Source organism: Paenibacillus gyeongsangnamensis (genome assembly GCF_027533625.1).
GTDB classification, from domain to species: Bacteria; Bacillota; Bacilli; order Paenibacillales; family NBRC-103111; genus Paenibacillus_G; species Paenibacillus_G gyeongsangnamensis.
Genome location: NZ_JAQAGZ010000009.1, coordinates 1 through 230,686 on the forward strand (window position 1 = coordinate 1; position 230,686 = coordinate 230,686).

Genomic DNA, 230,686 nt, shown 5'->3' on the forward strand with positions numbered 1-230,686 from the left:
TTGGATTATGAACGCCAGGTAATCTATTTTTTATGAGACGTTTGGCTGTCCGCGTATGTGAAAGAAGCAAGCCGATGAGTGCTAGACCAGAATGTGCTGTCAGTGTTTCCATCGACTGGTCCAAATTGAATCGAACAGGTTTCATCATTGCACCTCCGGGTGAAGTTGAGAAAAACGAAGAGTTCCTCTCTTTTCTCCATTTTAAGCCACCGGACATTCATATTCTATTGTTTTCATATATTCACTTTCACGGATTCAGGAATACATTTAGTTATGCAATGTGCGAACATATGATCTAATATGCAAGGGGCTGAGGATGGTATGATTACGGCTTCGCCGATCGAAAACCGGATTGGAAGCGTTATCGTTCATGTAAGCGATGTGAGAAGGGCGGCGGAATGGTACTGCAAGCTGCTGGGACTTCCCTTGAACGAACGGCAGCTGGACGGGGGATCGGTCTATTTCTTCGATTTGCCCGGAACCGGCCTGCTGCTGGACAACAATCAGAACAACCGGAAAAACCCGGACTGGCGGGAAGATATGAAGCCTCTGTTCATGTATCCCTGCTCCGATATTGACGAAGCCTACGCATACGTCGGCAGCCGGACGGAGGTGCTGTCGGAGCCGAACCGGCATCCGGGGATGGCTTACTTCAATTTCCGCGACCCGGAGGGCCGGGTATTCATGGCTTGCTGGAGCCGCGGAGGCACAGTCGACGGGCCGACGCCCGAAACGGAAAGCCCGGTACTGGCGCGGATCGGGGGCGTGTTCGTGAACGTCCGCGAAATGCGTTCAATGGCGGTTTGGCATAGTGGGCTGCTCGGACTTCCCCTGCAAGCCGGGGAGACGGAGAAGTCGGTCTTAAGCCTTCGCGTTGCGTACGGGGCCTCCCTTCTGCTGTACGACAACCGGTACCGGCAGGGGGATGACTATGAAGTGCTGTTTATGTTCGATACACGGGATATCGGTGCGGCAGAGCGTTACGTTACGGGGCTCGGCATTCCGCTGTTCGGGAAGCGGGAGGAGCATGGCGATGTCTCCTTCTTCACGATCCGGGATCCCGACGGCAACGTGATCATGGTATGTCAGAGCCATAATCCATCGGAAAAGGCGGAGGTGTAACGGAGGGGGAGACAGATCGGAGGCCCCATGACGGACAATGGCCGGATCGGGAAAGGAATAGACCCGAACGTCAGGACTTGGAAGGAGTTCATCGCCCAGGACCCGGACGAATGAACAGCGCGTTCGGAGGACGTGGATGCCGACAGGATTTTCCGTGACAGAGCGAATGTGTCGATCCATGAAAGCAGTTGTACCGCCATAAAGAAGGAAGCGTCTTCTCATTAGCCGTAAGGCGGGAGAGGGTGCTTCCTTCTTTATTTTTCAAGGTTGCGATTACTGATAAGCGGTATGAAGCTGCCCTGATGCAGGGCCGGCCGTTAAAGCATGTGTACGCACGTACATATACGCCGGAACTGGATCGGAATGAGGCATAGCTTGTTACTCCATGCAATATATTTAATGTTGAAGCGGTCCTATATCGGGATCGAACATTGAGGAGGGTGTTTTAGATGAAGCTACGAAAAGCCTTCAACCTGACCTTCACCTTCGCCTTGGCGGCGTCCATATTTGCGGCTTGCGAATCTCCGCCTCCGACGACCGGTCAGACCAAGACGGAGCCGCCTCCGTCCGATAAAGCGCAGCCTGCGGCAACGAAGCCTGCGGAAACTGCCCAAACGGGTGACGCTAAGGCGACGCCCAGGAACGAAACGCTATATATCAACGGATTGCAATGGGGAGCCCCGACCAACTTCAACCTGATTAGTGGCAACCCGGCTTTTCCGATTAACTACGGAAATTCCAGGGAGTTGATTTACGAAACGCTCTTCATGATCAACCAGTTGGACGGCAAGCTGGAGCCGCTCCTCGGGACCAAGTACAGCTGGACGGATGACAGTACGCTGCGCGTCGAGCTCAATAAGGATGCGAAATGGAGCGACGGGAAGCCGTTTACATCGGATGATGTGGTGTACACGTACCAGCTCGGTAAAAAGTATGCCATTAACTGGAGCAGCACCTGGACTTATCTGGAGGACGTTACGGCCGATGGACCGAATGCGGTGAACATCAAGCTAAGCAAAGCCAATCCGAACAAGCTGACCGTTCTGGACAGCATTGAGCTCATTCCGATGCTGCCGAAGCATATTTGGGAAGCGATCGAAAAGAAAAACAACAACGACCTGGCCTCCATCCGGAAGGAAATGAATGATAACCCGGTGGGCACCGGCCCATACAAGATGTATTTCTATAACGATCAGAAGATTACGGTCGTCCGGGACGACAATTATTGGGGCAAAGCCTTGTTCGGTAAGCTGCCCGCGCCGAAATACATCACCCACGTGATCTATAAAGACAACGCCGCAGGAGACCTCGCTTTCAAGAGCGGTCAGGTGGACGTCTCCCAACAGTTCACGCCGCAGGTTTGGAACATGTGGAAGGACGGAGCACCCGTCAAGACGTACCTGAAGGACGCGCCTTATTATGTACCGGGCTCGATGCCGTCCATTTTCTTCAACATGTCCAAGAAGGGTCTGGATAACCCCGACGTCAGAAGAGCTATCGCCATGAGCATCGATTACAAGAAGATTTCGGATCTCGCGATGAGCGGCTATTCGGCGGCGATGCAGCCTTCGATTACGCTGAACACGGATGCGGAAGCCAAATATGTGGATCAAAATTCGATCAAATCGCTGCAGTGGACGACGGATGTGGCTGCGGCGAACGCGCTGCTCGACAAGATCGGGGCCAAGAAGGGGGCCGACGGCATCCGCGTACTGGACGGAACCCGACTCGGACCTTGGGAGGTCGAGTGCCCTTACGGCTGGTCGGACTGGAACGCTTCACTGGAAATTGTCGCCCAGAACGCCAAAGCGATCGGCATTGAGATTCGGACAAAATTCCCGGAAGCCCCTGTATGGACCAACGACCTGCAAACCGGCAAATTCGACATCATCATGAATACGCCGGCCGGCGGGGTCAGCCCGAGCCAGCCGTGGAACCGGGCGAGAACCATTATGTACTCCAAAGGCGTCCCTGCGGCCGGTGAAATGGCGTTCTGGAACTGGGGCCGTTATAAGAATGAGCAGGCGGATGCCCTGATCGACAAAATTCCGAATGTATCGGATGAAGGCCAACTGAAGTCCATGTACACTGATCTGACCAAAATTTGGCTGAAGGATATTCCTTCCATACCTCTTATGTACCGTCCTTGGGTATTCTACACCGTCAACGAATCCGTTTGGAAGGGCTTCCCTGTTCAGGGCGACGGCAAAAATATTCCTCCGCAAATCGCCATCGACGGAGCCGGCGTGAAGGCGTTGTATCAGATCCACAATTAACGAGGCAGGCCTATATTGGAGCGGAGCGGGCGGTCCGATATAGGCCTCTTTTCACCAAGCCATGGGAGGCGACGACGGTTGACTGCCTACAAGAAGTACTTTCTACAAAAATTTCTGTGGTATTTCCTCACGCTGCTTATCGCCATCGGTTTGAATTTTCTGCTGCCCCGGCTCATTACGGGCAACCCGGTCAGCGTCATCGTATCCCAAATGTCCCAGGGGATGACGGACAGCGATACGATCAAGAAAGTATACGAAACCTTCATGAAGGAGTTCGGGATCGACAAGCCGCTCGGGACGCAGTTCCTGATCTATATCAAGAACTTGCTGACGGGCAATCTGGGCACCTCCTTCGGTCTGTACCCTAAGAAGGTCACCGATATATTGGCTTCGGCGGTCCCTTGGACCATCGCGCTGCAGCTGCCGGCGATTATCGTCGGCTGGATCCTCGGCAATGTACTGGGCGCGCTTGCGGCTTATAAGAAGGGCGTGCTGGACAAGGTTATTTTTCCGGTGGCCTTATTCATCAACTCCATCCCTTTCTTCACGCTGGCGATCATCATGATGTTTTACTTTGCCCTTACGCTGAAATGGTTTCCGCTGCACGGGGGCTACGATTACCAGATGATTCCGAATCTCAGCTTCGAGTTTATCGGTTCGGTTCTCCGGCATCATACGCTGCCTTTCCTTTCGATCGTTCTCGTCACGATCGGCGGTCAGGCGATCGGCATGAGAGAAATGGCGATTTACGAGCTGAATTCGGATTATGTGCTTTACAGCAAGCTGCTCGGGATTCGGGACTCCAAGGTAGCCAGATATGTGTTCAAAAATGCGATGCTGCCGCAAATTACCGGACTCGCGCTGTCCATCGGCACGATGGTCGGCGGCTCGTTAATTTGTGAAATCGTGTTCAGCTACCCCGGAATCGGCACCTGGCTGTTTACCGCGATCCGCCAGCTGGATTACCCGCTGATCTCCGGCTGCACGCTGCTTATTGCGGGAGCCGTGCTGCTCGCCAACTTCGCCATCGAGGTCGTCTACGGCTTCGTCGATCCCCGGATCAAGGCTGCGCAGATGGAGGAAAATTAAGATGAAGCATTCCACCCAGATCTTAATGAAATCTCCGAAGTTTGTGTTCGGAGCGGCCGCCTTTCTGCTGATGCTCGCGCTGGTGACGATCTACCCGATGATTCACAAGCAGGATCCGCTTGATATGGTGGCGCTCGCCTTCCAGCCCCCGGATGGCAAGCTGCTGCTCGGCTCGGACAATTTTGGCAGAGACCTGTTCCTGGAGCTGATGTATGGAATACGAACCTCGGTGAGGGTAGGTCTGATCGCGGGCGTTTTCGCGACGGTCATCGGGCTCATCGTCGGTCTCGCTTCCGGCTATATCGGAGGAATCGTGGATAACATTTTATCGACGATTACGAATATTTTTATTGTCATCCCTTCCTTTGTCATCCTGATTCTGATCTCCGTGAGCATCAATTCCCGGAGCTCGCTCGTTACCGCCATCATCATCGGATTGACCAGCTGGCCGTGGACGGCACGGGCCGTCCGGGCCCAGACCACGTCACTGCGTAACCGGGACCACGTCAATCTTGCCAAAATATCGGGACACAGCACGCCAAGCATCATCGGGTTTGAAATTCTTCCTTACATCGCTTCGTATGTGGTGATGGCCTTCGTGCTTCAAACGGCTTCGGGTATCTTGTCGGAAGCGTCCATCTCGATGCTCGGCCTCGGGCCTTATAATACGATTTCGCTCGGGATTATCATGAACTGGGCTCTTGTATTTGAAGCTCCGGTCGCAGGCGCCTGGTGGGCGTTCCTTCCGGCGGCCTTCTCGATCGCGATCATTACGTTCTCGCTGTATATGATGAATACGGGAATGGACGAAATTTTCAATCCGAAAATAAGGAGCTAGCCACTCATGAGCCAAAACATTCTCGAGGTCAACGGGTTAAAAACGTACTACCGGACGCGGTTAAAGGAAAACGTATTCGCCGTCGACGGGGTGGATTTTGCGCTGGAGGACGGCAAAACCTTGGGCATCGCGGGAGAGTCCGGCTGCGGCAAGTCCACCTTGGCCCTCAGCCTGATGGGCTTCTACTTCCCGCCGCTGCACTATGGCAGCGGCTCCATCCTCATCGACGGAACCGATATCATGAAGCTTACCAAGGAGCAGCTGCGTACGCAGGTCTCGGGCCGGGAAACCGCTTATATCCCGCAGGCCGCCATGAACGCGCTCAACCCTACGCTGAAGATCATTCATTTTATCGAGGATATTATGAAGGAGCACCGGCCGGAGCTAAGCAAGAAGCAGGTCTGGGACATGGCTGCGGAGCGCTTCGAGACGCTCAACCTGTCCGCCAAGGTGCTTCAGTCCTATCCGAACGAATTGTCCGGCGGCATGAAGCAGCGAACGGTGATTGCGATCTCGACGATCCTGAATCCGAAGGTGCTGATCGCCGATGAGCCCACCTCCGCGCTTGACGTAACCTCCCAGAAGGCGGTCATTAAGCTGCTTAAGGAGCTGCTGGATAAGAAATTCATCCGATCGCTCGTCTTTATCACCCATGAGCTGCCGCTGCTCTACCACGTAACGGACGATATCGTGGTCATGTATGCCGGTGAAATCGTCGAGCGAGGCACGGCACATCAGATGATTTTCGATCCGATCCATCCGTATACGAAGAAGCTGATGGGTTCCATCATCGTGCCGGAGGAGGGGATGAAGGGCCACAAGCTGGCGGCCATACCCGGCGCGCCGCCGAATTTGAAGAACGTGCCCGCAGGCTGCCGGTTCGCGGACCGCTGTTCCTATGCGGCAGACGAGTGCCGTAAGGGTAAGGTGGAGAGCCGCATGGAGGAAGGCCGGATGTACCGGTGCCTGTTCGATCCGCAAACCTTAAAGGAGTGGTACGCCAGTGAGCCGACATGATCTCTTGATCAGCGGAAGACAAGTCACGAAGGAATTCGGCTACGGCCTCAAAAAAACGACCGCCGTGGACCGTGTCGATTTTGACTTTCACGAGGGGGAGATTATCTCCATCGTCGGAGAGAGCGGAAGCGGCAAAACGACGCTGGCCAAAATTTTGATGGGACTGCTGAAGGAAACCGGCGGGGCTGTCGAATATAAAGGAAAGCCGCGTCAGCTCAAATCGCACAAGGAACGCAAGGCGTATTGGAAGGATATCCAGGCGATTTTTCAGGATCCGTTCTCCTCTTTCAATTTGTTCCATAAAGTGGAAAAGCTGCTGCTCGATTGTATCAAGCTGCAGGGGCTGAAGCTATCGAGAGAAGAGCAATTCCTGAAAATGAAGGATGCCTGCTCGTTCGTCAATTTAAAATTCGAGGAGCTATACAACAAATATCCTTTCGAGTTGTCGGGAGGCCAGATGCAGCGGCTCATGATCGCACGAATATTCATGCTGCACCCGAAGGTGCTGATTGCAGACGAACCGACCTCCATGGTGGACGCCTGCTCCCGGTCTACGATACTGGATATGCTCCTCAAGCTGAGGGATGAGAACAACATGACCATTATTTTCATCACCCATGACGTAGGGCTGGCTTATTATGTCAGCGATACGCTGTACATTATGCAAAAAGGGCAATTTGTGGAGCGGGGCCCCGCGGAAAGCCTTATTCTGGCTCCGCAGCATCCGTATACCCGCCAGTTAATCAACGATGTGCCGAAAATCCACTCGGAATGGAATTTGGCTTGAACCATTTGTAGGTGGGATATCCCCTGTAGGAGCGATAACAACAGCGGCCGGAAGGGGATACCCCACCGGGTCAGATCATGGTCTTTTATGCTGAACAAAATAGAGGCAGACGATCAGAAGAAGCAATCCGAATGTAATCGCAGTTCCAATCCAGGGAGTCGTCAGAATAACGCCGGCCAAAATCGCAAGAAGGGATACCAATGTAAGTCCCGTTGGCCATCGTACGCCTTCTTGTTTCATATGAGATAAAACAAGGGTAATCCATACGATCATTACCGTATAGCCAGGAAAAACCATTAAATAATCAAACGTATGCCCTTGGGCAAAGAAAGCCACGATGACGCCGATATATAAAAATACCGTACTGAATAACAAGGCCCGGACGGGCACATTGTTTTTCGACAGCTTCGCAAAGAAAAGGGGAGCGTTCCCTTTTACGGCTTGTTCATAAAGAGAGCGGCTGGATGAATACATTCCGGTATTGGTTGCGGACAAAACCGCGGTTAGAAGCACGAAATTCATGATTTGATCCACATAAGGAATGCCCGCATGGACAAATACGGAAACAAACGGACTTTCTCCGCTCTTGGAGAGCTCATCCCACGGCACCAGACTAAGAATGACAAAGATCGGTAAAATATAAAAGATCAAAACGCGTACGATAATGCTCCGAGTCGCTTTGGGAATGGTTTTCTCCGGATTTTCCGCCTCCCTTAAGGTCATTCCGATCATTTCGATTCCGCCGAAGCTAAACATCACCACAAGCATTGCGGATACGGTGCCCATAAGACCATGCGGGAAAAGCCCGCCATGAGAGGTCAGGTTGTATGCGATGCCCTGAAATGAAGATTGCGTACCCAAAACGACGAATCCTAACAATACAAATAAGACCAAAGTGATGATTTTAACACCGGCAAGCCAATACTCGGTCTCTCCATAGATTTTCACTTGAAAAAGGTTAATAGCCGTCATAGCGAGCGATCCGATGAGGGCCAAGACCCATAACGAAGCACTCGGAAGCCAGAAGGACAGGAAGGATGAAGCGGCGGCCATTTCGGCAGCCATCACAAGCACCCAATCGAGCCAATAAATCCAGCCGACGGTAAAGCCGGCCACCGGTCCCAGAAGAGGTTCGATCAAGTCACGCAAGCTGGCCGCCCCTTTATTATTTAGAACAAGCCCCGCCAAAGAGCGCATGACCACAAGCAGCAGCAGACCGCCTATTGCGTAAGTCAGAAGTACGGAAGGTCCCGCGGTATCGATGGACGAGCTGGATCCTTTAAAAATTCCGGCCCCGATGGTTCCCCCCAGCGTCATCATAAGAATGTGACGCTGTTTTAGATTGCGTTTCATTTCACTCATGCCTGTACGTTCTCCTCATCTAGTTAGTGACCCCTGAAAAAATAGGGGAAGCTTAAAGAAAATAAAAAAGAATTCGCAACCTCCCGATGAAAGTTGTTGCCGAGGCAACAAAACCATCAAGTGAGGGGTAGAATTCCCATGTTCATGAATTCGGCGCGGCCCCTCAAAAATCCTTTTTTGATTTTATCAAAAAAGGAACTACGGCCTCCATCGAGCCATCGAATACGTACAGCGGGTCCCCGGTGCTGAATACCAGCAGCCGGGGATTTTCTTGTAAGCAGGCCGATCTCCCTGCACGTAAAAGATAGACCTGCTGCCGCTGCGTTCTGCTGGGGGCTCGATCGGATGCGGACAACGAGGCCGTCCTTCGCTTCAATTCGGAATTTTCCGGGCAGTCCGCGGGTTCCGCTCAGTAAACGGACGGCGTCAAGACGAAGCGCTTCCGTATTCGGCAGCGTTTGGATGAAGCCTTTAACCATGGCGGCAGCCCTTTTTTACTTGCGTTTTCAGGTTAGTATAAGCCGGGCGCAGGTCCGGCATACACAAGGGGCCGGCCTGCTTCCTGCCTCAGGTCGGACAGGCGACTGGACTTAGGTCCAGTTCCAAAAACCGCCGCAGGTCCGTTTTGAAAAAAGCTTGCAAACCCTAGAATAAAGACATAAGCAAACGACAACCAAACGAAAGGCGGTGAGTACATCCATGAGAATGAATCGGAAAACGGGCCTCGCGGCGCTGCTGATTTTCTTCGGGATCATGATCCTGTGCAGCAAGATCGGCGGATTCCATCATATCGGGCACTCCTTGATCGGTTTCCTGTTCCCGCTGGCCATGGTAGGACTCGGATACTTAGGGATTAAGAACGGAAGAAGCACGATCGGCTGGATTCTGGTCGTGATCGGCGGTCTGATTCTGTTCGGCAAGCTGTCCGGGCTGATCGCGATCGCGGTGGCCGTAGGATTGATCGTTTACGGCTTCAGCTTGTTCCGGAACCGGTCGGTACACTAATCTAAAACCCATTAACCAGAAAAGGTGGTAACGAAGGATGAGCAGTTTAGGCAAAAGATTCCGCGACCTTACGGTAGCGTCATTCAACGAATTGCTGGAGCAATCGGAAGATCCCGTCCGCATGATCGATAAATATCTGACCTCGCAATCCGAGCAAATCCGCGAATCCGAACGGCTGCTGCAGCAATGCCTGTCGCACGCTTCCTCGCTTCGTCAGCAGTACGTCTCGGCGGAGCAGCTGAAGGAGCGGCGCGAGCAGCAAGCGCTTCTGGCGCTGAAGGCCGGCGAGGAGGAAGTCGCCCGGATCGCGCTGCACGAGAAGATGCAGCAGGAAGAAAAGGCGAGTCAATACAAAGCGCTCTACGAGCAAAGCAAGCTCGGCATCGTCGAGCTGGAGGAGCAGCTTCAGCAGCTGAAGGCGGATTTTCAAGAAGTCGCCTCAAAGCGTACTTATTACATCGCCCGTCTGGAGTCGGTGAGACTGCAGCAGCGGATGAACGAACGGCTTCGCGCCACGGGAGGACCTTCCCCCCGCATGTTCGACCGGCTCGAGGAGCGGGTATCCGATCTGGAGCTCGGAGCACGCGCATTGCGTGAAGTGAGAGGACAGGTGCGCGAGGCTTGGACGAATGTCAGCGGAGCCGCTTCCCAGGCGCTGGACCAGGAGCTGGCTAAGCTGAAGACGAAACTGCAGCAGGAGGGATGGACGAAGCTATGAGCAAATTATACCGTTCCCGTACCGATCGTAAAATAACCGGCTTGTGCGGAGGTTTGGCCGAAACGCTGAACGTCGACGCGAACCTGCTCCGTTTGGTGCTCGTGGTAACGGCGTTCTTCTCCGGCGGAGTGGTAATCCCCTTATATTTTCTGGCGACCCTGGTCATCCCTAGCGAGCCTTATCACGGGGGCCCTTACGGCCCCGACTACAGCTTCGGCGGCGGCCGCGGCTGCGGACACCGCAGAGGCGAGTGGGAGGACTGGAAGAGCTGGAAGCACGGCTGGAAAGAGTGGAAGCACGCCGAGAAGCATTACCGCCGGGCGCAAAGACACGGCTGGGCTCCGCACGAGCACCGCGACGAGTATGAAGGCGAATATACGCATGCCGGCCCTAATGCCCGTCCCGAGCAGACTTCCGGCAGCAATCTGGACGATATGATGAAGGACATCGAGAAAAAAGCGATGAGAAAAGAAATTGAAGAGCTGCGCGAGAAGGTCGCGAGCTATGAAAAAAACCAAAACACTAAAGGAGATGTGTAATCATGGGAGTATTTTCTCGAATTAAGGATATGACGAAGGCATCGCTGCACGAGCTGCTGGATAAGGTGGAAGATCCGATTATCATGCTGAATCAATATCTCCGCGACATGGAGGAGGAAATAGCGCAGGCGGAAGTGACGGTTGCCCGTCAAATCGCGAACGAGCGCAAGCTGAAGGAGCGCCAGGAGGAAGCCGTTCGTCTGACGGCGAAGTATGAGGAAGCGGCGAAGGAAGCGCTGAGGAACGGCCAGGAGCAAGCGGCCCGCGCGGCTCTAGAGCAGAAGCTGTATCATGAAGGTAAAATCGCCGAGTATTCCGAAATGCACGAGCAGTCCAAAGCGCAGGCGCAGGAGCTCGTACAGCAGCTGCATGAAATGAAGGACGCGTTCTACCAAATGCGCAACAAGCGCAGCGAGCTCGTCTCCCGCGCCCAGCTGGCCAAAGCGAAGAAGCAGATGGCCGAGGTGACGGCATCGAACGTGATCGAAGGCGGCCATGCCGTGAAGGGCTTCCGCCGGATGGAGGAGAAGATCATGTCGCTGGAAGTGGAAGCGGAAATCGCGCGCAAGCCTTTAGTGGGAAGCTCCTACGTCGGAACGACCTACGGCGCGCCGGCGGCCGATCCGGCCAAGCAGGCAAAAATCGACGACCAGCTGCAGCTGCTCAAGGAAAAGCTGAACTCCGAGCAGGGGCAATAATCGCCCGGAGCAGCGATAAAAAGCGCTTGGAGCCAGTACGGCAATTGTGATATGCTATGATAGGCCAAATGCCATAGTGGGCTTAACGTTCCCGCTATGGCTTTTGTATCGAGGCGTAGAGTCAACGAGAATTTGCGGAAGGGGGCGACACGGATGTACCGGAAACGTAACCGAAACATCGCTTTGGTGCTGATCGGGGCTGGGGTTTTTATGCTCGCGGACAACCACTTGGGCTTTTTTACCGTCGTTGCCCTCTTTTTGCTGCTGCTGGGTGTTCATAAGGTTCGAACGGGCTCGGAGCGCAGGGGCTACGTGCTTATGGCCATCGGGCTCCTGCTGCTGGTCGGCGGGAATTTGCCGATGATCCTGGCGGTTATTTTAATCTCGCTCGGGTTATTTTACAGGAAGTCGCGAAGGATGCACCGGGAAGCCCGGTATTTTCAGAAAAAGAGCATCATCGAAAGCATCCGCTGGGGAAGGGACCCCTGGATTCTCCGCAGCATGTCGATCTGGAACGTGCTTGGCGAGCTGCAGATGGATTTGACCTACGCCATTCCGGAGCAGAAGGAAACGACCATCGTGCTCCAGGGCGTGATCGCGGACGTCGACATTATCGTACCGGAGGATATGGGGCTATCGGTGACGGCGTCGGTCGTCCTCGGGCAGATGAGCGTCGGGTTCGATAAGGAAGCGGGAGTGCTGAACAAGATGGTGTGGCAATCGCCTAACTATTGGACGGCCGACCGGCAGCTGAAGCTGGAGATTTCGTACATTATCGCGGATATCGATATCAAAATTGTGTAATCGCCAAAAAGGAGCCGAGGCACAGTGGAAGGACACGATAAACGTCTTACCAATATGATTTGGCGCAGCATGGCGGAGTCCATCGGGCTCAGCCTTGTTCTGTTTGGCGTTATCTTCTATATACTGCATTACAACGGGTATATCGTTCCGTTCGAGTCCTGGTCGGAGGGGATTATGCTCAGCCTCAGCTTGATCGCCATCGTGGTGGCCATCGGAGGTACATACGGGTTATGGACGGCGAGCCGAACGAAGCGCCGGTTGGAGCAGCTTCGCGAGGTAATGCTGTCGTTGGAGAAAGGAAACCTCAGCCGCTTGGTGCCGCCGCTCGGCGAGGATGAGATCGGGCGGCTTGGGGAGCAGCTCAACGCCATCACGAAAAAGTGGGAGGAGCAGGTCACCTCGCTCCAGCGGCTCTCCAGCAACAATGCGCAGCTCGCTCAGAAGGCGAAGTATTCCGCTATCGTCGAAGAGCGCCAGAGGCTGGCGCGCGAGCTGCACGACGCGGTAAGCCAGCAGCTCTTCGCAATCTCGATGACGGCGACGGCTGTGGGGCGGACGCTGGATAAGGATTTTGATAAGGCGCAGCGGCAAATTTTCCTCATCGAGGAAATGGCTTCGGTGGCCCAGTCGGAGATGCGGGCGCTGCTGCTGCATTTGCGGCCGGTGCACCTGGAGGGCAAACCGCTCGCGGAAGGACTTGTGGAGCTGCTGCACGAGCTGAAGGCGAAGGTGCCGATGCAGATCGAGTGGGAGCTGGCCGAGGACGTGAAGCTGCCCAAAGGGATCGAGGATCACCTGTTCCGTATTGTGCAGGAGGCGATGTCCAATGCGCTGCGGCACTCCAAGGCGACGAAGCTGGAGGTGCGGCTGGTGAATCCGTCATCCGATGCGATCCGCCTTATTATCCGGGATAACGGGGTCGGCTTCGATCTCGACGCGAAGAAGCAGACGTCTTACGGCATCGTGACGATGCGCGAGCGCGTGAACGAAATCGGCGGCTCGATGAATTTGATTACGGCTCCGGGGAAAGGGACCCGGATTGACATACGCGTACCGATTATGAAGGAAGGAGGGGCGGCAGATGGAAGAGATGACGATTAAGGTGCTGCTCGTGGACGACCATGAGATGGTACGCATCGGGCTTGCCGCCGTGCTGAGCACGGAGGACGATATCGAAGTGGTAGGCGAGGCAAGCGGCGGGCAGGAAGGGATTCGGCTTGCACAGGAGTACAAGCCGGATGTCGTGCTGATGGATCTGGTGATGGAGGGCATGGACGGAATCGAAACGACCCGGAAGCTGCTGCAGCTCCATCCAGACTGCAAGGTTATCGTGCTGACGAGCTTCATCGACGACGAGAAGATTTACCCGGTGATCGAGGCGGGAGCGTTCAGCTACCTGCTGAAGACGTCGCGCGCCGGAGAGATCGCGCAGGCGATCCGCTCCGCGGTGAAGGGGCAGTCCGTGCTGGAGTCGCAGGTCGCCTCCAAGCTGATGAACCGGTTCCGGCAGCCGAAGGCGGCGGCTCAGCCGCACGAGGAGCTGACGGAGCGCGAGATGGAGGTGCTGCGGCTGATCGCCTCCGGCAAATCCAACCAGGATGTGGCCGACGAGCTGTTCATCGGTGTGAAAACGGTGAAGTTCCACGTCACGAACATTTTGGCGAAGCTGGGGGTAGAGGATCGCACGCAGGCGGCGATTTATGCCTACAAGCATGGCTTGGTCGAGTAGAGACGTAAGGGATAACGTTGCACAGGAGTCTGAGATCGCGGTGGCGCGGCGAGGCTCCTTTTTGCGTTGGGTGACGTGCAGTTTTCGCTGCGTAAGGTTGCTTCGTTATCGGCTCATTTCTTAAGTTTTCTTTAGATTTGAAAGTTTTTTGGGGGTTCATCCGTCTTATATAGTTGCATACAGTGGCGTTCGGAGATCGGAAAGGAGAGGAGTGCACCGTGTTGACTATGCCCAAGGGACGGATGACGGGCCCGTTCGGCGTTACGAACCCGCTGCCTGACGAAAGGGCGGCAGTGCTGAAGCAATACGAGCAATACGCCTACCAGATTGCCTATTATTTATTGCAGGATGAAGCCATGGCGCGCCGCGCAGCGGAGGACACGCTGACGGAATTATATCGGCAGGATTCATTCTTCGACCTGTCGGGGCATGGCCAGGGGGCTTTCGGTGAAGGCGGCTTCCATGCGCCATGCGCTGAAGGAAAAAGCGCGAGCCCTCTAGGCGAAAAATAAGACTCCTTCCCGCTCTGCGAGCTGTGACCCGTAAGATGGACACTCCAGGATAAACGGCTACGCCGTCCTTGTCTTACAAGGACCAGCGCGTTTACCAAGGTTGATGCGAAGCTATAAGTTACGAAAACTTATAAATTCTTATCAACTGAAAAAAGTGACCTCCTAGGGTCACTTTGATTGACGGGAAACCCGGATAAGTTAAGTAGAAATAATGCTAAAGGTGCAGGTGGGGTATCCCCTGTAGGAGCGGTAGCGTCCGCCTTTGTTATCGGAAAATGACCGCTGCATAGCGAATAAATTAAAAATTTTACGGGTAACAACAGCGGCCGGAAGGGGATACCTCACCGGGGTACCAGGGCAGACTTCTTTGCGGTTAGCCATAGGTGTTCATCAGGAAACCGTGAATCGGTACCGGCAAATGGGTACGGAACGTATCTCCTGGGCCATAGGCATAAGTAGTCAGGGAGCGGTAAGCGTCATGTCCGGTATTTAAAAAATCGGCGGCATGGAGCTTCATCAGATGACCTGTCATGCGGACAAGCCGGTGCGTCCAGCCTTCTTCCCCGCTGAAGCGCCCGAGCCAACCGTCGAAATCGTCCTCCAGCTGCTTCAGCAGCAGCGGCTCGTCGAGAAGCAGCGAGCCTTCCTCCGCTCCGGCGATACCGAGCCCCAGCAGCTCCTCCGCAGGGGCGGCTTGCATCATCGCGGCTTCGATGGAAGGGTCCAGTAGATCCCGCGCTTCCGCAATGCAGCGGGTCAGCGCATTATAATGAGCGAGCAGCCTCCCCGCTTCATCCTTGAAGGAATCGAGTACCGGGAGCACCGAAACGGTAACGGGCCCCTCGGGCACATCGTTCAGCACAAGCTTCAAACGGCCTTGATCCAGTGTAAGCCCGGTTCCCGGAATACTGACAACCGTACCTCCGTTCACACTGAACACGGTATTCAGCGGCGGCTGCTTGGCTTCCGCGAGGTCCAGCGAGGCTTCCAGCCAGCCGTTCGAGTCGCTTAAAGCAAAGGCGTGGCTTGTTCCCGTATGCAGGGAAGCGATCTCCAGACGGATCCGGTCGGTGCCACGCTCGGGAACGACCTGGGCCGTAACGCCCGAATCGGAAATATTCACGGCCCGCCGAATGCGGCCGAGCGCCGTCTCGTTCGATTCCCCGGGCATGAAGCTCAGCTCGAGCCGCTTGGCTGCATGCTCCGTGAGCAGGGTCAACGCCTGCATTTCGCCTGCCCAAGCGAATTCCTCGCTCCGGCGGAGCCATAGCGACCGGTTCACTTGCTTCTGTGCGATGCTGTCGATGCGGACGGAATAGGTCTGCAGCTCGGCGCCGTCGTCCGCTAAGGCCGTGACCGCCCGAGCATCCGTCGTCCTCACGAGCCGCTTTCTCAAGGGCGAAAGGTCGGACTGCAGGTCTTCCGCCGCGGACTTCAGCTGCTGCACGGCGCCCCAAACGCCGGCAACCGCCGCGGCCGCCCGCCGGGCGAATTGGTCGAATGAGTACTCCGGCAGGGCATGGCGTATCGGTATCCGGCGCCCGTCCGGCGAAGCGGATAAGTATCTCCTTCGGCGCTCTTCCTCCATTTCGTGCCATAACGCGCTAAGTCCATAGGTTTGCGTCACCCGCTCTACCGGCTCTTTCATCGCGCTGCACCTCCGCAGGGTTCAGTCTCCTATTGCACTCATTATACCTTGATGACGATAGCCGTACAACGGACCTTTCCGGGTATCCTTGACACTCTTCTACGGCTTCAAGTATGATTATTTATCAACCTCGCTAAAAGGAGCCCTTCTCTCCATGAATTGGGTACAATGGATCGTTATCATCGCCGTCATCGTCGTTTGCGTGCTGTTCATGATGTTCGTCGGCAAAAAATATTTAAAGTAAGCCTAAACCCCTCCGGCCGTCCGTTCATACGATAAAGTACTTCCTTTAACGGACGAATGGAGGTGCGCGAGGATGATCCGCAAGCGCATACCGCAGCAGGACGACCGTACGATCTATACGCTCACCACGGAGCTGCTGCTTCCTTATGCAAGACAAACCTTTCCTCATCTGCAGCTGACGCCGTCGGTCCTGCGCAGCCGGCTGGAGGCCTGCAGCACGTACGTCGTGGCCTCCGCCGGACGCCGTCCCGTCGCGTTCATCACGCTGAGAACGGTACGGGAGCATCTGCAAGTCGATATGCTGGCCGTGCATCAGCGGGAGCAGGGACGCGGGGTCGGTTCCCGTCTCATGCGCTTCGCCGAACGGTACGCCGGGGCTCGCGGCTGCCGCGAGATCCGCCTATGGGTGGATGAAGCGAATAACCAAGCGCAGCGGTTTTATATGAAGCACGGCTATCAGATCATTCACTTCGATCCGAATCTTAAATGTTACATGATGGTGAAGAGGCTGTAGCTTCGGATATGTACAAAACCAAGGCAGAGCGCTGGGTGCTTTGCCTTGGTTTTTTTGTAACCTTGGTAAACGCGCCGGTCCTTGTAAGGCAAGGACGGCGCAGCCGTTTATCCTTGACGGAGCTGCCGGGTCCGGCGTCAGTCCAGGACGAACAGCAGGCCGACCGTCGGCAGATCGAGGGCAACCGTTCCGCCGAACGCGGGACTCGGGGCCGAAGCCAAGATATTGGCGGCCGGCTGCCCGGACTTGCTGTTTTTGGATACGGTTTTCCTTTTCTTCGTACGGATTCGGGTCGTCTTGGCGCGGGGCCGGTTCGCCGCCGTCTCTGTGTCTTCGTTCAATATCAACTTGCCGTTCTCCAGACGGCTGAGCGTGCCTATAAACTCGGTTTCGTCCTTCATGATGACGCATACCGGCTTACCGTAGTGCGGCCTGCACTGCTCGGCATTAATGGGATGAATCGGTCTCATGAATATATGCACCTCCGGGTGGGTTTTCTCTACACCTCAGTCTATGCCCGGGTTGGGCGGCGGGATTGGACGTATGCCCTGTGGGCAGCAGCCCATCTTAAATTACATAGAGGAAGTATTGAATCTCCCGGCAGTTTTGGTTATGCTAAGGGGGAACATCGAACCAGTCAGTCCTTACCCAAATTATAGAAGAAAGAATGAGGGAAACCATGACGAGTGCCGTTTACCTGATTTTCGGAGCGACGGGGGATTTGGCCCGGCGCAAGCTTTTTCCGGCGTTTTACAGTATGTATCGCGAGCGCAAGCTGGGCGACCGTTTCGCCGTGATCGGACTGGCCCGGCGTCCCCGGACGAATGAGCAGTTCCGGGATGATCTGTACGAATCCATTCAAGAATTTGCCCGTTACAATGTAACGAAGGACGAGCAGTGGGATTCGTTCGTCGAGCATTTCCATTACTTGCCGCTCGACATCAATAACGTCGACGGCTTCAAGAAGCTCCGCGAGCTGACCGACGAGCTGGACGGCAAATTCGAGATCGGCGGCAACAAGCTGTTCTATCTCGCGCTGTCCCCTGAGCTGTTCGGCAACGTATCCCATAACCTGAAGGCGGGCGGAATGCTGGAGGGTACGGGCTGGAATCGTCTTGTTATCGAAAAGCCGTTCGGCTACGACCTGCCTTCGGCCGAGAAGCTGAATGCGGAAATCCGCCAAGTATTCGACGAGCAGGACATTTACCGGATCGACCATTATCTGGGCAAAGAAATGGTGCAAAACATTAACGTGGTGCGCTTCGCCAACACGTTCTTCGAGCCGCTCTGGAATAATAAGTACATAGCCAACATTCAAATCACGTTAAGCGAAACCGTCGGCGTAGAGGAGCGCGGCGGCTACTACGACCGTTCCGGCGCACTGCGCGACATGGGGCAGAACCATATGCTTCAGATGCTCGCGGTCATGGCCATGGAGCCGCCGAGCCGGATGCATCCGGAGGACATCCGCGACGAGAAGGTCAAGGTGTTCCGCTCCCTTCGCGGCTTCCAGACGGCGGCCGAGGTGCGGGCGAACACCGTACGCGGCCAATACGTGTCGGGTACGCTCAAGGGCAAGCCGGTGCCGGGTTACCGCGAAGAGGATTCGGTGAATCCGGAGTCGACGACGGAAACTTATTTTGCCGCACGGGTGTTCGTGGACAACTTCCGCTGGGCGGGCGTGCCGTTCTATATCCGGACAGGCAAACGTCTGCCGGCCAAGACGACCGAGGTCGTCGTCGAATTCAAGAATGTGCCGAACAACGTCTACTTGTCCCGCAAGCATAAGCTGGAGCCGAACCTACTGGTATTCCGGATCAATCCGATGGAAGGCATTTATTTCAAAATCAATGCCAAGCAGCCGGGCACCGAAGGGACGATTATTCCGGTAGCGATGGATTTCTGCCAAAGCTGCCAGGTCGGCTTGAATACACCGGAGGCTTACGAGCGTCTCCTGTACGATGCGGCGCGCGGCGATTCGACTTATTTTACCCGCTGGGATGAAGTGGCGCTGGCCTGGAAATACGTGGATAAAATTGCTTCCGCCTGGGGAGAGCGGACCGAGGATCTGCATCTGTACGCTGCCGGTACCTGGGGACCGGAGCGCGGGCAGCAGCTGGTCGCCGAAGACGGCTTCCGCTGGTGGCCGGTGCAGGGGCAGGACGAAGGCGAAGTGCACTGGGAGTTCGTACAGCGCTAAGCGCCGGAGCCATGAACTAGCCGGACAGGGGCTGTGCCGAGGAGGGGGAGCCAAGGATGTTCAAGCTGTACGATATTTCGACGGCGATTCGGCCGGATATGCAGGTATGGAAAGATAATGCCGCAGTGCGGCCGACATTCGAGAATACGAGCAACCATCAGACAGGACAAACCTACGGAACGCGCATCGGCATCGACGCGCACACGGGGACGCATCTCGATGCTCCATTGCACATGCTGGACGGCGGCGCCACGATCGATACGATTCCGTTGCAGGACCTGGTCGGGACGGCGAGGGTGCTGGATTTGACCCGTGTCGTGGACGCGGTAACGGCGGAGGATCTGAAGCCTCACGCGATTCAGCCGGGCGAATGGATTCTGCTCAAAACCCGCAATTCGTTCACGGACCGCTGGGATGACGGCTTCGTCTTTCTGCGGGCCGACGGTGCGGCCTATCTGGCGGAGCTCGGCATTAAGGGAGTCGGAACGGACGCCCTGGGTATTGAACGGTCCCAAGAGGGGTACCCGACGCACCGGACGCTGATGCGGGCAGGCGTGCTCATCCTCGAGGGGCTGCGCCTCGCTGACGTGCCTCCCGGCAGCTACTTCTTCGTGCTTGCGCCGCTCAAGCTGGAGGGCATCGAGGCGGCGCCGGCGCGGGCTTTTCTGCTCGGCAGCTAAAGATGGAATCAGAGAAAGAATCCGTGAAACAGGAATGATTCGATCATTCCGGTTATACGGGTTCTTTTTTTTCAGTTGATAGGAAGTCATTTAAAAGGATGACATTTCCCTTAGTGCAAGCGCTGCAAAAAAAAGCTATAATAAAGGGATGGGAGCACTTCCCGCATAGAGAAACAGGGGGCATACGCCGCATGACGCGACGCGCTTTTATTCGTTGGATGCTTGGGATGCTCGTTATGATCGGGGCAGCGCTCACGGGACTCGTAAAGCTGCTGCAAAAGTCAGTGGATTCGCAGGTCTCGGAGCCGGCGAAGGACGCCGTTCTGCTGAATAAGCAGGAGCCGAGGGTGGAGACCGCCTCCGTATCGGCGGAAAACGGTGGACCATTGCTGTCTTATATGATTCTGAGCGATCTGCATATCTCGACCTACGATCCTCTGACCATTCAGCATATGAAGGAAGCGCTGAAGGATATCAAGCAAATTGACTCGCCGATCGATACAATTGTCATCACCGGCGATCTGACGGACTACGGCCGCGAGGTCGACTACAAGGAGCTGCAGAAGCTGCTGTCCGCTTATCAGCTGCCGCCGATTTACGCCAACATGGGCAACCACGACTATTATGACATCTGGATCGATCGGAAGGGCGGCTTCAATAAGGACACGGTGCCGAACGGCAAGACGGATTGGCAGTCGCGCGAACGGTTCATGAAGTTTTTTGGCCTGCAGAAAATTTATTACGACGTCAAGGTGAAGGACCACCATCTGGTGCTGCTGTCGCAGGAGGCCTATGTGCAGGAGCGGCCGGAGGTCGGAGAAGGCGCCTGGTATTCCGACGAGCAGCTCGACTGGCTGAAGGAGAAGCTCGCTTCCTACAAGGACGGCAAGCCCGTCTTCGTGATGACGCACCAGCCGCTTCCGCCAATCGGGCAGGACGGCGGGTCGCATCAGCTGATTCCGGCCAAGAAGTTCCGCGAAATTCTGAAGCCGTACAAGAACGTATTCGTCTTCTGCGGACACCGGCATCAGGATTTTCAAGGCACAGTCGAGCATTACGTCAAGGAAACGTTCCACTATTTCCATAACTCGTCCGTAGGACGGGTGTTGAACCGCAACTTCGACGGGGCGAGCGCCAAGCTCAAATCCCAGGGGCTGTACGTCCAGGTATATAAAGACAAGGTCACGGTGCGCGGCAGGGAGTTCGAGACCCGAACCTGGCTGAAGGAAGCCGACTGGACGATTAAGCTGGTTTGACACCAGGGGGATGAGCCCCAGCGGCCGAGCCGCGTTATTCTCGCAAAAAGAAAGGAACATCAACGCATATGAGCACGGGAACGACCGACAAATTGAAAAATGAGGTACTGAAACGCCGTACCTTTGCTATTATTTCCCACCCGGACGCGGGGAAGACGACGCTGACCGAGAAGCTGCTGCTCTTCGGAGGCGCGATCCGGCTGGCCGGTACGGTCAAGGGCCGCAAGGCCAGCCGCCACGCGACCTCAGACTGGATGGAGATCGAGAAGCAGCGGGGAATCTCGGTTACGTCGAGCGTGATGCAATTCGATTATGAAGGGCACCGCGTCAACATTTTGGATACCCCGGGTCACCAGGACTTCAGCGAGGACACGTACCGGACGCTGACCGCTGCGGACAGCGCGGTGATGCTGATCGACTCCGCCAAGGGCGTCGAGGCCCAGACGAAGAAGCTGTTCCAGGTATGCCGCAAGCGGGGCATTCCGATCTTCACGTTCATCAACAAGCTGGACCGCGAGGGGCAGAATCCGTTCGACCTGCTTGAGGAGCTGGAGAACGTGCTCGGCATCCGATCTTACCCAATGAACTGGCCGATCGGGATGGGCAAGCAGTTCTGCGGCGTGTACGACCGGAAGCTGACGCAGGTGGAGCTGTTCCAGGGCGACGACCACCGCGAAATCCAGGTTCGCAAGGTCAGCGGCTACGAAGACCCGGTCGTGAAGGAGATCGCCGGCGAGTTCTTCTATGACCAGCTCGTGCAGGATCTGGAGCTGCTCGACGTAGCGGGCGACGAGTTCGATTTCGAGAAGGTGCGCCAAGGCGAGCTGACGCCGGTATTCTTCGGCAGCGCGATCAACAACTTCGGGGTGCAGACGTTCCTCGAGAATTTTCTGCAGCTGGCGCCGACGCCGACGCCGCGCAAGAGCAACGAGGGCCAGGTCGACCCGCTGAACGAGAAGTTTACCGGCTACATTTTCAAAATCCAGGCAAACATGAACCCGGCGCACCGGGACCGTATCGCCTTCCTGCGCATCTGCTCGGGCAAGTTCGAGCGGGGGATGTCGGTGAAGCACGTGCGCGTCGGAAAGGAGATCAAGCTGGCCCAGCCGCAGCAGTTCCTCGCGCAGGACCGCGATATCGTCGAGGATGCGTATCCGGGCGATATTATCGGTCTGTTCGATCCGGGCATCTTCCGCATCGGAGATACGCTCAGCCAGACGGCGGGCCTCGAATTCGACGAGCTGCCGACGTTCTCCCCGGAGCTGTTCTCCAAGGTGACTGTGAAGAACGCGCTCAAGCATAAGCAGTTTCAGAAGGGCGTTGACCAGCTGACGGAGGAGGGCACCATTCAGGTGTTCAAGACGATCGGCTTCGAGGACCTGATCCTCGGCGTCGTCGGGCAGCTCCAGTTCGAGGTGTTCGAGTACCGGATGAAGGCGGAGTACGGCGTGGAAGTGCAGCTGGCGCGCATGACCTACCAATTCGCCCGCTGGCTCGTGGGAGACGACATCGACCCGGCGAAGTTCCGGATCAATTCGCAGCTTGTGAAAGACAAGAAGGACAACTACGTTGCGCTGTTCGAGAATGAATATGCGCTTCGGACGTCGATGGAGAAAAATCCGAATCTGAAATTTCTGGAGATGGCGCCGTAACGATCAGGCCCGTCTCTTCATCAGGCTCTTCACATGCCCGCGGTGCGGGAGGTGAGGAGCCTTTTGTGCGTTGGGGCGGCGTTCGCACAGCCTCTAGCGGTAGGCGGACACCCGGGACCAACGGTCCGAACCGGGCATACACTAATAAAGGACTGCATGAAGGAATAAGGCAGCTTGCGGGTGACGTAAAGAAAGCGGGAATGAAAGGCGGCTCGTGATGAAGAAAGCGATTGTTCGCAGAAGATTTGTGGTCAGCAAATGGAAGAAGACGAAAGCGCTTCTGGATAGCCGTGCCATTGCTCTGCATATTCCGGAAACCCAGACGATGACCAGGGCCCATTTAAATGAGATGCTGAAGAAATACGGCATGGTTTATGTCAAACCGAGCACTGGAACGTACGGCATCGGCGTCATGCGCATCGAGCGGGAGACGGGCTCGGGGAGCACCCGGTACCGGTTCCAAGCGGGGACGAGGATACGAAGCTTCACCGATTACGACGCGATGTACGATGCGATCAAAGGGCTGACCGGCGGCCGCTTGTATCTGGCGCAGAAGGGGATTCAGCTGCTCAAGCATCAAGGCCGGCGTTTTGATCTGCGGGTGATGGTGCAGCTCAGTCCGCAGGGACGGTGGGAGACGACGGGCTTGATCGGCCGGCTGGCCGCGGCGAATAAGGTGGTGACCAATATCCACAACGGAGGCACTTTATATCCGGTGGAAACGCTGCTAAGCTCGCATTTGTCAGGAGAAGAGACGGGGCGTCTGCTTCAAAAGCTCCGCCGGCTCGGGACCTCGGTGGCCCGGCAGCTGTACAGGAAATATCCGGGACTGAAGGAGATCGGGCTCGATGTGGCGCTGGATGAACAGCTGCACCCTTGGGTGCTGGAAGTGAACACGTGCCCCGACCCATGGATCTTCCGCAAGCTGAAGGACAAGCGCATCTTCTCCCGCATCTACCGTTACTGCAAGGCGTATGGCAGATTGTAGCGGAAGGGGGCGTAAACGTAAAAAGCGACCGGCTTCGCGAGACTTCGTGCGCATGCCGGTCGTTGCCGTTTGTGACGAGCTTATGTTGCGGCGTTGCCGCCTTCCGGCTCTACAGACGGCGCCCGCTTCGGCAGCGTCACGGTGAAGGTCGAGCCGAGGCCGGCGGTACTGTTCACCTCAATGGAGCCGTCATGCGCTTCGACAAGCTGCTTGACGATGGACAAGCCGAGACCGGTTTCGCTGTTGGTCTTGCTCCGGGAGGGGTCCGCCTTGTAGAAGCGCTCCCAGATGAGCGCCAGCTCCTCAGTGGACATGCCTCTGCCGGTATCGGCTACTGTGATCATCGTAGCGTCCTCCGTCTCGATGCCGGTCAGGCGGATCGTGCCGTAGTCCGTGAACTGAATGCTGTTCTTCACGAGATTGATGACGATTTGGGTCAGACGGTCGTAATCCCCGTACACCCTCAGCTCGGGCTGGCATTCGATGACAAGATGCAGCCGCTTCTCCTCGATCAGCACGTCCAGCGTCTCCGAGACGAATTCGAACAGCTCGATGAGCGGGCTCGTCTTCTTATGGAGCGTAATCAAGCCGCTCTCGATCTTCTCCATGTCGAGCAGCTCGTTGATGAGACGGATCAGGCGGAAGGTCTCCTTCTCGATGATGCCGTAATACTTCAACTGCTCCTCGGGCTTATGGACGAAGCCATTCTTCAGCCCTTCGATTATGCCCCGGATCGAGGTCAGCGGCGTTCGCAGCTCATGGGTCACGTCCGTAATAAAATGACGCCTGCGCGTCTCGAACTGCTTCAGCTTCTCCGCCGACTGCTCCAGCTGGTCGGCCATGGAGTTGAAGTCGCGCGCAAGCTCGCCGAGCTCATCAGAGCGATTGACCGGGGAACGGGCGCTGTAGATGCCGGAGGCCAGCTGACGCGTGGTCAGGCGCAGCGAACGGATGCTGCGGCTCATATTTCTGGAGATCAGCCAAGAGACAGCTACAGCTAGCAAAAAGACAAAGGCAATGATGTAGATCAGCGCCTGATCGAGTGTCACTAGCGTAGCTTGGATGCCCTGGAGAGGCGAGATGACGAAGAGCTGCAGATCCCCCTTCTGACTTTTTGGCTTGATGGACTTATAGTAGATGACCAACGGCTGATCCGTATTGCGTACGATGGTGAAGCTCGTTATTTCCTTCGTACCCAGCACCCTGCCGCGAAGTCTGTCAAGGAAGGGACGGCCGCTCAGCGCTTTGGGCATCCTGGGATCGCGGTAAACGAGTTCACCGTACTTGTCCAGAAGAATGAAGGATACCTTCCTTTCGCTCAGCAGGCCCCGATAAGTCTGGAGCGAAACGGCGGGGTCTTCCTCCTCCTTGGCTACGAGGCGTACGATCGCTCTGGCTATGCTGCTGAGCTCCTCGGTTTTCTGCTTGTAGAACTGTTTCTCCATAAAATAAATGAAGCCTGCGGACAAGAGCGATAGGATCAGCAGCGACACGATCAGATGGCTCAGAAACTGACGCTGAAAGAAGGTAAAGCGGTAGCGGAACCGGCGGCGCGCCCCTGGCATGGTCATTCCTCCAGCTTGTAGCCTACGCCCCAAACGGTGACGATCAGCGGGTGCTCCGGCGACGAGACTTTATTGCGCAGCCGTTTAATATGCACGTCGACGGTGCGCTCCTCGCCCAAATAATCGAAGCCCCAGATGCTTTCCAGCAGCTGTTCCCGGGTAAATACCCGTTTCGGATAACGCACGAAAAGAGTCAGCAGCTCGAATTCCTTGGGGGTCAGGTTGGTGATGGTCGTTCCGTTCAGCGTGGCGCTGCGCGCGGATAAATTAACGAGGATCTTCTTATGCTTCAGCACCTCATCGTCGGGTCTTTCCTCCGAGAAGACGTCATCCGCAGAGGAGCCTGGCTCCGCACCTCCGCTTCCGGCACGATAACGCCGCAGCACCGCCTTCATCCGGGCGATCAGCTCCATCGGACTGAAGGGCTTGGTCACATAATCGTCCGCTCCAAGCTCCAGACCGAGAATGCGGTCCTGCTCCTGGTCTCTGGCCGTCAGTAGGATGACCGGCGTCGCCAGCTTGCGGCGGATGTCCCGGCAGAGCGTAATGCCGTCTTTGCCAGGAAGCATCCAGTCCAGAATGATGAAGTCCCAGCCCTGCTGTGCGATCGCCTGCTCCGCGGCGAGGCCGTCGTGGACGAAGGTCGTTTCATATTGTTCCTTGCTGAAAAACAACTGCAGCATTTCACAGACCGAGTGGTCGTCTTCCGCAACCAGAAGCTTCATAGATTATAGCAACTCCCGCATCAAAATAACGTGTTCCCAAGTTGTGTAGGTTAGTTCAAGCATAGTCGCTCGGAAGGCTGTTGACAAGAGGGGGAAAACGGCATTCCGATGCGGGTGCCTTCGGTCAGCGCAGCTTGGAAAAAATCCCCGATCACCATTGACAGCTTTAATGGAGCGTGAGATAATGAACGCGCGTACATTTTGGGAAGAGGAGGGGTTGGAATCGTTACCCGCAAGGAAGTTGCTGAGCTAGCGGGAGTATCCGAGGCGACCGTTTCCCGTGTCTTCAACGGCGTAGGCCCGATGAAGGAGGAAACGAAGCAGCGGGTGCTTCAAGCAGCCAAGACCTTAAACTATCATCCGAACGCCATCGCTCAGAGCTTCGCCCGCCGCCGCAGCGGCAATTTGGGCATCGTGCTTCCTTACGTGCCGAAGGTGCATATTTTCTCGACGTATTATTTCTCCGAGGTGCTCAGCGGGATCGGCGAAGCCGTTAAGCAGAAGGGCTACGATATGCTGCTTATGTTCCGCAGTCCCGGAGAAGAAAGCGATTACAGCAGCTTGTTCCGTTCACAGAAGGTGGACGCCTGCGTCATCCTCGGGGCAACCGACTCGCCGGGAGAGCGGAGCGAGCTGAAGAAGCTGGAAGCGGCAGGGCATCCGTTCTGCCTGGTGAACCAACATTTCAGCGGCGAACGCTTCTGCGAAGTGGACGCGGACCATGAAGAGGGCAGCCGCAAGGCGGTAAAGCACCTTGTGGAGCGCGGCTATCGGCAGATCGCTTTCCTGAACGGCTCGCCCCAGTTCTCGAACAGCGGCGACCGTCTGCGCGGCTACAAGAAGGCGATGCATGAGAGCGGCTTGCTCCCTGCAGTCGCAGCCGGAGAAGTGCAGGTACCCGGGCATCTGTATTATGAGGGAAATTATAGCCGCACAAGCGGCTACCGCGCCGCGGCGGCGCTGAAGCCGCATCTGGACCGGGTGGACGCCGTATTCGTGGCCAACGACCGGATGGCTACGGGCCTTATGCAGGGGCTCCGCGAGGTTGGCATTCAGGTCGGGCGGGATCTGGCGATTGTCGGCTATGACGATTCCGATACGGCCCGGGTCACCGATCCGCCGCTGACGAGCGTCGCCGTGCCGTTTTACGAAATGGGCAAGCTCGCCGCGGAGAAGCTGCTGGATCGGCTTGCCGCTCCGGAGAGCGCAGCGGAGCCGTGCTTCCAGGTCCGGCTGAAGACGGAGCTGGTCGTTCGGCAATCTTGCATGACCAGCAAGTAATCCGGAAGTCCGGTTTTCTTAGTTGATAAGAATTTATAAGTTTTCGTAACTTATAGCTTCGCATCAACCTTGGTAAACGCGCTGGTCCTTGTAAGACAAGGACGCAGTAGCCGTTTATCCTGGTTAACCGGCCTTCCAGGATGCCAAATGGGAGGGTGACCGATGAAGGAAGTTCGAGTAGGGATGATCGGATATAAATTTATGGGCAAAGCTCACAGCCATGCATACCGGGATTTGCCGATGTTTTTCCCGCAAGCGGCCAGGCCGGTGATGAAGGCGATTTGCGGGCGAGACCCGCAAGGGGTAAGGCAGGCCGCGGCCCAATTCGGCTGGGAAAGTCACGAGACGGATTGGCGGGCGCTGCTGGAGCGGGACGATATCGACCTTATCGATATCAACGCGCCGAGCGACGCTCACAAGGAGATCGCACTGGCGGCCGCGAAGGCGGGCAAGCATATATTCTGCGAGAAGCCGCTGGCCCTGACCTTGGCCGATTCCCGTGAGATGCTGGCGGCTGTTCAGGCGGCGGATGTGAAGCATATGGTCGGCTTCAATTACCGGTTCGCTCCGGCCGTGCAGCTGGCCAAGAAGCTGGTTACCGAAGGACGGCTCGGCCAAATTTATCACTTCCGGGCTTGGTTCTTACAGGACTGGATCATCGATCCGGAATTCCCTCTTGTCTGGCGGCTCCAGAAGGAGGTGGCCGGCTCCGGCTCCCACGGCGACCTGGGCGCGCATCTGATCGATCTCGCCCATTACCTTGTCGGCGACATGACCGAGGTGATCGGCATGAGCGAGACGTTCATCAAGGAGCGTCCGGTGCCGTCTTCGATGACCGGCCTGAGCGCCAAGGGCAGCAAGGACGCGCCGAGGGGACCGGTGACGGTGGACGATGCGACGCTGTTCCTGAGCCGGTTCGCGAACGGGGCGCTGGGCAGCTTCGAGGCGACGCGGTTCGCGGCGGGGCACCGGTGCACCAATGCGTTTGAAATTAACGGCAGCAAAGGCAGCGTGAAATTCGATTTCGAGCGGATGAACGAGCTGCAGGTTTATTTTGCGGACGATGAAGGCGATGTGCAGGGGTTCCGAAGGGTGCTGGCGACCGATCCGGCACACGCTTATGCGGACGCCTGGTGGCCGCCGGGCCATACGATCGGCTACGAGCATACGTTTATCCACGAGACGGTGGAGCTGATGCAGGCGCTGGCCGAAGACCGCCAGCCGCAGCCGAGCTTTGTGGACGGGGTTAAATGCCAGCAGGTGCTTGAGGCGGTGGACCTGTCCGTCGCCGGGCGGCGCTGGGTGCAAATAGATGAACTATAAGGGAGAGCGGGCCGAGATGAAAAAAGCGTTGATCGTATGGGGCGGATGGCTGGGCCATGAGCCGGAGCAGGTAGCCGGGATTTTCCGCGAATTGTTAGAGGCCGATGGCTTTGAGGTGGAAGTATCGGATACGCTAGATTCGTTTAACGACGGTGTGAAGCTGAAGGGATTGGACTTGATCGTTCCGGTATGGACGATGGGCGAAATCTCGAAAGAGCAGGCCGCAAACGTCTCAAAGGCGGTTCAGAGCGGCGTCGGCATTGCGGGCTGTCATGGGGGGATGTGCGATTCGTTCCGCAATAATGTGGATTGGCAGTTCATGACCGGCGGGCAATGGGTGGCGCACCCGGGTAACGACGGCGTGGAATATACGGTGAATATCAAGAGCAGCTCGAGTCCGCTCGTGGAGGACATCGAGGATTTCGCGGTGAAGAGCGAGCAGTATTATCTTCACGTCGATCCTACGGTGGAAGTGCTGGCGACGACGCGGTTCCCGGTCGTGGCCGGGCCGCATTCGCTGAATAAAGCGGTCGATATGCCGGTCGTCTGGACCAAGCGCTGGGGCGTCGGACGCGTGTACTACTGCTCTTTGGGCCACCATGCCGACATCGTCGATATGCCGCAGGTGCGGGAATTGATGCGGCGCGGCTTCGTCTGGTGCGCCGAAGGCAAAGCCAAAGCGGCTGCTGCTCAGGCTTCCGCGGATTTGCAGTATACGGGCATGGGGGACAGCAACTAAATCGATAGGGCGAAAAAGCCGGTTCTGGAGGGAACGAAGAAATGTCTACTATTAAAGTAGGAATCGTGGGCTGCGGTAAAATCAGCGGCATTTATTTCAAAAATTGCAGCTCTTACCCGAACATAGAAGTGGCCGCTTGCGCGGATTTAAATGTGGAGCGGGCCAAGGCGAGCGCCGAAGAGCACGGCGTGGCGAAAGCTTGCACCGTACCCGAGCTATTGGCCGATCCGGAGATCGACATCGTGATCAACCTGACGATTCCGGCGGCCCATGCCGACGTGTGCCTGCAGGCGCTCGAGGCCGGCAAGCACGTGTATGTGGAGAAGCCGCTTGCGGTTACGCGCGAGGAAGGGCAGGCCATTCTGGCCAAAGCCCGCGAGAAGGGACGGCTCGTCGGAAGCGCGCCTGATACGTTCCTCGGCGGCGGCATCCAGACCTGCATCAAGCTGATCGAGGACGGCTGGATCGGCACGCCGGTGGCGGCCACAGCCTTCATGATGGGCCGCGGGCACGAACACTGGCATCCGGATCCGGAGTTTTATTACGCCAAGGGCGGCGGACCGATGTTCGATATGGGACCTTATTACTTGACGGCGCTGGTAGCGATGCTCGGTCCGATCCGCCGCGTGACCGGCTCCACCAAGGTGACGTTCCCGGAACGTACGATCACAAGCCAGCCCAAGTTCGGCAAGATGATTCAAGTCGACACTCCGACGCATGTGGCGGGCTTGCTCGACTTCCATGGCGGCGCAGTCGGCACGATCATCACGTCGTTCGACGTATTCGGGGGCGCCCAGCTGCCTCGCATCGAGGTATACGGAAGCCTGGGCACGCTTAGCGTTCCCGATCCGAATACGTTCGGCGGGCCGGTTCTTCTGAAGCGCCACGACGCGAAGGAGTGGAAGGAAATCCCGCTGTCCCACGGCTACGCAGAGAACGGACGGGGGCTCGGCGTGCTCGATATGGCCTACGCGATCCACGGCGGCCGCATCAACCGGGCGAACGGGGAGCTGGCTTACCATGTGCTCGAAGCGATGCACGGCTTCCACGACGCTTCGGACGAGGGCCGGCATTACCTCATGCAGAGCACCTGCGAACGGCCGAAAGCGATGCCGCAGGGCTATGTGTTCGGCGTTTTGGATTGAACGGAAAAGAGGACAGCGTGCGCATGCCTTGCGCGGGCTGTCCTCTTTTTGTTGTTAAGAATTTATAAGTTTTTCACAACTTATAGCTTCGCATCAACCTTGATAAACGCGCTGGTCCTTGTAACACAAGGACGGCGTAGCCTTTTATCCTGGGTGCCTGGCTGAGACATTCCTTTTCGGTCAAAAGCTTAGGTTAAGCCAGATGCTCTTTCAACGTCGAGACGAGCTGGTTCTTGACGTCGGCCCCGCTGTTTTTCCAGATGATCTCGAATAAAACTCCAAGGCCCGGAAGGGCTTGTTCCTCGCCGTCGATGGAGCTTGAAATGATATCGCTGAGCTCATCGTTGCTTTTGTCATGAACGCGTTCGATAATCGCTTGTCTGAGTGTTAGGATCATATCGTCGGGGTCTTCCTTTCTCCATGGAAATCGATAACGGGAATGTGCTTCCTTTAATATGCGCGGAACAGGGAAGGTTCATGCTTCGTTTTTTGGTTCTATGGGCTTCGATTTGGTATAATAACACTGTTGAACGAGGGGAGGCGTTGGATGTGGCACTAGGAAAAAAACAATTTGCCGTCATCGGCATGGGCCGGTTCGGTTCCAGTGTAGCCAAGACGTTGTCGGAGCTCGACTTTGAGGTGCTGGCGATCGACAGCAGCGAGCAGCGTACTCAGGATGTATCGAACATCGTCACCCATGTAGTGCAGGCGGATTCGACCGATGAGGAAGCGCTTCGGGCGCTCGGACTCCGCAACTTCGACGTCGTAATCGTCGCAATCGGGCAAGACATCCAGGCGAGCATTCTGACGACGATCATCGTCAAGGAGATCGGGGTGCCGAAGGTCGTCGTCAAGGCCCAAAACGAGCTCCACGGCAAAGTGCTCCGCAAGGTCGGCGCGGACAAAGTGATTTATCCCGAACGCGATATGGGAATGCGGGTGGCGCATCATTTGATCTCTTCCAACATTATCGATTACATTGAGCTATCCGAGGATTACAGCATCATCGAGATTCAGGCTTCGAGCGCCATGATCGGACGCAGCTTGCAGCAGCTCGATATCCGGGCCAAATACGGCTGCAACGTCATGGCGATCAAGCATGGGGAGCGGATGAATATCGCCCCGAACGCCGAGGATTTGATTAAGGATAAAGACGTGCTCGTCGTCGTAGGAAGTAATGAAGATCTGCGGTCTTTCGAAAAGTCTTTTGCAGAATAAGCCGGATCGGTTGCTGTCTTGGCAATATACGAACCTGTGTACATAGAACACGAATGGAATTATGGGAGATGGACGGCTACATGGAGTATAGAAGAAGCGGAAGCGCAGTGATCGAATCGCTGCAAAATCCGAGAGCGAAGCAGTGGACGCAGCTGCTCGATAAGAAAGGGCGGGAGAAGCAGGGACGCTTCCTGATCGAGGGGATCCACCTCGTGCAGGAGGCGCTGCGGTCCGAGCTTCCTCCCGAGACGCTGGTTTATTCGGCAGCGAGGGAGGAAGCAGTTGAGCCGCTGCTGCAGGAGGCTTCCGCGCTTGGTGTGGAATGCCTGGCGGTGACCGAGCCGGTTCTTGCCAAGTGCACGGATACGCAAACGCCGCAGCCGGTCTTCGCCGTCGTGCCGAAGCTGCCGTGGCGGCCGCAGCAGCTGATCGAGGCGAGCCGCAGGGATGGGCTTGTCGTCGTTATCGACGGCATCCAGGACCCCGGCAACCTCGGCACGATCATCCGCAGCGCGGATGCGGTCGGAGCCACGGGCGTGCTGCTCGGGCGCGGCACGGTCGATTTGTACAATCCCAAGACGGTGCGCTCGACGATGGGCTCGCTCTTCCACCTGCCGATCGCCGAAGGCGCGCTTGGCGAATGGCTGCCGAAGGCGGCGGAAGCGGGCATCCACATCGCGGCGACGAGTCTGCAGGGCGCCGTCAGCTGCTACGAGCACGACTTCCGCCCGGCGACCTGGTTCGTCATCGGCAACGAGGGCGCCGGCGTGTCCGCGGAAGCGCTGGAGCTGTCGCAGCATCAGGTGCTGATCCCGATGCGCGGCCGCGCGGAATCGCTGAATGCGGCGATGGCGGCGACGGTCTTGCTGTTCGAGGCGATGCGGCAGCGGGGGATTATATTTCATTCTTCATAGAAAAAGATGGGTTGTGTTGCAAAAATTAAAAACGATAATCTTAATCTTAGTTGATAAGAAATTTATGCAGTCAACCCGAACAATTTACTGATCAAATCAACATTAGAAAGAACAGGTGATATTTCAACCTGTTCTTTCCTGAGCATATGAAAAGCTTCAATTCCAGAAATTGTTTTCTCGACTGTCTGGAATGATTTGAATCCCATCATTGCATTTGTTATTTTCTTTATAAATCGATGGTCCTGTTCTACAACGTTGTTAAGGTACTTTGTTTGTCTGATTATGGTTTCTTTCGAAAGCTCCTTTTCATTCATTAACTGTTCCAGTGCGGGTGGATATGCAGGGTTCTTATCCACCGTGATCACACGCGGCGATTGATTGTGTGAGGATGATAACGCCTTCTTAAAAAAGCGTTTCGCAGCATGAATATCGCGGTTTTCGGAAAGCATGAAATCAACCGTGCTTCCTTCAGAATCCACTGCTCGATAAAGCTACTTCAAGTAGGGGCGAATTCGTTTGTCTATTTCAGGTCCTTGGCCAGGCTAGCTCCAAATTTAATTTTGTTCCCGTGACGCGAAATGTCGCCGGTGCTCCGTGACGGGGGGCGGTCAACCTCGTTTTCCGGATCAAGCGCTTTTAGGGGACAACGTCAACAGGTTGATTATTTCATTTTTTCCGTATAACTGCAACAGCAAGCAGTAATAACGGAAAAAAATACCAATAATTGGCGCAAATGCTGTATAAGCCTGTAAAAATTCGAACGAATAGGCGACATTGGGACGCGTAACAAGGGCGAAAACGACCAGAATAGCACCCAACGGCAGCGTCAAGAACCGGTAATCTTTCAATTCCAGCACTTGGGCGATACCTATTATGGAGATATAGTAAAAAACCGTCACCCTATAATAAATGGAGATAAACCAGATTGTCGCTACAAGCACTTCGATCCATGTACAATGAACTTCATCCCCAAAGGGGATAATCTTGGAGGAGCCGGATGCGATGACCCGCACGTCCGGATCTGTGAGAGGCCCATGCAAATGCGCATGGGCCTACTCGATATTGAATGTCTATTTGTCTTCCAGAGAGTTCAGAGAATCAATGTATCCATTGTTAAGCGCGTAATTCACAAGTTCTGCGCGTGATCCTAAGCACAGCCTTTTCATAATATTCGAACGATGTGTCTCTACTGTCTTTACGCTGATGTGTAGTTTGTTTGAGATCTCTTTGTGTGTAAATCCCTTCGCGAGTAAAATCAGCACTTCAGTTTCTCTAGGAGAAAGTTTATCAAAAAAAAATTCTTCTTCCTTAGATTTTTGTAATAATCGTTCCCGAGTTTCATATGACAGGCGTTTTGGAAGATAGGGATGCCGTGTAGTTCCAGTTCGGAGCGCTTCTAAAATTTCTATGCTATCATCATGTTTAAACAAAATACCGTCTACGCCTGCGGCCAGCATTTTTTCAACATGTGCATCGTCGTCAAACATAGTTAACATGACCATGCGTATTTGAGGGTATAACTCACGAATGTGTCTTGCTGTAGTAATTCCATCCAACCCATGAGGCATGTGTACGTCCATCAATATGGCGTCAGGAGTTAAGCGTTCAGCTAATATAAGGGCTTCATCACCAGAAGATCCTTCGCCAACAACTACAATGTCAGACACACCTTCAAAAATAAGACATAATCCTTGACGAACAAGCGTATGGTCATCGATAATCACAACTTTTATCGTCTGCATTAGGCATCATCCTTTGTTTCCCGGCTTTCGATTACAGGGTTAGGGAATTGGAGTTCGACTTTGGTACCATGACCCGGCGATGAGATAATGTTAAGTTTACCATTTAATGCGGATACTCGTTCCTTCATGTTTTTCAACCCGTAACCGGGAGTGTCCTTGATGAAATTGGTGTCAAATCCCTGTCCGTTGTCTTCGATGGTCACAAAACATACCCTATCGCAGGAAAGTGAAACAAGGATTTGAGAAGCTTTACCGTGGAGAATTGCATTATGCAAGGATTCCTGCACGATTCTGTAAACGTGCACAGCGCTTCGGTTTAAATCATCGTGCAGCCAATCCGCATCGATGTTGACTTCGATGACGCGGTCGTTCGATGACATCTGTTCTCCTAATGTTCGAATGGCTGCAGTGAGTCCTAGGTCGTATAGAACAGCTGGGTACAAATTCCGAGACATTGCTCTCACTTCTTCTGAACAAAGTTTCACTTGTTTGTTGATTTCTTCGATTTTCGTTTGTTGACTTGGGACATGACGTTTAAGATGTTCCAAACTAAGATTAATTGCGTAAAGTGTCTGGGAAATACTGTCGTGTAATTCCTGGGATATCCGCTTTCTCTCTTCTTCTTGAACCTCCAGTGTACGTTGATTTAATTGTGCGCGTGACTCCAATTCCTTGGTTTGACGTTCAATCGTCACATCGCGAATTGTGATAACCATATTTCGCGCATAAGCATTGTTTGTTGACGATAGAAATGTTCGACTCATTCCGACGGGTACGAGCGTTCCCATCTTTGTCGGCAGTTCGGATTCGAAATAACTCTGCGTTAGTTGGCTTGCTAAAAAGCATCGTTCTTCACCTTGGGGAACGGTTCTTTTTTGACAATAAAGACAATATGGGATGACATCCCCTAATTCCCATCCAGTAATTCGGGTTGCAGATGGATTGATATACACAATAATTCTGTTCTGATCCATAACTATAATTCCGTCATTAAGTAAATTAAACAGTTCTCGAAGTCTTTGCGCATCTTGATAAAGCTCATTGGTCATCTGACTCTCTCCATTATGAAGTGCCTGAATGCAGGCAACAGGGTAACTACTTTAGAGAGTATCTGTATAGATACAATCAGGGATTTCCCCTATATACTAATATGCATTTCAATTATACACTCTATTCATGAAGGGAGGAGAGTTATTGTCATCGCCATCCATTCACATATCAGTTTTTTCTCCGATAATCAGGGTTTTCCCTGATACATGTTCTCTTGCTAAAGTAGTACGTTTATAGCAGAACAACCAGCAACTTCTCGACGGCATATCGTTATTAACTATCATAACTAGTGGATATGGTGGTTAAAACCGAATTGAATTCTATTAGGAAGTGGAGTGAATGTGGATGCATTACAAGGTTGTCATTGTTGGTGGGGGAAGTGGCGGGATTAGTGTGGCTGCTCGACTGTTACGCGAAGCGCGCTGGCTTTCCGGCCAAGTTGCGATTGTTGATCCGGCCACAAAACATTATTATCAACCGCTTTGGACATTGGTCGGCGGCGGGGCTGTCGCTCGTGAAGTAACGGAGCGCGAAGAGGCTTCTGTCATTCCTGAAGGTGCTGTATGGATTCAAGAGGCTGTGAAGGAGTTCAAGCCGGAAGAAAATCAAGTGGTGACTAGCTCCGAAAAGTGGATTTCGTACGACTATCTCGTCGTTGCTGCGGGCATTCAGATTGATTGGGACAAGATTAAAGGTCTGAGAGAATCGATTGGCAAAGACGGAGTGTGCAGTAACTACTCGTATGATTACGTTAATAGTACATGGGAGAGCTTGCGTAACTTCAAAGGCGGAAATGCGATTTTCACTGCTCCAAACACACCGATTAAATGCGGCGGCGCGCCGCAAAAGATCATGTATCTTGCGGATGATTATTTGCGCAAGTCGAAGGTTCGCGACAAATCCAATGTGATGTTTGTTTCGGGCGGCACCGTAATATTTGGCGTCAAGAAATACGCTGATTCTCTAAATAAGGTGATTGCCCGTAAAGAAATTGAAACGCGCTTCAAACACAATCTGGTTGAGATTCGCGGAAAAGAAAAGGTAGCTGTATTTGAAGATCTGGATAGCAAACAGCGAGTGGAGATACGGTATGAAATGATTCACGTGGTACCGCCGATGAGCGCTCCGGACTTCATCAAGACAAGCCCCCTTGCTAATGCGGATGGTTGGGTCGACGTTGACAAATTTACGTTGCAGCACAATCGGTTCGCGAATGTGTTTGGAATCGGGGATTGCACGAGTCTGCCGACTTCGAAAACGGGTGCGGCCATTCGTAAACAAGCGCCGGTGGTCGTGGCTAATTTACTCAGTATGCTGCATACGCAACCCGTCGTGAAACAGTACAACGGCTATACTTCATGCCCTTTGGTAACAGGTTACGGTAGTCTCATTCTCGCCGAATTTGACTACAGCAACACGCCGGACGAGTCGTTTCCAGTTGACCAAGGGAAAGAGCGGAGGAGCATGTATTTGTTGAAAAAGGATTTGCTGCCTGTCATCTACTGGGATGGAATGTTGAAGGGCCTGATGTAAGCGGTTTTTAGCCTTTGGAAAGGAGGATATTTCATGTCGAGTGAACAAAGCGTGACGAAGCCAAATTTAGATCCGCTTGTAGTCATGTTGTCTAAACCGGAGATCCAGTCTAACATCGTGAATGCGCTGGAGAAATTACCGGATTTCCTGGAAAAGTATGACGCGTTGGACCGCATGTTGACGTTTGCCAATGAAGTGATCAAAGATAAGGCGTCAATGGATTACCTGCTTGGCAGCTTGAAAGGCGAGCTACCTCCTGTGCAACTAGGCAGGGAAACGCTCGAATCAGCTGTGTTGCTTCTCGACAAGCTGCCTAAAATCGCCAAGTACGTTCAGGCGATGGTACGAGTGTGTGATATGGCCGAAGCGATGGCCGCCGACAAGCAATCTGTCGAATATTTGGTCAATGGCGCAAAACAGATGGTGGAACCCTGGAACTTGAAAGTCCGTGAGGGTTTGTCAATCGTACAAGAAGCAAAAAAAAGGGCGTCGAACGATACGTCGTCAGTAACAGTGTTTTCGCTTTTAAAACTTTTGAAGGATCCTTCTGTGCAGAAAGGACTTCATCTGATAAAGGCCTTCTTGGCCATCCTTGAGGAGCGAGAAGCGCGGGATCGGGTATCTAAGGAATAACAACTCAATTATGATCGGAGTGGGAAAAGATGCTGTTGAAGTATTTTTACAATGAAAAGTTAGCGCACGCTTCATACCTGATTGGCTGTCAGGCTACAGGAGAGGCCATTGTCATTGACCCAGCACGTGATATTACACCCTATATTGAGTCAGCAAAAAAAGAGGGAGTCCGCATTGTTGCCGCTACTGAAACGCATATTCATGCTGATTTTGTCTCTGGAGCAAGAGAGTTGGCTGCTAACATTGGAGCAATATTGTATCTATCTGATGAGGGAGGAGAGGGGTGGAAATATGAGTTTGTTGATCAGTATCCCTCACGTAAATTAAAGGATGGCGATAAATTTAATATTGGTAATATCCGAATTGAAGTAATGCATACCCCTGGTCATACGCCTGAACACATCTCGTTTTTGGTGACTGACGGTGGGGCCAATGCAGCTGCACCAATGGGGATTTTTACGGGTGATTTTGTGTTTGTCGGTGACGTTGGACGCCCGGATTTGCTTGAGAAAGCGGCGGGTGAACAAGGTACGTCTGACGTTTTGGCAAGACAGATGTTTCAATCCCTACAAAAGTTCAAGAAGCTCCCTGACTTCATCCAAGTACTCCCGGCGCACGGTGCGGGCAGCGCGTGTGGCAAGGCGCTGGGTGCCGTACCATCGAGCACCGTTGGCTATGAAAAAATGGTAAATTGGGCGCTGCAATATGACAATGAAGATCATTTTGTTGAAGCGTTGCTGAAGGGACAACCGGAGGCACCTAAGTACTTTGCGATGATGAAAAAACTTAACAAGGTAGGCCCGGCTTTGTTGTCTGATGTTAACCAACCCGTTAACACTCCTATGGATGCACAGTTGGTGCTCGATTGGTCAAAACAGGGGATTGTGGTAGACACAAGACCGTCAAAACCTTTTTCAGAACGTCATATCGCCGGTACGCTGAACATTCCGTTCAATAAATCGTTCGTTAATTGGGCAGGTTGGTTGCTTGCATACGATGCACCAATCTATCTCTTGACGTCTAATAAACACGTCTCAGAGGTCACAATGGCGTTACAGTCAATTGGACTAGACAAGGTAGCCGCTACGATGGATCCAAATGTGGTCGATATACCCGGAGTGAATGTTCAGTCTTATGACAATGTCACCTGCGAAGTTGGCCGAGAAGCAATAGAACGCGGAGATGTGTACGTACTAGACGTCCGGAATGCGAATGAATGGGAAGAAGGACACATGCCCGAGGCCCAGCATATCATGCTTGGGCACTTGCCAGATCGTGTGAAAAATTTGCCAACAGACAAACCAATTCTGGTACATTGTAAGAGTGGCGGACGCTCCGCGATTGCTGCTAGCATACTCCAGGCGAACGGCAATCAAAAGGTAGTTAACTTACTTGGCGGCTATGACGAATGGATTAGAAAATAGGCGTCTGAAGATCAGCTATTAACACGATAACCTGAATGGTCGGCAGGTGAATGTGCACCTGTCGACCATGTTTAAAAGTAACAGTTCAATCTGGAGGATCTGCACACCGAACAAAAAACGCCGGATGATTTCACATCTAGCTCTTACTTTGATACATTGACCATGTTGAGTTGGGGATGCATCCCGTGAGCCTGTTCCTCAGGCCCACATCCATGGGAGTATCCTTTTCCTTTTCTTAATACGGTCATTATATTCAGCAACTCTTGGACAGGCAATCCCGTCAGCAATTGGGCATTATCTTTCAGCGGAAACACCAAGAGATGCTTCAAAGCAACCGGAAATTAATACGTTCACAACCATTGACTAGGAATGTAGATAAGAATTTCGGAACTGCGACATCATTTGGCATTAGAAGTATTCCCACATGGAATTGTGTATAAACGGGAAAAATGGTCCAATACAATCAGAGGTTTGCAACATAGTGCTGAATTGCTTCAATGCTGAAAAAGCAACTGAAATGATGGTATTTTTTAGAAAAATATATACCCAATGGGGTATTTAACATAAAGGCATTTGAGAAACATATACCACCTCAGAAATTATAGAAAGGCAGGAGCGAAATGGATTTGGCGTGGATATTGACCATTTTCGTGATCGGCTTCCTAGGCTCATTTATTTCGGGGATGGTGGGAATCGGCGGATCGATCATTAACTATCCGATGCTGCTGTTTATTCCCCCGCTTCTCGGTTTCTCGGCATTTTCTGCACAGGAAGTGTCAGCGATAAGTGCGGTTCAGGTGTTCTTCGCGAGCATGATGGGCATGCTTGTCTTCCGCAAGGGCGGACTGCTGCACAAACAGCTCGTACTCTATATGGGCATCTCCATCATCATCGGGAGTTTCCTGGGCAGTTTCATATCGAACTCCCTTCCAAGTGCGGCGATCAATCTGGTCTATGCAGTACTCGCGCTCATTGCCGCCGTAATGATGTTTTTGCCCAAGAAGGGCCTTGAGGGGCAGGATGCCAGTAAGGTTACCTTCAACAAACCGTTGGCGGTTGTTCTTGCGCTGATCATCGGTACGGTGTCGGGGATTGTAGGCGCAGCGGGTGCTTTCATCACTGTGCCGGTCATGCTTGTTGTGCTTAAGATTCCGACAAGAATAGCGATTGCCTCGTCCTTAGCCATAACATTCATATCCTCGATAGGTTCGACGGCAGGAAAGCTGATGGGCGGACATATGATTCTTATTCCTTCCGTTACCTTAGTTGTAGCGAGCTTGATCGCCTCGCCTATGGGGGCAAAGTTAAGCAAAAAAATGAACACTAAAATCCTTCAATGGATTTTGGCTGTACTGATCACCGTAACAGTAATTAAAATCTGGATGTCCATTTTATTCTAAGAGAGGAATGCAGAGTGACAAATCAGGTTCAATTGAAAGGTACGACTGAAGACGAGCAGGTCTGCTCGTGCTGCTCTGGCGGGATGTCCAAATGGTCCGGAGATCTTTCGGTAGGTTTGACGCTTACGGATTTGGCGTGTATTCTATCGGTCTCAAGGACTGCTTTGTATATTTTACACCCTCTATGGTTCAATAACAGGACGTCCCTGTATAGATTCTGACGCTTTACTAGGAGTGTACTTCAAGTTTCTACCACACAGACCACTCACAGCGCTCTCACGGCAACAAGATCGTGACTTCTTGGTCATTGGAGCATCGCCAACAGTCATCGTACCAGTGTGATTCACAGTTCTCGTTCTCACTTTAGGTATTTTTCGTGCCCCAAACGATGAAACAGAAAAAGGAGGCTGCCCCCTTAGCGAGTTTCACTGCTTTTAGGACAGCCCTGGTTAAATTTTTATATAAGAAATTTATGGGTAAATCGTGAGTAAATTTTGAACAGACAGCTCGAAATAAATCGACAAATCTATGAACTTCGATGATTATTCAGCCAACACCTGATAACATATACATATAGGGGTATGGGTTATATGGAGGTGGTTGGTAAAAATCTGAATTTGATATTTTTCAGAATGAAGCTGTAATGCTACAAACAGGAGATGAAAGACATGGAGAGAAAGCATCTTAAACTATTAGGAATATTTTTCCTAATTGGAATAATTGCGTTACTTAGTACTGGTTGCAGCAATAAATTTATTGTACTTGACCCTAAAGGTCCAGTTGGACAAACAGAATATCATTTAATTGTTCTTTCAACCATTTTAGTGGCGATTGTTATTATTCCGGTTCTAGCGATACTTTTCTATATTGTATATCGCTTTCGGGATAAACCTGGTAATAAAGCTCCATTTTCGCCAGAATGGGCAGATAGCAAGATTCTTGAAGTCATATGGTGGGGGATTCCAATTGTTATCATTGGTGTTCTTGGTTTCTATACCGCAAGAGATACCTTTGCTTTAACGAAGTCCCCTGTCAAAGATACAAAGCCAATTACAATTCAAGTTACATCGTTAGATTGGAAATGGCTTTTCCAATATCCTGATCAGAAAATTGCTACAGTCAATTATGTAGAAATACCAGCAGGTATACCGGTTCAATTTGTCCTAACAGCGGATGCACCAATGAATTCATTCTGGATTCCTCAATTAGGCGGTCAAGAATACACTATGCCTGGGATGGCAATGCGTCTTTGGTTGCAGGCAGATCAACCAGGTGAGTATTATGGCACAGGCGCTAACTTTACCGGAAAAGGATTTGCACATATGCAATTCCAAATGGTTGCAAAACAACAGTCTGAATTTGAAAGTTGGGTCAAGCAAGTAAAAAACACAGCATCACCATTAACGAAGGATGGATATGAAGAATTGGCGAAACCGGGTCTTGCTGATAAAACATCTTATTCCTCATATCCTGACGGTCTTTTTGAAGAAACAGTAAATAAAAACGGTGGACAGTATATGCAGCATAGTGGCAAAGATCATGATATGCAAACGATGAAAATGGAACCGTAAAGTTTAGGAGGGATGAAAAGATGCTGGAACATATAAAGACATTTGCATCTCATTTTTTTGTAACAGGTGATCCGCTAATTTACGGAGCAGATGTTTCGATTGTATTAACAAGTTTAGCAATCGTTTTTGTCCTCACTTATTTTAAAAAGTGGGGATGGATCTGGAAAGAATGGATAACGACTGTCGATCATAAAAAGATCGGTATCATGTATATGATTTCAACCTTACTGATGTTATTTCGCGGTGGAGTAGATGCGCTTTTAATGCGATTGCAGCTTGCTCTGCCAAATGTTCATTTCCTGCAGTCAGAACACTATAATGAAATTTTCACCACCCATGGAACAATCATGATCATATTTATGGCAATGCCATTTATATTTGCGATGATGAACATCGTCGTTCCACTTCAGATCGGTGCAAGAGACGTTGCTTATCCTTTTCTTAATGCGGTAAGCTTTTGGATGTTTTTCTTAGGAGCAATGCTGTTCAATCTATCCTTTGTTATTGGAGGATCTCCTGATGCAGGATGGGTAAGTTATCCACCCTTATCCGAACTACCTTTTAGCCAAGGACCAGGTGAGAATTTTTATATTTGGGGAATCCAAATTTCCGGAATCGGCAGCTTGGCAACAGGTATTAACTTCTTGGTTACCATATTAAAAATGCGTACTAAGAGTATGAAACTCATGGAAATGCCGTTATTTACGTGGTCAATACTGGCAACTAACATTCTTATTATTTTTTCGTTTCCTGTACTAACAGTTGCACTTGCACTTTTGTTTTTAGATCGTTTTGCCGGTATGCATTTCTTTACGATGACACATGGCGGGAATCCTATGATGTTTGTCAATCTGTTTTGGATGTGGGGACATCCCGAGGTGTATATCGTAGTGCTTCCGGCTTTCGGTATTTTCTCCGAAATTGTAAGCACGTTCTCATCAAAAAAGATATTTGGTTATAAATCCATGGTCATTTCAATGATGCTTATTAGTGTACAGGCTTATTTCACTTGGGTACATCACTTCTTTACCATGGGCTCAGGTGCCGATGTCAATACGTTTTTTGCAATTTCTACAATGTTAATTGCGATTCCAACGGGGGTTAAAGTTTTTAATTGGTTATTTACCATGTACAGAGGTCGTATTCGATTAACTCAACCGATGCTATGGACAATCGCTTTTATTCCAACTTTTGCAATTGGTGGCGCAACTGGTGTTATGTTGGCGGTTGCCCCGGCTGATTATCAGTATCACAATAGTTATTTCTTGATTGCCCATTTCCACCAAGTATTGATCGGTGGTGTGGTATTTGGAATGCTAGCCGGAATGTATTATTGGTTCCCTAAAATGTTTGGTTTTAAGTTGGATGAACGATTGGGTAAATGGGCGTTCTGGTTATGGAATATTGGGTTCTATGTATGTTTCATGCCGCAATATGCATTAGGTTTTATGGGGATGACTCGTCGAGTGTATACCTATGGTTGGGACATGGGATGGGCGCCGTTAAACTTTATTTCCACCGTTGGTGCCTTCTTAATGGGAATCGGCTTCATCTTTCAAGTATGGCAAATTGCTTATAGCATTAAACACGGTGAACGTGATCTGACGGGTGACCCATGGAATGGGCGTACCTTGGAATGGTCCATACCATCGCCGGCACCTCTTTATAACTTTGCTATTCTCCCCGAAGTAAAGGGACAAGATGCATGGTTGTTGATCAAACAAGAACAGAAAAAAGACAGACTCATGAAAAAAAATTATGAGCCCATTCACATGCCAAAAAACTCGGGAATTCCATTCATTATGGCAGTATTTTTCTTCATTGCAGGTTTTGGTTTTACCTTTGAATGGATTTGGATGGCTGTTATCGGTTTGATAGGAGTAGGTATTTCTTTGTTAGCTCGTTCTTTCCAATATGACACGGATTATTATATTCCGGTAGATGAGATTGAGCGTACAGAGAAATCATTGAGGAGGGCGTAATGATGGAACATGCTGTTTTGGAACATGATGCACATCATGAGGATCAAAATGCTTTAAAAATCCTTGGTTTTTGGATTTTTCTTGTAACGGATTGTCTCTTATTCGGCACGTTATTCGCTACGTACGTTGTTTTGCGCACGCATACGGACGGAGGACCAATTGGAAAGGAATTATTCGAGATCCCTGGCTTCATAACAGAAACATTTATTCTTTTAACAAGCAGCTTTACAAGTGGATTAGCCACAATCGCTCTAAAAAAAGGAAAGATCAAAAATTTGATCAATTGGTTGGTTGTAACAGTGTTATTGGGCTTAGCGTTTGTAGGATTGGAAGTAAATGAGTTTACCAAAATGGCAATGGAAGGCGCAACGGCTTCAAGAAGTGCTTTTCTTTCTTCCTTTTTCACCTTAGTTGGCACGCACGGGTTACACGTTTCGATCGGATTAATTTGGATGATTGCCATTATGATTCAAATAAGACGATACGGAATCACTGATGTCACAAGCCGAAAAGTATTCATCATCAGTCTTTATTGGCATTTCCTTGATGCCGTTTGGATTTTCCTCTTTACTGTTGTTTATTTAATGGGGGTGATATAAGTGGTGCATCAAGAGAAACATGATTCCACAAGATCGTATATTTTTGGTTTTATTTTATCCATCGTACTAACAATTATTCCATTGGTGCTTGGATTGAACCATATACTAAGCACGGTTCCACTTATCATTGCCATTTTAACCATGGCGATCTTACAATTTTTAGTCCAACTATTTTTCTTTATGCACATCAGGGAAAGTGAAAGGCCGGGCTATAATATCATGGCATTGGTCCTTGGCGTAATTTTTGTAATAACTATAGTAGCTAGCTCTGTTTGGATTATGTCATTTAATTCGCAAGTACAATAAAAACTTAATTTTAGAAAGGAGCAGCGAGAACATGGCTATTTCACAGCAACAAATTGTCCATTCGTCAGATAAAAAAGCTTTACTATCGGGCTCGGTGCTTCAAACAATACAAGCATTTGTTGCCTTAACAAAGCCGAAGATTCTTGTGATGTTAGTGTTTACTTCTCTCTGTGCAGCTATTGTTGCACAGAGAGGTTTCCCTGATCTTAAGGTAACTTTCTTCATGCTAATTGGCTTAGCGCTCTCTTCTGGAGGATCAGCAGCGATTAACATGTGGTACGACAGAGATATTGATTCGCTAATGACACGAACGTATAAAAGACCTATTCCAACTGGTATAGTTCAACCGAAAGCAGCATTATGGTTCGGTATAATATTGGGAGTGCTTTCTGGCTTAGTGCTGATTTTATATGTAAATCCGTTAACAGCATTGTTGTCTTCTCTCGGGTTTATTTATTATGCTGTCATTTATACCATGTGGCTCAAAAGAAGAACGCCTCAGAACATTGTAATCGGTGGAGGAGCTGGCGCAATGCCGGTTTTAATTGGTTGGGCTTCCGTAACAGGATCGCTAAGTATTACGCCAATCATTATGTTTTTAATTATCTTCTTTTGGACACCTCCTCATTTCTGGTCCCTAGCTGTATATAAAAATGAGGACTATACCAAAGCGGGTATTCCTATGATGCCGGTCGTACGAGGTGCGCGCTATACCAAGATTCAAAGCGTCTTATATTCAGTGATATTACTCACTACATCCATCTTGCTTTATTTTACTAAATATGTGGGGATCTCCTATTTAATCGCTGCAGTAATTTTAGGCACCATATTTTTAATCCATAATATATTTGTCCTGTGGGAAACTGATACCGATTTCGTTTGGGCGAAACGTACATTCTTTTTTTCGCTTCTATACTTGCCGGTATTATTTATATTCATGGTGATGGATGTGTTTTAATGAGGTTCAACAATGGGATGCGGAAAAAGTTTTCCATTTTGTAATGGTTCTATCATGCCTTGGACAGGGGACATTCACGCTTGGATTGAGTTTGGACACCGACTGTTAGTATTTTCCGTATCGGTATTATTAACAAGCTTATCAGTCACCGCTTGGAGAAAATATAAGTCAAACAGAAAAGTACAATTAACAATCATCTCGGCCATATTGGGGATAATTCTAGAATCTACATTAGGTACACTTAGTGTATTTTTTGTTAGTCCACCGGCGATTATGGCCATGCACATGGGAATAGCTCTGATTTCATTTGGCGCACTTGTGGTATTGACAATGACGATTTACCAAATCGATTATTTTGATAAACTTTCCAAGTATCCAGGTAGTAAAAAGATATCACGTTTGATATGGATTACATTAATGTACCTGTATCTGGCAATATACTTCGGAGCTTATGTTACAAGCTCTGGAGCTGGGGCTTATTTCAATGGATTTATGTATCCGAATTACACTCGAAAACATTTTTTATTGACGTTACTCACAGAGGTATTGCTTTTGGATTACTTGTTCTGATTTTCATGCTTACTCTATTTACTTTTAAAATTAGACATCAATGACGTGATCTGTTTATTGGAAGTATCGCGGCTCTTACGTTAGTATGCATGCAAGGTTTTAGTGGAGCTCTTTTAATATATACCCAGTTAAATTTACTAGCGGTTCTGTTTCATGTTTCTATTGCTTCGCTGCTTTTTGGTGTTATGTGTATGCTAGGAGTACAAAGTTTGAGCAACACAGCTAATTCAAGTATTCAGGAAAGAATAGATTCTACTTTAAGATTGAAAGCCGGCTAAAATACTCGAAGATTATTTAATAAACTTGGTTTTCCAAAGATATCCCCTTGATTCAATTACCCCACGGGGTATATAATGGTGACATCAATAATAGATACCCCATGGGGTATAAGGGGGGGGTCGTCAATACGTTTTACTTTTTCTTGTAGTGCTTATTTTGTTTCAACTTAATCGGCCTGTTTGAGGTTTGAAGTGTATAAATGCTGAAAGCTTTTATTATCGAATAAAAGGCAATCCTACTCATTTCTGTAAAAAAACGGAATTATGAGTATTCCCACACTTAAGTTATTTAAAAATGGAAAAGTTGTGCAAACAATTATAGGTCTGCAATCTAAATCGCAATTGGTCAACATGATCAAAAATCATCTTTAATTATTGTAAATTTTTTTACTCAAAAATATACCATATAGGGTATATGTATCCCGGTTATTGAGCGCACTACTTACGATTTCATTAGGAAGGCAGGGAGCCCTATGGAATTGACGTGAGGTTTAAGGCTTTCCTGCTAAAACAATCGCAAAGTTCAGTACATTGAGAAAATAAAGGAGTGATTCGGCTATGCTGTTCCGCCAATATCTTCATACCAACCCGATTGCCGCCTCTTATTTGTTCGGATGCGGCAGTCAAGCGCAGGGCGTCGTTGTCGATCCGCTGGAGGAAGAGGTTGACTTTTATATCGAGGAAGCAAAGAAGCTGGGCATGAATATCGTCTACGTGATCGATACTCATCTGCATGCGGATCATGTTTCAGGAGGCCGAAAATTGGCGGATAAAACCGGCGCCGAGTATCTTCTTCATCGTTCGGCGGATGCCGCTTTTCCCTTCACGCCGGTAGAGGATGGAGAAGAGCGGATGGCCGGAAATACCAAGCTTACCTTCTTGCATACGCCGGGCCACACGCCCGAGCACATCTCGATTGTGGTAACGGACCGAACCCGGGGAGACGAACCGTGGTTTGTCTTGACCGGTCATACGTTAATGGTCGGCGATGTCGGCCGAACGGAGCTGGCGTCCAATCTGGAAGAAGGGGCGACTCAGCTATACCGCAGCCTGTTTGAGAAGCTGTGGAAATTGGACGACCACTTGGAAGTATATCCGGGTGCGTTCTCGGGCTCCGTTTGCGGGCGGGCGTTAAGCGGCAAACCCATGTCGACCATCGGCTTCGAGAAGCGGTTTAATAAAGCATTGCAAATGAAAGCGCAGGATGAATTCGTTGCCTTTATGACGGAAAACGTACCGCCTCAACCTGAAAACTTCAAGAGCATACGGCTAAGGAATCAAGGAAAAGAATAATCGGGATAAAGGAACCCAGGCGGGTTCCTTTCTTCGATCAGGAGGTGAGATCAGATGAATGCGCAAGCGTCCATCGGATTGAGAGAAAATGGTTTCCTGTTTGTCTTGCTCGTGCTCATTAACTTCTTTGTGGGGTCGATGGTCGGACTGGAAAGAACCGTTCTTCCACTGCTCGGTGAGAAAGAATTCGGACTCGCATCTGCCAGCGCCGCTCTTTCCTTCATCGTCAGCTTCGGCTTTTCCAAAGCGCTTATGAACTTCTTCGCCGGCGGAATTGCCGACCGGATCGGACGAAAGAAAGTGCTTCTGATTGGTTGGGGGATCGGTCTCTTTGTACCGCTGCTTGTGATGTTCGCCCAGTCCTGGACGGTCATTCTTTTCGCAAATATTTTATTGGGAATGAACCAAGGATTGGCCTGGTCGATGACGGTCAATATGAAGGTCGATCTCGTGAAAGGAAATCAACGCGGTTTGGCTATCGGCTTCAATGAGTTTGCCGGTTACACGGGAGTCGCATCGGCCGCGGCGGCATCCGGTTACCTGGCCTCGGCTTATTCGCTCAGACCCGAGCCTTTCTATCTGGGGATAGGGGCTGTGGTGATCGGCTTCATTCTGTCGCTGTTTACCAAAAATACAAGCGTACATCTGAAGACCCAAGCCTTCATGCAAGCGAAGACCGCAATTGATGAAAGCATGTCCGCCGCAGAGGTCTTTAAGAAAACCACATGGCGGGACAAGACCCTGTCCAGCATCAGTTTTGCCGGACTGTCCACGAATTTGAAGGATGGAATGGCCTGGGGATTATTTCCTTTATTTTTCGCGACGGCCGATCTTTCTGTTCGCCAAATCGGCGTTATTGTGGCATTATATCCGGCAGCGTGGGGGTTCTTCCAGCTGTTTACCGGACTGCTAAGCGATCGGATCGGACGGAAATGGCTCATTGCCATAGGAATGTGGACCCAGGCGGCGGCCATCTGGTGGATCTTGCTTTCCCATAGTTATAGCTTATGGATTGGGGGGGCAGTACTGTTAGGGCTGGGGACTGCTCTGGTTTATCCGACCTTGCAGGCGAGCATCAGCGACGTAGCACATCCGGATTGGCGCGCTTCCTCAATGGGGGTGTACCGGCTCTGGCGGGACAGCGGATATGCATTCGGCGCGCTGCTTGCAGGGATATTGGCCGATATGCTCAATGTTTTGTGGGCAATCGGATTAGTGGCTCTGTTACCTTTAGCTGCGGGACTTACGATTGCTTTCCGCATGAAAGAAACGTTAAGAAAATAGAAAATGGTTCGAAGGATTACTGTAAAAATTGTAGAAAAAGGGGAGGTATTGCGAGAGGCTTCGATCTTGACCTGGAGCACGCCATATCCGATATCCATCGGGATGATCGGGTATGCGTCGCTTTGCCGGCAGGCATCCGGCGCGCGGCGATTACTCGATGGAGCTGGCCAGCGGCATTGCAAAGTGTTCTGGGTGGGGGCGTGTTTGTTTCTTATCGTTAAGGGTGGTATCGTTAAGGGGGTTGACGACAAATCAAAAATTTATTATATTATTTGTATACCCCATACGGTATGGGTATCATACAACAAAAGGAGGATAAAAAATGTCTCTAATTTCATGTGACAGATCAAACATTTGATCAAGAAGTGTTACATTCAAATAAGCCTGTACTTGTTGATTTTTTTGCCGATTGGTGTGGACCTTGTAAAATGATTGCTCCAGTATTAACTGAAGTTGATAAGGAGCTTGGAAATGATGTAATCATTTCAAAGGTCAATGTAGATCATAACCCAATGGTTTCTGTAAAAAACGGTATTATGAGTATTCCCACGCTTAAGTTATTTAAAAATGGAAAAGTTGTGCAAACAATTGTAGGTCTGCAATCTAAATCGCAGTTGGTCAACATGATCATAAATCATCTTTAAGAATTGGTTAAATTTTTTTACTCAAAAATATACCCTATAGAGTATATGTGACAACAGGTAAATTAATGGGCGGACATATGCTTTTGATTCCATCCATTGTATTAGTAGTTGCTAGCACGATTGCTTCACCAATTGGAGCGATAATCAGTAAAAAAATCAATACCAAAATTCTTCAATGGATTTTGGCAGCATTGATTACAGCAACGGTTATTAAAATATGGATTTCAATTTTGTTTTAAGGAGGCACTCGGTATGAGTGTGAAAACTTACAAAGAACGACTGCCACATGAAGTTCTTGACCGAATCAAAAGGAAAGACAATGTTGTCATTCTCGATGTCCGTGAACCTGATGAATGGGAAGCGGGCCATATTCCTGGTGCAAAACATATTCCTCTAGGTCAAATTAACAGAGCATTGAACGAAATTGAGCCAAAGGAAGAAACAATTGTTGTCTGCCGCAGTGGTGGTCGAAGCGGCAGAGCATGTGAATATCTGTCCTCTCTTGGTTATAACGTCGTAAATATGCCTGGCGGTATGACGGAATGGTCAGGGGATATCGAATACGGTAAATAATCATTTTAATAACTGGAAGTAATTCATCATGGCAACTTTACAAGTCGATCGCATCTTGGAATGTGAAGGACTTGCTTGTCCGCTACCGGTGGTTCGTACCAAAAAGACCCGCAGCGATATGGCTTGTCAAATTCTATCGGAAAAAGGTTTTAAAAGTGTGAAAAACGTAGTTCCTGGTATGTCTGAATGGAAACATGATGTAGAACAAGACTAAACATAAGAAGGAGACGATTTTATCATGGCAAACAAAAAAGTAGCTCTTATTGCATCAAACGGAGGTCTGGAGACTGCATACAAAGTACTGAACATTGCTACAGCGGCGGCAGCACTTGATGCAGAAGTAGCCATTTTCTTCACCTTTGAAGGATTATCCATTATCCATAAAGATTCAGAGCAAATGCTGCAGCTTAAGCCAGGAAATGAAGGGCTGGCAGAAGGCTTTAAAAAAGCCAACGTTCCATCTGTAAAAGATCTTATTGAGATCGCAAAAGAATCGGGCGTACGTCTCATTGGCTGTCAAATGACGATCGATGTCATAGGACTGGATAAGGAGCATTTCATCGATGGAATTGAGCTTGGAGGCGCCGCGACATTCCTGGACTTTGCTTTCGATGCACAGGTAAGCTTGAATTTCTAAAGATAGAACAGGGGGGAAAGCATGTCTAATGTTCCATTGATTACTGCTGAACAATTGCATGAAAAAATGAATTCAGGCAAAGAAGTGTTTATTCTGGATGTACGTAATACGGAAGATTTCAATAATTGGAAGATTGAGGGAAAAAAGGTCAAATCCATGAATATTCCTAACTTCAACTTTTTGGAGGAGGATGAAAATAACTTTAAGGATTTGCCCAAAGATAAGGATATTATTGTCGTATGTGCAAAAGGCGTCAGGTGAAGTGAAGGGAACAGATCTGAAATTCGAACCACTTGAACAACATAAATCGATCCGTTTTGGCAAAGTTGAAGTTGAGGTGCTCGCCATTCCGATACCGGGGCACACACCGGGCTCTACCTCTTTCCTGCTTTATACCATCTTTAATAAAGTCTTTCGGATGATGTTTTGCATTCACTGAACAAGTTGCCGGAGCTGTATCCACGGAGAAGCCGCCGAACTTCAAAGAGATTGTGGCCATAAATCGCGGCGAATTACATGTAGACCCGGAACGAGCTATTGAATTAGAAATCGGTCCGAAGCGTTGCGCAGTTCATCATCAATAAATTTAAAAGGAGAGAAAATAAAATGGCAAACTTGATAGTAGATGCAAAAGGACTTTCTTGTCCAATGCCAATTGTGAAAGCGAAAAAAGCAATTGATTCGTTGCAGTCCGGAGAAATTATGGAACTACAAACAACGGATAAAGGCTCGATGAAGGACTTTCAGGCTTGGGTAAATCAAACCAATCACGAGCTGATTGATTCCAAAGAAGACAATGGGGTATTCACCTTTGTAGTTAAAAAAGGATAATAAAATTTTAAAAAGCTACCACTTCAACACTCGGTGGTAGCTTTTTTAAAAAATTCAACTGAATGGGGGGACCAGTCTTGAAACGAAAACGAACCATTTACTTTGTTACTTTAAGTTCTAATGCTTCGATTGTCTTAAGAGAAGCTATTAATCAATCACAACACAACGAAGTATTTATTTTTTTCGATTTAGACGGCTCCCGGGTGTTAGATAAACGTTATCTTAAAGAACTAAAGGAAACAAAAGCAACGGATTTTAATGTATTACTTCGCTTGGCAATAAGTAAGGGAATCAAATTTTATGGATGCCAAATGAATGTCATGTTTAAAAATGGAATGGATTGTATTGATGGCGTAGAACTTGCTGGAGTAGCTACATTCCTTGATTTGGCTTATGATGCAGACGCCATTTTGAGTTATTAAGGAGGAAACGAAATGGACACGAAAAAAGTAGTGGTTTTTGCAATGCATGACGAATTAGAATCCGCATACCCCCCTTTGAATATATCCATTGGCGCGGCGTCAACAGATGCTGATGTTATTTTAGCCTTCTCAAGAAATGGCATCAATATATTAGATAAAAATTATATTCCTACACCTTCTAAGGGAAAAGAATACCTTGCTAACGCTTTAGATGACTTTAAAGCAACTTCTATCAGCGATCTTTTATCCATTGCAGTCAATTTAAGAGTTCGATTTGTTGTTCCTGATATTGATGTTCCGGAGAGCAGAATTGTTTCAGAACTGCCATTTGAAAAAGTTCCATTAAAATGGCTTTTAAATGAGGCAGCTACGGCGGATCTGTTTGTTCACTTTTAGATTTCATTTACCAAAACTGCCAATGATCTATGATTGAAATGATACCCGCATGGGTATATAATCAATTCATCAAAAATACCATATGGGGTGCGTAGCAGCATACGACCATGATGTGACGATTTTCTTTACCTTTTGGGGATTAAACGCGCTGCGCAAAGAAGAACAGGTTCCGGTTAAAAAGGGAAATAATATACCTATACCGGTATTAAAATGGAGGTAGATAAAATGCAATACGATGATGATGTGAAAAGAAGATTGAAACGCGTGGAAGGCCAAATTCGCGGGGTTTTAAAGATGATGGAGGAAGAACAGCCTTGCAAAGATGTCGTAGCCCAATTATCTGCCGTTAGAAGTGCAGCGGATAGAGCGATTGCTTACATCGTTGCCATTAATCTCGAAAGATGTATTATTGAGGAAAGAGAAGCCGGCAGAGATATGAATAAAATCGTCAAGCAAGCGGTTGATTTGTTAGTTAAAAGCCATTAATAAGAAAAGAGGTTTAAATATGGATTATAAATTACTTTTTAATCTCGTGATCATTGCTTTTCTAAGCTGGTTTGTTTATTCACGATTCGCTGGAGTTAAAGGTCTTAAAAATCTGATGCCAGATCAATTTCATAATGAATTGAAGACAAACCAGAATAAAATCCTGATTGATGTGCGCGAACCGATTGAAGTAAAGCAAGGTTATATTGCCGGCGCTAAAAACATCCCTTTATCCCAAATAAAAAACCGATTGCACGAAATTCCAAAAGACAAAAGGGTATTTCTATATTGTCGAAGCGGCATGAGAAGCAAACAAGCTGCACGGATCCTCCAAAAGAATGGATTTCATGACCTTGCTCATCTCCAGGGTGGCGTTATGTCCTGGAAAGGGAAAATAGCAAAATAAAACCAAAAATCATTAGCCTAATTGAGCTAATGATTTTTTTACATAAATTACTTTTAGTTTACACATACTTATTTTGTTGGAACGTTATAATGCTCGATATATCCCTCTAATGCAGAAATAAATTCCTTTTCGTAATGTTCATTGGGGCACGATTTTACGATATGCGAAAAAAGCATGTTTGATTTATGAGTGCTTAGTGTTTCATTACAAATAGGGCATTTCTCTTGAGTTATTTTATTTAAGAGTGCCATCATATTCAACCCCCCTAAATCCGATTATTATACTACGAATTATAGTGTAAGATCGGTTGAATTGAAAATAAAGAAATTTATGGAAGGGTGATTAAAAATGTTTCATTACACGGTTGAAACAAATAAAACTGTAGAAGAAGCCATAGCTTCTCTGGAAAATAATTTAAAAGCAGAAAAATTCGGTGTCTTATGGCACTTAGACATGCAGGAAAAACTGCAGCAAAAGGGAATTGATTTTGAACAAAAGTATCATATTCTAGAGGTCTGTAATCCCGTCGAAGCAAAGCGCGTGCTTAGTGAAAACTCCATTATCGGTTATTTCTTGCCATGTAAAATAACAATTTATGAAGACGAGGGGAAAACAAAAATAGGTCTACCTAAACCAACGGCTTTAATTGGAATGGTGGATAGCGGCTCCTTGCAAGGTATTGCTGCGGATGTTGAACAAAGATTAATCTCCTGTATTGATAAAAGTATATGAATGTAATGAGGTACGGGTGAATGCCAGACGACTATGAAGTAAAAGATCGCGTAGATGAATATCAATTTAGTTCTGAAAACAGAAATGAAACGGAACATATCGCGGATTTGAATCATGTAACTAACGATGTTTCAGAAATGGAGCAACTATCCGACTTCCTATTCCGTCTATAAAATAAACGTTAAAGAGACCGATAACTGAATCTTAATCGGTCTTTTTTGTATGACTAAATTAATTTCAAACGGATGACGGTGGAAATGACATCGATGCGCTTGTCTTCACCTTCTTTTCCGAAAGCTTGTGCGTCAACAGCTTTCTTTTTCAATAAGCGCTTTTACAATACATAATCGAACGGGATGGCTTAGCACTTTTAAAAGCTCAGCATTTTTTTCAAACTCCTTTATTGGTTTATCCATGGGAACAGCCTTCTTTCGTATCGTTATATCTAGATGTTACGATATATATAAAAGGGACGCTGTGCTAAATATCACACATTAGTGTGATTATCACGAATAGCTTTAATGAATCTTAACAATGGAGAATTAGATTTAGTTAAGGGAGCTGAAGATATGGTTGTTTTGAAAGGAAAATCGATATTGGTCGTTGAGGATGACCCGAAGATCAGAAATTTAGTGAAAATTTATTTAGAAAAAGCGGGATATGAAGTATGGGATGCTGAGGACGGCTTAGCAGCAAAAGAGGTTTTTGAAACCTATGATCCTTGTTTTGTTGTGATGGATCTGATGATGCCGAGGCTTTCCGGAGAAGAATTATGCTCATGGATTCGTGAAGAACTCAAAAGCGATATACCCATTATCATGCTCACTGCTAAGGTAACGGCGGAAGACCGAATCAAAGGTTTGAAGATGGGAGCTGACGATTATGTCACAAAGCCGTTTAGCCCGCAGGAACTAGTGGCAAGGGTCGAAACAGTGCTTAGGAGAACTGCGCAAAGATGCAGCAAGATCAGTTATAAAGGACTTACGATAAAACCATTAAAAGGGGAAGTGAAAGTTAACGGGCAGCCATTGCAGCTAACCCAACATGAATTTCGCTTGCTGTATTTTTTTATGAGACATCCCAATCAAATTTTAACGAGAGATCAGATTCTTCAGGAGCTCTACCCAAACGATGAAAAAATTGTAGTGGAAAGAACGATTGATGTACACGTAAGCAAGCTTCGGGAGAAGATTAAAGAGCTGAACGGAAAGCCCGATTTCATTGAAACCATTCGGGGAATGGGGTATCGATTTGTTGCGGTTTAATGGGGATTTTTCAGGCTTTTGGAGAAAAAGCATCATTTGGAAATTAGTCCTGATAAATGCGCTAGTCATGGGTGTGGTGATTTGGTTAACCGGTGTATCCGTGAAAGATTTCGCTTGTTTATTGGTAAGTCAAACTAGGTTGTCAAATGAAATTAATCCAGAGTTTTTTAAGAGCACGATGCAGGATTATTTAATTCGAGCCAGCATCCTAGCCGTTGCCGCTGCTGCCATTATCCATTATTTTTTTGCTCGTCGTATCGTGATTCGGATTCGGAAATTAGCAGCTTCAACCAGAGAGTTAGCAAAAGGCAAAAAGCCGGAGCCCATAAAAGTACAAACGTCAGATGAAATTGGACAGCTTACAAGAGATTTTAATCAAATGGTTCAAACCTTAAAGCAAATGGAGGAAAGCCGCAAGCAAATGATAAGCGATATCTCACATGATCTTCGCACGCCACTAAGCAACATCAACGGCTATCTTGAAGCGTTAAGCGAAGGGATCATCGAAGGGAACAAAGAAATTTACCGTTCGTTGCATGAGGAATCTGTACATCTTGTAAAGCTCGTTGATCAATTGCACCAACTTTCTGCCTGGGAAGCAAAGAAATTACACGAAGCTGAATTACGGCAAATAGAGGTTCCTTCTTTCATCAAAACAAGCATTCAGCAGTTTGAATTGGAGTTTAAAAAAAAGAAAATTCGTTATTCTTTAAACATGCCATTTGCAACGGTTTTAGTCGATCCGATCGGGTTCAAGCAAATCATAAATAACCTCATAAAAAATGCGATTCAATACAATACAGGGGAGGTGATCGAGATTCGTGGAGAGCTTACGGATACGGAATACAGGATCATGGTCAATAATACGGGACGAGCGATTCCTTTTGAAAAGGCTAATCGAGTCTTTGAACGGTTTTACCGATTAGAACCATCAAGAAATAGGGAAACCGGTGGTTCCGGACTAGGACTTGCGATTGTAAAAGAAATTGTGGAGCGCCATGGAGGGGAAGTAGGAGTAAATACCGATGGGAAGCATCATTCCTTTTGGTTTACACTTCCCGTAATCAATCTTTAATCACCCGTAACACGTTTTTTTAACCCCTACATCATTCATCCATACCTTGTTTCCTCAAGGATAAAAATGGATGAAATGAACACGATAGGGAATGATTATAAAATGTTAAAGGAGAGGGATCAGCATGTCTGAACGTCGCTTTGATCCGGTAAAGATGGCTAGATTGGATAGTCCGGAGCGCAGAAAAGCATTGCCTCCAGAAAAAATCTTAAGTTTGCTCGAAATTAAGGAGAATGACACTGTTTTGGATATGGGGGCTGGAACGGGATATTTTTCATTTCCAGCCGCAAAGCTTACATCTGGAACCGTTTATGCTTTGGACGTAGAACCGCAAATGCTTGAAGTCTTGAAGCAACGCATAGATGAGCAACATTTAAAAAATATTGATCTAATTGAAGGGGCTATTGAAAACATTCCGTTGGATAACGATCAAGTCAATCAAATTATTGCCTCTTTTGTATTACATGAAGTAGAACTGCTCTCAAAGGGACTGCAAGAAATCTGGCGTGTTTTAAAATCCGGCGGACGATGCCTATGCTTGGAATGGGAAAAGAAGCCGATGGAGCAGGGACCGCCGCTGGAACATCGTATTCATTCTGACGATATGAAAAAAGCTTTTGAGGACAGTGGATTTCAAATCGTTCATTTCACTTTCCCTACAGAGTCACATTACATCATCGTTGCACAAAAATAAAAACGAAGGCAGGTTGCTTGATGAAACCTGCCTTTTCTTATATGCAGATGATATGGGGGTTCTCGGCTTTACTTTAACGATTCTTAACATTCAGGAGATAGCATGGGTAAAAGGGAGGAGGTGTAGGTGAAAACCTTGCAGTTAGGTCCATTTTTATTAAATACCGATCTTATAATGCTCATCTTATCCGTTTTATTCGGATATATCGGGTTAAGCATTCGATTAAATGGATATCAAACCGTACAGACTTTTGTGAAAGATAAATTTTCTAACGCCCTTCTGCTCTGGCTCGTCATTTGGAAATTTAGCATCATTGTTTTTGACCCCATCCCAGTTATAAAAGCTCCGCTTTCTTTGATTTATTTCAATGGCGGTGAAGACGGGATGTGGCTTGCAGGAGCATTAAGCGGGATCTATTTATGGAGTAATTTGAGAAAAAATCTGCTTTCTGTCGCTGCAATGATAGAGTTTGCCGCTATTACTTTTTTTTGTGGGTTCAGCAGCTATCAGCTACTGATGTTGATTGGCGATATCCACGGGTGGCAGTTTCATGTGTCATCGGCTGTTATATCCATGATCTTGGCAGGGGCGATTTTCAAACAGAAAAAAAGAGACAACTTATCTTTTAATCTTCAGATCTTGCTTTGGTTTAGCTTAGCTCAAATATTCAGTTCCTTTCTCAATGAAAATCGAACAACTGTGGTTTCAGGATTTTCCGAAACCCAGCTGATATTTGCGATGTTATCATTGATTTTTCTGGGACTTATTAGTGTTGTGGACAAGCGAAGGAGGTGAAAGTGCATTGGAGAAAGTATCGCTGATGATAGCCATTACTGCCGGACTTCTGTCTTTTTTTTCCCCATGTGTATTTCCCTTGATACCGGCTTATGTTTCACATCTAACCGGTTCAACTGTACAACAGAATAAAATTCAAGCGGATAAAGGCTTATTGTTTTTACACTCGGTTTGGTTCGTTTTGGGTTTTAGTGCAGTATTTGTTGCCATGGGCGCATCGGCCAGCATGATCGGGCAGGCGCTAGCAGGTTACCGTGATCTTGTTGAAAAAATAAGCGGTCTTTTCATCGTTATATTTGGGTTTCAAATGGCGCGTGTATTGAATATTCGAGCGCTGATGTTTGAAAAAAGTTGGGACGGCGGGAAAATTTCAAAGAAGGGGTATATAGGCTCGTTTTTGTTAGGACTTGCCTTTGGGACGGGGTGGACGCCTTGTGTAGGGCTTGCTTTATCCTCCATTCTTCTATTAGCGGGATCTAGCGAGACACTATATCAAGGTATCTTTCTGCTTTCTGTATATTCGCTAGGACTCGGGGTGCCCTTTTTAATTATTTCTTTACTCTTAACGTACTCTTTGAACATTGTAAAAAAAATTAACAAAATACTGCCCTACCTTTCGGTCATTAACGGATGGATTATGGTGGTAATGGGATTGCTCTTGTTTACAGGTCAGTTTCAAAAAATCAGCGCATGGTTAGCTCAATTATCTTATTAGGTGGTGCAATAATGAAGAAAAATGCCATTGCTTTAATTGCATTGATCGCGCTCATCATCTGGGGGGTATATGATTATCAATCAAAAAAGGAACCTTCCGCTTATGGGAATCAGATTCAAGAAACAGCAAACCTTCAAGAGGGAATTAGCCTTGGGAACAAGGCTCCGGATTTTGAATTGCAGTCTTTGGAAGGAAAAAAGGTGAAGCTGAGTGATTATCGCGGCAAAAAAATATTGGTTAATTTTTGGGCCACTTGGTGTCCGCCGTGTCGTGTGGAAATGCCTGAGATAGAGAAGTTTTATGAAGAGTTCAAAAGCAAAGATGTCGTTGTTCTAGCCATAAATTTGACCCAAACGGAAAAATCGGCCGATGATGTGCCGAAATTTGTTCATGATTACGGATTAACATTTCCCGTCGCATTAGATGAGAAAGGAAACGTAATTGAGAATTATAAGGTCGTTGCCTATCCGACTTCCTATATTATCGATTCCCAAGGAATCATCCAGGATAAGTATCAAGGAGCGATTAATTACGACATCATGAAAAAATCTTTTTCAAAAATAAAATAAACGGGGAGAGGCAAATGGAACAACAAAAGGTATCTAAAATTATTCTTTTTACTTTAAGCGCATGTCCCACGGGAAGGTCGATGGGAACTGTTCTGAGTGAAGTGAAAAGGACTTTTGATGCAATTGAGTTCGAAACGGTTTATGTGGATGTTCAGACAGATATAACCAACCACTATCGTGTCAAGAAAAATCCAACAAGCTTGTTCCTGGATTATCAAGGCAATGAACTTTACAGGATTGAAGAATTTCAAGAAACAGAGTATATCATTGACCTAATCGAACGTTTAAATCAACAAACCGTTGCATTAAAACGGCCGAATGAAGATAACCAAGCAAGTGTGGAAGCCTATACGGTTTATTTATTTCAAAACGAATTGCTTGTGCCCCTTGAAGTAAAGTATCTAAATAAAACCTCCGTTCGTGCGCCGCGCATAACGGCAATTAACATGTTACTCAAAACCCGGAACGATGGATACGAAAACCCGTTTCCAGTTTCAGCGACACTCGAACTTGTTAACTTTAAAGGAAATTTTGGGGAAATCGTAATTAATATAGGTGAGGGAAAAGAACGAGCATGGAATAAGGAAAAGATGAAGCTGGCATTGGTAAAATCCCTGTCTCATTTTGGAATTGATGATCTTGAGCTGACCATAACTGCTATTTGATACCGAATTTTTTTCATGAAAGCTCCCCTATTCGATGCTAATTGTAAAGAGATTTTCGATATGTGGTTTTGACTAAAGTCAGTCATCGCACTTTGCTTTGCTTGTCGCGATTCGCGGATTATTATGGAAAAAAAGGGATACATTATTTTTGTCATTGTAAACAGGATCGCGGAGGCAAAGATGGAAAAGAGCAGAGGACTTTTTATGAGGGTTGATAACCATCGTGATTATTCTTGTTCTTTTGAAAAGCTAGTTTTATCAGATATTTCATTCTTCAAAGAATGAAACAGCATTACCGATTCCACCGTTGCTTGAACATCTGAATCCATCTCCAGAAGTAGGTGAAGTCTTTGCCCATGCTCGATTTTATTCGGAACAAACTATTGTATCTTGGGAAAAAAATCACTTCGATTCTTTCGATATGGTTTATATATAACCCCGGGAAATTTCGAAAGTGAAATCCAAGCACTTGAATTGGAGAAGAGACTTTCCCAATCATCCTTAAAAAATAAAGCAGGCTTTATCGTCGCCAGATGGAATAAATAAATATAAGTGGTGAGAAATGGTTTCGGATTGCTGAAGAAGAGCCCTATAATAGGGATTGAAGCAGTATGCAAAAAAAATTGAGGATGCACGCCCCCGAGGTTGGGTTGTCATCTGGTGGGAGATTTCATCATCCGGGTCAAAGCGTTCTCTACATAGCTGTTGAGCAGTTGGCTATGGTGGAGACCTTAAATAACCCTGATAAATCTACTTTGATTTGGGTTCAAACGTATAACCAAGCAACCGGGATCCCTAATGTTTTGGATTTACGGCACGATTGGGATAACATTGGTCAGACCAATAGCGAAGTAATGTAAAGTTAAAAAAGTTAGGAGCTGTTAAGATGAAGGATCAGTGGAATAAACGATTCGAAGCGGACGAGTACGCGTATGGCGAGCAACCCAACGCTTTTATTGAAGCCCAAGCACACCGGTTCAATGGGAAGCGGATCGTGGCGTTTGCGGAAGGAGAAGGCAGAAACGCCGTATTTCTGGCAAGGCAAGGATATCAGGTGACGGCATGGGATTATGCTGAGAATGGATTGAAGAAAACAGAAAAGCTGGCGGAACGATTCCAAGTAAAGGTGGTAACCGAGAAAAAGGACTTGCTGTATGATCCAGTGCCTTCAGAAGTTTATGACGGCGCCATTATGGTGTTTGGTCACTTCCCAAAAGCGGAACAAAGAAAGGTGTTTGACAAATTGCTCTCCGTCGTGAAACTAGGCGGTATTGTCATGATGGAGGTTTACTCGGAAGAGCAGATTCGGTATCAAACAGGCGGCCCTAAAGCAGTTGATTTGCTTTATTGTCCTGAAGATGTACTGGCGTGGGCAAGCGGGTACGAGGTTCTGCATTTCTTCTACGGAGAACAAAGGAGAGACGAAGGCCTATTTCATACCGGAATGGGGCATGTAATTCAAGTCATTCTGGCGAAAATTCGCTAAAAGCCTCAGATAATAACGGCATTCGGACCTAAGGCTGAATGCCGTTATTATCGAGTGCAATTAATGGAATTTCGCCTTAAGAGCGATATGCTGAACCGTACCAAAGATGAAAGTTCATATCATCAGCCCGTGCATGGCAAAAGCCCCCGTTGTCTGGCAAACTGGGGGCTTTGCATCGTCCAAGGCATCGCGTCGGCAGGCGCCGCCGACCGGTCGTACTGCGATGTGCCCGGTTATTAAAGTTCGGGAGACGCTGAAGGCGATTGCGCCCCATCCGGCGGCGGAACAAGCGGCAGCTCCACATGGAAAGCCGTCTGCTGCCGCCCGCTGACCGCCCAAACCTTGCCGCCGGATCCGGTCACGATATCGCGCACGATCGCAAGACCAATTCCGGTGCCTCCGCTCGCTAGCGAGCGCGAGGCGTCCACGCGGTAGAACCGCTCGAAAAGATAAGGCATGCTGTCGCCGGGAATCTCGACGCCGGTATTCGTAACCGATATCCGCAGCGTATTTTTATCTACGGTCGCGGTCAATGTTACGTTTTCGCCCGCCGGTGTATACCGGACCGCATTGTCGAACAGGTTCCGGAACACCTGGCCGGCCCGGATTTTCCCCAGCGTCGTCCAGCAGGGTGAGTCCGGCAGGTCCAAACGGAAGCGAATGGATTTCCCGCGCAGACCGTGCAGAAACAAATCCGCCAGCTCCCGTACAATTCCGGTCAGCTCGGCCGGCTCTTCCGCCGTGCGGCGGCACAGGTCGCCTTCGATCATCGAAAGCAGGTGCAGGCCCTCGACGAGCCGGACCAGCCGTTCCACCTCCAGGTAGGCCTTCTCGAGAAGTTCGGGGCTGGCGGGGAGAACGCCGTCCTTCATCGCTTCGGTGTATCCGCGAACCGTTGACAGGGGGGTGCGCAGCTCGTGGGCGACGTCGGCGACCAGATTGCGGCGAAGCATCTCGATCCGCGCCAGCTCGGCGCTCATGTCATTGAACGACCGGGCCAACTCGCCGATCTCGTCCCGGGTCGTCACGTCAAGCCGCACCTGGTAGTCGCCTCTGGCGATCTGTTCGGATAGCTTGCGCATCTGGATCAGCGGCCTGACGATCGCGCGGGTGACCGCCCAGCAGAACAGCAGCGCCAGCGGCACGACGATCAGGCTGGTGAAGAGCAGGTATTGGCCTGCCGCCTGACGAAACATAAGAAAGTCCTGATAGACCATCATCCGGTTTTGTTCGATCAGCGTCAGCACGTACTGCCGGAAGCCGATCGTGATGCCGGCGGCAAGCGCGATCACGACAATCGCGTTGATGGCGAGCAATTTGTACAGCAGTTTAATTTTCATACGGCTCCTCTTTCATGCTGTAGCCGATTCCTCGGCACGTTATGATCAAGTCGAAAGCGGAGTCGATCGCCCGAAATTTGTGCCGGATATTGCCGATGTGAACGTCGATGATCCGGTCCGTTACCTCGCTGTCGCCAGCCGGATACAGCACCTCGAGCAGCTGCTCGCGCGTCAGAATGCGAGTTTTGTTTTCCGCCAAATGGATCAAAATCTTCGCTTCCTGAAACGTAAAATAAAGCGGCGTTCCCTTCCATGAGAAATGGTGCCTCTCCTCGTCATACTCGAAATCCGCCACCCGGATGCGGCGGAAGTGCTCCCGGCTTCCGGAAATCCTCCTTAAAATCGCCTGCATGCGGGCAGCCAGTTCCCGGGGGCTGAACGGCTTCGTCAAATAATCGTCCGCGCCGGCAAGCAGCCCCCGGACTTTATCATCCTCGTCCATTTTGGCCGTCAGCATCAGGATGGGGGCCCCGCTCAATTTGCGGATTTCCTCGCAGGCGGCATAGCCGTCCATGAACGGCATCATCAGATCGAGAATAATGAACGCAGGACTTATCTTATTTACGGCGTCCAGCGCTTCCCGGCCGTTCGACGCCGTCACGATTCTGCAGCCGAGCGCTTCCAGATACGCCTTCAAGAACGATACGATTGCCTCGTCGTCGTCCACAAGCAAGACGGGCCCATTCAGTACAAGCGTTTCCAGATGATCTTCCTCCACGAGCCTTATTTTCAACCGGTAAACTTATTCAACGGAAGGCGGCAGAAATCCTTTCCGCCACCTATATTGCGGCTTCCGGACTATTTCTTCTGAATGTCAACGTTATGCGCGTCGGAATCGTCGTTTTTAAACGTAATCTTCGTACCGGCAATAACAGTCAGCGCGTTCGGCTGGAACGATTCGTTTTTCAGCTCGACCGTCTTTGCGCCGCCCGGCGCTCCTTTCTCCACCTTGACCGACATGACCATATCAGGGTGAATGTCGCAGACGACCGCATAGTCTCCCGCTTCCCGGAAATCGTAGTCCCATGTATCGTCCTTGGACAGCAGGGGAGAAGTAGAGGCGGAGGCGGAAGCGGAACCCGCGTCCGTACCGCTGTCGTTCATACCAGCCATTGCATTGTGATCCATGCCATCGGGAGACTTCATCATATCGGCGTCCTGCCGGTTCACGCTGCCATGGCTTCCCCAGACGGCGACGAAGAACGGCACCTTGTCCGTCGGGATCGTGGCGGTCACCTGATTGGTGGCCGTATCGATGACGGCCAGCTTGTTTTCACCGCTTACGCCGACGTACACCGTCTTGCCATCCGGCGAAACGGCCGTGCCGTGTGGCGCTTTGCCGACCTGCACCTTGCCGGTCATCTTGCGGCTTGCCACGTCGATGACGGCAGTATAGTCGACGCCGACTCCGGATACATAGGCGCGCTTCCCGTCCGGCGTAAGGTCGATGACGTGGTGGCCCTTGCCGACTGGAATCGTTCCGATCATTTTGCCTTCAGCCAAATCGATCACGCCGATTGCGTCCGATTGCGTCAGCGTGACGAAGAGCGTTTTACCGTCCTGGGTAATGGTCAGGTTGTGCGGCAGGGAATCGACGCCTTCGATGGTGCGCACGACCTTCTTCGTCATGGCGTCGATAACGGTTACGGCGTTCGATCCCGTATCGGTTACGTAGACGTAACGGCTGTCCGGGCTGGATACGCTGTTATGCGGGGTATTGCCCGTCTTGACGGTTGCAACCGCCTGCATCGATGCCATATCAATGATCGTGACGGTGCTCGCGCCTTCGTTGACGATGTATGCCCATTTTCCGTCCGGCGTAAAATTGACGCCCTTCGGGGTTTTGCCGACCGGCACGGTTTTGACCACCTTGTTCGATGCCGTATCGATAATCGACACATCGTTTGATTGGCTGTTTGCGACGTACAAATATTTCCCGTCCGGCGTCACCTGATCGTATGTCGGGTCCTGGCCGACCGGAATTGTGGCCGTAACCGTTTTTTTCTCCGGATCGATTACCTGTACGTCGTTGGAGCCCCGGTTGACCACATATACAAAATTGCCTGACGGACCGCCCGGGGATATGGTTTCAGACGCCGTACTCCCGGGGCTGGCCGCCGCTTCCGAAGCGCTGCTTGCCGGCGCGCCGGCGTTTGCGGCGGGAGCGCCTCCGTTGTTACTGCTGCCGCCGCTGCCGCATCCTGCCAGCAGAATCGTCCCCCAAACCGCCGTCAGACCGAGAGCCGATATGCGTTTAATACCTATTTTGTCCCATCTCATTACATTTCCTCCTTGTTTTGATTTATTGCTGACACACGGTTTAAGATAAAGTATTTTTATAAAGATTGTATAAAGATTCGTCCGTCTTCCGTCCGTTCTATGGCGTTCTTCCAAGGGCACATGCTTTCCTTTATTAATGAAATGGATGCCGGACTGGTCCGGATCAACGCCGAAAGCGCCGGTGTGGAGCTGCAAGCTCCGTCGGAGGCATGAAGTAATCCAGCTCTCACTCCCGTGAGCAAGGACAAGCGGTGATCGAGTATTACACTTCGATTTAAACGGTTTTTGTAAAGTCATAAAACCGAAAATCAGTTTCGAAATAAAAACACACCTTGGTGGAGTAATTTATTTAAATATCATTTTGAAACTTGGATGGAAGCGTTCATACCGGCTTCTTTATGTCCTGGCAACGTACAAATCGAAGTGTCCTAAGGGAAATTGAAGAAGTAGGGGCAGGGCTTGCTTCGCAAAAAATTATTGAAGCGCTAGCGGTTGCTCCTGTGTTGACTGTGATTCCCATGTGAGTATGGATTTAGCCATCAGACCTATCGTTGTTAGTAGTTTCCCGTTCTGGTTGATCCCAAACAGGAGCATGTCTTGGATAAGCTTATAAGATTACTTGAGTCCTCTTTCTCTCTAAAGTAGTTTTAGGCAAAAAATGAGGCCTCGTTCTTCATTAGTCCATTTGTTTGTTCACTATTTAGAAGATTTTGTGATTATTACGTGATCTCAAAAAGTGAACACTTTGTGACACGGAAGGATTAATAGAGTTAATGTCGAAATTTGGAATATAGAAAAATAATTTGTATTAATAAATACATATTTGCCGAATTTCCGTATGGAAAACGGGGGAACCATTCCGGGTGAAATGATCTCGCAATAAAGTGATCATAGGGAACCTTCAACCTAACCCTCCAGCTAACCTCGTAGGCAGTGGAAGGAGTAAAGTTTTGAAAAAGGCATCTTTGTTTTTATTTGCATTATTCATGTTTTTTAGTTTTCAAGTCGGCAGTGTCTTTGCAGAAACCCCTTTAAGTCAAACGATAAATGGTCTTGTAGGTACACCTTATAAATGGGGCGGTACTACACCAACAGGGTTTGATTGCTCCGGATTTCTTAGATATGTTTTTAACAGCTTCGGCGTTGAACTTTCTAGGTCATCTAAAGAACAAGCACAAGAAGGAACTTGGGTTTCTCAGAACGATTTAAGGCCTGGCGACTTAGTATTCTACCATACTTTCGGGAAAGGAATTTCCCATTCAGGGATTTACGTGGGAAATGGTTTCTTTGCTCATGCAGCCGATGATGGTGTAAGAATTGACAAGATGAGTCAATCTTATTATGCGAATCGTTATGTTACTGCTCGTCGAATTTTGAGTGATGATTTGTATTCACAAATTATGAAGGATAATTGAACACACGCCATTTATTGAGTAATATTAGCATTTTTTTTTCTTCACGAGCTATTACAAAGGCGTAAATTTATTGATATTTATGGAAATATTAAGATTGCAACATTTAAAGAAGCTGCCACGGCAGCTTTTTTTTTACAAAAAATAGAATTTCTGGGGTCACAGGAGTGACTCCTTCATTGTTTTTACGTCCCGATTCTATTTCCATACTTTACATGTTTTCTGTATTTATTCATCTTTGGTAGAATTATAATGTACCATCACTAACACATTCTAGGAGGAATGGAATGAAGAAGGTTATAATTTCTACCGTACTCGCAACGACTCTCTTAGTAGGAGGAACCGCTTCCGCAGCGCCTTCCAATCAATACGTAGCCACAGATTCCGACACATTTTGGACTATTTCACAAAAGCTCAATGTTAATCTTGCGGATCTTATGTCAGCAAATCCACAAGTAAATCCGCAAAACATCTATGCCGGTTTAGTTATCCAATTACCTGGCTCCGCTTCTCAAAAACAAAGCTGGGAAGCCAAAGCGGATGCCATTATTGCTACGGGGATGAAGCAGCTTGGGACGCCATATGTCTTTGGTGGTGATACCCCTTATGTTGCTTTTGACTGCTCCGGATTTGTACAATATGCTTTTAACCAAAATGGATTTAACCTTCCACATTCGTCATCCATGTTGAGCCAATTGGGGACACCTGTTGCTAAAAGTGATCTTCGTAAAGGAGACCTTGTATTTTTACAAGATACTTATACAAGCGGCATTTCCCATGTAGCAATCTACCTTGGGAATAATAAGGTTCTTCAGGCGGGTACCATGGGAACCAGAGAAGTAAAAATCAGCACCTACTTTGGCACACCCTACTATGATGTACATTATGCGGGAGCAAGACGAATAATTAACTAAACATGTCCAAAGCCGCTTTACGCGGCTTTTTTTCATTTTTCGATTAACTTTTCAGCCAAACGACACCTATTAGAATGATCGGTTCCGTCATGAAAAATCGTCGTGACCGGATACTAAATTCATGGCAACATTCCCGCACAGCGGTTTATTTTAACGCTCGAAAGGGAGCTGCCTGAGTTCTTCGGCGGTAATGTTCTTACAATTGCCTTCTTTATCACTTGAATGAGTGTTTTATTACTGCTTTGATACCTTACACTGCTCCTGCTGTTTACGCCACCCGTACCTGGTCATTCCTCGCGGCTTGTATACCGATAGTATCACGATCACGAGCAACACAAGTAAGCCGGCCCCGGGGTGGAACAGTTCACTTGGCAGCCTGCCAAGATCTGCAGAATTCGTTTTTGTTGCAACGCCAGCTAGGGAGCTCACTAACGACATATGCAACAGCAAGACGATGGTGGAAAGGATAGTTAGCAGGAGTTTGAAAAGAACCCAATAGTGCCGGAACAAGCCCCATGGAGTGCCAAGAGACATGACAAGCCCGGTTAGTAGTGAGGCGAGAGCCAATGGTACGATGACGTACCAGCCGGTCAGCTCCATCGCGATCCAGCAGGCACGTACCGTTTGGGTATCCTGGCAGGTCTGGGTGGCGATTGCGAGAGCCAAGTATGCAATGACTGTGCCAAGCCAGCCGACAGAGGAAGTGACATGCGCGGTGAGCGCGAACTTGCGGAGTCCTGGTTTCATGGTCATGATTGCTGCGCCCCCGTATTTTCTATAGGCGGTTTCTGGCCAAAATGGCGCATAGGACCGTGCTTGCAGATAATTCAGTTTCATATTCAGATGCAATATTTTTAAAAAATCTATGCGCTTCCACTGGTTTCATATCAATGGTTTCCAGCATAAGCTCGTTCTTTGTAAACATGGAGAAAGCGTCGATCAGCTCCACCATGTGTTTTGATTTTTTGATAATCAGCTCATAATATTCCTGTTTCTCACTTTCGGTTAGATTTTTCTGTAAGGAGAGTAACTCCAAAAAACCTGTTATAGTCGTCAATGGAGTCTTCAAATCATGAGCGATGGCTGTGATCATATCAACCTGTTCCCTATGCGCCTGATAAAGTCTTTCTTCCATCTCATTGAAGTGATTATATAATTCACCGATTTCATCTTTCCTTCTTGATTGCAAAGGGGTTCGGGAGTGCCTTATATTTACCTTTGTTAATCTTAAATTAAGGATCTGAATCGGTTTAGTAATGCTGAAGTGGAAATATACGGTTAAAACAACAAACATCAAGCCCATTAAAATGCTTAAAAGCAGAAGCATTTGAAAATGAACAGGACTAAATAAATTTCCTAGCCAAATGTGCTTTTCATCTGCTACTAACGATTTAATATATAAAACAAAAAAGATGGCAATTAGGAGAAACATGAGTAGAAACATTAGCAGAAACAATAGAGGAAGTCTTGTTTTCAGCTTCATGTTAAGACGTTATCTTCAACATATTTGTATCCGATACCCCAGACGGTTTTGATGAAATCGTACTGCCTGCCAAGCTTTTTTCGGATATTCTTGATATGCACCGTAACCGTGTTTAATTCTCCGTACTCATCTCCCCAGACATTATCATAAATTTGTTCGCGGGATAGGACGTTATTAGGGTGATTTTTCAAAAAAGATAAAATCAGAAATTCTTTTGTTGATAACTCCAACTTTTGATTATTTAAAAAAGCTTCTAACGTTTTATCATTCAATACGAGCGGCGAACTTGAAGTTGGAATATCCCTTTCCTTCAAGAAACTGTTCCATTCCTGATACAAGCGGTTAACCTTTCTAAAATGTGCTTTGATCCGCGAGGTAAGCTCTTGAATGCTGAACGGTTTGGTCATATAATCGTCAGCACCTATTTCCAGCCCGATAACCTTGTCCATATCCCTATTTCGTGCGCTTAGCAACAGAATGGGGATGTTGTACTCACTTCTGATTTTCCTGCAAACTTCCAAACCGTCCATTTCCGGCATCATAATATCCAGAATGACAAAATCAATCTTGTTTTCTTTCAAAAGCGATAAAGATTCTTTCCCAGAATAAGCCGGTATCGCTTTAAATTGTTCAAATTTTAAGCTTTCTGAAATTAGCCTTACAATATCACGATCGTCATCAGCGACCAAAACCGTTTTCTCCATTTTTTCACCAGCTTTATTACTTTTTTCGTTATTTCCATTATAGTAACAAAAAATTGCTCTTATGTCGCACTTTAATAGTCAAATGGAAGCTTATCGCATTATAACCACTTATGGAGAAACCAGCATTTCAAACCTTTTACGTTTTATGTGAGTGTACTAACATAATTTCAAAATGAATAAAACACACTGGAATTGTTGGATATTTTTTTTATTACTCATTTTATTAAATAAAATATTTTGATATTCGTCTATCATTATTCCTAAATGAAATAAAGTAATGTACAATAAGATTGAGGGTTTGAATTCCGGCATGAACCGACAACGATTCATCAAAAAACTTATGTAAACGACCGATATAAAATTATAGGGTATTATAACTAGACATATAGGGAACTTTTTGATTTGCAGACAGACCCGGACGAGCTCTGGGCGGAGCTCGGGAAAGAACCGCTTGTCAATCCAAGAATATGGCATGCTTGATTGTTTGGGAATTTGTATCGCTTAAGGAATGATCCAATATTATATGTTAAACAAAATGCTCATACATAAAAGCAGCGTACAACAGAAGATGCTTGTTTCTTTTCTTTTGCTTATCGTGTTTCCCCTAGGTTTTTTCGGGTATATCTCATTGGCGATATCCAAGCAAACGATAGAAGAACAAGCAAGCGCTTCTAATCTAAAGACGCTTAGTCTCATTTCGGAGAAGCTGAACATTATGGCATCCGACGTGTCGGCGATATCCAACATTTATTTTTCCAACGACGACTTGCGCGTCATGCTTATGGGAAATTGGGGAACGGGAGCATACGAGGAAAGCGCCAAAAAACGTTTTTTAACAAAAATTATCATCAATTATAAGTATGCTTATACCTGGCTCGAATATTATACATCCATCTTCGGATTGAACGGGTTCGAGCTGCATACGTTTTACGATGGCAGCAGGATCGGTATCGACTCGTTGACAAAGGAAAGCTGGTATGAAGAAGCTGTCCGGCAAAACGGAGGGATCGTCTGGGTATCGGATCCCTCGACCAAGCTGATTCCTACGGTGGACGAAGGACATTTTGTTTCGGCGATCCGGGTGCTGAAGGATTTCGAAAGCGGCAAGCTGCTTGGATTGCTCATGATAAACGTAAACGAAAGCTTCCTATACAAACAGTACGCTTACACGGTTCAAGATTACGATCGTCTTTTCCTTGTGGACGGGAAGGGAACGATCATTTCGGCCCCCGACAAATCGTTAATTCATCAGAACATAGGCAATACCGAATATTACAAGCAAATCTTGCGCAATGATAAGGGAAATTTCATATCCAAAATCGATAATAATAGGATGCTGGTAACCTATCATACCGTCGACAAAACGGGTTGGACGATTATTGCATTCACGTCGCTCGATAAGCTTTTAAACAATATCTATAAAGTCCAGTTTTTGAATTTGGTCGTGTTCGTCATCGTGCTGCTGCTCTCCGTTATCGTATCCTATTTCATTGCCATACGTCTTTCGGTACCGGTTAAACGACTTTATAACAGTATGAAAAAAGTGGAGATGGGCGATCTAAGCGAAAGATCGGATGTCAAGGGAGAAGACGAAATCGGTGAACTGGCTCAAAAATTTAACCGCATGGTGGCAAGAATCGAGGAATTGAGGGATCGGGTGTTATTGGAGCAAGAGATGAAGCGAAGATCCGAGCTGCAATCTTTGCAATCGCAAATCAACACTCATTTTCTTTACAATACGCTGGCATCTATCCGATATATGCTCTTAACGGAATCCGTGGAAAAGGTCGATTCCATCATTATTGCGCTTGTCAAATTGCTGAAAAAGACATTGACGGATGAAAGCGAGTACATCCCGATTGGTGAGGAAATTGAGAATTTGAAAAATTACGTTTACATTCAAACGGTTCGTCAGAACGGCAAGCTGCATGTTGCATTCGATATCGACGACCGAATTCTTCATTACAAAACGTTAAAGCTTTTGTTTCAACCGATTGTGGAAAATGCCATTTTTCACGGAGTTGAACCGAAGGAGGGTTCCGGCTCCGTGATTGTGAAAGGCTGGATGGAGGAAGGCGAAATCTGGTTTCGGATTACGGACGACGGCATCGGTATTGAAGGGGACGACGGTTCCGAAGAAGGGGAGATTACGTCTTCTGTTCTGGGATTTGTCAACGGTCTCGGTTTACGCAATGTGGTTCACCGGATTTCCCTGCATTTCGGCGATCCTTACTGCGTCAAAATATATCGCCCCAAGCTCGGAGGTACAACCGTTCTCTTAAGGCTGCCGGTATTTATGAAAGCGGAGGAGTTGAAGCGGAATGAACATCTTAGTCGTTGAAGATGAAGAGCAAATCCGGAGATGGTTTGACCTTCTGATCCGCAAGACTAATGTCGATATGAGCATAGCGGGTGTTTGTGGAAATGGGCGGGAAGCGCTCGAAATATGCCGAAACCAACCCGTAGAGCTGGTCATTACCGACATCAAAATGCCAGTGATGGACGGACTCGAATTAATCAAACGACTGAAAACGGAATTTCCTTCTGTTCGGACTTTGATTTTAAGCTCTTACGGTGAGTTTCATTTTGCATCCGAAGCGCTGAAGCTGGGGGCAAGCGATTATATATTGAAGGCGGAAGTGACCGTGGAAGGACTGCGTGAAACACTCCAGAAGGTCAAGTCCGAAATTGAACTGGAACGTAAGCGCAATCAGGAAATGTATTTGTTAAAAAGCGCTTTAAATGAGAACCAATATGCACTGAGATCCATTTATTTTTCCGATTTGTTAAAAGGGCTTCCTTCAGCGGTTCAAGAATTTGAAAATAAAATGAATACGCTTCGCGTTCCCCTGAAGAAAGAGCATCTCACGATCATGATCGTGAGTATCGACGATTATCGAAATGCGCTGCAAACGTCCAAAATTCGAACAAAAGAGCTGCTGGATATGGCGGTCATCAATATCATTGACGAAACTTTGCAAAATGAAGCTGGCAACGGATGCGGCTTTCTCTACGATCGGAACCTTTACGTCGTTCTGGTCAATACGTACCGGATTGGTGACAAATCCGTTCGGGAATCTACGCTGCAATATGCTCATCGGATATCCAACCATTTGAACGATTTTCTCGGGGTTTCCGCTTCCATCGGCATCAGCCTTCCGTACAACGACCTATCGATGTTCGGCAAGCAATACGAGGAAGCGTATGAAGCGCTCAGCCAGAAGCAATTTTTCGGAAGACGCAGTATCGTCTGGTTTCAGGATGTCCACAATATGTATCTTAAAGTTAACGACATGGACCTTCACTCCATACTTTCCGGGCTTTCGCATTATCTCGAGCGGGGTGACTTCCGCCATGTGGAGATGTCGGTTTTGAACATTATAGATGAAATTGAAAAACATATGCATGTATCCGAGAAGGATGTCAAGACGCTGTCTTTGGAAATTGTGTTTTTGCTTCTTCAAAAAATTCGGGAATTGCAAGCGGGCATTAACGATGTCAAAGGGGTATTAGACGCCGGCCTTCCCCACGAGGAAGTGATGCAGCTAACCTCATTTTGGGAAGTAAAAAGCTGGTTGACGGGGAAAGTCTGTCAGTTGCTGGAGGCGATCGCCGCTTTGCGCCCGCTTTATAGCGAACCGATTCGAAAAGCTTGCGAGTTTATGTGCACCGCTTATGCCGAAGATATCTCGCTTCAGCAGGTTGCCGATCTGGTTCATCTTAATAAAACGTACTTGAGCGAGCTTTTCAAAAAAGAAACGGGTGTAAGCTTCAACGATTATTTGACGAAGGTCCGGATCGACAAATCCAAGGAGTTGATTTTGTCCGGAGGCAAGATAAGCACCTTGGCCGAACAAGTCGGTTACCCGAACGGCAGCTACTTTACGAAAGTGTTCAAAAAAGTGATGGGGATGACGCCAATGGATTTTAAACAAGCAGGCGGCGGTACACAAAACTGATTATTGGTTAAAGCATTGACAATGTAAAAACAGGTTGAAAACAAACTTCCCTCTTCCCCAATTCCAAAGCTCTCCGCATAATTCGACTGATTTCCCCAATTTTGCACATAAGTCATCATTTTACGAAAAAATGAACAATTCTCCCGAATATTCGGAAAAATGGGGGAGAATGTTTCTCTTATAATTAAAAATGTCAGCTATATTCCCGTTGTGGCTATCATGATTAAGGGTGTTGTGAAATGAGCATATGGAAAAAAATAGCAACAGGCATGACAGTAGCAAGCCTGGCGTCCACTATGGCAGCGTGCAGCTTGGGCGGATTGCTTCCGGCAAAGGATTCCGGAACGGGAACAACATCTGTAGAAATTACGTTTGCCAATTGGATTTCCGCCGAGGACGCGACGAAGGAGGTTTACTCCGAATTAATTGCCGATTTTGAACAAAAGCATCCGAACATTAAGGTTAAACCGTTTGGCGTTCCATTCAACCGCTTTAAGAATGAAGTTCTGGCCAATTCGACCGGGGGAAATCCTCCCGATGTAATCATCGCCAATCAGAACTTTTCCGCAGCATTTGTCGGATCTAAGATGGCTGAGCCCCTCGAAGGCTTGCTTGGCCCGGATATTATAAACGATATTGTCGACCGGAGCAAAGCGGGGGTGACGTACGCCGGGAAAGTGATGGCCATGCCGTTGTCTCCTCATCCATACGCGTTGTTTTGGAATAAAACGTTATTCAAGAAGGCCGGCTTGGATCCGGAAAAGCCGCCGAAAACTTGGGATGAAATGATCGCTATGGCCAAACAAATCGCTGCTCTCGGCAAAGACGATAAAGGCAATTCGATCTATGGCATCGGCGAAAGCTCTGCAACGGATTTATTTACCGGTAATATGCTGCTTAGAACCGCATTATCTTATGGAGCCAATTTTGTCGACGACAAGGGCAATGTCGTTTATGACCAGGGAACGGGCTTAAAAGATTCATTGGCTTATATGAAGGATATGATCAATAACAGGGTATCTCCGAAAGGAGCAGATGCCAAGGACCTCCGCGGCATGTTCGCAAACGGGACTTTGGGAATGGTCGTAGACGACGAGTTCGGCCGAACCGTTTTCCGAACGACCAGCGGTAAAGGGGCATCGTTTGACCGGGAATGGGGCGTAACGCTAATGCCCATCGGCAAAACGGGACGAAGCGAAACGGTGTTTACCGAGCATCAGCTTATCATTTCACACGAAAGCAAACATAAAGAAGCCGCCGCGGGATTTGTCAAATACCTGGTTTCCAAGGACGCGATGCTTATTTATCATCAAACGAACGGAATGATGTCAGCGCGTAAATCCATTGCGACTTTGCCGGAGATGAACGAGGACGATTACGCAAAAGTGTTTAACGAACAAATGAAAACGGCATCCTTGCTCCCTGCGGCAAATCCGAAATTTGAAAACGCCATGAAGGAGTCTGCGGATATGATCGTTCTTATCACCGATGGCGGTAAGAGTCCGGAAGAAACGATCGCAACGGTAATGCCCAAAATTAAAGAAATGTATAAATAACATTTAAAAAGTTAAACGGATGGAGTGAGCATTTTGCCAACCAGGCTGACACGTCAACAACGCAATGTAATTTTTGCAGTTCTTTTGCTGTTACCGGCTATTTGCCTTATGTCCTTAACGATCATCAGTCCGCTGTTTAAATCGATTTACATGAGCTTTACCGATTACTCGCTGATGTCCGCCACGTACAAGTGGAACAACCTGGACAATTACATCACCATTCTGAAATCGCCGGATTTTTATCATTCTTTGAGAATCACTTTGCTTTATGTCGTCAATGCGGTTCTCATCGATCTGCTGATCGGCTTGAGCTTGGCTTTGATATTGAACCGAAGCATCAAATTCCGGGGCTTCTTTCGAAGCATCGTGATGATTCCCTGGGCGATCCCGACCATTGTTACAGCGCTTATTTTTATGTGGATTTACCAGCCCGATTACGGGGTATTGAACTATGCGCTCAATCATTTGGGGATTGTTCATGAAAAAATCAATTGGCTGCACAGTATCAATTGGGCGCTCTTCGCCATTGTCGTTGTGGCCGTCTTCCGGCAAACGCCGCTCGTCTCCGTCATGCTGTTGGCGGGTTTGCAAAATATTCCGGGGAGCTTATACGAAGCGGCCAAGATCGACGGAGCCAGCGGATGGCGCATGTTCACTAACGTGACGCTCCCGCTCTTGAAGCCGGTCATTACGAGTGTATCGCTCATTATGGTCGTCAACAACTTTCAGATGTTTACCTTATTTTTTACGCTAACCGGCGGGGGGCCGGCCAATGCGACTTCATCGCTTGCCATCCTGACCTATGAAACGGCATTTTCAAAGTATGAACTGGGTAAGGGCTCTGCGATCGGTGTCATTTGGCTTGTGCTTCTGTTCAGCTTCTCCATAATCTATACCCGTATCATGAATAGAAACACGGATTAATAGGAGGTGATATCAGATGAGTCTTTTTAAACAGGTTTTTATTAAAAAAGAGGGGCTAACCTATGTCTTGCTTTTTGCGCTTCTGTTCTTTTTCATGTTTCCCGTTTACTGGATTATCGTCACATCGCTGCACACCAACAGCGAATTGATGCAGCTGCCCCCGAAATGGTGGCCCGTCCATATTTCGTTGGCCAGCTATATCAGCATATTGAGTTCTTCTGTTTTTCTTACCTTTTATAAAAATACGTTGTTCGTTGCCCTTGGAGCTACCGTATTGTGCATTTTCGTCTCCATATTTGCAGGGTATGCATTGTCGCGGTTTCGTTTCAAGGGCAGCAATCTGATTACGTTAGTATTTTTGTCTGCACAAATGTTTCCGACGGTAACGTTAGTCATCGGTTTATACTCGCAATATCGAGCTCTCCATTTGCTCAATACGTTGTATGTGCTGATTCTGGCTACGACGACGACAGCCCTGCCGTTCAGCATTATGCTGATGAGGACGTTTTTTAACGGCATTTCGCGGGAGTTGGAGGAGGCAGCGGAGATAGACGGCGCCTCGCGTTTTAAAACGCTGTTTTCGATCATTGTCCCGCTGTCCAAGCCTGGCATTATGGCGATCGCCATTTATACATTTCTTATCGCTTGGGACGATTTCCTGTTCGGCCTAACGTTGGTCAGCGATATAAGCAAAAGAACGCTCAGTCCCGGCTTGTCTCTCACCTATTTAGGCGAGTTTTCGTACAACTGGTCGGGAGCTACCGCTGCCGCTGCAACTGCGACTTTTCCGCTTTTGATTGCGTTTATGTTCCTGCAGCGATATATGGTGGAGGGTTTGACGGCCGGAGGGGTGAAGGAATAATATTCGAGATAAGGAGGAAATAAGATGGAAAAAGATCATCAAAAGCGCCCCAACGTTATTGTTTTTTTCACGGATCAGCAGCGTTGGGATACGTCGGGTTTGCACGGGAATCCGCTGCGGTTGATGCCAAATTTTGATCGAATGGCATTGCAGGGAACTCATCTCACTCATTCATTTACATGCCAACCGGTCTGTGGTCCGGCGCGATCCTGTTTGCAAACCGGTAAATACGCCACAACTACAGGCTGTTTCGTCAACGGCATCCATTTGCCGGAACAGTCGAAGACGTTGGCGCATTATTTCCGGGAGGCGGGTTATCAAACGGGATATATCGGCAAATGGCATCTTGCGAAAGAAGAACCGGTAACTGAACCGCGCCGCGGAGGATATGAATATTGGCTGGCCTCCGACGTTCTGGAGTTTACGTCCGATGCTTACAATACTGTGATGTACAATAATGAAAACGAGCCGGTCAAGCTTCCCGGTTACAGAGTCGACGCGATTACGGATGCCGCGATCCGTTATATCGACGGTCATCAAGAGGAACCGTTTTATTTGTTCCTTTCGTATCTCGAACCACATCATCAAAACCACCTTGATGACTACCCGGCGCCGGATGGATACCGGGAGATGTATACGGGCGCATGGCTTCCGCCGGATTTGGCGGCGATGGGGGGATCGGCCCATCAGCATATCGCCGGATATTATGGGATGGTAAAACGGTTGGATGAAGCGCTCGGGCGGCTGCTGGATAGCTTAAAGTCGCTTCATCTGGATTCGAATACGATTGTGCTCTTTACTTCTGATCACGGATGCCATTTCAAAACGCGAAACGCCGAATATAAGCGCTCCGTACACGACGCCTCCCTTCGAGTGCCTACCGCCATTACGGGGCCGGGCTTTTTCGGAGGACGCCAGCTTAAAGAGCTGGTCAGCCTGATCGATTTGCCGCCTACGCTGTTGGAGGCGGCCGGCATACCTGTACCCGCGGATATGCAGGGACGATCGGTCTTACAGCTGCTGCAAGGTGAGACGGTTTCATGGCCGGAGGAAGTGTTTGTACAAATCAGCGAGTCGGAGGTAGGCCGCGCCGTGCGCACCCGCCGATGGAAGTATGGGGTAACCGCTCCGGAAAAGAATCCATTTCTTGACGCAGGCTCCAGCAGTTATGAGGAGACCTACTTATATGATCTGCAAGCGGATCCTTATGAGCTTACTAATTTAATCGGACTGGAGTCACATCGTGTTGTTGCGGATGTGATGAAGGAACGGCTTAGAATCCGGATGAAGGAAGCGGGAGAAGCGGTGCCGAATATTATTTCTGCCCCAGCGAGGCCAGGCGGTCAACGCCGCGTGACCCAACAGGAAGAGTTGGCTTAAATTCAATAATAATAGCAATTTTAAATGAATTTGGGGGAAAAATATATGAAAATGACAAAAAAACCGTTTATGTTGGCAGCTTTTGCAGCATTAGTCACGACGCTTGCCGCATGTTCCGGAGGAACCGGAACAAATACCGCGTCCAGCAGTGCAAAAGGTTCGGGCGTGGTTGAAATCACATTTACTAACTGGCTTTCGGTAGAGGATGCGACCAAAAATATATTTACGAATCTCGTGACCGAATTCGAAAAGGAAAATCCCAATATTAAGATCAAATCCGTCGGCATTCCGTTCAATCAATTTAAAGACCAGGTGCTAGTTATGTCGATGGGAGGTAATGCCCCCGACGTTATGCAGTCCAATCAGAATTACACTTCGGCTTTTGCAGGCGCCGGGATTGCCGAGCCGCTCGATTCCCTGCTGGGTCCAGATATTGTGGGCGACATCATAGAGGGAAGCAAACAAGGCGTTACATACAACGGCAAGCTGATGGCGATGCCTTGGACCCCGCATCCGAATTCCTTCTTCTGGAACAAAACTTTGTTTAAAAAAGCCGGTTTGGACCCCGAGCAGCCGCCGAAAACGTATGCGGAGATGCTGGAAATGGCAAAAAAAATCACCGCTCTTAAGACGGATGAACAGGGCAAGCCGATCTATGGTTTGGGCTTAAGTTCTTCTTCGAGCTCCAATACGGGAAACTTTTTGCTTAGCCATGTCATGTCTTTCGGCGGCAAATTTGTCGATGATAAAGGTGCTGTTGTGTTCGATCAAGGCTCCGCGCTTAAAGATACGCTCGATATGTACCGGACGCTGATTTCCAGCAATGTATCTCCAAAGGGCGGGGATATCAAAGACTTGCGGGCGCTGTTCGGAAACGGAACTTTGGGGATGACGATCGACGGGGACTTTGCCAGAAACATATTCCGGGATGCCAGCGGCAAAGGCGAAGCGTTCGACAAAGAATGGGGCGTCACTGTAATTCCCGTTAATAAGACAGGAAAAAGTGAAACCATATTTACGGAGCACCAATTGCTGATTTCCAAAGATTCAAAGCAAAAAGAAGCTGCGGCAACATTCGTAAAGTGGCTTGTTTCTAAAGATGCAATGACCATGTATCACAAATCCAACGGTGTTTTGTCCGCCCGGAAATCGATTGCAGCTTTGCCTGAAATGAACGAAGATCAATACGCAAAGACTTTTAACGAACAAATGAAAACGGCTTCCGCACTGCCGACTGCAAATCCGAAGTTCGATAATGCCATGAAAGAATCGACCTCTATGATACAATTGGTTACCGACGGCAATGGTGTAGATGATGTGATCAGCAAGGTCATGCCGAAAATCAAAGATATGTATAAGTAAGGGTGTTAGAAGTGAAAGGAGTCGCAGGATGAGTGTTCCGAACATTGTACTTATAACAACCGATCAAATGCGGGCCGACCTGATGGGCTGTGCCGGGAATCCGATTATTCAAACGCCTCACTTGGATTTTCTGGCGAAGAGAGGGGGCCGATTTACCCAAGCCATTTCGACGCAGCCCGTGTGCATTCCGGCACGCGCAACAATCATGACTGGCTTGGAAGGCCACAGCTTGGGGATTACAACTTATAAAGAAGGATTTGAAATTCCGGTTGAAGACACACTTCCCCGGTTGTTAAATCAAGCGGGTTACCAAACGAAGGCCGTCGGCAAAATGCACGTATATCCGGAAAGATGCCATTACGGCTTTGAAAGCATGCTTATTTGCGAAGAAGGTCGAATCATTGGTCAGGCGAATAACGAAAACAAAGGATTGGACGATTATGAGCAATGGTTGGCCGAGCAAGGGTATCCGGGACAAGCATTCGGACACGGTTTGGCCAATAATGAGTATGCCGTTACTCCCTGGCATTTGCCCGACCGCTTGCATCCTACGGAATGGATAGGGCTGGAAACCTGCAAAGCGATCAAAAACAGGGATTGGACAAGGCCGTTGTTCCTGTGGTCTTCTTTTACAGCGCCGCATCCCCCCTTAGCCCCGCTTTTGAACGACTTGTATTTGTACGATCGGGACAGCATGCCAAAACCGGTCAAAGGAGACTGGGTGGGCAATCATCCATTGTTTCATCAATATAATTTGGCTCAATGGTTTGGCGATCAAACGACCGAAAAACAAACCGATCTCGCTTATCGGGCATTCTACGCTTTAATTACTCAGGTAGACCGCCAAATTAACCGCATTATCGGTACCTTGAGGGAAGAAGGTATGCTGGATAACACGTGGTTTATATTTGCTTCGGACCACGGCGATTGCATGGGAGATCATCAACTATGGTCCAAGTCCAACTTTTTGCGGGGAGCTTGCAACATTCCGCTTATCATCACACCACCGCCGAGAGGAAACCTGGATCGGGCCGTTGCCGAAAATTGGGTGCCGGGAATTACCAGCCACTCCGTGGTTGGGCTTCAGGACATTATGCCGACCTGCCTTGAAATTGCCGGGGTAGCGGCACCAAATGGTCTTGATGGCAAGAGCCTGCTCCCGTTGCTGAAGGAACCTTCGGCAAAAGTGCGCGACGCCATACTTGGCGAATTTGGTCCAATCGGAAAACGTTCATTTATGCTCTCAGATGGATGCTGGAAATATATTTGGTATGAGGAAGACGACGCGCAGCTGTTGTTCCATGTAGCTGATGATCCTGATGAAATTTCTGATCTTTCCACAAAACTTCCGGCAAAAGCTCAAGTCTGGAGGAAAAAATTAGCTGACAAATTGCAGGGCAGAATAAACGACAGGGCAATTGACGGAGACATTTTGAGGCCCGTCTCGCCCGACAGAATGTTGTCCGAACTGGAGAGGGCACGAATGGTTACGGATCATAATGCTCGCGGTTTGCACTAAAGAAACATGGGAAAAGATTGATGGACAGATCTGGACAACACTTAAAAAAAGCCCGCCAACCCAATCGGATGGCGGGCTTTTCGTGCTTATTTCAAATTGGAAAGCGTCTTGAAATCCTCCTCGCTGAGCGTTATCCCTGCACCCGCGATATTTTCTTCCAGATGTGCCACCTTCGATGTACCTGGAATTGGGAGCATGACCGGCGAGCGCTTCAGAAGCCAAGCAAGCGCGATTTGCGAGGGTTTGGCATTCAAACGCTTCGCAATCTCATCAAGCGGACTGCCTTCGCGTGCCAGCTCACCGGTTGCGAGCGGAAACCAGGGGATGAAGGCGATACCGTTTGCTTCCGTATACTGTAGTACCGGCTCGGCGTCACGTTTAATGAGGTTATACAAATTTTGTACGGATACGATTTTCACAATTTTTTCGGCTGACTTCAACTGGTCGACCGAAACCTCGCTTAGACCAATGTGACGAATCTTTCCTTCCTGTTGCAGTAAAGCCAGCTCTCCAAGCTGCTCGGCCAGCGGTACCTTCGGATCGATGCGGTGCAACTGCAAAAGATCAATACGCTCTAAGCCGAGGTGACGAAGGCTCAGTTCCACCTGTTGACGAAGATACTCAGGGCGGCCTACAGGTCTCCAATCATTCGGGCCGGAGCGAGTAACCCCCACCTTGGTCGCGATAATCAAATCATCCGCATAAGGGTGCAGTGCTTTTTTGATCAGCTGTTCCGAGACAAAAGGTCCGTAGGAGTCTGCCGTGTCAATGAAATTAACGCCGAGCTCGACGGCTCGTTGCAATACACGCAAAGCCTCAGCTGGGTCCTTTGGATCACCCCAGATACCAGGACCGGTTAATTGCATAGCACCGAACCCGAGACGATTAACCGTGAGATCCCCGCCAATGGTCATTTTACCCGACATTTCGGCCGTAACCGTTGAGTTTGACAAGTGTGATTACCTCCTTTAGATAATGTGACCTAAAATAGGTCGCCATGTTACGTTTACATAGGGTTCGTAGTCAAGATTCCCGCCGTTTTCAGAACGACACGGGAAGGCAGCTTTAGTCCTGCCAAAATCAATTCCGCAACATCCTCCGGCTGCATCATCCGGTCTTCGGGCCCAACCGGCAATCCGGTTTTGACGGCCAAATCCGTGTTTACCGTGCTGGGAGCCAAAGCGGTCACCCGGATATTGGATTTGCGGACCTCGTGGAACAACGATTCCGTTAATCCTATCAAGGCGAACTTGGAGGCGCAGTAGGCCGACCCTGTTGCGAATCCTCTCTCGCCGGCGCTCGAAGATACATTCATAATATCCCCTTGTTTGCGTTCCATCATGGAGGGCAAAACGGCACGGGTCACATAATAAGTACCCATCAGATTGACCTGAATGATGCGCTGCCACTCGGCAGGATCCATATCAAGCAGCGTGCCGAAGGTTGCGGTCCCTGCATTGCTCACTCCCTATAGTTTGTCTTGTTATTCCAAATTGGCGTGTTGCCGTACATGGTGCGAGAGTCTTGTCCCTGTTGCTCCATCTTTGTTGACAAGCTCTTCAGCAAGAAGTGAAAAGACCTCCCCAATGAGAGAATCTTCACAATAAACAGATGAACCGGTATTTTCCTCTGGCTGTGCAAAAGGAATTTTGGCGATTACCTCGGTTTGCAGCTGCAAAGCAAGCGTTTCACCGCCGCCTCTTCCAAAAAGGTAATTCTTCTCTCCAGCTTTGTTTTCATAATAAGACATATTTTCCACTATGCCTAAAATTTCATGTTTGGTATGCATCGCCATGGCACCTGCTCTTGAAGCGACAAAAGAAGCTACATTATGAGGAGTGGTCACAATGATTTCTTTTGCTTGAGGAATCATGGCAGCTACATCAATCGCGACATCACCCGTGCCGGGAGGTAAATCAAGAAGAAGGTAATCTAATTCTCCCCAGTGGGTATTCACGAGAAAATTCCGGATCCATTTGTTGAGCATAGGCCCGCGCCACATCACTACATTGTTATCCGGTGCAAAAAATCCCATTGACATGACTTTAATACCGTGACTAACGGGAGGGATAGCCGTCTGGTCAATCATTGTCGGCTTCTGCCTGATTTGCATCATGGCAGGGATACTGAAGCCGTATATATCAGCATCCAGTATGCCTACTTTTTTTCCTAATCGCGCCAATGCGGCTGCGAGGTTAATCGTTACAGTCGATTTTCCGACACCTCCTTTTCCGCTAGTTACAGCGATAAACGTTACACCCGAATCCGGGCGTAACATTTTGGGCATTCCTGCTTTTGTAGTAGCCTCTTTTTTTAGCGACTGTGTTAAGGCGGCGCGCTCTTCATTCGTCATAGAACTGAATGATAAGGAGATGTCTGAAGCACCGATGCTTCGAAGAGATTCTTCTATATCTTGCTCAATTTTAGCTTTCAAAGGGCAGCCTTGGATAGTTAATACAACTTCCAGCCCAATACGAGCACCATCGATTTTGATATTTCTAACCATATTTAAATCAACAATGCTTCTATGGAGCTCAGGATCTTCTACATGCCTAAGGGCTTCCAAAGCTTTTTCGTTCGTCAGCATACGATCATTCCTTTTAATTTTCGAATCATTCTTCTTTTAATCCTTTGCCTAACCCTTTCATGAAATAAATTCCAAATCCAATTGCGCGATTTATATCCGGATCATTTAATACTTTTAAAAGATCAAACATGCTTATTTTATTATTGCTTTGCAGGTGTTTGCTTCCTTCGTCCATCCCTTGCACCACACTGCCGGCAAGCTTCTTCGTAAGCTCCGTGTCGAGGCTGGTTAAAAGGCCGGCTGCCCCCATTAGATTATTGATCAAATTCGTAACCGGCTCGCGTGTCGCTTGGTTGAGGACGATTTTCGCGATGCTTTCTTTTGCTTTAAGCATGGATTGGACGGCTTCCAGAATTCCGCTGTCATGCAGTTCCCGCACAATTTCTATCGTCTTTTTGAGAGCAGCGTCGTTTTCCGCCAGATCAGCTGAGAGCTGATCCAGCGACTGTTTCTTCCTTTCATTTTCCGTTGGAATCTGCTTACGAATTGTCGCAATAGGTTTAGCCAAGATTCCCGACCTCCTTATTCTTGATCCACTAGAGCTACATAACCGGGACGGTTCCATTTGCGGTGTACTTCAACCCCGTTTTGCGGATGGCGCTTTTTATTTCGTTGATTATTATGAGGTAGCGGGATATCTCCATCTAATTCCAGGATTTGCATCCGAACCTTGGTTTGCTTGTAGGCCGGGGTAGCCGTTTTGACATCATGCGCCCCGCCGGTTAACAGATTCACTGCACTGTCATGGGTATTCGAATGCATAGGAACATAAATGTCTTTTCCTTTCATTCTGTCAGTAACAACAACACGGAGCTTAACGGCACCGTAAGGCGATTCCAAACGAACCAGCGTTCCGTCCTTGACTCTACGCTCTTTAGCCAACTCCGGCGATATTTCCACAAACACATTAGGAAGCTTGAGTTGAATGCCTTTGGATTTGGCTGTCAGATTTCCTTCGTGGAACTGTTCCAGCAAACGGCCGTTGTCCAGCGTCAGATCAAATTCCGCCGGGAACTCCTCAGGCGGGATATACTCTAAGAGTGACAAACGCGCTTTTTTATCCGGGAAATTGAATCCCTTTGTATGGAGAAGCGGCGTGTTGCTTCCGTCTGGCGAGCCCCAGTGGAAGCTGTTCCAGCCTTCCAGTACGTCGTAATTACATTGTGAGAAGAACGGCGTGAGCGATGCCATCTCGGCGAAGATTTCACGTGGATGACTATAATTCCAATCAAATCCCATATGTTTCGCAAATTGACTGAAAATCCACCAGTCGGGTTTGCTGTCACCAACCGGTTCTAGTACTTGATACAGCCGCTGCACACGACGTTCGGTATTTGTAAACGTCCCATCTTTTTCTAACGATGGCACAGCTGGCAAAATGATATCGGCAAATTGAGCGGTTGTGCTCAGGAATACGTCTTGAACCACAAGGAATTCAACATTCGCGAGCACCTCTTGGGTGTAGTTGGAGTCTATATCGACCCATGCCATCTCTTCACCGGCAATGTACATGCCTTTCATCTCACCGCGCATTATCGCTTCTAACATTGCGTTATTATCAAGGCCGCGCTGGGCTGGAAGTTGCACCCCATAGGCCGCTTCAAATTTGGCGCGAATTGCATCGTTAGTAACAGGCTGGTATCCAGGGAAAATATCCGGCATGGTGCCCATGTCAGCGGCGCCTTGAACGTTATTATGCCCGCGAAGCGGATACGCGCCCGCGCCAGGACGCATAAAGTTCCCTGTAACAAGGAGCAGATTGGCTATCGCAGTGGATGTATGCGAGCCTGCTACGTTTTGTGTTACGCCCATACCCCAGCAAATTGCAGTTCCGTCTGCATCGCGAATCATTTCTGCCACTTTAATTAACGTTTCTTTTGGAATGCCGGTTTCTTTCTCAGCGAATTCCAAAGTGTAGGTCTGAAGCACTTTCAAATATTCCGGATAGAAGTTCACATGCTCTTCAATGAATTTCGGATTGTGCCAGTTTTGATCGATCATGTATTTGGTAACAGCCGATAACCAAACATAATCGGTTCCTTGCTTCGGACGAATGAACAAATCGGCGCGGTCTGCCATTTCATGCCTGCGAAGGTCAACGGTAATGAGCTTTTGCCCATGTAATTTATGCGCGCGTTTGATGCGCGTTGCCAGTACCGGATGTCCATCACCAGGAGCACACCCGACGAGGATGACTAGTCCTGCTGAGGCGATGTCTTTAATAGTTCCGGAGTCACCGCCGACTCCACCGGTCTGCTGCAGGCCCCAAGATGCCGGAGATTGGCAGTACCGCGAGCAGTTGTCAACGTTGTGCGTTTGAAAGATTTGACGGGCTATTTTTTGCATCAAGTAGTTTTCTTCGTTAGTGAACTTGGATGATGAGATGAATCCAAGCGCTTTCCCGCCATACGTTTCTTTAATGGCACCGAACTTGCTTGCCATTAGGCTCAACGCTTCTTCCCATGTCGCTTCTACAAATTCATCTCCTTGACGGATCAATGGTTTCGTCAAGCGCTGCTCGCTATTGACGAAATCCCAGCCAAACTTTCCTTTTACGCAAGTCGAAATTCCGTTAACAGGCGCTTCCGAGCTCGGTTGAACTTTCAGAATTTTGCGGCCCTTCGTCCAAACCTCGAAGGTGCAGCCAACACCGCAGAATGTGCAGACGGTTTTTGTTTTTTTCGTCCGAGTCTCACGCATTGCGGCTTCTACTTCAGAGATTGCGAAGATGCCGCTGTAACCCGGCTCCACTTCCTTAATCAGGCCAATCATCGGATTTAACAAGTCTTTTTCGATACCGCTCATGAAGCCGGCTTCACCCAGCATGGATTTTTCCATCAAGGCGTTACAAGGGCAGACTGTCACGCATTGACCGCAGCTAACGCAGGAGGAATCGTTAATAGCCGATCCATCATCCCATATAACGCGAGGACGCTCCGCTTCCCAGTCAATGGACAACGTTTCATTGACCTGAAGGTTTTGACAAACCTCAACGCATTGACCGCATGCGATACACTGGTTAGGGTCATAACGATAGAAAGGGTGGGACATATCAACTTCAGATACGTCTGCTTTTGGTGTATAGGGGTATTTTTGGTGTTCAATCTCCATCAACTCAGCTGTGTTATGTAACTTACAGTTTCCGTTGTTGTTGTCACATACCGTACAGTAGAGCAGGTGATTTTCTAATAAGCGATCCATCGCTTCAGTTTGAGCCTCTTTTGCACCCTTTGATGACAATTCAATGTTCATGCCGTTCATTGCAACCATGGAGCAAGAACGTACAAGCTTTCCATCGACCTCCACAATACAGGTATCACACGTTTGTATGGGGTCTACTTCGGGTACGTAACAGATTTGCGGATGCTTGAGCTCATTTTGATTAATGATTTCCAAGATCGTTAAACCCGGATCAGCTTGATACCCTTTGCCGTCAATAGTAATTCTAACCATGTTGTCGTTCATGGTTTACCTCCTTTTAGACAAATAAAAAAACCACCATGAGCAATACACGCCTGGGTGACAGGAACGGTGCGTGCTCATGGTGGAATAGTTCATTAGCAGTCCTTGCTAACATACCAATCCATTTACGTGGGAATGAAATAATAGAACCATAACAATAATATATCATGACTCCATCTTTAACGTTTATTATTATAGCGCTTAACCAGAGTATAAACAACATATAACTATTTATTGGAATATCCAGTTTCGGAATCCACACTTTTTTTTTTTGCATTGTTGATTTATGATTAAAAAACTAATTAGGCAAACGTAATCATTTAAAACAAACGGTTTAACGAGGAGGAATAAACATGTCAAAAATGGTACATGATTTTAATGATATTATTCGAAAGCTTCGCAAAGATTTGTTTGGCAAAGGGCCGGAACGCATTCATACGGTATTTGTCGAGAACATGGCTATTTCCACGCTGTATGGAAATTTGACGCCTACGGAAAAGTTTATTGCAAGTAGACCGGATGGTACAGATATGGTTCATATAGCCCGAACTAAAATGATACAGCAAGTGTACTCGACAAATGTTCCGAAAGGGATAGAGGAAATCGTCGGCGCCAAATTGGTTCACCTGTTTACGGATATGAAGGTAGAAGAAGATATTGCAGTTTCCGTGTTTGTATTTGATAAAAACATAGCATTAGAGAGGGCCTAATGATCATGAAACCAATCGAGGTGAAAAGGGAAATCCTTCGTTTTGTTCATGGTCACGCTGAAGCTGTTGAGGACAGCATTGTAACGGAATATCCGGTCACGGTGAAAATTAACGGGCAGGAATTTGCTACTATGGTTTGTACGCCGGAATTTATAGAAGATATGGTTATAGGTTTTTTGGCATCCGAAGGCATTATCAGGAAATACGAAGATATTGAAAAAATCTGGATACAGGAAACAGAAGGGTTTGTCCATGTGACAACAACAAAAATCAATCCTTATTACCGTGATTTTCAAAGCAAACGATATATTACCTCCTGCTGCGGGATGAGCAGACAAGGATTTGTTTTTGTAAACGATGCATTGACCGCCAAGAAGATGGAGGATATTCGTGTAAAAATATCCATCGATGATTGTTTTCGATTAATGAATGAAATGCAGCAATCTGCGGATACTTTTCATCATACGGGCGGGGTCCACAATGCGGCCTTATGTGACGCCAATGGAATTGTTTTAAGTCGGATGGACATAGGACGACATAATGCTTTGGACAAAATTTATGGCTATTGTTTAAAAAATGACATTCCCATCGGAGATAAAATTATCGTTTTTAGTGGCCGCATATCCTCCGAAATTTTATTGAAAGTTGCCAAAATAGGCTGTGAAGTGATATTGTCAAAGTCAGCTCCGACAGAATTGGCGTTACAGCTGGCTGAACAATTGGGAATTACCACAATAGGCTTTATCCGTAATCAATCTCTAAATGTGTATACGTTTCCGAAACGTATTCTAAATATTTGATAATACATTTTTAAAATAATATTGCTGGCATCTTCCTTTTTTGTTATGATGGACAATGCCTGTATATAAAGATGTATATGCAAAATGGAAAGTATGCAAGTTTTGTATATTTTCTATTCTAGTGATAGTGATGATGATTGATATCCTTGTAGGAAAGCGTGCATGGATATTAAGCAGCATTCGAGAACCCGTACCTTGCGTAGGGAACTTGATGCTGCTTTTTTATTTGACAAAATGGAGGAATTGTTATGGCGTATCATACACCAAGAAAAATCGCCGGTATTGCGATAGAAGCTGGAGTCCAAAAGACGAAGTTATCTCTATCAACCATGCTAATGCTTGGTTTTTTGGGAGGAGCATTCATTGCGTTAGGTTTTTTACTTGATATTCGGGTTACTGGCAGTTTGCCGCAACAATGGGGCAGCTTATCCAATTTGCTGGGAGGCAGCGTTTTTCCTTTGGGGCTTATCCTAGTTATTCTGGCAGGAGGAGAACTCATTACAGGGAACTTGATGTCAATGTCTTTAGCACTTTATGCGCGGAAAATTTCTTTGAAACAGTTACTGAATAATTGGTTTTGGATAACTTTGACTAACTTTGCCGGTGCTCTTTTCGTTGCTTATTTTTTCGGACATGTGGTCGGATTGACAGAAACAGGGCCCTATTTAGCTAAAACCGTGGCTATAGCTCAGGCAAAATTACAGGACAATTTTGGACAAACCTTAATTTCTGCCATTGGTTGTAACTGGCTTGTTTGCCTTGCGATTTGGATTGCTTATGGGGCGGACGATATCATTGGGAAAATGGTTGGAATGTGGTTTCCGGTTATGGCATTTGTCGCCATTGGCTTTCAGCACGTTGTAGCAAATATGTTTGTAATTCCGGCAGCCATTTTTGCGGGTCATTTTTCATGGGGAGCTTTTGCAGGGAATATTGTTCCTGCTTTTATAGGAAATGTAATTGGCGGTGCTGTATTTGTGGGGTTTGTATACTTCATATCTTTCCAAAAAAGTTTGAAGGAAGAACTCCGATGAGGTTATCGGCTATCATTTAACCGAATCTATTAGATAAAGGAGAAGTCGGACTCGTAGCTGCTGTAGGCTCCGGCGTGACGAAGTTCTCGGTGGGAGATCGTGTGGGAGTAGGCTGCTTCGTCGATTCTTACGGAGAATGCGAGTATTGTTTGGCAGGCGAGGAGCAATATTGCAAAAAAGGAGTCGTTCAAACATACAACTCGTTGGACTATGACGGGAATCCCACTTATGGCGGATACAGCCAGAACATTGTCGTAACCGAGGGCTTCGTAGTCCGCATTCCGGACAACCTTTCTATGGATGTCGCTGCTCCGTTGCTGTGCGCCGGCATTACCACTTATTCTCCGCTAAAACATTGGAATGCCGGTCCGGGCAAGAAAGTCGCCGTTGTCGGCATGGGCGGGCTAGGACACCTCGCGGTGCAAATCGCTCACGCGATGGGTGCGGAAGTTACCGTACTTAGCCAATCCTTAAGCAAGCAAGAAGAAGCTTACCGTTTTTGCGCCGATCATTATTACGCAACCCGTGACGAAGATACTTTTACCAAGCTGTCTGGCACGTTCGATCTCATTTTAAATACGGTTTCAGCAAATCTTGACGTGAACGCATACCTGTCGCTTCTGCGTGTAGATGGAACGCTTGTTAACGTTGGTGCACCATCCAAACCGGACTCCTATCACGTATTTTCGCTTATTATGGGCCGGCGAAGCCTTGCCGGATCGCTCGTAGGCGAAATCTGGGAGACTCAGGAAATGCTCGATTTCTGTGCTGAGCACGGTATTGCTCCCATGATCGAGTTGATCGGTGCAAACGCTAAAGAAGTACAACATGCTTGGTCGCGTGTCAAACAAGCGGACGTACGTTATCGCTTCGTTATCGACACCGCGTTGCTTAACCAGAATTAACATTAGGAAGCTCTCCGAGGGAAGAAGGCATTGTATTCAGTAAGAAGAAGACCTGCTGGCTGATGCGGTAGGACGATTTCAAAGAAGCCCCATCTGTTTCAACCTCACATAAAATGAACGGGTCAGGCTACCAGCTTTATGCCTGACTCGTTTGCATTTTTATTCAATCTGATGCTTAATTTCCATTTTCTAACGATTTCTGTCTAAGATAAATTATTAAACGATGTGTTTTAGAAGAAAAACAAGCGTCCCTATGCCTTGAAGCGTCCCGGGGACGCTTATTGCCGTTTAGCCGGTTCTAAAATGATTTAACCATGGTGATGTCAATGTACGCTCCTTATCAAATTGTTGGAGAATAGGACAAATGAACCGCGCTTTCTGCAACGACGAGTCGGCCCGAGCGGGCTATAATGAGCTTCAGGGACATCGACGAGCAATAGGAGGACGACGGCATATGACGGAAACGGACACAAGAAATAAGCTGATTTTAAAATATCCCGCCTCCTGGTCGGGGGGGCATGTGGAGGGAAGGGTTGCCTTCCGGAAACGGGACGATCGGAGCATCGGTTCTCGGTGCCGTGAGGGACGAAACGATTATCATCAATCACGCTGATTTATGGCATGGAGGAGTCAAGGATACGCTGCCGGACGTAAGCCGCACCTTGCCGGAAACCCGCAGGCTCATGTCCGAGGGCAAGTACCTCGAAGCCAGCTGGCATTTGACCCGCACGCTGAAGGAAACGGGCTACCATACGCGATTGGCCGCCAAGCTGCCTCTGGCTGAGATCAGGCTCTCGATGCCGGGCGAACACGCTTTTCGGCAATACCGGAGAAGCGTCGACATGGAAACCGGCGAAGTAACCGTGAAATGGCAGGCCGGAGACGCGAGGTACGAACGAAATTTGTTTGTTTCCCGTGCGCACGATTGCATTATCTACGAGATCAAGGCGGCCGGAGCCTTCTTGAACGGACGGATTGGTCTGGCCTTCCGGAGAAGCGAGCAGGCGAATAAAGCCGAGAAGCTCAAGGAGCTTGAGGAAACGGCGGAATGCTGTGCTGCGGACGGGTATTCCTATTTTGCTGCGGCAAACGACGACGGTACGGATTATGGGGCGGTCCTGCGTTGGATCCCGCTGGGCGGAAGCCCCGAAATCAGCACGTCTCAAGATGGGAGTCTCCGGTTTGAAGGCTGCACGAAAGGGTTGGCGCTGGTCAAGGTATTCGTCAAGGGAGACCGGAGCAAGGACTGGTACCGGCTGAAGGAAGAGCTCGCCCTTTTGGATCCGTCCTATGAAAGTCATCTCGCAATGCATGCCGAGCTGCACGGAAGACTGTTCTCCTCCGTAACTTTGGATCTGGGAGGGGACCGCCGGGACCGGTCGAACGAAGAATTGCTGCTGGAGGCTTATGAAGGGGAAGCACCGACCGCACTGGTGGAGAAAATGTGGTCCTTCGGCCGGTATTTGTTTATTTCTGGCACGGCTCCGAACGCCATGCCGTTCGGCATGTACGGGCTGTGGGCCGGGGACTACCGGCTGGTGTGGTGCCACAACATGGCCAATGAAAATGTCCAGATGATGTACTGGCATGCGGCGGCCGGTGGGCTGACGGAATTGATGCCGGCCTTATTCAACTATTACGGCAGCATGATGGACGATTTCCGTGAGTGCGCGATGAAGCTGTACGGCTGCAGAGGCATCTACATCCCGGCCGGCTCCACGCCGGGGATCGGGCTCCCCAATCAGATTGTGCCGGTCATCATGAACTGGACCGGCGCGGCCGGATGGCTGGCGAGACACTATTACGAGTATTATGTGTACACCGGAGATACGGATTTCTTGCTGGAAACGGCGCTCCCCTTCATGCGGGAAGCGGCGCAGTTCTACGAGGATTTCGCGGTGCTGGGGGACGACGGACGCTACAAGCTGTACCCCTCGGTATCGCCGGAGAATACGCCGCTCAATTTCATGCCTCCCAATAATGAACCGTTGGCTCATCCCATGCCGACGACGATCAATGCGACCATGGATATCGCGATCCTGAAGGAGCTGCTCACCCATCTGATTGAAGGGAGCGAAGCCGCCGGGCGTTATACGGTCGAGACGAAGAAATGGAGGAGCATACTGGAGCGCATCCCCTCCTACGCCGTGAATTCGGACGGGGCCGTCCGGGAATGGATTCATCCCGCCTTCGAGGACCGGTATGAGCACCGTCACATCTCGCACCTGTACCCGATCTTCCCTGGGCAGGAATTTACGAAGGAAGAGGAGCCGGAGCTGTTCGAGGCGTTCGAAATCGCTGTTCGCAAACGGGTGATCGGCGCGCAGAGCGGCTGGTCGCTGGCTCACATGGCTTCCGTTTATGCCCGGCTCGGCATGGGGGATCAAGCTTTGGAGTCGCTGGACTTGTTATCTCGTTCTTGTCTATTGAACAATTTCGTCACGCTGCACAACGATTGGCGGAACATGGGAATCTCGATGAATCGAACGGATGCTCCCATCCAAATGGACGCTAACATGGGGTTCGTCCACGCCGTACAGGAAATGCTGCTCTACGGCTCGCGAGACCTCGTGAAATTGCTGCCTGCCCTGCCGTCGAAGTGGGTCCGGGGGAATGTCCGGGGCTTGAGATTTTGCACCGGCAGCGTATCGATGACTTGGGATCGAAACGCCGGTACGATCGAGGCCGTGCTGTCGGCGGACAGAGAGACGGATATCCGGATCGGGCTGCCCGAGTGGGCGGACCGGGTCCTGACAGCCGTGCCGGAAGGGGAAGGCCGTCTGTCGCCCGCCGGCAAAGGCTTCTATCGTTTGCGGTTGTTGCCGGGACAGCAATGCATTCTGCGGAGCGAAGCGCTTAGCGATGCTTTGCCCGATACATGGTTGGCGTCATCCCCATAACATTGCGGAACGCTTTGGAGAAGTAATGGATGGAGGAATAGCCGTATTTTTGCGCGATGTCCGTTACGGTGAGCAGGGTGCAGCTTAAGTCTTCGGCGGCGTGATGCAGCCTCAGCTGCTGCAAGTATTCTTTGGGCGTGAAGCCCGTATCGGCCTTGAACAAGTCGTGGAAGCGGCTGCGTCCCATGCCGAGCTCAGCGGCCCATTCGTACAAATGGCGTTCGCACGCTTCGAGCGGCTCGGAGCTGATCCTTTGGAGCAGCTTTGTAATCCGGGAGTCCGTACCGCCATGGAGCATCGCAAAAGCTAAATAGTGATGGAGAAACGTTTGAAACGCTCCGTTATATTTTAAGGAATCCCACGGATTTTGACGGTCGAGCAGCTCGGGGGGCGGCGTGAAGGCGTTGAAGTAGGATACCCAGAGCGGGATATTGTTCACCTTAGCGCGGTCTCTCAGCTTCAGATCGGGAAGGGCCCCGATCAATTCTTCGCGGAACGCCGATTCGGCCCCCGTGAAATAGTTCCTCTGAAAGTGAAAGCCGGGCCTGCCGACGAAGCTCCAGTCAAAATAAACGCAGCGGTGAACCATCGGATCGGCGGAGTCCGCCGTCCAGCGGTGGATGCTGCCGGCCGGAATATAAACGAGTGTCCCGGGCTCCAGCCGAATATCTTCGTTCCGCAGCCGGAGGGTGCCTTTCCCGGATTCGATTAACACGATCTCGTTCGCGTAGCATCTTCTGAGCGGTGTGGCTTCGACCGCGCCGAACTCGTATTTTTGCGCAAAAAGCAGCAGGGGATTGATGTTGGAATAGCGTGTCACATAATCCGTCTGGAACCGGTAAACCGGGATTTTCATCTTGCGTCACATCCTTTCGGCTGACAATGGAAGCGCTGCCCTAACCTCATGATAAACAACTACGGGATACGCTTCAAGATGATTGGACAAAAGGATAAATAACGCCGCCTGGAACAAAGACAGGGTAGGCGCGTGCCGCTATAATGGACCTAACCGCAGCCAAGGCTTTACGGACATGAGCAACGAATAGAGGAGGGGTTTCGCATGCGGGGGGATCGTTTTCATTGGTTACTTGCTTGTCTGGTAACGGCTTTCAGCGTGGCGGGCTGTTCGGCCCATTCTTCCGATCACCCGGACGGCGTTTCCTCCAAAGGAGGTACGGATCAAGCGCCAAGCTCATCCGCCGCACAGCAGCAAGTAGAGCTGACCGTCTACTCGGCGGGAGGAACGGATAAGGACGAATTCGACAAAAACTTCAGGGAACCTATCGAGAAGAAATTTCCGGGACTTAAAATCAAATACATCAACCCTCGGGACGGGGACGGGAGCAAGTTCGAGAACCTGATCTTAACCGGAACCAATGTCGACCTCTATTACGAGTCGATCGGAACCTTCTTCTCAACGTTATCCCGGAATAAGGCGCAATTCGACTTAACCGATCTGATCAAGAAAAACAACGTGGACTTAACCCGGTTCGAGCCTACCCTAATCGATGCTTTACGCGACAATGGGAAAGGCCAAATCTGGGGACTTCCGGTGACGACGAACAGCATGTCGCTTTACTACAATAAAGCCATCTTCGATAAGTTCGGCGTTCCTTACCTGAAGGACGGGATGTCCTGGGAGGAATTGTTCGACGTGGCAAGTAAATTCAACCGGACGGATGGAGGCAAAAAGTACGTAGGACTTGCCATCTCTCCAAGCCATAGCATGAGAATGAATCCTTATTCCGTTCCTTTCGTCGATCCCGGGACGGGCAAGTCAACCTTCGGCAACGAGAAATGGAAGCAAATTCTACAGCCCATTCTTGCTCCCGCCGCAGACCCGCAGTATCAGTCCAAGATGGCCGACCTGGGGGGCAAGCTTCCCTATTCCGGCGAATGGCTGAAAAGCCAGGAGCTCGCGATCTTCGGCGTCTTCTCGGATTGGCAGGTCGTCAGTCCGACTCCCGTCCCTTTGATTGGGATTTGGCGGCTTATCCTACGCCCAAGGAGAATTCGGGGATCGGCGGGCAGCAGTATCCCGTGTATTGGGCCATCCCGGCGTTCGCGAAGCATAAGGATGAAGCTTTTCAGGTCCTTCGATATTTGGTTTCCGACGAGTACCAAATGGCCTTGTCCAAGCGGGGCGGACTGACCGTTCTGACGAACCCCGAGATCCGGAAGGCTTTCGGACAAGACAGCCCGAACAAGAACAAAAATTTAGCGGAGGTATACTTTAATAAATTCGCGCCTATCTCGCCCAAAACGGAGAATGACAAAATCGCGGAGAACGCCATCACCGCACGGCTCGCGGATCTGGCAGCCGGCAGGACGGATATCAACACCGCTTTGCGGCAAGCCGCGGAAGAGGCGGATAAAGCGATCGAGGCGGCGGCTAAGAAATAATAGGACCTGCATTGACCAAAGAAGAAGCGAGGCTTGCATCCATGCATGAATCAAGCTTGAAACAGCAGTTCATCCATCCGGCGAACGAGTTTACGCCGGTCCCGTTTTGGTTCTGGAACGATGAGTTGACGATAGAGGAGCTCATCCGGCAAATCGCCGATTTTGAAGCCAAGGGGGTCATGGGCTTCGTTATTCATCCCCGAATCGGCATCCCCGAGAGGCTGGTCTATTTGTCCGACGACTATATGGCTTTAGTTGAAGCGGCCGTACAGGAAGCGGCGGACAGGGGAATGACCGTCATCTTATACGACGAAGATATGTATCCGTCCGGATCGGCTAAAGGGCTTGTGATGGACGGCAATCCGGAATATGCCAGCCGGGGCCTGAAGCTGGCGAAATTCGACTGCGACGAGCCGATTGCTCTCGATTCCGTGTTAAGTCCGGGGGATACGTTTATCTCCGCGCAAGCGGTAAGAAAGGACACCGACCGTCTAGCGGAGCCATCGTCGAGCGTTATTTTGAGTCCGCAGGACGGAATCGTTACGTTTCAGCCTCCCGGTGCGGAGAAGTGGACAATCCTCTTGTTTATCGAAACGTATTCCCGCGGAACGATCCGGGGCATCCATTTCGGAGAAGACGACGGGGAGCCCCACGCCCCAGCTTCCGCCGATCTGCTCAATCCGGAAGCCGTCCGCAAATTTATCCGCATCACGCACGAGCGGTATGCCCAGCGGCTCGGCCGCTATTTCGGAACCACGATCCGGGCTATGTTTACCGATGAGCCGGATATTCTCGGACGAAGGCATTTGAAGGGGCTGAAGCCTTGGACGAACGATTTTTTAACGTGCTTTATCCGCGAGGGAAATGAAGAGAAGGACCTGCCTCTCCTGTGGCTCGAAGGCGAGGACGCTTCGGGCGTACGCATGAAATACCGCAAGGCGGTGCAAAAGCGGTTGATGGCCGCCTATTACCGCCCTCTGAGCGAATGGTGCGCAAGCCATGGGATCGTTTTGACGGGACACCCGGCCGGCAGCGACGATATCGGCTTGCTCGAGCATTTTCAAATTCCGGGCCAGGATGTGGTGTGGCGCTGGGTAGCGCCCGAAGACGGCAAAGCGTTGGAGGGAAAGCACAGCACGGCCGCCAAATGCTCTTCCGACGCCGCCAGGCACCGGGGAAGACGGAGGAATCTGAACGAGTTTCTAGGCGTGTGCAGTCCGGGCGGCGGCTGGGCACTCAGTGCGGGCGACATGAAGTGGTACATGGACTGGCTTGCGGTCAGGGGAGTCAATATGCTGTGCCCCCACGCCTTTTACTATTCGATCGACGGACCCCGCAGAGCCGGAGAGCGGCCGCCGGACGTCGGTCCGAACAATATCTGGTGGCCGCACTACCGGGCTTTTGCCGATTATATGAAAAGAATGAGCTGGCTCATGACGGACAGCCGGAACGTAACACCGGTGGCTGTCGTTTGTAAGGAGGACCGGCTGCCTTGGCGAATCGTTAAACCGCTGTACGAGCATCAAATGGAATTTAATTATTTGGAGGAAAGCCTGCTTGTGTCCGCAGCCGAACTGGAGAATAGTACGGTTCGCATTGCGGATCAGCGCTATTCGGTTCTCCTGGTGGAGGACGAGGAGGAGCTGGAAGAAGCGACGCTTCAGGCCTTGAGTCGTTTTCGCGAGCATGGCGGCATCGTGATCGGCCTGCAGGAGGAAGAGAGTTACCCGGAAGCATTCGGAGCCGGAGCGGACGCCGGTAATCCGATGCTGAACGCATTGGACCGTTATTTGGAGCGCGATGTCCTGCTGGAACCGCCGTGCAAGGAGATCCGGGTAAGCCATGTCGTGAAAGACGGTCATCATTTTTATGTTCTCGTGAATGAAGGGGAAGCGCGTTACGAGGGCGGGGTCCTTACAGCGGTTTCCGGATCCGTCGAGCAGTGGGATGCATGGGAAGGGGATATTCGGCAGGCTGAGGTTTATCCAAAGGGCGAAGGGACATACGTTCGGATTATCTTGGAACGCAGACAATCCGTCATTCTGCATGTGGATCCGAAGGCGGAACCGATCCTGGTTCCCGCGCGCAGCGAGTCGTCACCGGTTCAAGCACTCATGCTTACGGACGGCTGGGATATCGCCGCCTCCGGCTTTCCGATAATCCCGGAGGGCCTCGGCTCTTGGATAGCCTATCCGGAGCTGAAGGGCGTATCGGGAACGGCGGTTTATTCCTGCCGGTTTGAGCTTGAGACCGTGGAAGCGGGTCGTCCCCTCACGCTTGATCTGGGCGACGTGCATGAAATCGCCGAGGTCCGGATTAACGGTCAAGCGGCGGGCGTCGCGATGTGGCACCCTTACACCGTTAGAATTGACCATCTGGTTAAGCAGGGAGCGAATGAACTGTCCGTTGCCGTTACGAACAGCTTGGCGAACCGGATGGATGGAGCCGCCCTTCCTTCCGGCCTGATCGGTCCTGTAAGGCTCTTGGAACATTCTTAGTTGATAAGAATTTATAAGTTTTCGTAGCTTATAGCTTCGAATCAACCTTGGTAAACGCGCTGGTCCTTGTAAGACAAGGACGGCGTAGCCGTTTATCCTGGGTTGATAAGAATTTATAAGTTTTCGTAGCTTATAGCTTCGCATCGACCTTGGTAAACGCGCTGGTCCTTGTAAGACAAGGACGGCGTAGCCGTTTATCCTGGTTCAAAAGATTAGGGGGAGTTTCGATGCCATATGTAAAGGGCGGAACGTGTTTGGTTGTTGTACTGAGCTTATCTCTGGCGAGTGCCGCTTGCTCGGGCGGCGCTTCCACGAATAAGGGAGACGGGGCGGCTGCGAACCATTCCGATTCCGAGCCGGCCAACCTGGTCGTATATTCCGGCAGCGGCGACTCCGTGGAGAGCTGGAACGAACGCTTCGGCAACGCGATTAAAGAGAAGTTCCCGAACTACAATGTCAGGTATATCCAGAAGCAGTCGAACATCGGCATCAAGGAGCTGCTCACCTCCGGCGAAACGATCGATATTTATTGGGATTCCATCGGAGGCTTTGCTTCATCCATTCTGGACAACGGCCTGGAATTCGACATGACCGAGCTGATGAAAAAATACAACGTGGATTTCTCGCGCATGGAGCCTACGGTGGCCGATTCCGTGAAGCAGATCAGTCCGGATAAAATCTATGGAATCCCCGTATTCAACAACAACATGGTGCTGTATTACAATAAAGATCTGTTTGATAAATTCGGCGTGCCTTATCCGAAGGACGGGATGACCTGGACGGAGGCGAATAAGCTCGGGGAAAAACTTACCCGCTTCGAGGATAAACAGTATGTGGGAGTGTCCTCTTCGCCAACCCATATGCTGCTGATGAACCAGCTCCGGCCAAAGGAACACCGACGATCTTCAGCGACGAGAAGTGGAAGGAATATTTCAACACCGTCTTCGTCGGCCCGGCCAAAGCTCCTGGATATAAAGAGTATATGAAGGCCCATAAGGACGGGCTCCCTTACCGGAACGAATTCCTGAAGGATAAGGATCTGGCGATGTTCGTCTGGCTGTCGTCCATCATCTTCGTGTTTCCCGACGACTTCAAAAGCATGAATTGGGATGTCGTGTCGCTGCCGACCTTTGAAGGACTTCCGAACGTAGGCTCTCAGGCTTATCCGACTTACTTCTCGGTCACTTCCATGTCCAAGCAGAAGGATCAGGCGATGAAGGTGATTCAGTATCTGATTTCCGACTCCATTCAGGAAAGCCTCAGTAAAAAAGGGGTCATGCCGGTAGCGAAGAGCGATGCGATCAAGAAGGTTTACGGGCAAGAGAGTGCTTTCAAGGATAAAAATTTGAAGAGCGCCTTTTATAACAAGTTTGCGCCTATCCCGGCCAAATCCCGATATGACAGCTTGCTGCTTTCGCCTTATACCAAGGCCGCAAATCCCATTATCCTCTCGGGGGATTACAATACCGTGTTCCGCGCCACGGAGGAAGATGCGGGCAAGAAGCTGGCGGACGCGAAAAAACAATAGCTTCATAAACTACAGCTTGGGAGGAATTCACCTTGGCGATCGATCGCAAGGCACTCGTGACAAGGCATAATCCGGTGACACGGGGCATCCTGCCCTTGTCTCCGCTATCGGTAGGCAACGGGGAGTTTGCGTTTACCGCCGATTTTACGGGACTGCAAACGTTTCCTGACGAGTATGAAGCCCCTCTGGGAACTCAGTCCCAATGGGGGTGGCACAGCAGCGGCGGGCGCAGCCTATGGTCGCTCCGGGATGTGCGTATGCAGTACGGACGCCCGGAAATAGGCGCGGAAGGCTATCCTCTTCAGGCGGAAGACCGGGAGGAGCCCTACCATTGGCTGCGTCAAAACCCGCATCGTCTGCAGCTCGGCCAAATCGGCTTCGTGCTACGGTCCGCCGAAGGAGAGCTTCTTTCCTCGCAGGAGATGACCGGCGCCGAGCAGGTGCTTGACCTATGGACCGGCGTCCTGACCAGTCGTTTTGAAGCGGCAGGGGTGCCCGTCACGGTCCGAACCGCTTGCCATCCCTCATTGGATCAATTGGCAGTCGACGTGGAGAGCGCGCTCATCCCGGATGGAAGACTGGATATTTCCATCCGTTTTCCCGCCCCCGGGGTTACTTCACGAAGCTGGGACCGGACAACGGGATTGAATTGGGGAGGAGCCGACAGCCATCATACGCAAGCGGCAGTCACTGCAGCCAATCGTGCTATCGTGAAACGCTCCATGGACGAGGACGGCTATGAGGTACACCTGCATTGGACTCAAGGAGCATTGAAGCGGACGGGGATGCATGAGCTGCTGCTGGAGTGCGGCGGCCCTTCGAGGCATTTCGCCTTCGTCGCCCGGTTCACACCTCCCGGCGAAGAACCGGCGGCCGTTTCGGCGCAGGAGACGTTCGGCGAGAGCGAACGGCATTGGGAGCAATTCTGGAGGAGCGGCGCAGCCGTGGAGCTGTCGGAGAGCCGGGATCCCCGGGCCGCGGAATTGGAGCGGCGCATCGTACTATCCCAGTTTCTGCTCGCGATCCACAGCGCCGGTTCCCTTCCGCCGCAGGAAACGGGTCTCTTGTACAACAGCTGGTTCGGCAAGCCGCATTTGGAAATGCACTATTGGCATGCCTATCATTTTCCCTTGTGGGGGCGTACATCCTTACTGAAGCGGAGCATGGGCTGGTATCGTCAAATTCTTCCCGTCGCACAGACGCTTGCACGTTCTCAGGGCTACGAAGGAGCCCGCTGGCCCAAAATGGTCGGACCGGCAGGAGATCAGAGCCCGTCATCCGTGGCTCCGCTGCTGATCTGGCAGCAGCCGCATCCGATTGAGCTGGCGGAGCTGCTGTACTTGTCGGAGCCGACCGAAGAGACGCTCCGTGGATTTGCCGATATTGTGTGGGAATCCGCCGATTTTATGGCCTCTTTCGCGGCATGGGATGAGGAGCGGAAGCGTTACGTACTCGGTCCGCCCGTCATTCCCGCGCAAGAAAATCATAAAGGGATTACTACCTGGAATCCGACCTACGAGCTGGAGTATTGGCGGCACAGCCTGGAAACCGCAAGAAGATGGGCGGCCAGGCTGGGAAGGCCAGAGAATCCCAAGTGGAGTGAAGTGATCGGGAGCTTGTCGCCGCTCCCGGTGGCGAACGGGGTTTATCTTGCGCATGAGAACGCTCCGGATACCTTTACGGTCAAAAATCACGATCATCCCTCCATGCTGGGTGCCTTGGGGATGCTTCCGGGTAAACTCGTCGACCCTGAAGCGATGCGGCGCACCCTTGCGAAGGTAAGGGAGTGCTGGCGTTGGGACTCCGCTTGGGGATGGGATTTCCCCATGGCGGCGATGACCGCGGCCAGGCTCGGGGACGGAGCGGCGGCCGTTGATTTGCTGCTGATGGATGTGCAGAAGAACACCTACCTGCCGAACGGACATAACTATCAGAACGGACGGCTTATGGCTTACTTGCCCGGGAACGGAGGTCTGCTCATTGCGGTAGCTTTAATGGCCGCAGGCTGGCAGGGCGGACCGGATGATCCTGCGCCCGGCTTTCCGAAGGACGGTTCATGGACGGTTCGGTCGGAAGGGCTGAAGGTTTGGATGTAACTGGAGGGAAGCAATCGTTACAGCCGATGCCGGCTGGACCGCTTATTCATATTAGCCTCCATATTGGCGAAATGATAGATACGAAGGGACGTGCGCATAATCATCCCTATCTTATGGAATACTACGACCAGCTCTTGAAAAAGAACCAAGCCGACCTGATTAACCGAAATGTAACATTGGTCAGGAGAAAATTCGTAGTTTTTGCCGAGAGGGGATATATATGCCGGAATCGGAAGCCGAAATGAAAGAAGAAAAGCTGCAAGAAGATAATAAGAGATTCAGCGAAGTTAACGAATTCAATCACGAACGCAACCAAGCAGCCGCAGCGCAAAAACAAATGGCTTCGCAAGAGACAACGGGAGTCATGGACCAAGAATAAAACGATCTTACCTGTATAATAAAAACCAGCGCCAGACCCGGGTTAATAACCGCGGTACTGGCGTTTTTTTTAGTTGATAAGATTTTATAAATTTTTGCAGCTCATAGCTTCGCATCAACCTTGATAAACGCGCTGTACCTTGTAAGACAAGGACGGCGTAGCCGGTTATCCTGGTCCATAATCTTGCGGATATCAGGTTTAATAGGGAAGAAGGGACTCTCTACCTAGAACCAATAGAATTTTCAGTAAAAGTTTATCCTGATTCGACATTATTCACTGGTAATAAAGAACGAAAATGCTCGCATTCATAAGATCTTTAAACTGTCTTGACAGTTAGTTTACAAAATATTACTAGACTGGACGAGAACCATTTTATTCCAAAAGGAAAAGAATGGAAACTTATCATGAGAGGAGATTGTATAATGAGCAAGAACAAGAAAATGAAAAAACTCATTACGGGAATTGTAGTAGCTTCGGCGATTGTCGGTTCAGGTTCAGCGCTTGCGTCCTCCTTGTTAACAGCTGGTCCCCAGGGAGACGGTACTGCCTATACCCCTGCCGGATGGCGGGTAACTCCTGCAGGAACGCAAAAGCCTGCCGGCTTCTTCCCCGCAAATGCGGTGCTTTCACCTGACGGCTCGGCGGTACTGGTTCCCAACATTATCAAGGATGCAAGCAGCAAGCAAACCGTACATGTCATGGACGCAAAAGACGGCAGTTTGATACAAGTGGTTGAGCTGGACAAGAAAGCGGGTCAGGGTGCGGCTGCCGGTCTCGCGTTCAGCCACGATGGCGGCCATGTATACTTGGCAACGGCCAACATGGATACGGTGGTTGTTTTCGGTTGGGATAACAATGCCCGTAAGCTGACGATCCAGCAAACTCTGGCGCTTCCGAAAGGTACATATCCGCAAGGCGTAGCCGTTTCGCCTGATGATAAAACCATTTATGTCACGGGTCAATACGCCCGTACGCTTGTTGCTGTCGACGTCGCCTCGGGCAAAACCGCACTGGCGGCGGCAGGCGCCTACCCGTTCGGCGTAGTTCTGTCAACAGACGGGCATACGGCGTATGTCAGCAATCAGGGTGAAAATACGATTTCGGTCTTTTCCGTTGACGGACTCACCGTAACTCCTAAAAGCACAATTACCGTCGGTACCCACCCCAATAACATGCTGATGGATGCCAAAGGACACTGTATGTTTGTCGCTAATGGCGACAACGATACGATCACCGAAATCGACACGACTAGCAATGCGGTGAAGCGAACGATTTCGGTCGCGCCCTTTGAAGGAGCGCATGCCGGATCTCAGCCGACCAACCTGGCCATGTCGCCTGACGGCCGTACGCTCTATGTTACCAACGGCGGAAATAACGACGTGGCTGTAATCGATCTAACCGGTGAAGGCGAAAGCGAACAGTCCGGCCGCGTCAAGGGACTCGTCCCAACCGGATGGTATCCAACCGGCGTGCAGGTAACGCCAGATGGACAACGGCTGCTTATTACAAGCGCCAAGGGGCTCGGTACCGGTCCTAACAAGGGCACCGACCCATCCAAGCCAAACAGCTACCCTTATATCGAGAGCCAGCTGCAGGGCTATCTGTCCGTCGTACCGACTCCGAATGAAAATCAACTTGAGAAATACACGGATCAGGTGCGCAAGAATAACGGATTTGAACAGAAGAATAAGGTCCGCGGGTTCAATGACGGGACTCCGGGCACCATCGTGCCCCGCCGGGTCGGCGAGGATTCTCCGATCAAGCACGTGATTTACATCGTCAAGGAAAACCGTACCTACGACCAGGTTCTCGGAGACTTAAAGAATCCGGACGGCAGTAAGCGAGGCAACGGCGATCCGACTTTGACGCTATTCGGTCAAGATATCACGCCGAACCAGCATAAGCTCGCCCAGCAGTTTGTCACTCTCGACAACTTTTACGTAAACGGTGAAGTAAGTCAAAACGGGTGGCAGTGGGTAACGCAAGCCAGCTCCAATCCTTACAATGAGACGGCGACGGTTCAGGGCTATGCCGGCAATGGCTCCGAATACGATTCCGAGGGTTACTCTCCTAACGTTGCAGCCGGCAGCGCCGACCCTTCCCGCGCTTATTTGTGGGACAAGCTTGCGCAGCATAACATTTCGTTCCGCAACTATGGTCAATTCGTAGTGCCGAGTGACTGGATCAAGCCGGGCGAGATGCAGACGGAGCCGGGCAAATATTATGCGCATGACCCGATTCTTAATGCGAGCACTAATCATGATTATCCTTGGTTTGATATGGGCATATCCGATCAAACCCGATTCGACATATGGAACAAGGATTTCCAGTCCTATGTCGCTAATAACAATCTGCCGGCGATGCAGTTCATCGACTTGCCTCGAGATCACACCGCAGGGGCTAAAACCGCCAAGGAATTGGTCGCCGATAACGATCTGGCCCTTGGCAAAATCGTCGACACAGTATCGCACTCCAAGTACTGGAAGGACACCGCGATCTTTGTTGTCGAGGACGACGCCCAGAGTGGTCCCGACCATGTGGATGCACACCGAACGATAGCTCAAGTGATCAGTCCATATACGCAAATTGGCAAGGTTGATTCGCACTTCTACAGCCAAGTGTCGATGCTTCGTACGATGGAGCTTTTCCTCGGCATCGAACCCATGTCCCAATTCGACGCTGCCGCGTTGCCGATGATCTGGTCTTTTGCGGATAAGCCGAATTTCACGCCATATCAGGTGCTCACGCCGGGACAAGCCATGAATCCGACGGTACAGTCGAGCACTTACGCACCAACCACGGCGGCACCGGCTAATACCCCGGCACCTTCAAGCGCGCAGCCTGTAATACAGCCCGGCCGGCCTGACCAAGGTGACTCGGATCAGCTCAACGAAGAGCTTTGGAAAGAAATCAAGGGACCGGGCGTTCCGATGCCTAAACCTAAGCATTCCGTGTTCGGTGACGAGAACGATGGACAGGACGCAAACAAGATGACCCATTGGAGCTGGTAGGATCACAGCAGCCTGCAATGCCCGACGGAATGGGGTTCCCGGGAATTTCCGGGGGCCCCGATCCGGTTTTTAATCCATACTCTAAACAGTCTATGAAAGGATTGTTCGGGTTATAGGTTCCCGGATGGTTGCCCTATGAAGATAATGATTGAAAAAATAATGAACCGCAAGACACTCGTTATGGTTTCCATTATGCTCATTCTCTTGTGGGGCGGGATTTCGGCCTCCAATATTCAGCATGATTACCTGCCGTCTATCAATAATTCGACCCTTATGGTGACGGTGCGCGCTCAAAACTATCAGGCAGATCAAGTAAAAGCGTACATAGCCACGCCGATTGAACAAGCCGTAAGGACGGTAGACGGTCTACAGGATATAGAAACTACCTCGTCTAACGGCGGTTTATCCGTCAGTCTTTATTTCCCGTTGAACACGAATATGGAACGCGCCGAGGGACAGGTATCCCAAGTGCTGGATGCCGTTGCCTTGCCAAACGGAGTACAAAAACCTGCAGTAACTCGTCTTAGCACGAATGCTATCCCTATTATGAGACTTAGTCTGGAGAGCTCCTCGGAAAAAATAGATGAAAATACGCTTCGTACTACGGTTAAGGAAAAAGTGTCGAATCAATTGAAAACAGTGCCGGGAGTAAAGGATGTACGAATATTCGGAGGCGGAAATAACGGCTACGCCGTAACTATTCACATAAAGGACCTGGACAAAGACGGAATCACGCTTAATGACGTAAAACGGTCGCTTGAGGCAAATTTTTCGACAGGAATGCAGGGCAATATATCCGACAGCCAAGTATCCGTTCCAATCCAAGTTGCCGGCCCGGGAATAAGCGAGCAGGATCTTATGCAGCTGCCTATATTTAGCGCGGACGGGAAATCGGTACCCCTTTCCAATGTGGCGAATATTTCAAAGACGATCGTTGACGCTCAAACTATCTCCAGAACAAATGGAAAAGCTAGCGTGCTCTTGGATATATTAAAAACTCCTTCGTCCAATATTACGGAAGTAGCCGATAGAATAAACAGCAGAATCAAGGAGATTCCGGAAATTAAAAATAAAGAGATCCGGTGCTCGATTCTCTTGGATCAAGGAGAGCAGGTCCATTCGTCATTAAACGGCCTGATGAAGGAAGGCTTGCTGGGCTGCTTCTTCTCCATGATTTGCGTATATTGTTTCTTTCGTAAAATCCGGTCCACGCTGCTTATAGCCCTTTCTCTGCCGATCTGTCTACTCGCGACAATCGGCATACTAAAAACAATGGGAACTAGTTTAAATCTGCTCACCGTATCCGGGCTGATTGTCGCCATGGGAAGGGTGGTAGACGACTCGATCGTCATCCTCGATCATATTTACCGGAAAGGACAAGGGGATGGGAATAGAGCGCTCAGCCTGAATTTTTTATCGCAAGCCGTATGCGAAATGCTTCCTGCCATTGCTTCCTCTACTGCAACAACCATAGCCGTTTTTGTACCAATAGCCATGATTGGAGGCATGGTGAGCGCGGCTTTTTCCGGGTTCGCCTGGTCCGTAGTCATTGCGCTTGTGATTTCTTTGCTCGTTTCCATCTTCATCGTGCCGACGCTGTTTCATCTTTTTTGGAAGGGGCAGCCTATAAAGATCAAAGATCCGTTGGAATCATTTACCCCAAAATTATTTCATTGGGTGTTTCAGAGAAAGCTGCAAATGGTCAGCATTTGTATTGCATTATTTTTGATGGCGTTGGCGGGGGCTGCTTATCTCCCGGTGAATTTTCTGCCTACCGCAAATCAATCGGGTCAAATCGGCGTTCAAGTCGAAATGCCGGAAGGGACTGCATTAACGCAAATCGATGCGGAAGTTAAACGATTGGAAGCATGGATCCGATCGAATCCGAAAGTGGACTCCTTTTCTTCAAGCCTTGGTTCATCCTTTACTCCGCAAGCGGATGATATATTCGATGAAGGAGGCGGATGGCTGCAGAAGACGAATGTCGCCAATATGTCGATTACGGTCAAACAAGGGATAGATGTGCCGGTTTTTACGACCGAACTGCAGAATCAGTTAAAAGCATTATCAAGCTCGGCCGTCTACACGGTTACGAATCTAAGAATCGCTGGCGACGATTCGTTATTGAAGCTTAATATTACGGGATCCGACAACTTGACGCTTGCTTATGCGGCTCGAACCATTAGAAGCAAACTGCAGCTAGTTTCCGGGTTGGCCGTACAAGGCTTAGCGGATAATCAAGAGCAGGCGACGCCGTATCGTATAACTCTGAATCAGAATGCCATTGAAAGCAACGGGATTAAGATAAATGATATTTTAGACCGGATGGGTCCGTACTTGGCAGAAGGGATAACCGTATCATTGAAGACGGACCAGGGGCCAGTTCCTCTTGTTATTCATTCGGATATACAAAATATTGCCGCTGAAGCAAACAAGGGATCCGCGGCCGGCAAAGCTTCCGTTCAAAGCATTCTTACATTGATGGGTAAGGAGAGCTTTAAAAATAAGCAGGGCCAAAATGTCAGCTTGAATGAGCTCGCGGCACTGGCTCCAAATGCCAATCCATCGGTGATACAAGACAAGAACGGACAACCTTATGCGGTAGTTGCCGCGAACATCACATCAACGGATGTAGGAAAAGTGACTTCGGAAGTTAAAGCCGTTCTTGAAGGCATCTCACTGCCTCAAGGCGTGAAGATTACCTTCGCAGGTGCCACGGAACAGGTCAATCAAATGATTTATGAGATGACGATCGCATTGTCCTGTTCCGTATTGCTTGTTCTCTTTATCATAAGTACGGTTTTCCGGGGATGGAAACCCCCTTTGTCCGTGCTGATTTGCATTCCATTCGCTTTTATCGGATCGGTCATAGGAATGGTTAGCTTCGGCAAGGAATGGAACCTGGCGTCTTTAGTCGGTTTATTGATGTTAACGGGGATTGCGGTTACGAATGGCATCGTGCTTGTTGATAAGATAGAGCGTAACTTGGCAAAGGGGATGATACCGAAAGAAGCCATTTTTGAAGGGACATTATCAAGAGTGAGACCCGTCTTAATGACGGCTGCTACAACCATTTTGACCCTTCTTCCTTTAGCGGTCTCTCCTAGCGGAGATTCGATTATTTCCCAAACGCTCGGCATTGTTGTCGTCGGAGGGATGATCAGTTCGACATTAATTAGCTTGGTTGTGATACCTATCATATATGAGTGGATTTACACCGCGGTCAGATTTAGGGTTAAAAAGAAAGATGCCTATTTGGAAACGATCGCGTAAATTTTTAAAACGAAAAACGGCTCTGTCGCAAAACATGCGAACGGAGCCGTTTTTATTTGATAAGACTTTATAAATTTTTGCAGCTTATAGCTTCGCATCAACCTTAATAAACGCGCTTGGTCCTTGTAAGACAAGGACGGCGCAGCATTCCTTTTTTGGTTTTGCAGAGATATCGGTACCCTTGTCTATTTTTCCTTACAGGGTGCTATAATGATAACCGAAGGTTCGAACGAAAGGGAAAATGAGTATGAAGGTACGGGAAGATTTCTGTGTCCGCAAGGAGAAGGAAATAGGTGTTTCCTTGAATGAAGTACAAACCAAGGCCGTACTCCGGACAGAGGGGCCTTTGCTGTTATTGGCATCGCCCGGTTCGGGCAAAACGACCACGATCATTATGCGGATCGGTTATATGATCGAAGAGAAGGGCATCGACCCGTCCCGTATCAAGGCAGTAACGTTCAGCCGTGCTTCGGCGGCCGATATGAAAGAGCGGTTCAAGCGCTTCTTTCCGCACCTTGAACCCGTCGATTTCTCGACGATCCATAGCTTTGCTTTCGAAGTGGTGAAAGAGCATTTTCGGAAAACGAGGACTGCGTACCAGCTGATCGAGGGCAGCCTGGATTTGAAGGAGCTGGAGGAAACCGATTCGGACCGGCCGCCGCTTCATAAAAAGATTATTTTACGGGAGCTGTTCAAATCGATTGCCGGCGACAATATAACCGATGACCAAATGGACGAGCTGACGACGTACATCAGTTATATCAAGAATAAAATGATCCCTCAGGAAGAGTGGCGGCGGGTGAAGACGGATGTGCCGGAGGCCGAACGGATCCTGTGGGAGTATGAGACCTACAAGCGGCTGGGACATCGTAAGCTGCTGGTGGATTTCGACGATATGCTGACCCTGGGAAACGAGGTATTGGAGCGGGACCGGGAGCTTCTTCGAAGGTATCAGATGAAGTATGACTATGTTCTAACGGATGAGAGCCAGGATACCTCCTTGGTTCAGCACGCCTTGATTGAGAAGCTGGTGCGGGAGCATGGAAACCTGTGCGTGGTCGCCGACGATGATCAGTCGATTTATAGCTGGAGAGGCGCCGAGCCGTCTTATCTGCTGAATTTCAAGCAGGTGTACCCCCATGCGGTCACTTTGTTTATGGAACAAAACTACCGGTCATCCAAGGATATTGTGGAAGCCGCCAATCACTTCATCAAGCGCAACAAGAACCGGTACGACAAGAACATGTTTACCCGGAACGCTTCATCCAAGCCGATCAAGATCGTCAGCTTTGCCAACTACAAGTACCAGGCTAAATATTTGGTGCGGGAAATCCAAAAAGTCGAGGACCTCTCGGAAGTGGCGGTTTTGTACCGGAATCATTCTTCTTCCATTGCATTGATGAATGAATTTGACCGGGCAGGCATTCCCTTCTATATGAAGGATGCCGATAACCACTTCTTCTCGCATTGGGTCGTGGAGGATATCTTGAACTTCATGCGGATGACCTTTACGGACAAGCGGGCCGATCTCCTTGAGAAAATTCATTTGAAGCTTCACGGGTATATCAGTAAGCAGCAAATGGCGGCGGTCAAAGCGATCGAGAATAACGAATCGGTGTTCGATAATTTGCTGAACTACGTGCAGCTTCAGGATTATCAAGTTAAACAGCTGCAGACATGTAAAGAGACGTTTCAGCAGATGAGGGGCATGCCGCCGCTGCAAGCCATCCGCGTCATCCGAAGCCGGCTAGGCTATGAGAAAGCGCTTGAGAAGATGTGCGAGCGTCTCGGATTCCGAAGGGAATATTTGATCGGCATCTTAAATACGCTGGAGGAAATTGCGGATACGCTGGAGACGATGGAGGATTTTGCTGGCCGGCTCAAGTATCTGGAATCGGCGCTGAAGACGTCGAAAGCGAGGAAGGGGCAAAATGCCGTCACGTTCTCGACGCTTCACAGCTCCAAGGGCTTGGAATTTAAACGCGTCTATATGATCGATTTGACTGATGGCATTCTCCCGTCCTCCGAGGATCTTAAAGGAGGTTCGGCGGAGGGCGCTTCCGAATCGATGGAAGAGGCGACCCGCTTGTTCTATGTCGGCATGACTCGGGCGAAACAACACCTGGAGCTTCTCCTGTACAAGGAGCGGGATGGTCAAAAGATCGAAGAGTCCCGATTCGTCACGCATGTCCGAACGATATTGAATCCTCCGGAACCGGTCCCGGCTGCAAGCAAATCTGCGGTATCGAATTCGAACAATCGAAGCGGAAAAAGCAAAAAGGCGGAGGGACGGAGCGGGTCTGCAGTAAAGCTTCCAACCAACCCCAATGCGATACGGAATAAAGCGGAAATAACAAAAGGCAGAGCTGTAAAGCATAGGGTTTTTGGCCAAGGGAAGGTTATCGAGGTTAACGGGGAACAAATCCATATCCGATTTGAAACCGGTATGAAGGTTCTGTCCATTGCCGCCTGCTTGGAGCGGGGGTTGCTTGAGCCGGTTAAAGACTAAACGTTAAAAAATAATCGCAAGCCGCCAGGCAGGAACGGGCTTAGGGGCTTGCGATTTTTTCACGTGGAGCGGTTGAAGGAATTTGATTCGCTATTGACAAAGCTGCTCCAATGATATATCTTTAATTCAAGATAATTAAATCAAAGATATTCGAAGGGGGTGAAATTCATGGCTGGTGCAATGGAGGAAGACAAAGCGGCGTCCCTGAAGCTGTTCGTGGTGCTGTCCAAAGCCTACAAAACGGTCATGGACCGGGCGGTCAAGGACATGAAGCAGTACGATCTGTCTCCTTCGGAGTTTACGATCCTTGAGGTGCTGTATACGAAGGGAAGAATTCCGCTGCAGCAAATCGGGGAAAAGATTCTCATTACAAGCGGAAGCATTACCTACAATATCGACAAGCTGGAGAAGAAGGGCCTCTTGAAGCGGGTTCCCTGCGAAGAGGATCGGCGCGTCACTTACGCGGAGATCACCGCGGCCGGACATGATTTATTCGATCGGATCTTTCCCGCTCATTCGGATTCGATCCACGCGATCATGAAGTCTCTTTCTCTGGAGGAGAAGCAAGCTGCGACCTCACTGCTCAAAAAATTGGGAATAGGAGCGAAAGAAGGGTAGGGAATGAGCCCTTTTTTGGCATAATATCTTGAAGTGAAGATTATTGAATTCGAAGTAATTGGAGTTTCGGAAGCTCGTTTCAACCTGCTCAAGGATTCTTATCCGACAGGTTGGGGAAGTTAGGATAAAAGACATTAAGGGAGGAATTTTTCATGACTATGCATACGGCAGGCATTCATCATATTACCGCTTTTGCAGGAAATCCGCAGGCAAATGTCGATTTTTACGCCAGTATCCTCGGGCTGCGCCTGGTGAAAAAAACGATCAACTTCGATGCTCCGGAGGTGTATCATTTGTATTTCGGCAACGAGGCTGGGAGTCCGGGAACGATTATTACGTTCTTTCCGTTCCCCGGCTCGCGCAAGGGACGGATCGGCGGAGGACAGGTCGGGATCACGACGTATGTCGTTTCGCCTGGCTCGCTCGGCTTCTGGGAGAGCCGGCTTGAAAGCTTCGGCATTGCCGTTACGAAAGCGTCCAGGTTCTCGGAGCGGTATTTGCAATTCGAGGACAATGAGGGACTGCGTCTGGAGATCGTGGAACGGGAAGAGGGGCGCGGCAGCGGCTGGACCTTCGGGGGAATTCCGGCCGCGCATGCCATTAAGGGCTTCGGCGGAGCTGTTCTGTTCAGCGTGAATCCGCAGAAAACGGTCGACGCCTTGGAGCATTTGCTCGGTCTGAGCAAAGTGGCGGAGGATGGCGAATACGTCCGCTACCGCTCGGAAGGGGATATCGGCAACGTGATCGATGTGCCGCTGGCCGCCGTGGAGCGGGGCAGCGACGGTGCCGGGGCGGTCCATCATATCGCCTGGCGAGCGAAGGATTATGACCAGCATGAGGAATGGAGAAGCTCGGTTGAGCAATACGGCTATCGTCCGACGCCCGTCATTGACAGGCAATATTTCAACGCGCTTTATTTCCGGGAGGCCGGCGGCATCTTGTTCGAGATTGCAACGGATCCTCCGGGCTTCGCGAAGGATGAGCCGGCTGACCGGCTGGGCGGCAAGCTGATGCTGCCGGAGTGGTATGAACCGCATCGTTCGCAGATTGAAGCGAACCTGCTCCCGATTGAGGTGAGGGAATTGGAGGGGAAGAGGCAATGAAGCATCTATTCGAGCAAGGCACGCGCCAAGAAGCGCCGACGCTGGTGCTGTTCCACGGCACGGGAGGAACCGAACGCGACCTTCTGCCCTTGGCGCGGCTAATATCGCCCGAGTCGTCCGTCCTGAGCCTGCGGGGCAGCGTGCTGGAGAACGGGATGCCCCGGTTTTTCCGGCGGCTGGCCGAAGGCGTGTTCGATGAAGAGGATCTCGTGATCCGCACGAAGGAAGTATACGATTTTCTGAATGATGCCGCCGGGCAGTACGGGTTTGACCGCGGCAATCTCGTTGCGGTAGGCTACTCGAACGGCGCCAATATCGCCGGCAGTCTGCTGTTCCATTACGGGCAAGCGTTCAAAGGAGCTGTGCTGCATCATCCCATGGTTCCCCGCAGAGGAGTAACGATTCCGGATTTGGCCGGAACCCCGGTCTTTATCGGAGCCGGAACGAATGATCCGATCTGTTCTCCGCAGGAAACGGAAGAACTGCAGCAGCTTCTTGGCCGCGCCGGTGCCTCCGTATCGGTGCACTGGGAGCCTTACGGGCATCAATTGACCTCTTCGGAAGCTTCCGCCGCCGCGGAGTGGTTCCGGAATCGCTTTGCCGAATAACTTGGGGCCAAGTGGAAATAATGAAGGAAATCGCCTCCGTTCGATATCAGTGAACTAGGTTCGCTCCAAGGGCCCGGAGGTTCACTACAGCAAGTCTCATGGGGGCCGGCAGTCCGGTAGTGAATCCAGGTTCATTAGCAGCGAACTTGGATTCACTAGTGCCCGGCACTCCGGTACGTTCCTAAAAAGTAACAGAAAATGGGAAATTGAGATCGGGCGCCACTATAGGAGGGGAGAAGGAATGCTGCCTATATTAAAAAGAATTAACGAGCTTTCCCGTAAATCCAAAAGGGATGGACTCTCCGAAGCAGAAGTCGCGGAGCAAGCGAGGCTTCGGAAAGAATATCTTCAAACCTTCCGCGGCTCCATCCGAAGCACGCTCCTGTCCGTTACGATCGTGGACCCGAACGGAAACGATGTGACACCGGATAAATTGAAGAACGAACAGAACAGAGGGGACTCGCCAAGAGGAGACCATCATATTCTCCATTGACCCGGATACCCGGATAGAACGCGAGAATTTACAGGCTGATGATCGGCAGCAGCGTCCCGAGGCTCATCGTCGGAGGTTTACGAAAATGGCTCGATCAACCCGGACAAGCTGGTTGGGGTCAACCGGATGACGGCAATGACTATGCCAAGCCGCGCGTCCGGTTTGGCGTGAAGCGGACTCAGCAAGGAATACGAAGAGATTGCTTATAGCGGCAATCTCTTTTTTCTTTGCAAGCTTGTTAACAGGCATCCGGGCAACTTTTCATGAAGCACAACGGGCAACGAAGGCGAACTTGATGTCAACTTCATGTTAATTTTATTCTTCAGCACAAAAATCCGGAGTTATGAAACGTTTTCATTTTATGCTTAACAAAAATCAAAAAAAATAAATGTTATGTATATTGACACTTAAAGCTTCCTCCTTTATTATTAACATCACTGGAGAATATGAGATGGAAAATCGAAGTGATATGGACAATTACTTATGAAATAAGTTTATTTTTAATCCAAAAAATAAAAATAATCAAATGAATTAATCCACTGATGAAAATATATAAGGGGGCTGCTGATGAAAAAGCACGATCAGGACTTTATGAAACGGCAAAACCGGCTGACGGTCTTTGAAATAATAAAAAACCAAAATCCGATCTCACGTGCTTCGATCGCCAAGCAAACAGGGATGAGCGCCACTACCGTCAGCCGGATTGTCGGCGAGTTGACGGAGCAGGGCTATATTCTGGAGTCCGAGAAGGTGTCGGAAGGCCTCGGCAGGAAATCGATGCTGCTCGAAATGGTGGACGCTTCGGTCTTGTCGATCGGCGTCGAGCTGGACCGTCACCGGATGAGCATCGGTCTCGTAGATCTGCAGGGGAATACGGTCTGCAGCGAGACGTACAGCCGTAAAGATGATGAAAGCTCGGATACTACGATTGAACGCATCGCTGCTGTGACGGGTGAGCTGCTGAAGCGGCATTCGATCGAGCGGGGCCGGGTGGCGGGGATCGGCGTCGGACTGCCCGGCATCGTGAACAACGACGAAGGGATTGTCGTTTTTTCCGTCCAGCTGGGCTGGAAGAACGTCCCGCTGGCGAAACGGCTGAGCGAGCTGACCGGCTTTAAGGCGGATGTCGACAACGAGCTGAAGGCCAAGGCGCTCTCCGAGCATTTGAAGGGAGCGGCCATCGGCTCCAATCGGACGGCCTTGATTGGCTTCGGCAACGGGGTCGGCTCCGCGCTAATTATTGACGGAGAAATTTACCGAGGCGCGATGAACAGCGCGGGCGAGATCGGCCATTCCACGGTCGATCCGAATGGCAAGCTGTGCGAATGCGGCAAGGCCGGCTGCCTGCAGACTTACATCAATATCAGCTCCTTATTGTCGGAAGCGAATCACTATCGGCGGATTCATTCGATGGAAGAGCTGTTCGAGGCGAGGCGCGCCGGCGAACGCTGGGCCGTGTATTTAATTGATCGCGCTCTGATGTACATGTCCATTACGGTGAACAACGTCGTGTGCATGTACAACCCGGACAGCGTCATTCTGACTGGGGAGCTGATTGATAAATTCCCGGAAATTTATGAGGAAGTGAAGTCGCTTTGCGCTTCCCGGTTCGTATGGGAGCCGCTGAACGGATCATTCCGTTTCCTTCGTTCGGAGCTGAACGAGAAAGGGGTGATCATCGGATCGGGACTGATGGCGCAGCGACGCTTTTTTGCACTGGAATAGCGCAATCAACGAAATTCGGGGAGGAAATCGCGATGAGCTTTACCAAGCTGGTTGAAGAGTACCGCGGCGGTGTGTTGGAGAATGTTCATTACGGAGCCGTCTGCGTAGTGGACGAAAAGGGAACCGTCATTTACCGTGCCGGCCATCCGGAGCACATGACGTTCCTGCGCTCCGCCGCCAAGCCGTTCCAGGCCATTCCCGTCATGAAGCGGCGGATTGACGAAGTGTACGGGCTCACGGACGCGGAGGCTGCGCTGTTTGCGGCTTCCCACCGCGGGGAAGCCTTCCATATCGAGGCGCTGGAATCCATCCTGCACAAGACAGGCATTTCCGAGGAAGGACTTCATTGCTGCGCGACTTACCCGCTTAATGAAGATGCCAAGGCGCAGCGGCACCGGGCTCATGAACCGAAACGGCGGTTATTCCATAACTGTTCGGGCAAGCATTCAGGTCTCATCGCGCTCAGCAAGCATATGGGATGGGACGAACGCACCTACTACCTGCCCGATCACCCGGTGCAGCAGGAAATTATCGGGACACTGGCGGAGATCGCCGGGGTGCCGGTGTCATCGATCCCCGTCGGAATCGACGGCTGCGGCCTTCCTGTGCATGCGCTTCCATTACGCTCCATCACGCTGCTTTATTTGAAGCTGGCTTGCCCCGATCTCATCGAAGATCCTTTGACGCGTACGGCTGCGGCAAGAATGGCGAAGCTGATGAACGATTACCCGGACATGATCGCAGATACGCGGTTCGTCTGCTCCGCGCTGCTGAAGGACGATAACCTGTCCGCCAAGGGCGGGGCGAAAGGCGTCTACGGCATCGGCCTCCGCAAAGAGCGGCTCGGTATTTCGCTGAAGGTATCCGACGGCTCCGAGCAGGTGTGGCCTTGCATCATCGCATCCATCCTGGAACGCCTCGGTTACGGGAACAAGGAGACGATCAACCGGCTCTATGAGCTGGTTCCGAACGCGATTGTGAACGACGGCGGAACGCCGGTTGGTGAGAGAAAGGCCGTATTCACGTGGGAGCCTTAATCCGGGAATAAGCTTCAAACCCGCAGCCTGCCGAACCTTCGGGCGAGAAGTGATTCTAATAAATGAAATCATTCTAAAGGAGTGAAACACATTGAAAAGTAAAGGAAAAGCATGGTCTCTCATGATGTTGATGATCATGGTTGTGATCGTCAGCTCGGCCTGCACCTCGGGCAGCAAGCCGGCTGCCGGCACGACACCGGCTCCAAGCCCTGCTCCGGCCGCTTCGGCCGCCAAGCACGGCAATAACCTGGTCGTGGCGATCAACGCGAATTTCATTACGCTGGATCCGCACAATACGAGCGATACGCATTCCATCACGGCGGCAAGGACGATGTATGAAGGCCTCATGGGTTTCGATGACAATATGCAGGTGACTCCGGCGCTCGCCGAAAGCTACAAAATCAGTCCGGACGGCCTTGTCTATACCTTTACTTTGAAGCAGAACGTAAAATTTCACGACGGCACCGAGTTCAACGCCGAGGCGGTCAAAGCGAATTTCGACCGGATTCTGGACCAGAAGAACAACCTCCGGTTCCGCAAAAACTTCCTGAACGTGAACAAAATCGAAACGCCGGATCCGAAGACGGTTATTTTTACGCTCAGCCAGCCTTATAATGCTTTTTTGAATAAGCTGGCGATGGCGCTGATCATCAGCCCGAAGGCGCTGAAGGATTACGGCGCCGATATTTCCAAGCATCCGGTAGGCACGGGCCCGTACAAATTCAAGGAATGGGTGCAAGGCGACCGTCTCGTCGTTGACAAAAACCCGGATTACCGCCAGCAGGGCATCCCGAAGGTGGACAGCGTCACCTTCAAGCCGGTTCCGGAGAACGGCTCGCGGATCGCGATGCTGAAGACGGGCGAGGCCGACTTCATCTATCCGATGCCGACGGAGCAGGTGGCTCAAGTGAAAGGCCAAAGCGACATCGTCGTGGACACGATCGATTCCACCATCGTCCGTTACATTACGCTCAATACGATGAAAAAGCCGTTCGATGATGTGAAGGTACGTCAAGCGATCAACTATGCCATCGACAAGAACGCTTATGTGAAGGTCGTAAAGTCGGGCCTAGGCGCGAAGCTCGATTCCACGATGTCCTCCAAGACGCAGTATTACTCGAAGCAGACGGGCTATGATTACGATGTGAACAAAGCGAAGCAGCTGCTTGCGGATGCGGGCTATCCGAACGGCTTCCAAGCGGAAATCTGGGGCGAGAACGATTCGGAGACGATGAAGGGGATGCAGTTCATCCAGCAGCAGCTGGCGCTGGTCGGCATCAAGCTGGATGTGAAATCGATGGAAGGCGCGACCCTATCCGATCAGATCAACGCCGCCAAAACGCCGCAGGAGGCAAAAATCCAGATGTGGAATGTCAGCTGGTCCCCTTCCTCCAATGACGCCGACGGCGCGACGAGAGGGCTGTTCAGCAGCACGATGTTCCCGCCGGCGGGCTCCAACACGGCTTATTACAAGAACGACAATGTCGACAAATGGATTGAAGACGCCAATAAAGCCATCGATTCGGCACAAGCCAAATCGATTTATGCCGATATTCAGAAAGCGATTTGGGCCGATGCGCCTTGGGCGTTCCTGGGCGTAGACCAGGTCATTTCCGGCAAACGCTCGAACATCGACGGCGTAAAAGTCATGCCGGACGGCTCCATCCGCGTAGCGAATGCCGCAGTGAAGTAATCCGGTACAGCTGGAAATCAGCAGCAGGCAAAGTTTTATACGATGGGTGAGGAGGCTGCTTCTGAAGATATGCCGCGGAAGCAGCCCCCCTTTTTACGCTCAGTAGTGAAGGAGGTCACACGCTTGGGAAGATACGCATTGCAAAGGCTGGCCGGGGTTGTTCCGCTGATGCTGGTCGTATCGGTGCTGGTATTCATGTTTATCCACCTGATTCCGGGGGATCCGGCCCGGCTTATCGCCGGGAAAGAAGCGACGCTGAAAGAAATCGACGCGATCCGGGCGCAGCTTGGCCTCGATCAGCCGTTATGGAAGCAATATATCGGCTACATGAACAACCTGCTTCACGGCAACTTCGGTTATTCGATCAGGTCCGGGCTGCCGGTTGGCGAAATGCTGAAGAGCCGGTTCATGCCTACGATTTGGCTGACGGTCTTCAGCATGTCCTGGGCGCTCGTCATCGGCGTGCTGATCGGGATCGTCTCCTCTGTAAAAAGAAACCGGTGGCAGGATTACGCCGGCATGATCACCGCCATATCGGGCATCTCGGTGCCCGGCTTCTGGCTCGGTCTTGTCATGATCCAGATCTTCTCGGTCGAGCTGGGTTGGTTCCCGACCGGGGGGATTGATTCCTGGAAAGGCTATGTGCTGCCGTCCATTACTCTAGGGGCCGGCATCATGTCGATGCTCGCCCGCTTCTCCAGGTCGTCGATGCTGGAATCCATGCGGGAGGATTATATTCGGACGGCGCGCGCCAAAGGCCTGAGGGAACTCCTCGTCGTCGGCCGACATGCGCTGCGCAATTCGCTGATCCAGGTCGTTACCGTGGCAGGGCTGCAGTTCGGCTTTCTGCTCGGAGGTTCCGTTATGGTCGAGACCGTATTCAGCATTCCAGGGCTCGGACGCCTGCTTGTCGATTCGATCGCTTTCCGGGATTATACGGTGATCCAAGCGGAGCTGCTGCTGTTTGCAACCGAATTCATTCTCATTAATTTGGTTGTCGATTTGCTGTACGGCGTATTGAATCCGAAGATCCGGTACGATGCCAACTAGCAAGGGAGGAGGGTAATGATGAACGACAACCCAACGATAGTAAGTCCCGGATCGCCGGGAAGGTCCGATCCGGCTCCGGCTCCGTTAAGGAGAAATGGCCGGGCGGGGGAAGTTTTTCGCAAATTTTGCAAGCAGCGATTGTCGGTTGCGGCAGGCGCCGTGATCCTACTTCTGTTCTTGGTTGCCTTATTCGGCCCTTATTTGACTCCCTACAATCCCGATACGCCGAATTACGATGAAATCTTGCTCGGTCCTTCCCCTTCCCATTGGGCGGGAACGGATGAATACGGCAGGGATATCCTGAGCCGCTTGATCGCGGGCACACGGCTTACGCTTGCGGTCAGCCTCAGCTCCGTATTCATTGCGGCGGTATGCGGAACGATTCTCGGACTGCTCAGCGGTTATTACGGAAAATGGCTGGACCGGCTCATTATGAGGAGCAGCGATGTGCTCTTTTCGTTCCCGGATATTCTGCTCGCCATCGGGATTGTCGCGATCCTTGGTCCCGGACTGATGAACGTGGTCATCGCCGTAGCCGTATTCGGCACTCCGTCGTTTGCCCGGATCATCCGGAGCGTGACGCTGTCGACGAAGGAGACCTTGTTCGTGGAGGCGGCCCGCTCGATCGGAGCGGGGAACGGACGCATGATATGGAGGCATATTTTTCCCGAGACGCTGCCCAGCATTACCGTCAATCTTACGATGAAGATCGGAACCGCGATCTTGGCCGCCTCCTCCCTCAGCTTCCTCGGCATGGGAGCGAAGCCGACCGAGCCGGATTGGGGCGCGATGCTGAGCATGGGGCGCGATTATTTGAGCATCGCTCCGCATGTCGTTTATTTTCCGGGTGCGGCGATTTTTCTGACCGTGCTTGCCTTCAACCTGGTGGGGGACGGTCTGCGGGATACGTTGGATCCCAAAACGAAAAATTAGGGGGGACAGACCGTGACGACGAAATTGCTTGAAGTGGAAGGCTTGATCACGGAGTTCGACCGCGGCGGACGCATGGCTATGGCCGTAGCCGGATTGAATTTTCATATCAACCGCGGGGAGGTCCTGGGCCTTGTAGGCGAGTCCGGCTGCGGCAAAAGCGTGACCTCCTTGTCGATTATGAGGCTGCTGAAGGATACGCCCGGCCGGATCGCCGGAGGCTCCGTCCTCTTCGAAGGCACCGACCTGCTGCAGATCAAGGAAAAGGACATGCTGCGCATCCGGGGGAAAGAGCTGGCGATGATCTTTCAGGAGCCGATGACGTCCCTGAATCCGGTGCTGCGAATCGGCAAGCAGCTGGAGGAGCCGATCATGCTGCATTTGGGTTACGGCCGGAAGCAGGCAAGGGAGCATGCCGTCCATATGTTAAAGCTTGTCGGTATCCCGCGCGCCGAGGACGTAGTAAACGATTACCCGCATCAGCTGTCGGGCGGGATGCGGCAGCGGGTCATGATCGCCATGGCCATGTCGTGCCATCCGAAGCTGCTGATTGCCGACGAACCGACGACGGCGCTCGATGTGACGATTCAAGCGCAAATTCTCGATCTAATGAAGCGGCTCAAGGAAGAGCGCGACATGGGCATGCTGCTCATTACGCACGATCTCGGCGTGGTGGCGGAAATGTGCGACCGGGTCGTCGTGATGTATGCGGGTCGGGTCGTGGAAGAGGCTCCCGTTCAGGAATTGTTCGATGAGCCTCAGCATCCTTATACGAAGGGACTGATTCGCTCGGTTCCCAAGCTGAGGCAAAAGGTGAGGCGACTTGATTCGATTCCGGGCAGCGTGCCGGATTTGTACCAGATGCCGCAAGGCTGCAGATTTGCTCCCCGCTGTCCGTACGTGATGGAGAAATGCTTGTCGGCCGAGCCGGGTCTCCTTCCGGTGGAAGGAGACCCGGACCGAAAAAGCCGCTGCTGGCTGACGGAGGATCACGAACGGAAGGGAGGGGACTGTGCATGAAGGCTCCGCTGGTTGAGGTGAAAGACGTTCGGAAGTCGTTTCTCGTCCGTAAGGGCTGGTTCGGCGGCGACAAATATTTGCGAGCGGTGGACGGGATTTCGTTTGACATCGGCAAAGGGGAGACGTTCAGCCTGGTCGGGGAAAGCGGCTGCGACAAATCGACCACGGGGCGGCTCGTCACCCGACTGCTGGCGCCAAACGAAGGCGAAGTGTGGTTCGGCGGGCAGAACATCAGCAGGCTGAGCGATCATCAGATGCGCCCGCTGCGAAAGGAAATCCAGATGGTATTCCAGGACCCCTACGCTTCGCTGAATCCGAGAATGAAAGTGAAGGAGATCGTCGCGGAGCCGCTGCTGATTCATTCGAAGCTCAGCTCGCACGAACGGGATAAGCTGGCGGCCGAGCTGCTGGAGGAGGTAGGTCTGAACAGCTACCATGCGGAACGGTATGCCCATGAGTTCAGCGGCGGCCAGCGGCAGCGGATCGGCATTGCCCGGGCGCTGTCCGTACGGCCGAGTCTGATCGTGGCCGATGAGCCGGTATCGGCGCTGGACGTATCGATTCAATCGCAAGTGCTTAATCTGCTGCAGGATCTTCAGGAGCGATACGGGCTTACTTATTTGTTCATATCCCACGATTTGAGCGTGGTCGAGCATATCAGCGACCGCATCGGCGTGATGTATTTGGGCACGCTCGTCGAGACGGCGGGGAAGGATGAGCTGTACGAGCGCCCGCTGCATCCTTATACACAGGCGCTGCTGTCGTCCGTTCCGGTACCGGATCCGAAGCTGAAGAAGGAACGAATTATTTTAAAAGGAGATATTCCAAGTCCCGTGGATCCGCCTTCCGGATGCCGATTCCATACGCGTTGTCCTGCCTGCATGGACATTTGTAAACAATTGAAGCCGGAGTTCCTGGAAGTGGAGCCGGGACATCAGGTGGCATGCCATTTGTTTGACGAAAACGTTAGGCGGATGGGGTAAGAACTCGATTCTTTGTGAAAGAAGGGTTGACCATGGAGATTACGATCAGTCCGGACCGGAGGGCGGGGGTGTACGTACATCCGGTCTATACGGGCGAGAGCTTTGAATTCCCGCTTGGCGAAGAACGCAGGAAGTCCGGTACCGTCACGTGGTTTCACCCGAGAGCCGCCGGGGAGTCGGAGGTGCTTGTCGTCGGCATGGGCGGCCGGGGTGCTTCAAGTCTTGAGACGGTGCGCCGGGCGGGAGGGTTAAGCGCCAGAACGCTGCTGCGGGAAGGCCGATCCTGCGCGGAGCTTGTTCGTCCGATCACAGCGGGCGGGGGCGATAAGGAGGATGCGGCTGCGTGGCTGCAGGCTTGGACGGAGGGCTGGCTGCTGGGCTTGTACCGATTTGACAAATACAAGGAAACTGCCAAAGCGCCGGGCGGCGTCCGGTTGAATGTGACGCCGGAGGAGTGGCCGGAGCTGTCCGTACCGGAGCTGGAGAGCGCAGTGGAAAATGCCCGCATTCGAGCTGGAGGCACGGCACTGGCAAGAGATCTGGTAAATGAGCCTCCGGAAGTACTCCATCCGAATGCGCTCGTGGAGTCGGTGATTTCGCATTTCCACAGCATGCCGGTACGGATACATGTATACCGGGGGCCGGAGCTGGCGGCTCACCAAATGAACGGCCTCCTCGCCGTAGGCTCAGGAAGCCCGCATGATCCGGCTTTGATCGAAATCCGATACGAAGGGGACCCGAGCCTGCCGATGCTGGCCCTTGTCGGCAAAGGGATTACGTTCGATATGGGCGGCATGAACGTCAAGACCGGTCGGGATATCAGCGATGCGCGGATGGATATGGGCGGCGCTGCGGCAGTGGCCGGCGCGATGGATATTCTCGTCCGGCAGCGCAGGCGGGTGAATGTGACCGCGCTCATTGCCGTGGCGGATAATTTGCCGGACGCGAACGCGATGCTGCCGTCATCCGTCATCCGGTATCCGAACGGGTTAACCGTTCAGGTTGCGAACACGGACGGCGAGGGACGCCTAATCCTGGCGGACGCGCTGCTTCATGCTGCTAGGATTGGCGCTGCGGAAGCGATCGACATCGCCACGCTGACGGGCAATGTGGGCCAGGCGCTGGGGCTCGGCATTGCGGGACTATGGGGCGACGCGGAGATGTCGCGGATGCTGGTGGAGATCGGCGAACGGAGCGGAGAGCGGCTGTGGCCCATGCCTCTCATGGAGGAATATGAATCCGAGCTGCATAGCGATTATGCCGATCTGCGCAACGTCGGCACATCGACGCTGGCGGGAGCGATAACCGCCGCTTTGTTCATCCGCCGGTTCGTCGCCGAACCGATGCGCTGGGTTCATATCGATATGGCTGGCACCGTCCAGTATAAGCAGGATGTCGGCTATTCGGAGAAGGGCGCCACCGGATACGGGGCGCGTTTGCTGGCGGACTACGCAGCGAGCCACTTCGGGAATAAGGAATAAAAGGAGGGGACGATATGCTTCTGGAAGTCATTGCGACGTGCGTGCAGGACGCCTTGATTGCGGAGGATAACGGCGCCGACCGGCTGGAGCTGATTACCGCCGTGACGGAAGGAGGGCTTACGCCAGGCATCGGCATGGTCGAACAGGTCGTCCGGTCGGTTCGAATCCCCGTTCATGTCATGGTCCGTCCCCACAGCCGCTCGTTCGTTTATGACCGGCACGATTTGGCAACGATGGCGGCGGAGATGAAAGCCATAGCCTCAACCGGCGCGGCCGGCATCGTCTTGGGGGTGTTGACGCCGGAACTCCGCATCGACGAGCCGGCGCTGGAAGCGCTGCTGTCCTATACAGGCGGGATGCAGGTGACGTTTCACCGGGCTTTCGATGAGCTGAACGATCAAGGCGCCGGTCTGGAGGTGCTGAAGCGCTATCCGCCCATTACCCGAGTGCTGACTTCGGGTGGAAGAAGGCCGGCCGAAGAGGCGATTCCCGAAATCCGCCGCCTGGTGGAGCAAGCCCGCGGAAGCGGGGTTCGCATTCTGGCCGGTCACGGCTTGACGACGGAAGGGGCTTCGTCTTTTATCGAACAAACCGGGGTAACCGAGGTACACTTCGGCTCCGCGATCCGCTTCAGCCGGTCCGGACTGCAGGGGATCGACCCGGCCAAGCTTCATTCGTTAGCCGGCAGGCTTCACGCTATGGATCGGGCTTAGGAGAAAGCAAAGAACGGAAAAGGTGTGAATCGATTGCAAAATAAAGAGAAGTACGTCGTGGGAGTGGATTTGGGAGGCACCAAGATGGCGGTTGCTCTATTCGATGGGCAGGGCGCTCTGGTGAACCGCGACCGCATGGAAACGGCCGGGGTGAAAACCGCCGCAGAGCTCACGCAGCACTTGGTGCAGATGATCAACCAGGTAGCGCAGGGGCGGCCGTTATCCGGAATCGGCCTCGCCTCCGCCGGAGCGGTCAACAGCCGGGAAGGAATCGTGCTCCACGGGACCAACCTTCCGGAGTGGGAGAATGTCCCCCTGAAGAAGTGGATGGAGGAGTCGCTCGGTACCGAAGTCCAAGTCGTTAACGACGCCAACGCCGCAGCCTGGGGAGAGTATGTGAGAGGGGCGGGCAAAGGCTCGGAGAATATGGTTTATGTCACTCTGAGTACCGGTATCGGAGCGGGCATCGTCTTGGACGGCAAGCTTCTGCTAGGCAGCCACTCGTTTGCCGGCGAGCTCGGCCATACCATCTTAGACCCGGATGGGCCGCTGTGCCGCTGCGGGAACCGCGGCTGCTGGGAGACGGTATCGTCGGGGACGGCGATCCGGGATTCGGCGTTAAGGCTGTTGGAGCATACGCCATCGGCTATCGCGGACATTGCGGCGGCCGCCGGGGAGGCGGTTTCGGCCAAGCACATCTTTGAAGCGCGGAAGCGTAGCGATCCTGTAGCGATCCAAGTGCTCGATCAGGCAATCTACTTCATGGCATTGGGCTTGGTGAATGTCATTCATTCGTTCAACCCCGACCGGATCGTGGTCGGCGGCGGCGTCAGCAAAGCGGGAGATCTGCTCTTCCCGGCGCTTCGGGCCGAGACGCAGCGGCTTGTCATGGAGCCTTACCGCCGCACCTTCGAAATCGTGCCTGCAGGTCTAAAGGACGATGCCGGCCTGGTGGGCGCGGCTGCCTTGTTTCATACCTGTGACGGCAGATGAGCAGAATCTGCATATCGTATATACGGCTGCTGCAGGATTGAATTCGGCAGTGTAATATGCTGTTGAAAGGGTGACTTTAAGCCATTGATCTACTAATCCTGCTCTCAGAAGCAAATCGTGATCGAACGAGTTGATCTGGATAGGGTTAGTTCGGGCTTTTTTCAATATGAACATGGGGAGGTAAGATTTACTTCGTTGAAGCAGTCTCTCCATGCATCGCTGTGCCTGCCTCCTATCCGCTGAACGGCGATAGGGGGCTTTTTTGGTTGATAAGATTTATAAACGCGCTGGTCCCTTGTAAGACAAGGACGGCGCAGCCGTTTATCCTGGCGTAGGCTGCCTTATTACCGGGGAAATAACTTAATGAATGAGGGAGGCAGTGGAACATGGATATGAATTTTGAAAGAATACGCAGCAAGCGGGGATACTGGGCCCTACGGGATCGCGAAGGGAATAGATCTTGACTTGTGGTTTGCGGAGCAAAAAGCGAATCGCATCGGGCGAATCGCGGTCAGCGGCGAAATCGTAAGCTACGGCATCCCGACCCCGGGTTCCAGTGACTCCATGCAAAAGGCCAGGGAATTTGCGCCCTGGCTTTTGGTTTGGTATTAAATTCGTAACCTGATGTGCCGGTTAAGCCATCATTAGTTCTAGGAGATATCTGTAGTAAAGTATTCTTGTCTACCAAAAGGCATCCCACCGGAAGGCATCCCGCCGGAAGGCATCCCACCAAAAGGCATCCCACCGGAAGGCATCCCGCCGGAAGGCATCCCGCCGGAAGGCATCCCGCCGGAAGGCATCCCGCCAAAAGGCATCCCGCCAGAAGGCATCCCGCCGGAAGGCATCCCGCCAAAAGGCATGCCGCCAAAGGGCATGCCACCAGAAGGCATCCCGCCAAAAGGCATCCCGCCAAAAGGCATCCCGCCAGAAGGCATCCCGCCAAAAGGCATCCCGCCAAAAGGCATCCCGCCAAAAGGCATCCCGCCAAAAGGCATCCCACCAGAAGGCATGCCGCCAAAGGGCATGCCGCCAAAAGGCATGCCGCCAAAAGGCATCCCACCAGAAGGCATCCCACCAAAGGGCATGCCGCCAAAAGGCATTCCAGCAGAAGGCATGCCGCCAAAAGGTATCCCTGCAAAAGGCATCCCGCCTCCAAAGCTTCTAACGTGTTGATTATCCATATATTCTCCTCCGTTCATAATATAGTCATTTGACTATGTATACTATGGTTTTTATCATCATTCGTTCGTAATTGGATGTAAAATAGGCTTGATCCATTACTAACATAATGTATGTACCTTACTTATTATTTGTAAATAAACGCACATTACGAGCCTTTATTCTTTTAAATCGTTGATAGATTTGTGTATAAATTTAATAGTTTTGTCCATACTAAGTGCTAGAACTGAAGTTAAGAATTGAAAATGATGAAGGGAGAGGTTCTTTGATGTCGGACAAAAACACGCTATTCTGGCTCGAGACAGCCGAAAGCATAGCCAGGAATAAGTACGACGGTCAATATACGCTAATAAAACTTCCCGAGGGCTACCGTTTTTGTTTTGGTATCCTGGATCATCGCTACGATCTTGCACAAATGGCCAGCGGCGAAACCATGGTAGATGCCATCATGCTGGGTGTAATTCAAGAGACCAGAGCCATTAAACGTATTCTGGTTAACTTTGAACCTGAGGATCATCTGGATTAATTCTTTTATGACATCGTAAATATCTCCCTGGAAGGAGGATCATAAACATGCAAACCAAACCTATAAAAAATAAAAGCGCAATTTTATTCAATCGTCTCCATTTCCTGCTATGGGTAAAAACCGGCAAAAATCAATACCTTCAATTAATCCAAAAGATGGTGTAAGAGGTTGAAGAAGCTGCTTTGTCTAAATAAAGAAGCATATAGAAAAAACGGTTGAGCAAAGGATCGTTCCTGTCCAACCGTTTTTCGTTTTTGAATGCCCCGGTAACTTGAGGGTCAAGCAGTTTGGCGGTAAACCAGTTAGCTTGTAAGAAGCTGGCAAGTCATCGATTCAGTGTTCGGAAGACCGGCATTACCCCACTCGGTTCTTGCATAATTTCCCTTGACTTCTAGTGCAACCCGGGATTAAGATAAAGAAGCGGATAATTGGGTGATCCAATTGTCCGAAAGTATCACTCCGTTGGAAGGTAGCGACTATGACCATAAAAAAAATCAAGTACCATCGTGTATATGAAGACGTGATCGAGCAGATTGAAAGCTTGATTCTCGACGGCAACCTCGCTCCGGGCGACGTGCTGCCTACCGAAAGAGAGCTGGCTCAAGCGTTCGGCATCAGCCGGGGGACGCTTAGAGAGGCCTTCCGCATTCTGGAGCGCGAGGGATTGATCGAAACCCGGCCGGGCGGCGGCCGCTTCCTCAGCAAGAATCTGAATCAAGCGGAGGACCAGAAGCGAATCCTTGAGAATATTGAGCGTGCGACCATCATCGAGCTGCTGGAGGCCAGGGAAATATTCGAGACGGGGATTGTCGAGCTGGCGGCGAAGCGGGCGACGGAGCAGGATATCTCCGAGATCGAAAGCGCGCTGGAGAAGTGGGGCAAGATCGACAGCGAGTCGGATGACCCGGGCAACCCGGACCAGGCGTTCCATCTCTCGATCGCCAAGTCGACGCACAACGTGGTCCTTGTCAACTTGATTGATCTGCATATGGATCTGCTGCAGAAGACGATGATCAAGACGGTGGAAATTCCCGGCCGCAAGAGCGAGGTTTATAAGGAGCACTTCAACATTCTCCAAGCGATTAAGGAGCATGATCCGTTGAAGGCCAAAGAAGCGCTTCTATATCATTTGGGACAGGTGAAGCAAAATATTCAATTGAAAGCGTTACATTCAAACGGTGAATAAAACGCCGTTTGCGACATTTAATTGGATCATCCCACCTTAATCAGGTTCGGCCGTAAGGATAGTATTGCTGCGAGTAGGGACGGATCAACCGATCTTAACAAATTCCTTACATACAAGATCTTGCATACTTGTATACGGAATTGTTAGAATAGGTTGATCCTGTTTGCATTTATTTCTAAATATAAGGAGCTATACGTTCATGTCCGACACTCCACTTGGGGATATTGCTTACCAAGCGATCCGCCAAAAATTGCTGAACGCGGAATATGTGCCCGGCGACCTGCTGTCGGAGAGCGAGCTGGCCGGGGCGCTGAAGATGAGCCGCACCCCGATCCGGACGGCAATTGACCGCCTGGAGAAAGAAGGGTTTCTCGAAACCTTGAAGAAACGCGGAGTTCTGGTGAAAGAACTCAACTTCAATGAACTGTTCGATATATTCGACTTGATGAATGCGATGCACATGTACGTGCTTCAAATAATTGAGCAAGAACAGTACGAAATGGACCTGGAGGAGATGAAACGCTGCCTGGACGCCTTGGTCCTGGCCAGCGAGGAGAAGCGGTACCGCGACTATTACGAGAACGGCCTGCTGCTGATGCGGTCCCTGCTCGCTACGATTCACAATCGATGCTTCTTGGATACGTTCGATATGTACAAGGACAAAATTTTATTCTATGTCGTGGCGACCCGATCGACAAGGCGTCAGAACCAGCCGTACACCGGCAAGAAACTATACACCGAAATTTATGAAGCTTTAGTGGCCCGCAACTTCGAGCAAGCGAAGAAGGCCATTCATGAATCGAAGACTAAGTCCAGAGAAGAGCTGGTCCGAAGCGGAATTTTGTAAGTTCATACGGAAAGCGATAGCCTCTCACTGCGGTGGGGGGCTTTTTTGCATAGGTCAGGAATCGAGATTTACAAAATAGATAAACCGAGTTAACACTCCTCTTACATACAAGAATTAAGATTCTTGTATACAAGATCAAAACCAATCCTCTTATAAAGGAGCTTAAGCGATGAAAACAAACGATGCCGCCTCAAAAACGAACGCCATTTGGTTCGATGATCCCGTATTTGCCACGGACAAGCGTCCATGGTTCGGTGAACTGCCGGACGTTCCGACCGGCGATTTCACCTTCGCCGTTGTGGGCGACCGCTGCGGCATGGCGACGGAAGGCGTATTCGAGAAGGCGCTCGAGGTGCTGAAGGAGCTGCGGCCGGATTTCGTCCTGTCGGTCGGCGATTTAATCGAAGGCTATTGGAAGCAAGCAGCCCAGGCCCACGAGGAGTGGGATGATATCGACGCCAAAATTCAGGCGGCCGGGCTTCCGTTCTTCCATGTGGTCGGCAATCATGATGTCGGCAATCAGCTTATGCTGGAAGTATGGAGGGAACGCAAAGGCTTCGAGTATTACGCTTTCCGGCTCGGCGATGCACTCTTTGTTACCGTAAATACGGAAGATCCTCCGATGGAATTCAGCGACGAGATGATCGACATCATCAAAAGAGCGACAAATAACGTGAAGAACGATCCGGAGCATGCGGACGAACATATGAAAGCTTTCTTCGAGGAGATCATGAGCGGCTTGTCCCCCGAGCAGCTGAAATCGCTCAGCCGCATCGATCTGGCGATCGGAGAGCGGCAGCTGGCATTCATCCGGCGAATACTGGAGCAAAACCAGGATGTGAAATGGACGTTCGTGAGCATGCACAAGCCGGGCTGGAAGTCGGACAACCTGCAGTACCGAATGCTTGAAGAGATGCTGCAGAACCGTCCCCACACGATATTCGCCGGTCATCTGCACTCCCTGGAATACAGCACGGAAGGGAATCAGCAGCTTATCCAGCTCGGAAGAACCGGCGGTCACGGCCATGGCCATGGACCCGGCGACCAGAACCTGATGCTCTGGGTGACGATGCGTAACGGTGTTCCGTCCTACCGGGTGATTCACCTGGACGGCGTGCAGTCCATCGGAGCTTACCCTGCCCCAATCCAACCTGCCGTGGAGGTCTAATTCTTATGGAACCGATATTCTTTGTTCATCTTACCGATACGCATATCAGTGCGCCGGGTAAAACGCCGTTATTCCAATTGAACACTGCCGATAAGCTGCGCGCCGTGCTGAAGGAGGTTCGCGGGCTCGGGCAAAAGCCCGCCTTCGTCGTAATCAGCGGCGATCTCACTCACGACGGCGATGTAGAGGATTACCGTTATTTCAAGCAGCTGGTGGATGAGGAGTCGGCCCTGCTGGGCGTGCCGATCCACGTGGCGCTCGGCAACCACGATTTCCGCTCGTTTTTCCGGGAAGGCTACCTCGGCGAAGAGCCGTCCGAGGAATCATACTACTACAGCGTCATGGAAGGCGGGCTTCGTCTCGCCGTGCTGAACACTCAAGTACCCGGAACCCATGCGGGGCGTCTCGATGAAGAGCAGCTTGCCTGGCTGCGTGGAGTGCTGTCCGAGCCGGCTCCGGCGGGAACGATTGTCGTGCTGCATCATCCCGTCGTCAAGACACCTTCGGAGATGATGGACAGCCATCTGCTGGACAATCCGGAAGACCTGGCGGCAGCGATTGAGGGCACCGACGTCATCGGACTTTTGTCGGGGCATATCCATTTTCACAGCATCGGCCTGTTCCATGGCATCCCGAGCGCTGCCGGCACCGGCGTCGCCTTCGGTCTGGACCCGACATCCCGCGGCAGCATGAAGTTTATCGATAACTGCGGCTACAATCTGGTCATGGTGAAGGACGGACAAATGATCGTTCATCCGATGCCGATGCCGGGGGATTAGCGGATGCTGTATGAATGGAAAATTGATACGGACAAAGTGCAAGCTCACGCCTGATCATCCGAACGGAAAAACACACACAGGGGGATAAACTATGAAACGCAGAAGATTATGGGTTCCGGCGCTCATGTCGCTCTCACTCATCGCCACGGCGGCGTGCTCAAACGGTGCCGATCCAAGCACAGCAGCCTCCGCTGCCGGCGGTGACAAGGTCAAGATCAAGTTTTACAGCTATAACCTGGCGACGGCCGGGCAGAAGGAAGGCACGCAGAAGCTGATCGACGAATTCAAGGCGGCGAACCCGAACATCGACGTGGAGGGCATTCCGGTGCTCTCTCAAGATATCAATGCCAAGGTGCAGGCGGATATCGTAGCCGGTTCGCCTCCGGATGTAGCGCAGCTGGTGTTTGACGGTCTCGATTTTGCCGTCAATAACTTTAATGCGAAGCCGCTGGAGGACATCGTGCCGGCGGACGAGCTGAAGAAGAATTTCGAGGGGTTCTCTCCGAACGGTCTGAAGCTGGGACAGCTGAACGGCAAAACGTACGGCCTGCCGTTCACGTTCAGTACGCCGGTGCTGTTCTATAACGCGAAGCTGTTTAAGGACGCGGGGCTCGATCCGGAGAAGCCGCCGGCAACTTGGGCGGAAGTGAAGGAAGACGCGCTGCAGATTGCGAAGAAAACCGGCGCTGCCGGCGTGCATATTGCAGGAGCGACCGGCAACGACTGGATCATTCAGGCGCTGATAGGAAGCAATGGAGGCAAGGTGCTGTCCGCCGACCGCAAGAAGATTCAGTTCGGCGAACCGGAGGCGGTGGATGCCATCAAGATGTGGCAGGACCTCGTGGTGAGCGGCGCTCACAGCAAAATGAACGACAGTGAAGTGGTCGAAGCGATGAGTCAAGGGAAGGTCGGGATGCTGCTGTTTACAAGCGCGCTGCAAAGCTCGTTCTTGAAGGCGGCGCAAGCGGGAGGCTGGGAGCTGAAGGCCGCTCCGATGCCGTCCTTCAGCAGCAAGCCTACGACGCCTGTGAACTCGGGCAGCGCTCTGTTCATTCTGTCCGGCGACAAGAAAAAGCAGCAAGCGGCTTGGGAGTTCCTGAAGTTCGTTACGGGCAACCGCGGCTATACGATCATTACGTCCGAAATCGGCTACCTGCCGCTTCGTCCGGCGCTCGTCGAGGATCCGCAATATTTGAAGGATTGGGTAACCAAGAATCCGCTTGTGAAGCCGAATCTGAAGCAGCTCGAGAAGCTGCAGCCTTGGCTGTCTTATCCGGGCCAGAACTGGCGTCAGATCGAGACCATACTGCTGGATAGCGTGCAAAAATCAATCTTGAGCAGCGGCGACATCACGCCGATTATGCAGGATGCCCAGAAGCGCGCCCAAGCCTTGATGCCTTAATAAGTGAGGAAGTAAGGAGGAAGCCATGAGCTACGAAATTGCCACAACGCCCTTGCCCAAGGCTAAGCCGGCTCCCAAGACCAAAGCTCGAAAATCTTACGTGCCCCGATTGGACAAGTTCAAGCCGTACTTGTATTTGCTGCCGGCGCTGCTGTCCATCGGCTTCTGGGTGTACCGTCCCCTTGTTCAAACGTTCCAGCTTAGCTTCTACCAATGGAACCTGCTGCCTACCTCTCCGAAGCTCTATGTGGGGCTGCAAAATTTCGAGCGGCTCGTAACCCTACCGGAGATGGGCAAGTCGCTGTGGAACACCCTGATTTATACCGTCGGCGTCGTTCCGTTCTCGCTGATCATTCCGCTGATCATTGCGATTGTAACGGAGAATATCGGCAAGCGTTCCCGCAATGTATACCGGGCGCTGATCTTCCTGCCTATGATCATGGCACCGGTGGCGGTCGCCTCCGTATGGCGGTGGATCATGCACCCGACCAACGGGATTCTGAACAAGACGCTGGACGGAATCTTTCACCTGCAAGAGCCGATCCGTTATTTCACAGATGAACGGTGGGCGATCTGGGCGATCACCTTCATTACCGGCTGGAAGCTGATCGGCTTCAGCACGCTGATCTTCTCGGCGGCGCTGACGGGAATCAACAAGGAGTATATCGAAGCGGCAAAGATCGACCGGGCGAACCGGCTGCAGATCATTTGGCACGTCATTCTGCCGCTGCTATCCCCGACCATTCTGTTTATGGCCATGCTGAACACGCTGTTCGCTTCGGAGTGGAGCTTCTCCTATATTAATGTGCTTACGCAAGGCGGACCACTGAACTCTACGACCAACATTTATTACTTGCTGTGGACGTACGGCTTCCAGACCTTCTCGGTAGGCTGGAGCTCCGCCGCCGCCGTCGTCCTCTTCCTGGGATTCGGATTGATTGCATGGGGCTTCATGAAACTAACGAAAAAGCTATCGTTCTTCGATGACTAGAGGAGGTACATGACATGGCGAGTCCGGCTCGGACGCCCAAATTTCAAGTCTCGGTTCTTGGCAAGCATGCGGCCCTGATCATCCTCAGCCTCATCGCCGTCTTCCCGCTCTACTGGATGGTCGTCACGTCCTTCAAGCCGGAAGCCGAGGTGTTCTCGTCCAGCCTGCTGCCTCAGCATTGGACGCTGGGCAATTATGTTCAGGCCTGGAAGGCCATTCCGATGGCGAGCATGCTGGGCAACTCGATGGCGGTAGCAGTGGCCCAGACGATCATGCAGCTGCTCTCCAGCATTCTGGCGGCCTATGCGTTCACCCGGTGGGATTTCCGCTTCAGTCATTTGATCTACTCCCTGATCGCGCTGACGTGGCTCGTGCCGTTCCAGGTCATCATGATTCCGAATTACGTGGTCATCAGCAATATGGGCTGGCGCGATACGCTGATGGGGCTCATTGTTCCTAACATTGCCTCCGCGTTCGCCGTGCTGCAGCTGTACAATACGTTCAAGTCGTTCCCGAAGGCGCTGATCGAAGCGGCCCGTCTGGACGGCGCATCGGACTGGAGCGTGCTGTGGCGGACCATCTTCCCGAACCTGCGGGCGGCTATCGCCTCGATCGGCGTCCTGCTGTTCATCAGCAGCTGGAACGATTATTTCTGGCCGCTCCTCGTGACGACCAAGCTGGAGCATTCCACCATTCAGAAAGGTCTGCAAATGTTCATTTCATCGGATGCGAACATGTGGGGTCCTCTGATGGCGGCGACAACACTGGCAAGTCTGCCTGTTCTTATTCTCTATTTGATTTTGCAGCGGCAAATTATTGAATCCTTCGTTAAAGGCGGTTTGCGATGATGAATTCGATCACACCTACTCCAGAGCGAGTGATAAAGCTTCAAGGCGCCTACAATGTGCGCGATCTCGGCGGCTATGCTGCGGCGGACGGACGCATGACCCGGTGGGGGCAAGTGTACCGAGCGGACGGGCTTCATAAGCTGAGCGAGCTGGACCAGCAGGAGCTGATTGCGCGGGGATTGGCGAAAGTGGTGGACCTGCGCCACGATCGGGAGATCGAGGAAATGAAAGATGTATTTGCCGGATCGGACCGGGTGGCGTATCACCATGTCAGTCTGATCAACCCGACCTCCACGGCGAACTCTTCCATTCGCAGCTTGGGCGACATGTATGTCGGCATGCTGGAACAGGCCCATCCTTCCATTCGCGCCGTAATGGAACTGATCGCAGGCGAAGAGCAAAGAGCGGTCTTGTTCCACTGCACGGCCGGCAAGGACCGGACGGGCGTCATTTCCGGCTTGCTGCTCCAGCTCGCGGGCGTGCCGGATGACATCATCATCGAGGATTACGCGATGACGTCCGAATGCATCGCTCCGCTCATGGAGGAGCTTCGCGCAGGCCGCCCGGAGATGGTGCCGGCCGAGATGTACGAGAAGTTCCTGGGCTGCGACCGGGATAACATGTCGATGATGCTGGGGTATCTGCAGGAGGCTTACGGCGGCGCAGAGCGTTATTTGCTGTCGATCGGAGTAACCGAGGCGCAGGTGGCCTCCCTGAAGAGCAAGCTGCTGGGTCAGTAAGAAGGATAAAATCATGATAGCCGGCCCGCCGAGAAACCGCTCGGCGGGATTTTGGCTTTTACGCCGAAACGCGTGCTCCGGAGAGGCTCATCGTGGTCTAGGCGCCGGACCGCAGTCATAGCATGGATAATAGCAACGAAACGTTCCTCGGAAGCGGGAGGCGTATGAGATGAATACGGTCGGTAAGGCTATTCCAAGAATCGAATCGGACGATAAGGTCACCGGATTCGCGAAATACACGAACGATACGGAATCCCCGCGGCTGCTCCACGGCGTTCTGGTGACAAGTACCTATGCGCATGCCGAGCTGGAAGCGGTCGACATTGCGGAGGCGCTGCAGCTTCCCGGCGTGATCGCCGTGGTCACGGGAAAGGACAATCCGGTCCTTACGGGGACCGTCCTTGCCGACCGGCCGCCGCTGGCCGTCGGGAAGGTGCGGTATTTCGGCGAGCCCGTCGCCGTAGCGGTAGCGGAGAACGAGCATACTGCGGCGCTGGCGGCGGCGCTGGTTCGCGTCAAGTACAAGCCGCTCCCGGTGGTGAACTCGCCCCGTGACGCACTGCTGCCGGACGCCCCCTTGATTCATGAGAAGCTGGGCAGCTACGTCGTATACGGCGATGCGTATCCCGTTCCGGGCACCAATATCGGCAATCACGTCAAAATACGCAAGGGCGACATGCAAGCGGGCTGGGCCGCCAGCGAGATGATCGTCGAGGAGGAATTCGCTTTTGCTCCTTCGGATCATGCGGCGATGGAACCGCGCTGCTCGATCGCCGAGGCGATGCCCGGAGGCCAGATTCATATCGAGACTTCTACGCAGGATCCTTATATTATCAAGCGGCTGTTCGAAAGGTACTTTCACGTGGACGAGAAGAATGTGGTCGTTCACGTTCCGTTCGTAGGGGGAGGCTTCGGGGGCAAAGGCTCCATTCAGCTGGAATATATCGCATACCTTGCCTCCAAGGCATGTGGAGGCCGGCCGGTTAAGATCAATAATACGCGCGAGACGGATATGGTCAGCTCGCCTTGCCACATCGGCTTGCAAGCCAGGGTACGGCTCGGCGCAACCCGGGACGGAAGGCTGACAGCGGCGAAGTTCACCTTCTGGTTCGATACCGGCGGCTACACGGATCAAGGGGCGGTCGTTACCAAGGCGGGAGCCGTCAACTGCACGGGCCCGTACCGTATCGACAACGTCTGGTGCGATGCGCTGTGCGTTTATACGAATCATCCTTACGCCACGTCCTTCCGGGGCTTCGGGCATCCCGAAGCGCACTTTTGCATGGAGCGTACCTTGGATCTGCTTGCAAAGAGGCTGGGAATGAATCCGCTGGAGCTGAGGCAGCGCAATGCGATTGTGCCCGGAGATACGACGCCGACGCAGGCTCCGCTGAACCGCAGCAACATCGGAGATTTCCCCCGGTGTCTGTCCCGTTTGAAGGAGCTGATCCGCTGGGATGGGGGGCAAGTGCTGCGGGTGAGCGAGCACCGAATTCGGGCCAAGGGCATGGCGGGCGTCTGGAAGACATCCAGCGCGGCTATGGAATCGGGCGCGGGCGCGATCGTTACGTTCAATCATAACGGCTCCATGAACCTGAGCGTAGGCGCTGTCGAGCTCGGGCAGGGCAACCGTACGATTATGGGGCAGATACTGGCGGAGCGGATGACCGTTCCTGTCGAACAAGTTCATGTCAAAATCGAAGTGGATACGGCGGTTACCCCGGAGCATTGGAAGACGGTCGGGAGCACCAGCACGATGATGGTCGGCCGGGCGGTGCTCCATGCGGCAGCCGACGCCGAAGAGCAGCTGAAAGCGAATGCGGCGCTGGTGCTGAAGAGGTCCCCGGGCGAACTGGCGCTCATGCAGGGGAAAGTCGTCGTCCGCGCCGAGCCGGGCATCGGCTTGCCGTTCGCTGAGATTGCGGCAGGCTACAGGCGGCCGGACGGCAGCATGATAGGCGAGCCGGTGATCGGTCGCGGGCGATACATGATTCATCATTTAAGTCTGCTGGACCCCGAGACCGGCCGGGGGGTGCCGGGGCCGCAGTGGACCGTCGGGGCTCAGGCCGTAGAGATTGAGCTGGATACACGCGAGTTCACCTATCGCATCCTTCGGGCGGCATCCGTGTTCGATGCGGGGAAGGTGATCAACGAAGGGACGGCCAGAGGGCAAATCATGGGCGGAATGAGCATGGGCCTCAGCTTCGCCAGCCGGGAGACCTTTCAGTTCGACAAAGCCGGCGTCGTGCTGAACCCGCAGCTCCGCACCTATAAGCTCATTCGGTTCGGCGAGAACCCGGAATATCTCGTGGATTTCGTGGAAACGCCTTATGCGGAAGGCCCTTATGGAGCGCGCGGAATCGGGGAGTACGGCACGATCGGCATGGCCCCGGCCTTGGCCAACGCCTTGTCCTTGGCCGCCGGCGTGGAGCTGAACCGGCTGCCGCTGACCCCGGAGCTCATCTGGCGGTACAAAGGAGGTTCGCGGTGATTTCCTACGATTTCGAATATTGTAAGCCGTCTTCGGCCGAAGAGGCGGTCCGCCTGTTTCAACAGGCCGATTCGAGCGGCTTGAACCCGCTTTATTATTCCGGAGGCACTGAGTTCATCTCGATGGCCAGGCTGGACCGGCTCCGGACCGGGGCGGTGATCGACATCAAGGGGATTGCGGATTGCCGTCTCCTGGAAGCCAGGCAGGACCAGCTGGTCATCGGAGCCGCCATCCCCCTTACGACGATATCGGAATGGGGCATGTTCCCGCTGCTCGGTGAGTCGGCGCGGCATGTGGCAGACTATACGAACCGCAACAAAATTACGGTCGGCGGCAACCTGTGCGGTAAATTCATTTACCGCGAGGCGCTGCTGCCCTTCCTGCTGGCGGACAGCCGGGCGGTGCTGGCCGGTCCGGAGGGCAGGCGGACGATCCCTGTCATGCAAGTGTTTAACGGGGAGCCGCGTCTGGCCAAGGGGGAGCTTCTGTTACAGCTCCTCACGGACAGAAGCACAGTCCGGCTGCCTTTTTTCACGGTGAGAAAGACCAAGTTGGAAGTCATCGACTACCCAATCGTTCGGGTTGCCGCGCTCAGGGCACCAGAGGGCATTCGGGCCGCGTTCAGCGGGGTGAGCTCGATTCCTTTTCGGTCCATCCGGGTGGAGGAGGCGCTTAACGATACGTCGGTATCGATGGAGCATCGGATCGAGAATGCCATCCGTCTCTGGCCGGCGCCGATTCTTCGAGATATTCTGGCTTCCGCCGAATACCGGACGTTCGTTCTGCGCAATGCCTTGTCGGAAACGTTGACCGCATTAGGAGGGTGAGAGATGGCTATAAACGGATTCGTCAAAGGCGAGATCGAGCTGCTTGTCAATGGAAAGAGGCGGCGGGTCCGCGTCCGTTCCGCCGATACGCTGCTTCGCGTGCTGCGGGAGCAGCTGGGGCTGACCGGCGCCAAGGCCGGCTGCGAGAACGGGGACTGCGGCGCCTGCACCGTGCTGGTCGACAGCCGGCCGATCAAATCGTGCCTTATGCTCGGGGTCGAAGCCGTCGGCTGCAGTATCCGGACCGTTGAAGGGCTGCGCGATGCGCCGATTCAGAAGGCGTTCGCGGAGAACTTCGCGTTCCAATGCGGCTACTGCACGCCTGGGTTCATCATGCTGTGCCATGCCTTGAGCGAAAGCCGGCCGCAGGCAAGCGAAGAGGTCGTTGTCGAATGGCTGCAGTCGAACCTGTGCCGCTGCACCAGCTACCAAGAGATCCGGGCCGCCGTCCGCTCGGTTATCGGCGAATCGTAATGGATATAAGGAAAAGCGGCCTCGCGAACGGCACCCTGTCGGGACCGTTCGCGAGGCCGCGTATTTATTGGTGTTGATAAGAATTTATAAGTTTTCGTAGCTTATAGCTTCGCATCAACCTTGGTAAACGCGCTGGTTCTTGTAAGACAAGGACGGCGTAGCCGTTTATCCTGGGTTGATAAGAATTTATAAGTTTTCGTAGCTTATAGCTTCGCATCAACCTTGGTAAACGCGTTGGTCCTTGTAAGACAAGGACGGCCTAGCCGTTTATCCTGGCCTGCTAATTATTTCGTTTCAATAACGACAACGCCTTGCGCATTCTTGGTCAAGCTGACCCCAGGCAGGTTGTGAACCGCCGCCTGCGAGAGATAAGCGTGGCTGCTGGAGCTGACCCATACGGCCTTCTCCAAGGTTACGCCCGCTCCATCCGCCGACGCCTGATCGGAGTTCAGCTTCAGATCAACGCTATGGTTATTGTAAGCCAGCGTGACCGTCTTCGTATCCGGGTTGTAGGAGACGACCGCATTCAGGCTGCGCGCCAGATCCGTTACCGGAATCATCAGCTGCTTGTCTTTGTCGTAGAAGGCGTATTCGCCGATGATGGTTTGGGCCAGCGGCGCATTGTTGAACTGAACGGCGGCCGCGGTTCCATAAGGGTTCGTGTGTATTTGCTGCAGCGGGTACACATAAGGCGCAAAGTTCGGATGATCGAAATCGAACATGTCCGTGATATTGCTCACAGAAGCGTCCCGGCTGTTCAAAGCGTCCACGCCCCAGTTCCATTCGATAAATTTGAGAATGGAAGTGTGGTCATAGGTCGTATGGCTGACAAAGTTCATCTTGGAGTAAGGAGAGACGAGGATCATCGGAATCCGCGGGCCTGCGCCCGCCAGCCCGTCCGGGCTCGGCTGAAGCTGAGGCGGCGCCATGTGATCCCAGTAGCCCCCTGACTCGTCATAGGTGATGATAACCGCGGTGTCCTTCCAGTAATCCGTCCGCATCAGGTCATTGATGGTTTGAACGGAGAAGTCCTCCGCCGTCGGCGTGCTTTGGTTGCCGAGGCCGGGATGCTCGTCGTCGCCGTACGCCCCTTTTACGTAAGAAACGGCCGGAAGCGAACGGTTGTCCAGATCCTTCTTGAAGTCGTTATAATCCTTCAAATTGGATGCATAAGCGCCGGTATCGTAATTTTTGAAGTATTGGAACGGATTATGGTGCGACGAATACGTTTGGTCGGCGGCCGCGTAGCCTCCTTGATACCAAGACCAGCTGATGCCTTTGGCGCTGAGCTTGTCCCCGATGTTGGCGTAAGTCAGCGGCTCCCAGCGTTTGCCTCCGTCTCCGCCCAGCGGGCCGAATGCCGGAACCGGGTCGCCCTTGATGGCGTTCCCCGCGTTGCCGGATTGCGCCGCAACCAAATACAGGGCGCCGGGAGTGGAAGGGCCGAAGATGGGCTGGAAGAAATGATCGGCCATGCTGAAATGCTGCGCATACTGCCAGTAAGCCGGCAGCGCGTTGTAATCGTAATAGCCCATGGCGATGCGCCCCGTGCCCTTGGCATGGTTCTCGGAAGCCATGTAGAAGCCGTCCATCTTACCGCCGTTCACGGCTTTGGCCATATCGTCGAAGTTATGGTTGACGTCGGCCGTCTGCAGCTCTTCGTTCGAGAAGAGGAATGGAGCGACCTGCTTGCCGTTCTCGTCCAGGTTGTAGGAGCCTTGAGGAATGCCTTCGGCAGCCGGCGTGCCCGGCAGCGGACGGAAGCCCGGAGCGTTCGGATACGTGCCGAAGTAGTTATCGAATGAGCGGTTTTCCTGAAAAATCACGACCAGGTGCTTGACCGGGGATGCAGTTGCCGGCGAAGGGCTGTCCGCCGCGCGCGCGCTGGCATACGGGAAGAGCAATCCCAGGGTCAATGAAGCAAGAAGCGAATAATGAACCGTCTTTTTCATGCGTACCTCCTGGATCTATTATAGATTTGATCCCATCATAGATCGGTTCGATACGCGTTTCATTAGAGAAACTTAAAGGAATTTTAAAGAAAATGTAAAGGGAAAAACGCCCATCTTGTTCAAGAAACAAGGATGGGCTGGAGCTTGCCCAGAAACCCATGAAATAGAGAAATCTGCCTTGGTAATCCGGTGGGGTATCCCCTTCCGGCCGCTGTTGTTATCGGAAAATTTTCAATTAGTTCGCTTGTGCAGCGGTCATTTTCCGATAACAAAGGCGGACGCTATCGCTCCTACAGGGGATACCCCACCTACCACCTTTGCATTTTTCAACTTATCGGGTTTTCTCGTTAAAGGCCACCATGTTCAAGAAACAAGATGGGCTGGAAGAGTAACGGTAGCGGCCGTGCCTTCGCCCACCCGGCTGGCAATCGTCACGGTGCCGCCGTAGTTCTCCGCAAGCCGCTTGGCGATGGAAAGGCCGAGGCCCGTGCCTCCGCTCTCCCGGCTTCGGGCTTTATCGGCCCGGTAGAAGCGATCAAACAAATAAGGCAAATCCTTCTCCGCGATGCCTATCCCCCGGTCTTCAATCCGCACGATGGCGCGTCCTTCTTCATAAGCTCCCGTGAGCCGGATCTCCTTGCGGTGGGCCGAGTACTTGACTGCGTTGTCCAGAAGGATGAGCACGATCTGCTCCAAATGCTGCTGCAATATGACGGCCGTTACGCCCGACAATCCGGTCAGCTCCGTCTCGAACCGGAAGTCGGGATGCACGGCTGCGAAGCCGGCGACCGCCGGCGTCAGCGCCTCCGCGAGCTCGATTCTTTCTACATGCTCCGGAGGCCCCGCCTCCGCCCGGGACAAGTCAAGCAGCTCCCTCATGATCCCCTTCAACCGGCTGACCTGCTGGAGGGAGGTATACAGCGATTCGTCCAGAACGGCCGGGTCCCGCTTGCCCCACCGGTCCAGAAGCGACAGATGCCCTTCGATGATCGAAATGGGCGTCTTTAATTCGTGGGACGCATCCTCGACGAATTGCTTCTGCTGGCGGAACGAGGCTTCCACCCGGTCCATCAGACCGTTGAACAGTTTCGCCAGCCAGGACAGCTCGTCCCCGCTATCCGTCAACGCCACGCGTTCCTGCAAACCGTTCGCTTCGGCCCTGCGCATCGCCTCCGCCAGCCTTTGAACTGGGCGCAGCAGCTGACCGGCCAGCAGCCAGCCGCCGAGCCCGCTGACGACGACGGCGATCGCTCCGCCTGCAAGCATAACGACGAGCATGAGCCGGTTTAAGCGTCCGAACATGCTGAGGTTGCTCACAATCTCGATCGTGCCGGTAAACTGTCCGGTTCGGACCGGACTGCGCATGACGATGAGCAGGTTGTCTTCATGCGACGTATGCATCAGTCGTGTAGCGGCGGCCATTTCCTGAGGTACCCAGTCCTCGGGAATGCCGTCGCTGACGGAGAGCAGGATACTGCCGTCCGGACGAAGCAGCCGGATCCGCTGACCGTTCTGATTTACGGTCTCGATAAACCGCTGTTGTCCGTCCAACAGGACGGGGTCGTCGGTTAAGAGGCGCCCGGTAAAATGGTCCTGGAGCTGCAGCATCTCCTTACGGACCGACGTTTCCTCCACCTTCAGCATCCAGCTCTGCAGTACGAAGTACTGGACGAGGCTGTAGACGATGAAGAGCCCGAGAATCAACAGCGCCGCGGCAAGCAGCAGCTTCATCTTCAGCGCGGGTCGGGGGACAGCAAGCCGGATAGCCGTCCTCATTGCAGCTTATACCCTGTGCCGCGTACCGTGACGATGTAGCTGTTCTCTCCTTTGGGATGCAGCTTGCTTCGGAGGTAACTGATATAGACATCCACGACATTCGTCTCCACCTGAGTCTCGGTCCCCCAGATTTCGTCCAACAGCACGTCCCTTGCAACGACTTCTCCGGCATGCTGAAGGAACAGACGGAGGATATCGAATTCGCGCTTCGTTAAATCGACGAGCCGTTCTCCCTGATGCACCGTCATCGATTCGACGTCCATCCGGATGTCCCGGTAGACGAGCGGCGCTTCGGCGGGAGCGGCCTGTCCGCTTCTGCGGAGCATCGCCCGCATCCGGGCCAGCAATTCTCCGATGGCAAAAGGCTTAGGCAAATAATCGTCCGCACCGCATTCAAGGCCTAGTATGCGGTCCGTCACCGCGTCCCGGGCCGTAATCATGATGATCGGCGTCAGGTCTTGGCCCGTCCGGATCCTTCTGCACACATCGGTTCCGTCGATGCCAGGCAGCATGACATCCAGCAGGATCAAGTCCCACTCGCGTTCCATGGCCAGCTTCAGTCCCGATTCCCCGTCATATGCACAGGATACGGCAAAGCCTTCGTGTTTCAGCTCCAGCTCCATGAAACGGGCGAACGGTTTTTCATCTTCGACTAATAAGATTTCTTTCATTCAGGTATACGCTCCTCGGGTAAATTTACAAAACTCTCATGAAACCCGCCTTGACTTTGCTTATACTCATTTGTATCTCTCTGTATTTTAGCAGAAAGGAAGGTGCAAGGGCGATGAAACCCCATATACTGTTAATTGAGAAGGATCCTTGTATCGCTTCTCTCCTGTCCTATCCGCTGCAGCGGGAGGGCTACGAAATTCACTGCTCCGAACAGAAGCAATCCGGTTTAATAGAGGCTAAGCGCAAAATATATGATTTGATCGTTTATGACCTGGAAAACCCTGAAACCGAGGGGATGGAATTTTATCAAAAACTTAGGCAGCATCACATTCAGGCCCCGGTGGTGCTTCTTTCCGCGAACGCCAGCGAAGAATTTATTTCCGGCTGTTTGCGGATAGGGGCGGAGGACTGCATTATCAAGCCGTTTGGCGTAGAGCTCTTTCTGGCCCGGATTTACGCGGTGCTTCGCCGGTTCAAGGACATGCAGCATCTGCCGGTTCCGGAGCAGGAGGTCAGCCCGATCAACTTGGGCAGCTTGACCCTGTTCCCGGACAAATATGAAGCGACCTGCGACGGCCGGAGCCTCCAGCTGTCGGCCAAGGAATTCGAGCTGCTCCTCTATCTGGCCGAACGGAAGGGGGCGGTCGTTTCCCGCAATGAGCTCGCTACGGAATTCTGGGATACGACGAACCCGAAGAACTGCCGGAAGGTGGATGTCTATATGAGCAGCATCCGCAAGAAATTCGAGACGCTATCCGAGGTCAGCATCCAAGCGGTACGGGGGCGCGGCTATAAAATCGTAAACTAGCAGGATTGGAGAAAGGATGTCGAAATATAGTATAATAGGGGACGTATAGTCATTTTATAACGAAGGATTTGAGATGATGAACAGGAAACTGATAGTAATTTCGGTTGCTCTTATGTTATCCGTTAGTCCCTTGTCGGCTTATGCGGCAACCAGCTCAGGCAAGAGCAGTACGTCCGGTTCGTCCAGCTCGGTAAGCCGAAGCAGCTCGACGCCGTCATCATCCACGTCGGCGCCTTCGACGTCCTCCCGTTCGGGATCGTTCTCGACGAACCCGAACGCTTCGAAGCCTTCCAGTCCGGCAACGAACAGCACGACTTCACCCGATTCCTCCGCGACGCCGTCTTCGGGGTTCAGCGGCGGGGCCAGCGGCAAGACGGCGCCAAGCGGCGCTTCATCCGGTCCGGCGAGCAGCAGCTCTTCCGGCTTCAGCGGCGGAGCGTCCAATAAAACCACCGTACCCGGCACGTCCGGGAACACGAACGGCTCGAGCTCGGTAAGCAAGGACGGGACGACCTACAGCACCGGGTTCCAGAGGTCCAGCGTACCCGACGGCAGCAAAGTGAATCCGAGTACGGGAAGAAGCTATTACGGGGGCAGCACGTACTACAATCAAGTACCGCCCAATGTAAAGCCGCGCAGCAGCTTCTGGCCTGCCGTCGGCGCCTTTGCCGCAGGAACGTTCCTGGGCTCCATGCTGCATCCGATGGGCGGTTATTATCCGGCGGCCGGCGGAGGCTACGTTCACCAGTCTTTCTCTTTCCTGTCGCTTCTGTTTGATTTAGCATTAGCGGCCTTTGTCATTTGGCTTATCGTCGTAGTGTTTAGATCCTTGAGAGGAAGAAGAGCATGAGAATTTTATTTGACGAGCAGGATTTGTTCGATTCCGTATGCGTCGGCATTGCGTCGCGCGTGAACCGGGGAAGGGTTGAGGGAAGCGAGCCCCATCACGTTCATGACCTGAAGCTTTATTTTGACGAGCATAAAGGGTTCTCGGCCAGAGGCAGATTCAATTACCAGGAATATTATATGAATCAGCAGGAGCTGATTGATGCCGTGGCCCTGTATATGTCCTCTTACTATTCATACGATTCCGACCGGCTGCTGATCAACCTTTCCTGGGATGAAGCGACCCGGATTTTCAGCGCGGAGATTGTTGTTCAACGCTAGCATACGCCCGGGAACAGGCGGCTAGTATTCAACTTGGAGGCATCGTGACATGATTAGACCCGCAGCCCCCGGGGACGCGGAACAAGTGATTCCCTTGCTGTACGAAGCGATCGGGGACATCGCCCATCTGCTCAGCGGCACGGAGGACTTCGAACGCACGATGGAGGTGCTGACCTCCTTCTATCATCTGCCGGGTAACAGGATCAGCTATGAGAACGCGATAGTTGAAGAGACGGAAGGAATGCCGGTCGGCTTTGCCTTGTTCTATGACGGAAGCCGTATGGGGGCGCTGGATGAGCCGTTGCTGGGGCGATTGCGTTCCTGCGCCGCCGACCCGAACGCGGTGGACCGTTTCCCGAAGGAAGCGCGCGACGATGAGTTTTACCTGGATTCGCTCGCTGTGAGCGAGGCATGCCGCGGCCAAGGAGTAGGCGGCAGGTTGCTGCGGGCCTTCGAGGGCGAGGCGGCAGCCCGCGGCCATAATTGGGCGGCGTTGATCGTGGAGCAGAGCAATGACAAGGCAAGGCGGTTCTATGTTTCTTTGGGCTACGAGAAGGACGGCGAGCTAGACGTGGCCGGCCATCGGTACGATCACATGCGCAAGCCGGTATCCCGGCAGGAAAAATAGGAAAGCGGCCCGATTCATGGGCCGCTTTTCTGCATTTTTAAAAGGATTTGGCGAGCTCCCGCGCTTTGGCGATCGCATCTTCTTTGATGCTTTGGGCCTTGTCCGGGAATTGGTTATGGCCTTCTACGAACAGCCCTTGGAAGGACGGAACGCCGAAGAAGCTCATGATGGCGCTCAAATACCGGTGCCCCATCTCCATGTCCGCTGCGGGGCCGTGAGAGTAAATGCCGCCGCGGGCTTGGATGTGCAGCGCCTTTTTGTCCGTTAACAGACCGACCGGGCCGTTCTCGGTGTAACGGAACGTTTTGCCTGCCGTACAAATCGAGTCGATATAAGCCTTCATGAGCGGAGGGAAGGAAAAGTTCCACATCGGCGTGACGAACACATACTTGTTCGCAGCTACGAATTGATCCGTCAGCTCGCTGAGGCGGCTGACCTTCGCTTGCTCATCCTGCGATAGCGCCGAGAAGTCCTGACCGCTCCGCAGCTTGCCCCATCCGCTGAAGATGTCGGCGTCGATATGCGGAATGTTCGTTTTGTACAAATCGAGCGGAATGACTTCATCGTTCGGATGGGCTTCGCGGTAAGCATCAATAAAAGCTTTGCCGACGGCCATGCTGAAGGAGGTTGTGTGATCATGCGGATGCGCCGTAATGTACAACAAATCAGCCATAAGAACAATCCCTTCTATAAGAGGTTTGATTGGAATTCGGAAAGAGGTTTGATTGGAATTCGGACCTCTGTAGGATGTGTCTTACCAGGCTTAATTATTACGGCCTCAGCTTTGCTCTTTCTATCCAGCCGAATCCGGCTTCTTCCGAGGCTGTCTTCTTTTTCCGGACAATGCCGCATATGCTCTAACGAACAGGCTGTCTTAATCCGTAGAAATGGAATTTCTTGGAGCGGAGAGTTGATCCCAGATCAAGCCTGGAGGAGGGAAACGGTTGCTGAAGCGCAGATGGAGAAGCAGCCCCGCGGGCAAGACGAAGCTGAAGAGATATGTGCTGATCGGACTGCTGATCGGCTTTCTGTTCGTGCTGCAAACGTACTTGTACATGGAGAAAAATTTGAAGCAGCCCTTGGTGAGCCTTGCCAAAATCCGTTTGAAGCAAATCGCCACCCAAACCATTAATACGGCCGTGTCGGAGCAAGTCGCGCGAAATACGAATCTGGATAAAATGATTGATTGGCGCATGGATAAAAATGGAAAGACGGCCGGCTTCGTGCTCAATCCGACGGAGCAAATGCGGATCACGTCCGATACGATCGGAACCGTGGAACGCCAGATGAAGCAGCTTCAATCGATTCCGGAGCATATTCCGCTCGGCCAAGCGATGAACAGCCCGATTCTCGCTTCGTTCGGTCCCGACATCCCGATCAAGCTCGTTCCCGCGGGAGCGGCCAAGGTCGATCTGGGCACGCGGTATCAGAATGCCGGAATTAATATGATCTTGGTTGAAGTGTACATCCGGATCACGATCGAGGTCTCGGTCATCATTCCGTTCGACTCCGAGCCGGAGGTCGTAGAGACGGAGCTGCCCGTGTCCTACGCGCTTGTGGTGGGGGATGTGCCGACGTATTATTTCGACGGCAAAGGCAATCCGGTCGGGCAGAACGGCCCGCCGCCCGGTGTAGCCCTGCCCGGCGCGCTGCAGAAGCCGCAGGCGGCGTCGAAGTGAAGCGGATAGCGGAAATCCGGAAGCGGGAACAAGCCCAAGGCGGAAGCGCCTTTGGGCTTGTTTTTGTAAACTACAGCTTCGCATCAACCTTGGTAAACGCGCTGGTCCTTGTAAAACAAGGAGGGCGCAGCCGTTTATCCTGGACAGCATTATTTTTTGCGGCGAAGCCTTTCTTCACGCTCCCACTTGCGCAGGTAAGGATACGGGTCGAACGACCAATCGGTCAATCCGTTATCCCGGTACAAACCGTAATGAAGGTGAGGCGGGAACTTCCCGGACGTTCCCGGCTTGCCATAGCCGGAGCTTCCGACCCAGCCGATGACTTGTCCGGGCTTCACAATGTCCCCTTGCTTCACTTCCTTCTTATTGAAGCCCGATAAATGGGCGTAATAGTGGTACACGTTGTTTAAATCGCGGATGCCGATCCGCCAGCCTCCGTAGGGATTCCACCCCATAATCTCGATGATCCCGTAAGCGGCGCTGCGAACGGGCACGCCGTAGCTTGCGAACAGATCGGTTCCTTCATGGATCCGATGGCCGCCCCAGCCCCGGCTTGCGCCCCATGTGTCCCTGTACGTATAGTCGGAGCCCAGCGGCATGACAAAACTGTGCTCGTGCAAATCCAGCGTATCGAATTTGGCGTAAATTTTGGCAAATTGCTCGATCCGCTGAACGCTGCGCGTATTTTGGTAATAGTCCCACAGTCCGATCCGCATATCCTCCGCCGAGCTTCCCTTGTGCTGCAAATAAGCGGCCATGGAGTACAAGCGGTCGATGTCGTTGCGCCGGTCGGCCAGTCCGTCGCCGTCGCCGTCTTGCCCGAAGCCTCCGAACACCCGGATGCTCTGGATATTGGTATCCTCATGGTCGGGGTTCAGCATGCCTCCCCATTGGAGGTCGGTATATTGAATCGCGATGCGCCCGACCTCAACCGGCCGTTTCTTGGCCAGCTGAAGGGTGCGCTCATATTGGTCGATCGCCGCCAGCTCATACCAAGGGATGCCGGTCAAGGCGCTCACTTTGTCGAACAGGTCCTTGCGCTCCGCGAAGACGGCTTTCATGCCGCCGGCACTGCTCTGGCCGGAGGGTGCCGGAGTGGAGACGGGTGCTGCTGCTGAAGCGAAGCTGGGGGAAGGCCGTACGGCGATGCTGCTCATGAGCAGGCTGCCGCACAGCGCGGCGGCTAACGTCCGTGACGGGAAAGCGGCCATACGTTTGCTACCTCCTTGGCATCGGGTATCCTAACGTTATTCTGGTACATTTACGGATTGAGTATAGCTTGCACGGAGGAATGGCTTTTTATCCCGGTTCATCTTTGATATCATCGAAGGAAAGGGGGGAAGGCTATGGCTTTTGAGCATCGCGTGGAGCATGTCGATGAGAGCATGCTGATCATTCAAGCGAATCTGGACGATATGAATCCGGAGCACACTTCATATATTACGGATCTGCTGTTCGAGCAGGGAGCCAACGATGTGTATTGGATTCCGATAATTATGAAAAAGGGCCGTCCCGGCGTCATGCTGAACGTCCTGATCGAGGAATCGGCGGCGGAGCGGATGGAAGGCATTATATTCAGGGAAACGACGACGCTGGGCCTGCGCTATGTCCGGGCAACCTGTCACCGGCTGGGCCGCGAATTTTATAGCGTAGATACACCCTGGGGGCCGATTCATGTCAAGGCAGGGTTTCATGGCGGAGAGCTGGTGCAGTTCGCGCCGGAGTTCAAGGAATGCGAGCAGGCCGCCAAAAGCTACGGCATACCGCTCAAGCAGGTGTATGACGATGTGCGGAGCCGGTTCCTGCAAAGCCGGAACGGAAAGCGCGAACAATAAGACAAAGCCCGGACAGGCAGCGAATGCCTGATCGGGCTTTGTCGTTTCGAGCCTTGATTGGCTAGTGCGAATGGTTCGAGCCGTGGGACTTTGGATGCGCGCCGTCTTGATGATCATGCACGTGGATATGCGTTTCGGCGCGGTCATGATGCGCATGTTCATGATCGTGGTCGTGATCATGATGATGGTCGTGATGCGCATGGTCATGATCATGATGATGGTCGTGATCATGGTCATGGTCGTGATGATGGTCGTGATCATTGTCGTGATTGTGTTTGTGAGGATGCTCGTGCGAATGAGAATGCGTATGACCGCCGTGCGTATGGCTGTGAACGTGCTCACCATGGGCATGCGGATGCTCGTGCGCGTGACCATGGTGATGGTGATGATCCTCGTGCTCATGATGATGATGGTGAGCGTGTCCGTGCTCGTGAGCAACCGTCTCATGATGAACGTGATATTTGTTTATAAAAGGATCCGCCTGCCCGATGACCGCGCGCAGCACGTTCGGCTGGTTCGGCAGGTCGCGGGTACCTGCGCCGTAGCCGATTGCTTCGACGATCATCGGCGGAAGGCCTTTGGCGAATTCGTCGACCAGTCCGGACACAATGCCCGCGCCGGTCGGCGTCGTCATCTCCATGGAGTACGGCGTCGGCGCGATCGGCAGGCCCTTCATCATTTCCAGCGTCGCGGGAGCGGGTACGGGATAAATTCCGTGATCGCAATGAACGGTTCCGGAACCGAGCGGCACGGGGGACGCGATGATTTTCTCGATGCGCAGCGAGTCGACGGCAAGCGCAACGCCGACTACATCGGCGATCGAATCGATTGCGCCGACTTCATGGAAGTGCACTTGTTCTATCGGTATGTTATGTATTTTTGCTTCAGCTGCGCCGATTTTGTCGAAGATGGCCAAGCTGAGCTTCACGACGCGCTCGTTGAAGCCTGCTTTTGATATACGGTCTACGATTTCGGAATAATGACGGTGATGGACAGGCGGGTGGTCGGGATCCGTGAGCACATCCAGCTTCAATGAAGAGATGCCCCGCTTGTTCACCTGCTTCCACTCCAGCGTGAACGGCTCGATGCCGAGCTTGGCCAATTCCTCTTCGATATAATCGCGATCCGCGCCTGCGTCTACCAAAGCACCGAGTGTCATATCTCCGCTGATGCCGGAGAAGCAATCCAGGTATAAGATTTTCATTGTTCATCCCTCTTTAGGCGGTTTTTGTGAATGAGCGCCGCATTATAGCCGGCGCCGAAGCCGTTGTCGATATTGACGACCGAGATACCCGGAGCACAGGCGTTCAGCATGGACAGGAGGGCCGCAATGCCCTGGAAGCTGGCGCCGTAGCCGATGCTGGTCGGCACTGCGATGACAGGCACGGAGACGAGTCCGCCGAGGACGCTCGCGAGCGCGCCTTCCATGCCGGCGGCGACGACGATGGCGTTCGCGCCGCGGATGACGGGCAGACGGCGGAACAGCCGGTGAATGCCCGCGACGCCGACGTCGAAGACGCGTTCCACTCGGCAGCCCATACTCTCGGCCGTGACGGCGGCTTCCTCAGCGACAGGCACGTCCGAGGTGCCGGCGCAGACGACGGCGATGTAGCCGTCATCCGTTGCGGGAGCCGCGAGGCCGGGGCGCAGCCAGAGCACCGCGCGCGCGTCGGGGCGGTATTCCGCCGCAGGCACCTGTTTCAGCACGTAAGCGGCCTTGTCGGGGCTGACACGGGTAGCGAGCACGCGGTCCGTGTGGTTCATTAGCCGTTGGAAGATGGCGGCGATTTGCTCAGCGGTCTTGCCTTCTCCGAAGATGACCTCGGGGAAGCCGGTCCGCGCGGCGCGGTCCACATCGAGCTGCGCGTAGCCCAGCGTATCGTCGATCCGCTGCACCGGCTGCGGAACGGTTGCCTGAGCCGCAGCCTGAGACGGCGCTTGCTGCTGCTGAACCTCCAGCAGCAGCCTTTTCGCTTCCGAAATGTCCATTTCTCCGCTTCGGACCCTTTTTAAAATATTATCCACGTTGATCATTAGCCGATAGATCCTCCGGTTGCCAGGCATAAATTCGTGATTGTTCAGTCATTGCACACGTATTTAAGTTTACCACAAATTCAATCGAATGTGGATTGTTACGGTAATCATGATATAATAGCTTCTAACAGACTGTCATGTGTAACTTCCAGAGAAAGAGGTGCCGATCTTGGCGACCCAACCTATAGAACGCAAGCCGGAATGGCTCAAAATCAAATTGACCACAGGGGAAAATTACAAAGAGCTTAAAAATATGATGCGGACCAAGACATTGCATACCGTATGCGAGGAGGCTAAATGCCCGAATATTCATGAATGCTGGGCCAATCGGACCGCAACGTTCATGATTCTCGGGGATATTTGCACCCGGGCGTGCCGCTTTTGCGCGGTGAAGACGGGGCTTCCGACGGAGCTCGATTGGCAGGAGCCGGAACGGGTGGCCGAAGCGGCGGAGCAAATGAACCTGCGCCACGTGGTCGTCACGTCGGTGGCACGGGACGATCTGCAGGATGGGGGCGCGGCGATTTTTGCCGCCACGATCCGGGCGATCCGCAAACGGCTGCCGATGGCGAGCGTGGAAGTGCTGATTCCCGATTTTCAAGGCGATCAGGCTTCTCTGCAGGTCGTGCTGGATGCAAAGCCGGATATCATGAACCACAATATCGAGACGGTTGAGCGGCTGTCCGACCGGGTCCGGTCCAAAGCGAAGTACCGCCGTTCGCTCGAGCTGCTGCAGCGTTCCAAGCGGCTGGCGCCCGGCATCCCGACCAAATCGAGCATCATGCTCGGCGTGGGCGAGGATTGGAGCGACATTTTGCAGACGATGGACGACTTGCGCGAGGTGGATTGCGATATTATGACGATCGGTCAGTACCTGCAGCCGAGTCTGCAGCATCTTCCGGTCAAGGCTTACTATACCCCTGAGCAGTTCGCGACGTTGAAGGAAGAAGGCATGAAGCGGGGCTTCCGCCATGTCGAGTCGGGGCCATTGGTTCGCAGCTCGTATCATGCCCATGAGCAGGTACAATCGGCACACCAGTCGTAACAGTAGAGGAGGCGGGCCGGCGTGATTCATATTGCAGGCAGGACCTACGAAGTCATTATTGATCATAAGAACGGATGGAAGGCGGAGGCTTTCCGGGACCGCTACAGCGAGGTGCTCGAGCGCTACGATTATATCGTGGGCGATTGGGGATACAACCAGCTTAGGCTTCGGGGCTTCTTCAAGGAATCGCACCCGAAGGCGACGAAGGATTCGTCCATTGCGACGGTGCAGGACTACTTGAACGAGTACTGCAATTTCGGCTGCGCTTATTTTGTTATCGAGAAGCAGGCGAATAAGCTTCCTGTGCAGCCGGGCGACGAGCTGCTCGATGCGGGAGAAGCCGCCGGGCAGGCGGGTGGAGAGGCTGCACAGGGACAAGATCAGCCGGCAGCGCAGCGCTATGAGCAGCAGAACCGGTACGAGCCCTCGCGGCAGCACGAGCAGGCGCCGCGTAACGAGCGCCGGCTGGAGCGGCTGGAGCGCCTGCAGCAGGAGCGTGAGGCGCAGGATCTGCGCCAGGAGCGGCAGGAGCGCGGCGAACGCCAGGAGCGTGGCGAGCGCCGGGAGCAGGGGCACCAGGCCCGGAATGAGCAGGGCCAGCGTCAAGGCCAGCGTGGCGGGCAGGGCGGCGGACGCCGCGAGCAAGGGGGCCCGCGCAACGAGCAGCGCGGTGAGCACGGGCAGCCGCGGCAGGAGCGCGGGCCGCGCCATGAGCAGGGCGGAGGCGGCAGCCATCCGGGCCAGCGCGGCGGACAAGGCCGGCAGCACCACGCCAAGGGCCAGCATGGCAGCCACGGCTCCAAGCAGAAGCAGCACTCGTCCTCCAACTCGGATGCGCGATAAGCGACGAAAAAAAGCATCCGTCAACCGTATGTAAATACCGGTTGGCGGGTGCTTTTTGCGCAGCTTGGCTTTCGGTGCTGTGCCAGCGTACGTTATTTCGCAAACGAGTCTGGCGGGCGGGCGTTAGTGAACCTGGATTCACTACAAAGTGAGCCCAGGTTCATTAACGAAGCCAAGCACGCTGCAAAACGAGCCGTAGTGAACTTGGCTACTCTACTAGCGAACCTAGGTTCGCTCGAATGACACTATAGTTCACTAACGGCTGGGAAAAGGGACCAACAGCTTCGTTTAGTGAACCCGGATTCACAACAAGTGAACCCAGGTTCATTAACGAAGCCAGGCAAGCTGTAAAACAAGCCGTAGTGAACTTGGCTGCTCTATTAGCGAATCTAGGTTCGCTCGAATGACACTAAAGTTCACTAACAGCTGGGAAAAGGGACCAACAGCTTCGTTAGTGAACCTAGATTCATTACAAAGTGAGCCTAGGTTCATTATCGAAACATGGTGCACTGCAAAACAAGCCGTAGTGGACTTGGTTACTCTACTAGTGAATCTAGGTTCGCTCGAATGACGCTATCGTTCAATAACGGCTGGGAAAAGAGAGCAACAGCTTCGTTAGTGAACCCGGATTCACAACAAGTGAACCCAGGTTCATTAACGAAGCCAGGCAAGCTGTAAAACAAGCCGTAGTGAACTTGGCTGCTCTACTAGCGAATCTTGGTTCGCTCGAATGACACTAAAGTTCACTAACAGCTGGGAAAAGTTGGTGAACCTGACTTCACTACAAAGGCTCAGCCCATGTCATACCCGATGAACGCCTCGCGGACGCGGCTCCAGAACGGGAACGGACGGAAGCGGGCGAACTTCACCTTTTTGCCGGCGGCGACCAGGCTGCGGATTGAGATAATGTCATTGCGCTGCATATACAAATGATCGAGCGATAGCATGATGTTCTGCTGCGCACGCGGATAAATGTCGCAATGGTGATGCTTCGGCAGCAGGATCGGCGAGCCGAGCGTCCGGAAGACGCGGTTGTTGATCGATGCGATCTCCGCAATTTGAATGGCATCGAGCGATGGATGGACGATGGCGCCGCCCAAGCTCTTGTTGTAGGCGGTGCTGCCGGATGGCGTCGAGATGCAGATGCCGTCGCCCCGGAACGTCTCAAGCAGCTCGTCGTTGATATGCAGCTGCGCCACCAGCGTCGCATCCACGCCCTTGAGCGTGAATTCATTGAGTGCAAGCTCCGTTTCGATCCCTTGAGGGGTCGTAATCTGAATCTCTACCAGCGGGTATTTCACCACGCGGAGATCGTTCTGCTGAGCGCTTTCGCCCATGAGCTGCGCCAGCAGCTCCACTTCGTCCGGCTTCCAATCGGCAAAGAAACCGAGCCGGCCCGTATGGATGCCGACGAAAGCGGTCGTTTCCAGAAAGTCCTTATAACGGTGAAACGCATGCAGCAGCGTCCCGTCCCCGCCGATGGACAGCACGATGTCCGGAGCATCCTCGTCCAGCATCAAGCCTTGCTTTTGTATGAGCGTATGAAACGTATTCATTAATCCGATCGATATTTCATCGCCGCGGTGCACCACATTGTATTTCAAACGGTTGTCCTCCTCGTCTTAGACGCGCTCATGGCTTTCATGGCTTCTCCTGCTTCTCATGAAAGGCTTGGCAAAACTCGTCAATTCCCTTCACAACGCTTTCCGGCGGATGATCAAATCGTACGGCGACCCGGTACGCATCGCTGCCGAAGAGCTCGACCCGGATGACCTCGCCGTAAACCGTGATTTTATGCTCCACGCCGGGAAGCACGAAGGAGATCTCCAGAAACAGCGGACACAAAATGCGTGTGGACGATAAAAAGGAGATGCCCCCGGCCGATACATCCAGCATTTGTCCCGAGAACACGATGCCCTGGTGAGTCGTAGGTCCCCTCACCCCGACAATCCGGCAGGTGACCGGCGTGCGGGTAGGCGGACAGACGCGGCTGTAGCGCCGATGCTGCTTCATGCTGAGCGCCTTGGGAGCGGTCAGCTTCAGGGTGCAGACATTCCGTTTCGCTTCCAGCTGCAGCAAATCGATGAGAGCATAATACAGCATACCCTGCTCTTTGAAGGAAAATTCAACAAAATGAACGTGATGCAGCTTCTCGAGCGGATGAATGGAAGGATACTCCATCGACAGCGTGAGCTCCTGAAGATCAGCCTTCTCGATCCGGAAGGAGTCCTCATAGCAAAAAGGCTGCCCCTCCTTCGTCTCTCCGATGAAAATGAGGCTGCAGCGGTTATGCGGAGCTACGCTCCCTTGGGTTAGTGCTTGTTCCCATTCCATTACGCATCACCATGTTTGTACGTTATCGCTGACAGGAAGCATCAGGTGCCTTCATCATATCATGATTGCGTTCACGGGACAAAGGGGAAAATGCCGAAAGCCTGCGCCTCGGCAGGACCGAAAGGGCAGGAGCCTTCGAGCTAGAAGGAAAAACGGGCGAGCCCGGGGGGACGATAGCATCTGTTTATCCGGCATCGAATGGGGGACGTTCGGCCTCCTCCAACGGACCGGGGGAGCGAATAATGAGACATACGGCCGTCAGCACGAACAACAGCCACAGCGCCATGCAGCCTTCCTGAAACGAGGGTAGAAGCATCATAGCAATCAACGAATCGATCGGCATCGCCAAGAATCCTTTCTTGTGAGACGGGACGAAAGGTTTTCGTCCTGATGATCTTAGCTTAACTTGAGATTCTGAAGCCGATCGGAAGAAAAAATTAAAGAAAACCTGAAGAAACAGCTCAAGTAACGAGCGAAGGGAGGCCATGCCCCAATTAAAAAGGCCGGCCAGTACCGCTGGCCGGCCTCACGTGTTCTTTTTACCAGGTAGTAACCAAGGGAAGCTCGAAGCGGCGCGCAAAGTTCGCGCTCACCGGATGGACGCGCAGACTGAAGTACGATCCGTGCTTCAAATGTGCCGGAACGGCAGTACGGTACACTACCGTGTTATCGTCCAGATGCCTCAAGGGCTCCATCTCCACAATGACCTGATGCCAGCCTTCCTCCTGCTCCTTATAATAGATCAGCTCCACGGCGACATCCTTGAACCATACCGGACCGAACCGGACCGTGGCGTTCACTTCCTTCAGCGCCTCGCCTGCGCTTCCCGTGCTCCGGGCGCCGTTATCGTTCACTTCGGTGATCTTCACCCGGTGCCAGTTGTCCAGAATAAAGCGCTTGTAATCGGCAACCTTCGTCGCTTCCTCGTAGTTGTTCGCCACAAACTTCTGGGTCCGTTTCAGCGACGGCACGTAAGCGGCGTTGACGTAATCCATGACCATCCGGTCCGTATTAAACAGCGGCGCGAGCGTTTGAATGGACCGCTTCATGCGGGCCACCCACTGACTTGGCAGGGCGCCTTGATTATAATAAACCGGTACGATTTCCTGCTCCAGCACCCGATAAATGGATTCGGTGTTTTCCCGTTCCTGTGACTCCCAGTCAGCCTCGTTGCGCCCTTCGATCGCCCAGCCGTTGCTGCCGTCGTAGCCTTCCTCCCACCAGCCGTCGAGCACACTGAAGTTGATAACGCCGTTCAAGGCCGCCTTCTGGCCGCTCGTGCCGCTTGCCTCATAGGGCCGGCGGGGGTTGTTCAGCCAGACGTCGACGCCTTGGACGAGGCAGCGCGCAAGATTCATGTCGTAATTTTCCAGAAGCACGATCTTGCCGCGGAACCGGTCCTGCTGAGATACCCTGTAAATCTCGCGGATAAGCTCCTGTCCGGGCTGATCGGCGGGATGAGCCTTGCCGGCGAAAATAAACTGAACGGGACGGTTCGGATCGTTGATGAGCCGGTCAAGCCGCGATAAATCGCTGAAGATCAGATTCGCCCGCTTGTACGTAGCAAACCGTCTGGCGAAGCCGATCGTTAACTTCTTCGGATCCAAATAATCGCGGACCTCCTCGATCCGTTCCGCAGGCAGGCTGTTGCGGCGCCGCTGCTCGCGGAGGTTGGCGCGGGCGATTTTGACCATCCGCTCCTTCAGCTCCATATGCACCGACCAGAGCGACTCGGCGGGGATGAGGCCGATCGATTTCCAGGCGTCGGCATTCGCCTGATTCGACTTCCACGTGCCGGGGAGGAAGCGGCTGTAGAGCTCTTTCAGCTCCGGCGCCAGCCAGGTGGGCAGATGGACGCCGTTCGTCACATGTCCGATCGGCACTTCCTGCACGTCGATGCCCCCGTGAAACTCGCGGAACATATCCCGCGACACCTGCCCGTGCAGCTTGCTGACACCGTTGCGGATCGCCGCCGTGTTCAGCGCGAGGTAGGTCATATTGAACAACTGCTTGCGCACGTCCAGGCCGAGCCGCAGAAAATCCTGCTTATGCTGGCTATAGGACGTGACCAGGCCGCTGAAATAATACTCGAGCATCTGCAGCGGGAACGCGTCGTGGCCGGCCGGCACCGGCGTATGCGTGGTGAAGACCGTGCTCGAGCGGATCACCTCCAGGGCGACATGGAAGCGGAGCCCTTTATCCAGCTGCTCGCGGATGCGCTCCAGCGTCAGGAAGGCGGCGTGCCCTTCATTGATATGATAGGCTCCCGTAGCTAAGCCCAGCGCACGGAGGACGCGTACGCCGCCGACGCCGAGCAGCACCTCCTGAGCGATGCGCGTATCCTGGTTGCCCCCATACAGCTGGGCGGTCAGTTCCCGGTCCCATTGGCTGTTCGTTTCAAGATCGGCATCGAGCAGATACACCGGGATACGCCCCACCTGGACCTGCCAAACCTTGACCTGCACCTGCCGGTCCGCGAGCGGTACGTCGACGAACAGCTCCCGAGGCTCGGCTGGCTCGCCATCTCCGGAAGGCGGCGGGATCAAATAAGCCGGAAAGATCGGCAGCTTGGCGAAATCGTAGGATAAGGCTTCGGCGCGCTGGCTGCCGTGCTCGTCGATTTTTTGCGTGAAATAGCCCCGTTTATATAACAATCCGACCCCGACAAGGGGCAGTCCCAAATCGCTCGCGGATTTGCAATGATCCCCCGCCAACACGCCTAGTCCTCCCGAGTAGATGGGCAGCGATTCGTGAAAGCCGAATTCCGCGGAGAAATAAGCGATGACGTTGCCGGTATGCTGCGGGTAGTTCCGCTCGAACCAGGACGGTTCCTTCCGGTAAGCTTCCCAGCTCGAGAGAACCTCCTCGTAATGACGGAGAAAATCCTCATCCTGCGCCAAATCTTGCAGCCGGTCAGGTTCGGCTTCCGTAAGCAGGCGAACGGGATTGTGCTGAACCTGATCCCAGCGCTTCGGATCGATCCGGGCAAAGAGCGCAAGAGCGCTCTCGTTCCAGCTGTACCACAGGTTGCAGGAGAGCTCCGCCAATCGCCCGATCGCTGGGGGAAGCGCGATTTGTTTAGGATTGAACATGGTATGCATATCTTCACCTCTATGATTCCTTAAGATAACGAACCGGTAACTCCTTGTAGTATCTTATGAACGAATAGCCTTCATACATCTTTTACCTGCCAGGAAAAGGATAGTTATGAGCAGCAGCAACCCTGTCATAGCGGAGAAGGTCCAGCCTGCGGCCGGAAGCGTGTAGTGCAGCAGCGTGGACAGCGGACGATTCATATCGGGCAGCGGAATAAGCGGCGCCAGCGAGCTTTGGACCGGGGCCAACGGCTCCCACAAGACGAACACCAGCAGCGCTCCCAGTAATGCATGAAGGAATCGCGCCGCGGCGAAGGGCCAATACCGGAGGCTGGTGTGATGAAGCAGGCTGACAACCTGCGCATGCACGGATAAACCGCCCCAGGAGAGCACCCAAGCGGCGATCGCCGTCTTGAACAGGAGCGAGGCGCCTTCGGCCCCTCCAGCCGCTTTCGCACCGAGCGTCACCTCGAAGAAGCCGGTCGCCACCGCCTGCGAAAGAGAAGCGGGTATTCCGAAAAAGTTTAATACCGCATCTATGGATATGTAAAAGAACGCCATGATATGTGCGGAAGCGAGCACTTCCATAACGACGGCGAAAAAAACGACGAGTCCTCCGACCATGAACACGAGCTGCAGTCCCGAGCCGACGGCCTGCTGCAGCATCGTTCCGAGCGCTCTCCCGTCCTTCAGCCGGGCGGCATGCATGGACTCGAACGCCCGCTTCCAGATGCCAGAGCCCTCAGCCTTATCGGCAGGGTGAGCCGGCACGAGGTCCTTCTTTCCCTTATTACCCGGAGAGCGAACCCCGTGAAACCGCATTAGGAGGCCTATGAGGACGGCCGATCCGTAATGGGCCGCTCCGAGCACCACCGCCAGGGCGGGGTTATGGAAGAAGCCGACCGATACCGCCCCGATGAGGAAGATGGGGTCGGAGGAGGTCGTGAAGGCTACGAGCCGTTCGCCTTCCTCGCGATTCACGAGCCCTTGATCCCATAGCTGGGAGGTGAGACGGGCCCCGATCGGGTAGCCGGAAGCGAAGCCCATCGCCATGACGAAGCCGCCGATGCCGGGAATGCGAAACAGCGGACGCATGAGCGGATCCAGCAGCGTGCCGAAGAAATGAACGAGTCCGACGCCGAGCATCATCTCGGAGATGACAAAGAACGGGAATAAGGCGGGGAACAGCACGTCCCACCAGATCGATACCCCTTTGAGCGAGGCTCTCAGCGCTTCGGCCGGAAATACCAGGATCAGCACCGCAATGGCAAGTGCCGGCAGGGCGGCGGCCAGGGCGGGAGATATGTTTTTTCGCATGATACCTCTTCCTCTCCTCTGAAAAAAGCCTGTCAATCTGATATATGAACGGGGGCGTCCGGACATGTCCGTCTTTGCTTCAAAATAGGTTCAAAAATCAGAATGGGGGCGTGCAAATCTGCTGTGAACTTCACCGGAATTATGGTACAATAGTACCAATATGAGAATGGGAGTGATCCGCGATGATGGGTATAATTGCCGGGATTCTCGTATGCGCCTTTGTTTACGTGATTAGGGAAACGCTAATGACGGGCGAGGAAGATTTGGAAAGTTGACTTATCGTTGATGGGACACGGTTCCGTTTGATTTCAAAAGACGATGCTAACGCTGCAGGCATTAGCATCTTTTTTCTGTTAGCATCATGCTGCAAATATGCCAAAGAGGAGGAATGTTCATTGTCAGACAATCGGCAACATCAGACGATTTATGAAGCGCTTGGGGGAACGGCCGGTATTCGCAGGGTGGTGGAAGCCTTCTATCCCAAGGTTCAGGAGCACCCGCTGCTGGGTCCCCTATTTCCCGAAGACATTACGCCCGTAATGGATAAGCAGGAGCTGTTCTTAACCCAATTCTTCGGAGGCCCGCCGCTGTATTCGGATCAGTATGGCCACCCGATGATGCGGGCCCGCCATATGCCGTTTCCGATTACGCCGGAACGGGCGGATGCCTGGCTTGGCTGCATGAGCCTCGCCCTGGACGAGACCGTCGAGGACGAGGCTCTGCGCAGAGCCGTGCTGGAGCGGCTGAAAGCGCCGGCTTACCATTTTATCAACAGTTAAGGAAGTGTCTTCGTGAGTGAAGTCGAACCGCTTTATCAGGTCAAAGCAGCATGCCCTCAATGCGATTCGGAGTACAAGACGTCCCGGGTGCGCCCAAGCTTCAAGAAAGCGGCTCGGACGGATACTGATTTCTGCATTCATTATAAAGAGATCAATCCGGATTATTACGTCGTGAGAGTATGTCCGTTCTGCGGCTTCGCGAGCACCGAGAATTCGCTTGAGCGGCTGACGTCTCTCCAGAAGAAAGCATTCCAGGAGAAAGTAACGGCTCGCTGGGGCTATCGGGATTTAGGAGGGGAACGCAGCTGGGACGATGCGCTGTATACCTACAAGCTCGGCCTCTTATGCTGCCAGACGGTGGGCGAGAAGGGGCGGGTCACGGCGGGGCTGCTGCATCATATCGCCTGGCTCTACCGTTATAAGGGGAACGAGGAGCAGGAGCTGCGGTTTCTGGAATATGCGCTGGACGAATATACCCGCACCTTCGAAACCGAAGGCGGAGAGCTGAACAACGCCAGGCTGATGTATTTGCTCGGCGAGCTCAGCCGGCGATTGAAGCGGTACCAGCCGGCCGTGAAATGGTTCGCGCGGGTCATCAATGACAAGCGGATCATGGACGCGGCCATGATTCGCGCCTGCCGGGAGCAATGGACGGCGGCGCGCGAGGACATGCTGGCGGACCAAGTCGAGCTCGAAGAAGAAATTCAGGAGATGTAAAGCCGCCTATGCAAAATAACGCTTAAAGCCCGGACCGCCCCTGCGGAGGCGACCGGTCTTTAAGCGTTATTTGTCTGTTCGGGGCTTTGCAGCTCTCGATTACCGCCGGGATATCTCCCTAGGCATTGCCGTACCGTCGAAGCGGCCGGTTCGCGCGTACGTAATCCCCGTCCGCCTCCACCAGCGTCAGCTTGTTCCTGCAGCAGGGAAGAACGAGCAGCTTCTTGACGCCTTCGCGCAAGCTCTGCAGATCCTGCGGCTTGAGAGGGAGAAGTACATTCACGGCGCTGCACACGGGGCAGCTGGAGAAATAAATGTCTCTGCCGAACTGCTCATAAGGCCAAGTGTTCTCAAAAGGAATCATCTGGCATACTTCCTATTCGGCATCGGGCTTGTCCGTCTTGGACGGAGCCTCGGCAGTAGTTTCCCCGGACTGCGCTTTGGCCAGCTCGGCGAGCTTCTGGAGCAGAATGTGCTGCGGCATATGCATCAGGTTCTCCAATGGAACGTTTAATTGTTTGGCCAGCTTTATCGCGGTTTCCGGTGATATTTGAAGCGGTCTCATTGGTGGGACACCTCGCCTCTCCATGATTTATAACTTTCATTTAATCATGTCCTCAGACCAAATTCAACATAAGAATGCGTTCATGCCGGTCCATTTGGGCATTGGTTAAAAATGTGATTTAATGGTATTGTAGTCCATTCATTCGAAAAAGGAAGGGTGTTAGGTATGAAGCATCCATTGCCGCAAACTTGGAATTTGGATCGTTTTTTTGCGGGCGGCAGCAGCTCCCCGGCATTCGCGGAATTCCTGGGAGAAATTGGTATGGAGCTGAAGTCCGTAAGTGCCGCCCTGGATGCGCTTGCCGTTCCGTCATCCGCGGATTCGGCTGATCCTTTGCTTCGCGTGCTTGAGCAGCTGCAGCAAGCCGTATTAAAGCTGCGGGAAGCGGATTCGTTCACCGCCTGCCTCGCGGCCGAGAACCAGAGCGACAAGCGCGCCGTCCAGCTGGCCGGACAGGTGAAGACGCTCTATGCGGATTACGCCTCGGCGCTGACCCGGTTCGACGATGTGCTTCTTCGCACTCCGGACGAGGTGTGGGCGCAGCTGAAGGAGCTGCCGCAGGTCAAGGAGATCGCTTATCCGCTCGAGGAGCGCAGGTCGCTGGCATCGGAGAAGCTGCCTCCGGAGCAGGAAGCGCTGGTCAACGACCTGGCCGTAGACGGGTATCACGGCTGGGGGGAGCTGTATAATACGACGGTAAGCAAGTTCCGGGTGACCTTCGAGGAGGACGGGAAGCAGCTGGAGCTGTCCGCAGGGCAGGCGGCCAACAAGATGCACAGCCCCGACCGCTCGGTGCGCCGCCGTTTGTTCGAGAGCTGGGAGGCGCAGTGGAGGGAGCACGCCGACTACTGCGCGGATGCGCTCAATCATCTCGGCGGCTTCCGGCTCAAGCTGTATGAACGTCGGGGTTGGGATTCCATCCATAAGGAGCCGCTGCAGATCAACCGGATGTCCAAGGAAACGCTGGACGCCATGTGGGGCGTCATCGAACGCGGCAAGGACATCTTCGTTCGGTACTTGGAGCGCAAAGCGAAGCTGCTCGGCGTTGATCGGCTGAGCTGGTACGACGTCGAGGCCCCCGTCGGCTCCGGCAGCAAGCATTATACCTATGACGAGGGTGCCCGGCTGATCGTCGATCAGTTCCGGCGGTTCAGTCCGAAGATGGCCGATTTCGCGGAGCTGGCGTTCGAGCGTTCCTGGATCGAAGCCGAAGACCGCCCCGGCAAGCGTCCCGGCGGCTTCTGTACCTCCTTCCCGGTGGCGGAAGAAACGCGGATCTTCATGACCTATGCCGGTACTGCTTCCAACGTATCCACTCTGGCACATGAGCTGGGACACGGCTATCACCAGCATGTGATGAACGATGTGCCGGCATTTGCTCAGGAATATGCCATGAACGTGGCGGAGACGGCCTCCACCTTCGCGGAGATGATCGTAGCCGACGCGGCGCTGAAGAGCGCTTCCTCCGACGAAGAGCGGCTTACTCTGCTGGAGGATAAGATTCAGCGCTCCGTTGCGTTCTATATGAACATTCATGCCAGATTTATATTCGAAACGGCCTTCTATGACGAGCGCTGCAAAGGACTTGTCAGCACCGAGCGTCTTAGCGAGCTGATGGTGGCGGCCCAGAAGGAAGCGTTCCGGGATAGTCTGGCGGAATATCACCCCCACTTCTGGGCGTCGAAGCTGCATTTCTACATAACCGAGGTGCCGTTCTACAACTTCCCTTATACATTCGGCTACATGTTCAGTACGGGGCTGTACGCGGACGCGCTTCGCCGCGGCGAGGCCTTCGAGGATCAATATATCGCTCTGCTTCGGGATACCGGCAGCATGACGGTGGAGGCTTTGGCGGAAAAGCATCTGGGCATCGACCTTAGAAAGCCTGATTTCTGGCAGCAAGCGCTCGATTTAAGCGCTGCAGACGTCCAGCAGTTTCTAGAGCTGACGCAGTAAGATAGAAGGAAGGGCTCCATTGCCGCGATTCGCCGGCAATGGAGCCCTTCTTATTTTGTCTCTTTATTAGAGCTTGAAGATGCTCATCGTCTGTTGCAGCTTGGACACGAGCTTGGTCATTTCTTCCGACTGGCTGACAATCGCCTGTACGGAAGAAATCTGATCCTTCATGGAAGCGGACACCTGCTGCGTGCCGGCTGCGGATTGCTGCGTGATGGCCGAGATGTTCTCCATCGTGCCGGAAATTTGCTGGGCGCTGGTCAGCATATGCTCGCTGCTGTTTGCGAAATCGGAGATTTGCTCCGAGATGAATTTAACGCTGCTGACAATGTCGGCGAAAATATGCTCCGTCTCTTCGATGAGTCGGGTCTGTTCCTGTACGATCTTCTCGTTCTCTTTCATGGAAGCGAGGGCTTGGCGAATGCCTTCCTCGATGGTTCGGACCAGATTAAAGACCTCCTTGGTCGAGGTGGTGGATTCCTCCGCCAGCTTCCGGACCTCCTGGGCTACGACGGCAAACCCCTTGCCGTGCTCTCCGGCGCGGGCGGCTTCAATCGAAGCGTTCAGAGACAGTAAATTCGTCTGCTCGGCAATGTCCGAGATGGAGCGGGTGATATGGGAAATGCCTTCCGTCTGCTGGGCGAGCAGATGGATCGTCTGGGATACGTTCGCGGTCGCCTCCACGTTCTTGCGCATCCCGGCGCTCTGCGTTTCGACGGATTGAAGCCCCTGCTCTACCAAGGAAAGCATCTGGCCGGAGCGGGCGTTCATTTCTCTCGTAGAGTCGGTATAGGTAGAGACTTTATTCTCGATATCTTTGGTCGCCATCGAAATGCCGATAATTTCCTCGGAAATTTGATTGGCCCCTGCCGCCAGCTCCCCGGAGGCTGCGGCCACTTCCTCCAGCACGGCCTTCAGCCGTTCGTTCTTCTCGTAAATATCGCGGCTGGACTCGAAAACGTGCTTCGATGCGCTGCCCGTATCGCTCAGCAGCTCGCGAAGCTTGTCGATCATGCGGTTGAAGGATTGCGCCAATTCGCCGAGCGCATCGTTCGATTGAATAGTCACCTTCTGGGAGAAATCCCCTTTGGAGATGCCCAGCGCCAAACGGGAAATGTCCGTGATCGGTTCTGTAAGCGCTCTCTCAAGCCAGGCGATGAAAGGAAAGCTTAGCCCGATAAGTACTAGGAGCAGAATGATACTGGCGATGAGGTTTAAGGTGGACTGCAGACTGACGAAGAGCAGGGCTGCTGAAAAAACGGCGACGATCGTATAGCAGCCGATTTGGAGCTTCCTTTTGAACGATTGACCTTGGAACCAGTTCATGAGAATGTCCCCTTCAAGTAGAAGTAGTAAAATTATCCTGATTTCGACAGAAACCTATGGGTAATTATACCATCCCCGCTTATTTTAGGTCTATAGGAATCGTGACGTACAGGTCCATTATACTAGAACTTTTTACGCTGTCGGCTCCAAGTCCTTTTCGGTATAATCAGATTAACAAAAAGGGATGGGCCGCATGAGGCCTGGGACGGAGGCGACCTTTGTTGGAGCTTGAATTTTGCAATCACTGCAGGAAAGTATATATTGTGGAAGAAACGCATTCCGTGGTATGCGGCGAATGTATGGAAACGGCTGCCGCAGCATCCGAAGTGGGCCCGGATGCCTCGCTGCTGAAGAGAGGGGCTGCCGTAATGGCCGCCGCTGGAGCGGAATCGGCGGTAGTCTAAGGGGATAATCAAGGTGACAAAAGCGGCTTCGGCCGTCTTTTGTCTTTTTATTTTGTGCATAATGGTAAATAATTAGTAAATTTATCCTCAAAAATGTAAATATATGTTGATTATTGGAAACCTTCTTCTTATAATAGTACTGAATACCCAGTAATGAATAATATTACCAATTTTACTAAAAAGGAGGGCCTATGACTTTCGAACTCTCATTAGCGAGACAACTGGATTTGGTGTTCAAGGCGTTAAAGGAGGAGCTGACACACCTGACATCAGGTACTGTTTTCGTTCAAATCCGCAATAATGCGGTAGGCAAGTTCGGCATCCGCCATTTTCCGCTGGAAAGCAAAGGGGCTCAAATTCAAAAGATGGACAAAGGACTCACGGAGACGGAGCAGCATTCGTTCCGCCAAACCGCACTCGAGTCGCTAAAGATGAAGCGCTGGACGCACGGCGAAATCCAGTTCGAGTTCGCCATGCGACAAGACAAGCTTTGCACAAGCGTAACCTTCGAATCGAATTACAACATGGCTAATCTTTTGTCGGAATCTACAGGACGTTTAAGATTAGACTGAAAAGCAATTATTCCATTCCTATCTTAAGATCAACAAACCTTCGCTTAAGCGTTCGCTATAGCGAAGGTTTTTTTAACGCTATAGAAAGTTTAAGTTCGCTGAAGCGCTAAAGCGGACTGCAACTTTCTATACCAAGAAAAATTACCTCTAAAAACGGTCTGGCTGCTTTGAAAGACTCCGATAAGGAGTTTTTCTTATTGTGGCTGCTTCCCCGGCTCACCTTGCCATCTGCCACGGAACTTCATAATAGAAAACAATATTGCCCATAGTAGACTATATTTATACATTAAGAAACCGAAGCTGCTGAATCGAACACAAATTCAACAAAGCTTGGCGTTCGCAATAAACCAGATCGGGTCAAGCATTGATATTTAACGCGGCAGCGGATAAGCGGTTCAAGGTAATACCAATTCTGATTCTCCGACCTCACCAGTTGCCTAGCGATCTGAAAAAAGGCTTGTCGCGCCTCAGCTGGCACAAATTCACAAACTCCCGCATGACTTCCATCCGGCAGCTGCAGGGCTCAACCAAACTCCTTCTTCCGGATCCCAGCAATCGCCACCGTAGCGTATTGATAGTTCTTTACCTTCAGCCAATTCGGCGACCGATAATCCAGCTGATATCGGCTGCCTTTCTTCTTGCTGACGATCCCTTCGAGGCCGAGCTGCTTGACGGATTCAAAAAGCGCACTGCCGTCTTGATGGGACTGCACGGCGGATATAAGCTCAGAGCTCTTCACAAGCCCCTGGAGCCTTTCTAGGCGCTTCTCAAGAGGTTCGGTCAATACACTTTGGTTGCCGGCACAGAGGACGTCAAACGCGGCAAAATGAACCGTTTGTTTTGGGTTCCGGCGCCTAGTTTGAAACCGGCTCATAACCGCTTCAAAATCGGGCTTACCATCGTCACCAAGCGCGATCATCTCGCCGTCCAAGATCATTCCCGAAGGCAGGTTAACACCCGCAAATTCCGGGAACTGAGTCGTGCAATCATTCTGGTGACGGGTGAACAGCTTTACTTTACCAGCATCGGCATGCAAAAGGCAGCGGAAGCCGTCGTATTTGAGTTGATGAATATATTCCCCGGCTGGTGGTAAATCAGATTTATGTAATAGCATGGGCTTAAGTGGTGTAAACAGCACTATCGATCACCTCTGGTTCTATCGTAGCATCCGAGGTGTTGGATGTTGATATGGAAAAGATGGTAATTCACTCAGCCAAGGACGAGAAACCCGCTCCAGAAAAGTTAGAAGATAACTTTATGACTGAGTAATTCAAGGAATTTAATATCAGTTATAGAAAAATAAGAAGTATGGAGGTGTTAATGAAGAATGAATGCACATCAGCAAAGGATTCTTTATGAATTAAAAAGGTTCGACCGATCAATGAGCCCACATTCTGAACATTTTAAAATGGATATCACCACCTTATCCCTTGAGCTTGAAAAATTGGAAAGACAGGGTCTAGTTGAACTTGAAAAGACTGGGCGAGATCGGATTCGAAAAGCAAAGATTACTGACAAAGGAAAAGAAGCATTAGAGGCTACAATTCTAAATCAATCAGATGTTTCCATACTAGACCAAGTCAAGGAACTTAAAGAAATCGTTGATACTCTTCAACAGGCAATGGATGAATTAAATAAAAATAAGCCAAAGGAACAGGACATTGTTGATAAGCTAAATAAGTACTTAACTGTAGCGAATGGTATACCGAATTTAATAAAAACCGTTATCGAATTGTACGGCAAGGTTCAACATTAGTGATGTAGTCTACAACCCCTCCGATTGTTCTTGAGGGGTTTTGCATTTACTGTGCACGGAATGGCGACTATCTGGCCAAAGGTTTAGGATATTATTGAGTGCAGATATTCTAGAATTTGAGGAGGAACTTGTGTTTAACCCATACGATTATTACATTACACCCGAAGAATACGAAGAAGCGGCACGAAACGGCATCAATCGTAACACTCTTGACGCAAGGATTCGAAGATATGCCTGGGTAAAACAAAGAGCAGTTACGGAACCAGTTCAAGTTCAAAAGGATCGCACGGAAATAAAGAAGCTTATGAAGGCTCATGGTATTTCCTATGAAAATTTCAAAAATCGCACTATCTCTCTTGGGTGGGATGATCACTCTGCGGCAACTGTTCCACTTCAGAATTTGAAAGGGAGGCAGGAACACATACGCCGGGTAATCGAACTAAATCGTAGATATCCTCGTGAGATGATGGAACTAGCGGAGAGTAATGGCATTTCAAGCTGTCTATTCCGGGTGCAGTCCGGAAATTTGGATGGAGCCCTATTTTTGCTGCTACCTTGCCAAAAGCACGTACCGATAGGGAAAAGGCATTTAGGGCATCTCTGCTGTACTGTTATTATAAGGAACTCTATTGTTGGCTGTTCAAAGCAGGTATTATTAATCTGCAGATTGGTGGGATAACTGTAACTGGTTCGATAAAAATATCCAAATAATTGATAATTAAAAAGACGGCGGCCGTTATTGGCTACCGTCTTTTTCGTTTTCATATTCAATGAGTTCCGATAGTGCGACTCCGAGAGCATTGCATACTTGAATTAACGTCCCCAGCTTAACCGACTCCAAATCCTCATCATGCCATAACTTATTAAGTGCATTCCTGCTTAACCCCGTAATTGACATTAAATCACTAATATTGTTAATTCTCCGCTCGGCCATTATAAGACGCAATTTATTTTTGATCGGCATTTTGATTCCCTCCATCTATAACCTTAAACTAACAACATTTTAATTCCCAAGGCGAATATATGCAATAAATTATTAAATAATTACTTAGTTATTTTACAATATTAACTCTATAGAGTTAATATATAATCATAAAAGGTTAAAAAATATTCGGTAGAAGGTGATAAAATGCAGATGTGTGGCGTTATCATTCGTGGCCGTGCTTATGTCAAGCTAGCAGGAACCTTTTATCCATTGACCATGATCGCTGCTAAACAAAGGGAGGCGAAAAAAATTGATTCCTAAAATCACCGTCATTTACATCGAAGAAAATGGATATCAGGAAGAGTACAACGGATATCTAACCGATTCGCAACATGCAATGTATGTTGAACCAAAATATGGAGAATTGTACTTGACACATGTTATGCCTACCAATCAATCGAATGTCTACAAAATTGATTCCGGCTTTTTGATCTTGGGGTCTGTGGAGGAAGGGCAAGAAGAGACGGTAATTAATTCCCTTATGGAAGTATTAAGGTCAAGATCTGCGTACGACTTCCTCACAAGCGTTATGTTAAATGTTGAGGAAGTAATTGAATTTGATGATCTGATCATACCCGGACTACTTAAAGCCAATTAAGGGAGATGGGATTCATGGCCGAATTCTGGAAGAGAATCTTTCGCCTTAGAGAAAAAACTGCAGCTGAATTATTGGCCGAAAAATATTTTGATGAGATTGGCAACAATAGCCCGTATAGATTAGCTCAACATTTAGATGTGGGATACTCTTACACTAAGCTAGGGAACCTTGTTGGTCTGTATACATCCGACCCTCTTAATCCTGATCATCAGCACATTTACATTAACCTGGACATCGATCACGAAGAACAAGCTGAGGTTGTCTCTGAGCTTATGTATCATCACCTCGAGCAAAAAGGGATTGAACGAAGCCTAACCAAAAGGGAAGTTGATAAAGCTGCGAGGCAAAGGAGGAAGGGTACGCTATGGTGGATCTGAAAGTTATTGAAAGAGAAAACGGTATGGTTGAGGTGCAGAGGAATGACGGTGAAGTCATGGTTATTAAAAAAGAAATATACGAACTGGTAAATGATTTAATCGCTCAATTTGAGAAAACAGATCATCAAACTTTAACAGCTGCTATCCACTATTGGTCATCCGATCATAATGATCGAAATTCCAAGATTTTACACGATGCAGCAGTAATGTATTTGGACAATTACAGTACTGCTGTATCCATTTGAAAACAAACAAAGGGGCAGGATATAATTCCTGCTCCTTTTGCTTTAGGTCGAGTGGCTCGAAACCTTCGGGCAAACTTCCAGTATCCCGGCTCGTTCCCGGCCCGTTTTAACTTCGAGCTCATGAACGGACGGCATCCGGCTACGGCCGGCAGAGAAGTTTGCAATGATGAGTAGTAGCAATTTCCGTTCAATATCAAAACTCAACTCCTACGATATCCTTGAAATCGATCACTTTCCAATCGTGGTTAAGCTTGATCTTAACGAGATACTGATGAGGATCGAGACCGGTGATTACGCCCGTATAATGACTGTTCTCGTACTCGCCAAAGACCGTAACCATGACCTCTAAATGCTCCTTCATCGACATTCGCAGCTTACCGAACATTTCCTGTTGCTCTTCCTCTGTCAACTCTGGCCGCGGCTGCTTTCTAAGGCTGATACTCTGTTCGATTAGAGCCTGCTTGTGCTCAGGTAGCATCATGCGAGATCCTTCCCAGACTAGGTTTCCACCTGGCGTTAATTTGTTGTTCTTCATGCTGTTCTTCTTACCGACTGTACGGCCAGAATATTTTTAGACTGAAATATCCGCGGCGCATGCCGTTCAAGGCAGAAAGCTTTGACGACCCCGTCGTAGATGGCCCTTACTTCGATCCGCCGCTGGGTGATCCGGTTGTCACGGTCAAGGTAAATGATCTCGACGATACGACCAGTATACTTCTGAAGGGACTTTTCCATATTACTTCCTCCAATAAGAACTATTGTTCTTATATTATATACAGAACATTCGTTCCTTGTGCAAGAGGGAATAAAAAGAAAAAGCCCCCGCCATGTCGATGGAGAGCGACTGCGGGGCAATGTTTGATTGGTCAATTTTATTATGGAATAAGTACATTAGCATAGCATTAAATGAACATCACTAATTCATTAAATTGCCGCGTTTAAACGTACTCGAATCGAACTATAACCCACTTTGGTTTGGATTCGATCACTCATTAACAAGAGAAAGAGATCGGCCAAATCACCACCGACCCCTCCTCAAATCACACTCTTAATAATAACTACCTCTAAAGCTATTTGTTAGGACAGGAAGCATTCTGATGGTACGAACCATCTCTGATTTACAAAAAATGCAAATCGGAGCTGTTTCAAAAGAAAAATCTTCTCTTATCCAACCCAAGCAGTTTTCTTTATTGCATATCCAAACTGATGTTTCAACCTCTTGAACCGGCTCCTTGTCCTTAGAAAATCTCAAATTAAAACCTCCTTTGAATTGGCAACTTTAAATGTCTATGCCAATTTAACCCGTCGTATTATTTTCTTTATTTGAAGAGTTTATTTTGGAGTTAAGGTGACTAATTCGACACTCCAAAAATAAAAGGGTTTGCTGAAGCAAGGAGCTAAAAAGCTACCCCTCAAATTTGATAGCCCTTTGAGGTTGCTTCCTCAAAGGGCTATTGCCAGACAAGATAGCTTGACCACATTTTTGACCACGATAATAAAATTCTGTGGTCAATACAGTGGAAGCAATGTACAAAAATCGATTATATAGCGGACTCACAGGACTATAAAAAACTCAAAAAACGCATTAAGAAGTTTGAATCGAACTACAACATGGCCAATCTTCTGTCGGAATCTACTGGACGTTTAAGATTAGACTGAAAAGCAATTATTCCATTCCTATCTTAAGATCAACAAACCTTCGCTTAAGCGTTCGCTATAGCGAAGGTTTTTTAACGCTATAGAAAGTTTAAGTTCGCTGAAGCGCTAAAGCGGACTGCAACTTTCTATACCAAGAAAAGCTACCTCTAAAAACGGTCTGGCTGCTTTGAAGGACTCCGATAAGGAGTTTTTCTTATTGCGGCTGCTTCCCTGGCTCACCTTGCCATCTGCCACGAAATCGGTAATACAAGATCATCCAAAGGCTTTGCACTAACAAATATACCAGAAATGAATACCAAAATTTGTAACCGTTTGTATAGTGAAAAATGCCCAATATTGCAGCTACCCCTTCCATACCCATACCAATCAAAGACCATATTAGTATGTAAATTGGAATAAACGATGGTTTAACTCGGAAATGTTCATAAGCATAAAAAAACAAATAACTGAACGGTCCGTACATCCAGTAAGAAACAAAATCCATGACCTCAAAAAGAGATACATCATTTACATCATAAAAACTAACGGGTTGAACACTAAGCGTGTGGTCGAAAAAGAAACCGGTAAAAACTCCGCACAGAAAAAAAACGGTTGCAATCTGTTTTGGAAACCGTTTGGGCAATAAATACACAACGATAATCCCAATGGATAAACCGATAATAACAGACCATTCATTTCCGTTAAATTGATTGTCGTAAACAATCATTCCAAATTCACTTCTTTCGGATCTGCACGTTTAATCCACCACACCATAACTCTTGAGAAAGCTACATAAGTACTAAACATGATCACGGTATATCCTGCGTTCCAGTTCGTTGTTGTAATAATCCCCAGCCATTCAATTAATTTCTGAATTAAGATAAAGGATAACACCATCATCGCTACAATAATCCATTTCAAGTATTTCCAAGAATATAACAGCACATTGGACGAAATTAAAAGCACTGTAGGAATCATAATGATCCTTAATACTAGATCTGAAAATGACTTCTCTATATCGTTGCTTACCTGAATATACTGAAGATTCAAATGGAAAATTGTAAAAATACTTAATTCGAAAATAATATTGGTAAAATAAAGGAATACCATCTCCAATTCGGAGAGCTTCTTGGGTATAAGTGTTAAGATGATAATTACCGACCATGAAAGAAGTACACTTATTCCAAGAGACATTGTGAATGGCACCTCACTCTAAGAGTTCAGAATACTTCAGTTACTTTGCTTTTTCTTTTAACCAACCTAGTTTCAATTTCCTAATAAAAATGAACCGGGTGTTCTTCCCTTGTGGTTCAAATGCGGCTCTATAAATTTCATCTTGCCATATTTGGTATACGTAAAGGACAACTGAAAGTGAAAGAGTAACGAAAAAATATTGCTAAGTCCGAATTCACCAAAACGTTCCGACCGCAAAAATGCCATAAGCAAAGCTGACATCTATCATATATCCCCAGGGGACAATGTATTTATGAATCGTCCACCAATCGTATTGATAGGCAACCTGAAAAAGGATGGTCATGAGAAAAGAAGAAAAGATCGTTACAGGCATATAACGCTTGATCGTTTGTTTATTCGCCAGACCCAATGTTATCCAAGGCAGAAAAAGAAGCAGGTAAAGCAGCATTTGAATACCCACGATAAAGACAACTCCAATTTTTCTAATGTGGAAAAGCAATACTATCTTGATCTTATTTCCAGATTTTATACTTCGCATGAGAAAAATTACAACACAGAGAGAACGGTAAAACGAGCGTATTTACCGGCTCGGCCGGTTCCGGTATAATATAAAAAACAAAAAAGCGGCCCTGAGGGAGCCGCCCGGTAAGTATTCGAGGTGCCGCATTATCTAGCGAATTTGCCGGCCAGTTGCTGTTCGGCGATTTGAACGAGACGACGAGTGATGTGGCCACCGATTGCTCCGGTATCACGGGTTGCCATGAAGCCGAAGTAACCGTCTTGAGGAATCTGGATGCCAAGTTCTTGCGCAACTTCATACTTCATTTGGTCCAGAGCCTGGGAAGCTTGAGGCACGACCAAAACGTTGCTGCTGCGGGATTGTCCTGCTGCCATCGATATCACCTCCTGTTCATTAGGTAGTATGTGCCAAAGCAAATTTTATACGCGGAGCAATAATTGGTAAATAATGGCCAAGTGCTTCCGGAAGGAGGAAGGCCGGATGTTTAAGCTGCAATATGAGCATTTATCGCTCGAGCCCGATCTGCAGATCGTCCATGCGGATGTGACGCTGGAGATCGATGGGGAAACAATTATTGAGGAGCCGCTGTGCATCGACGTGGGACTTCCGGCGCTGCTGCTCAGCGCTGTGGAGGACGTGGAGCCTGCGCGCTGGTCCGACCCGGCAGAATGGAACAAGATGCCGTTCGTTTGCTGCGGATGCGGGGATCCGGAATGCCGCGCGTTTTCTTTTATCGTCCGGCATTCGGGCCTAGGTGAAATGGAGCTGCTGGAAATTGAAGAGAAGCCGAGCGGTTCCCCGCGCGTGCTGGGCAGCTATACGGTAAGCGAGTCGGAATACAAGGCGCAGGTGATCGCGATCGGCGAGGCATTTCTTCGGTTTGTGGACGGGCTCGACTATCGGCCTTATTACAGCGAGACGGTGCGGACCGTTCGGGAACTGATGGATCGGCTGCAAAATTAACCCGCGACAACTCAGGCGAACCGTCGTATAATGTGAGAAATTCGTTCCTATAGAAGGAACGTCGAAAGGAAGAGATGCGACCCATGCCATTAGTCGATAAACCATTGGAGGAATTGTTACGGTATGAGGGACGCAATCCGCGTCCCGATGATTTCGATGCTTACTGGGACCGAGCCATTGCCGAGATGAGAGCGGTCGACCCCCAGGTGGAGCTGGTGAAGGCGGATCTGGATCTGCCTTTTGCCGAGTGCTATCATCTCTATTTCACGGGTGTAAGGGGAGCCCGTATTCATGCCAAGTACATCAAGCCGAAGCAGGGGGCCGGCCCCCATCCGGCAGTCGTTCAGTTTCATGGGTACACGGGCCATTCCGGGGACTGGGCGGACAAGCTGGGCTATGCCGCTCTCGGATACTCCTTGTTCTCCATGGATTGCCGGGGGCAAGGCGGCTTGTCCGAGGATACCGGAGGCGTTCGCGGAACGACGCATCACGGGCATATTATCCGCGGCTTGAACGATCACCCGGATCAGCTGCTGTTCCGGCATATCTTTCTAGACACGGCCCAGCTGGCAGGTATTGCGATGAGCATGCCCGAGGTCGACCCGGAACGCGTAGGGGCGTTCGGGGGGTCCCAGGGAGGAGCGCTGACGATCGCTTGCGCTGCCCTCGAGCCCAGGATTAAGCGGCTGGCGCCGGTCTTTCCTTTTCTTAGCGATTACCGCCGCGTATGGGAGATGGATCTTGCGGAGAACGCTTATGCGGAGCTGCGGACGTTCTTCCGCCATTTTGACCCGCAGCATCGGCGGGAGGATGAGATTTTCACGAAGCTGGGTTATATCGACATCCAGTTTCTGGCGGAGCGGATTCAGGGCGAAGTGATGATGGGCGTAGGTCTGATGGACAAGGTATGCCCGCCGTCGACGCAGTTCGCCGCCTACAACAAGATCACCGCGCCGAAGTCGCTTGAAATTTACCCGGATTTCGGACATGAGAACTTGCCTGGATTTTCGGACAAGACGATGAAATTTATGCAGGGGTTGTAATCGCCCTGCAGCCTGCCCGTACGGATGTACGGGCTATTTTTGTTGATAAGAATTCATAAGTTTTCATAACTTATGGCTTCGCATCAACCTTGATAAACGCGCGAAAATGGATTCATCTGCTAACTAGCGTCTGGGTGTGCCGCTAGTAGGCATAACTCTGACGCCAAACGGGCCTATACAACCGGGATGACGGTCAAGGGAACTAGGATGAACCCGATTAAACCCGGCATATGCCAAGGTTAAATGGGGCACATCCACGACAGTGCGAACTCGGATGAAGCCTTGCTGCGGCGGAATGATCCGGCTTGTGCAGGAACAAGTTAAATCCAACGGATGGCATATTCGACAAAAGTCGAGGATAATAAAGCTCGTAAGACCGGGGCCGAAAGATTGCTCTTCCCGGCCGGCATAACGGGCTATAGATGTAGGGGAAGTCATATTATGCTGAAAGCGGATTCACTTGATATCCGGATAGTGATGGGCGGGGGCCGGCACATCCGGCAACGGCGGCGCCGTGAAGAACGCTGCTCCGCAATAACCAGCGGGATGAATAAGCATAAGGGAGAAGATTGCAGATGAATGCGAAACGTACAAGAAAACACTACAAAACCATCACCATGGTATGCGCCATGTCCATGTTGGCATGCCTTGCGGCCGGCTGTGGAGGCGGAGCGGAATCCAAGCAGCAGGGCGCGGCAAACAAAGCCGATTCGGCGCCGCTGCCGCTCAAGATCTCGCTGATGCAGGTCGGCGATATTCCGGCCAAAGGCAATGAAGTGGAGCAGGCGATGGAGAAATATACAAATACGAAACTCGATTTCCAATGGATTCCGCAGGCCGCCTTCGACGAGAAGGTCAGCGTCATGATCGCATCCAACGACATGCCGCAAATTATGAAGGTAAACTACGTCCCGAATGTGGTAGCGGCTATGCAGTCGGACATGTCCTGGGAGATCGGACCGTACCTCAAGGATTATAAAAACCTGAACGCGCAAGATCCGCAGTATTATAAAAACATCTCCATAGACGGCAAAATTTATGGCGTGCCAAACTTTCGGGATATCGGCCGCGCGGCGATCGTGTACCGCAAGGATTGGTTTGATACGCTCGGCTTGAAGCTGCCCGTTACGCTGGACGACTGGTACAACGTGATGAAGGCGATGGCGCTGAACGACCCGGATAAGAACGGGAAGAACGATACCTACGGCACGATGCTGTTCAAGAAGTATAACGAAGGCACCCAGCCGGTGCTTACCCGGATCGCCGTCGGCATCGGCGGCGTCAACCGGTGGGGCGTGGACGGAAGCGGCAAATTCACGCCGGAATTCATGACGAAGGAATATACGGACGTGATGAAGCTGTTCCGTCGTCTGTTCGAGGAGAAGCTGATCAACCAGGACTTCCCGGCCTTCGACTCGTCGCAGATGGATACGATGATGGACAACGGCCGCGTCGGAATGAAGCTGAACGGTGTAGCCAACAACGGCAAGAGCTTCCAAGAGCGTCTGGTCAAAAATGTGCCTGACGGCGTGATCGACGTCGCTCCGTTCGGCGGTCCTCAGGGACCGCGGCTTGCCGGAGAGCCGGGCAACTTCGGGTTCCTCGCGATTCCGAAATCGGCTGTCAAGACGGAAGCGGACCTCAAGAAGGTGCTTACGTTCCTGGACAAAATGATGGATCCCGAAATGTCCGCCCTGCAGCTGCGCGGGCTCGAGAACAAGCATTACGTCAAGATCGAAGGCGGAAAAACCGAGTTCAAGGACTTGGCTGCGTTCCAGCGCGAAGTGAAGCCGTACCGGGACAATCTCGTCAATATCGAAGGCTATAATGTCGCTACGCTGAAGGATACGCCGATTGGGGATAAAGGCACGCAGATGACCCGCGATAACGGCAAGTATGCGGTTGCGAATCCGGCACTCACGCTTGTCTCCGCCATTTATTCCGAACGGGGCAAGGAGCTCGACCAGCAGATTTGGGACGCCCAAACGAAATTCATTATGGGCAAAATCGACGACGCCGGCTGGCAGGCGGAAGTGGACAAATGGCGCAAAGCGGGCGGAGATCAACTCATCAAAGAGTATGAAGCAGCATACGCTAAATTGAACAAGAAATAATAGGTGATTTGGAAGTAGAGGGTACAAATGTACTCTTTACTTCCTTTGTTTATTGCGTTAATGTTAACGTGTGCAAGATCATTTGTCCTGAACGGGGGATTTCAGCATGCTGCAGGCCATCAACAAGCGATTGGAACAATGTATGCCTCTCATTACGCCGACCAGCGTAATCCTGGGCATTCTGCTTACGGTTTACTTCAAGCCTTACACCGGGTTGGTGCCCTGGATTTTCGCTTTTATTACCTTCTCGGGAAGCCTCAGCCTGAACTTTAAGGATTTGCAGCGCGTGCTGACACAGCCTCTTCCCATCGCTGCCTCGTTAGTGCTGCTCCACGGCATCATGCCGCTGATTGCTTGGGCAATCGGCAAGCTGCTGCTGCACGGCGATCCGCATCTCGTGACCGGCCTCGTGCTTCTGCTCGCTGTTCCGACAGGCATCGTCAGCTTCATGTGGGTGTCCATGTATAAAGGCAATATCGCCATGACCTTATCCATCATTCTCATCGATACGCTGCTATCTCCGTTCGTCGTACCCGGGGTGATGACGCTTCTTGTAGGCGCTGACGTGGACATGGACGTTTGGGGCATGATGAAGGGGCTCCTGATTATGGTGGTTGCTCCATCCGTCTTGGGGATGCTGCTCAACGGATGGACGGGAGGCAGGGTCAAGACGAGCTGGGGACCTCGCCTGTCTCCGTTCTCCAAGATCGGTCTGGCGTTCGTCATCATGATCAACTCCGCCGTCATCGCGCCTTACTTCACAGGAGTGACGCCGGAGCTGATTTGGACCGCCGTCGTGATCATTATCGTAGTAGCGGTCGGATATTTAGCCGGCTTCCTCGGATCCAGGCTGCTGGGCTGGGACCGGGGGCTGACGGTGACGATGACTTTCAACTGCGGCATGCGCAATATCAGCGCCGGAGCGGTGCTTGCCATCGCGTACTTTCCGCCGGCCGTCGCCATGCCCGTCATCATCGGCATGCTGTTCCAGCAGATGATGGCCTCCTTCTTCGGTTATTTTCTGCTATCGGACCGGAAGAAGAAACCGACGGACGCTACCGCCGCGGCTTAAGGAATGCGGAACAACTCTAAACACACCCGAATGGAAGCTCGGGTGTGTTTTTTTCAGTTGATAACAACAGCGGCCGGAAGGGGATACCCCACCGGAGTACCATGGCAGATTTCTCTATTTCATGGGTTTCTCTACAGCCTGGACGGCGTAGCCGTTTATTCTGGTGCGCTTAAGGAAGCTACGGGTATCCGGGACCGTATTTCTAATCAGGCTTGCGGGTTTCAAGGATATGCTGAATTTGCACAGGTTCGGTTTTGCGGCTAAAAGTTAATTTCGGCTGATGGCATACAGCGGTCATGCGGCTACAATGAACTCATCTGAATCTTGCATCTCAATACAAATGGGGATGGTTAGGATGAATGTACGAGCCGAAAGCGCAGACAGGAACAAAATATCGCATCAGATGGCCGAGATTATCCGCAAGGAATTCGATACGGCCTTGTCGCTCGAGGGCGTAGCCAAACGGCTGCATTACAATTCGAATTACTTGAGCGGCATGTTCAACAAAGAGATGAATATGACCTTCAGCGAGTATTTGGCCGAATGCCGCTTGTCGGCGGCCCGCCTGTGGCTGCTGGAGACGGCACTGCCGGTGAAGGACATCGCCCGCAGGCTGCAGTACAACAACCCGCAGAACTTTATCCGCTCCTTCCGCCGCGCGCAGGGGATGACCCCCGGCGAATACAGGATGCGCTACGGATATATGACAAGAGAGGAGATTTCGCATGAATCCAACGCAATCCCGTCTGACGCCTGCATGGGCGGCCGATCTCGGTGACGGAACCTACCAAAATCCGGTGCTCTATGCCGACTACTCCGATCCGGACGTAATACGCGTCGGGGACGATTTCTACATGGTTTCCTCAAGCTTCTCCCATCTTCCGGGTCTTCCGATCCTTCATTCGAAGGATTTGGTTAACTGGTCCATTCTGGGTCACTTGATCTCCACCCTGGAGCTTCCCGGGTATGACCGCCCGCAGCACGGCAAGGGCGTATGGGCGCCAAGTATCCGCTATCACAACGGGAAATTCTGGGTGTTCTTCAGCACGCCGGACGAAGGGATATTCATGAGCACCGCGGAAGATCCCGCAGGGGAGTGGACCCCGCTGCACATGATCAAAGAAGTCAAGGGCTGGATTGATCCATGTCCGTTCTGGGACGAGGACGGCCGGGCATATCTGGTTCACGCCTTCGCGAACAGCCGCTGCGGCATCAAGCATAAGCTGATGCTCCACCGCATGTCCCCGGACGGCGAGGAGCTGCTGGATGACGGGGTGCTCGTATTCGACGGCATGGAAGGGCATCCGACCATGGAAGGACCGAAGATGTACAAGCGCCGGGGCTATTATTATATCTTCGCCCCTGCCGGCGGAGTATCGACCGGTTGGCAAACGATCCTTCGTTCGAAGACGATTGCCGGCCCTTATGAGGACCGGATTGTGCTGCACCAAGGGGATTCTACGGTGAACGGGCCGCACCAAGGCGGCTGGGTGGAGCTGGAATCGGGCGAGTCCTGGTTTATTCATTTTCAAGACCGGGACGCCTTCGGCCGGATCGTTCACCTGCAGCCTGTGCGCTGGGAGGACGATTGGCCTTTGATGGGCGAGGATACGAACGGGGACGGCATCGGCGAGCCGGTACTCCGATATAAAAAGCCGAAGACGAGTACTGAAGCCGCCTTCGCCGTACCGGCCACCTCCGATACGTTCGAGGAGGCGAAGCTGGGCCTGCAGTGGCAGTGGCAGGCGAATCCCCGCGCGGAGTGGTTCTCGCTGGAGGAGCGGCCCGGCTATCTGCGGCTGCATACCTTACCGCTGCCGGAGGGAGCGGCCACCTTGTACGATGCGCCTCAGCTCTTGATGCAGAAGCTGCCGGCGCCGTCCTTCTCGGCGGTCACCCGGCTGGAATTTGAGCCGAAGTCCGGAGAAGAAGCCGGTCTCATCGTATTCGGCGACCGATACGCATTTTTGGCGATATCAGGGGAAGAACAAGGCGGCTACAAGCTGAGCCTCTCGATCGGGGAAGCTCGGGATGGAGATCGGGTCGAGCGGACGGAGGAGAGCGTCAGGTACAATAACGGCACGGTGTACCTGAAGGTTTCGGTCGACGAAAGGGCGGAGTGCCGGTTCAGCTACAGCTTGGAAGGGGAGCGGTATATTCCGATCGGCTCGCCGTTCCGGGCGGCCAAAGGCCGCTGGGTCGGCGCGAAGGTCGGCCTGTTCGCGGCGGACCGGAACCAAACGGGCCCCAGCGGCCACGCTGATTTTAACTTTTTCACGGTGGAGAAGAACTAAACGGGTCTTATCAGCGGCGTGATTCAAGGAGGCAGACTCTCCTTGGGTCCGCCTTTTTGGCGTGGTTCGAGGGGAGAAGCAACAAGTTAAATTCGGACTATTTATTGTAACGGCTCTATCTTTCAGAATAAGAGAACAATTGATTTATCGTAATTTGTTTCCATGGGATCCTTCGGTTAGGGATCGGCCGAAGAACGACGGTTAGTCCGGAGAAGGCATCGGCAGCGGGGACGGCAGTCACGAGCATTGCTTTTCACAGAAGCGAAGAACGAATGATTAGCACCGGATGGGACATTTTCCACATGGGATAAAGACGTAAGAACGGCTGGCAACGGCGAGCCGCGGTCGGAACTTCGGACCGATTATTCCGGGCAGCAAGGAGTTTTTCAATCCGCTTTCTAAAGAGGAGTTCGTATACCCGGCATGGAATAATAGAAATAGCGGCCAACATCGGAAAGGGGACAGCATCGGATGCCTAAATACTTACTCCGCCTCCTTACGTTTACGTTAATTCTCGGAGCGTTCCCGGTCATTTCGATCGGTATTATTTCCTATTATATCGCAACAGGCGATATTGAAGATAAAGTGAAGGAAGGCAACATGCAGGTCCTGCTGCAGACCCAGATGCGGGTGGAGCAGGTGATGAAGACGCTGGAGCTGACATCGATTCAATACGTCAACTCCTCGCTCGTTTCGTCCTCGATGGGGGAAACGATCACGGCGGACGAATTCCCGAAGATCCGAGATTTGTCCAAGGGGCTGTATAATCTTCAGACCATTGCCGGGATCAGCGATGCCTATTTAATCAATTTCGATAAAAATTGGTTCATCAGCTTCAAATCGTTCCAAACGCTGGACTCCCACCCCGATGCGGAGCAATTCAAAGCGTTCGCCAAATACCCGAACAGCTTATTCTGGCTTACCGTCAAGCCGAAGGCCCCGGCCGGACAGGACGCCGCGGCGGAGGAAACGGCCACTTCCCCGGATACGGTTCGGATGGTATACAAGATTCCGATCGTACCGACGACATCGAAGCCAAAGGGACTTCTGGTCGTTGAAATACTGAACAATCAGATCAGCAACCTGCTTTCCCAGAACAACAAGCTGGGCGACGTATACGTGCTGGACCGGGACGGGAATAATTTCTTATCCGACCCGTCGGGCAGCAGGTATACGGAGATCAACCGGATGGTGATGCAGCGGTTCGCCTCTTCCGGTGAAGAAGCCGGATTCTTCAACGCGAATGTGAATAACAAGGAAATGGGTGTCACGTACCGTCATTCATCATATAACGGCTGGAATTACATCTCCGTTGTATCGATCAAGGAAATTACAAAGCAGTCCAGAGCCATCGCCTGGATCACGTTTATTGCCTGCACGGTCATATTCTTAATTGTAGGCCTGGTCGCATTCTACGGCAGCCGCCGCATGTACTCTCCGATTAAACGGTTGTTCGAGTTCACCAAGGATATCGCGGTGGAAGGACAGGACGACAAGGACGAGCTCCGTTCGATCGAAGGCCGTTTCCGTACGCTGTTCAGTACGGAGAAGCAGCTTCAGCAGCAGGTGAAGGGGCAGTTTATGCAGCTCAAGGAGTTTTTCGTGCTGAAGCTGTTTGCGGGACAGGTGTCGGAGGGCGACTTCGGCTACCGGGCCCAGATGTTCGGCTTCCCCGCAGAATGGCATCGGCTAGGGGTGCTGACGCTGCAGATCGATTCGCTGCAGGGCACGCGCTACCGCGAGCACGACCGGGAGCTGCTGCTGTTCGCCATCAACAATATGGTGGGCGAGCTGATTCCGGCCGGCCGGCGCTTCAGTCCGGTGCTGCTCGATCAGTCCCAGGTGACGCTCTTGACGAGTGAAGCGCAGGACGATCAAGAGGCCAAGCGGGAGTTTTATGAAACGGCCGAGGAAATCAAACGCAAGGTGCAGGAATTCCTGCAGCTGCCGGTCAGCATCGGCATCTCCCTTCCTTTCGTGAAAGTAACCAATGCGGCCCGGGCTTATGGAGAAGGGCTCGAGGCGCTTAAGAACCGGATCAGCCTGGGGCACGAGATTATCATTCACTACGACGATATCGAAGCCGGGAAGAAAGGAATGGAGGTCACGGTCTATACCCAGCTCAAGATGCTGGAGGACCAGCTCGTCAATGCGATGAAGCTGGGGGATATGGACCGGGTGGAGGAGCTGTTCCGCCAATACATCACGGCGATTCTCGATAAAGAGGTTCATTTCAACGAGTATCCGGTGCTTATGATTCAGCTGATCTCTAAGGTGCTCCAGCTTGTACAGGAGCAGGGAGGCACGGTTCGGAAGGTGCTGGGCGACCGCGCGACGATTGAGCATTTCCTCAAGCTGAACACGATGGACGATATTCGGACCTGGTTCAAGGAGGATTTGTTCAAGCCGGTTTCGGCGTTCATCAATCAGCAGGCGGAATCGCAGTACATCAATATCGCAAGCCAAATGGTGAAGCTGATTCACGAGCGGTTCGATCAGGATATCTCGCTGGAATCGTGCGCAGGCACGCTGAACTTCCATCCCGTTTATTTGAGCCGCGTATTCAAGAAGGAGATGGGCATCAACTTCAGCGAATATTTGGCCGAATACCGGATGAACATGGCGAAGACGTGGCTGGAAAATACGCACTTGAAAATTTCCGAAATCGCGGAAAAGCTGAACTACACGAACACGACGGCCTTCATCCGCACGTTCCGTAAAATCGTCGGCATGACGCCGGGGCAGTACCGGGAGCAATTCAAGAAGGATTGATCGAAATTGGTTCTTACACAAAGGCCGTCCGGGCAGGACGGTCTTTGTGTGTGTGTAGGAAGGATTGACGGGATTAGTGGATCCGCCAATAAAATAGACATCCGCATGGGTAATCACCTACGATAAAGAATGGAATTCGAGCTTAAATAAAATAATCGGTTTCAAACAGGGCGGAATAGGGTAATAGGTGATGGTTTGTCATCCTGCCGTCCGTCAGCTTAGGGAAATTATGTATTTTTCATCTCGAATACCCGCATAAATTGAAGATTTGACACGAATAGTATGATGCGCGTCAACTTTCCGGAATCTGGAGGGATCGGGCTATGTCCGTAAAACAAACGCTTGTACCCAACAAGAACCTGGACGAGAACTGGGTCAACTTAATGATCGTAGCTCGCGATTCGGGCCTTTCCAAAGAGGAAGTCCGGCAATTTTTCCGCGAATGCAAAGAAGACGATGATCGCAAGAACGAACAGTAGCAGCTTCCATAGAGAGAAAAAACCATTAAAATTTGAAAAATTTTTTTTAAAACAGAATGATAACGCTTTCATATAGAGTAGTTATGAAAATTACTATCTACATCCTTTATTTTTTTTGTTAAAATAGCATTAAACCTGCTGAAAGTTAAAAAAGGGGCGCTACCATGATTGGCAAGAAGGTCAAGCAGCTGCGCATGGAACAAGGTCTTACCCTTACGGAATTGGCGGACAAGGCCGGGGTAGCCAAGTCGTATCTGAGCTCGATCGAACGTGAGGTTCAGTCCAACCCGTCGATTCATTTTTTGGAGAAGATCAGTGCGGTACTTGGCGTTCCGCTCGAAACGTTCATTCATAATCAGCCGATTCCGCAGCCTCAAGAGCAGTTGGATGAAGGCTGGCTGAGCCTGGTAAGGGAAGCAATGGATTCCGGCATCAGCAAAGAGGAGTTTGCGGAGTTTCTGGAATACAATAAATGGCGCAACCGCCATAAGCGCCCGGAGAATTAACGGTTATGCAAGAAAGCCCGCGGGTCCATGCTGTAGATGGCTCGGGGGCTATTCGCTTTCATCATTTAAGGAAGCTGCCGAAGAAGGAGCGCTTACTTCTTGCTTCCGGAACGGCAAGGAAAGCGGCAGAGAGCGCAAATAGACCCGCGGAAAGGTCGCTTACATAAGCGGCTTTCCGCGGGTCTTCTTGGTTGATAAGACTTTATAAGTTTTCGTAACTTATAGCTTCGCATCAACCTTGGTAAACGCGCTGGTCCTTGTAAGACAAGGACGGCGCAGCCGTTTATCCTGGTTCCGGTCAACGCGTTGGCGCGGTTTCGTCAATCGCGTTGAACGCTTTTTTCATCAAATCATAGCTCTTCTTCGGGCGCTCGACATACTGTACCTTGTTCCAAGGGGCCCATTGATAGATCGGCAGCTTGGAAACCTGGTAGACTCCATCAGAGCTGTTAAGACCGATTACTCCGCTGCCGTCGCGGTTTGCGATCCAAGGAACGAGGCGTATGCCTTTGGTGGTAGTGGCATACATCTTGCCGCCCTTGTCACCGTAGCTCATCACCTGCAGGGAGCTCGGATCGGTGAAGCCCAGCAGCATCCAAGGGATGCGCATCTCGACGATGTTTCCTTTCGCCTCCCACATGGCCAGCGAATTGAAGTTCGGCGAAGCCGGATCGGTCGTACCTCGCTTCAGCAGCCCGGCCGGAACATCCTCGAAAGGAAAATCCTTGGCCGCATCCGGAGGGGTGAGCTGCAGTCCTACGGACAGCTTCCAGGGGTTAAAGATACCGGAATCGTCCTTCATCTCCTCAGGCTTCACCTTCAGCATGCCGTATTGGTTGCCGTACAGCCGGGTATGGAAATCATAGTTCGACGCGATCTTTACTTGGCTCTCGCCGTCCTTGCCCAGCGTAATGAGCGTCTCCAGCCCTTCGTCGAGCTGAACGCCACCCAGCTCCTTGGCATGCTTGTTGCCGCCCGGAAGCGTATCAACACCGAAGTTCAGCTGCTGCTTGTTCGGGTCAAACGGCTGTTCCAGCTCGGCCAGAATATACACATAAGCTTCATCGTGGGTCATCGTGATCGACTTAAAGCCGGGATACGTGCCCGGAAGCGTCATTTTGTCGTCGTTCTTCAGCGCCTTCCAGTCGGACGGATCGCCGTCGATCTTCAGCGGACCGTCCTTGCCGGACAGCTCCGCAATGAGACCGAAGTGCTGTTCGTTCGTCAGCACGTTGTGCCACAGCTTGCGCCGGTTCGCCGGAATTTCGAAATACATCGTATTCCATGTCCGCTTGAACCATTCGTCCTGCCAGGAGAAGACGATGCCGCCGGCCATGCCCTCCGTGGCGATGTCCTGCAGAAGCGAGGCGTCGATCTTGCCCTGCTCGGTCTCGTCGTGGCCGCCTTGATTGCGGTCCTTGTTGGCTAAATGGCCAATCCCCAGGGAAGAAGGAACGCCGAATTCCGTTATCATGACCGGCATGCCCTTATGATAGGCCTTGATCTTGCGCAGATAGCTGCGGTACGTATTGACCGAGCCGTCCTTATCCTTGACGTCCATGAACGTCTGATCCAATCGGAAGAAGTCCGGGTAGTAAGGATAGGCGTGGAAGGAGGCAAAATAGCCCGCCGACCAGCTATGCGCGTCCAGATGCGTGGCGTCGACGCTTACCATATCTTCCTGGAGCAGCACCTCGCCGGGATGCTTGATCGGATCCGTCGTTACCCAGTTGGTGAAGGTGAGCGGATGCTTCCAGCCGTTCTGGGACTCCTGCACGGCCAGATGATCTAGCATTTCCGCAAGCCAGTTCTCGAAGGCGGTGGAGCCTTGCTTAGCGGAGATATAGGTGCCTTTATAGCCGGTCTTGTCCTTGTGCAGCGCATCGGTATTCTGGACCATCTTCGGATCCCACTCCGTACCGGCGGACCAAGCGAGCAGATAAGGCCCGGCGTTATACCGGTAAGTCCCGCTGGCCTTCCCGAACCGTTCCGGGATGTCGGCCGCACCGTAAACGGCGCCCACGGAATAGGTGATCTCCTCTTGAAACTCTCTGTAAATATCCTGCTGATACGCGTCCTTCTTCTCGATTAGCTCATCCTCCGGCGTCCAGATGCCTTGGATGAAGTAGAGGGGCTGGTCGGCGTGCTTCTGATTGTATTCGACCAGCGCTTGATAGAATGACGGCGATAGAATGGTGTACACGCGGATCGTGTTGGCGCCGAGGTCCTGGATCTGCTTGAACCATTCCATATATTTATCCTTGCTGATCGGCAGCTCACCGGGGTCATGTCCCGGTAATGCGGCGCCGACATTGACCCCTTTCACAAAAAAGGGTGTCCATGCCTGCTTGGTGTAGATCTCGATGTGATCCCCTTGCGTACGGAATTTGATCTGCGAGCCGTCGCTGCTCTGGATGCTCTCCACCTTCTTGGCGGGCCAGTAATGCCACACCAGGAAGAACACGACGGCCATCGCGACAAACCGCAGCAGCCAGGTGACCGGTGTGGCGGTCCGCTTCATGGTCATGAGCTCCTTTGTTCTTCAAGTTAGGATTTAAGCCAGCAGCCGTCTCAGCCGCGCTTCCAATTCCATCGGAGAAAACGGCTTCCGGATCACGTCGGCCGCCCCGAGCTCGAAGCATTTGCAGATATCCTGCTCGACGTTCAGGTCGGTCAGTACGACCACTTTGGCCGATCCGCTGTGAGCGTGATTGATCCGGTGGATCAGCTGGTAGCCGTCCAGCGCCGGCAGGGCCAGTTCGGTAAGAACGAGGTCCGGCTTCACCGATTCGACGAGCCGCAGACCTTCCATGCCGTCCGTCGCGGGACGTACATCGTAGCCTTGAAGGCCGAGCCGCACATTCAGAAAATCGAGCAGGTCGGCATTCGGATCGATCATGACGACGGTGGGCGCTTCCGATGCCTGGCGCTGCCCGCTATAGATGGCGATTTCCGTCAGCTCCTTGTTCTCCAGCAGCGAAAGAAAGTCGATGACATTCGATTCCGACACGGGAGCGCTCTCCGGGAAGCTCGCTACGGCCATCGGTCCGTTCAACAGATAAGCATCCTGAAGGAAAGCTTTGGCGGATAATGCGACGAAATGTGTGAAAGCCAGGGATTGTCCCGGGATCGTTACCGTCAGGATACCTTCTTCCGCCTCATAGGAGGCGACAATGACGAGCTGCTGGCCTTCCAGCCCGAGCCGCGTCTCCAGATCCTGGAGCAGCAGCGAGGAAACGGGGCCGGTCTTGGCGGCGATCACGCCGCACTCGGTCCAAGGGACGGTAGCCTGCAGCACATTCTTGACTTGCTCGTATAGACGGTGAGCCAAACCGGGTGGAACCGCTAATGCCGTATTCATGGACAATTCACTCCGTTTCTATGGATTAAAAAGGTGTTTGGAGGGCCGTCTTCTTATACGACCCTGGCATTGGCGCCTGCGGTCTTCTGGGCGGGAGCCGGAGCGGCCTGCTCCGCGGCTTCGTCCTGCCAGCGGCGGCGCACCATATTGCCCCAGCTGTTGTTCCGCCGGACATAGTCCCATTGACCGAGCAGCTTCCAATAGGCATTGATCTGATCGTAGCCGACCGCCATGATGACCGACAAGCCGATGATCCGAATCAGATCGTTCGTCGAGATCGGGCGGCGGAAGGCGAATTCCTCGATCAGCATCGAGCCGCAAGTAAAGACCATGCCGATCAGCAGGTTGACGAGCAGGAAGATGAGCAGGACCGGCAGCTGCGTCATATCGAGCAGCACATAGCCTACGAGCGCCGCGAGTCCGGATAGCCGGACGTAAGGGCTAAGCAGCTCGTAGACGATCGTATAAGGAAGCGCCAGCCAGCCGATGATCTTGAACTTCGGAATGAACAGCATCGAGCGGAACCGGCTGACGTTCCATAGGCTGCCCCTGATCCACCGGCGGCGCTGGGAGCCCAGCACGCGAAGCGTATCGGGCGCCTGTGTCCAGCAGACGGCGTCGGGGCAGAATACGATTTTGTAAGGCAAGTGGCGTTCCAGCATATATTTGTGAAGCTTGATGACGATATTCATGTCCTCGCCGGGGCAGTCCTCTTCGTAGCCGCCGACCTCGACCAGAACATCCTTGCGGAACAAGCCGAAGGCGCCGGATACGATCAAGAGTCCATTCATGGCGCTCCAGCCGATCCTTCCGCCGAGGAAAGCTTTCATATACTCGACGTATTGTATGGCGGGCAGCCATTTGTTCGAAAGACGCACCGACAGCACGCGGCCGTCCTCGATGGTGCTTCCGTTGGCGATACGCACGTTGCCGCCTACGGCGATATGCTGCTCCGGGTTTTCCATGTACACCTTGACCAGCCGGATCAAGGCGTCTTTTTCCAGCAGGCTGTCCGCATCGATGGTTGCGACCAGCGGATACTTGGAGAGGTTGATCCCGGCGTTCAGGGCGTCCGCTTTGCCGCCGTTGGCCTTGTCGATGACGACCAGCTTCGGGTATGTGGGATTATGATATACCCCGCGAATTTCCTTGGAGTTCAGCAGCTTGCGGAAGCCGCTCAGACGTCCGGGCTTCAGCTCGAAGGTTTCCAGCAGCACCTGCAGCGTTCGGTCAGCGGAGCCGTCGTTGATCACAACGACCTCGTAGGTCGGAAACTCCAGCGTCATGAGGGAGCGTACGCTCTCTACGATGGTAAGCTCCTCATTGTAAGCAGGCACCAGGATAGATACCGGAGGCACAAATTCCGAGCCTGCCAGCTCCCGGAAGCGGGAGTTCATGCTGCTCTTGACGACGGACAGCATCTTCTGATGGGAGATGACCAGAATGGCAAAGTACAGCAAGCTGGAAACGATTATCATATAAGTGGCAAGTATTCCGTAATCAAGCAAAAACGTTCTCATCCGGTTCCCCTTTCTACGAGCTGATCCGGGCCGGCTCCGCCTGAAGCCCTCTGCGGGTCTCGCCCAGCTTGCGCCGGTAGATGTAAGCTAGCCGATTGTAGTAAGGGATCAACTGGACTTCCTTGGAGGAATCGGCCGCAGCGCGGTCCAACTCTTCATGTACCGCTTCCCAAGCCGCTTCGCGGCTTTCCTCCTGCTCCGCGGCAGCGGCTGCCGCGCATAAAGCCTCGAAGCCGGCCGGCCCGAGCCGCGACAGGCTCTTCGCGCTGTAGAAGCGCACCCACCACTGCTCGTCCTCCAGTCCGCCGACAAGCGCATCGAGATAAAACTCAAGCTGCTGCTCGCCTACCGCCTTGACGGCGGCCGCGCGGATCTCCCAATCCGGGTGGCGGATCAGCTCGCCGATCCTCTCGAGCGGTAGGAGGCGGGTGTATTGCAGCAGGATTTTGGCTGCCTTGATACGCACTTCCCGATGTTCCGAAAGCACCAGACGATCCAATGTATGGAAGGCCGCACGTTTATTTCGGCCCGATAAACCGATCAGCGCAACCGTCAGCAGCGCTTCGTCATCCTCCCGGTTCAGCAGCTCGGTATAAAGCGGAGCCGGATCCAGAGCGGAAGAGGCCAGCATATCGGCGATAAGCTGATGCGCCTGCGGATGACGCTCGGTCAGCAGCAGCAGCAGAGTGCGGAGCTCTTCGAGACTCGAAGCGCATTTCGCCGCTGCCCGCCCGATGACGAATGCGGTCGATTCCATCCCTTCCCGTCCTTCCAGCAGCTTCAGCAGCTCGTCCGTGCATTCCGGCGCTCTCATTACGCCCAGGTGATAGACGGCTTCCATGCGGATGCCGGGCCAAGGGCTGCGCAGCCGCTGCCGTTCGAGCTCAACGAGTCCGAGATCCCGGCATAAGGCCGTCAGCTTCTCCCGATGCTCCCCGCCGATCGTTTCGATCCATTCGAGCAGCTTGGATTGAATGGCCCGCAGCTCCGGAAGGCTCAGCTTGCCGGGCGGAGGAAGCAGAGCTTCCGAGCTGCCGATACTCGCGCTTAGGTAGTTGAAATAATCCTGATGCTTCTCCAAATTCAGCTTCATTCGCTCAGCGATGGCGCCATGCCGGGCACGCAGCAGAAACAGTGCGGCGAATCCGCCGACAATCGCAATGCCGAGGACGATCAATACGGAGGCCGCCTGATCCAAAGGCTCCGTCCACATATGGTTTCTCCTCCTTACTCTCTAGCCTCGCTATACTCTCTAATCTCGCTATGGTTGTGCATCCGTGATGCAGTGAAGTGAAGTTCCGCCTGCGGCGAACTTCACTTCACAATCCCGGATGAAGAGGGCTGCCCCCTGTTACTCTACCGTTACACTCTTGGCAAGGTTCCGGGGCTTGTCTACGTCGTTCCCGCGGAGCGCCGCCGTATAATAGGCGAGCAGCTGCAGAGGGACGACCGCAAGGGCCGGCGTCAGCAAGGAATACGTGCGGGGCACGTAAATGACTTGATCGGCCGTTTTCTCCAGCTCGGTATTGCCCTCCAGCGCCAGCGCAATGACATAAGCGCCCCGCGCCTTCACTTCCTTAATATTGCTGACGGTTTTCTCCAGCAGCAGTTCCTGCGTGGCCAGCGCGATGACCGGCGTGCCGTCTTCGATCAGCGCAAGCGACCCGTGCTTCAGCTCTCCCGCCGCATAAGCCTCCGAATGAATGTACGAAATTTCCTTCAGCTTGAGCGAAGCTTCCATGGCCAGACTGTAATCGAGCCCGCGGCCGATAAAGAAGAGATGCTCCTGCTGCGTAATGTGCTCTGCGATCCCGTGGATCGGATCTTGATGCCGAAGCATCTCCTCCACCTGGAAGGGCAAGCGTTCGAGCATGGCGATCATTTCAACGGAAGTAACCGGGTCGAGCGTCCCGAGCGATTGGCCCATGAACATCCCGAGCAGATAAAAGGCGATCAGCTGGGAGCTGTAAGCCTTGGTGGAAGCGACGGCGATCTCCGGACCCGCCAGGGTGAAGAGGACATCCTCCGCTTCCCGCGCCACCGAGCTGCCGACCACATTCGTAATTGCCATGACCCGTGCGCCCCACTGCTTGGCTTCACGTATGGCGGCCAGCGTATCGGCGGTTTCGCCCGACTGGCTGACGGCGATGACAAGCGTATTCTCCCGGATAATCGGCATCCGGTAACGGTATTCGGAGGCGAGATCGACTTCAACCGGTATGCGGGTCAGCCGTTCGACGACGGTTTTGCCGACAAGCGCCGCATGATAGGCGGTGCCGCAGGCGACCATTTGAATTTGCTTGATCTCGCGAATTTGCTCCGGCGTAAGCGAGACGCCTGGCAGCACAATTTGCTGCTTCTCTTCGTCGATCCGTCCGCGCATCGTATCCTCGTACGCGCGCGGCTGTTCATGAATTTCCTTGAGCATGAACGTATCGAATCCGTTCTTCTCCGCCATGACAAGGTCCCAGTCAATATGGAACAGCTGCTTCGCGATAAAATTGCCCTCGAGCGTCATCAGCTCGACCCCTTCACGGGTAAGCACAGCCATTTCGCCGTCATTTAAGATGTAGACATCACGCGTATATTCCAGAATCGCCGGAATATCGGAGCCGATGAAGTTCTCGCCTTGACCTACGCCGATGATGAGCGGGGAAGCCCAGCGAACGGCAACCAGCTTATCCGGCTCATGCTCGGATAGAACGGCGATCGCATAGGCGCCGCGTACATGGCTTACCGCTTTGCGGACCGCCTGGGCCAAATCGCCGTCGTAGTGATGGGCAATCAGATGCGAGAGCACTTCCGTGTCCGTCTCCGATATAAACCGATACCCGTGCGCTTCAAGCTCTTCCTTCAGCTGCAGGTGGTTCTCGATTATACCGTTATGTACAACGGAAATTTTCATATCGTTATCGGTGTGAGGATGCGAATTGGCATCGGATGGTCGACCGTGCGTAGCCCAACGGGTATGGCCGATGCCGGCGAACCCTTCAAGAGGCTGGTCTTGCAGGCGGTTCTCCAGCTCGCTGATGCGGCCTTTCGTTTTGCGGAGCGCAAGCCCTGTATTCGTGTGAATCGCTACCCCGGCGGAATCATATCCGCGGTACTCCAACTTCTTCAAGCCTTCCAATAGAATGTTTTGTGAATCCCGGTTGCCGATGTAGCCGACAATGCCGCACATGCTTACTCCTCCTCTTTTTCACTCTGGCCTACTTGCCATTTTCTAAATTCGATGATGCTTTTCAGTTCTTCCCGGGACACTCCGGAATTCAGAGCGTCCTGGAACATGTCGTACCACTCCTGCATTACTAGAGGATCCGGCTCGGGCGGATCCGGTTGTACGAGCTGCTTCATGGAAACATCCAACGCGGCCGCAATCTTGTCGAGCAGGTGGACGGACGGATTCGAATGAATGTCCCGTTCGATGGTGCTCAAGTAGGACTTGGCAACACCTGCGGCCTCCGCCAGTTCGGAGAGGGATAACCCCCGTTCCATGCGAAGCTTCCTCACTCGCTTTCCTAACATGATCCATCGGTCCTTTGCATTCATTTCGCCTTCGCAGGGTTCAAGCCTGTTCGTTCGATGGATCGTTCCTTATAACGAACGAACAATTGGAGTATACCGCAAAAATCGGCAAAATAAAAATCGGATAAGTCGGATTATTTCGTTTTAACGAACGAAATACGCTGAAAACCTCCATTATGCTCCAGAATACGACCTAATCTCGTTCTTTATAGAGAATTTAATGTTCGTTATAATGAATCGCGGAAGGGTGGAGCATGACGTCACGCGTCAATCTCCGGTTTCTTTCCTTAATCTAATGAAGGAGGAGACTCGACATGTCCCAAACGAAAGCGCAAGTTAAGCTGGAAGGCTGGGGAAGCCGGCCGCTTCCGATCCGTTACCTGGCCCTCATGCGTCCCCGGCAGTGGACGAAGAATCTGCTCGTGTTCGCCGCCCTGATCTTCTCGATTCAGCACGTGGATATGCGGATGCTGGGTCAGGCGCTGGCCGGTTTCGTGCTGTTCTGTCTCGTCTCAAGCTGCGTGTATGTGCTCAACGACTATGTAGACCGCGAGAAGGACCGGCTCCATCCGGAGAAAAAGAACCGTCCGCTCGCCTCCGGCGCGATCCATCCGCAAACGGCGCTGCTGTTCGGCTTCGTGCTGCTCCTGTGCTGCCTCGGAGCGGCATTCCGTTTCCAGTGGATGTTCGGGCTTGTGTTGGCCGGATACTTTTGCATGAATGTGCTGTATTCGTTGAAGCTGAAGCATGTCGTCATCGTCGATTTGCTGATTGTGGCATCCGGCTTCGTGCTTCGCGCGGTCGGCGGGGGCCTTGTGATCGGCGTGCCCCTTACGCCGTGGTTCCTGCTCTGTACGATGCTGCTGGCGTTGTTCCTCGCGATCGGTAAACGGCGCCACGAGCTGTTGCTGATGCAGGGCGGCATGGGCGTTCACCGCAAGGTGCTGGAATCGTACTCGATGGAAATGCTGAATCAAATGTCGGCGATCGTGACGACGGCTACGATTATGAGCTACGCGCTCTTTACCTTCACTTCGGGCCGTTCGATCCATTTGATGTGGACGCTGATTTTCGTGCTTTACGGCGTATTCCGCTATTTGTATCTGATTCATATGGAAGGCAAGGGCGGGCGTCCGGAGAAGCTGCTGCTGGAGGACAAGCATATTTTGATGACGGTCGTGCTGTACGGATTTTCCGTTGTCTGCATTCTATTGTTCTTGCCTTGATCCTGCTTACAAACAGATTAGATTGTCACACAAAAATAGGATGGGATTCGGAGGGAGAAGCTGCGGTGATCAACTACATATGGTTAATCGTATCCGTACTGCTTGGTGCCGCGGGGCAGATCCTCATGAAGTGGGGGGTCAGCACGCCCCGTGCGGCCGGAATAGGTTTGCTGACTTGGAACGGACTTGCGGCCGCTTGGCCGATTGGAGCGGGGCTGGCCTGCTACGGGCTGAGCTCGATCTTCTGGCTCTTCGCGCTGAGGAAGTTTCCGCTAAGCACGGCTTATCCGATGGTAAGCCTCGGTTATATCCTGGTCATGGTGCTGGGATACGTTCTATTCAAAGAAACGTTGTCGATGCAAAAATGGTTCGGAGCCGCCTTCATCTCCGTCGGCGTGCTGCTTATTGCGCGGGCGTAATGAAGGAGGAGAAGTTCGTATGAACGCCGGATTGTTGTACCCGGCACTGCCTTTTATCGCGTGGGTCGTGTCGGGGACGCTAAAGTACGCGGTGAATCGGATCCGCTATGGGGATGAAGCCCGGAACCTTGTGGGCAACGGCGGCTTCCCAAGCACGCACACCTCGGTCGTCTCCTCGGTGGCGATGCTGATCGGCTTCAATCAAGGCTTCGGAACGCCGATGTTCGGTCTGGCGGTGGCGCTGAGCTACATCGTGATGATCGACGCCGTCGGCATCCGCCGCGCCGTAGGCGAGAGCGCCAAGCGGATCAATGCGCTGGCGCGCGTGACTGCAGGCGGCGAGGCTGCCGCTGCCCGTGAGCAGCGTCCGCTGCGGGAGCGGCAGGGCCACACACGGGTCGAGGTGCTTGGCGGTCTCGCCGTCGGGACGCTGCTCGGCTGGCTCGGCTCACTGGTGCTCGGATAGCGCCGTGAGCGGTCAGGCCGGGCACGAGCGTAGGCGCGGACTGGGTGCGTCCATCCAGGTCTGCGCCCTCGAAGCAGGCGGGTGCCCGTGTCCGCCTTTGAAATCCGTGAAAATGCGCCGCGCTTAGCAGCCGCAGCGCTTTCACGGATTTCAAATGTGGCTGCGGACGCGCCCGTCAAGCAACGTAAATATATAAACTTTTTTTCGGATAGGGGGAGTGGCTCTATGAACAACCGAATCGCAACGTACAGCCTGGTCGCGGGACTCACGCTTGTGACGATCGATGTCGCTGCGTTTGTGGTGCCGTCGCTGCTGTTTTTCGCCGGGCTGCCTATGATGAAAGCAGACTTCTGGATCACGGCGGCGCTCGCGGCCGCTATGGCCTGGTTTGCCTCGAAGAAGCTGGCAGAGGACAAGCCGATGACGGTGTTCGCCGTCTCGCTGGGGCTGGCGGCAATCCTATTTATCGCGGGCTTCGTCATCTGCGGATACTTCTTCGACCTGTCCTATGACGGTCAGTCGTATCACCAGGAGGCGATCATCCACCTCGCGGAGGGCTGGAATCCAGTCTATGACAAGGAGCTGTCGCCGCCGACCGGCCAGGGCATCTGGATTAATCACTATGCCAAGGCATCCGAGATTGCTGCGGCAACGATCTATAAGGCGACCGGCCTGATCGAGCAGAGCAAGGTCATCAACCTGATTCTGATCGCCGCCTCCGGGCTGCTAAGCCACGCGGCGCTACTCGCGCTAAGACCGCAGAACCGCATCACGGCTGCAGTCGTTGCGGTGCTGTTGGCGTTGAATCCGGTAAGCGTCTATCAATCGTTTACGTACTACGTCGACGGCCTGCTCGGTTCGCTGCTGCTTTCCATGATTGCGCTCGGCGTGCTTATTTTCAAACGGCAGAGCTGGCTGCTGCTGACGATGTACACGGCGGCCATGATCATGACGATGAACATCAAGTTCACCGCCATCGGCTATGCGGGCGTCCTCACAGCCGGTTTATTAATCGCGCTGTATATGGGCGAGCAGTTCGACCGCGCGAAGAGGCTGTTTCGCATCGCGGCCATCGGCGGCATGGTTGGCGTGCTGATCGTTGGCTACAACCCGTACGTCACCAACACAATGCGTTACGGTAATCCGCTGTACCCGCTTGCGGGCGAGAACGCGATCGATGTCGTCAAAAACTTCACGCCGCGTAATCTCGAATTGATGAACCGTTTCGAGCAGGTGGCGGCGGCGAATTTCGCCGTGCCCCGCGGCAACACTACGGACAAGAAGCCGACGCAGTTCCAATGGCCTTTCATGCTTAGTGTCAAAGATCTGCCGACCTACGCCGAGACGGACGTAGCCGTCGCCGGCTTCGGGCCGCTCTTCAGCGGCGCCTTGCTCCTGTCGCTGGCTGTGCTGGTGCTCGCCTTCCGCCGCCGTACCGGCCTTACGCTGGCGGCGGTCGGTGTCATCGCCGTCCTGGCCGTTTCCACCTTCATCAATCCGGCCGCCTGGTGGGCCCGCTACGTACCGCAGTTATGGATGGTCCCGCTCATCTGCGTATGGCTGGCGTTCAGCCTGAAGGGGTACCGCATGCTGCAGGGGGTCGGAACGGCGCTGGCGCTCGTCATTGCCGTGAACGCGCTGCTCGTCAGCGGCTCGTTCACGACGAAGCAGTGGGCGATGAGCCAAGAGCTTCGCGCTCAATTGACGCAGATCAGCGCATCGGCGCAGCCGGTCAAGGCCGATTTTACCTACAGCTGGTCCAATCGGGAGCGCTTGAAGGCCTACGGGATCGAATTCAAGGAGGAATCGCCGCTGAAATGCGCCAGCGACCCGGTTGTACTCATCAAATCGGGCACGTCCCTTTGCGTAAATCCGAATAAAGGAATGCAGGCGAAGGTGGAGTAAAACCAAGGAGGCCATCATGCACGTCATTTCGGTACAGAAAAGAATTGCTCTCGGGCTGGCGATTCTCGCCATTCTCGCGGTTTGCGCCGCTTTATGGTGGGGAGGCCCGTCGCGAAGCTGGTTTACCGGGGGGAGCAAAAACCTGCCTAAATCCTCGCTGCCCGTATTCGAGTCGGATGGAGTCAAACAGACGTCCGCGGCCAAGGACGGCCACCTGGAAGTATTCGACGGCACGTCCTGGAAGCCGCAGTTCTGGACGGGAGTCAATCTGGGGGCGACAACGCCGGGTCATGCGCCGGGAGAGCTGAGTCCGACCAAGGAGGATTACCTGAGATGGTTTGCTCAGATGAAGGACATGCATGCGGACGTGGTCCGGATATATACGATTCTTCCGCCTTACTTCTATCAAGCGCTGGCTGAATTCAACGCCGGCCGGAAGGATCCGCTGTACATCCTGCACGGCATCTGGGCGCCGGAGGAGCATCTGGTAGGCGAGAACGGCCAAGCCTACGACGCGCTCCAGAAGGACACCGTGAACTTGTTCGAACAGGAAATCCGCGACGCCGTTCAGGTCGTGCACGGGCAGCTGAAGCGCAAGGCTTCGCCGGGCCATGCCTCGGGCAAATATGATGCGGACGTCTCGCCTTACGTCCTCGGCTGGGTGATCGGTACCGAATGGGATCCGTATATGGTGAAAGCGACGAACGACGCCCATGCCGGCCTGAAGCCGTTTCAGGGCAAATATTTCCAGGCCAAGGAGGGCGCTTCGCCCTTCGAGAGCTGGCTCGCGCAAATGCTGGATACTGCTGCGCAGGAGGATATGAAATTCGGGTGGCAGCATCCGGTTTCGTTCACGAACTGGGTGACGACCGATCCGTTGACGCATCCGAACGAGCCTTCGGACAACGAGGATCTCGTCTCCGTCGATCCGATGCATTTGACGCCGCAGGCAGGCTGGAAGGCGGGCTATTTTGCCGCGTATCACGTGTACCCGTACTATCCGGATCTGCTTCGTTACGAGCCGAAGTATCAGTCGTATAAGGACAGTGAAGGGAATGTCAATCCTTATGCGGGATATTTGCACGATCTTCGGGAGTATCACAAAGGCATTCCGCTGATCGTTGCCGAATATGGTGTCCCAAGCTCTCGCGGGATGGCGCATTACGGTCCGTTAGGCAGGAACCAGGGCATGCACACGGAGAAGGAGCAGGGGCAGATCGACGCCGACCTGTACCGCAGCATTTATAACGAGAATTATGACGGAGCGGTGCTGTTTTCCTGGCAGGACGAATGGTTCAAGATTACATGGAATACGATGGAGCTGGATTCTCCACCGGCCCGGCGTCCTTATTGGAGGAATATGCTTACCAATGAAGAGCATTTCGGCGTCGTGGCGGTGGAGCCGGGGAAATCGCAGGACGATATGATCGTGCTGGACGGCAAGACGAACGATTGGGATAAGCGCAAGAACACCGAAACGAAGGATTACCCCGGCTACAGCTTGACGGTATCGCATGACGAAGCTTATCTGTATCTGCTGCTGAAGAACAAGAAAGGGGATTGGAAGCCGGGGGAACAGCCGCTTTATATCGGCTTTGATACGATCAATGGGGGCAGTACGAAAGCGGACGTGGCTCCCGGCGTCACCTTCAGCGGAGGACAGGAGTTTGTCATGAAGCTGAGCGGGGAGAAGGACTCCGCCATTTATGTGAACAGCGCTTATGACTACCATACGTGGCAGTTCGGCTCCGTGCAGAAAATAATGCCGTGGCAGGAGGCCTGGTCCCATCCCGAGAACGGGCTGTTCCTGCCTTGGAGGCTGCCGGTCAGCAAGCCGCTGACGCTGCCGCAAACCAAGGAGAAGATCCCGTTCCAGGACGTTGAGGTCGGCAAGCTGCATCTGGGCACGACCGACCCGAAAAGCCCGGACTTCAATAATTTGGCCGATTGGTATGTTTCCGGCCCCGTCATTGAGGTTCGTATCCCTTGGATGCTGCTCGGCTTCATGGACCCGAGCACGCACAAGGTATGGCGTTATCCGTACGAAGCAGGGGCGCTTCGCGCGGAGGACAGCAAAGCCGTCCGTGTCGAGCCGCATTGGATCGGCCCGGCCGGCTCCGGCAATCCGGGCGCTTCCGATCCGGTGGTTTACAAGTGGGACGATTGGAACAAGGTCACGTCGCACGAACGGCTTAAGATGAGTTATCCGATTCTGCAAGAGACGTTCGGCAAGTACGGACAGCTCCCGCCTAAACAAACGGCCGGAGCGTCCGCCGCCCCGGCCAAATAAAATTTAATTCTTCAAGCTGCGCCAACCGGCGTAGTCGTGAACCGCAATGCCCGCGTAAGAAGGACGATCCTTCAGCAAGCCGTCAATGAGAGCCAACTGGTTATTCATGGCGGCTTTTCCTTCTTCATAGAAGGTGATGAAAGGCGTGTCGGGAGCCGGATTCGTCTCCACGCCGACCCATACCATCTTGCCGAGCCGATCGCCTGTAGCCAGCTCGTTTGCCGCCAGCTGGACGACCTCCTGCCCCGAGTCGCGGTACGACATTATCGCGGTTTCGTCGAGGAGGGGCATGATCGCTTCGCTGAGCGTGCCGGATCCGCCCGCGAGCGTGATGCTGTCGAGCCAGAACGGGACGGCGGCGGCCGTTGTCAGCGCCGTGTCCTTTTTGACCAAGTCGTTGAAATACTTAAGCGACTGCTGCCAGTAAAGGACAACTGTATTCTGGTCGGTGCTCCATTGCGGAAGCAGGTACGGCTCGATGTCGACTTGAATGCCGGCAAAGCGTTCGTTCGCGGCGACGGAGGCGTTGTAAGCTTTCACCCAATTGACCAAATCAGTAATTTTCTGCCGGTTCTCGGGCAGAGCCCACTGCGGAGCGCCGTCAAGCGCATGCACCGCAATGCCGTTCGCCGCTGCGGTACTGATGAAGCTCCTGTAGGCGTCATTCGCCACATCCGGATTGACCTGCAGGAAGATGCGGCCCACCTGCTGGCTTAGGGCGAATTGCAAGATTTCCGTTCGTCCGTTGTCGGTTGAAATAAGCGACGTGTCCCATAGCCAAGTCGCCTTAGATTTGCTGAGCGGCACCTGGTCCGCATATGCCTTCGTTCCCAGGCCTTGCGACATCCACACGAGCAACACCACCATGATCCAAATTCCGACGCGACGGCTTAAAAATTTGTGACTGAACTGCATGTCCGATTCAGCTCTCCTTTGCTGCCTTGAAGTTATTTATCCCGAAGTTCGTGAATCGATGTACGCGGCGTAATGAAAGGAGAGTGCGTCGCAAGTCCGGTCCCGTTCTTTCGTTCGTTCGTGATAGTCTCATTATAATTTGGAAGATATCACCTTTTCCATAGTTCTAGAGACTTATTGTGACAAAAATCGACCCGAAGCCCTGATATTGAAGGAGGAGATGTAATGATGAGAAATCCGTTTTTACTGAAAAAAAGCGCTGCGGTCCTAAGCTCGCTGCTTCTGGCCGCGAGTTTGGGTTCGTCTGCGGCGGCAGCCGCAGCCCCGGAGATCGCGTGGAACAAACCGATTGGTCCGGATAACAGCTCAGCCGTGTCGGTTACGGATGCTGCGTACGGAGAATTCGTTATGGCGGGAAGCGCGAAGGGAACGTCGGGTGCTGAGGAACTGCTGCTTCTTGGGGTCGATCAAGAAGGACGCGAGAAGTGGGCACGAACGTATAGTTACGACGGCGGCAATACCATCGGTGCGAAAGTCCATCCGACCAAAGACGGCGGCCGCATCGTCGTTGGCAGCACTACCCATACGGTTCACGGGAAACTGCAGGAAGACATTTACTTGCTCAAGACGGATGCGCATGGTGACAAGCAGTGGGAGAGCAGGCTGGGCGGTTCCGTCACCGAATGGGGACAGGATGTTGCCGAATTGCCGGACGGCGGTTATTTGGTTGCCGGCTTGCTGGTTAACGGCAATATCCCGGCTCGGGCCGGGGTATTGATCCGTACGGATGCGAACGGCAAAGAGCTGTGGACGAAGACGTACGGAAGCGACCTCAATCGGAACGGCTCCAGCGGCCTTAAGTCGATTTTGCCGCTTCCGGACGGCACGTTCCTGCTTTGCGGCCAAAAGGGTCCTTCGTGGTTCGACTTAAGCAGTCAAGCTTACGTGCTGAACATCGACGCGAACGGACAAGTAAAATGGGAGCGTACCTACGGAGACAAGAGGAAAACGACGTCCGCGAGCGATATTCGGCCCACCGCGGACAGCGGTTTCATCGTGACCGGACAGACTGCGGCGGCGGGCCGGGAAAGCAACGTATATCTGCTGAAGCTCGGAGCGGACAAGGAGCCGGAGTGGCAGGCGGAATTCGGGAATAACGATCATGAAAAGGGGAATGCGGTGGTTCAGTCCCCGGACGGCGGCTATCTCATTGCAGGTACGAGACAGTCCTCCGCGGACGGACATAGCGAAGCTTACTTCGTCCGCACCGACGATAAGGGGAACCTTACGGGGGAGCAGACGCTTAGTGAAGCGAATGCCGGGGCGCTGCTGCCGCTGAATCAGGGAGCCTATCTTGCCGCAGGCTCGACGATCCCGTTTCCTGCGGATTCGTCCAAGCTCGGCCATGCGTTTCTTGCGATGTTGAAGGCGCCGGGAAGCGAAGGGGAGCCGGAACCGTCGCAGGATCAGCCTCAGGGTATTGTCTTCGATCGCAGCGACTATACGCTCCAGCCCGGGGAGAAGACGCCTGTCGTCGTATCGGCGGTGTACGGCAGCGGGAGACGGGTGCAGCTTGCCGCAGGCGTTCGGTTCTACAGCAATAAACCGGCGGCGGCGTCCATCGGGACAGGCGGCTTGCTGACGGCGGGCGCTTCGGGGTCGACCTTTCTTACCGCGGAGTACCAGGGGATGACCGCAAATGCTGAGGTGAAGGTGGAGAATCCAGAAGCGCTGCGGCTCGTCGGACTTACGGCGGAGCCGGGGCGATTGGCACTAGGACCGGGCGAAGAGCGGGCTCTCAAGCTGATCGCCCGGTATGCGGACGGTAGCACGCGCGATGTGACCTCCGAGGCTGATCTGTATATCAACGATCCGAGGATCGGCAAGCTGAAGTTGAACGGGGGCAAGAGCGTTGCCGCGAAGGAAGCCGGGTGGACCTTCCTTACGGCGGTTTATGACGATCAATCCGTCGTCATTGAATTGACCGTTAGGTAAAGCAGCATCTCCAAAACCGGTTAAGGCGGAGGCTTTATCGGTTCCGTGACGGTCAAAAGTCTATTTTCCGCTTAGGCGGAAAATAGGCTTTCTTTGTTGATGCGCTGGTCCTAGTAAGACAAGGACGGCGTAGCCGTTTATCCTGGTCGTTCCAGGGCCGGTCGTTGCACCAGTCAAAACTGCATCCTAACATTAATGACGGCATTCCGCCTTCCCCTTGAATCGACAATAACCGCGCCGTTGCGCGGTTTTTTCGCATGCATACGGCGCTTGGTTAAAATCGGTCTATCCGAAGTTAAATCTTGATCATGGGCGCTGCGGGGGCGGTAGAGGGGGTGCGCGGCCGGTCGGCCGGCCCGGAATCGGCTCGGTTCAACCGCCGGAGAACAAGTTAACAGCAGGCTATAGCATGTTCCTGTATTCCGGATAATAATTAGCTCAATCACACCAAAGAGAGGGGACAGCTTATGAGCTTGCCGACCGATCTGCCGTCCAACGGTGCCATCAAGCAGAACAGTAAAGTGTCATTCACGCGTAAATCTTGGGTAAGGGATCTCATTCGAGACCGTTGGATGTACCTGATGCTGCTGCCGGGCGTTGTTTACTTCCTAATATTCAAGTATGTTCCGATGTACGGGATTCTGATGGCCTTCCAGGACTATAAGCCGCATATCGGCATGCTGAACAGCCCATGGGTGGGGCTGAAGCACTTCCAGCGCTTCTTCAGCGAACCGTCCTTCTGGCAGCTGTTCACGAATACCTTCCTGCTCGCCATCTATAATATGATTTTCTTCTTCCCGCTGCCGATTGTTCTTTCTCTCATGCTCAATGAAGTGAGAAAGACCGGCTTCAGGAACTGGGTGCAAACGATGGTATATATTCCCCACTTCGTCTCGTGGGTCGTCGTGGTCGGTATCTTCTATCTGCTGCTGACGACGGAAGGCGGCGTGCTGAACGAGCTGCTGTTCGCCATTACGGGGAAGAAAATTGCTTTCCTGCTGGAGCCCGAGTGGTTCCGGACGATGATTATTACCCAATCCATCTGGAAAGAAGTCGGCTGGGGCACGATCATCTTCCTTGCGGCGCTGTCAGGCGTCGACGTTCAGCTGTATGAAGCCGCCCGCATGGACGGTGCAGGCCGCTGGAGACAGCTGTGGCATATTACGCTTCCGGCAATCCGGAGCACCATCATCATTCTTCTCATTCTTCGTCTCGGCAAGTTTCTGGACGCCGGCTTCGAGCATATCTTCCTCATGCTGACCCCGACGAACCGGGAAGTCGGCGAAGTGTTCGATACGTACGTTTACGTGAAAGGTCTTACACAATCGCAGTACAGCTACAGTGCCGCGGTAGGCTTGTTCAAATCCGCCGTAGGTCTCGTCCTTGTCATGGGGTCCAACTGGCTCGCCAAGCGCTTCGGGCAAGAAGGCGTATATTGATTCCGCAGCAAGCCCGCTTCACAAGAATAACGACTGGAGGTCGATGAGCCATGAGTTCCGCAAGCGCCGTGGTCAAACAAGACAATACGTTCGGCAATAAAATTTTCGACGGCATCAACTATGTGCTGCTGACGATCATCGCTCTGATAACGGTTCTGCCGTTCATTTACATTCTGGCGGTGTCCTTCACAAGCCCCCATGAAGTGGCCAAGGGCGGGTTTATCCTGTTTCCGAAGGAATGGTCGCTGTCCGCATACAGATACATTTTCTCAACGAATACCCTGGTGCGCAGCTTGGGCGTATCGATCTATGTGACGTCGGTCGGCACGCTGATCAACCTGATTCTCACCTCGCTGATGGCCTATCCGCTCGCCCGCCGGACGCTCCGGGGCCGCCAGCCGATCCTGATGGCCGTTCTGTTCACGATGCTCTTCAGCGGCGGCATGATTCCGACTTACTTCGTCGTCAAGGCGATGGGACTGACGAACTCCCTCTGGGCGCTTATGATTCCGAATGCGATTAATGCGTTCAACCTGATCGTGCTTAAAAACTTCTTCCAGGAAATCCCTGCCGAGCTAGAGGAAGCGGCGCGTATTGACGGCAGCAGCGATATCGGGGTGCTGATCAAGATCGTGCTTCCGCTTTCCGCACCGGCGATGGCCACCTTCGGTTTGTTCTACGCCGTAGAGCATTGGAACCAATTCTTCAACGCGATCATGTACATTAACGACAACACGAAGTGGCCGATTCAAGTGCTGCTCCGCGAGATCGTCATCCTGGCGCAGAGCCGGATCGGCGATACGTCCTTCGACGAGACGGAGATTCAGCCACTGACGATCCGGATGGCGGCGATCGTTTTTGCAACCATTCCGATTATGATCGTGTACCCGTTCCTTCAGAAGCATTTTGCCAAGGGCGTCATGCTCGGCTCCGTGAAGGGGTAATTCATAAATCATCTTGTTAGAAATTAGGGGGACTATCCATGAATTCCAAAATGAACAAGCGCGTCGCCTTATCCACGGCGCTCATCCTGACATGCGGCACGCTGGCCGCTTGCGGCGGCGGAGCGGGAGGCAAGAATGCGGCTCCGGCGAAGGAAGACGCCGGCCCGACGAACATCTCCATCGCCATGACCCAGGTAGGCGACATCCCGGCGAAGGATAACGAGGTTCAGCAGCTGATCGAGAAGTATACGAACACGAAGCTCGACATTCAATGGATTCCGAATGCGGCATACAACGATAAGGTGAACGTCATGATCGCCTCGAACGACCTGCCGAAGATGCTGAAGGTGCAGTACAACCCGAATATCGTCAGCTCGCTTCGTTCCGACCAGTTCTGGGAGGTCGGCCCTTACCTGAAGGACTACAAAAATTTGTCCGCCCAGAACAAGCTGTTCTACGACAACATTTCCGTGGACGGCAAAATCTACGGCGTACCGAACTTCAGCGACATGGGCCGGGCGTCCGTAGTTTACCGGAAGGATTGGCTCGACGCCCTTGGGCTGAAGCTCCCTACTACGATCGACGAATGGTACAACGTGACGAAGTCCATGACCTTGAACGATCCGGACAAGAACGGCAAGAACGATACCTACGGTCTGATGCTGTTCAAGAAATACAACGAAGGCGCGTACTCCTTGACGACGCGGCTCGCGACTTCCTTGGGCGCTCCGAATAAGTGGGCGGTGGACAAGGACAGCAACTTCACGCCGGAATTTATGACGAAGGAATACAACGACGTCCTGAAGCTGTTCAAGCGTCTGTATGACGAGAAGCTGATCAACCAGGATTTTGCGGTATTCGATTCCACGGAAGCGGACAAACTGTTCGACTCCGGCCGCGCGGGCCTCAAGGTCGCGGTAGCGCAAACCGGTAAGAGCCAGGCGGACCGCTTGTCGAAGAACGATCCGAAGGCGGTCGTCGACGTCGAGCCGATCAAAGGCCCGCAGGGCATTCGCGTCTCCGGCGAACCGGGGAACAGCGGCTTCTACGTCTTCCCGAAATCGTCCGTGAAGACCGAGGCGGAGCTCCGCAAGCTGCTCGCCTTCGAGGATAAAATGATGGATCCGGACGCGGCCACGCTCCTCATGCGCGGTGTCGAGAACAAGCATTACGTCAAGACGTCCGACAACAAGACGGAATACAAGGATTTCACCGCGTTCCAGCGCGAAGTGAAGCCTTACCGCGACAACTTCCCATATGTCGAGGGCTTCAACGTGCTTCCGCTTAAAGATACGCCGATCGGCGAGAAGGGTGTCAATATCGCGAAAGAAAACAATAAGTACATCGTGCCGAATCCGGCATTGACGCTGACTTCCGCCACATATAACGACCGCGGCAGCGAGATCGATCAAATGATCGCCGACGCGCAAACCAATTTCATCATGGGCAAAATCGACGATGCCGCTTATCAAGGCGAAATCGACAAGTGGAAAAAAGCCGGCGGCGACAAAATCATGGCCGAATACAAAGCGGACTACCTCAAGACACGCAAAAAATAATCACTTTAACTACGGCAGCAATGAACGTTCAGCCGGGAGGACCCTCCTTCCGGCTGAACATTTCTTACAAGCTTAGTCTAAACAGAAGGGGATGGGGACTGGGATGAAGAAAAGATATGCGGTATGCGGAGTAAGCAACCGGGCGATCGGCATGTTTATCGGGCCGATGCTGACGACGTTCGCGGGAACGTGTGAAGTGGTGGCGCTGCTGGACATCGATCCGAAGCGGCATGAGGTGTGCAAAAGCAAATACCCGCAAATGGCGGACGTTCCGGAATATACGCCGGAGCAGTTCGACCGGATGGTAGCGGAAGCGAAGCCGGACGTTATCCTGGCCGTCGGCCGTGACGATACGCATGCCGGATATATCGTGCGCGCGTTGGAAAAGGATCTCGATGTGTTGACCGAGAAGCCGATGGCTACGACGGGCGCGGATTGCCGCCGCATTTTGGACGCCGAAGCGCGCAGCAAGGGCAAGGTGACGGTGACGTTCAACTACCGGTACGCCCCGATCCATACGAAGATCAAAGAGATGGTGCTGGAGGGCAAGCTCGGCCGCATCACTTCGGTCGATTTGAACTGGTACATCGATACGTACCACGGCCCCAGCTACTTCAAGCGCTGGAACCGGATCCGGGAAATTTCCGGCGGGCTCTCGATCCATAAGAGCTCCCATCACTTCGATCTGGTGAACTGGTGGATCGGCCAGAAGCCGGTCGAGGTGTTCGCTTACGGCGCGCTGAACTATTACGGTCCGGACGGCGAGCTGAATCCGAAGAAGGAAGACGGACGCTACTGCGACACCTGCGACGTTCGCCAGGATTGCCAATATTATACCCGCTGGACGACCCGTTCGCAGAACCAGTCGGTGAAGGACGACCATCTGGGCACCGTGAAGACGGACGGCGCTTATTCCGGGTATCGCCCCGACGCCTGTATTTACGATTCCGAGATCAACATCGAGGATACGTATGCCGCTACGGTGCGTTATGACGGCGGCACGCTGCTGAGCTACTCCGTCAACTTCTCGCTGCCGTATGAAGGCTACCGGCTCGCGATCAACGGCACCAAGGGACGTCTCGAGACGATGGAATACCATGCGCCGTCCCGTACGCCGTTCCCGACGGAAGTGCAGACGATCGATTACTTCCCGCTGTTCGGCTCGAAGGAAACGATCCACGTCGTGCAGCGCGAAGGCGGACACGGCGGCGGCGATCCGGTGCTTCTCGAGGACCTGTTCCTCGGTCCCGATCCGAAGCGTCCTTACAGCATACTGTCCGGCAGTGAAGACGGGGCTTATTCGATCGGCACCGGGGAAGCGGTATGGCGCTCCGTGAAGGAGAACCGTCCGGTTCGGCTGGAGGACGTCCTTTCCGGGAATTTGCAGCCGGTTTAACAAATTGCAAGGCCTCCGTGTTCCGGCATGGAGGTCTTTTCCCGTATGCTGAAGAAGAAGAGGAGGGAAACGATATGAACCCATGGAGACCGGATACGTTTATTGCAAGGCTGAGGGAGAAGGGGCTAAAGGAGGCTGCTGACGGGAACCTGTCCGAGACGGAGCGGGCGCGGAACGGCTGGCCGAGCGGCTTCAGCCGGTACCCGGGGAACGGGCCGAGCTTGCTCCGAAGCTGCTGGAGATGACGGACTGCGGCGATGTGATCCGCGAGCGTGTGGAGATCGGCATGTGCGAGGGGCTGCGGATGCCTGTTTACGTGCTGCGCCCGAAGCAGGCGGCCGGGCATTTGCCTGTGGCTCTTGCGCTGCACGGCCACGGTTACGGCAGCCGGGAGATCGTCGGGCTCTCGCCGGAGGGCGAGGAGCAGGCGGAGGGTAGCGGCATCCATAAGCATTTTGCGGTCGGCCTCGCGCGCCGCGGCTGCCTTGTCGTCGCACCCGAGCTGCTCGGCTTCGGCGACCGCAGGCTGGAGGAGGATGTGCAGGCCGGTCCGCGGCAATCGTCCTGCCCGCAGCTTGCCTCTTATTTGCTATTGATGGGCAAGACGCTTGCGGGCGTGCGCACATTCGAGGCGATGCGGGCGATCGATTACGCCCTGGCGCGGGAAGACGCACGGCCGAATGCGGGAGTCGGCTGCATGGGACTGTCGGGCGGTATGATTGCGGCCCTGACCGCCGTGCTGGACGAGCGTATTCAGGCTTGCGTGCTCAGCGGCTATGCCAATACGTATCAAGACAGCATTCTCTCGCGCAAGCACTGCCTCGACAATTACGTCCCCGGGCTGCTGGAGCTGGGCGAAATGGCCGATCTCCTCAGCCTATATGCGCCGAGGGCGCTGTATGTGGAGTCGGGAACGAAGGATACCGTATTCCCGCTGAAGGGCTCGCTTGCCGCCGCCGAGACGCTCCAAGCGGCGTACCGGGCGCTGGGGGCGGAGGACCGCTTCGTGCACGAGGTATTCGAGGGACGGCATGAGATATCCGGCGCGCACGCGTACGATTGGCTGAAGGCGCAGCTGAGCGGAGCGTCCTGAGTGCCGCCGGGCCTTGGGACACCGGGAGCTTACGGCGCGCGCGCTGCAACCTTTTCGCCGGGTGAGCCGTAAAAAGAAGGGAGAGGAGCGAACGCTCCGAACGTTAGCCTTAGGAGGTGCCGTCATGTCTAAGACGGTCTATTTCAAGGACAACTTTTTCTCCAGCGGCGAGACGGATATTACGGACGCACAGGGAGCGGTTATCGGGACGTTGGATTTGCAGAGCATGTTCACCTCGGGAGTGACGGTCAGGAATGATGCTGGCGAGCCGGTCGTCCGCGGACAATTCCGGTTCATGGCCAGAGGCTGGCACGTGTATGACCGTTACGAGGAAGAAATCGGGGTGCTGAAGGCGAAATTCGCCTTTTTCAAAAAAAGGTACGTTTATGAGAGCGTCAAATTCGGGGAGTTCCTGATCGAAAGTCCGGCGTTCTCGAGGGAATATACGATGACGACGGGCGATGGGCGGGATGCGGCCCATTTTCGGAGGGTGAGCGGGTTTTTCGCCGCCGGCGCGTACGAGCTGACGAACCGTTCGGAGCTGCCGACGGAGGAGCTGGTGGTCGTCATCATGGGCGTCCATGCGTATATCAAACAGCAGCAGTCTTCGGCCGCGACGTAAACGGCAAAAAACCTTCAAGGATCCTAAGGATCTTTGAAGGCTTTTCGCATCAACCTTGATAATCGCGCTAGTCCTTGTAAGACAAGGATGGCGTAGCTGTTTATCCTGGCTTCCGGGCTTAGAAAATGCTGCGCTTCCAGCCGCCGAGCTTTGCGAACGCTTCGACATAGAAGTAATCCCCGTAGATCAGGGAAACGTCGATATTTTCACCGGCCGGCTTGTGTCCCGTTCCGTGCAGCAGAATCGCTTCGTGCTCCGGAAGGTCCCAAGTGGCGTAGCTTTCCGTGAGCGACTTCAGAATCCGCTTGGCCGCCTCCGTATAGAAGCGCGCTTCCGCCGCCGATACGTGATTCGCGAGCTCGAGCAGCCCTGAAGCGGCGATTGCTGCGGCCGAGCTGTCGCGCGGAGCATCCTCAAGATGATCGTCGCGGAAATCCCAATACGGCACATGATCCTCCGGCAGCGAGGCCAGGAAGAAGTGCGCCACGCGTTTGGCCGCCTCGATATACCGGGCTTGCCTCGTGTATTTATACGTATTGGCCATCCCGTAGATCGCCCATGCCTGTCCCCGGCTCCAGGCCGACTGAGGACCGTAGCCCTGGCCGCCGATGGATTCGATGAAAGCGCCGGTTTCGGGATCGAAGCTGACGATATGGTTGACGGAGCCGTCGGGCCGGATAAAATGCTCCAGCGCCATATCGGCGTGCGCAACGGCGATATGCTTGAACCGGGCGTCGCCGGAAGCTTCGGAAGCCCAGAAGAGCAAGCTCAGGTTCATCGTGCAGTCGATGATAGCCCAGCCGATCTTGTCCCCGTTCCAGGCACGGATGAAGCGTCCCGCCAGGTTGAACCGGCCGGCAAGGAAATTGGCCGCTTGGAGACCGCGGCGCAGGCCGTCGGCATCGCCGGTAATTTTATGCTTGATGACGGCGGTCGAAAGGAATTGAAAGCCCACGTCATGGTGAAGATCCTCGGAGGCTTGGAGCAGCCACGGCTCGATCTCCTCGTCCCAACGCCAAGCCGCTTCCTTGTAATGATCCTTGCCCGTCATGTCATGCATAATCCACAGAAGCCCCGGCCAAAAGCCCGACGTCCACCAATCGCTTCCCGTGCTGTCGTAAACGCCGTCTTGTCTAGCCACATGAGGGCACTTGTCGCCGATTTGCCCGATCATCCGGTCGACCTTCGGCTGCAGACGTTCGAGCACCGAGCTGATATACGCTTGATCCATTGCTGAATTACCTCCCCATAATTCGCTGTTTTCCAAGGAAAGTATAACATTGAAACGTTTAAATTAAAAGAAAAATTTAAACGTTTCAATGTTAGGGTGAGCGTGAAAAACAAAGCAGCCCTCCGGCACGGAAAGCGTTCCGTGGCAGAGGGCTATCGAATCTCGCGATGAATTATCGTTTATCGGTAGAGCAATTCCAGCTTGACTTCCAGTTCCAGCGTATCGCCCGGGGCGATGCCGCGAAGACCGGTCGTTTCCGCAGGGAGGTCCAGATTCGGCGCATTAGTGACCCAGGTATAAGGCTCTAGGCAGATGAAGTCCTTCGCTTCGCCCTTCGTATAAATAACCCATTGCTTGAACAGGGACGAGCCGCTGTATCGGATCTCGACGCTGTCCTTCGACAGTACGGCGAGGCAAGGATAATCGCCGATCTGAAAGACGGTATCCATGTTGTGGCCTTCGAGGATATCCCCCTGAAGCAAGGACTCGTACTTGCCTAACGGCACGATCTCGCCGGTCGGGATGTTGGCTTCGTCCAGCTCCCAAATGCCGCTTGCGGGAAGCTGCAGCTTCCACTGAGCGGGCTCTCCGTCCAGCAGAAACCAGGTGTGCAGCCCATAGCCGAAAGGCGCCGCATTCTCGCCTTTATTATGGACGGACAGCCGGTGACGAAGGATCGTTCCTTCCAATTCGTAGGTGAGCTCCAACTCGAGGGAGTGCGGGTATTGGCGCTGAATGTTCGGGTCTTCCCAGGTGCGGAAGGCGGTCGTTATGAACAGCTTGCCGTCCGCTTCTCCGGATGCCTTGACGGTCCATGCCTGGCTACGCAGCATGCCATGAATATGGTTTCTTGTTGCCGCTTGATTGCGGTCGAATTGGTAATCCCGCCCCTCGAAGGAGAACTTGCCCTCGCGGATTCGGTTCGGCGGCATGAGCACCGGCGTGCCGTACTGCACCGGCTGCTCGGCAAGCTCTCCCGGGGATGGAGGAACCCGGAGCATCTCCCGCTGCAGCGTCTTATCCCAGATGCTGTAGAGGTTGCTGCCGAGAGCCGGGCAGATGCTGACGATGAGACGGTCGTTCTCCAGGACGAAGGCGGGCGTGCCCTGCCAGTCGATTTGCTTGATCATGAATTACAGCTCCTTTTCTCGGGTAAAGGATGGGAATGGCTTGAATTGTCAAATTTGGTCTTATTCTAGTCATTGTACCAGAGAAACGAAAGACTTGTCACCGCATGCGGGAAGGTTACGAGCCGAAATCGTAATTCGGGTAAACGTACGGCGTCTTTGCCGGCTCGGCCTTGACGACCTTCTCCACCTTGAGTACGAGGATGTCGTTGTCCTCGTATTTGGCTTTGCTGATCGTGCCGGTTACGGTGACCCAGCTGTCGCTTGCCAGCGTCTGCGCCTTGTCGTATTCCGCCAGCACGCCGAACGGGGAAGCGTCCGCGGAGCAGCACTGGATGGAGAAGCGGGCGACGACGAATTGGTTCGGCTTCATCTCGTCCTGCCGGTAGACGAAGCCTGTCAGCTGCAGCTTCTTGCCGACGAAACGGTCGAGAAATAGGTCCACGGAAGTGAGCGTCTCCATGAACAAATCTTCCTTCACGGGAATGACGTCCATGGCATACAGCTTCTTCGCAAAGTCGGCATAAGATTTTGTGAATTTATCCGACGGGAACAGTTCTCCGCTGTTGCTGGCAGTGCCGCCGGCAGTGCCGCTCGAAGCGGCGCTGCTGCCGGAGCCGGCTGCCGCGACGTTCCCCGATGGGGGCGCTGCCGGGGCACTTCCCGCGCCGCCGGCCTGGCCGCCCCCCGGCGAAGGAGCGGGCGCGGCGGGCTGGGCGGCAGCCGAATCCTTCTTCACGGAAGCGGCGCTGTTCAGGTTCATTCCTTTCTTGGCCGCCAGGCTCGAGCCCATCGTCGTGTCCGGGAGCAGGAAGCCGAGCAGCAGCGGAAAGACGAAAAGGCCGTAGAGCAGCGTATTTTTCAACTTGGACGAAGAGGGGGTATGGTCGTGATCGCAGTCGCAATCCGTCTCGGTCCGGCCGCCGAAGGCGCGGATGCCGAGGTACAGCTGGTAAATGGCGACGATATACAGGGCGAGGGAGGACAGCTTGACGTACGCCGTCATCCGGGGCGCTATGTAGAGCAAGATGCCGTCCGTCTTGACCAGGTAGGCGATATAAACGGCGAAGCCGAGAAGAATAAGTGCTTTTATTGTATGGTGAAAGCCTAATGTACGAGGACGCAAGAGCGGGTCCCTCCTTTGTCAGGTAAGAAAAAATCGTTCATACAGGATCGAGGAGCTCAGGACAACGACGATGACCAGAAGCGACAGGATCACTACGAAGCGCGCCTTGAACGCGGACAGCAGCATCAGGGTGCTCTTGATGTCCAGCATCGGGCCGAACACGAGGAACGTAAGCAGCGAGCCGGTCGAGAACGTCGTAGCGAACGATGAAGCGACGAACGCGTCGGAGGTGGAGCAGAGCGAGAGCACGAAGGCGAGACCGGCCATAAACAGATGGGAGCTGTATTCCCCCTGTCCGATCGACACCAGGCTGCTCCGGTCCATGACCGTCTGGATCGCAGCGGTTAAGAAGGCGCCGAAGATCAAATATTTGCCCATCTCGAAAAATTCATCCGAAGCGTGGCCCAGCACAGACAGGAATTGCTTGCCGGCGGGGGCTTTGCCGCCGTGATTATGACCATGATGATCGTGGTCATGGTGATGAGCTTCATGATGCGTATGATGCTCATGGTGATGATGCGTATGCTCGTGCATATGGATATGCAGCTCTGCGGCCGGCTCGGAGCCTCCGCGAACGGGATTGCTCCGGACGAAGCGGTGCAGGATCAGCCCGATCGCAAGAGCCGCTACAAAGGCAAGACCCATACGGGAATAAGCAATCTCCGGACGGCTGCGGAAAGCCATGTAGGTGGAAGCGAAGACCACCGGGTTAATGATCGGCCCAACGAGAATGAAGACGGCCGCGACATAAACAGGCATGCCCTTGCGCAGCAGGCGCCGGATGACCGGGATCATGCCGCATTCGCACAGCGGGAAGATGATGCCCATGACGCAGGCGAACACAATGCCGAGCACAGGATTCTTCGGGATCATCCGGCGGATTCGCTGCTCGGAGACGAACTGCTGCAGCAGCGCCGATACGAGAACGCCCAGCAGCACGAAGGGCAGCGCTTCGAGAATGATGCTGATAAATAAGGTTTTGAAGCTCTGGAGGTTCGGAGACGACAGGAAGGATAGGTCGGGAACCGGCCTTTGCGTGAAGATCAGAATGAGCATCACAAGGCACAGAACGGCCAGCGTGTTCGCGGCCCAGCGTGTAATGAGCGTTTGCAATGGTCTACTCTCCCTTGTTTGAATTCATCTCATAAATTGGTCGTAATTTATTATAACGTATGCGGACGCTCTCGGATATAGGACGAGTTTTTGAAAAGCAGGTTGACATCCGGAGAGCGGTTCGATAAGATGATGGATAATAAAGCGATGACGGGAAGAAGTAGACGGCAGGCATGCTCCTCAGAGAGCCGGTGGCAGGTGCGAATCGGCGGGCGGCGGCGCGTTGAATGGATCCCTGAGCTGAAGGTTGAGAGCGGCAGCATGCCCGGGCCCGGGCGTTGTAAGCGAAGCGCGAGCTGCACGCAGGTAGGCTGTTCCGGCATCTCCCCGTTACAGGAGAACAGAAGGCTCTTTAGAATCGGAGCGCAATGTTTGCGTTCGTTCTGAAGGAGCGAATTAGGGTGGCACCACGGTCTCTCGTCCCTTGCGGCGGGAGGCCTTTTTTGCGTTCAAAATAGGATACATTTTAACTATACAAAGGAGGCACATTCCCAATGTCGAAACCGAAAGTATTATCCGGCATGCAGCCCAGCGGTCAGCTGACGCTCGGCAACTATATCGGCGCGCTGCAAAATTACGTAAAGCTTCAGCATACGCATGACTGCTTCTTCATGGTGGTCGATCTTCATGCGATCACCGTTGCACAGGAGCCTGCCGCCCTGAAGGAGCAATCCGAAGCGGTGGCGGCGCTGTATTTGGCGGCCGGCCTTGACCCGTCCGTGGCGACGGTATTCCTGCAGTCCACCGTTCCTGCGCATGCCGAGCTCGGATGGATGCTTACGACGCTCACGTACATGGGCGAGCTGGAACGGATGACGCAGTTCAAAGACAAATCCGAAGGCAAGGAATCGGTAGGCGCGGGCCTATTCACCTATCCGTCCCTCATGGCGGCGGACATTCTGCTGTACAATGCGGATCTGGTGCCGGTCGGCGACGACCAGAAGCAGCATTTGGAGCTGACGCGCGATCTCGCGCACCGCTTCAACCAGCGGTTCGGCGAAACGTTCAAGATCCCGCAGCCATATATTCCGGAAGTGGGGGCGCGAATCATGTCCCTCGACGACGCTTCGAAGAAAATGAGCAAGAGCAGCCCGAACGCCGGCAGCTTCATTGCGATGCTGGATGCTCCCGACGTGATCCGCAAAAAAATCAGCAGAGCCGTCACCGACTCCGGCCGCGAGGTGAAATACGATCCGCAGAACAAGCCGGAGGTCAGCAATCTGCTAGGCATCTACGCGCAATGCTCCGGCAAGTCGATTGCCGAGCTGGAGGCGCAGTACGAGGGCCAAGGCTACGGGCCGTTCAAGAAGGAGCTGGCCGAAGCCGTCGTCTCCGTACTGGAGCCGATTCAGGAGCGCTACAGGCAAATCCGCAGCTCCGGCGAGCTGTACGATGTCCTGAAGCAGGGCAAGGAGCGCGCGGCGGCCGAGGCCGAGAGCATGCTGAAGCAGGTGAAGGAGAAGATGGGCTTTGTGCTGCTGTGAAATATAAGCAGCCTAACGCATACTAAAAAAGGATGCACCCCCGGGAAAGCGGAGCTTGTCCGCTGATGAAGGGGATGCATCCTTTTTATTATGGCCGGCCTGGAGGGCTACTCTTTGTCTTTGCGAAGCTTCGCTTTCGTAATGAAGCCCGCCCCGATGAAGAAGAACGAGATCAAAGCGAACAGGATCGCCATCCAAGGCTTGCCGGCCGCCATGAAATAGCTGATTGCGGCCAGAAGAGCCGTGCCCACGACGGCAAAAAATAACGCGAGTCCTTTATTCATGCGACAGTTACACCGCCTTTCGAAGAGGTTCTGAAACTCGAAAAAGTTTTTTCAAATGCTGCGCATATCTTTTCCCGTACATCACATAATAAGCTTGCAAGCTTGCAAATACATCAAAGACATCATTCAATTGAAAGGAGTGCTGAAAAATGGGTGCAGGACAATCCCGCAGCAGCAACCAATTGGTAGTTCCTCAAGCGAATCAGGCTTTGAATCAATTGAAGTATGAGGTAGCTCAAGAGCTGGGCATTCAGGTTCCTCAAGACGGTTACTGGGGTTACATCGCTTCCCGCGACGCGGGTGCAGTCGGTGGTAACATCACTCGCCGTCTGGTTCAAATCGCCGAACAAACCATCTCCGGTCAAGCAGGGCAAATGCGCTAAATTGCTTCATCAATAGAAGCTCAAGGAGAAATCCTTGGGCTTTTTTGAGTTGATAAGAATTTATAAGTTTTCGCAACTTATAGCTTCGCATCAACCTTGATAAACGCGCTGGTCCTTGTAAGACAAGGACGGCGTAATCATTTATCCTGGACGACCAAAAAAGTTTGGAAGGCGGCTATTGTTCTCCATGCAAGAACGACGAAGCCCGGTGAGCCGTACCGGCTTGAACCGGATTGGATGCGCCCCCCGAGCTTCCGTCAGCCGCTGCCGTTAGGACAAATAGTCCACGCGCATTTTTTTCTGCAGCTTGGCCTCATTGAGCCAACCGACATAAGATTCCAGCGTCCGAAACTCCTTATCCATCCGCACCACCGCGACGAACGGATACTGCTTCCGGTGCCGGTACCGCACATCCGCCCAGACGACCTCGTAGCCCCAAACCTGCTCCTTGACCTCAGCGCACGCGAATGAGGAAAAGTAAAGGAAGGAAGCGATGTCCGGATGCGTTTTGGACGCGTCCACCGCGGGATGGACATCGCACCTAACCCGATCGATCCAGTTGATGGCTTTATTCCTGTATTCGCCGAGCTGGAACGAAGCATCCGCCTTATGCTTCACGATCTGCCAATGGGTAAGATTGAGCGTCGGAATCAGGGTATAGCGGTCGCCTGCCTCATAGTCAGGGTCCTGCCGGAACAGCTTCGATTCGAGCTCCTTGTGAAGCCAAGAGCGCCATACGTAGTAAAGCGCAATAAAAGCGTATAATATAGGAAAGAGCGTCTGCGGCTCCGTCCAATGTAGGGACCAGAGCAGAATGGCCACTAAGTGGGCTCCGAAAATGACCGGATCGAAAATATGAATGATATTCCACGAGATCCATTTGTTCGTGATGGGGCGCAATGCCTGGGTGCCGTACGTATTGAATACATCAGTGAACACATGAAACGCAACGGCAATAAATACCCACAGCAGCACGTGCCCGATCGGCAGCTGACCGAAGCCGAGCTTCAGCAGCCCGGTAATACCGAGCGTCCATAGCGCGACGGCGGGCAGGGAGTGAGACAGGCCTCGATGGTTCTTAATGTATGCCGCATTGCTCTTCAGCCGAAGCAGCATGTCCGAATCGGGAGCCTGAGAGCCCAGCACGGTTCCGATCAATACGGCTGTGGATACGGTAGGATCCGAAGCCACGACAGGGTCAATGTAAGCCAGGCCCGCTAATCCAAGGCCTATCACTAGGTGTGTTCCGGTGTCCATGACTAACCTCCTGAAACCCTTTTTCTCAACAGTGTATTGCAGGCGGGTAACTTTAGTGTATCATTTTCTACATTAAAATAAAGCCGGGGGCGTGAAAAATATGTGTCTCGTGTTTGTGGAATATTCCATCAAGGAGGAATCCCGTTCCGATTACTTAGTTTGGCTGGAAAAGCTGCGCAGCATACATCCGGAGCTCGAATGCTACGAAGGGACGGAGCAGCCCGGACTGTTCGTCGAGCTGTGGAAGGGGATGGGGCCGGAGGGCTTCCAAGCGATGAAAGCGCAGCGTGCGGGGGCCGCTGCGGAAGGCGCCGGCTGGTGTCCGGAGACATGGAAAGCGCTTGACGAGTGGATCGACGGAGGGCGAGGCCGAATCCATATCTGGTCGTTCCAAAAAGTGATATAGTCCATCTTTTGCAGTAAAGATATCCATGGTTTCTTCCTTCCGTTCGATGTAACCTTATCAATAGTCTCAGTAGAAGCAGGGGGATATTGGATGGGAAGGAATCATATTTTTTGGCCCCACATCAAGGCCAATGCTTGGTCCTACGGTTTGGGTTTTGCATTATTGTCCATATCTTCCGTGATGCAGCTGTTCATTCCATGGCTGCTCGGCCAATTCACCGACCGGCTCCAAATCGGCAAGCTCACTTACGAGGAAGCGGTTCGCTTCGGAATCTGGATGATTGCCGTCGGTTTCGGCATCGCATTCTTCCGTTCGGTATCGCGGATGTATTTGTTTCGTCTCTCAAGGCAGCTGGAGATGCGGGTGCGCGGCGATCTGTTCGCGCATTGGGAGAAGCTGTCGGCGCAATATTTCAACAACCAGCGCATCGGCGACCTGATGTCCCACGCCATCAGCGACGTGGGAGTTATCCGGGAGGTGACGATGCAGGGGTATTTTACGGTGATGGAGGCCGTATTCCTGATCACCGTGTCCGTGGCCGCCATGGTCCAGACGGTCGGTCTGTGGCTTACGGTTGTCACGATGCTGCCTCTGCCGCTCCTCAGCCTGCTTGCTTATAAATTCAACCGCAAGATTATGGAGCAGTCGGCCAATATGCAGGAGGCGATCTCCGATCTGACAAGCCGGGTGCAGGAATTCACGGCAGGCATCCGTGTTGTGAAAGCGTTTATTCAGGAACAGGCGGAGCGCAAGCTGTTCACCGAGGACAACCGGAGGGCGGTGGAGATGAACCGGCGGTTCGTTCGCTCCAACTCGCTCTTCGGCGCCCTCAGCACCGGGATCGTCGGCTTCAGCTTCCTGGTATCCGTCATTGTGGGCGGTATTATGGTCCTGAAGCAAGGCATTACGCTCGGCGAATTCGTGGCTTTCAACACGTATCTGTCGCTTTTGATGGGACCGATCGAGGGGCTGGGCAAGGTCGTCAACCTGCTTCAGCGCGGAAAAGCGTCAGAGCAGCGGCTGATGGAAATTTTCAACACGGAGCCGGACGTGGTGGACGACATCATGGCCAAGGACGATATTCAGGACATTGCAGGCGACATCGAAATCCGCAACCTGACATTCTCTTACCCGGAGGCGGGGCGTCCGACGCTTCGCGACGTTTCGCTCAAGGTGCCGAAGGGTACGAGTCTTGCGATCGTAGGCCGGGTCGGCAGCGGCAAGAGCACGCTCGTGCATCTGCTGGTCAGGCTGTATAACCCGCCGAAGGGGACGGTATTCGTCGACGGGCACGATATCCACGAAATTCCGCTCCGCACGCTCCGGGGACAGATCGGAATTGTGCCGCAGGACCAATTCCTGTTCTCTTCGACGATTCGGGATAATATCGGATTCGACCCGAAGCCGTACTCCGACGATCAGGTCGTCGAGGCGGCGAAGGTCGCTCAGGTGTACGACAACATCGTGGAATTCCCGCATCAATTCGATACGGCGCTCGGCGAGCGGGGGATTTCTCTATCCGGCGGTCAGCGTCAGCGTGTGAGCATTGCCCGGGCAATTATTAAGAAGCCTTCCGTGCTCATCTTCGACGACAGCCTCTCGGCCGTGGATACGATTACGGAGGATCTGATCCTGGAAGGCCTCGAATCCGTCATGAACAAGCGTACGACCATCATTATCGGACACCGGATCTCCAGCGTTCAGAACGCCGATCAGATCATCGTCATGGATGAAGGCCGCATTGTGGAGCGCGGAACGCATGAACAGCTGCTCGGCAAGAACGGTATCTATGCGGACATGTATCACAAGCAGCTGCTTGACCGGGAAGCGGAGCGCGAGGACGGAATGGCGCAGACGCAGGCGCGGTTGCTCCAAGGGGGAGCCGGAGCATGAATATTCATTCGGAGAATAATATCAATCATCTGAAGGACTCGCAGCTGCTTTCGCGGCTCCTGTCTTACGCCAAGCCTTATTGGCGAATGATTCTGCTTTGCATCATGCTGGCCTTCCTTAGCGTCGTTTCCGATCTGGCCCGGCCCTACATTATGAAGATTGCCATTGACGGACATATTAACGGATTGCATAAGCCGATGGCCATGGCCGATGCCCTTCAGGCCGACCGGCTGAAGCGCGAATATGGCGAAACGGTCGTTTGGAACGGCAAAGCTTACGCCCGGCTCGACCCGGGCACAACCCTTCCCGAGGGTTTGGGCAAAGCACAAATTGTGAGAGCGGGCGGGGAGGAATGGCTCGTTCCGGATTGGCTCCCGGCCCAGGCATCCGTAGAAGGGGCGAATATTCTAGCAGCGGCAGGCGGTAACGGCGGGGTGATCGTCGACGGGAAAACTTATCCTGCCGTTCCTTTGGACCCCGCCGCCCTGGATGCGTTCCGCAAGCAGGACTATCTCGGTTTTGCCAAGCTGGGCGCCTTGTTCCTGCTGGCCGTGGCCGGCGCTGCGCTGCTGAACTATTACCAGAGCAATCTGCTCCAGTTCACGGGGCAGACCATTATCTTCAACATCCGGCAGCAGCTGTTCACGCATCTCAGCCGCATGTCGATGTCCTACTTCGACCGCAATCCGGTCGGACGGCTCGTGGTCCGGGTCACGCAGGATACGGAGGCGCTCAACCAGCTGTATTCCCAGGTCGTCGTCAACCTGGTGAAGGATATGATCGTCCTGATCGGCATTATCGTAATCATGCTGCAGATGAACGTAAAGCTGGCGCTGCTCTCCTTCGCCGTGCTTCCGTTCCTCGCGGGTCTGACGTTCTGGTACCGCTCGGTCATCCGGGAAGCACAGCGGGTATCGCGGGTTATTCTATCGAGACTCAATTCTTTCCTGGCCGAGAACTTGTCCGGAATCCGGATCACTCAGTTGTTTATCCGGGAGGAGCGGCAGCGGGAGCAGTTCGACGCGCATAATACCGAGTACTACAGGGCTGGAATGCGGGGCACCGTCATCAACTCGATCTTCCAGCCGGCCATCGGTTTCCTGGGAAATATCGCGATCGCCCTGCTGCTGTGGTACGGGGGCGCGAGCGTCATTGACGGAGGCATTACGTTCGGTATCGTGTATGCTTTCACCCATTATGTCAGACAGTTCTTCCAACCGCTGATGAGCTTGGCGGAGAAATATAACCAAATCCAGACGGCCATGGTGGGCGCGGAGCGGATCTTCGAAACGCTCGACGAACAGCCGGCCATCGTCGATCCCGTGAAGCCGAGGCATCTGCCGGAGCGGGTGCGCGGGGAGATTGCATTCGAGAACGTATGGTTCGCCTACGCGGGGGAGGATTGGGTGCTGAAGGATGTATCCTTCACCATTCTGCCCGGACAGACCGTCGCTTTCGTCGGGGCTACCGGCGCGGGCAAGAGCTCGATCATTCAGCTGATCAACCGGTTCTACGATATCCAGAAGGGCAGCATCAAGCTGGACGGCGTCGATATCCGCGACATTCCGCTGGATGAGCTGCGCCGTTACATCAGCATCGTGCAGCAGGACGTCTTCCTATTCACGGGCGACATCGCCTCGAACATCCGGCTAAACAACGCCGGGATTACGGATGCCGAAGTGGTCCAAGCGGCGAAGATGGTGCACATCGACGAATATATCCGGACGCTGCCGGACGGCTACGGCACGCTGCTCGGGGAGCGGGGCATCAACCTGTCGCTCGGCCAGCGCCAGCTGCTTTCTTTCGCCCGGGCGATCGCCTTCGAGCCGCAAATCCTGATTCTCGACGAGGCGACCTCGAACATTGATACCGAGACGGAGCTCGTCGTGCAGGATGCGCTAAACAATATCTCCGCCGGCCGGACGACGCTGATCATCGCCCACCGCTTATCCACGATCCAGCATGCCGACCAGATTATCGTCATGCACAAGGGCAAGGTGCGCGAGATCGGCAGCCATTACCAGCTGCTTGCGCAGCGGGGATACTATTACCGGCTGTACGAGCTCCAGTACAAGGAACAGAAGCCGCTGCCGAAGGCGCGGTAGGCTTGGGAGCTTATGCAATTTCGACTAAGCTAACTCGTACGCTAGTTCAATAAAACAACATCTCGAGGCTGCCGCGGAGTGATTATCGGCAGCCTCGTTGCGATTGGGCAGGATAACTCAACAATTACAATTGAATATATATACATTTCGATATATAATTATACACATGTATAAATGGTAAGGAGTGGAAAAGTGAAATATAAAATATTTGTGGATGGTCAAGAAGGTACAACAGGTTTAAAAATACATGATTACTTATCTAAGATTTCTAACATAGAAGTAATCAAAATTGAGTCGGAAAAGCGAAAAGATTACGAAGCCCGTAGGGCTTTATTAAATGAAGCAGATGTTGTATTCCTTTGTCTTCCAGATTCCGCTTCAAGGGATTCCGTATCTATGATAAGTAATAATAAGACCAAAATAATTGATGCAAGTACGGCGTTTAGGACCAACCAGGAGTGGACATACGGATTACCAGAATTACATAAAAATCAAAGAAATAAAATCCAAAATTCATCTAGAGTATCAGTCCCAGGATGTCACGCGACAGGATTTATTTTGGCTATACAGCCCTTGGTAGCTGAAGGAATTATACCGAGGGATTACCCTACGTCTTGTTATTCGCTTACAGGATATAGTGGTGGAGGTAAGAGACTTATATCTGAATATCAGAACTCAAATAGAGAACAGCTTTTCGCACCAAGACAATATGCACTTAACCTTAACCACAAGCATCTTCCAGAAATGCAACTGTATTCTGGGTTGAACTCAGCACCACTTTTCACTCCAATAGTCGCAAACTATTATCAGGGTGATGCAGTTACTATTCCTCTCTTTCCTAGAATGTTTATAAAGAATGTAACGGCAAGAGATATTCAAGAACTGCTTGCCTCGTATTATAAAGATGAACGTTTTATTCGAGTTATTCCATACGACTCTGAGGCATATCTTGAAGACGGTTACTTTAATCTCATGCAATGCAATAATACAAATTATTTGGATATATTTGTTTTTGGCCATAAAGATGAAATATTACTTGTTTCTAGATTTGATAATTTGGGAAAAGGCGCCTCGGGGGCAGCCATTCAAAATATGAACATTATGCTTGGATTTGACGAAGGTATAGGACTAGAGTAAGAGAAATAAGCGATCCGGAGGACGAACGCGTAACCCGGCATGTGGACGTGACGCGCAGCGCCTTCCTGGAAGCGGGACAGATCGTAGACCATTATTACAGAAAAGGCGTGGCGGCGGCGATCATTCGAAAAGCCGAGCGCCCCGCAGCAGGTGATTCCCTCAGATCGGAAGGACGATTGGAATAGCCTGCCCGGCTATGAAATAAAGCAGTGGGGCGGTGGACGATATTTGGTGATACACAAAAAGCTGAGTGATTTTCCGAAGCCAACCGTACTCGGGCTGCTGTCGATTTATTTTTCGCTGGAAGAGATCGAGCGTCTGAGCAAGCAAATGTTCGATCCGAGTTATGAAAACGTTTTCTTATTTATGAACGAGGACAAACAGCTCGTCTATATGTCCGGCGATCCGTCCGATGAACGGAATCGGCTTGAGGCAGCATCACCGATGTTGACAGTGGCACCTGTACTGACACAATTGATTTTTACATGCCCTACAATGGAAGGCATTTGAGAACCACCAGGATACTTGTTGTCGTTGTCAGCGGGGTTTAATTTTACAAACAGCGGGTGGCTCTTTGCTAACCTCGATAGTTTCTTAAAATGGACTACACAACACAGTCCATTCTGTAGTCAAGCAAGCGGCCATAGGGATATAGCGCAGTTTGATTCAATGTCGCCAGAAAAGACGATGGACGCTCATATCCGATGATCGCGCCGCACGGGTTGCCGTTATCGTAAAGACAAACCGGAACGGTACATACAAACTGGCCCGAATATCTATGGCAAGAATGGGCTCGGCGACGACTCCGTTGCCGACTATATACAGAACGCATTTTTAATGCCTTGATGAAGCGAGGTTAACCGGCCCTGATTCACATGAAAAAAAATCATAAGTCCATGGGGACCCGCCATGCGTTGAAAGGCTTTCTCCACCTTCTCCCAAGACGCTTTTTCCTCAATGAGCGCGGTTCCGACGACCGGATCCCACCGCCCCAGTTCTCGCTCGAATGCCACTACAAGAGCTTCATAGCTCAGACCCGAAGGGATGTCCTCGCGATTGATCGATGTATAAGCAACCATTTTGTATGGACTGAATGGACCGTATGCCATTGGAATCCTCCTTCGATGAAACGGACTTCACATCCATTCTATTTCCCTGCTTCAACCGTAAGAACGAAACGTAGAAGGAAAAATTCCGCCGAAGGAAGTAATCTCTATGAAGTGTCTAAGGGCAATAAAACTAGGCTTGTTTATCAGTGGCAATCGGGTTTCGTGGCACAAGTTTGTTAAACTAACGGGTACGATAGTTTAATGTCGGAAGGGCTGCCGCGTGGCGGCCCTTCGTTTCTCTAACTGGCAGATTAGCGTTTTAATAAAAAAAGGAAAACAAAATAGGATAACGAATTTCTGAAATACATTAGATAAACGGAAAAGGAGGTTCTGACGTGGGTATTGAAATTAGATCATACCAAGAAAATGATGCATCTGCTATAGAGTTAATATGGAACCATGTTATTGATGAAGGTGAAAGTTTTCTTTGGACAGAACATTTTTCTAAAGACAAGATCATGGAGATAATAAAGAAACAAGATGAAATTTATTGCGCCATTGACCTTGAAAGTGGCGAAGTTGTAGGCTTTTATATATTGCATAAGAACTATCCAGGGAGAGGCAGTCATATTGCAAATGCATTATATGCCGTCCGATTCGACTATAGAAAAAAAGGAATTGGAAAGATGTTGGGGAACCATTCAATTGAAAAATCTCGGCAATGTGGCTATAGAGGCATTCAATTTAATTCAATAGTTTCTAGTAATACTGCTTCTATTCGACTGTGGGAAAGTTTGGGTTTTGAGCGCGTAGGAACGATAAAAGAGGCGTTCAAGAAAAGTGAAACACAATTTGTTGATTTGTATGTTTATTTCAGGAGATTGTAATTAACAACGATCATAAGAGATGGTTAAGTTAATTGTTCAACTAACGGGAGACGATAGCGCGGCGATGGAACCTATCCATCGCTTGTTTTCGTTTTTGTGGGCTCCACTCAACAAACGGGCAGTAGAGCTCCATGCCAGTGAAGCAGGCACTACCCACAAAGTAGATGAAGAAAAAAGCCAGCAGCACATGCCACTGGCATACCTTGCAACTTCCTGGATCTCTTCAGAACGGTAACTAAATTTAGAGTTTCCACGGGGAGCCCGAGCCGGTTTCACAGAAGCTAGCGAGGCTTAATAGAAAGTGATCCCAGCCGCGTGAGCAATCTCCATAACACTCACACTGTTGCTTCAATCCAAGGTGCTCAAAGCTTAACTTGCAGGATGCCTCTGATTCGGCAGTAAGTGCGAAAATCACCTTCGTCGACGGCCATTCGGGAAAAGCGTTGTGGGCCACGCAGCTCCAAGCCACGAGCTCCGGATCACGAAGTTCGTCGATACGCATTTCAATAAGGTGGCCGGGCCCATCGAATTCCAGACGCACGATGCCTCCCTTCTCATGTTCACCTTGCACGTTGCCGGTCCACCAGCCCGCAATTCCATGGTTGGTTGAAAGAGCTTGAAAAACTTTCTCTTGTGATGCCTTAATGAGTAGCGTTTTCCGGTAATGCGCGGCAGGCGCTAATTGTTCCGACAATTGCTTTGTGTTCATTTCCTTAATTCCTCCTTTGGTTTCCATATGTATCGAACGTGCAGTTTATCGACCCGACGGTGTAGCATACGGATCGGGACCGGGGTCACGGCCTTGAGCCACGGCCTGCAACCGGCTTGTATAATGTAGCCACCCTTGTAATTGAGAAGGCATTCCAGCCACCGGTAAACCGGAATGCGTAAGCACAAGCCGCGTACCGTTCGCTTCAGGATATAGCCGGAATTCAACGGTGCTGGAACCGGGCGGCATGAGCTGAGAGTGTGTCCAGCCCCAGGTCAGCACCACCTTTTCGTATGGCACCAACTCGACATATTCACCTACCGCGATATTGCTGTCGTTGATATCGATCCGAAAGGCGCCGCCGATTTTCGGCTCCAGAAGCACGTGCCGACCGATCCATTGGGTCATTTTTTCCGGGTTGGTAAAAAAAGGAAAGAGTGTTTCCGGCCTGCATTCGATAAACAGTTCGCGGGTGACGCTTTTACTTTCGTTCTCGCTGTTCATGACGGCTCCTTTCTTCGGCTTCCGCGGCCTCTTTCAAGCGCTGCAGGCTTTCATCCCAAAAACGGTCGATATATTCTTTCAATTCACTGAAGCCCTCCCTTCTCAAACGGTAGTACCGTTTGGTGCCCGCGCGACGCACGGCGACAAGGCCGGCGTCCTCGAGAACCTTGAGATGCTGCGAAACTGCAGGTGCGGTTACGTCGAAATGAGCGGCGATAGCACTGGAAGCAAGCTCGCCGTTTTGGACAAGCGTAAGGATGTCCCGGCGCCGTGGTTCTGACAAAGCGTGAATGGCTTTTTCGATCATGGCATAATATTAGCATTTACTTAATTTAGTGTCAACTTAATTAAAGAATATTGTAATAGAAGTTGTCCGATGCCGTAACATATAATAAAGCTAGATCATTGCGCTCCCTCTGAGAACATTAGTTGAATAAACAGCGGCCCGCCGCTGTTTCATTTTATAGGCGCGGGTTAAGCAATATGAAGCAGAATAATCGTCGTCGTATCGTCGTCAAAAGATACGGCATTTTTTTTATTTCAATAAAGTAATGCATGAATACCTTGAGGAACAAAATTTACTTAAAATAGAATTGGTCGTAAAAGAAATGGTCGATAATTTCAAAAAAGAAATTACAGAATCTGTATTTATGCCAGATTGGGCAAAAAATATGGCGCTAAATAATATTCCAACGTTGGAGCTATTTGAAAATAGTCAAAAACATCTTATTGATGAATTGGTGCATGAGCTAAAGTTTAAACCGATGACAGGGTTTACAGGAACGTGGTTGAAATAGGATAAAGAAGCCTCCGACCCTTAAGTCGGGGCAGTACCAGCGTGGCTGACAGCACCAGCCATCCCTAATTGAACGGGTACGTTAGTTCGACAACCGCGACAGTCTAGGACTTTATTTTCCCGTCCTAGGCTGCCGCGGTTTCTTTTATTGGCTCAGTCTAAGACTTATTAAACAGAGTCTGCCGTGATTGGAATTCAAAAATTGCATGAAATCAACTCATCCGGTCTAATACTTTTATTTTCCCGGAACATTAGGGATTTCACGGCTGTCTTCTCGACGGGAGATGTCCATATGGTCATCCATCATTGGATGGGCATTGACGATCTTCCCGATGGGCGGCTGCTTGGGGAAGACAGCGGCATCCAGTGGAATCGCATCCTTGATGAAGAAGGCTTAACCGGTGAGTTGTTTGGGTACCTTCAGAAGCAAGACTTCGGGGTATTTCTGCCGATTCGGACTTTTTTGGATGCCTACTTGTTTGAGATGGCCGGCCGGCACGTTCCAGAGCGGCTCGTATCGCCAAAGCATAAACTGAAAGTTTGGTTTGTGCGAGAAGATATGGCGCTACTAGTGGAGTTCTTCTTCCATCAGCCATTTGCTCCTTACGTAGTCGGGGCGACGATGAGTTGGCCCCTTCGCTTAGAGGATGTCATGGAGTATGAAACGCTTTCCTTGTTTAGCGACGAAGACGTGAGGGTAGAACGACCTGCAGCTGCAACTTCGTTCGGCGGTGAGGAGTTTGCCATCGATGAGGCGGTTCCCGAGGATCTGGAGCGGGAGACGGATGCGGCAATAGAGCGGTGTTTTGCAGAGCACGATACGGTGGTCGCTAATTTTTCAGGGGGCAAGGATAGTTCAGTGATCATGCAAAAATGTATCCGGTATAAGCTCGCTCATCGAGAATGCAAGACAAAGCTGATCATTCTCTCGGCCGATACCGGCAGTGTAGACCAGCCCTTAATGAAGGAGCACATTCGGAAGGTTCAAAAGGCAGTAGCGGCACTTCCGATCGATATCCCGTTCATCATATCAGAACCGGATGTGGAAGATTCGTATCTCACTTGCGTGCTTGGTAGGGGTTATAAACCGTGTGACTTTACCTATAAATTCACCATCCCATGAACCATAAGATTGCCATAAATAAATAATAGCAATCTCTTCTGAAAGATCATCCGAATTGATTTGAATTAACCCAAAAATTTGCCATAAGTAAAATTTGGAACCATAAGCTTGCCCTAAGTCTGGTAAGCCTAATGTCTTGTAAAACCAATGGATCCGAAGCATACCGAAGGCCAAAGACCTCTTTATCTGTCAAAGTTGAAATCTTGAGAATAAACGCGAAAAATAGGCGAAAACATTACTTTATAGTTGGGAGGTTTGCTATTGCCCCTTTCGCTATCTCTCCAATAGTTCATAAATCAGAGTTTGAAGTCCATAAACGATTTATTTCATCTATGGGTTTGATTAAAAATTCAATATTGATCTATAGCTTTAATAAAATTATAGTAAGTGTAATCCTACGGTATGAAGCCGGTTGTATGTGGGTATGGTAGAGGAATATGTGTAAGAAGGAGATGCTGCTATGGGTCAGCCGAATGTAGTCTCGCTATGGAGATATCCCGTCAAATCGATGATGGGCGAAGAGTTAAATGCAACCGATATAACGGAAGAAGGACTGGTCGGAGATAGAAAATATGCGTTGATTGATACTTCAACAGGTAAACTTGCTAATGCAAAGAATCCGATCAAATGGCCGAATATGTTTGATTATCGCGCCGCTTATGTTGAACCGCCTCAAGATCCGGCGAAGCTTCCTGCGGTTAGAATTACGTTTCCCGACGGCAGTTGGGGAGTCACAACGGATGGAGACTTAGATCAAAGGCTAACCAAGCATCTTGATCGGCCTGTCAAAGTAGCGACGATTTCCTCCGAAGCCGGCGATGTTCAGTTTGAGGGATATATCCCTGATATTGAAGGACTCAATAATAGGAAATCCGTTTTTACACGCAGCTCTCCGGAAGGCACTTTTTATGATATTGACATCGTTCACTTATTAACTACCGCAAGCATTAACAAAATGAGAGAGCTGATTCCGGAAAGCCGTATTGAGGTTAGACGTTTCAGGACCAATATTGTCATAGATGTCCCCAATGAAGAAGGTTTTGTGGAGAACGGTTGGGTCGGCAAACAGATTCGAATCGGCGACGAAGTCTTGCTTCAAGTAACGCAGCCCTGTATTCGGTGCATCATGACAACCTTGGCTCAAGGAGATCTCCCCAACGATCCGGCGATTCTGCGGACAGCAGTTAAGCATAATAAAGGTGCCATGGGGGTATATGCCAAAGTGATTCAAACGGGGCGAATTCGCCGCGGAGATAAGATTGTAATCGAATAGCCCGGATTTAGAATAATATCCATGAACCTATGTAGGATTGGTTTTCTATATAGGTTCATTGCTTTATCACGAGATGAGGGGGGATAACGGTTGGAAACGAATAAGATACTTGATGCGCTTGGACGTCCTCTTCGTGATTTACGAATATCTGTGACAGACCGATGCAATTTCCGCTGTCGGTACTGTATGCCAGAAGAAATATTCGGTCCGGATTTTCCGTTTATGAAAGAAAATCAACTGTTATCTTTTGAGGAGATAGACCGACTAGCCCAAATTTTCGTGTCGCTAGGGGTTGAGAAAATCCGTCTAACCGGAGGAGAGCCTCTGTTACGGAAAAATGTGTCGGACTTAATACGAAGATTGACCGAAATTGAAGGTCTTTACCTTAACGACCAATGGATCTCTTCTTTCTAAACAAGCAAAGGAACTTAGCGCAGCGGGGTTGAAACGGATCAATGTTAGTTTGGATAGTCTAAATGAAGAGACGTTTCAACGGATGAACGGGGGGCGCTGCAGTGTAAGCACTGTTCTGCAAGGAATTGAAGCTGCTGCTGCCGAGGGGGTTGCCGTAAAGGTAAACATGGTCGTGCAGAAGGGAAAAAATGAAAACGACATTTTACCGATGGCGCAATATTTTCGGAAAACGGGCCATATTCTACGATTTATCGAATTTATGGAAGTTGGAAATAGCAATGGGTGGAATCTTGAACAAGTCGTAACCAAACAAGAAATCAAGGAATTGATTCATAACTTGATGCCGCTTGAGCC

The 230,686-nt window shown here is 52.0% G+C and carries 226 protein-coding genes, 11 pseudogenes, 1 riboswitch and 1 other annotated feature (1 of these 239 cut by a window edge); of the genes and pseudogenes, 172 read left to right on the forward strand and 65 right to left on the reverse strand.

Going from position 1 to position 230,686, the window contains the following annotated elements:
- Positions 1-321 precede the first annotated feature (321 nt).
- The 6 genes from O9H85_RS14555 to O9H85_RS14580 all read left to right on the forward strand — a co-directional run bounded on the left by O9H85_RS14555 (position 322) and on the right by O9H85_RS14580 (position 7,129).
- Positions 322-1,122, forward strand: coding sequence for a VOC family protein (locus tag O9H85_RS14555; RefSeq protein ID WP_269882160.1), 801 nt, complete (start codon positions 322-324; stop codon positions 1,120-1,122).
- A gap of 449 nt (positions 1,123-1,571) precedes the next feature.
- On the forward strand, positions 1,572-3,398 hold the full coding sequence (locus tag O9H85_RS14560; protein ID WP_269882161.1) for an ABC transporter substrate-binding protein: 1,827 nt from the start codon (positions 1,572-1,574) through the stop codon (positions 3,396-3,398).
- A gap of 78 nt (positions 3,399-3,476) precedes the next feature.
- On the forward strand, positions 3,477-4,487 hold the full coding sequence (locus O9H85_RS14565) for an ABC transporter permease (RefSeq protein WP_269882162.1): 1,011 nt from the start codon (positions 3,477-3,479) through the stop codon (positions 4,485-4,487).
- A gap of 1 nt (position 4,488) precedes the next feature.
- On the forward strand, positions 4,489-5,325 hold the full coding sequence (locus tag O9H85_RS14570) for an ABC transporter permease (RefSeq protein WP_269882163.1): 837 nt from the start codon (positions 4,489-4,491) through the stop codon (positions 5,323-5,325).
- Positions 5,326-5,331: 6 nt separating this feature from the next.
- Positions 5,332-6,342: an ABC transporter ATP-binding protein gene (locus tag O9H85_RS14575; RefSeq protein WP_269882164.1), complete on the forward strand. Its 1,011-nt coding sequence runs from the start codon at positions 5,332-5,334 to the stop codon at positions 6,340-6,342.
- Entirely contained in the window at positions 6,329-7,129 is an 801-nt protein-coding gene (locus O9H85_RS14580) for an ABC transporter ATP-binding protein (protein ID WP_269882165.1), read from the forward strand. The genes O9H85_RS14575 and O9H85_RS14580 overlap by 14 nt, the downstream gene beginning before the upstream one ends.
- A 75-nt stretch (positions 7,130-7,204) precedes the next feature.
- Here O9H85_RS14580 and O9H85_RS14585 read toward each other — a convergent pair whose 3' ends face one another.
- Positions 7,205-8,491 (reverse strand): amino acid permease, encoded by a 1,287-nt coding sequence (locus O9H85_RS14585; protein ID WP_269882166.1) that lies wholly within the window; start codon positions 8,489-8,491, stop codon positions 7,205-7,207.
- A 116-nt stretch (positions 8,492-8,607) separates the two neighbouring features.
- On the reverse strand, positions 8,608-8,970 hold the full coding sequence (locus O9H85_RS14590; protein ID WP_269882167.1) for a hypothetical protein: 363 nt from the start codon (positions 8,968-8,970) through the stop codon (positions 8,608-8,610).
- Positions 8,971-9,190: 220 nt separating this feature from the next.
- On the opposite strand from O9H85_RS14590, the gene O9H85_RS14595 reads away from it, so the two are divergent.
- From O9H85_RS14595 to O9H85_RS14630, 8 genes are all read left to right on the forward strand, one after another.
- Positions 9,191-9,496, forward strand: coding sequence for a LiaF transmembrane domain-containing protein (locus O9H85_RS14595; protein ID WP_269882168.1), 306 nt, complete (start codon positions 9,191-9,193; stop codon positions 9,494-9,496).
- 37 nt (positions 9,497-9,533) lie between these two features.
- Positions 9,534-10,214 carry a PspA/IM30 family protein gene (locus tag O9H85_RS14600; RefSeq protein ID WP_269882169.1) on the forward strand — a complete coding sequence of 227 codons (681 nt, stop codon included), beginning with the start codon at positions 9,534-9,536 and terminating at the stop codon, positions 10,212-10,214.
- Positions 10,211-10,753 carry a PspC domain-containing protein gene (locus O9H85_RS14605; RefSeq protein WP_269882170.1) on the forward strand — a complete coding sequence of 181 codons (543 nt, stop codon included), beginning with the start codon at positions 10,211-10,213 and terminating at the stop codon, positions 10,751-10,753. The genes O9H85_RS14600 and O9H85_RS14605 overlap by 4 nt, the downstream gene beginning before the upstream one ends.
- A gap of 2 nt (positions 10,754-10,755) precedes the next feature.
- Positions 10,756-11,451, forward strand: coding sequence for a PspA/IM30 family protein (locus tag O9H85_RS14610; protein WP_269882171.1), 696 nt, complete (start codon positions 10,756-10,758; stop codon positions 11,449-11,451).
- 153 nt (positions 11,452-11,604) lie between these two features.
- Positions 11,605-12,255, forward strand: coding sequence for a cell wall-active antibiotics response protein LiaF (gene liaF / locus O9H85_RS14615; RefSeq protein WP_269882172.1), 651 nt, complete (start codon positions 11,605-11,607; stop codon positions 12,253-12,255).
- A 24-nt stretch (positions 12,256-12,279) separates the two neighbouring features.
- Entirely contained in the window at positions 12,280-13,356 is a 1,077-nt protein-coding gene (locus O9H85_RS14620) for a sensor histidine kinase (protein ID WP_269882173.1), read from the forward strand.
- Positions 13,337-13,984: a response regulator gene (locus O9H85_RS14625; RefSeq protein ID WP_269882174.1), complete on the forward strand. Its 648-nt coding sequence runs from the start codon at positions 13,337-13,339 to the stop codon at positions 13,982-13,984. The genes O9H85_RS14620 and O9H85_RS14625 overlap by 20 nt, the downstream gene beginning before the upstream one ends.
- A 221-nt stretch (positions 13,985-14,205) precedes the next feature.
- Positions 14,206-14,496 (forward strand): hypothetical protein, encoded by a 291-nt coding sequence (locus O9H85_RS14630; protein WP_269882175.1) that lies wholly within the window; start codon positions 14,206-14,208, stop codon positions 14,494-14,496.
- A 373-nt stretch (positions 14,497-14,869) separates the two neighbouring features.
- Here the strand turns inward: O9H85_RS14630 and O9H85_RS14635 are convergent, their stop codons facing one another.
- The gene (locus tag O9H85_RS14635) at positions 14,870-16,144 is read right to left on the reverse strand and encodes a flagellar cap protein FliD N-terminal domain-containing protein (RefSeq protein ID WP_269882176.1); all 1,275 of its coding nucleotides are present in this window, start codon (positions 16,142-16,144) and stop codon (positions 14,870-14,872) included.
- A 316-nt stretch (positions 16,145-16,460) separates the two neighbouring features.
- Between O9H85_RS14635 and O9H85_RS14640 the strand changes: the two genes are divergently transcribed.
- Positions 16,461-16,901 carry a GNAT family N-acetyltransferase gene (locus tag O9H85_RS14640; protein WP_269882177.1) on the forward strand — a complete coding sequence of 147 codons (441 nt, stop codon included), beginning with the start codon at positions 16,461-16,463 and terminating at the stop codon, positions 16,899-16,901.
- Between the two features lie 137 nt (positions 16,902-17,038).
- On the opposite strand, the gene O9H85_RS14645 is transcribed toward O9H85_RS14640, so the two are convergent.
- Entirely contained in the window at positions 17,039-17,371 is a 333-nt protein-coding gene (locus O9H85_RS14645) for a hypothetical protein (protein ID WP_269882178.1), read from the reverse strand.
- Between the two features lie 209 nt (positions 17,372-17,580).
- Between O9H85_RS14645 and zwf the strand changes: the two genes are divergently transcribed.
- From zwf to O9H85_RS14670, 5 genes are all read left to right on the forward strand, one after another.
- Positions 17,581-19,101, forward strand: coding sequence for a glucose-6-phosphate dehydrogenase (zwf, locus tag O9H85_RS14650; protein WP_269882179.1), 1,521 nt, complete (start codon positions 17,581-17,583; stop codon positions 19,099-19,101).
- 56 nt (positions 19,102-19,157) lie between these two features.
- Positions 19,158-19,781 (forward strand): cyclase family protein, encoded by a 624-nt coding sequence (locus O9H85_RS14655; protein ID WP_269882180.1) that lies wholly within the window; start codon positions 19,158-19,160, stop codon positions 19,779-19,781.
- 191 nt (positions 19,782-19,972) lie between these two features.
- A complete protein-coding gene (locus tag O9H85_RS14660; RefSeq protein WP_269882181.1) occupies positions 19,973-21,037 on the forward strand; it encodes a metallophosphoesterase family protein in 1,065 nt (354 codons plus the stop codon).
- A 68-nt stretch (positions 21,038-21,105) separates the two neighbouring features.
- Positions 21,106-22,689, forward strand: a complete 1,584-nt coding sequence (locus tag O9H85_RS14665) for a peptide chain release factor 3 (protein ID WP_269882182.1) — start codon at positions 21,106-21,108, stop codon at positions 22,687-22,689.
- 217 nt (positions 22,690-22,906) lie between these two features.
- Positions 22,907-23,677, forward strand: coding sequence for a YheC/YheD family protein (locus O9H85_RS14670; protein WP_269882183.1), 771 nt, complete (start codon positions 22,907-22,909; stop codon positions 23,675-23,677).
- A gap of 80 nt (positions 23,678-23,757) precedes the next feature.
- Here the strand turns inward: O9H85_RS14670 and O9H85_RS14675 are convergent, their stop codons facing one another.
- Both O9H85_RS14675 and O9H85_RS14680 read right to left on the reverse strand, forming a co-directional pair.
- Positions 23,758-25,242, reverse strand: a complete 1,485-nt coding sequence (locus tag O9H85_RS14675; protein WP_269882184.1) for a sensor histidine kinase — start codon at positions 25,240-25,242, stop codon at positions 23,758-23,760.
- A 2-nt stretch (positions 25,243-25,244) separates the two neighbouring features.
- A complete protein-coding gene (locus O9H85_RS14680; RefSeq protein ID WP_269882185.1) occupies positions 25,245-25,967 on the reverse strand; it encodes a response regulator transcription factor in 723 nt (240 codons plus the stop codon).
- A 201-nt stretch (positions 25,968-26,168) separates the two neighbouring features.
- Here O9H85_RS14680 and O9H85_RS14685 point away from each other — a divergent pair, with 201 nt between their 5' ends.
- The 4 genes from O9H85_RS14685 (at position 26,169) to O9H85_RS14700 (ending at position 30,455) form a co-directional block, all read left to right on the forward strand.
- On the forward strand, positions 26,169-27,248 hold the full coding sequence (locus O9H85_RS14685) for a LacI family DNA-binding transcriptional regulator (RefSeq protein ID WP_269882186.1): 1,080 nt from the start codon (positions 26,169-26,171) through the stop codon (positions 27,246-27,248).
- A 162-nt stretch (positions 27,249-27,410) separates the two neighbouring features.
- Positions 27,411-28,571 (forward strand): Gfo/Idh/MocA family protein, encoded by a 1,161-nt coding sequence (locus O9H85_RS14690; RefSeq protein WP_269882187.1) that lies wholly within the window; start codon positions 27,411-27,413, stop codon positions 28,569-28,571.
- A gap of 16 nt (positions 28,572-28,587) precedes the next feature.
- The gene (locus tag O9H85_RS14695; protein ID WP_269882188.1) at positions 28,588-29,310 is read left to right on the forward strand and encodes a ThuA domain-containing protein; all 723 of its coding nucleotides are present in this window, start codon (positions 28,588-28,590) and stop codon (positions 29,308-29,310) included.
- Positions 29,311-29,351: 41 nt separating this feature from the next.
- Entirely contained in the window at positions 29,352-30,455 is a 1,104-nt protein-coding gene (locus tag O9H85_RS14700; protein WP_269882189.1) for a Gfo/Idh/MocA family protein, read from the forward strand.
- A gap of 193 nt (positions 30,456-30,648) precedes the next feature.
- On the opposite strand, the gene sspI is transcribed toward O9H85_RS14700, so the two are convergent.
- Positions 30,649-30,852 carry a small acid-soluble spore protein SspI gene (gene sspI / locus O9H85_RS14705; protein ID WP_269882190.1) on the reverse strand — a complete coding sequence of 68 codons (204 nt, stop codon included), beginning with the start codon at positions 30,850-30,852 and terminating at the stop codon, positions 30,649-30,651.
- A gap of 152 nt (positions 30,853-31,004) precedes the next feature.
- On the opposite strand from sspI, the gene O9H85_RS14710 reads away from it, so the two are divergent.
- Both O9H85_RS14710 and O9H85_RS14715 read left to right on the forward strand, forming a co-directional pair.
- Positions 31,005-31,673 carry a potassium channel family protein gene (locus O9H85_RS14710; protein WP_269882191.1) on the forward strand — a complete coding sequence of 223 codons (669 nt, stop codon included), beginning with the start codon at positions 31,005-31,007 and terminating at the stop codon, positions 31,671-31,673.
- Positions 31,674-31,753: 80 nt separating this feature from the next.
- Complete coding sequence (locus O9H85_RS14715) at positions 31,754-32,587, forward strand: TrmH family RNA methyltransferase (protein WP_269882192.1); 834 nt, start codon at positions 31,754-31,756, stop codon at positions 32,585-32,587.
- A 62-nt stretch (positions 32,588-32,649) separates the two neighbouring features.
- Here the strand turns inward: O9H85_RS14715 and O9H85_RS14720 are convergent.
- From O9H85_RS14720 to O9H85_RS14735, 4 genes and pseudogenes are all read right to left on the reverse strand, one after another.
- A pseudogene (locus O9H85_RS14720) lies at positions 32,650-33,078 on the reverse strand (IS6 family transposase); the annotation flags it as partial.
- Positions 33,079-33,213: 135 nt separating this feature from the next.
- Positions 33,214-33,600 (reverse strand): GerAB/ArcD/ProY family transporter, encoded by a 387-nt coding sequence (locus tag O9H85_RS14725; RefSeq protein ID WP_269882193.1) that lies wholly within the window; start codon positions 33,598-33,600, stop codon positions 33,214-33,216.
- Between the two features lie 57 nt (positions 33,601-33,657).
- A complete protein-coding gene (locus O9H85_RS14730; protein ID WP_269882194.1) occupies positions 33,658-34,329 on the reverse strand; it encodes a response regulator in 672 nt (223 codons plus the stop codon).
- Positions 34,329-35,378 (reverse strand): sensor histidine kinase, encoded by a 1,050-nt coding sequence (locus tag O9H85_RS14735; protein ID WP_269882195.1) that lies wholly within the window; start codon positions 35,376-35,378, stop codon positions 34,329-34,331. Before O9H85_RS14735 ends, O9H85_RS14730 begins: the two co-directional genes overlap by 1 nt.
- Positions 35,379-35,724: 346 nt before the next feature.
- Here O9H85_RS14735 and O9H85_RS14740 point away from each other — a divergent pair, with 346 nt between their 5' ends.
- From O9H85_RS14740 to O9H85_RS14870, 27 genes and pseudogenes are all read left to right on the forward strand, one after another.
- Positions 35,725-36,912, forward strand: coding sequence for an NAD(P)/FAD-dependent oxidoreductase (locus O9H85_RS14740; RefSeq protein ID WP_269882417.1), 1,188 nt, complete (start codon positions 35,725-35,727; stop codon positions 36,910-36,912).
- Between the two features lie 33 nt (positions 36,913-36,945).
- Positions 36,946-37,545, forward strand: a complete 600-nt coding sequence (locus O9H85_RS14745) for a helical membrane plugin domain-containing protein (protein ID WP_269882196.1) — start codon at positions 36,946-36,948, stop codon at positions 37,543-37,545.
- 29 nt (positions 37,546-37,574) lie between these two features.
- The gene (locus tag O9H85_RS14750; protein ID WP_269882197.1) at positions 37,575-38,969 is read left to right on the forward strand and encodes an MBL fold metallo-hydrolase; all 1,395 of its coding nucleotides are present in this window, start codon (positions 37,575-37,577) and stop codon (positions 38,967-38,969) included.
- Between the two features lie 620 nt (positions 38,970-39,589).
- Positions 39,590-40,369, forward strand: a complete 780-nt coding sequence (locus tag O9H85_RS14755) for a sulfite exporter TauE/SafE family protein (RefSeq protein WP_269882198.1) — start codon at positions 39,590-39,592, stop codon at positions 40,367-40,369.
- Between the two features lie 668 nt (positions 40,370-41,037).
- The gene (locus O9H85_RS14760; protein ID WP_269882199.1) at positions 41,038-41,940 is read left to right on the forward strand and encodes a ubiquinol oxidase subunit II; all 903 of its coding nucleotides are present in this window, start codon (positions 41,038-41,040) and stop codon (positions 41,938-41,940) included.
- Between the two features lie 20 nt (positions 41,941-41,960).
- Positions 41,961-43,922 carry a cytochrome aa3 quinol oxidase subunit I gene (gene qoxB, locus O9H85_RS14765; RefSeq protein WP_269882200.1) on the forward strand — a complete coding sequence of 654 codons (1,962 nt, stop codon included), beginning with the start codon at positions 41,961-41,963 and terminating at the stop codon, positions 43,920-43,922.
- 2 nt (positions 43,923-43,924) lie between these two features.
- Complete coding sequence (gene cyoC, locus O9H85_RS14770; protein WP_269882418.1) at positions 43,925-44,521, forward strand: cytochrome o ubiquinol oxidase subunit III; 597 nt, start codon at positions 43,925-43,927, stop codon at positions 44,519-44,521.
- A gap of 3 nt (positions 44,522-44,524) precedes the next feature.
- Positions 44,525-44,827, forward strand: a complete 303-nt coding sequence (locus O9H85_RS14775; RefSeq protein ID WP_409348148.1) for a cytochrome o ubiquinol oxidase subunit IV — start codon at positions 44,525-44,527, stop codon at positions 44,825-44,827.
- A gap of 31 nt (positions 44,828-44,858) precedes the next feature.
- Entirely contained in the window at positions 44,859-45,785 is a 927-nt protein-coding gene (locus O9H85_RS14780) for a heme o synthase (protein WP_269882202.1), read from the forward strand.
- 12 nt (positions 45,786-45,797) lie between these two features.
- Positions 45,798-46,355 (forward strand): COX15/CtaA family protein, encoded by a 558-nt coding sequence (locus tag O9H85_RS14785; protein ID WP_269882203.1) that lies wholly within the window; start codon positions 45,798-45,800, stop codon positions 46,353-46,355.
- 542 nt (positions 46,356-46,897) lie between these two features.
- Positions 46,898-47,005: a thioredoxin family protein gene (locus tag O9H85_RS14790; RefSeq protein WP_269882204.1), complete on the forward strand. Its 108-nt coding sequence runs from the start codon at positions 46,898-46,900 to the stop codon at positions 47,003-47,005.
- 186 nt (positions 47,006-47,191) lie between these two features.
- Positions 47,192-47,926, forward strand: coding sequence for an MBL fold metallo-hydrolase (locus O9H85_RS14795; protein ID WP_269882205.1), 735 nt, complete (start codon positions 47,192-47,194; stop codon positions 47,924-47,926).
- Between the two features lie 54 nt (positions 47,927-47,980).
- The gene (locus tag O9H85_RS14800) at positions 47,981-49,210 is read left to right on the forward strand and encodes an MFS transporter (protein ID WP_269882206.1); all 1,230 of its coding nucleotides are present in this window, start codon (positions 47,981-47,983) and stop codon (positions 49,208-49,210) included.
- Between the two features lie 338 nt (positions 49,211-49,548).
- Positions 49,549-49,854: a thioredoxin gene (trxA, locus tag O9H85_RS14805; protein ID WP_269882207.1), complete on the forward strand. Its 306-nt coding sequence runs from the start codon at positions 49,549-49,551 to the stop codon at positions 49,852-49,854.
- Between the two features lie 50 nt (positions 49,855-49,904).
- Positions 49,905-50,093: pseudogene (locus O9H85_RS14810) on the forward strand (sulfite exporter TauE/SafE family protein); the annotation flags it as partial.
- Between the two features lie 13 nt (positions 50,094-50,106).
- On the forward strand, positions 50,107-50,427 hold the full coding sequence (locus tag O9H85_RS14815; RefSeq protein WP_269882208.1) for a rhodanese-like domain-containing protein: 321 nt from the start codon (positions 50,107-50,109) through the stop codon (positions 50,425-50,427).
- Positions 50,428-50,455: 28 nt separating this feature from the next.
- Positions 50,456-50,641, forward strand: coding sequence for a hypothetical protein (locus O9H85_RS37750; protein WP_409348143.1), 186 nt, complete (start codon positions 50,456-50,458; stop codon positions 50,639-50,641).
- 24 nt (positions 50,642-50,665) lie between these two features.
- Positions 50,666-51,064, forward strand: coding sequence for a DsrE/DsrF/DrsH-like family protein (locus O9H85_RS14825; RefSeq protein WP_269882209.1), 399 nt, complete (start codon positions 50,666-50,668; stop codon positions 51,062-51,064).
- A 21-nt stretch (positions 51,065-51,085) separates the two neighbouring features.
- Positions 51,086-51,325, forward strand: coding sequence for a rhodanese-like domain-containing protein (locus tag O9H85_RS37755; RefSeq protein ID WP_409348144.1), 240 nt, complete (start codon positions 51,086-51,088; stop codon positions 51,323-51,325).
- A 345-nt stretch (positions 51,326-51,670) separates the two neighbouring features.
- On the forward strand, positions 51,671-51,895 hold the full coding sequence (locus tag O9H85_RS14835) for a sulfurtransferase TusA family protein (protein ID WP_269882210.1): 225 nt from the start codon (positions 51,671-51,673) through the stop codon (positions 51,893-51,895).
- A gap of 77 nt (positions 51,896-51,972) precedes the next feature.
- Complete coding sequence (locus O9H85_RS14840) at positions 51,973-52,317, forward strand: DsrE/DsrF/DrsH-like family protein (protein WP_269882211.1); 345 nt, start codon at positions 51,973-51,975, stop codon at positions 52,315-52,317.
- Between the two features lie 12 nt (positions 52,318-52,329).
- Positions 52,330-52,713, forward strand: a complete 384-nt coding sequence (locus O9H85_RS14845; RefSeq protein ID WP_269882212.1) for a peroxiredoxin family protein — start codon at positions 52,330-52,332, stop codon at positions 52,711-52,713.
- An 82-nt stretch (positions 52,714-52,795) separates the two neighbouring features.
- Positions 52,796-52,897: pseudogene (locus O9H85_RS14850) on the forward strand (DsrE/DsrF/DrsH-like family protein); the annotation flags it as partial.
- 41 nt (positions 52,898-52,938) lie between these two features.
- Entirely contained in the window at positions 52,939-53,199 is a 261-nt protein-coding gene (locus O9H85_RS14855; protein WP_269882213.1) for a metal-sensitive transcriptional regulator, read from the forward strand.
- Between the two features lie 19 nt (positions 53,200-53,218).
- Positions 53,219-53,605 carry a rhodanese-like domain-containing protein gene (locus O9H85_RS14860; RefSeq protein ID WP_269882214.1) on the forward strand — a complete coding sequence of 129 codons (387 nt, stop codon included), beginning with the start codon at positions 53,219-53,221 and terminating at the stop codon, positions 53,603-53,605.
- 348 nt (positions 53,606-53,953) lie between these two features.
- A complete protein-coding gene (locus O9H85_RS14865; protein WP_269882215.1) occupies positions 53,954-54,337 on the forward strand; it encodes a DUF302 domain-containing protein in 384 nt (127 codons plus the stop codon).
- A 20-nt stretch (positions 54,338-54,357) separates the two neighbouring features.
- Positions 54,358-54,510 (forward strand): hypothetical protein, encoded by a 153-nt coding sequence (locus O9H85_RS14870; RefSeq protein ID WP_269882216.1) that lies wholly within the window; start codon positions 54,358-54,360, stop codon positions 54,508-54,510.
- A 144-nt stretch (positions 54,511-54,654) separates the two neighbouring features.
- Here O9H85_RS14870 and O9H85_RS14875 read toward each other — a convergent pair.
- A pseudogene (locus tag O9H85_RS14875) lies at positions 54,655-54,753 on the reverse strand (ArsR/SmtB family transcription factor); the annotation flags it as partial.
- A 105-nt stretch (positions 54,754-54,858) separates the two neighbouring features.
- Between O9H85_RS14875 and O9H85_RS14880 the strand changes: the two are divergent.
- From O9H85_RS14880 to O9H85_RS14925, 10 genes are all read left to right on the forward strand, one after another.
- A complete protein-coding gene (locus tag O9H85_RS14880; RefSeq protein ID WP_269882217.1) occupies positions 54,859-55,602 on the forward strand; it encodes a response regulator transcription factor in 744 nt (247 codons plus the stop codon).
- Positions 55,559-56,677, forward strand: coding sequence for a sensor histidine kinase (locus tag O9H85_RS14885; RefSeq protein ID WP_269882218.1), 1,119 nt, complete (start codon positions 55,559-55,561; stop codon positions 56,675-56,677). Before O9H85_RS14880 ends, O9H85_RS14885 begins: the two co-directional genes overlap by 44 nt.
- Before the next feature lie 124 nt (positions 56,678-56,801).
- Positions 56,802-57,371 carry a class I SAM-dependent methyltransferase gene (locus O9H85_RS14890; RefSeq protein ID WP_269882219.1) on the forward strand — a complete coding sequence of 190 codons (570 nt, stop codon included), beginning with the start codon at positions 56,802-56,804 and terminating at the stop codon, positions 57,369-57,371.
- 126 nt (positions 57,372-57,497) lie between these two features.
- Positions 57,498-58,166 (forward strand): hypothetical protein, encoded by a 669-nt coding sequence (locus O9H85_RS14895; protein ID WP_269882220.1) that lies wholly within the window; start codon positions 57,498-57,500, stop codon positions 58,164-58,166.
- Between the two features lie 7 nt (positions 58,167-58,173).
- Positions 58,174-58,881 (forward strand): cytochrome c biogenesis CcdA family protein, encoded by a 708-nt coding sequence (locus O9H85_RS14900; protein ID WP_269882221.1) that lies wholly within the window; start codon positions 58,174-58,176, stop codon positions 58,879-58,881.
- Between the two features lie 11 nt (positions 58,882-58,892).
- Positions 58,893-59,450, forward strand: a complete 558-nt coding sequence (locus O9H85_RS14905; protein WP_269882222.1) for a peroxiredoxin family protein — start codon at positions 58,893-58,895, stop codon at positions 59,448-59,450.
- A gap of 14 nt (positions 59,451-59,464) precedes the next feature.
- Positions 59,465-60,115, forward strand: coding sequence for a thioredoxin family protein (locus O9H85_RS14910; protein ID WP_269882223.1), 651 nt, complete (start codon positions 59,465-59,467; stop codon positions 60,113-60,115).
- Positions 60,116-60,726: 611 nt separating this feature from the next.
- The gene (locus O9H85_RS14915; RefSeq protein WP_269882224.1) at positions 60,727-60,975 is read left to right on the forward strand and encodes an RES family NAD+ phosphorylase; all 249 of its coding nucleotides are present in this window, start codon (positions 60,727-60,729) and stop codon (positions 60,973-60,975) included.
- Between the two features lie 26 nt (positions 60,976-61,001).
- Positions 61,002-61,601 (forward strand): class I SAM-dependent methyltransferase, encoded by a 600-nt coding sequence (locus O9H85_RS14920; RefSeq protein WP_269882225.1) that lies wholly within the window; start codon positions 61,002-61,004, stop codon positions 61,599-61,601.
- A gap of 63 nt (positions 61,602-61,664) precedes the next feature.
- Positions 61,665-61,841 carry a hypothetical protein gene (locus O9H85_RS14925; protein ID WP_269882226.1) on the forward strand — a complete coding sequence of 59 codons (177 nt, stop codon included), beginning with the start codon at positions 61,665-61,667 and terminating at the stop codon, positions 61,839-61,841.
- On the opposite strand, the gene O9H85_RS14930 is transcribed toward O9H85_RS14925, so the two are convergent.
- The 3 genes from O9H85_RS14930 to O9H85_RS14940 all read right to left on the reverse strand — a co-directional run bounded on the left by O9H85_RS14930 (position 61,838) and on the right by O9H85_RS14940 (position 65,221).
- A complete protein-coding gene (locus O9H85_RS14930) occupies positions 61,838-62,941 on the reverse strand; it encodes a sensor histidine kinase (protein ID WP_269882227.1) in 1,104 nt (367 codons plus the stop codon). The two genes, O9H85_RS14925 and O9H85_RS14930, sit on opposite strands and share 4 nt — an antisense overlap.
- Positions 62,931-63,674 (reverse strand): response regulator transcription factor, encoded by a 744-nt coding sequence (locus tag O9H85_RS14935; RefSeq protein WP_269882228.1) that lies wholly within the window; start codon positions 63,672-63,674, stop codon positions 62,931-62,933. The genes O9H85_RS14930 and O9H85_RS14935 overlap by 11 nt, the downstream gene beginning before the upstream one ends.
- Before the next feature lie 65 nt (positions 63,675-63,739).
- Positions 63,740-65,221 carry a YVTN family beta-propeller repeat protein gene (locus O9H85_RS14940; protein ID WP_269882229.1) on the reverse strand — a complete coding sequence of 494 codons (1,482 nt, stop codon included), beginning with the start codon at positions 65,219-65,221 and terminating at the stop codon, positions 63,740-63,742.
- Between the two features lie 114 nt (positions 65,222-65,335).
- Between O9H85_RS14940 and O9H85_RS14945 the strand changes: the two are divergent.
- The 4 genes and pseudogenes from O9H85_RS14945 to O9H85_RS14960 all read left to right on the forward strand — a co-directional run.
- Positions 65,336-65,499 (forward strand): annotated as a pseudogene (locus O9H85_RS14945) (aldehyde dehydrogenase family protein); the annotation flags it as partial.
- Between the two features lie 536 nt (positions 65,500-66,035).
- Positions 66,036-66,169, forward strand: a riboswitch (cyclic di-AMP (ydaO/yuaA leader).
- 2 nt (positions 66,170-66,171) lie between these two features.
- Positions 66,172-66,636 carry a C40 family peptidase gene (locus O9H85_RS14950; RefSeq protein ID WP_269882230.1) on the forward strand — a complete coding sequence of 155 codons (465 nt, stop codon included), beginning with the start codon at positions 66,172-66,174 and terminating at the stop codon, positions 66,634-66,636.
- Positions 66,637-66,920: 284 nt separating this feature from the next.
- Positions 66,921-67,547 (forward strand): C40 family peptidase, encoded by a 627-nt coding sequence (locus O9H85_RS14955; RefSeq protein WP_269882231.1) that lies wholly within the window; start codon positions 66,921-66,923, stop codon positions 67,545-67,547.
- A gap of 532 nt (positions 67,548-68,079) precedes the next feature.
- Positions 68,080-68,328 (forward strand): hypothetical protein, encoded by a 249-nt coding sequence (locus O9H85_RS14960; RefSeq protein ID WP_269882232.1) that lies wholly within the window; start codon positions 68,080-68,082, stop codon positions 68,326-68,328.
- On the opposite strand, the gene O9H85_RS14965 is transcribed toward O9H85_RS14960, so the two are convergent.
- Complete coding sequence (locus O9H85_RS14965) at positions 68,323-69,030, reverse strand: HAMP domain-containing sensor histidine kinase (RefSeq protein WP_269882233.1); 708 nt, start codon at positions 69,028-69,030, stop codon at positions 68,323-68,325. The two genes, O9H85_RS14960 and O9H85_RS14965, sit on opposite strands and share 6 nt — an antisense overlap.
- Positions 69,027-69,734, reverse strand: a complete 708-nt coding sequence (locus tag O9H85_RS14970; RefSeq protein ID WP_269882234.1) for a response regulator transcription factor — start codon at positions 69,732-69,734, stop codon at positions 69,027-69,029. Before O9H85_RS14970 ends, O9H85_RS14965 begins: the two co-directional genes overlap by 4 nt.
- Before the next feature lie 300 nt (positions 69,735-70,034).
- On the opposite strand from O9H85_RS14970, the pseudogene O9H85_RS14975 reads away from it, so the two are divergent.
- The 9 genes and pseudogenes from O9H85_RS14975 to O9H85_RS15015 form a co-directional block, all read left to right on the forward strand.
- Positions 70,035-70,214, forward strand: a pseudogene (locus O9H85_RS14975) (sulfatase); the annotation flags it as partial.
- A 148-nt stretch (positions 70,215-70,362) separates the two neighbouring features.
- Entirely contained in the window at positions 70,363-72,075 is a 1,713-nt protein-coding gene (locus tag O9H85_RS14980) for a cache domain-containing sensor histidine kinase (RefSeq protein ID WP_269882235.1), read from the forward strand.
- On the forward strand, positions 72,056-73,693 hold the full coding sequence (locus tag O9H85_RS14985; RefSeq protein ID WP_269882236.1) for a response regulator: 1,638 nt from the start codon (positions 72,056-72,058) through the stop codon (positions 73,691-73,693). Before O9H85_RS14980 ends, O9H85_RS14985 begins: the two co-directional genes overlap by 20 nt.
- A 239-nt stretch (positions 73,694-73,932) precedes the next feature.
- Positions 73,933-75,249: an ABC transporter substrate-binding protein gene (locus O9H85_RS14990; RefSeq protein WP_269882237.1), complete on the forward strand. Its 1,317-nt coding sequence runs from the start codon at positions 73,933-73,935 to the stop codon at positions 75,247-75,249.
- A 108-nt stretch (positions 75,250-75,357) separates the two neighbouring features.
- Positions 75,358-76,173 carry a carbohydrate ABC transporter permease gene (locus O9H85_RS14995; RefSeq protein ID WP_269882238.1) on the forward strand — a complete coding sequence of 272 codons (816 nt, stop codon included), beginning with the start codon at positions 75,358-75,360 and terminating at the stop codon, positions 76,171-76,173.
- Positions 76,174-76,189: 16 nt separating this feature from the next.
- A complete protein-coding gene (locus O9H85_RS15000; RefSeq protein ID WP_269882239.1) occupies positions 76,190-77,035 on the forward strand; it encodes a carbohydrate ABC transporter permease in 846 nt (281 codons plus the stop codon).
- A 24-nt stretch (positions 77,036-77,059) separates the two neighbouring features.
- Positions 77,060-78,415 carry a sulfatase-like hydrolase/transferase gene (locus O9H85_RS15005; RefSeq protein ID WP_269882240.1) on the forward strand — a complete coding sequence of 452 codons (1,356 nt, stop codon included), beginning with the start codon at positions 77,060-77,062 and terminating at the stop codon, positions 78,413-78,415.
- A 45-nt stretch (positions 78,416-78,460) separates the two neighbouring features.
- Complete coding sequence (locus tag O9H85_RS15010) at positions 78,461-79,777, forward strand: ABC transporter substrate-binding protein (RefSeq protein WP_269882241.1); 1,317 nt, start codon at positions 78,461-78,463, stop codon at positions 79,775-79,777.
- Positions 79,778-79,805: 28 nt separating this feature from the next.
- The gene (locus O9H85_RS15015; protein WP_269882242.1) at positions 79,806-81,296 is read left to right on the forward strand and encodes a sulfatase-like hydrolase/transferase; all 1,491 of its coding nucleotides are present in this window, start codon (positions 79,806-79,808) and stop codon (positions 81,294-81,296) included.
- Between the two features lie 86 nt (positions 81,297-81,382).
- Here O9H85_RS15015 and O9H85_RS15020 read toward each other — a convergent pair whose 3' ends face one another.
- The 5 genes and pseudogenes from O9H85_RS15020 to fdhF all read right to left on the reverse strand — a co-directional run bounded on the left by O9H85_RS15020 (position 81,383) and on the right by fdhF (position 87,348).
- Positions 81,383-82,249 (reverse strand): aldo/keto reductase, encoded by an 867-nt coding sequence (locus O9H85_RS15020; RefSeq protein ID WP_269882243.1) that lies wholly within the window; start codon positions 82,247-82,249, stop codon positions 81,383-81,385.
- A 53-nt stretch (positions 82,250-82,302) separates the two neighbouring features.
- Positions 82,303-82,761, reverse strand: a pseudogene (locus O9H85_RS15025) (SDR family NAD(P)-dependent oxidoreductase); the annotation flags it as partial.
- Positions 82,762-82,779: 18 nt separating this feature from the next.
- Entirely contained in the window at positions 82,780-83,883 is a 1,104-nt protein-coding gene (locus O9H85_RS15030) for a P-loop NTPase (RefSeq protein ID WP_269882244.1), read from the reverse strand.
- Positions 83,884-83,908: 25 nt separating this feature from the next.
- Positions 83,909-84,391, reverse strand: a complete 483-nt coding sequence (locus O9H85_RS15035; RefSeq protein WP_269882245.1) for a helical membrane plugin domain-containing protein — start codon at positions 84,389-84,391, stop codon at positions 83,909-83,911.
- 14 nt (positions 84,392-84,405) lie between these two features.
- On the reverse strand, positions 84,406-87,348 hold the full coding sequence (fdhF, locus tag O9H85_RS15040; RefSeq protein ID WP_269882246.1) for a formate dehydrogenase subunit alpha: 2,943 nt from the start codon (positions 87,346-87,348) through the stop codon (positions 84,406-84,408).
- 350 nt (positions 87,349-87,698) lie between these two features.
- Here fdhF and O9H85_RS15045 point away from each other — a divergent pair, with 350 nt between their 5' ends.
- The 5 genes and pseudogenes from O9H85_RS15045 to O9H85_RS15065 all read left to right on the forward strand — a co-directional run bounded on the left by O9H85_RS15045 (position 87,699) and on the right by O9H85_RS15065 (position 93,694).
- Positions 87,699-88,055 carry a Na-translocating system protein MpsC family protein gene (locus O9H85_RS15045; RefSeq protein WP_269882247.1) on the forward strand — a complete coding sequence of 119 codons (357 nt, stop codon included), beginning with the start codon at positions 87,699-87,701 and terminating at the stop codon, positions 88,053-88,055.
- A gap of 5 nt (positions 88,056-88,060) precedes the next feature.
- Positions 88,061-88,855 (forward strand): formate dehydrogenase accessory sulfurtransferase FdhD, encoded by a 795-nt coding sequence (gene fdhD, locus O9H85_RS15050; RefSeq protein WP_269882248.1) that lies wholly within the window; start codon positions 88,061-88,063, stop codon positions 88,853-88,855.
- A 248-nt stretch (positions 88,856-89,103) separates the two neighbouring features.
- On the forward strand, positions 89,104-89,889 hold the full coding sequence (locus O9H85_RS15055) for a formate/nitrite transporter family protein (protein ID WP_269882249.1): 786 nt from the start codon (positions 89,104-89,106) through the stop codon (positions 89,887-89,889).
- A gap of 47 nt (positions 89,890-89,936) precedes the next feature.
- Positions 89,937-90,794: pseudogene (locus O9H85_RS15060) on the forward strand (NAD(P)-dependent alcohol dehydrogenase); the annotation flags it as partial.
- Between the two features lie 533 nt (positions 90,795-91,327).
- Positions 91,328-93,694 carry a glycosyl hydrolase family 95 catalytic domain-containing protein gene (locus O9H85_RS15065; protein ID WP_269882250.1) on the forward strand — a complete coding sequence of 789 codons (2,367 nt, stop codon included), beginning with the start codon at positions 91,328-91,330 and terminating at the stop codon, positions 93,692-93,694.
- On the opposite strand, the gene O9H85_RS15070 is transcribed toward O9H85_RS15065, so the two are convergent.
- A complete protein-coding gene (locus tag O9H85_RS15070) occupies positions 93,651-94,550 on the reverse strand; it encodes a helix-turn-helix domain-containing protein (RefSeq protein WP_269882251.1) in 900 nt (299 codons plus the stop codon). The genes O9H85_RS15065 and O9H85_RS15070 overlap by 44 nt on opposite strands.
- A gap of 204 nt (positions 94,551-94,754) precedes the next feature.
- Here O9H85_RS15070 and O9H85_RS15075 point away from each other — a divergent pair.
- From O9H85_RS15075 to O9H85_RS15260, 39 genes and pseudogenes are all read left to right on the forward strand, one after another.
- Positions 94,755-95,546: pseudogene (locus O9H85_RS15075) on the forward strand (ABC transporter substrate-binding protein); the annotation flags it as partial.
- 44 nt (positions 95,547-95,590) lie between these two features.
- Positions 95,591-95,761: pseudogene (locus O9H85_RS37760) on the forward strand (hypothetical protein); the annotation flags it as partial.
- A 57-nt stretch (positions 95,762-95,818) separates the two neighbouring features.
- Positions 95,819-96,097, forward strand: coding sequence for a hypothetical protein (locus O9H85_RS15080; RefSeq protein WP_269882253.1), 279 nt, complete (start codon positions 95,819-95,821; stop codon positions 96,095-96,097).
- A 41-nt stretch (positions 96,098-96,138) separates the two neighbouring features.
- Positions 96,139-98,595: a glycosylhydrolase-like jelly roll fold domain-containing protein gene (locus O9H85_RS15085; protein ID WP_269882254.1), complete on the forward strand. Its 2,457-nt coding sequence runs from the start codon at positions 96,139-96,141 to the stop codon at positions 98,593-98,595.
- Positions 98,596-98,822: 227 nt separating this feature from the next.
- Entirely contained in the window at positions 98,823-99,581 is a 759-nt protein-coding gene (locus tag O9H85_RS15090; protein ID WP_269882255.1) for an ABC transporter substrate-binding protein, read from the forward strand.
- Positions 99,578-100,123 (forward strand): type 2 periplasmic-binding domain-containing protein, encoded by a 546-nt coding sequence (locus O9H85_RS15095; protein WP_269882256.1) that lies wholly within the window; start codon positions 99,578-99,580, stop codon positions 100,121-100,123. Before O9H85_RS15090 ends, O9H85_RS15095 begins: the two co-directional genes overlap by 4 nt.
- A 32-nt stretch (positions 100,124-100,155) precedes the next feature.
- Entirely contained in the window at positions 100,156-102,219 is a 2,064-nt protein-coding gene (locus tag O9H85_RS15100; protein WP_269882257.1) for a glycosyl hydrolase family 95 catalytic domain-containing protein, read from the forward strand.
- Between the two features lie 220 nt (positions 102,220-102,439).
- Positions 102,440-102,598, forward strand: coding sequence for a hypothetical protein (locus O9H85_RS15105; RefSeq protein WP_269882258.1), 159 nt, complete (start codon positions 102,440-102,442; stop codon positions 102,596-102,598).
- Positions 102,599-103,020: 422 nt separating this feature from the next.
- Entirely contained in the window at positions 103,021-105,609 is a 2,589-nt protein-coding gene (locus O9H85_RS15110) for a bifunctional YncE family protein/alkaline phosphatase family protein (RefSeq protein WP_269882259.1), read from the forward strand.
- 135 nt (positions 105,610-105,744) lie between these two features.
- Positions 105,745-108,882, forward strand: coding sequence for an efflux RND transporter permease subunit (locus tag O9H85_RS15115; RefSeq protein WP_269882260.1), 3,138 nt, complete (start codon positions 105,745-105,747; stop codon positions 108,880-108,882).
- A gap of 247 nt (positions 108,883-109,129) precedes the next feature.
- Positions 109,130-111,391, forward strand: a complete 2,262-nt coding sequence (locus tag O9H85_RS15120; protein ID WP_269882261.1) for an ATP-dependent helicase — start codon at positions 109,130-109,132, stop codon at positions 111,389-111,391.
- 168 nt (positions 111,392-111,559) lie between these two features.
- Positions 111,560-112,009 (forward strand): MarR family winged helix-turn-helix transcriptional regulator, encoded by a 450-nt coding sequence (locus tag O9H85_RS15125; RefSeq protein ID WP_269882262.1) that lies wholly within the window; start codon positions 111,560-111,562, stop codon positions 112,007-112,009.
- Between the two features lie 152 nt (positions 112,010-112,161).
- Positions 112,162-113,112: a ring-cleaving dioxygenase gene (locus tag O9H85_RS15130; RefSeq protein WP_269882263.1), complete on the forward strand. Its 951-nt coding sequence runs from the start codon at positions 112,162-112,164 to the stop codon at positions 113,110-113,112.
- Positions 113,109-113,720 carry an alpha/beta hydrolase gene (locus O9H85_RS15135; protein WP_269882264.1) on the forward strand — a complete coding sequence of 204 codons (612 nt, stop codon included), beginning with the start codon at positions 113,109-113,111 and terminating at the stop codon, positions 113,718-113,720. The genes O9H85_RS15130 and O9H85_RS15135 overlap by 4 nt, the downstream gene beginning before the upstream one ends.
- A gap of 241 nt (positions 113,721-113,961) precedes the next feature.
- Positions 113,962-114,213: a DUF896 domain-containing protein gene (locus O9H85_RS15140; RefSeq protein WP_269882265.1), complete on the forward strand. Its 252-nt coding sequence runs from the start codon at positions 113,962-113,964 to the stop codon at positions 114,211-114,213.
- Between the two features lie 567 nt (positions 114,214-114,780).
- Complete coding sequence (locus O9H85_RS15145) at positions 114,781-115,938, forward strand: ROK family transcriptional regulator (protein WP_269882266.1); 1,158 nt, start codon at positions 114,781-114,783, stop codon at positions 115,936-115,938.
- A 32-nt stretch (positions 115,939-115,970) separates the two neighbouring features.
- Positions 115,971-116,975, forward strand: a complete 1,005-nt coding sequence (locus O9H85_RS15150) for an asparaginase (RefSeq protein ID WP_269882267.1) — start codon at positions 115,971-115,973, stop codon at positions 116,973-116,975.
- 121 nt (positions 116,976-117,096) lie between these two features.
- Complete coding sequence (locus O9H85_RS15155; protein WP_409348149.1) at positions 117,097-118,668, forward strand: glutathione ABC transporter substrate-binding protein; 1,572 nt, start codon at positions 117,097-117,099, stop codon at positions 118,666-118,668.
- A gap of 123 nt (positions 118,669-118,791) precedes the next feature.
- A complete protein-coding gene (locus tag O9H85_RS15160) occupies positions 118,792-119,718 on the forward strand; it encodes an ABC transporter permease subunit (protein ID WP_269882269.1) in 927 nt (308 codons plus the stop codon).
- 18 nt (positions 119,719-119,736) lie between these two features.
- On the forward strand, positions 119,737-120,651 hold the full coding sequence (locus O9H85_RS15165; RefSeq protein WP_269882270.1) for an ABC transporter permease: 915 nt from the start codon (positions 119,737-119,739) through the stop codon (positions 120,649-120,651).
- A gap of 12 nt (positions 120,652-120,663) precedes the next feature.
- Complete coding sequence (locus O9H85_RS15170; protein ID WP_269882271.1) at positions 120,664-121,668, forward strand: ABC transporter ATP-binding protein; 1,005 nt, start codon at positions 120,664-120,666, stop codon at positions 121,666-121,668.
- Complete coding sequence (locus O9H85_RS15175) at positions 121,665-122,651, forward strand: ABC transporter ATP-binding protein (protein ID WP_269882272.1); 987 nt, start codon at positions 121,665-121,667, stop codon at positions 122,649-122,651. Before O9H85_RS15170 ends, O9H85_RS15175 begins: the two co-directional genes overlap by 4 nt.
- A 32-nt stretch (positions 122,652-122,683) precedes the next feature.
- Complete coding sequence (locus O9H85_RS15180; RefSeq protein WP_269882273.1) at positions 122,684-124,132, forward strand: M17 family metallopeptidase; 1,449 nt, start codon at positions 122,684-122,686, stop codon at positions 124,130-124,132.
- Between the two features lie 14 nt (positions 124,133-124,146).
- Positions 124,147-124,845, forward strand: coding sequence for a copper homeostasis protein CutC (locus O9H85_RS15185; RefSeq protein WP_269882274.1), 699 nt, complete (start codon positions 124,147-124,149; stop codon positions 124,843-124,845).
- A gap of 33 nt (positions 124,846-124,878) precedes the next feature.
- Positions 124,879-125,838: an ROK family protein gene (locus tag O9H85_RS15190; protein ID WP_409348145.1), complete on the forward strand. Its 960-nt coding sequence runs from the start codon at positions 124,879-124,881 to the stop codon at positions 125,836-125,838.
- A 399-nt stretch (positions 125,839-126,237) separates the two neighbouring features.
- A complete protein-coding gene (locus tag O9H85_RS15195; RefSeq protein WP_269882276.1) occupies positions 126,238-126,450 on the forward strand; it encodes a virginiamycin B lyase family protein in 213 nt (70 codons plus the stop codon).
- 14 nt (positions 126,451-126,464) lie between these two features.
- Positions 126,465-127,052: a histone H1-like repetitive region-containing protein gene (locus O9H85_RS37765; RefSeq protein WP_409348146.1), complete on the forward strand. Its 588-nt coding sequence runs from the start codon at positions 126,465-126,467 to the stop codon at positions 127,050-127,052.
- Positions 127,053-127,285: 233 nt separating this feature from the next.
- On the forward strand, positions 127,286-127,543 hold the full coding sequence (locus tag O9H85_RS15205; protein WP_269882278.1) for a hypothetical protein: 258 nt from the start codon (positions 127,286-127,288) through the stop codon (positions 127,541-127,543).
- Positions 127,544-128,021: 478 nt separating this feature from the next.
- Positions 128,022-128,729, forward strand: coding sequence for a FadR/GntR family transcriptional regulator (locus O9H85_RS15210; protein WP_269882279.1), 708 nt, complete (start codon positions 128,022-128,024; stop codon positions 128,727-128,729).
- 199 nt (positions 128,730-128,928) lie between these two features.
- Positions 128,929-129,576, forward strand: coding sequence for a GntR family transcriptional regulator (locus O9H85_RS15215; RefSeq protein ID WP_269882280.1), 648 nt, complete (start codon positions 128,929-128,931; stop codon positions 129,574-129,576).
- A 169-nt stretch (positions 129,577-129,745) separates the two neighbouring features.
- Positions 129,746-130,744, forward strand: a complete 999-nt coding sequence (locus tag O9H85_RS15220) for a metallophosphoesterase family protein (protein WP_269882281.1) — start codon at positions 129,746-129,748, stop codon at positions 130,742-130,744.
- A gap of 5 nt (positions 130,745-130,749) precedes the next feature.
- Positions 130,750-131,523 carry a metallophosphoesterase family protein gene (locus O9H85_RS15225; protein ID WP_269882282.1) on the forward strand — a complete coding sequence of 258 codons (774 nt, stop codon included), beginning with the start codon at positions 130,750-130,752 and terminating at the stop codon, positions 131,521-131,523.
- Positions 131,524-131,614: 91 nt separating this feature from the next.
- Positions 131,615-132,925, forward strand: coding sequence for an ABC transporter substrate-binding protein (locus tag O9H85_RS15230; protein ID WP_269882283.1), 1,311 nt, complete (start codon positions 131,615-131,617; stop codon positions 132,923-132,925).
- A gap of 25 nt (positions 132,926-132,950) precedes the next feature.
- Positions 132,951-133,916, forward strand: coding sequence for a carbohydrate ABC transporter permease (locus tag O9H85_RS15235; protein WP_269882284.1), 966 nt, complete (start codon positions 132,951-132,953; stop codon positions 133,914-133,916).
- 14 nt (positions 133,917-133,930) lie between these two features.
- On the forward strand, positions 133,931-134,764 hold the full coding sequence (locus O9H85_RS15240) for a carbohydrate ABC transporter permease (protein ID WP_269882285.1): 834 nt from the start codon (positions 133,931-133,933) through the stop codon (positions 134,762-134,764).
- Entirely contained in the window at positions 134,761-135,504 is a 744-nt protein-coding gene (locus O9H85_RS15245; RefSeq protein ID WP_269882286.1) for a tyrosine-protein phosphatase, read from the forward strand. The genes O9H85_RS15240 and O9H85_RS15245 overlap by 4 nt, the downstream gene beginning before the upstream one ends.
- Positions 135,505-135,673: 169 nt before the next feature.
- Positions 135,674-137,995 (forward strand): xanthine dehydrogenase family protein molybdopterin-binding subunit, encoded by a 2,322-nt coding sequence (locus tag O9H85_RS15250; protein ID WP_269882287.1) that lies wholly within the window; start codon positions 135,674-135,676, stop codon positions 137,993-137,995.
- On the forward strand, positions 137,992-138,822 hold the full coding sequence (locus O9H85_RS15255; RefSeq protein WP_269882288.1) for an FAD binding domain-containing protein: 831 nt from the start codon (positions 137,992-137,994) through the stop codon (positions 138,820-138,822). Before O9H85_RS15250 ends, O9H85_RS15255 begins: the two co-directional genes overlap by 4 nt.
- A 9-nt stretch (positions 138,823-138,831) precedes the next feature.
- Entirely contained in the window at positions 138,832-139,296 is a 465-nt protein-coding gene (locus O9H85_RS15260) for a (2Fe-2S)-binding protein (protein WP_409348150.1), read from the forward strand.
- 284 nt (positions 139,297-139,580) lie between these two features.
- On the opposite strand, the gene O9H85_RS15265 is transcribed toward O9H85_RS15260, so the two are convergent.
- From O9H85_RS15265 to O9H85_RS15275, 3 genes are all read right to left on the reverse strand, one after another.
- Complete coding sequence (locus tag O9H85_RS15265) at positions 139,581-141,248, reverse strand: alkaline phosphatase family protein (RefSeq protein ID WP_269882290.1); 1,668 nt, start codon at positions 141,246-141,248, stop codon at positions 139,581-139,583.
- A 363-nt stretch (positions 141,249-141,611) separates the two neighbouring features.
- Entirely contained in the window at positions 141,612-143,024 is a 1,413-nt protein-coding gene (locus O9H85_RS15270) for a sensor histidine kinase (protein ID WP_269882291.1), read from the reverse strand.
- Entirely contained in the window at positions 143,021-143,695 is a 675-nt protein-coding gene (locus O9H85_RS15275; protein ID WP_269882292.1) for a response regulator transcription factor, read from the reverse strand. The genes O9H85_RS15270 and O9H85_RS15275 overlap by 4 nt, the downstream gene beginning before the upstream one ends.
- Positions 143,696-143,808: 113 nt before the next feature.
- Here O9H85_RS15275 and O9H85_RS15280 point away from each other — a divergent pair, with 113 nt between their 5' ends.
- Positions 143,809-144,504 carry a response regulator transcription factor gene (locus O9H85_RS15280; protein WP_269882293.1) on the forward strand — a complete coding sequence of 232 codons (696 nt, stop codon included), beginning with the start codon at positions 143,809-143,811 and terminating at the stop codon, positions 144,502-144,504.
- Positions 144,505-144,642: 138 nt separating this feature from the next.
- Here the strand turns inward: O9H85_RS15280 and O9H85_RS15285 are convergent, their stop codons facing one another.
- Positions 144,643-145,005 carry a hypothetical protein gene (locus O9H85_RS15285; RefSeq protein WP_269882294.1) on the reverse strand — a complete coding sequence of 121 codons (363 nt, stop codon included), beginning with the start codon at positions 145,003-145,005 and terminating at the stop codon, positions 144,643-144,645.
- 58 nt (positions 145,006-145,063) lie between these two features.
- Here O9H85_RS15285 and O9H85_RS15290 point away from each other — a divergent pair, with 58 nt between their 5' ends.
- Genes O9H85_RS15290 through O9H85_RS15300 form a run of 3 tightly spaced genes read left to right on the forward strand, consistent with a single transcriptional unit; the run spans position 145,064 to position 146,299 of the window.
- Entirely contained in the window at positions 145,064-145,354 is a 291-nt protein-coding gene (locus O9H85_RS15290; RefSeq protein WP_269882295.1) for a hypothetical protein, read from the forward strand.
- On the forward strand, positions 145,351-145,671 hold the full coding sequence (locus O9H85_RS15295) for a DUF2653 family protein (protein ID WP_269882296.1): 321 nt from the start codon (positions 145,351-145,353) through the stop codon (positions 145,669-145,671). The genes O9H85_RS15290 and O9H85_RS15295 overlap by 4 nt, the downstream gene beginning before the upstream one ends.
- A gap of 49 nt (positions 145,672-145,720) precedes the next feature.
- Entirely contained in the window at positions 145,721-146,299 is a 579-nt protein-coding gene (locus tag O9H85_RS15300; protein WP_269882297.1) for a GNAT family N-acetyltransferase, read from the forward strand.
- Positions 146,300-146,336: 37 nt separating this feature from the next.
- Here O9H85_RS15300 and O9H85_RS15305 read toward each other — a convergent pair whose 3' ends face one another.
- The gene (locus O9H85_RS15305; protein WP_269882298.1) at positions 146,337-146,972 is read right to left on the reverse strand and encodes an FMN-dependent NADH-azoreductase; all 636 of its coding nucleotides are present in this window, start codon (positions 146,970-146,972) and stop codon (positions 146,337-146,339) included.
- 271 nt (positions 146,973-147,243) lie between these two features.
- Between O9H85_RS15305 and yunB the strand changes: the two genes are divergently transcribed.
- Positions 147,244-147,978: a sporulation protein YunB gene (yunB, locus tag O9H85_RS15310; protein WP_269882299.1), complete on the forward strand. Its 735-nt coding sequence runs from the start codon at positions 147,244-147,246 to the stop codon at positions 147,976-147,978.
- A 149-nt stretch (positions 147,979-148,127) separates the two neighbouring features.
- Here yunB and O9H85_RS15315 read toward each other — a convergent pair whose 3' ends face one another.
- Positions 148,128-149,189, reverse strand: coding sequence for a M23 family metallopeptidase (locus tag O9H85_RS15315; protein ID WP_269882300.1), 1,062 nt, complete (start codon positions 149,187-149,189; stop codon positions 148,128-148,130).
- A 135-nt stretch (positions 149,190-149,324) separates the two neighbouring features.
- Here O9H85_RS15315 and larC2 point away from each other — a divergent pair, with 135 nt between their 5' ends.
- The gene (larC2, locus tag O9H85_RS15320) at positions 149,325-149,813 is read left to right on the forward strand and encodes a nickel pincer cofactor biosynthesis protein LarC2 (RefSeq protein WP_269882301.1); all 489 of its coding nucleotides are present in this window, start codon (positions 149,325-149,327) and stop codon (positions 149,811-149,813) included.
- 61 nt (positions 149,814-149,874) lie between these two features.
- Here the strand turns inward: larC2 and larC are convergent, their stop codons facing one another.
- Both larC and larB read right to left on the reverse strand, forming a co-directional pair.
- A complete protein-coding gene (gene larC, locus O9H85_RS15325; RefSeq protein WP_269882302.1) occupies positions 149,875-151,017 on the reverse strand; it encodes a nickel pincer cofactor biosynthesis protein LarC in 1,143 nt (380 codons plus the stop codon).
- Positions 151,014-151,847: a nickel pincer cofactor biosynthesis protein LarB gene (gene larB / locus O9H85_RS15330; RefSeq protein ID WP_269882303.1), complete on the reverse strand. Its 834-nt coding sequence runs from the start codon at positions 151,845-151,847 to the stop codon at positions 151,014-151,016. The genes larC and larB overlap by 4 nt, the downstream gene beginning before the upstream one ends.
- 169 nt (positions 151,848-152,016) lie before the next feature.
- On the opposite strand from larB, the gene lipA reads away from it, so the two are divergent.
- Positions 152,017-152,892: a lipoyl synthase gene (gene lipA, locus O9H85_RS15335; RefSeq protein ID WP_269882304.1), complete on the forward strand. Its 876-nt coding sequence runs from the start codon at positions 152,017-152,019 to the stop codon at positions 152,890-152,892.
- Between the two features lie 21 nt (positions 152,893-152,913).
- Positions 152,914-153,735 carry a YutD family protein gene (locus O9H85_RS15340; protein WP_269882305.1) on the forward strand — a complete coding sequence of 274 codons (822 nt, stop codon included), beginning with the start codon at positions 152,914-152,916 and terminating at the stop codon, positions 153,733-153,735.
- 791 nt (positions 153,736-154,526) lie between these two features.
- On the opposite strand, the gene O9H85_RS15345 is transcribed toward O9H85_RS15340, so the two are convergent.
- From O9H85_RS15345 to ylbJ, 5 genes are all read right to left on the reverse strand, one after another.
- Positions 154,527-155,339: an NAD kinase gene (locus tag O9H85_RS15345; RefSeq protein ID WP_269882306.1), complete on the reverse strand. Its 813-nt coding sequence runs from the start codon at positions 155,337-155,339 to the stop codon at positions 154,527-154,529.
- A gap of 37 nt (positions 155,340-155,376) precedes the next feature.
- Positions 155,377-156,069 (reverse strand): PilZ domain-containing protein, encoded by a 693-nt coding sequence (locus tag O9H85_RS15350; protein ID WP_269882307.1) that lies wholly within the window; start codon positions 156,067-156,069, stop codon positions 155,377-155,379.
- Between the two features lie 184 nt (positions 156,070-156,253).
- On the reverse strand, positions 156,254-156,412 hold the full coding sequence (locus O9H85_RS15355) for a hypothetical protein (RefSeq protein WP_269882308.1): 159 nt from the start codon (positions 156,410-156,412) through the stop codon (positions 156,254-156,256).
- 196 nt (positions 156,413-156,608) lie between these two features.
- Positions 156,609-159,170, reverse strand: a complete 2,562-nt coding sequence (glgP, locus tag O9H85_RS15360) for an alpha-glucan family phosphorylase (RefSeq protein ID WP_269882309.1) — start codon at positions 159,168-159,170, stop codon at positions 156,609-156,611.
- Between the two features lie 54 nt (positions 159,171-159,224).
- Positions 159,225-160,481: a sporulation integral membrane protein YlbJ gene (gene ylbJ, locus O9H85_RS15365; RefSeq protein ID WP_269882310.1), complete on the reverse strand. Its 1,257-nt coding sequence runs from the start codon at positions 160,479-160,481 to the stop codon at positions 159,225-159,227.
- Between the two features lie 395 nt (positions 160,482-160,876).
- On the opposite strand from ylbJ, the gene O9H85_RS15370 reads away from it, so the two are divergent.
- Both O9H85_RS15370 and O9H85_RS15375 read left to right on the forward strand, forming a co-directional pair.
- Positions 160,877-161,260: a globin domain-containing protein gene (locus O9H85_RS15370; RefSeq protein ID WP_269882311.1), complete on the forward strand. Its 384-nt coding sequence runs from the start codon at positions 160,877-160,879 to the stop codon at positions 161,258-161,260.
- Between the two features lie 12 nt (positions 161,261-161,272).
- A complete protein-coding gene (locus tag O9H85_RS15375; protein ID WP_269882312.1) occupies positions 161,273-161,977 on the forward strand; it encodes a DUF2225 domain-containing protein in 705 nt (234 codons plus the stop codon).
- A gap of 118 nt (positions 161,978-162,095) precedes the next feature.
- Here O9H85_RS15375 and O9H85_RS15380 read toward each other — a convergent pair whose 3' ends face one another.
- Entirely contained in the window at positions 162,096-162,341 is a 246-nt protein-coding gene (locus O9H85_RS15380; RefSeq protein ID WP_269882313.1) for a hypothetical protein, read from the reverse strand.
- 12 nt (positions 162,342-162,353) lie between these two features.
- Positions 162,354-162,542: a YycC family protein gene (locus O9H85_RS15385; RefSeq protein ID WP_269882314.1), complete on the reverse strand. Its 189-nt coding sequence runs from the start codon at positions 162,540-162,542 to the stop codon at positions 162,354-162,356.
- 165 nt (positions 162,543-162,707) lie between these two features.
- On the opposite strand from O9H85_RS15385, the gene O9H85_RS15390 reads away from it, so the two are divergent.
- Positions 162,708-164,498 carry a M3 family oligoendopeptidase gene (locus O9H85_RS15390; RefSeq protein WP_269882315.1) on the forward strand — a complete coding sequence of 597 codons (1,791 nt, stop codon included), beginning with the start codon at positions 162,708-162,710 and terminating at the stop codon, positions 164,496-164,498.
- Positions 164,499-164,564: 66 nt separating this feature from the next.
- On the opposite strand, the gene O9H85_RS15395 is transcribed toward O9H85_RS15390, so the two are convergent.
- Positions 164,565-165,824: a methyl-accepting chemotaxis protein gene (locus tag O9H85_RS15395; protein WP_269882316.1), complete on the reverse strand. Its 1,260-nt coding sequence runs from the start codon at positions 165,822-165,824 to the stop codon at positions 164,565-164,567.
- A 221-nt stretch (positions 165,825-166,045) separates the two neighbouring features.
- On the opposite strand from O9H85_RS15395, the gene O9H85_RS15400 reads away from it, so the two are divergent.
- Positions 166,046-166,228: a hypothetical protein gene (locus O9H85_RS15400; protein WP_269882317.1), complete on the forward strand. Its 183-nt coding sequence runs from the start codon at positions 166,046-166,048 to the stop codon at positions 166,226-166,228.
- 191 nt (positions 166,229-166,419) lie between these two features.
- On the forward strand, positions 166,420-166,800 hold the full coding sequence (locus O9H85_RS15405; RefSeq protein WP_269882318.1) for an O-methyltransferase: 381 nt from the start codon (positions 166,420-166,422) through the stop codon (positions 166,798-166,800).
- Positions 166,801-167,323: 523 nt separating this feature from the next.
- Here the strand turns inward: O9H85_RS15405 and O9H85_RS15410 are convergent.
- Positions 167,324-167,938, reverse strand: coding sequence for an ATP-dependent DNA ligase (locus O9H85_RS15410; RefSeq protein WP_269882319.1), 615 nt, complete (start codon positions 167,936-167,938; stop codon positions 167,324-167,326).
- Positions 167,939-168,127: 189 nt separating this feature from the next.
- Here O9H85_RS15410 and O9H85_RS15415 point away from each other — a divergent pair, with 189 nt between their 5' ends.
- Together O9H85_RS15415 and O9H85_RS15420 are read left to right on the forward strand one after the other, a co-directional pair.
- On the forward strand, positions 168,128-168,556 hold the full coding sequence (locus O9H85_RS15415) for a MarR family winged helix-turn-helix transcriptional regulator (RefSeq protein ID WP_269882320.1): 429 nt from the start codon (positions 168,128-168,130) through the stop codon (positions 168,554-168,556).
- A 130-nt stretch (positions 168,557-168,686) separates the two neighbouring features.
- Positions 168,687-169,235, forward strand: a complete 549-nt coding sequence (locus tag O9H85_RS15420) for a hypothetical protein (protein WP_269882321.1) — start codon at positions 168,687-168,689, stop codon at positions 169,233-169,235.
- Between the two features lie 57 nt (positions 169,236-169,292).
- Here O9H85_RS15420 and O9H85_RS15425 read toward each other — a convergent pair whose 3' ends face one another.
- On the reverse strand, positions 169,293-169,520 hold the full coding sequence (locus O9H85_RS15425; RefSeq protein ID WP_269882322.1) for a helix-turn-helix domain-containing protein: 228 nt from the start codon (positions 169,518-169,520) through the stop codon (positions 169,293-169,295).
- Between the two features lie 271 nt (positions 169,521-169,791).
- Between O9H85_RS15425 and O9H85_RS15430 the strand changes: the two genes are divergently transcribed.
- From O9H85_RS15430 to O9H85_RS15440, 3 genes are read left to right on the forward strand one after another with little or no spacing between them, the layout of a single operon-like run.
- Positions 169,792-170,139: a hypothetical protein gene (locus O9H85_RS15430; protein ID WP_269882323.1), complete on the forward strand. Its 348-nt coding sequence runs from the start codon at positions 169,792-169,794 to the stop codon at positions 170,137-170,139.
- A gap of 14 nt (positions 170,140-170,153) precedes the next feature.
- Positions 170,154-170,516, forward strand: coding sequence for a hypothetical protein (locus tag O9H85_RS15435; RefSeq protein WP_269882324.1), 363 nt, complete (start codon positions 170,154-170,156; stop codon positions 170,514-170,516).
- Complete coding sequence (locus O9H85_RS15440; RefSeq protein WP_269882325.1) at positions 170,504-170,761, forward strand: hypothetical protein; 258 nt, start codon at positions 170,504-170,506, stop codon at positions 170,759-170,761. The genes O9H85_RS15435 and O9H85_RS15440 overlap by 13 nt, the downstream gene beginning before the upstream one ends.
- Before the next feature lie 193 nt (positions 170,762-170,954).
- On the opposite strand, the gene O9H85_RS15445 is transcribed toward O9H85_RS15440, so the two are convergent.
- From O9H85_RS15445 to O9H85_RS15470, 6 genes are all read right to left on the reverse strand, one after another.
- Positions 170,955-171,242, reverse strand: coding sequence for a YolD-like family protein (locus O9H85_RS15445; RefSeq protein WP_269882326.1), 288 nt, complete (start codon positions 171,240-171,242; stop codon positions 170,955-170,957).
- Between the two features lie 50 nt (positions 171,243-171,292).
- Positions 171,293-171,496, reverse strand: coding sequence for a hypothetical protein (locus O9H85_RS15450; protein WP_269882327.1), 204 nt, complete (start codon positions 171,494-171,496; stop codon positions 171,293-171,295).
- 313 nt (positions 171,497-171,809) lie between these two features.
- On the reverse strand, positions 171,810-172,013 hold the full coding sequence (locus tag O9H85_RS15455; RefSeq protein WP_269882328.1) for a cold-inducible protein YdjO-related protein: 204 nt from the start codon (positions 172,011-172,013) through the stop codon (positions 171,810-171,812).
- 600 nt (positions 172,014-172,613) lie between these two features.
- The gene (locus O9H85_RS15460) at positions 172,614-173,126 is read right to left on the reverse strand and encodes a hypothetical protein (RefSeq protein WP_269882329.1); all 513 of its coding nucleotides are present in this window, start codon (positions 173,124-173,126) and stop codon (positions 172,614-172,616) included.
- 681 nt (positions 173,127-173,807) lie between these two features.
- Positions 173,808-174,053 (reverse strand): hypothetical protein, encoded by a 246-nt coding sequence (locus O9H85_RS15465; protein WP_269882330.1) that lies wholly within the window; start codon positions 174,051-174,053, stop codon positions 173,808-173,810.
- Positions 174,054-174,259: 206 nt separating this feature from the next.
- A complete protein-coding gene (locus O9H85_RS15470) occupies positions 174,260-174,487 on the reverse strand; it encodes an alpha/beta-type small acid-soluble spore protein (protein WP_269882331.1) in 228 nt (75 codons plus the stop codon).
- A gap of 106 nt (positions 174,488-174,593) precedes the next feature.
- On the opposite strand from O9H85_RS15470, the gene O9H85_RS15475 reads away from it, so the two are divergent.
- From O9H85_RS15475 to O9H85_RS15515, 9 genes are all read left to right on the forward strand, one after another.
- A complete protein-coding gene (locus tag O9H85_RS15475; protein ID WP_269882332.1) occupies positions 174,594-175,076 on the forward strand; it encodes a hypothetical protein in 483 nt (160 codons plus the stop codon).
- An 83-nt stretch (positions 175,077-175,159) separates the two neighbouring features.
- The gene (locus O9H85_RS15480) at positions 175,160-176,119 is read left to right on the forward strand and encodes an acetylxylan esterase (RefSeq protein WP_269882333.1); all 960 of its coding nucleotides are present in this window, start codon (positions 175,160-175,162) and stop codon (positions 176,117-176,119) included.
- A gap of 575 nt (positions 176,120-176,694) precedes the next feature.
- Positions 176,695-178,233, forward strand: a complete 1,539-nt coding sequence (locus O9H85_RS15485) for an extracellular solute-binding protein (RefSeq protein ID WP_269882334.1) — start codon at positions 176,695-176,697, stop codon at positions 178,231-178,233.
- Between the two features lie 106 nt (positions 178,234-178,339).
- Positions 178,340-179,305: a bile acid:sodium symporter family protein gene (locus O9H85_RS15490; RefSeq protein ID WP_269882335.1), complete on the forward strand. Its 966-nt coding sequence runs from the start codon at positions 178,340-178,342 to the stop codon at positions 179,303-179,305.
- A 355-nt stretch (positions 179,306-179,660) separates the two neighbouring features.
- Positions 179,661-180,083, forward strand: a complete 423-nt coding sequence (locus O9H85_RS15495; protein ID WP_269882336.1) for a helix-turn-helix transcriptional regulator — start codon at positions 179,661-179,663, stop codon at positions 180,081-180,083.
- On the forward strand, positions 180,031-181,599 hold the full coding sequence (locus O9H85_RS15500; RefSeq protein WP_269882337.1) for a glycoside hydrolase family 43 protein: 1,569 nt from the start codon (positions 180,031-180,033) through the stop codon (positions 181,597-181,599). The genes O9H85_RS15495 and O9H85_RS15500 overlap by 53 nt, the downstream gene beginning before the upstream one ends.
- 471 nt (positions 181,600-182,070) lie before the next feature.
- Complete coding sequence (locus O9H85_RS15505; RefSeq protein WP_269882338.1) at positions 182,071-184,371, forward strand: helix-turn-helix domain-containing protein; 2,301 nt, start codon at positions 182,071-182,073, stop codon at positions 184,369-184,371.
- A gap of 323 nt (positions 184,372-184,694) precedes the next feature.
- Complete coding sequence (locus O9H85_RS15510) at positions 184,695-184,850, forward strand: anti-repressor SinI family protein (RefSeq protein WP_269882339.1); 156 nt, start codon at positions 184,695-184,697, stop codon at positions 184,848-184,850.
- Between the two features lie 164 nt (positions 184,851-185,014).
- Complete coding sequence (locus O9H85_RS15515; RefSeq protein ID WP_269882340.1) at positions 185,015-185,356, forward strand: helix-turn-helix domain-containing protein; 342 nt, start codon at positions 185,015-185,017, stop codon at positions 185,354-185,356.
- 298 nt (positions 185,357-185,654) lie between these two features.
- Here O9H85_RS15515 and O9H85_RS15520 read toward each other — a convergent pair whose 3' ends face one another.
- The 6 genes from O9H85_RS15520 to O9H85_RS15545 all read right to left on the reverse strand — a co-directional run bounded on the left by O9H85_RS15520 (position 185,655) and on the right by O9H85_RS15545 (position 193,786).
- Positions 185,655-187,877 (reverse strand): hypothetical protein, encoded by a 2,223-nt coding sequence (locus tag O9H85_RS15520; RefSeq protein WP_269882341.1) that lies wholly within the window; start codon positions 187,875-187,877, stop codon positions 185,655-185,657.
- Positions 187,878-187,910: 33 nt separating this feature from the next.
- Entirely contained in the window at positions 187,911-188,717 is an 807-nt protein-coding gene (locus O9H85_RS15525) for a response regulator transcription factor (protein WP_269882342.1), read from the reverse strand.
- Positions 188,718-188,770: 53 nt separating this feature from the next.
- Entirely contained in the window at positions 188,771-190,237 is a 1,467-nt protein-coding gene (locus O9H85_RS15530) for a glycosyltransferase family 2 protein (protein WP_269882343.1), read from the reverse strand.
- 13 nt (positions 190,238-190,250) lie between these two features.
- Complete coding sequence (locus O9H85_RS15535; RefSeq protein ID WP_269882344.1) at positions 190,251-191,450, reverse strand: HEAT repeat domain-containing protein; 1,200 nt, start codon at positions 191,448-191,450, stop codon at positions 190,251-190,253.
- A 138-nt stretch (positions 191,451-191,588) separates the two neighbouring features.
- Entirely contained in the window at positions 191,589-193,418 is a 1,830-nt protein-coding gene (gene glmS, locus O9H85_RS15540) for a glutamine--fructose-6-phosphate transaminase (isomerizing) (protein ID WP_269882345.1), read from the reverse strand.
- Positions 193,419-193,420: 2 nt separating this feature from the next.
- Entirely contained in the window at positions 193,421-193,786 is a 366-nt protein-coding gene (locus tag O9H85_RS15545) for a helix-turn-helix domain-containing protein (protein WP_333474206.1), read from the reverse strand.
- A 290-nt stretch (positions 193,787-194,076) separates the two neighbouring features.
- On the opposite strand from O9H85_RS15545, the gene O9H85_RS15550 reads away from it, so the two are divergent.
- The 5 genes from O9H85_RS15550 to O9H85_RS15570 all read left to right on the forward strand — a co-directional run bounded on the left by O9H85_RS15550 (position 194,077) and on the right by O9H85_RS15570 (position 200,068).
- Positions 194,077-194,988 (forward strand): decaprenyl-phosphate phosphoribosyltransferase, encoded by a 912-nt coding sequence (locus O9H85_RS15550; RefSeq protein WP_269882347.1) that lies wholly within the window; start codon positions 194,077-194,079, stop codon positions 194,986-194,988.
- A gap of 65 nt (positions 194,989-195,053) precedes the next feature.
- Entirely contained in the window at positions 195,054-195,407 is a 354-nt protein-coding gene (locus O9H85_RS15555; protein WP_269882348.1) for an SMR family transporter, read from the forward strand.
- Between the two features lie 19 nt (positions 195,408-195,426).
- Positions 195,427-195,873, forward strand: coding sequence for a divergent PAP2 family protein (locus O9H85_RS15560; protein ID WP_269882419.1), 447 nt, complete (start codon positions 195,427-195,429; stop codon positions 195,871-195,873).
- Positions 195,874-196,098: 225 nt separating this feature from the next.
- Positions 196,099-197,778: a hypothetical protein gene (locus O9H85_RS15565; RefSeq protein ID WP_269882349.1), complete on the forward strand. Its 1,680-nt coding sequence runs from the start codon at positions 196,099-196,101 to the stop codon at positions 197,776-197,778.
- Positions 197,779-197,794: 16 nt separating this feature from the next.
- Entirely contained in the window at positions 197,795-200,068 is a 2,274-nt protein-coding gene (locus O9H85_RS15570) for a hypothetical protein (RefSeq protein ID WP_269882350.1), read from the forward strand.
- Between the two features lie 3 nt (positions 200,069-200,071).
- On the opposite strand, the gene O9H85_RS15575 is transcribed toward O9H85_RS15570, so the two are convergent.
- Complete coding sequence (locus O9H85_RS15575) at positions 200,072-200,983, reverse strand: hypothetical protein (protein WP_269882351.1); 912 nt, start codon at positions 200,981-200,983, stop codon at positions 200,072-200,074.
- A gap of 225 nt (positions 200,984-201,208) precedes the next feature.
- On the opposite strand from O9H85_RS15575, the gene O9H85_RS15580 reads away from it, so the two are divergent.
- The 8 genes from O9H85_RS15580 to O9H85_RS15615 all read left to right on the forward strand — a co-directional run bounded on the left by O9H85_RS15580 (position 201,209) and on the right by O9H85_RS15615 (position 210,031).
- Complete coding sequence (locus O9H85_RS15580; protein ID WP_269882352.1) at positions 201,209-202,978, forward strand: hypothetical protein; 1,770 nt, start codon at positions 201,209-201,211, stop codon at positions 202,976-202,978.
- Between the two features lie 467 nt (positions 202,979-203,445).
- Positions 203,446-204,417 (forward strand): ABC transporter permease, encoded by a 972-nt coding sequence (locus O9H85_RS15585; RefSeq protein ID WP_269882353.1) that lies wholly within the window; start codon positions 203,446-203,448, stop codon positions 204,415-204,417.
- A 50-nt stretch (positions 204,418-204,467) separates the two neighbouring features.
- The gene (locus tag O9H85_RS15590) at positions 204,468-205,361 is read left to right on the forward strand and encodes a carbohydrate ABC transporter permease (RefSeq protein WP_269882354.1); all 894 of its coding nucleotides are present in this window, start codon (positions 204,468-204,470) and stop codon (positions 205,359-205,361) included.
- Between the two features lie 38 nt (positions 205,362-205,399).
- Positions 205,400-206,920, forward strand: coding sequence for an extracellular solute-binding protein (locus tag O9H85_RS15595; RefSeq protein ID WP_269882355.1), 1,521 nt, complete (start codon positions 205,400-205,402; stop codon positions 206,918-206,920).
- A 103-nt stretch (positions 206,921-207,023) separates the two neighbouring features.
- Positions 207,024-208,316: a Gfo/Idh/MocA family protein gene (locus tag O9H85_RS15600; protein ID WP_269882356.1), complete on the forward strand. Its 1,293-nt coding sequence runs from the start codon at positions 207,024-207,026 to the stop codon at positions 208,314-208,316.
- Positions 208,317-208,390: 74 nt separating this feature from the next.
- A complete protein-coding gene (locus O9H85_RS15605; RefSeq protein ID WP_269882357.1) occupies positions 208,391-208,561 on the forward strand; it encodes a hypothetical protein in 171 nt (56 codons plus the stop codon).
- Positions 208,558-209,409, forward strand: coding sequence for a dienelactone hydrolase family protein (locus tag O9H85_RS15610; protein WP_269882358.1), 852 nt, complete (start codon positions 208,558-208,560; stop codon positions 209,407-209,409). The genes O9H85_RS15605 and O9H85_RS15610 overlap by 4 nt, the downstream gene beginning before the upstream one ends.
- Before the next feature lie 124 nt (positions 209,410-209,533).
- On the forward strand, positions 209,534-210,031 hold the full coding sequence (locus O9H85_RS15615) for an LURP-one-related/scramblase family protein (protein ID WP_269882359.1): 498 nt from the start codon (positions 209,534-209,536) through the stop codon (positions 210,029-210,031).
- A gap of 118 nt (positions 210,032-210,149) precedes the next feature.
- Here the strand turns inward: O9H85_RS15615 and O9H85_RS15620 are convergent, their stop codons facing one another.
- From O9H85_RS15620 to O9H85_RS15635, 4 genes are all read right to left on the reverse strand, one after another.
- A complete protein-coding gene (locus tag O9H85_RS15620; protein ID WP_269882360.1) occupies positions 210,150-211,262 on the reverse strand; it encodes a glycoside hydrolase family 88 protein in 1,113 nt (370 codons plus the stop codon).
- A gap of 179 nt (positions 211,263-211,441) precedes the next feature.
- The gene (locus tag O9H85_RS15625; RefSeq protein WP_269882361.1) at positions 211,442-212,392 is read right to left on the reverse strand and encodes an aldose 1-epimerase; all 951 of its coding nucleotides are present in this window, start codon (positions 212,390-212,392) and stop codon (positions 211,442-211,444) included.
- Between the two features lie 115 nt (positions 212,393-212,507).
- A complete protein-coding gene (locus O9H85_RS15630) occupies positions 212,508-213,515 on the reverse strand; it encodes a TIGR03943 family putative permease subunit (RefSeq protein WP_269882362.1) in 1,008 nt (335 codons plus the stop codon).
- Positions 213,516-213,533: 18 nt separating this feature from the next.
- Positions 213,534-214,628, reverse strand: a complete 1,095-nt coding sequence (locus tag O9H85_RS15635; RefSeq protein ID WP_269882363.1) for a permease — start codon at positions 214,626-214,628, stop codon at positions 213,534-213,536.
- 138 nt (positions 214,629-214,766) lie between these two features.
- Positions 214,767-215,056 (forward strand) — a binding site (T-box leader).
- Positions 215,057-215,122: 66 nt separating this feature from the next.
- On the opposite strand from O9H85_RS15635, the gene trpS reads away from it, so the two are divergent.
- Positions 215,123-216,112 (forward strand): tryptophan--tRNA ligase, encoded by a 990-nt coding sequence (trpS, locus tag O9H85_RS15645; protein WP_269882365.1) that lies wholly within the window; start codon positions 215,123-215,125, stop codon positions 216,110-216,112.
- Positions 216,113-216,219: 107 nt separating this feature from the next.
- Here the strand turns inward: trpS and O9H85_RS15650 are convergent, their stop codons facing one another.
- Entirely contained in the window at positions 216,220-216,396 is a 177-nt protein-coding gene (locus O9H85_RS15650; protein ID WP_269882366.1) for a DUF5325 family protein, read from the reverse strand.
- A gap of 149 nt (positions 216,397-216,545) precedes the next feature.
- Between O9H85_RS15650 and O9H85_RS15655 the strand changes: the two genes are divergently transcribed.
- A complete protein-coding gene (locus O9H85_RS15655; protein WP_269882367.1) occupies positions 216,546-216,779 on the forward strand; it encodes an alpha/beta-type small acid-soluble spore protein in 234 nt (77 codons plus the stop codon).
- Positions 216,780-217,049: 270 nt separating this feature from the next.
- Here the strand turns inward: O9H85_RS15655 and O9H85_RS15660 are convergent, their stop codons facing one another.
- Positions 217,050-218,036, reverse strand: coding sequence for a metal-dependent hydrolase (locus tag O9H85_RS15660; RefSeq protein ID WP_269882368.1), 987 nt, complete (start codon positions 218,034-218,036; stop codon positions 217,050-217,052).
- Between the two features lie 100 nt (positions 218,037-218,136).
- Here O9H85_RS15660 and O9H85_RS15665 point away from each other — a divergent pair, with 100 nt between their 5' ends.
- The 5 genes from O9H85_RS15665 to O9H85_RS15685 all read left to right on the forward strand — a co-directional run bounded on the left by O9H85_RS15665 (position 218,137) and on the right by O9H85_RS15685 (position 223,762).
- Positions 218,137-218,442 (forward strand): hypothetical protein, encoded by a 306-nt coding sequence (locus O9H85_RS15665; RefSeq protein ID WP_269882369.1) that lies wholly within the window; start codon positions 218,137-218,139, stop codon positions 218,440-218,442.
- Between the two features lie 90 nt (positions 218,443-218,532).
- Entirely contained in the window at positions 218,533-220,335 is a 1,803-nt protein-coding gene (locus tag O9H85_RS15670; protein ID WP_269882370.1) for an ABC transporter ATP-binding protein, read from the forward strand.
- Positions 220,332-222,440: an ABC transporter ATP-binding protein gene (locus tag O9H85_RS15675; RefSeq protein WP_269882371.1), complete on the forward strand. Its 2,109-nt coding sequence runs from the start codon at positions 220,332-220,334 to the stop codon at positions 222,438-222,440. Before O9H85_RS15670 ends, O9H85_RS15675 begins: the two co-directional genes overlap by 4 nt.
- Positions 222,441-222,632: 192 nt before the next feature.
- Positions 222,633-223,577 (forward strand): N-acetyl-gamma-glutamyl-phosphate reductase, encoded by a 945-nt coding sequence (gene argC, locus O9H85_RS15680; RefSeq protein ID WP_269882372.1) that lies wholly within the window; start codon positions 222,633-222,635, stop codon positions 223,575-223,577.
- 41 nt (positions 223,578-223,618) lie between these two features.
- Positions 223,619-223,762: a hypothetical protein gene (locus tag O9H85_RS15685; protein ID WP_269882373.1), complete on the forward strand. Its 144-nt coding sequence runs from the start codon at positions 223,619-223,621 to the stop codon at positions 223,760-223,762.
- A gap of 204 nt (positions 223,763-223,966) precedes the next feature.
- Here O9H85_RS15685 and O9H85_RS37770 read toward each other — a convergent pair whose 3' ends face one another.
- Both O9H85_RS37770 and O9H85_RS15695 read right to left on the reverse strand, forming a co-directional pair.
- Positions 223,967-224,083: a spore germination protein gene (locus O9H85_RS37770; RefSeq protein WP_409348147.1), complete on the reverse strand. Its 117-nt coding sequence runs from the start codon at positions 224,081-224,083 to the stop codon at positions 223,967-223,969.
- Positions 224,084-224,392: 309 nt separating this feature from the next.
- Entirely contained in the window at positions 224,393-224,686 is a 294-nt protein-coding gene (locus O9H85_RS15695) for a hypothetical protein (protein WP_269882375.1), read from the reverse strand.
- A gap of 335 nt (positions 224,687-225,021) precedes the next feature.
- Between O9H85_RS15695 and O9H85_RS15700 the strand changes: the two genes are divergently transcribed.
- On the forward strand, positions 225,022-225,513 hold the full coding sequence (locus O9H85_RS15700; RefSeq protein WP_269882376.1) for a GNAT family N-acetyltransferase: 492 nt from the start codon (positions 225,022-225,024) through the stop codon (positions 225,511-225,513).
- Between the two features lie 241 nt (positions 225,514-225,754).
- On the opposite strand, the gene O9H85_RS15705 is transcribed toward O9H85_RS15700, so the two are convergent.
- The 3 genes from O9H85_RS15705 to O9H85_RS15715 are packed head-to-tail and all read right to left on the reverse strand — an operon-like array spanning position 225,755 to position 227,033.
- Positions 225,755-226,222, reverse strand: coding sequence for an SRPBCC family protein (locus tag O9H85_RS15705; RefSeq protein ID WP_269882377.1), 468 nt, complete (start codon positions 226,220-226,222; stop codon positions 225,755-225,757).
- A 45-nt stretch (positions 226,223-226,267) separates the two neighbouring features.
- Positions 226,268-226,726, reverse strand: coding sequence for an SRPBCC family protein (locus O9H85_RS15710; protein ID WP_269882378.1), 459 nt, complete (start codon positions 226,724-226,726; stop codon positions 226,268-226,270).
- Positions 226,704-227,033 carry an ArsR/SmtB family transcription factor gene (locus O9H85_RS15715; protein ID WP_269882379.1) on the reverse strand — a complete coding sequence of 110 codons (330 nt, stop codon included), beginning with the start codon at positions 227,031-227,033 and terminating at the stop codon, positions 226,704-226,706. Before O9H85_RS15715 ends, O9H85_RS15710 begins: the two co-directional genes overlap by 23 nt.
- Positions 227,034-227,334: 301 nt before the next feature.
- Here O9H85_RS15715 and O9H85_RS15720 point away from each other — a divergent pair, with 301 nt between their 5' ends.
- From O9H85_RS15720 to moaA, 4 genes and pseudogenes are all read left to right on the forward strand, one after another.
- On the forward strand, positions 227,335-227,523 hold the full coding sequence (locus tag O9H85_RS15720) for a hypothetical protein (RefSeq protein WP_269882380.1): 189 nt from the start codon (positions 227,335-227,337) through the stop codon (positions 227,521-227,523).
- 291 nt (positions 227,524-227,814) lie between these two features.
- Positions 227,815-228,645, forward strand: a complete 831-nt coding sequence (locus tag O9H85_RS15725; RefSeq protein WP_269882381.1) for an adenine nucleotide alpha hydrolase family protein — start codon at positions 227,815-227,817, stop codon at positions 228,643-228,645.
- Between the two features lie 460 nt (positions 228,646-229,105).
- On the forward strand, positions 229,106-229,918 hold the full coding sequence (locus tag O9H85_RS15730) for an MOSC domain-containing protein (RefSeq protein WP_269882382.1): 813 nt from the start codon (positions 229,106-229,108) through the stop codon (positions 229,916-229,918).
- Positions 229,919-230,104: 186 nt separating this feature from the next.
- A pseudogene (moaA, locus tag O9H85_RS15735) lies at positions 230,105-230,686 on the forward strand (GTP 3',8-cyclase MoaA) (it continues 333 nt past the right edge of the window).

Coding starts and splice junctions, on each gene's coding strand:
- O9H85_RS14555 (WP_269882160.1), top strand. CDS start 322: ATGATTACGGCTTCGCCGATCGAAAACCGGATTGGAAGCGTTATCGTT.
- O9H85_RS14560 (WP_269882161.1), top strand. CDS start 1,572: ATGAAGCTACGAAAAGCCTTCAACCTGACCTTCACCTTCGCCTTGGCG.
- O9H85_RS14570 (WP_269882163.1), top strand. CDS start 4,489: ATGAAGCATTCCACCCAGATCTTAATGAAATCTCCGAAGTTTGTGTTC.
- O9H85_RS14575 (WP_269882164.1), top strand. CDS start 5,332: ATGAGCCAAAACATTCTCGAGGTCAACGGGTTAAAAACGTACTACCGG.
- O9H85_RS14585 (WP_269882166.1), bottom strand. CDS start 8,491: ATGAGTGAAATGAAACGCAATCTAAAACAGCGTCACATTCTTATGATG.
- O9H85_RS14590 (WP_269882167.1), bottom strand. CDS start 8,970: ATGGTTAAAGGCTTCATCCAAACGCTGCCGAATACGGAAGCGCTTCGT.
- O9H85_RS14595 (WP_269882168.1), top strand. CDS start 9,191: ATGAGAATGAATCGGAAAACGGGCCTCGCGGCGCTGCTGATTTTCTTC.
- O9H85_RS14600 (WP_269882169.1), top strand. CDS start 9,534: ATGAGCAGTTTAGGCAAAAGATTCCGCGACCTTACGGTAGCGTCATTC.
- O9H85_RS14605 (WP_269882170.1), top strand. CDS start 10,211: ATGAGCAAATTATACCGTTCCCGTACCGATCGTAAAATAACCGGCTTG.
- O9H85_RS14610 (WP_269882171.1), top strand. CDS start 10,756: ATGGGAGTATTTTCTCGAATTAAGGATATGACGAAGGCATCGCTGCAC.
- liaF (WP_269882172.1), top strand. CDS start 11,605: ATGTACCGGAAACGTAACCGAAACATCGCTTTGGTGCTGATCGGGGCT.
- O9H85_RS14625 (WP_269882174.1), top strand. CDS start 13,337: ATGGAAGAGATGACGATTAAGGTGCTGCTCGTGGACGACCATGAGATG.
- O9H85_RS14635 (WP_269882176.1), bottom strand. CDS start 16,144: ATGAAAGAGCCGGTAGAGCGGGTGACGCAAACCTATGGACTTAGCGCG.
- O9H85_RS14640 (WP_269882177.1), top strand. CDS start 16,461: ATGATCCGCAAGCGCATACCGCAGCAGGACGACCGTACGATCTATACG.
- O9H85_RS14645 (WP_269882178.1), bottom strand. CDS start 17,371: ATGAGACCGATTCATCCCATTAATGCCGAGCAGTGCAGGCCGCACTAC.
- zwf (WP_269882179.1), top strand. CDS start 17,581: ATGACGAGTGCCGTTTACCTGATTTTCGGAGCGACGGGGGATTTGGCC.
- O9H85_RS14655 (WP_269882180.1), top strand. CDS start 19,158: ATGTTCAAGCTGTACGATATTTCGACGGCGATTCGGCCGGATATGCAG.
- O9H85_RS14660 (WP_269882181.1), top strand. CDS start 19,973: ATGACGCGACGCGCTTTTATTCGTTGGATGCTTGGGATGCTCGTTATG.
- O9H85_RS14665 (WP_269882182.1), top strand. CDS start 21,106: ATGAGCACGGGAACGACCGACAAATTGAAAAATGAGGTACTGAAACGC.
- O9H85_RS14670 (WP_269882183.1), top strand. CDS start 22,907: ATGAAGAAAGCGATTGTTCGCAGAAGATTTGTGGTCAGCAAATGGAAG.
- O9H85_RS14675 (WP_269882184.1), bottom strand. CDS start 25,242: ATGCCAGGGGCGCGCCGCCGGTTCCGCTACCGCTTTACCTTCTTTCAG.
- O9H85_RS14680 (WP_269882185.1), bottom strand. CDS start 25,967: ATGAAGCTTCTGGTTGCGGAAGACGACCACTCGGTCTGTGAAATGCTG.
- O9H85_RS14690 (WP_269882187.1), top strand. CDS start 27,411: ATGAAGGAAGTTCGAGTAGGGATGATCGGATATAAATTTATGGGCAAA.
- O9H85_RS14695 (WP_269882188.1), top strand. CDS start 28,588: ATGAAAAAAGCGTTGATCGTATGGGGCGGATGGCTGGGCCATGAGCCG.
- O9H85_RS14700 (WP_269882189.1), top strand. CDS start 29,352: ATGTCTACTATTAAAGTAGGAATCGTGGGCTGCGGTAAAATCAGCGGC.
- sspI (WP_269882190.1), bottom strand. CDS start 30,852: ATGATCCTAACACTCAGACAAGCGATTATCGAACGCGTTCATGACAAA.
- O9H85_RS14715 (WP_269882192.1), top strand. CDS start 31,754: ATGGAGTATAGAAGAAGCGGAAGCGCAGTGATCGAATCGCTGCAAAAT.
- O9H85_RS14730 (WP_269882194.1), bottom strand. CDS start 34,329: ATGCAGACGATAAAAGTTGTGATTATCGATGACCATACGCTTGTTCGT.
- O9H85_RS14735 (WP_269882195.1), bottom strand. CDS start 35,378: ATGACCAATGAGCTTTATCAAGATGCGCAAAGACTTCGAGAACTGTTT.
- O9H85_RS14740 (WP_269882417.1), top strand. CDS start 35,725: ATGCATTACAAGGTTGTCATTGTTGGTGGGGGAAGTGGCGGGATTAGT.
- O9H85_RS14745 (WP_269882196.1), top strand. CDS start 36,946: ATGTCGAGTGAACAAAGCGTGACGAAGCCAAATTTAGATCCGCTTGTA.
- O9H85_RS14750 (WP_269882197.1), top strand. CDS start 37,575: ATGCTGTTGAAGTATTTTTACAATGAAAAGTTAGCGCACGCTTCATAC.
- O9H85_RS14755 (WP_269882198.1), top strand. CDS start 39,590: ATGGATTTGGCGTGGATATTGACCATTTTCGTGATCGGCTTCCTAGGC.
- O9H85_RS14760 (WP_269882199.1), top strand. CDS start 41,038: ATGGAGAGAAAGCATCTTAAACTATTAGGAATATTTTTCCTAATTGGA.
- qoxB (WP_269882200.1), top strand. CDS start 41,961: ATGCTGGAACATATAAAGACATTTGCATCTCATTTTTTTGTAACAGGT.
- cyoC (WP_269882418.1), top strand. CDS start 43,925: ATGGAACATGCTGTTTTGGAACATGATGCACATCATGAGGATCAAAAT.
- O9H85_RS14780 (WP_269882202.1), top strand. CDS start 44,859: ATGGCTATTTCACAGCAACAAATTGTCCATTCGTCAGATAAAAAAGCT.
- O9H85_RS14785 (WP_269882203.1), top strand. CDS start 45,798: ATGGGATGCGGAAAAAGTTTTCCATTTTGTAATGGTTCTATCATGCCT.
- O9H85_RS14790 (WP_269882204.1), top strand. CDS start 46,898: ATGAGTATTCCCACACTTAAGTTATTTAAAAATGGAAAAGTTGTGCAA.
- O9H85_RS14795 (WP_269882205.1), top strand. CDS start 47,192: ATGCTGTTCCGCCAATATCTTCATACCAACCCGATTGCCGCCTCTTAT.
- O9H85_RS14800 (WP_269882206.1), top strand. CDS start 47,981: ATGAATGCGCAAGCGTCCATCGGATTGAGAGAAAATGGTTTCCTGTTT.
- O9H85_RS14815 (WP_269882208.1), top strand. CDS start 50,107: ATGAGTGTGAAAACTTACAAAGAACGACTGCCACATGAAGTTCTTGAC.
- O9H85_RS37750 (WP_409348143.1), top strand. CDS start 50,456: ATGGCAACTTTACAAGTCGATCGCATCTTGGAATGTGAAGGACTTGCT.
- O9H85_RS14825 (WP_269882209.1), top strand. CDS start 50,666: ATGGCAAACAAAAAAGTAGCTCTTATTGCATCAAACGGAGGTCTGGAG.
- O9H85_RS37755 (WP_409348144.1), top strand. CDS start 51,086: ATGTCTAATGTTCCATTGATTACTGCTGAACAATTGCATGAAAAAATG.
- O9H85_RS14835 (WP_269882210.1), top strand. CDS start 51,671: ATGGCAAACTTGATAGTAGATGCAAAAGGACTTTCTTGTCCAATGCCA.
- O9H85_RS14845 (WP_269882212.1), top strand. CDS start 52,330: ATGGACACGAAAAAAGTAGTGGTTTTTGCAATGCATGACGAATTAGAA.
- O9H85_RS14855 (WP_269882213.1), top strand. CDS start 52,939: ATGCAATACGATGATGATGTGAAAAGAAGATTGAAACGCGTGGAAGGC.
- O9H85_RS14860 (WP_269882214.1), top strand. CDS start 53,219: ATGGATTATAAATTACTTTTTAATCTCGTGATCATTGCTTTTCTAAGC.
- O9H85_RS14865 (WP_269882215.1), top strand. CDS start 53,954: ATGTTTCATTACACGGTTGAAACAAATAAAACTGTAGAAGAAGCCATA.
- O9H85_RS14870 (WP_269882216.1), top strand. CDS start 54,358: ATGCCAGACGACTATGAAGTAAAAGATCGCGTAGATGAATATCAATTT.
- O9H85_RS14880 (WP_269882217.1), top strand. CDS start 54,859: ATGAATCTTAACAATGGAGAATTAGATTTAGTTAAGGGAGCTGAAGAT.
- O9H85_RS14890 (WP_269882219.1), top strand. CDS start 56,802: ATGTCTGAACGTCGCTTTGATCCGGTAAAGATGGCTAGATTGGATAGT.
- O9H85_RS14905 (WP_269882222.1), top strand. CDS start 58,893: ATGAAGAAAAATGCCATTGCTTTAATTGCATTGATCGCGCTCATCATC.
- O9H85_RS14910 (WP_269882223.1), top strand. CDS start 59,465: ATGGAACAACAAAAGGTATCTAAAATTATTCTTTTTACTTTAAGCGCA.
- O9H85_RS14915 (WP_269882224.1), top strand. CDS start 60,727: ATGCAAAAAAAATTGAGGATGCACGCCCCCGAGGTTGGGTTGTCATCT.
- O9H85_RS14920 (WP_269882225.1), top strand. CDS start 61,002: ATGAAGGATCAGTGGAATAAACGATTCGAAGCGGACGAGTACGCGTAT.
- O9H85_RS14925 (WP_269882226.1), top strand. CDS start 61,665: ATGGAATTTCGCCTTAAGAGCGATATGCTGAACCGTACCAAAGATGAA.
- O9H85_RS14930 (WP_269882227.1), bottom strand. CDS start 62,941: ATGAAAATTAAACTGCTGTACAAATTGCTCGCCATCAACGCGATTGTC.
- O9H85_RS14940 (WP_269882229.1), bottom strand. CDS start 65,221: ATGAGATGGGACAAAATAGGTATTAAACGCATATCGGCTCTCGGTCTG.
- O9H85_RS14955 (WP_269882231.1), top strand. CDS start 66,921: ATGAAGAAGGTTATAATTTCTACCGTACTCGCAACGACTCTCTTAGTA.
- O9H85_RS14960 (WP_269882232.1), top strand. CDS start 68,080: ATGACAAGCCCGGTTAGTAGTGAGGCGAGAGCCAATGGTACGATGACG.
- O9H85_RS14965 (WP_269882233.1), bottom strand. CDS start 69,030: ATGAAGCTGAAAACAAGACTTCCTCTATTGTTTCTGCTAATGTTTCTA.
- O9H85_RS14970 (WP_269882234.1), bottom strand. CDS start 69,734: ATGGAGAAAACGGTTTTGGTCGCTGATGACGATCGTGATATTGTAAGG.
- O9H85_RS14985 (WP_269882236.1), top strand. CDS start 72,056: ATGAACATCTTAGTCGTTGAAGATGAAGAGCAAATCCGGAGATGGTTT.
- O9H85_RS14990 (WP_269882237.1), top strand. CDS start 73,933: ATGAGCATATGGAAAAAAATAGCAACAGGCATGACAGTAGCAAGCCTG.
- O9H85_RS14995 (WP_269882238.1), top strand. CDS start 75,358: ATGTCCTTAACGATCATCAGTCCGCTGTTTAAATCGATTTACATGAGC.
- O9H85_RS15000 (WP_269882239.1), top strand. CDS start 76,190: ATGAGTCTTTTTAAACAGGTTTTTATTAAAAAAGAGGGGCTAACCTAT.
- O9H85_RS15005 (WP_269882240.1), top strand. CDS start 77,060: ATGGAAAAAGATCATCAAAAGCGCCCCAACGTTATTGTTTTTTTCACG.
- O9H85_RS15010 (WP_269882241.1), top strand. CDS start 78,461: ATGAAAATGACAAAAAAACCGTTTATGTTGGCAGCTTTTGCAGCATTA.
- O9H85_RS15015 (WP_269882242.1), top strand. CDS start 79,806: ATGAGTGTTCCGAACATTGTACTTATAACAACCGATCAAATGCGGGCC.
- O9H85_RS15030 (WP_269882244.1), bottom strand. CDS start 83,883: ATGCTGACGAACGAAAAAGCTTTGGAAGCCCTTAGGCATGTAGAAGAT.
- fdhF (WP_269882246.1), bottom strand. CDS start 87,348: ATGAACGACAACATGGTTAGAATTACTATTGACGGCAAAGGGTATCAA.
- O9H85_RS15045 (WP_269882247.1), top strand. CDS start 87,699: ATGTCAAAAATGGTACATGATTTTAATGATATTATTCGAAAGCTTCGC.
- fdhD (WP_269882248.1), top strand. CDS start 88,061: ATGAAACCAATCGAGGTGAAAAGGGAAATCCTTCGTTTTGTTCATGGT.
- O9H85_RS15055 (WP_269882249.1), top strand. CDS start 89,104: ATGGCGTATCATACACCAAGAAAAATCGCCGGTATTGCGATAGAAGCT.
- O9H85_RS15070 (WP_269882251.1), bottom strand. CDS start 94,550: ATGAAAATCCCGGTTTACCGGTTCCAGACGGATTATGTGACACGCTAT.
- O9H85_RS15080 (WP_269882253.1), top strand. CDS start 95,819: ATGGCCTTGTCCAAGCGGGGCGGACTGACCGTTCTGACGAACCCCGAG.
- O9H85_RS15085 (WP_269882254.1), top strand. CDS start 96,139: ATGCATGAATCAAGCTTGAAACAGCAGTTCATCCATCCGGCGAACGAG.
- O9H85_RS15090 (WP_269882255.1), top strand. CDS start 98,823: ATGCCATATGTAAAGGGCGGAACGTGTTTGGTTGTTGTACTGAGCTTA.
- O9H85_RS15095 (WP_269882256.1), top strand. CDS start 99,578: ATGAAGGCCCATAAGGACGGGCTCCCTTACCGGAACGAATTCCTGAAG.
- O9H85_RS15105 (WP_269882258.1), top strand. CDS start 102,440: ATGCCGGAATCGGAAGCCGAAATGAAAGAAGAAAAGCTGCAAGAAGAT.
- O9H85_RS15110 (WP_269882259.1), top strand. CDS start 103,021: ATGAGCAAGAACAAGAAAATGAAAAAACTCATTACGGGAATTGTAGTA.
- O9H85_RS15115 (WP_269882260.1), top strand. CDS start 105,745: ATGAAGATAATGATTGAAAAAATAATGAACCGCAAGACACTCGTTATG.
- O9H85_RS15120 (WP_269882261.1), top strand. CDS start 109,130: ATGAAGGTACGGGAAGATTTCTGTGTCCGCAAGGAGAAGGAAATAGGT.
- O9H85_RS15125 (WP_269882262.1), top strand. CDS start 111,560: ATGGCTGGTGCAATGGAGGAAGACAAAGCGGCGTCCCTGAAGCTGTTC.
- O9H85_RS15130 (WP_269882263.1), top strand. CDS start 112,162: ATGACTATGCATACGGCAGGCATTCATCATATTACCGCTTTTGCAGGA.
- O9H85_RS15135 (WP_269882264.1), top strand. CDS start 113,109: ATGAAGCATCTATTCGAGCAAGGCACGCGCCAAGAAGCGCCGACGCTG.
- O9H85_RS15140 (WP_269882265.1), top strand. CDS start 113,962: ATGCTGCCTATATTAAAAAGAATTAACGAGCTTTCCCGTAAATCCAAA.
- O9H85_RS15145 (WP_269882266.1), top strand. CDS start 114,781: ATGAAAAAGCACGATCAGGACTTTATGAAACGGCAAAACCGGCTGACG.
- O9H85_RS15150 (WP_269882267.1), top strand. CDS start 115,971: ATGAGCTTTACCAAGCTGGTTGAAGAGTACCGCGGCGGTGTGTTGGAG.
- O9H85_RS15155 (WP_409348149.1), top strand. CDS start 117,097: ATGATGTTGATGATCATGGTTGTGATCGTCAGCTCGGCCTGCACCTCG.
- O9H85_RS15165 (WP_269882270.1), top strand. CDS start 119,737: ATGAACGACAACCCAACGATAGTAAGTCCCGGATCGCCGGGAAGGTCC.
- O9H85_RS15175 (WP_269882272.1), top strand. CDS start 121,665: ATGAAGGCTCCGCTGGTTGAGGTGAAAGACGTTCGGAAGTCGTTTCTC.
- O9H85_RS15180 (WP_269882273.1), top strand. CDS start 122,684: ATGGAGATTACGATCAGTCCGGACCGGAGGGCGGGGGTGTACGTACAT.
- O9H85_RS15185 (WP_269882274.1), top strand. CDS start 124,147: ATGCTTCTGGAAGTCATTGCGACGTGCGTGCAGGACGCCTTGATTGCG.
- O9H85_RS15205 (WP_269882278.1), top strand. CDS start 127,286: ATGTCGGACAAAAACACGCTATTCTGGCTCGAGACAGCCGAAAGCATA.
- O9H85_RS15210 (WP_269882279.1), top strand. CDS start 128,022: ATGACCATAAAAAAAATCAAGTACCATCGTGTATATGAAGACGTGATC.
- O9H85_RS15215 (WP_269882280.1), top strand. CDS start 128,929: ATGTCCGACACTCCACTTGGGGATATTGCTTACCAAGCGATCCGCCAA.
- O9H85_RS15220 (WP_269882281.1), top strand. CDS start 129,746: ATGAAAACAAACGATGCCGCCTCAAAAACGAACGCCATTTGGTTCGAT.
- O9H85_RS15225 (WP_269882282.1), top strand. CDS start 130,750: ATGGAACCGATATTCTTTGTTCATCTTACCGATACGCATATCAGTGCG.
- O9H85_RS15230 (WP_269882283.1), top strand. CDS start 131,615: ATGAAACGCAGAAGATTATGGGTTCCGGCGCTCATGTCGCTCTCACTC.
- O9H85_RS15235 (WP_269882284.1), top strand. CDS start 132,951: ATGAGCTACGAAATTGCCACAACGCCCTTGCCCAAGGCTAAGCCGGCT.
- O9H85_RS15240 (WP_269882285.1), top strand. CDS start 133,931: ATGGCGAGTCCGGCTCGGACGCCCAAATTTCAAGTCTCGGTTCTTGGC.
- O9H85_RS15245 (WP_269882286.1), top strand. CDS start 134,761: ATGATGAATTCGATCACACCTACTCCAGAGCGAGTGATAAAGCTTCAA.
- O9H85_RS15250 (WP_269882287.1), top strand. CDS start 135,674: ATGAATACGGTCGGTAAGGCTATTCCAAGAATCGAATCGGACGATAAG.
- O9H85_RS15265 (WP_269882290.1), bottom strand. CDS start 141,248: ATGAAAAAGACGGTTCATTATTCGCTTCTTGCTTCATTGACCCTGGGA.
- O9H85_RS15270 (WP_269882291.1), bottom strand. CDS start 143,024: ATGAGGACGGCTATCCGGCTTGCTGTCCCCCGACCCGCGCTGAAGATG.
- O9H85_RS15275 (WP_269882292.1), bottom strand. CDS start 143,695: ATGAAAGAAATCTTATTAGTCGAAGATGAAAAACCGTTCGCCCGTTTC.
- O9H85_RS15280 (WP_269882293.1), top strand. CDS start 143,809: ATGAAACCCCATATACTGTTAATTGAGAAGGATCCTTGTATCGCTTCT.
- O9H85_RS15295 (WP_269882296.1), top strand. CDS start 145,351: ATGAGAATTTTATTTGACGAGCAGGATTTGTTCGATTCCGTATGCGTC.
- O9H85_RS15300 (WP_269882297.1), top strand. CDS start 145,721: ATGATTAGACCCGCAGCCCCCGGGGACGCGGAACAAGTGATTCCCTTG.
- O9H85_RS15305 (WP_269882298.1), bottom strand. CDS start 146,972: ATGGCTGATTTGTTGTACATTACGGCGCATCCGCATGATCACACAACC.
- O9H85_RS15315 (WP_269882300.1), bottom strand. CDS start 149,189: ATGGCCGCTTTCCCGTCACGGACGTTAGCCGCCGCGCTGTGCGGCAGC.
- larC2 (WP_269882301.1), top strand. CDS start 149,325: ATGGCTTTTGAGCATCGCGTGGAGCATGTCGATGAGAGCATGCTGATC.
- larC (WP_269882302.1), bottom strand. CDS start 151,017: ATGAAAATCTTATACCTGGATTGCTTCTCCGGCATCAGCGGAGATATG.
- larB (WP_269882303.1), bottom strand. CDS start 151,847: ATGATCAACGTGGATAATATTTTAAAAAGGGTCCGAAGCGGAGAAATG.
- O9H85_RS15350 (WP_269882307.1), bottom strand. CDS start 156,069: ATGGAATGGGAACAAGCACTAACCCAAGGGAGCGTAGCTCCGCATAAC.
- O9H85_RS15355 (WP_269882308.1), bottom strand. CDS start 156,412: ATGCCGATCGATTCGTTGATTGCTATGATGCTTCTACCCTCGTTTCAG.
- glgP (WP_269882309.1), bottom strand. CDS start 159,170: ATGCATACCATGTTCAATCCTAAACAAATCGCGCTTCCCCCAGCGATC.
- ylbJ (WP_269882310.1), bottom strand. CDS start 160,481: ATGCGAAAAAACATATCTCCCGCCCTGGCCGCCGCCCTGCCGGCACTT.
- O9H85_RS15380 (WP_269882313.1), bottom strand. CDS start 162,341: ATGATTCCTTTTGAGAACACTTGGCCTTATGAGCAGTTCGGCAGAGAC.
- O9H85_RS15385 (WP_269882314.1), bottom strand. CDS start 162,542: ATGAGACCGCTTCAAATATCACCGGAAACCGCGATAAAGCTGGCCAAA.
- O9H85_RS15390 (WP_269882315.1), top strand. CDS start 162,708: ATGAAGCATCCATTGCCGCAAACTTGGAATTTGGATCGTTTTTTTGCG.
- O9H85_RS15395 (WP_269882316.1), bottom strand. CDS start 165,824: ATGAACTGGTTCCAAGGTCAATCGTTCAAAAGGAAGCTCCAAATCGGC.
- O9H85_RS15405 (WP_269882318.1), top strand. CDS start 166,420: ATGACTTTCGAACTCTCATTAGCGAGACAACTGGATTTGGTGTTCAAG.
- O9H85_RS15415 (WP_269882320.1), top strand. CDS start 168,128: ATGAATGCACATCAGCAAAGGATTCTTTATGAATTAAAAAGGTTCGAC.
- O9H85_RS15425 (WP_269882322.1), bottom strand. CDS start 169,520: ATGCCGATCAAAAATAAATTGCGTCTTATAATGGCCGAGCGGAGAATT.
- O9H85_RS15435 (WP_269882324.1), top strand. CDS start 170,154: ATGGCCGAATTCTGGAAGAGAATCTTTCGCCTTAGAGAAAAAACTGCA.
- O9H85_RS15440 (WP_269882325.1), top strand. CDS start 170,504: ATGGTGGATCTGAAAGTTATTGAAAGAGAAAACGGTATGGTTGAGGTG.
- O9H85_RS15445 (WP_269882326.1), bottom strand. CDS start 171,242: ATGATGCTACCTGAGCACAAGCAGGCTCTAATCGAACAGAGTATCAGC.
- O9H85_RS15450 (WP_269882327.1), bottom strand. CDS start 171,496: ATGGAAAAGTCCCTTCAGAAGTATACTGGTCGTATCGTCGAGATCATT.
- O9H85_RS15460 (WP_269882329.1), bottom strand. CDS start 173,126: ATGATTGTTTACGACAATCAATTTAACGGAAATGAATGGTCTGTTATT.
- O9H85_RS15470 (WP_269882331.1), bottom strand. CDS start 174,487: ATGGCAGCAGGACAATCCCGCAGCAGCAACGTTTTGGTCGTGCCTCAA.
- O9H85_RS15475 (WP_269882332.1), top strand. CDS start 174,594: ATGTTTAAGCTGCAATATGAGCATTTATCGCTCGAGCCCGATCTGCAG.
- O9H85_RS15480 (WP_269882333.1), top strand. CDS start 175,160: ATGCCATTAGTCGATAAACCATTGGAGGAATTGTTACGGTATGAGGGA.
- O9H85_RS15485 (WP_269882334.1), top strand. CDS start 176,695: ATGAATGCGAAACGTACAAGAAAACACTACAAAACCATCACCATGGTA.
- O9H85_RS15490 (WP_269882335.1), top strand. CDS start 178,340: ATGCTGCAGGCCATCAACAAGCGATTGGAACAATGTATGCCTCTCATT.
- O9H85_RS15495 (WP_269882336.1), top strand. CDS start 179,661: ATGAATGTACGAGCCGAAAGCGCAGACAGGAACAAAATATCGCATCAG.
- O9H85_RS15500 (WP_269882337.1), top strand. CDS start 180,031: ATGAATCCAACGCAATCCCGTCTGACGCCTGCATGGGCGGCCGATCTC.
- O9H85_RS15505 (WP_269882338.1), top strand. CDS start 182,071: ATGCCTAAATACTTACTCCGCCTCCTTACGTTTACGTTAATTCTCGGA.
- O9H85_RS15510 (WP_269882339.1), top strand. CDS start 184,695: ATGTCCGTAAAACAAACGCTTGTACCCAACAAGAACCTGGACGAGAAC.
- O9H85_RS15515 (WP_269882340.1), top strand. CDS start 185,015: ATGATTGGCAAGAAGGTCAAGCAGCTGCGCATGGAACAAGGTCTTACC.
- O9H85_RS15520 (WP_269882341.1), bottom strand. CDS start 187,877: ATGAAGCGGACCGCCACACCGGTCACCTGGCTGCTGCGGTTTGTCGCG.
- O9H85_RS15525 (WP_269882342.1), bottom strand. CDS start 188,717: ATGAATACGGCATTAGCGGTTCCACCCGGTTTGGCTCACCGTCTATAC.
- O9H85_RS15530 (WP_269882343.1), bottom strand. CDS start 190,237: ATGAGAACGTTTTTGCTTGATTACGGAATACTTGCCACTTATATGATA.
- O9H85_RS15535 (WP_269882344.1), bottom strand. CDS start 191,450: ATGTGGACGGAGCCTTTGGATCAGGCGGCCTCCGTATTGATCGTCCTC.
- glmS (WP_269882345.1), bottom strand. CDS start 193,418: ATGTGCGGCATTGTCGGCTACATCGGCAACCGGGATTCACAAAACATT.
- O9H85_RS15545 (WP_333474206.1), bottom strand. CDS start 193,786: ATGAATGCAAAGGACCGATGGATCATGTTAGGAAAGCGAGTGAGGAAG.
- O9H85_RS15550 (WP_269882347.1), top strand. CDS start 194,077: ATGTCCCAAACGAAAGCGCAAGTTAAGCTGGAAGGCTGGGGAAGCCGG.
- O9H85_RS15560 (WP_269882419.1), top strand. CDS start 195,427: ATGAACGCCGGATTGTTGTACCCGGCACTGCCTTTTATCGCGTGGGTC.
- O9H85_RS15565 (WP_269882349.1), top strand. CDS start 196,099: ATGAACAACCGAATCGCAACGTACAGCCTGGTCGCGGGACTCACGCTT.
- O9H85_RS15570 (WP_269882350.1), top strand. CDS start 197,795: ATGCACGTCATTTCGGTACAGAAAAGAATTGCTCTCGGGCTGGCGATT.
- O9H85_RS15575 (WP_269882351.1), bottom strand. CDS start 200,983: ATGCAGTTCAGTCACAAATTTTTAAGCCGTCGCGTCGGAATTTGGATC.
- O9H85_RS15580 (WP_269882352.1), top strand. CDS start 201,209: ATGATGAGAAATCCGTTTTTACTGAAAAAAAGCGCTGCGGTCCTAAGC.
- O9H85_RS15585 (WP_269882353.1), top strand. CDS start 203,446: ATGAGCTTGCCGACCGATCTGCCGTCCAACGGTGCCATCAAGCAGAAC.
- O9H85_RS15590 (WP_269882354.1), top strand. CDS start 204,468: ATGAGTTCCGCAAGCGCCGTGGTCAAACAAGACAATACGTTCGGCAAT.
- O9H85_RS15595 (WP_269882355.1), top strand. CDS start 205,400: ATGAATTCCAAAATGAACAAGCGCGTCGCCTTATCCACGGCGCTCATC.
- O9H85_RS15600 (WP_269882356.1), top strand. CDS start 207,024: ATGAAGAAAAGATATGCGGTATGCGGAGTAAGCAACCGGGCGATCGGC.
- O9H85_RS15605 (WP_269882357.1), top strand. CDS start 208,391: ATGAACCCATGGAGACCGGATACGTTTATTGCAAGGCTGAGGGAGAAG.
- O9H85_RS15610 (WP_269882358.1), top strand. CDS start 208,558: ATGACGGACTGCGGCGATGTGATCCGCGAGCGTGTGGAGATCGGCATG.
- O9H85_RS15615 (WP_269882359.1), top strand. CDS start 209,534: ATGTCTAAGACGGTCTATTTCAAGGACAACTTTTTCTCCAGCGGCGAG.
- O9H85_RS15620 (WP_269882360.1), bottom strand. CDS start 211,262: ATGGATCAAGCGTATATCAGCTCGGTGCTCGAACGTCTGCAGCCGAAG.
- O9H85_RS15625 (WP_269882361.1), bottom strand. CDS start 212,392: ATGATCAAGCAAATCGACTGGCAGGGCACGCCCGCCTTCGTCCTGGAG.
- trpS (WP_269882365.1), top strand. CDS start 215,123: ATGTCGAAACCGAAAGTATTATCCGGCATGCAGCCCAGCGGTCAGCTG.
- O9H85_RS15650 (WP_269882366.1), bottom strand. CDS start 216,396: ATGAATAAAGGACTCGCGTTATTTTTTGCCGTCGTGGGCACGGCTCTT.
- O9H85_RS15655 (WP_269882367.1), top strand. CDS start 216,546: ATGGGTGCAGGACAATCCCGCAGCAGCAACCAATTGGTAGTTCCTCAA.
- O9H85_RS15660 (WP_269882368.1), bottom strand. CDS start 218,036: ATGGACACCGGAACACACCTAGTGATAGGCCTTGGATTAGCGGGCCTG.
- O9H85_RS15665 (WP_269882369.1), top strand. CDS start 218,137: ATGTGTCTCGTGTTTGTGGAATATTCCATCAAGGAGGAATCCCGTTCC.
- O9H85_RS15670 (WP_269882370.1), top strand. CDS start 218,533: ATGGGAAGGAATCATATTTTTTGGCCCCACATCAAGGCCAATGCTTGG.
- O9H85_RS15675 (WP_269882371.1), top strand. CDS start 220,332: ATGAATATTCATTCGGAGAATAATATCAATCATCTGAAGGACTCGCAG.
- O9H85_RS37770 (WP_409348147.1), bottom strand. CDS start 224,083: ATGCCTTCCATTGTAGGGCATGTAAAAATCAATTGTGTCAGTACAGGT.
- O9H85_RS15695 (WP_269882375.1), bottom strand. CDS start 224,686: ATGGCATACGGTCCATTCAGTCCATACAAAATGGTTGCTTATACATCG.
- O9H85_RS15705 (WP_269882377.1), bottom strand. CDS start 226,222: ATGAACACAAAGCAATTGTCGGAACAATTAGCGCCTGCCGCGCATTAC.
- O9H85_RS15710 (WP_269882378.1), bottom strand. CDS start 226,726: ATGAACAGCGAGAACGAAAGTAAAAGCGTCACCCGCGAACTGTTTATC.
- O9H85_RS15715 (WP_269882379.1), bottom strand. CDS start 227,033: ATGATCGAAAAAGCCATTCACGCTTTGTCAGAACCACGGCGCCGGGAC.
- O9H85_RS15720 (WP_269882380.1), top strand. CDS start 227,335: ATGGTCGATAATTTCAAAAAAGAAATTACAGAATCTGTATTTATGCCA.
- O9H85_RS15725 (WP_269882381.1), top strand. CDS start 227,815: ATGGTCATCCATCATTGGATGGGCATTGACGATCTTCCCGATGGGCGG.
- O9H85_RS15730 (WP_269882382.1), top strand. CDS start 229,106: ATGGGTCAGCCGAATGTAGTCTCGCTATGGAGATATCCCGTCAAATCG.